This window comes from Streptomyces sp. NPDC041814, from assembly GCF_055590565.1.
This window is the reverse complement of record NZ_JBVJAM010000011.1, coordinates 114,970-282,334: the sequence shown is the minus strand read 5'-3', so window position 1 is coordinate 282,334 and position 167,365 is coordinate 114,970. Positions and strand designations below refer to the sequence as shown.

Genomic DNA, 167,365 nt, shown 5'->3' with positions numbered 1-167,365 from the left:
CCCCCCCCCCCCCCCCCCCCCCCCCCCCCCCCCCCCCCCCCCCCCCCCCCCCCCCCCCCCCCCCCCCCCCCCCCCCCCCCCCCCCCCCCCCCCCCTTCCGGGGGGGTGCGGGTAGGGGAAGGCCCGCCGCAGGCGCGCCTGCCCCACCCGCACCCGCCCACCTCACCCAGGAATCACCGCATACCGCGCCACCCAGGCATGCATGGCGATGGCGGCGGCCGCCCCCGCATTGATCGACCGCGTAGACCCGAACTGCGCAATGGAACACACCATCTCCGCACACCGCCGAGCCTCCTCCGTCAGCCCGGGCCCCTCCTGCCCGAACAGGAGGACACACCGCCGGGGCAGGACCGTCCGCTCCAACGGCACCGCCCCCGGCAGGTTGTCGATCCCGACGATCGGCAGCCCCTCGGCCGCCGCCCACGCGGTCAGGCTCGCGGTGTCGGGGTGGTGCCGGACATGCTGGTAACGGTCGGTGACCATCGCCCCGCGCCGGTTCCAGCGCCGCCGCCCGACGATGTGCACCTCCTTGGCCAGGAACGCGTTCGCGGTCCGCACCACGGACCCGATGTTGAAGTCGTGGCCCCAGTTCTCCACGGCCACGTGAAAATCGTGGCGGCGCAGATCGAGGTCGGCGACGATCGCCTCACGGGTCCAGTACCGGTACTGGTCGCCCACATTGCGCCGGTCACCACCGGCCAGCAGCTCGGGGTCGTACCGCTCGTCCTCGGGCCAGGGCAGCGGATGCGGCCCGACACCGATCTCCGTCCCGAACCCCTCGTCGTACTGCACGGGCTCCTCGCCCACAGGCGCGTCGCCGCTGGTCTCACCGGTGCTGCCGGTCTCACTGCTCACCCGACGAGGGTATGGCTCCCGTCGCCGCCGGACTCCGGTGCCTCCGGGCCGTCCCCGGCCGCACGCGGCGCCGGCACCCGTCCCCTCCGCCGGAGCACCCGCTCGCGCCCGGCGGCCGCCCGCCCGCCGAGCCACACCAGGAAGGCGGTCGGCAGGAAGACGGCGTCCGCGGCGATCATGGCCATCGAGAAGAACGGCAGGCCCAGCAGGAGCGCGATTCCCGCGTGCTCGCAGATCATCGCGCCGAGCAGGAAGTTCTTCACACGCCGGTTGAAGAGGGTGAACGGGAAGGCAACCTGCACGATGACCGTGGTGTACGACAGCACCATGACCATGACGCCGCTGGAGGCCAGGAGATCCGACAGGGCGGGCCACGGGGTGAAGTACTCCAGCTTGAGCGGGTAGTACAGCGCGGTGCCGTCCTGCCAGCGCGAGCCCTGGATCTTGTACCAGCCGGCCGTCGCGTAGATCAGACAGACCTCGGCCATGATCACGACGAGGGTGGCGTTGTGGGCGAGGTTGGCGATGACGTCGAGGAGGGTACGGAGCTCGCTGCGCGGCGCGTACCGGTTCACGGCCCACCAGGCGCCCTGGCCGATCCACAGGAACCACAGGAGGAGCGGCAGCCACACGGTCCCGCCCAGACCGCCCGCCACCGAGGCCCCCACCAGGACGGCCCCGAGCACCACCCACAGCACGATCCCGGCCGTGTCCCCGGGCGCCCGTCGCCCCCCGGCTCCCTGGCCGGCGCAGTCCGCGGGTTCGCGGCCCCGGGCCCGCCGGGCGTCCAGCGACCAGACCTGCCCGCAGCGCGTCAGCACCAGGTAGATGGCCATCAGATGGATGACGTTGTCGCCGCCGTCGCCCATGAAGATGCTGCGGTTCTGCAGCGAGAGGACTCCGGCCATGAAGACCACGGAGACGGCGCGGGTGTGCCAGCCCAGCATCAGCAGAAGGGACGAGAGCAGCGCCAGCGCGTAGACGACCTCGAACCACAGGTCGCTGTCCGACCACATGAGGGTCGTGAACGCCTCGTTCCCGGATATCAGCTGTCGCGCCAGGTCCCAGCGCCAGGGCGCGTCCGGACCGTACATCTCGTGCCGGTGGGGCAGCTCGCGGAGCAGGAACAGCAGGAAGGTGGCCGAGAAGCCGATGCGGATGACGGCGCTCTGGTACGGGCCGAGCGCCGAGGCCGTGACGCGCTGGACGGAACCGGCGAGGCCGCGGTCCGGGGGCGGGGTGCTCACTGTCCCGCCTCCTCGGGCAGGTCGTCGGCGGTGACCGTCCACCAGGGCAGGACCCGGTAGGACGGGCCGGTGCCGATCTTCTCGTCGCTCCACTCGGGTGCCGCGACGGACCGGATCTCGGACCGGACCTGAATCCTCAGGATGGCCCCGCCGTCGTCGCTGCCACCGAGGCGCAGCATCACCAGGCGGCGGACGTACTTCTCGGACAGGGTGCCGCGCAGCCCGTTGGGCCGGTTCTTGTCGTCGTGCGACCCGACGTAGAAGTCCCAGGCCCGGCGGAGCTCGTTCTGCTGGACGTGGCTGGGCAGCGGATTGCCGCGTATCGCCCGGCCGTCCTCGGCGGAGAGATTCCGCCAGGCCGTCGTGCGGGGGCCGTCCGGACCGGCCTTCTCGGTGCGCACCTGAACGGACACATTCTGCTGCAGCGGGTTGGGCGCGAAGAGCTTCCAGTTCTGTTCGAACTCGGGGTACACCCAGTCGTCCACCGCCGCGCCGTGCTGCTTGGTCAGCGTGTTGGAGGGCGCGACGTGCAGGAAGACCATGGCCAGCTGCATACAGGCGAGCACCCCGAAGGCAGCGAGCGCCAAGGCGGCGACGATCTGGTACGGAAACGAGAGCCCGGCCATTCCGCCGGCCGCCGCGGGCGCCTCGACGGCGTAAACAGGTCCGCCCCCGCCGCCGGCGCCCCTGCCGTCGTCCGAATCCATCCCGCCCCGATCGCGTCGGTTATCCACAGGGTTGACACCCTACGGGCCACGGACTCACCATTGAAGACATTGAACCGAACGATCGGTCGGTAGGGAGTCCGGGATGGCGGCAGTGACTGCGAGCGAGACAGCGCAGACGGCAGCAAGCGGCGGGGAGGGGCCCGACGCGGCCCTCCAGGACGCCTTCGACGCGGCGGTGGCGGCGGACGAGCGCATCGAGCCGCGCGACTGGATGCCCGACGCGTACCGCGCCTCGCTGGTCAGGCAGATGGCCCAGCACGCCCACTCCGAGATCATCGGCATGCAGCCGGAGGCCAACTGGATCACCCGCGCCCCCTCGCTGCGCCGCAAGGCGATCCTCATGGCCAAGGTGCAGGACGAGGCCGGGCACGGCCTGTATCTGTACAGCGCGGCCGAGACCCTGGGCACCGGCCGCGAGGAGCTGCTCGACAAGCTCCACGCAGGACGCCAGCGCTATTCCTCGATCTTCAACTACCCGACGCTGACCTGGGCGGACGTGGGCGCCATCGGCTGGCTCGTGGACGGCGCCGCCATCACCAACCAGGTGCCCCTCTGCCGCTGCTCCTACGGCCCGTATGCCCGGGCGATGGTCCGCATCTGCAAGGAGGAGTCGTTCCACCAGCGCCAGGGTTACGAACTCCTCCTCGCACTGAGCAACGGCACGCCCGCACAGCACGAGATGGCCCAGGACGCGGTGAACCGCTGGTGGTGGCCCTCCCTGATGATGTTCGGCCCGCCGGACGACGCCTCGGCCCACTCGGCGCAGTCGATGGCCTGGAAGATCAAGCGGCATTCCAACGACGAGCTGCGGCAGCGGTTCGTGGACATCTGCGTCCCCCAGGCCGAGGCGCTCGGCCTGACCCTTCCGGACCCGGACATCCGGTGGAACGAGGAACGCGGCAAACACGACTTCGGCGCGATCGACTGGACCGAGTTCCAGGAGGTCCTGAAGGGCAACGGCCCCTGCAACGAGCAGCGCCTCACGCAGCGCCGCCGTGCCCACGAGGAAGGCGCCTGGGTCCGCGAAGCCGCCGCCGCATACGCCCGCAAGCACACGCCCGGCGAGGACCCGGCCGTACGGAACGGAAAGGCGACAGCATGAGCAGCTCGACGGACTGGCCGCTGTGGGAGGTGTTCGTCCGCTCGCGGCGCGGGCTCTCCCACACCCACGCCGGCAGCCTCCACGCGCCGGACGCCGAAATGGCCCTGCGCAACGCGCGCGACCTCTACACCCGCCGGTCCGAGGGGGTCTCGCTGTGGGTCGTGCCCTCCGCCCAGATCACGGCGTCCTCGCCGGACGAGAAGGACTCGTTCTTCGAGCCGGCCGGTGACAAGCCCTACCGGCACCCGACGTTCTACGAGATCCCGGACGGGGTGAAGCACCTGTGACCGCGGCCCTCGCCCTGGGCGACGACGCGCTGGTGCTGTCGCACCGGCTGGGGGAGTGGGCCGGCCACGCCCCGGTGCTGGAGGAGGAGGTCGCCCTCGCCAACATCGCCCTCGACCTGCTGGGCCAGGCCCGGCTGCTGCTCTCGCTCGCGGGCGACGAGGACGAACTGGCCTACCTCCGCGAGGAACGCGCCTTCCGCAACCTCCAGCTGGTCGAGCAGCCGAACGGCGACTTCGCCCACACCATCGCCCGGCAGCTCTACTTCTCGGTCCACCAGCAGGGCCTGTACGAGCAGCTGGCCGCCGGCGACGGCCCGTTCGCGGGCATCGCGGCCAAGGCGGTCAAAGAGGTCGCCTACCACCGGGACCACGCCGAGCAGTGGGCCCTGCGCCTCGGTGACGGGACGGACGAAAGCCACGAGCGGATGCAGCGGGCGGTGGACACCCTGTGGCGTTTCACCGGTGAGCAGTTCCAGCCGGTCGAAGGCATCGACGTCGACTGGCAGGCGCTGCACAGCCGCTGGCTGGAGAGCGTCACCGACGTCCTCGGCCGGGCCACCCTGACCGTGCCCGAGGGCCCGCAGTCCGGCGCCTGGACGGCGGGCGCGGGCCGCCAGGGCATCCACACGGAGTCCTTCGGCCGGATGCTCGCCGAGATGCAGCACCTGCACCGCAGCCACCCGGGGGCGTCATGGTGACCTGGACCTCCGTCGAGGAGGAGCTGCTGAGTATCGCGGGCTCCGTTCCGGACCCGGAGCTGCCCGTGCTGACCCTGGAGGACCTGGGTGTGGTCCGGGGGGTGGAGGTGCACGACCCGGACCATGTCACGGTCAGGCTCACGCCGACATACACCGGCTGCCCGGCGATCGAGGCGATGTCGGCGGACATCGAGCGCGTGCTGCACGACCACGGCGTGGCCGAGGTGTCCGTGGAGACGGTCCTGTCGCCCGCCTGGTCGACGGACGACATGAGCGCCGAAGGGCGCCGGAAGCTGGCGGAGTTCGGCATAGCCCCGCCCCGGCCGCACGACACCGCGTCCGGCGGTCCGGTGCCGCTGGCCCTGTCCGTGCGCTGCCCGCACTGCGGCTCCACCGAGACGGAGCTGCTGAGCCGGTTCTCCTCCACGGCGTGCAAGGCGCTCCGGCGCTGCGTGGCCTGCCAGGAGCCGTTCGACCACTTCAAGGAGTTGTAGATGTTCCATCCGCTCCGGGTCAGCGGGATCGAGCGGCTCACGGACGATTCGGTGGCCGTCACCCTCGCCGTCCCGCCCGGCCTGCACGAGACCTTCCGGCACCAGCCCGGCCAGCATCTCAACGTCCGCTACACCGTGGACGGCGAGGAGGTCCGCCGCTCGTACTCGATCTGCGCTCCGGCCCCCGAGCCCCCGGCCGGTCCGGCGCTGCGGGTGGGCATCCGCCTCGTGGACGGCGGCGCGTTCTCCACGTACGCGCTCAAGGAGCTGCTGGTCGGGGACACGATCGAGGCGATGCCCCCGATGGGGCGCTTCGTCCTGACGCCCCGCGCCGGGCAGTTCGCGGCGATCGTCGGCGGCAGCGGCATCACCCCGGTGCTGTCCATGGCGGCCACCTTGCTCGCCCGGGAGCCGAACGCCACGTTCTGCCTGGTGCGTAGCGACCGGACCGCCGCCTCGACGATGTTCCTGGACGAGGTCGCCGACCTGAAGGACCGCTACCCGGACCGGTTCCAGCTGGTCACCGCCCTGTCCCGGGAGGAACAGCAGGCCGGTCTGCCCTCGGGCCGGCTGGACGGCGAACGGCTCTCCGGGCTGCTGCCGGCGCTGCTGCCGGTGGCGGAGATCGACGGCTGGTTCCTGTGCGGGCCGCTGGGCCTGGTCCGGGCCGCCGAGGTCGCGCTGCACGGACTGGGCGTGGACCGCTCCCGCGTCCATCAGGAGATCTTCCACGTCGAGGACACCCCCGCCGGGCCTGCGGGGCCCCGGGTCGAGACGCCGGTCGGCGGCGTCCTGACGGCGACGCTCGACGGCCGGTCCGGCACCTGGCCGGTGGAGGGGGGCGAGTCGCTGCTGGAGACGGTGCTGCGCAGCCGCTCGGACGCCCCGTACGCGTGCAAGGGCGGCGTCTGCGGCACCTGCCGGGCGTTCCTGGTCTCCGGCGAGGTGCGGATGGACCGCAACTACGCCCTGGAGCCGGAAGAGACCGACGCGGGTTACGTGCTGGCCTGCCAGTCCCGTCCGGTCACCGAGGAGGTGGAGCTCGACTTCGACCGCTGACGCCCCGGCGCCCGGAGGCCCGGGCGCCTCGCGGGCGGGTCGCAGGCGGGTCGCGTCAGGCGACGAAGGCCGGGGTGCCGTCGTCGGTGACCATCGGGCGGCCCGCGCCGTCCCAGGCGAGCATGCCGCCGTCGATGTTGACGGCGTCGACCCCCTGCTGCACCAGGTACTGGGTGACCTGGGCGGACCGGCCGCCGACCCGGCACATCACATGCACGCGGCGGCCGTCCTCCACCGCTTCGGTCAGCTCACCGAAGCGGCCCACGAAGTCGCTCATGGGGATGTGCAGGGCGCCCTCGACGTGTCCGGCCGCCCACTCGTCGTTCTCCCGGACGTCCAGCACGAGGCCGTCCGCCGGAACGGAGGCGACATCGACCGTGGGGAGCGGGCCGAAATTCATGGGTCATGCCTTCTCTCGTCAGTGCGCTCGGGTCACCGAATCAGTGCGCTCGGGCCACCGAAAACGCTACTGCACCAGAGCCGCGAGCTCCGCCTCCCGTTGCGAGACCTCGCCCAGCAGTTGTTCGGCGATCTCCTCCAGCAGCTGGTCCGGATCGTCCGGGGCCATCCGCAGCATGGCGCCGATCGCGCTCTCCTCCAGCTCCTGGGCCCACTCAGACAGCAGTTCCTTGCGCTGGGTCAGCCAGTCCAGCCGGGCGTAGAGCTCATCGGCCTCGCTCAGCTCCTGCCGCGGCGCGGCCGGTCCCGCCGCCCACTCCTCGGCCAGTTCCTTGAGCTGGGCCTCGTCCCCGCGCCCGTAGGCGGCGTTGACGCGCGCGATGAACTCGTCGCGCCTGGCCCGCTCCGCCTCGTCCTGGGCGAGGTCCGGGTGCGCCTTGCGGACCAGGTCGCGGTACAGCTTGCGGACCTCGTCGGTGGGCCGGACCCGCTTGGGCGGGCGGACCGTCTGTTCGGTCAGCATGGCCGACGCCTCGGGGGACAGGCCATCGGTGTCCATCCAGTCGTGGAACAGCTCGTCCACGCCCGGCATGGGCATCACGACCGACCGCGCCTCCTCGGCCTTGCGCAGGTCCTCGGGATCACCGGTCTTCGCCGCCCGCGCCTCGGCGATCTGCGCGTCCAGCTCGTCCAGCCGCGCGTACATCGGACCCAGCCGCTGATGGTGCAGCCGGGAGAAGTTCTCCACCTCGACCCGGAACGTCTCCACCGCGATCTCGAACTCGATCAGCGCCTGCTCGGCCGCCCGGACGGCCTGGGCAAGCCGCGCCTCGGGCCGCTCCCGCGCCGCGGTATCCGCCGCCTCCTCGCGGCCGGCGGCCGGCCTGGCCTCGTCCTGCAGATCATCGTCATTCCGGGAGGTCGGCACCCCGGGCGCTTCGTGGGTCACCCGTCCAGCGTATGGCCCCGGCCCGCCTCCGTGGACCCGCGGTGGGCCCGGCAGACCTCACGCCTCCTGCCGGGCCGGCGGCGCGAACGCCCCTCACACGCCCCGCTCCGCGGCGATCCGCCCCGCTCCGATCGCCCGCACCAGGTCCTCGTGGTCCGCCTCCGTGCGGTCCGCGTAGGTCACCGCGAACGCCGCCACCGCCTCGTCCAGCTCGTCGTTCTTGCCGCAGTAGTCGGCCAGCAGCCTCGGGTCCGCGCTGTGGGCGTGAGCCCGCGCCAGCAGCGCCCCGGTCATCCGTCCGTAGTCGTCCACCTGGTCGGCGACCAGGGCGGCGGGGTCGACGCTCCCCTTCCGGTTCCTGAACTGCCGTACCTGGAAGGGCCGGCCGTCCACCGTCGTCCAGCCCAGCAGATGGTCGCTGACGACCTGCATCCGCTTCTGCCCGAGCACCACGCGCCGCCCCTCGTGCGCGACCTCCGGGACCGCGAACCCAGCGGCGGCCAGATGCGGCCCGAGCACCGAGGGCCTGGCCTCCTTCACCTGGAGCACCAGCGCCTCCCCCCGGTGGTCCAGCAGCAGCACCACGTACGAGCGGGTGCCGACGCTGCCGGTGCCGACCACCCGGAACGCCACGTCATGGATCGCGTACCGGGCTAGCAGCGGCAGCCGGTCCTCCGAGACGGTCCCCAGATAGTCCCCGAGACCCGCCGCCACGGCCGCGGCCTCCGCGTCCGGGACCCGGCGCAGCACCGGCGGCGCGTCCACGAAGCGACGGCCGCCGTCCTCGCACTCCTCCGTGGACTTCGCCGCGAAGCGGGCACCGGTGTTGTTGCGGGCCTTCTCGGAGACCCGCTCCAGGGTGCCGAGCAGGTCCCGCGCGTCGGTGTGGGAGACGAGTTCCTCGTCCGCGATGGCGTTCCACGCGTCGAGCGCGGGCATCCGCGCCAGCAATCGCATCGTCCGCCGGTAGGCGCCCACGGTGTCGTACGCGCCCTTGCGGCAGGTGTCCTCGTCGGCACCGGCCTCCCGGCCCGCGAGCACCAGCGAGGTCGCCAGGCGCTTGAGGTCCCACTCCCAGGGCCCGGCCGCGGTCTCGTCGAAGTCGTTCAGGTCGATGACGAGGCCGCCCCGCGCATCGCCGTACAGCCCGAAGTTGGCCGCGTGCGCGTCGCCGCAGAGCTGGGCGGCGATCCCGGTGACGGGGGTGCCCACCAGGTCATGGGCCATCAGCCCGGCCGAGCCGCGCAGGAAGGCGAAGGGGGTGGCGGCCATCCGGCCCACCCGTATCGGCGTCAGCTCCGCCACCCGGCCCCGGTTGGACTCCTCGACCGCGCGCACCGCGTCCGGCCGCCCGGCCGGCAGGTCCAGCTTCGCGTGCGCGGACCTGGGCACCCGCGCCCGCATCTCCTTGCCCTGGTCCTTCGGCCGGCCCCCGGCCTCCGTGTGCGCCCGGTCCGTACGGGGGGCGAACCCCGGCACGGCCGGTATGCGCGGCCCACCCCCGGCCGCGGGGAGCACGGCCCCCGCCACCGCGGCCTCACCGCCGAGTTCAACGAGTCGCACCGGCCGCGGTCCCGTCCCGGTCTTCTCCATGGCGCGCAGCCTCCCCCGCCCCGCCCGGCCACAGCCGTCGGGACCCGCCCAACATCAACTGCCGCCGACGGTACCGCCGTACACCGATCACCGTCTGCCCCTGTGGACAACCCCGGGGGCCGGACTCTCCCCCGCTGGTCAGCCGCTCAGACTCCGACCGCCTCTTCCATCTCCTCTTCCTCCCCGGCCGACGAACGCGCCGGGCCTTCGGAATCAGCGGCAGGGGGGACGGCCGGAAGAGCGGCCGCCGAGCGCCGGCGCGCCTCCGCCAGGCCCGCGAGCCCCGTCAGCGCCACGCCGGCGACGAACCAGAGCGCCAGCACCAGCAGATTCCCGCCCAGCGCGTGGCCGCCGAAGTACACATGGCTGCGTACACCCTCCACGAAGCCCGCCCCGTTCCAGAAGGAGTGCAGCGCACCGAAGAAGCCGGGCTGGAGCTCGGGACGGAAGATCCCGCCGGAGCTGGTGAAGTTGAGCATGACGAACAGCACCATCACGCCGAGCGTGGTCCACCGCTTGAGGAACGTGTGCAAGCCCACACCGATCAGCAGGATGCCCGCCGAGTAGAGCCACGCCATGGCCCAGAGCCCCGCGAGCCCGTGGTCCACGAGACCGAACAGCGGCCCCGCGAACACCGCCCCGATGGCACTGACCACCAGCGAGGCGCCCAGCGCCAGCGCCACTCGGACCCGCAGCCGCAGCACCGCTCCGGCGCCGCCGATCACGGCGACGGAGGCGTACGAGCCGATGCTGACCGCGACCAGCAGGAAGAAGATTCCCTGGCCGGTCGGATCGCCGTCGGCCGTGGGCGCGGTGTCCGTCACCTTCAGCGGGGCCCCCTGGCCTGCCGCGACCTGGGTGAAGACCTTCTCGACCACCGTCGCGCTGGTATCGGAGGACGCGGAGGCGACGAGCAGTTCGGGGGCGTTGCCGGGGATGTAGGCGCCGTAGCTGTCCTGCGTGCGCAGGTGCTCGGCGGCGGTGGCGCGGTCGGCGACGGTACGCACGCTCAGCGCCCCGTCCCCCTTGTCCTGGAGGGTCTGGGCCAGCACCTGCGCGGAGGGCCCGGAGCCGACCACGTCGACCCTCAGGTCGTGCGGTTGCGGAGCGTGGAAGGCGCCGAGGTAGGCGAGGCCCATGCCGATGCACATCAGCAGCGGGGTGACGAGGTGGCTCAGTACGTGACGCAGCGCGCCCGCCGGAGTGCCGGCGGTGGCGCTCGGGCCTGCGGACATGGGGGCTCCAGACGATCGGCCAGGTAGTTGGTTTTTACAACTCAACTGGTTGGCTTTTACAACTTCGATTCCGTTGTACTCTACAACTGAACTTTCGAGGAAGGCGAACCCGTGCCAGGCACCCCCGGAGAACGCGAGGAGTCGCTGGACGTCATCCAGCGCGAACTGACCGCCTTCGCCCGCCGCGCGCGGGCCGCCGCGGCCAGACTCCACCCCGAGCTGCCCCTCGTCTCGTACACGCTGCTGGCACATATCGATGACCAGCAGGGATGCCGCGCGACCGATCTCGCGGCGCACTACATGCTCGACAAGTCCACGGTGAGCCGGCAGATCGGCGCCCTGGAGAAGCTGGGCCTCGTCGAGCGGCACCCCGACCCGGACGACCACCGCATCCAGGTCCTGCACCCCACCGAGGCCGGAACGCAGGCTCTCGCCGCCACCCAGGCCAGCCGGCGCGCGGCCTACCAGGAACGCCTTGCGGACTGGACGGAGGGCGACCTCGCCCAGTTCGCCGCGTACCTCCTGCGCTACAACGCGGCGGGAGACGCCCCACACTCGTAAAACGGGCGTTTCACGTGAAACCAAACACCGTGAAACCAACCACACAGGGAGGGTGTCGTCCCCGAACCGCCCTCGAACCGAAGAAGCCCCCCAGGCTGATGCCTGGGGGGCTTCCTTCTTGTGCGCGAGGGGGGATTTGAACCCCCACGTCCCTAAGGACACTGGCACCTGAAGCCAGCGCGTCTGCCGTTCCGCCACTCGCGCAAGAGCGGTGTTTCCGGGCTCTCTCACTTTTCGGTGCGAGCGCCTGGCGACATCCGGAAGATTAGCACGCTGGACAGGGTGGATTCACATCCGTTGTTTCGCCGCCCGCTCACCGGGCACTCGCCGCACGCTCGGCCGATGTCCGCAGAACGTCCGAAAGGAACCGGGAACCCCCGGAGGCCGCCCCCACTCCTCCTGAGTGCGTCCAAGGTGCGGGACACTGTGAGGAGGCCACCTCTACGATCCGTGTGAGGGGGGACACTCGTCCCCAAGGCAGACAAGGGGAACCAGCCGATTTCCCAACGCGTGGATACGATCAGTAAGCAGTACAGGGACGACGACACCGGAGGAGGTGCCCCATGGGAGTGATGAAGCGTTTCGAGCAGCGTCTCGAAGGTCTGGTCAACGGCACTTTCGCCAAGGTCTTCAAGTCCGAGGTCCAGCCGGTCGAGATCGCGGGTGCCCTCCAGCGGGAGTGCGACAACAACGCCACCATCTGGAACCGTGAGCGCACCGTCGTCCCCAACGACTTCATCGTCGAGCTCAGCGCACCGGACTACGAGCGCCTGAGCCCGTACTCCGGCCAGCTGGGCGATGAGCTCTCCGGCCTCGTCCGGGACTACGCCAAGCAGCAGCGGTACACGTTCATGGGCCCCATCAAGGTCCACCTGGAGAAGGCCGAGGATCTCGACACCGGCCTGTACCGGGTCCGCAGCCGCACCCTGGCGTCGAGTTCGTCACAGGGGCAGGGCCAGGGGCCGAACCAGGGCCAGAGCTACGGCGGCCAGTCCCCCCAGGGGTACCCCGGCCGTCCCGCCCAGCAGGCCCCCGGCGGTTACGGCTACCCGCCCACCTCCGCCCCGCCCATGCCCGCCGGCCCGCCGCCGGGCGCCGGGCGGCACGGTGGTTCCGACCGGCGTCCGCCGGCCACCCCCACTTCCCTGCCGAACGTGCAGGTGCGGCGCTGGATCGAGATCAACGGCACCCGCCACCAGATCTCCCGTCCGACGCTGGTCATGGGCCGCAGCACCGACGCCGATGTACGGATCGACGACCCCGGCGTCTCCCGCCGGCACTGTGAGATCAGGACCGGAACGCCCTCGACGATCCAGGATCTCGGGTCTACCAACGGCATCGTGGTAGACGGGCAGCACACCACCCGCGCTACGCTCCGCGACGGCTCGCGGATCGTCGTGGGCAGCACCACCATCGTTTACCGGCAAGCCGAAGGGTGAAGCGGGGGCAATGTCAGAGCTGACCCTGACGGTCATGCGGCTAGGTTTCCTGGCTGTTCTGTGGCTGTTCGTGATCGTGGCCGTCCAGGTCATTCGCAGCGACCTGTTCGGAACGCGCGTCACGCAGCGCGGCTCACGCCGCACCGCGACCGACGCACGTCCGCCCCAGGGACGCCAGAACGCGGCACCGCCGCCACAGCGCCAGCAGCCCGGCCGCCAGCGCCGGGGTGCGCCGACCAAGCTGGTCGTCTCCGAAGGCACGCTCACCGGCACCACGGTGGCGCTCCAGGGGCAGACCATCACGCTGGGCCGGGCCCATGATTCAACGATCGTGCTGGACGACGACTACGCGTCCAGCAGGCATGCCAGGATCTACCCCGACCGTGACGGCCAGTGGATCGTCGAGGATCTCGGGTCCACCAACGGCACGTACCTGGACCGGACCCGCCTCACCACCCCGACGCCCGTTCCGCTGGGCGCGCCGATCCGGATCGGCAAGACCGTCATCGAGCTGCGGAAGTAGTACGACAATGAGCGAGCGGAGCGAGCGAGCCGCGGGGGTCCGGGCATCGGACCCGGCCAGGCTCCCGACCGGAGGGTGGGCAGTGTGGCTCGAGACCGGCTGTACCCCGAACCGACGGGTGAGGTGCGCATGAGTCTGTCCCTGCGCTTCGCCGCCGGGTCGCACAAGGGCATGATCCGCGAGGGCAACGAGGACTCCGGCTACGCCGGCCCCCGCCTCCTCGCGATCGCCGACGGCATGGGCGGCCAGGCGGCCGGTGAGGTCGCCAGTTCCGAGGTGATCTCCACCCTCGTCCAGCTCGATGACGACGTCCCGGGCTCCGACATCCTCACCTCGCTCGGTACGGCGGTCCAGCGGGCCAACGACCAGCTGCGGATGATGGTCGAGGAGGACCCCCAGCTGGAGGGCATGGGCACCACGCTCACCGCCCTGCTCTGGACCGGCCAGCGCCTCGGCCTGGTGCACGTGGGCGACTCGCGCGCGTACCTGCTGCGCGACGGCGTGCTCACCCAGATCACGCAGGACCACACCTGGGTCCAGCGGCTGGTCGACGAGGGCCGGATCACCGAGGAGGAAGCCACCACCCACCCGCAGCGCTCCCTGCTGATGCGCGCGCTGGGCAGTGGCGACCACGTCGAACCCGACCTCTCCATCCGTGAGGTCCGGGCCGGCGACCGCTACCTGATCTGCTCCGACGGGCTCTCCGGCGTCGTCTCCCACCAGACGATGGAGGAGACGCTCGCCAGCTACCAGGGGCCGCAGGAGACCATCCAGGACCTGATCCAGCTCGCCCTGCGCGGCGGCGGACCGGACAACATCACCTGCATCGTCGCCGATGTCTTCGACGTCGACAGCAACGACACCCTGGCCGGGCAGCTCAATGACACCCCGGTCGTCGTCGGCGCGGTCGCCGAGAACCAGGCGGCCCAGCTGAACGACGGCGGCGCGATGCAGACGCCCGCGGGCCGTGCGGCCGGCCTCGGCCGCCCCGTACCGCCGCCCGCCGGCAGCTTCGGCCCGCCCGGCAGCGGCGACGACTCCGGCTACGACGGGCTGCCCGAGGGGTCCTTCGGGTCGTACTCGGACGACGACTTCGTCAAGCACGGCGGCGGCCGCAAGTGGCTCAAGCGGTCCCTGTACGTGGTGCTCGCGCTGGCCGTCGTCGGCGGCGGGCTCTACGGCGGCTACCGCTGGACCCAGACCCAGTTCTACGTCGGCGCGAAGAACGACAACGTCGCGCTGTACCGGGGCATCAGCCAGGATCTCGGCTGGCTCTCGCTCTCGAAGGTCGAGACCGACCATCCCGAGATCGAACTCAAGTACCTCCCGGCCTATCAGCGCAAGAAGGTCGAGGCGACGATCGCCGAGGGCAGCCTCGCCGACGCCCGCGAGAAGATCACCGAGCTCTCCACCCAGGCGTCCGCCTGCAAGAAGGACGCGGCCCGCCGCGCGGCGGAGAAGGCGCACGGCGACGAGGGCCAGGCGCAGGGCACGGACAGCGATGCCACCAAGGCGTCGAAGTCCGCCAAGACATCCGGTGGCGACACCAAGTCCGAGCAGACTTCCACGACTCCCACTCCTGGGCCCAGCCTCTCGGAGGAAGAGAAGAAGCTGGTCCCGCAGTGCGGTAAGAAGTAGAGCCGTAGGGGGCCTTCAGCACCATGAGCGTTGTCACCAACACGACCACGATCGGCGCGATCGACGCGCCGAGCAGGCGCAACACCGAACTGATGATGATGGGTTTCGCCATCGCCATCTCCGTGTTCGCCTACGCCAACGTGGGCCTGGCCATGGACGGCAAGCTGCCGTCCGGCATGTTCGGCTACGGGGCAGGGCTCATCCTGCTCGGCGGTGTCGCCCATCTCGTGGTGCGGAAGTTCGCCCGGTACGCGGACCCGCTGCTGCTGCCGCTGGCCACGCTGCTCAACGGGCTCGGGCTGGTGCTGATCTGGCGGCTCGACCAGTCGCCGAAGCTGATCAGGGACGCCGAGAACTACTACGGGGTGTTCACCCCGTCCGCCCCCCGTCAGCTGATGTACTCGGCGGTCGGTGTGGCGCTCTTCGTCGGCGTGCTGCTGCTGCTGAAGGACCACCGCATCCTGCAGCGCTACACGTACATCTCGATGGTGGCCGCGCTGTTCCTGCTGATCCTTCCGATGTTCTTTCCGGCCAAGTTCGGCGCGAAGATCTGGATCAACATCGCCGGCTTCTCCATCCAGCCCGGGGAGTTCGCGAAGATCATCATCGCGATCTTCTTCGCCGGGTATCTCATGGTCAAACGGGACGCGCTGGCGCTCGCCAGCCGCCGCTTCATGGGGCTCTACCTGCCGCGCGGGCGCGACCTGGGGCCCATCCTGGTCATCTGGGCGCTGTCGATCCTGATCCTGGTCTTCGAGACCGACCTCGGTACGTCGCTGCTGTTCTTCGGCCTCTTCGTGATCATGCTGTACGTCGCCACCGAGCGGACCAGCTGGATCGTCTTCGGCCTCCTGATGTCGGCTGTGGGAGCCGTGGGCGTCGCGAGCTTCGAGCCGCACGTCGAGGCCCGCGTGAATGCCTGGAAGGACCCGTTCAAGTGCTTCCACACGAACAACTCCTGTGAGCAGATCGGCAACGCCATCATGTCGTTCGGTTCGGGCGGCACGCTCGGTACCGGATGGGGCCAGGGCCACTCCGACCTGATCGGCTTCGCCGCCAACGCCGACTTCATCCTCTCCACCGTCGGTGAAGAGCTCGGCCTCGCCGGGATGATGGCCGTCCTGCTGGTCTACGGCCTCATCGTGGAACGCGGTGTCCGCACGGCGCTCGCCGCCCGCGACCCCTTCGGCAAGCTCCTCGCGATCGGCCTCTCCGGCGCTTTCGCGATCCAGGTCTTCGTCGTGGCCGGTGGCGTCATGGGCCTGATCCCGCTCACGGGCATGACGATGCCGTTCCTCGCGGCCGGTGGTTCGTCCGTGATCGCCAACTGGGCCCTGATCGGCATCCTCATCCGCATCAGCGACACCGCCCGCCGCCCCGCGCCCGCCCCCGCACCCTCGACCGACGCCGAGATGACCCAGGTGGTCCGCCCGTGAACAAGCCCCTGCGCCGGATCGCGATCTTCTGCGGCGTCCTGATCTTCGCCCTGCTCGCGCGGACCAACTACCTGCAGTACGTGAAGGCCGACGACCTCAACACCCGCGACGAGAACCGCCGCGTCCGCATCGAGCGGTACGCCCATGAGCGCGGCAACATCATCGTGGACGGCAAGTCGATCACCGGATCCGCCGAGACCAAGGGCAGCGACTTCAAGTACAAGCGGGTCTGGAAGGACGGGCCCATGTGGGCCCCCGTGACCGGCTACTCCTCGCAGGCGTTCGGCGCCACCCAGCTGGAGAACCTCGAGGACGGCATCCTCACCGGCAACGACGACCAGCTCTTCTTCAACCGGACGATGTCGATGTTCACCGGGGAGGAGAGGACGGGCGGCAACGTCGTCACCACGCTCAACGGCGCGGCCCAGAAGGCCGCCTTCGAGGGCCTCGGCAAGAAGAAGGGCGCCGTCGCCGCCCTCGACCCGCGGACCGGCGCCATCCTGGCGCTCGCCAGCACCCCCTCGTACGACCCCTCGTCCTTCGCGGGCAACGGCCAGTCCGATAGCAAGGCGTGGCAGTCCCTGAAGGACGACAAGAACAAGCCCATGCTCAACCGGGCGCTGCGCGAGACCTACCCGCCCGGTTCGACGTTCAAGGTCGTCACCGCGGCCGCCGCCCTGGAGAACGGGCTCTACACCGACATCGACGAGGACACGAAGTCGCCGCTGCCCTGGCGCCTGCCGCAGACCAGTCAGGACCTGCCCAACGAGGGCAACATCCCGTGCGAGAACGCCTCGCTCCGCAACGCGCTGCGCTTCTCCTGCAACACCGTCTTCGGCAAGATCAGCGACGACCTGGGCAACCAGAAGATGATCGACGAGGCCGGCGAGTTCGGCTTCAACAAGGAGATCTTCACCCCGGTCCGCGCGGACGCCAGCGTGTACCCCGAGGACAACCGGCCGCAGAACGCCATGGCCGGCATCGGTCAGGCGTCCAACCGCGCCACCCCGCTCCAGATGGCGATGGTCGCCGCGGCCGTGGCCAACGACGGCAAGCTCATGCAGCCGTACATGGTCGCCGAGCGCAAGGCGCCCAACCTGGACGTGATCTACACGCATGAGAAGGAAGAGTTCAGCCGGCCCCTCTCGGCGGAGAACGCCCAGAAGCTCCAGGAAATGATGAAGACCGTCGTCCAGCAGGGCACCGGCAAGAACGCCCAGATCCCGGGCGTCACGGTCGGCGGCAAGACCGGTACCGCCCAGCACGGCGTGAAGAACAGCGAGAACCCGTACGCGTGGTTCATCTCGTACGCGATGACCGACAGCGGTTCTCCGGTGGCCGTGGCCGTCGTCGTCGAGGACAGCGACGCCACCCGCGACGACATCTCCGGTGGCGGCCTGGCCGCTCCGATCGCGAAGGCGGTCATGAAGGCGGTCATCGACAGCGAGAAGTGACACCACTCACACCCGGCCGCGAAAGCGCCTCTGCGGATACCGGTCGGATATCAGGTATTGCCTGCGGGCCGATCAGCTGATGCGCGGCCGGTAGCGTATGCGCGAACAGCACACCGCCGGACCGCACACCGGTGCGGTCAGGACTGACGGAGAGGGCTGGAACAGTTATGGAAGAGCCGCGTCGCCTAGGCGGCCGGTACGAGCTGGGCTCGGTGCTCGGCCGTGGTGGCATGGCCGAGGTCTATCTCGCCCACGACACCCGGCTCGGACGCACCGTCGCCGTGAAGACGCTCCGGGCGGACCTCGCCCGCGACCCGTCCTTCCAGGCCCGGTTCCGCCGTGAGGCCCAGTCCGCCGCCTCGCTCAACCATCCGGCGATCGTCGCGGTGTACGACACCGGCGAGGACTACGTCGACGGGGTCTCCATCCCGTACATCGTCATGGAGTACGTCGACGGCTCGACGCTCCGCGAGCTGCTGCACTCCGGGCGCAGGCTGCTGCCCGAGCGGACGCTCGAAATGACGGTGGGCATCCTCCAGGCGCTGGAGTACTCGCACCGCGCGGGCATCGTCCACCGGGACATCAAGCCGGCCAACGTCATGCTGACCCGGACCGGCCAGGTCAAGGTCATGGACTTCGGCATCGCCCGCGCCATGGGCGACTCCGGGATGACGATGACCCAGACCGCCGCCGTCATCGGCACCGCCCAGTACCTCTCCCCGGAGCAGGCCAAGGGCGAGCAGGTCGACGCACGGTCCGACCTCTACTCGACCGGCTGCCTGCTCTACGAGCTGCTGACCGTCCGGCCGCCGTTCGTCGGCGACTCCCCGGTGGCGGTCGCGTACCAGCACGTACGGGAAGAGCCCCAGCCGCCGAGCAACTTCGACCCCGAGATCACGCCCGCGATGGACGCGATCGTGCTGAAGGCCCTCACCAAGGACCCCGACTACCGCTACCAGTCGGCCGACGAGATGCGCGCGGACATCGAGGCGTGCCTCGACGGCCAGCCGGTCGCCGCGACGTCGGCGATGGGTGCGGCGGGCTACGGCGGCGGCTACCCCGGCGGGTACGACAACGACCAGCCCACCACCGCGCTGCGCGCCGCCGACCAGAGCGGCGAGCGCACGTCGATGCTGCCGCCGGTCAACCCGGACGACGGCGGCTACGGCTACGACGACCGGCCCGACCGCCGCAGGCAGAAGAAGAACCACACCTCGACGATCCTCCTGGTCGTCGCGGGCATCCTGGTGCTGATCGGCGCGATCCTCATCGGCAAGGCGGTCTTCCCCGGCGACGGCGGCGACGACGGCGCGTTCGACGTGCCCACCATGGTCGGCATCACGGTCAAGGACGCCCAGAAGCTGGCCGACAACACCAACATCGTCCTCAAGGTCGGCCCGAAGGAAGAGTGCAAGGACCAGCCCAAGGGCAAGATCTGCCGCCAGACACCGGCGGACGGGCAGATGAAGGAGCAGGAGACCGTCACGGTCTTCGTCTCCAGCGGCCCGCCGAAGGTCGAGGTGCCGGACGTCACCGAGAAGTCCGAGGACAACGCCCGCGAGGTTCTTGAAAAGCAGGGCTTCACCGTCAACGTCACCTCGGTCGAGTCCGACCAGGCCGAGCCGGGCACCGTCCTGGAGCAGTCCCCGAAGGGCGGCGAGAAGGCTGAGGAGAACTCCGAGGTCACGCTCAAGGTCGCCACGGAGAAGCTGCTCACGATGCCTCCGGTGACGGACCGTTCGTACGACGACGCCGTCGCCCAGCTGAAGGGTGTCGGCTTCGAGAACATCGGCCGCAGCGATGTCGACTCCGACAAGCCCGCGGGCACAGTGGTCGAGCAGACCCCCGTGGCCAACGAGAAGGTCGGTAAGGCCACCTCGATCATCCTGAAGGTCTCCAAGGGCCCGGCCGAGCCGGAGAAGGTGACCATCCCCGGTGACCTGCTCAACAAGAGCTACCAGGACGCGAAGGCGCAGCTGGAGGGTATGGGCCTGGTGGTCGCGCTCCAGCCCGGTTCGGTCGACAAGCCGGACGCCAAGGTGATCCTGAGCTCCCCGATGCCCAACCAGGAAGTCGACAAGGGCGGCACGGTCACCCTGACCACCGTCGAGGGCGGCAACATCTTCGGCGGTCCGAACGGCGGCAGGGGTCACTGACCCGCTCCGCACCCGGCACGAACAGAGGGCCCCGGTCACCTTCGCGGTGACCGGGGCCCTCTGCCGTGACGCCTCTCAGCGCAGCTCCGCCGGCTTCGTGCGGTCGCGGTCGACCTTCTCCGTACGCACCAGCTCGCCCCACACGATGTAGCGGTACTTGGACGTGTAGACCGGGGTGCAGGTCGTGAGCGTGATGTAGCGGCCGGTCTTCTTCGCGCCCGAGCCCTTCGGGACGGGGCCCAGCACATCGACGTTGTACTTGGACGTCTCCGGCAGCTCGCTGAAGACCTTGTAGATGTACCAGGTGTCCTTCGTCTCGAAGACGATCGCGTCCCCGGTGCGCACCTTGTCGATGTTGTGGAACTTCGCCCCGTGGCCGTCCCGGTGGGCGGCCAGCGAGAAGTTGCCCTCCTTGGCGGAGGGGAGCGCGGATTTCACCGGATCGGTGTAATAGCCGGCGACACCGTCGTTGAGGATCTCGGTGTCGGTGCCCTTCTTGACGAGCACCTCGCCGTTCTTCATCGACGGGACGTGGAGGAAGCCGATGCCGTCCTTGGTGTCCAGCGCGCCGGGGCCGTCGGCCCACTTGTCGCGGACGGTGTGGCCCTGCTTGGTGGCCTCGCGGTCGGCGAGCACGTTCGTCCACCACAGCGAGTAGACGACGAAGAGGCCGAGCACCAGACCTGCGGTGATGAGCAGTTCACCGAAGACACTGACCGCGGTCGCGATGCGATGGCGGCCGCCCTTCCGCCCGGGCGGCGCGGACTCCTCGGTCCGCTCCTGGTCCTCGGTCGTCGCTGTCATAGCACCGCCCTGTCGTCATGGCGTGGGGCCCGTCAGTCCGCGAGCACGTCGGGCATCCCCTCGCTGCGCGGCCGTTCGTCGACCATCTTGCCCCAGACGATCAAACGGTACGTACTCGTGAATTCCGGCGTACATGTCGTCAAGGTGATGTACCGGCCGGGCTTGGTGAACCCGGACTGCTCCGGCACCGGCGCGATCACGGAGACGTTGGAGGGCGAGGTCTGCGGCAGCACGCTTGTCATCTCGTACGTGTAGTACGCCTCCCGGGTCTCGACCACGATCGGGTCGCCGGGCTTCAGCCGGTTGATGTAGCGGAACGGTTCGCCATGGGTGTTGCGGTGGCCGGCCAGCGCGAAGTTGCCCTGCTTGTCGGAGGGCATCGCCGTTTTCAGGGGCTTCTCGCTGTAGTGGCCGACCATGCCCCGGTCGAGGACCTTCTCCTTGCTGGTGCCCTCGGCGATCGGCGTGACGACGTCCAGCTTGGGGATGTGGATGATGGCGAAGCCCTGCCCCGGCTCGAACGCCTCCTGTTTCACGGGGGTGTTCTCGTGCTTGGCCCAGTCGTCCTGGATCTTGTGCGTCTCCCGGCCGGCGAGTTGGCCGGCGCGCACATTCGTCCACCAGAGCTGGTAGGTGACGAACAGCAGCATCAGGACGCCCAGGGTGATGAAGAGTTCGCCGATGCCCCGGCTGATGACGATCGCGGGGCTGTCCTTGGCGGCCTTGGCCGCGCGGCGCGCCTCCATGCGCGTCATGGGCTTCGCCGGAGCGCCGTCCGTCGCGGTGCCGGGCCGGCGCGTCGGCGACGTGGAGCGGCGCCTGCCACGGCCTTTCGCGGCGCGTCGGCGCTCGGCGCGGCCGCCGGTGGGCGGTGGCGTGGGCGTGGCCGTTTCGGGGACGCCTCCGGGCTCGTCGCCGGACCCGGGTTCCGGCTCCGGGCGGGGCGCCGGCACGACCGGGCCGGCGTCGTCCACTCGGCCGAGGATCTCGGTGGCCGGCTCCACGGTCCCGGCGGCCGGAGGCCGCGGAGGGTCCGCGGGTCCCGGCACGTACGGGCCGGGCGCGGGCGATGCCGCCGGGGGCGGCTGTACGGGCTCCTGGTGGCCGTACCAGTCCCGTTGGTACCCGTCGGGGTCGTACCACTCCTGCGGGGCCTGCTGGGCGCCCTGTGGCTCGTAGGGCGCCTGCTGCTGCGGGTCCAGGGGCTCAGGACCCGGCAGCGGGTCGTTCAACGGGTCCGCCAGCCGGTGGACCGCCGCCTCGAAGGAGCCCGGGCCGCCGTACGCCCGCGGATCGTGCGGGTCGTCCTGCCCGGCCCCGGCTCCGTGGCGGGGTGGGGTCACGCCGCGGCCTTGCCCACCACCGGAGCGAGCCCCGCCGACCTCTCGACGGCTCCGGTGTCCCCGCAGCGCACCAGCCAGTTGGCCAGCATCAGGTGGCCGTGCTCGGTGAGCACCGACTCCGGGTGGAACTGCACGCCCTCGACGGCCAGCTCGCGGTGGCGGAGGCCCATGATGATGCCGTCGGCCGTTCGCGCGGTGACCTCCAGCTCGTCGGGCACGGTGTCCGGCTCGGCGGCGAGCGAGTGGTAGCGGGTCGCGGTGAACGGCGAGGGCAGTCCGGCGAACACGCCCGCGCCCTCGTGGAGCACCGGCGAGGTCTTGCCGTGCAGCAGTTCGGGGGCGCGGCCGACGACGCCGCCGTACGCCACCGCCATGGACTGCATCCCCAGGCAGACCCCGAAGACCGGGACGCCGGTCGCCGCGCAGTGCCGCACCATGTCGACGCAGACGCCCGCGTGCTCCGGGGTGCCGGGGCCGGGGGAGAGCAGGACGCCGTCGAAGCCGTCCTGCGCGTGGGCCGGGGTCACCTCGTCGTTGCGCAGCACCTCGCACTCGGCGCCGAGCTGGTAGAGGTACTGGACGAGGTTGAAGACGAAGCTGTCGTAGTTGTCCACGACCAGGATGCGGGCGCTCATCGGGCGGCCCCCGTCGGCGCACTCGCTCCGTCGACCGTCACGTCGCCGAACGGAAGCAGCGGCTCCGCCCACGGGAAGACGTACTGGAACAGCACATAGACGACCGCCAGGGCGAGCACGAGCGAAATGAACGCACGCACCCACACGTTGCCCGGCAGATGCCGCCAGATCCAGCTGTACATCCAGACCCTCCATTCGGTACCGGGTCCAGACTAAAGGGCCCGGGGCCCGGCGTGGGATGCCTGTGGAAAGCTGTGCGGCGCCCGTCGCCGTCTGCTACTTCACCGGCTCCGCGTAGTGCAGGTCCACCGCGCCCGAGTAGCCGGGGAGGGTCGCCGTCTCCTGCGCGTCCACCTGCCAGCCGAGCCCGTACGCCTTCACGTACAGCAGGTAGTTCTGGATGGCCGGCGAGGCGTCCAGCGCCCGTCGCAGCGCACCGGTGTCGCCGACCGCGGTGATCTTGTACGGGGGTGAGTAGACCCGGCCCTGGAGGATCAGGGTGTTCCCGACGCAGCGCACGGCGCTGGTGGAGATCAGCCGCTGGTCCATGACCTTGACGCCCTTGGCCCCGCCCTGCCACAGGGCGTTGACGACCGCCTGGAGGTCCTGCTGGTGGATGACCAGGTCGTTGGGCTGCGGGTCGGGGTAGCCGGGGCTGGCGGTCGCGTTGGGCGGGGCGTCGTTGAGCGTGACGGAGACGGCCGGGCCGGAGAGCTCGGTGGTGCCCGCGGTCCGCTCCAGCGCCTTGAGCTTGGCGGCCTCCGCCTTGGTGCTGCCGTTGTCGCGCTGGGCGAGGCTGTCGATGTCCCCGCGCACGGACGCGGCGGACTCCTCCAGGGCGGCGTTCTTCTCGCTGCGCTGCTGGATGAGGTCGGAAAGCTTCAGCAGTGAGGCGTCGGTGCGGATATTGGTGCCCTTCGCCGTATTCGCGCTGGTCACGAAGATGAGTCCGGCAAGGGCGAAAACGGCAGCCGTGAGCACTCTGGCCGGGTGCCGGAAGGTGCGGCGGACCGGCCCGGGGGGAGAGTCGGCAGAATTGCTCAACGTACCCTTATCTCCTTCGGTGCCACGGAAGGACTACGCTAACGGACGCCCGGGGGAGGCCACATTCCCCCTCGCGCCCCGCCCCGGCGCCAGCCACAGTTCCCTGCGCGGTCACGCAGCGCATCGACAGGAGAGTTCCTCGTGCCGAAGTCACGGATCCGCAAGAAGGCCGACTTCACGCCGCCCCCGGCGAAGCAGGCGACCAACATAAAGCTGACCAGCCGAAGCTGGGTGGCGCCCGTGATGCTGGCGCTCTTCCTGATCGGGCTGGCCTGGATCGTCGTTTTCTATGTGACCGACGGCGATCTGCCGGTCGAGTCGCTGGGGAACTGGAACATCGTCGTCGGCTTCGGTTTCATCGCCGGCGGCTTCGGCGTCTCCACGCAGTGGAAGTAGCCCGCGCGACCGCGTAGAACCACACACCGGCCCTGCTCCGCAACCCCTGCCCTGAGTTACCCACAGCGTTATCCACAGGTGGGGGAAAAGGTCAGACGATCTGTGGATAACTCTCAGGCCGTTGACGCCGGTGCGACTGCAGCCGCCCCCGCCCCGGGGCGGGACGCCCCTTGTCCCTACTGGAAAAACCCAGCTCAGGGACAAGGGGCACAGCTGTGCCCGCGCTATGCACAAGATCCGGATCACGGTGTGGAACCCTGTGGACAACTTCGGTCACAAATGGTCCACAACTGCCTGGGGAGACGGCCGCAGGCTCTTAGGTCAGGGCGGCCGTTCTCGTCATCACCATCACGATGACGGCCACGAGCACCAGGGCGCAGGTCCCGAACTGCACCAGATCGCGCCGCTCGCGCGGGGCGTGCACCATGCCGATCCCGATCAGCACTCCGGCGATCAGTCCCCCGACATGCGCCTGCCAGGCGATTCCGCCCCAGGGGTTGAAGGTGATGATCAGGTTGAGCACGAAGATCGCGATGACCGGACGCATGTCGTAGTTCAGCCGGCGCATCAGTACGGCAGTGGCGCCCAGCAGACCGTAGATGGCCCCCGAAGCTCCCAGCGACGGCTGGTTCGGCTCGGCGAGCCAGTACGTCAGCGCGCCGCCCGCCAGCCCGGAGAGCAGATAGAGGGCCAGGAAGCGGACGCGGCCCAGCTTCGCCTCCAGCGGTCCGCCCAGCCACCACAGCCCCAGCATGTTGAAGGCGATGTGCCACACCTCCTGGTGCAGGAACATCGATGTGACCAGCCGGTACCACTGGCCTTCCGCGATGCCCTCGGGCGGCCCGCCGAAGTAGAAGTTGGCGCGGCCGAGCAGCATCAGGCGGTCGACCAGCGATTCGTCGGCCAGGACCGCGACGAACACGGCGGCGTTGATCCCCATCAGGATCTTCGTGATCAGCCGGGGGTCCGCCGCGACGACGCCTCCGGCCAGCGTGCGCGGCCGGGCGGCGGACGCGCTGTGCCCCGTACCGGATCCCCGGCGGACGCAGTCCGGGCACTGGAAGCCGACCGACGCGTCGACCATGCAGTCCGGGCAGATGGGCCGGTCGCAGCGGACGCAGCGGACCGCCGTCTCCCGGTCCGGGTGGCGGTAGCAGTGGGCCGGCCCCTCGACGGGCGGGGTCGGCCCGGCCGCGCCCGGCGGCTGCTGGTCCATCGGTCCCATGGCTTCCCGGTCCCCTCGGTCCTCGTCGTCGCACGGTGCGCAGGACACCGCCCCGCGCATCCGTTCTGCCATGAGATACGGACGGGCGGGGCGGTTGGTTCCCGAACGTGAAGTCGGAGAGTGACGTTCCGGACGCGGAGGGCGATCAGCGCTTCTCGACGACGACCGACTCGATGACGACGTCCTGCACCGGACGGTCGGTACGCGCGTTGGTCGCGGTGGCCGCGATGGCGTCCACCACCTCACGGCTCTTCGCGCCCTCGACCTCACCGAAAATCGTGTGCTTGCCGGTCAGCCAGGCCGTCGGCGAGACGGTGATGAAGAACTGCGAGCCGTTGGTGCCCGGTCCGGCGTTGGCCATGGCCAGCAGATAGGGCTTGTTGAACGCGAGGTCGGGGTGGAACTCGTCCTTGAACTCGTACCCCGGACCGCCGGTGCCGTTCCCCAGCGGGTCACCGCCCTGAATCATGAAACCGCTGATCACGCGGTGGAAGATGGTGCCGTCGTACAACCGGGCACGGGTCGCCTGCCCGCTCGCCGGGTCGGTCCACTCGCGGCTCCCCTCGGCAAGCTCGACAAAGTTCTTGACCGTCTTCGGCGCGTGGTTCGGCAGAAGCCGGATCTCGATGTCGCCCTTGTTGGTCTTCAAGGTGGCGTAAAGCTGCTCGGCCACGATCTGCCTTCCGTGAGTCTGCACATGTCCTCTGCGCGACTGCGCCGCGCGCCGGCCCGCCCCGCTGACCGGCCGGTCCGACGCTCCGATCCTTGCACGGGCCGCCCCCACGGCGTCCGAGGCGGAAGACGGCGTCGCCCGCGCCGCCGCGGCACGGACGATGCGGCCATGTGCGTGACGAACCGGCGCGATACCGGATGAACCGTGGCATGGTCGTCGGAAGTACCGAATGACCCGGATGCCCGCCCCACGTGCCGCACAGGGCCCACGCAGGCATGATCTCGAATTGGGTGGAAAGGCGGAGTACCTACCCGCCACCAAGGAGGAGGATCCCGTGACCCGCATCGACAGCGTGCGTGCCGCAACCGACTCGGCGAGGGACAGCGTGCAGCACGCCGCGGAAGTGGTGGCGCCCTACGCCGACTCGGCCAAGGACCAGGCCGTTCACTATGCGCACGAGGCCCGCACGCTGCTCGCACCGAAGGTGTCGAAGGCAGCCAAGCAGGCCCGTGTGCAGTACGGAGCGCACGTCGCCCCGCGTATCGAGCTCGCCCGCACACACGTACCCCCCAAGGTCGACGAGGTCGCCCAGCGCGCCGCGCTCCGCACCCGCCAGGCCGCCCGCAGCGCCGCGGACTACACCGTCCCGCGCATCGAGAGCGCCCGGGCCGCCGCCCAGCCGGTGGCGGAGGAAGCCGCCGCCCGCAGCGCCGCCGCGGTGGCCGCCCTGCGCGGCCAGGTCACGGCGAAGCAGATCCGCAAACTGGCCCGGAAGCACGAGCGGCGCGCCAGGGCGGGCAAGGCGTTCAAGGGCCTGGCCGTCACCGGCGTCCTCGTAGCCGCCGGCTACGCGGTGTGGCGCTGGTGGGACAAGCAGGCCAACCCCGAGTGGCTGGTGGAACCGCCCGCCCCCACCGAGGTCGACGACGGCGCCCCGCTGTCCTCCGTCGACGGCAGCCCGCACGCCTCGACGATCCTGGACCCCGAGGTCGAGGCCAAGCAGGCCGACGCCGAGGCGGCCGGCGAGGACGGCCCGGACGCCGCGGGCGGCACGCACCCGGACGACCGCGCCTGACCCGCACCCCGCACGACAGCACGCGCGCCGGAACGGGCGCCGGAAGCCCCCGAGGTCTCCCGGCGCCCGTCCGCGTACCCGGGGCCCTTCCCCCGTGCCGGGCTGTCCGGCTGCCGTGCGGTCCGGCACGAGCCCACGCAAAGAGGCTCCCTGATCCGCGTTTCCGCAGGTCAGGGAGCCTCTCGGGATGTGGAGCCTAGGAGATTCGAACTCCTGACATCTGCCTTGCAAAGGCAGCGCTCTACCAACTGAGCTAAGGCCCCGACAGCACGCAGCCCGAACACCTCGGTGTTCCAGCCGCCGCCGCAGAACAGAGTACCGGCTCCCCCCGGTGATCCTGCAAAAATTCGGGGTCTCCCCGTGTGCGACCACGCTCCGTAAGATGCTGGTCGAGGTTCGCAGCAGCGAAGCCGATGCGAAGGGGAGACGCAATGGATACAGCGCAGCAAGAGGCGACGGCCAGAGCCAGAGACCTCCAGCGCAGTTGGTACGGGGAGCCGTTGGGGGCACTCTTCCGCCGGCTGATCGATGACCTCGGTCTCAACCAGGCCCGCCTCGCCGCGGCACTGGGGCTGTCCGCCCCCATGCTCTCCCAGCTCATGAGCGGTCAGCGCGCGAAGATCGGCAACCCGGCTGTCGTCCAGCGCGTGCAGGCCCTTCAGGAGCTGGCCGGCCAGGTCGCCGACGGCAGCGTCAGCGCCGCCGAGGCCACGGCCCGCATGGAGGAGATCAAGAAGTCGCAGGGCGGCTCGGTGCTCTCGGGCACCGGCCAGACCACGGCGAGCGGCGGGGCGCCCACCGTCCGCCGGGTGGTCCGGGAGATCCAGTCGCTGCTGCGCTCGGTCTCGGCCGCCGGTGACATCATCGATGCGGCGGACTCCCTCGCCCCGACGCACCCGGAACTGGCAGAGTTCCTCCGGGTGTACGGAGCTGGGCGCACCGCGGAAGCGGTGGCGCACTACGAGAGCCACCAGAGCTAAGGCCCCGCACCGTAAGGGGGCACGGGCCGGAACATGAACGGGGAGCGGGCGCAGCGCCATGGGTGAGGTCTTCGCCGGACGGTACGAACTGGTCGATCCGATCGGACGCGGTGGGGTCGGCGCCGTATGGCGCGCCTGGGACCACCGGCGCCGCCGCTATGTGGCGGCCAAGGTCCTCCAGCAGAGCGACGCGCACACGCTGCTCCGTTTCGTCCGTGAACAGGCGCTGCGCATCGAGCACCCCCACGTGCTGGCGCCGGCCAGCTGGGCCGCCGACGACGACCAGGTCCTCTTCACCATGGACCTGGTCAGCGGCGGCTCACTGGCCCATGTCATCGGCGACTACGGCCCGTTGCCCCCGCGGTTCGTCTGCACCCTCCTCGACCAGCTGCTGTCCGGCCTGTCGACGGTGCACGCCGAAGGTGTCGTGCACCGGGACATCAAACCGGCCAACATCCTTATGGAGGCCACGGGCCGGGGCCGTCCGCATCTGCGGCTGTCGGACTTCGGCATCTCCATGCGCAAGGGCGAGCCGCGCCTCACCGAGACGAACTACGTGGTGGGGACGCTCGGTTACTTCGCGCCCGAGCAGATGATGGGCGCCGAACCGGACTTCCCGGCCGACCTCTTCGCGGTCGGCCTGGTCGCCCTCTACCTGCTCCAGGGCACCAAGCCCGACTCGCAGGCGCTCATCGAGCACTTCGCGGAGCACGGCACACCCGCTGCACCGGACGGCGTCCCGGAGCCGTTGTGGCAGGTCATCGCGGGGCTCCTGCAGCCGGACCCACAGGACCGTTTCCGTACGGCCACGGGTGCGCGCAAGGCCCTCAACGCCGCCGTCGAGATGCTTCCCGAGCCCTCGGACACCGAGGAGCCGGTGGAGGTCTTCGACCAGATCGGCCCGCTTCCCGAGGGGTTCGGCCCGGACGGCCCCCTGCGGTCCGGCGGGACGGCGGCAGCGAACTCCCCCGCCTCGGCCGCAGCCGACTCCCCCGCCCCTCAGGCAAACGGTCAGCCGACCGCACCCCCGTCGCCCCAGGAAACCCAGGCGCCCCAGGCGGCCCTCCCGCTCCCCGGCGGGCAGCAGCCGCAGCCCTACCCCTCCGCGCCGGCTTCCATGTCGGAGACGGGCAGCTTCCACCTCCCGCCCCCGGGGCCGGCGGTTCCCGCACACCACGCCCCGCAAACCGCCGCACCCGCGGGTCCGTACGGCTACCCGAACCCGGCCGGCTACACCGCCCCCGACGCGGGCCCCGCGCACGTACCGGCTCCCGGCCCGCACGATCAGCCCTTCACCCAGCCCTACACGGCCCCCCAGCAAGGCGCGGCCCCCTTCCAGGCACCGGCGTCGGCCCCCGGAACGCGTCCGGGACCGCCCCCGAAGGTGGCGGTCCCGGTCCTGCTGGTGGCGCTGGTCTGCTTCGCCGTGGGTATCTGGGCGCTGACCCAGTCCTGAGTACGGGGGCCGGCCCCGCCTACCAGGCCTGCGGCGGCCCTCCGTACGGGTACTGCCCGCCCGTGGGCGCGGCCGGTGCGGCGGCCGCGCGGCGTCGCGCGATCAGGGTCCACGCCCCCAGCCAGAGCACCAGCACGGTCCCGGCGCCGATTCCGGCCGCCGCGACCAGCTTCATGGTGCCGCGCTCGCTCCTGGCCTCAGCGGCCTGCGCACCGCTCTGCCCTTCCCGTGCGGCGTCCTTGTCGCCCTGGGTCACGGAGAAGATCCCGGCATCGCCCTTGTACGGCGACTTACCCGCCTCGCCCTTCACACTGATCTTGAGGGTCAGCGCGATCGGCTTCTGCCCGTACGGCTTCGCGACGTCGGGGCTCAGCGAGACGGAGAGGTAGTACCAGCCCGCGAACCGCATCCCGCCGACGTCGTCACTGGAGTCGTACCGGTTCCGGTACGCCACCGGGGGCAGCGGGTCGAAGGGGACGGAAATCGGCTTTCCCGAATAGGACACGGGCGACACATCGGCGACATGCCCCAGCGCGGGGTTCGCCAGCGACACCGCCAGCGCGTTGCTGACGTACGCGCTCTTCTCCGAGGTGCTGTTGCTCAGTTCGGCCGTGGCGAACAACTGCTGGCCCCAGTCCACCGGCACCCGGTAGAAGAGGGTCTGCCCGGGCTCGATCCGGTCCTTCCACTCGCCGGTCTCCAGGCTCGTGGCGTCGTAGTAACCGGCGCCCCCGCGCCTGGTGTTGTCCGTGGTGGCGCCGGGCAGCGGCGGGGACGCGGACGGCCAGGACGACGGCGCGGTCGTCTCTTCGGAGGTGGGCTTCGCGACCTCCGGCTCGGAGGCGTAACGCAGTTCCAGGTCCCACTCCCCCTGGTCCGAGGTCTCCTTGCTCTCCCGCTCGATCAGCGCGTAGTACGTACCGGCGTCCTGGCAGGATCCGTCCTTGTCGATCCGCCGGGAGGCGTAGGCGGCGATGGGGCGCGGGTACTGCGCGGACCCGAACACGGCGTCCTGCGAACTGCACTCGTCGTCCGAGCTGTCCCGGATGCTGACCGTGATCCCGTCCCCGTACGACACCTTGCCGCCGCCCCTGGGCACGACGACGGCGGAGACATAGGCGTTCGTCTTCGCGTCCAGGTCCAGCCGGTAGTACAGCTTCTGGCCGCTCCGGATGGCGCTCTTGTAGACCCCGCCCGGATTCAGCTTCGTCGCCTCGGCGCTGATGTCGGCGCCGACGGCCGCCTCGGCGTCCGGATCGAAGGTGTACGAGCCGGGGGCCCCGGCCGCGTACGCCTGTCCCGGGAGCGCCGCCACAGCGAACACCGCCGCCACCACCGCGAGCGCCCCCCGCGTCCTGCTGCGCCGCCTCATCACGCGCTTCCCCTCGTCATCCCTACGGCTGCCCCTCGGCGGCCGCGTACACATACGAACACGGCCGGAATCGCGGCCATGGCGGCAGCCCACGCGCCCGCAGCCGCAACGACCGCCCATCCTGCCCCTCCCGCACCGTCACTGTCTGCGGCAGCGGCCGAATCGCCCCGCTTGTCCGCATCGGCGCCGCCGGTCACGGGCCACGGCGGCCGTCAGCGGCACCGCGCCCTCCCGCCGCGAGAAGCGCTCGGTGTCCGTGCCGCAGGGCCCGTGTCCGGTGTGCTCGATCCTGGCGTGACCGTTGCCGCCGGGCCGGGAGCACGCCCGTCACCAGGGCGGACAACGCCGCGCCGATCAGAGTCCCCGCCCGCGCACCGCCGCGGCGATGGCCTGTCCGCACTCGCGCCCCTCGACCGAACAGCCAGCACCTTTGCTTACGCAAGCTAGTAATTCGCTCACGCGAACTCAAGGGCACGGCCGTCACGGTCCCGCAACAGCACGAAGCCCCGGCCGCGTCAGCGACCGGGGCTTGTACCAGGCTGTTCCGTCTCAGGCACCCGAACCCGCGGGCACGGAGTCGGTCGCCTCCGTCCACAGATCCTGCTCGGCGCGATCCGCCTGGATCTGGCGGTACACGAGGAGCCCGCCGATGGCGGCCAGTGCGACCAGGAGAAGCTTCTTCACCGCGCGACCTCGTCCTTCGTTGGCGTAGGGGACTTCTGCCGCCCGACTATACACACCGGCCGATATCGACCGGTGACCTCCCCGCAACCCAATTGGCGCCTGCCGACGTGCGGCCGGGGCCCCTTCGTGCGTGCCCCTCGGAAGCTCCCATGGAAGGTCGGGGCGGGCCGGTTGAACCATACGAGTGGTGTTCATCTGAAGATCGGCGGATGCGCGGCGTCGGTCCACGAAATCGCGGGCCGGATCCACATCATCAGAAAGGTAAGCAAACCGGACCACCCGAAAGTGAGGGGCCATGAGCACCGTCTCGGCCAAGAACATCTGGACCGCCTTCGTCACCGCGTTCTTCGCACTCCTCGCGGCCCTGGGCTTCGCGAGCTCCACGGCCACCGCCGCGCAGGCCACGACCACGACCACGAACACGGAGCCGGCGGCCACCGCCCCCGAGCACACGCCCGCCGCCCGCGCAACCGCGACCGGGCCTTCGGTGCGATGGACCCTTCCGCGTGACCGGGCGCTCCCGCCCACGATGAAGCAGCGCATCCGCGCCGAGGCCCACGGCTCCTCACCCGCCACCCGGCATCTGTCCGCGGACACGAAGAACACCGTGAACACCACGGGCTCCGCCCGCACCTCGCACGGCACTCCGGCGCAGGACGCCTCGCTCCTCCCACCGTGACAGCGCCGCGGCACCTGATCCCCTGAGCCCCCGGGCCGGTTCACACCGGACGGGGGCTTTCCCGTGCGCCCGGGCGTTCACACAGGCCGGTTGAGTACACGTACTCACGCTCGGAGCGCGGTCCGCAACCAGCATGGGGAACACCACTGCACCACGTCTCCCGGGGGGAATCCCATGCACGTTCGCGCCCTGCTCCGCCTGACCTTCGCCAACCCCGTCTCCGCCGTCTACCTGGGGGTCGTCGGCGCCTCCATCGTGTTCGAGGCGGCCGCCGCGATCTTCGGGGACCCCGGCTTCGTCGGGGTCTGGCCGTTCCTGCTCACCGCCCCCGCCTCCCTGCTGTTCGCCATGGTGGGCGCGGAGGCCAGTGGGCCGACCGCCCTCTCGTACTGGTTCCTGGCGGGCGGGATCGTCGTCAGCGCCCTGGTCCAGGCGTTCGTCCTGGGCGCCCTCACGGAGACGCTGCGCGGCCGTCTGCGGCGTACTGCCACGAGATGACGCCGCGTCCGGGATGCCGTCCCGGCAACGCCGAAGGCCCCCACCGTTTCCGGTGGGGGCCTTCGTACTGGTGGGGCTAACAGGATTTGAACCTGTGGCCTCATCCTTATCAGGGATGCGCTCTAACCAACTGAGCTATAGCCCCGCCGCGCTTTTCCGTCGCGCTGACTTCTGAAGATTAGCGCACGTCGGGGCCAGTCCCAAAATCGATACCCGCCGGGCTACTCGTCCTCCGCCAGGGTGAGCTCGACACCGCCCACGAAGCCCGCCGACAGGTTGTAGATGAAGGCGCCCAGGGTGGCCAGCGCGGTGGCCAGGACCACGTCGATCACCGCGATGACCGAGGTGAAGATCAGGACCCTGGGCAGCGACAGGAACGCCTGGAGGTCGAAACCGTTGCCCTCGTTGGAACCCGTCGCCTCGCTGATGGTGCCGCCCACGGTGGAGAAGACGCCCATCGCGTCCATCACCATCCACAGGACCGCCGACGCCATCACCGTGCAGATGCCGAGCGCGATGGACAACAGGAAGCTGACCTTCATCACCGACCACGGATCGGCCTTGGAGACGCGCAGGCGCGCCTTGCGGGTACGCGGAGTGGTCCGCGCCCCCGTCCGCGGCTTACGGGCCGTCTGTGCCGGTCCCACGCCCTGCTGGGCACCGTAGGGCCGCCCACCCCCGCCCTGGGTCCCGCCCGGAGGCGAGGGGTAGGCCTGCGGCGGGTGGTAGGGGCCCGCCTGGCCGGGTGCGGGTTCCCGCTCGCCGGGCAGCGGCCCGGTCGCGTAACCCTCGTATTGGGGCTGAGGGCCCCGCGTATCCGTCACAGTGCCCCCTTGGGAGTCCGTGGCGGGGCCACGGGCACCGTTACCTCCGGCTCCGGAAGCGGCCGAACCGGCGCCCGTGGCTCCACTCACGCTCTACTCCTCGTGCTCCCCGGTCGAGGACGAGGTGTCCTCGACATTGCTGTCGACCGTGCTGCCGGCGGCCTCGTCGGCCGCGGCCATCTCGGTCGTCACACCTTCGGCGTCGCTGTCGACGGGTCCGTCGACCTCGTCGGCCTCGCGGCCCGCCTCGGCGTTGCGGGCGATGCCGACAACGGCGTCCCGCTTGCCCAGATTGATCAGTTGGACGCCCATGGTGTCACGGCCCGTCTCCCTGACTTCGTTGACTCGCGTACGAATCACACCACCGCCGAGCGTGATGGCGAGGATCTCGTCCGTCTCCTCCACCACCAGCGCGCCGACCAGCGAGCCCCGGTCCTCCACGATCTTGGCGGCCTTGATGCCGAGGCCACCGCGACCCTGGACGCGGTACTCGTCGACCGCGGTCCGCTTCGCGTACCCGCCGTCGGTGGCAGTGAACACGAAAGTACCGGGCCTGACGACATTCATCGAGAGCAGTTCGTCTCCCTCTCGGAAACTCATGCCCTTGACCCCCGAGGTGGCGCGGCCCATCGGCCGCAGCGCCTCGTCCGTCGCGGTGAACCTGATCGACTGGGCCTTCTTGCTGATGAGCAGCAGATCGTCATCGGCCGAGACCAGCTCCGCGCCGATCAGCTCGTCGTCGGCGCCGTCCGCCGTCTCGCGCAGGTTGATGGCGATGACGCCACCGGAGCGGGGCGAGTCGTAGTCCTTGAGCGCGGTCTTCTTCACCAGGCCGCCCTGGGTGGCGAGGATCAGATAGGGCGCGGCGTCGTAGTCGCGGATCGCCAGGATCTGGGCGATCCGTTCGTCCGGCTGGAAGGCCAGCAGGTTCGCCACGTGCTGGCCGCGCGCGTCCCGGCCGGCGTCCGGCAGCTCGTAGGCCTTGGCCCGGTAGACCCGGCCCTTGTTGGTGAAGAACAGCAGCCAGTGGTGCGTCGTGGACACGAAGAAGTGGTCGACGATGTCGTCTTCCTTGAGCTTCGTGCCGCGCACGCCCTTCCCGCCGCGCTTCTGCGAGCGGTAGTCGTCCGTCTTGGTGCGCTTCACATAGCCGCCACGGCTGATCGTGACGACGATGTCCTCCTCGGCGATCAGGTCCTCGATGGACATGTCGCCCTCGAAGGGCACCAGCTTGGAACGCCGGTCGTCGCCGAACTTGTCGACGATCGCCGCCAGCTCCTCGCTGACGATCTGCCGCTGCCGCGCGGGCGAGGCAAGGATCTCGTTGTACTCGTTGATCTTCGCCTGGAGCTCGTCGTGCTCGGCAGTGATCTTCTGGTGCTCCAGCGCGGCCAGGCGGCGCAGCTGCATCTCCAGGATCGCGTTCGCCTGGAGGTCATCGATCTCCAGCAGGCCCATCAGGCCCTCGCGCGCGATCTCGACGGTCTGGCTGCGCCGGATGAGGGCGATGACCTCGTCAATGGCGTTCAGGGCCTTCAGCAGGCCGCGCAGGATGTGCGCGCGCTCCTCGGCCTTGCGCAGCCGGAACTTCGTACGCCGGACGATGACCTCGATCTGGTGCGTCACCCAGTGGCGGATGAACGCGTCGATCGACAGGGTGCGCGGCACCCCGTCCACCAGCGCCAGCATGTTGGCGCCGAAGTTGGTCTGCAGATCGGTGTGCTTGTACAGGTTGTTCAGGACGACCTTGGCGACCGCGTCCCGCTTGAGTACGACGACCAGGCGCTGGCCGGTACGCGAGGAGGTCTCGTCGCGCACGTCGGCGATGCCGCCGACCTTGCCGTCCTTCACCAGGTCGGCGATCTTCTGCGCGAGGTTGTCGGGGTTGGTCTGGTACGGGAGCTCCGTGACGACCAGGCACTGGCGGTTCTGGATCTCCTCGACCGCCACGACCGCGCGCATCGTGATCGAGCCGCGGCCCGTGCGGTACGCCTCCTCGATGCCCTTGCGGCCGACGACCAGCGCGCCGGTCGGGAAGTCCGGACCCTTGATCCGCTCGATCAGTGCGTCGAGCAGTTCCTCCTGCGAGGCTTCCGGGTTCTCCAGGTACCACTGGGCGCCGGACGCGACCTCGCGCAGATTGTGTGGCGGGATGTTGGTCGCCATGCCGACCGCGATGCCCGCGGAGCCGTTGACCAGCAGGTTCGGGAAGCGCGCCGGGAGGACCGTCGGCTCCTGGTTGCGGCCGTCGTAGTTGTCCTGGAAGTCGACGGTCTCCTCGTCGATGTCCCGGACCATCTCCATGGACAGCGGCATCATCTTGCACTCGGTGTACCGCATCGCGGCGGCCGGGTCGTTGCCCGGAGAACCGAAGTTGCCGTTGGAGTCCACCAGCGGCATGCGCATCGACCACGGCTGGGCCAGGCGGACCAGGGCGTCGTAGATCGAGGAGTCGCCGTGCGGGTGGTACGTACCCATGACGTCACCGACGACACGGGCGCACTTGTAGAAGCCCTTCTCGGGCCGGTAGCCGCCGTCGTACATCGCGTACAGCACCCGGCGGTGGACGGGCTTGAGGCCGTCCCGCACGTCGGGCAGCGCACGCGACACGATGACGGACATCGCGTAGTCGAGGTAGGAGCGCTGCATCTCCGTTTCGAGCCCGACAGGCTCGACACGCATGCCCACACCCTCGACGGGCGGTACCTCTTCGGGCGTCACGGGTGCGGGGGTGTTCTCGTCGGCCATTGCTGGTCAAAATCCTTTCGCGCTGCGGCTTGCTTGTGCGGCCGACTCAGATGTCGAGGAAGCGGACGTCCTTGGCGTTGCGCTGGATGAACGAGCGCCGCGCCTCGACGTCCTCACCCATGAGCACCGAGAACAGGTCGTCGGCCTGCGCCGCGTCGTCCAGCGTGACCTGGCCGAGAACCCGGTGGTCGATGTCCATCGTGGTGACGCGCAGCTCCTCGGCGTTCATCTCACCGAGACCCTTGAAGCGCTGGATCGAGTCTTCCTTGATCCGCTTGCCGTTCTGCTTGCCGAGCGCGACCAGGGCGTCCCGCTCGCGGTCCGAGTACGCGTACTCGGAGTCGTCGCGACCCCACTTGATCTTGTACAGCGGGGGACGCGACAGGTAGACGTGGCCGGCCTCGACCAGCGGACGCATGAAGCGGAACAGGAAGGTCAGCAGCAGGGTGTTGATGTGCTGGCCGTCGACGTCGGCGTCCGCCATCAGGATGATCTTGTGATAGCGGAGCTTCTCGATGTCGAAGTCCTCGTGGACCCCGGTGCCGAACGCCGAGATCAGCGCCTGGACCTCGGTGTTCTGGAGGATCTTGTCGACCCGGGCCTTCTCGACGTTCAGGATCTTGCCGCGGATCGGCAGGATCGCCTGGTACATCGGGTTGCGGCCGGACTTGGCCGAGCCGCCTGCGGAGTCACCCTCGACGATGAAGATCTCGCACTTGGTGGGGTCGTTCGACTGGCAGTCGCTGAGCTTGCCCGGGAGCGACGCGCTCTCCAGCAGCCCCTTGCGCCGGGTCAGGTCGCGCGCCTTGCGGGCCGCCACACGGGCGGTCGAGGCGGCGATGCCCTTGCGGATGATGTCGGCCGCCTCGTTGGGGTTGCGGTCGAACCAGTCCGTCAGCTGCTCGTGGACGACCTTCTGCACGAAGGTCTTGGCCTCCGTGTTGCCCAGCTTGGTCTTCGTCTGGCCCTCGAACTGCGGCTCGCCCAGCTTCACCGAAATGATCGCGGTCAAACCTTCGCGGACGTCCTCACCGGTGAGGTTGTCGTCCTTCTCGCGCAGCAGCTTCTTGTCGCGGGCGTACCGGTTGACCAGGGAGGTCAGCGCGGCACGGAAGCCTTCCTCGTGCGTACCGCCCTCGTGCGTGTGGATCGCGTTGGCGAAGGAGTACACCCCCTCGGTGTACTGCGTGTTCCACTGCATGGCGATCTCGACCGAGAGCAGCCGGTCCTTGTCCTCCGCCGCGATGTCGATCACCGACTGGTGGATGACGTCGCCCTTGCGGGAGTTGAGGTACTTGACGAAGTCGACGATGCCGTTCTCGTAGTGGTACGTGACCGAACGGGCCACTTCCTCCTCGGGAACGTCCACCGCCTCGGCGCTGTCCGCACCGGCCGTCGCCTTCGCCGACTCCCGTTCGTCGGTCAGCTTGAGGGTGAGGCCCTTGTTGAGGAAGGCCATCTCCTGGAAGCGGCGCGAGAGCGTCTCGAAGGAGTACTCGGTCGTCTCGAAGATGTCGCCGTCGGCCCAGAAGGTGACGCTGGTGCCCGTCTCGTCGGTTTCCTCGTTGCGCGCCAGCGGGGCGGTCGGGACACCGAACTTGTAGTCCTGGGTCCAGCGGTACCCGTCGGTCTTCACCTCGACGGCCACCCGCGTGGACAGGGCGTTGACGACGGAGACACCGACGCCGTGCAGACCACCGGAGACGGCGTAACCGCCGCCGCCGAACTTGCCGCCCGCGTGCAGGACGGTGAGGACGACCTCGACGGCCGGCTTGCCCTCGGACGGCACGATGCCGACGGGGATGCCACGGCCGTTGTCGATCACGCGCACCCCGCCGTCGGCGAGGATCGTGACGTCGATGGAGTCCGCGTGCCCGGCCATGGCCTCGTCGACCGAGTTGTCCACGACCTCCTGCACGAGGTGGTGGAGACCGCGCTCACCGGTCGAGCCGATGTACATGCCAGGTCGCTTGCGGACCGCGTCCAGACCCTCCAGCACGGTGATCGCGCTGGCGTCGTACGAGGCCTGTGCCTCGGCCGGGACGGGAGCGGCGTCGCCCTCGCCCTGGGTGGACGGAATGTTCTCGTTGGGGTTGCCGGAATCGGCCACGAAGCGCCCTTTCTGGCACAGCACAGGCCGTTCTCCGGGCAGGCGGGAGCGGCTGCGTCGTTCGGCTTGTATCGACGAATCCCGCAAGACGCGGGATTGTTCATCAGTCTACCGGTAGCGCCGACCCGAATGGGGGTTTGCGGGTACCTGAGTACGCATGTGCCGCCCTGAATGAGCGGCTGACGACTCCCCATATCCGGGAAGGGGCCTCAAGGGGCTCACGCAGGCGTTGAGCGCTTCGGCCTGTCAGCCTCCCGCTACGGTGAGGGACGCCCGCTCACCACCACCTGGTTTCACGTGCCACGTAATCCGGCCCCCGGCCGGCCGGGACGCGGCCCGGACCCGGGCGCGAGATGAAAAGCCCAGGTCGCGGCGGGTCATCCGTAGGTGTCGCCCGGGCCCGTGCTGCCCGGGGCACGCAGCGGGCCGAACCGGTGCTGCGGGCCGCCGGGGCCCAGCACCTTGATCATCCGTACCGTGCCGTTGCCCAGGTCCGCGTTGAGCCGGGCCACCAACTGGGGAGCCAGCAGCCGCAGCTGCGTCGCCCAGGCCGTCGAATCGCACTGGACCGTCAGCACCCGCTGGTCCGGATCCTCGTCGTACCGCACGGGCACACAGTGCAGCGCGAGGTCGTCACCGACGATCTGCGGCCAGCGGCCCATCACCCCGCCCACCGCCGCCGGGGTCTCCCAGCCGCGCTCGGTGATCAGCCGGTTGATCGCGGCGCCCAGCGGCAGCGGATCGCGGCCGTCCCGCCGCGCCCCGGAGCGCAGCCCGCCGCCGCGTCTGGCCTGCTTCTTCTGCTGCGCCGCCTCACCCCGCGCCCGCGCCTGCTCCTTCGCCGCGCGCAGGGCGACCCGGGCCAGGTCGACGCCGGACGGCTCCGCAGGCTTCGGCCCGTCCTCGCCGCCCGGGGCCTTCCCCTCACCGTCGCCGTTCACAACCGCTCCACCTCGCCGGCGGACACGGCGTACCGGGTCCCCGCGAGCGCCCCCGGCACGTCGTCGTCGACCGCCGCGGTCACCAGCACCTGCTCGGCCGGCGCCACCAGCTCCGCCAGCCGCTCCCTGCGGCGGGCGTCCAGCTCGGCGAACACGTCGTCCAGCACCAGCACCGGTTCGTTGCCCTCGCCGCGCAACAGCTCGTACGAGGCGAGGCGCAGCGCCAGCGCGTACGACCAGGACTCCCCGTGGCTCGCGTATCCCTTGGCGGGCATCCCGCGCAGGCCGAGGACCAGGTCGTCGCGGTGCGGGCCGACCAGCGTCACTCCACGTTCGATCTCCTGCTTGCGGACACCGGCCAGGGCCTCGATGAGCTGCTCGTACAGCTCCTCGCGCGTGCGTGCGGGGCCGGCCTCGCCGCCGACGGAGCTGCGGTAGTCCAGCGCCACCGGGCCGCCGCCCGGCGCCACGTCCCCGTACGCCTTGTCCGCCAGCGGCTGGAGCGTGGCGATCAGGTCCAGGCGCTGGGCCAGCAACTCCGCGCCCACCCCGGCCAGATGCTGGTCCCACACGTCGAGCGTCGACAGGTCCAGGGAGCGCCCGCCGTGCCTGCGGGCCATCGCGGCGGACTTCAGCAGTGTGTTCCGCTGCTTGAGCACGCGCTCGTAGTCGGAGCGCACTCCGGCCATCCGCGGCGCCCGCGCGGTGACCAGCTCGTCCAGGAACCGCCGGCGCTCGCCGGGGTCGCCCTTGATCAGGGCCAGGTCCTCGGGGGCGAACAGCACCGTCCGTACGATGCCGAGCACGTCACGGGGTCTGACCTGCGACGATCTATTGATCCTGGCGCGGTTCGCCTTGCCCGGGTTGAGCTCCAGCTCGACCAGCTGCGAGCGCTCGCCCTGGGTGACGGCCGCCCTGATCACCGCACGCTCGGCGCCCATGCGGACGAGCGGGGCGTCGGAGGAGACGCGGTGGCTGCCGAGCGTGGCGAGGTAGCCGACGGCCTCCACCAGATTCGTCTTGCCCTGGCCGTTGGCCCCCACGAACGCGGTGACGCCCGGGTCGAGGGACACCTCGGCCCGGGCGTACGAGCGGAAGTCGGCCAGCGACAGATGCGTGACGTGCATGATGTGCGCCGACCTTCCCGGCTTCCTGCTCCGTGCTCCGTAGGCGGGAGGGACGGTCGGCCCCTCCCGCTGCTCGTTGCGGGTTACTTCTTGTTCTCGACCGCGTGGCCGCCGAACTGGTTGCGCAGCGCGGCGATCATCTTCATCTGCGGGGAGTCGTCCTGGCGCGAGGCGAAGCGCGCGAAGAGCGACGCCGTGATCGCGGGCAGCGGCACCGCGTTGTCGATCGCGGCCTCGACCGTCCAGCGGCCTTCGCCCGAGTCGGCCGCGTAGCCGCGGAGCTTGTCGAGGTGCTCGTCGTCGTCCAGGGCGTTGACCGCCAGGTCGAGCAGCCAGGAACGGATGACCGTGCCCTCCTGCCAGGAGCGGAAGACCTCGCGCACGTCGGTGACGGAGTCGACCTTCTCCAGGAGCTCCCAGCCCTCGGCGTACGCCTGCATCATGGCGTACTCGATGCCGTTGTGGACCATCTTGGCGAAGTGGCCGGCGCCGACCTTGCCCGCGTGGACGGAACCGAAGTCGCCCTCGGGCTTCAGTGCGTCGAAGATCGGCTGGACCTTCGCCACGTCCTCGGCGTCGCCGCCGTACATGAGCGCGTAGCCGTTCTCCAGGCCCCAGACGCCGCCGGAGACGCCGCAGTCCACGAAGCCGATGCCCTTGGCGCGCAGCTCCTCCGCGTGCTTCTCGTCGTCGGTCCAGCGGCTGTTCCCGCCGTCCACGACGATGTCGCCGGGCGAGAGGAGCTCGGCCAGCTCGTCCACGGTGGACTGGGTCGCGGCTCCGGCCGGGACCATCACCCACACGACGCGGGGGCCCTTGAGGCCGCCCACAAGCTCTTCCAGGCTGTGGACATCGGCGAGATCCGGGTTGCGGTCGTAACCGATGACGGTGTGGCCTGCGCGGCGGATGCGCTCGCGCATGTTGCCGCCCATCTTGCCGAGGCCGACGAGACCGAGCTCCATCAGAGATTCCTTAGCGTTGTGCCGATTCGTACCCGCTTCCGAGCCTACGCCCGGAAGGGGACAGGACGCCGGGCGTGCTCGGCGCTGAACACACCCGTCGGGCCCCGCCGGAGCGGGGCCGGGAGGGGTCAGCCGGAGAGGCGGACCGGCATGATCAGGTACTTGTACGCGTCGTCCGCCTCGGCGTCCACGGCCGGGCGTCCGCTGAGCAGCGCCGGCTTGGTGGAGGTCGTGAACGAGAGCTGGGCGACGGGGGAGTCGATGGCGCTGAGGCCGTCGAGCAGGAAGGTCGGGTTGAAGGCGATCGAGATGTCGTCGCCCTCCAGTACGGCGTCGACCCTTTCCACAGCCTGTGCGTCGTCGCTGGAGCCGGCCTCCAGGATCAGCACGCCCTGCTCGAAGGTCAGCCGGACCGGGGTGTTGCGCTCGGCCACCAGGGCGACGCGCTTGACGGCCTCCACGAACGGGGCGGTCTCGATCACCGCGACCGAGTTGAACTCGGTGGGGAAGAGCGTCCGGTACTTCGGCAGGTCGCCTTCGAGCAGTCGGGTGGTCGTACGCCGTCCGGCGCCCTCGAAACCGATGAGCCCTTCCCCCGCGCCGGAGCCCGACAGCGCCAGGGTGACCGTGTCACCGCTGGTGAGGGCCTTGGCGGTGTCGAGCAGCGTCTTGGCGGGGACCAGGGCGACGGCGGAAGCCTCCGGGTCCTCCGGCTTCCAGAGGAACTCGCGGACCGCGAAGCGGTAGCGGTCGGTGGAGGCGAGGGTGACGGTGTCGCCCTCGATCTCGATACGGACACCGGTCAGGACGGGCAGCGTGTCGTCGCGGCCGGCGGCGATGGCGACCTGCGCGGCGGCGGAGGCGAAGACCTCACCGGGCACGGTGCCGGTCGCGGTCGGCATCTGGGGAAGTGCCGGGTACTCCTCCACAGGAAGGGTGTGGAGTGTGAATCGCGAGGAGCCGCAGGAGACGGTCGCCCGTACACCGTCTGTGGAGATCTCCACCGGCCGGTTGGGCAGGGCGCGGCAGATGTCGGCGAGCAGCCGGCCGGAGACGAGGACGGTGCCGTCCTCCTCGACCTCGGCCTCCACCGACACCCGTGCCGAGACCTCGTAGTCGAAGCTGGAGAAGCTGAGCGCTCCGTCCTCGGCCTTCAGCAGAAGGCCCGCGAGAACGGGCGCCGGCGGACGGGCCGGAAGGCTGCGGGCCACCCAGGCCACCGCCTCCGCGAGTACATCGCGCTCCACCCGGATCTTCACCGGAACCGCCTCCTGCTGTTTTCGCCCTGTCGGCCTTCGTCGTCTGGTCGGGTCGCTCCGCCGATGAGAGGGGAGGACGCCGGGGACCAGTCTGACGCACCGCACCGACACTCGTTGCTGCTCGGGGTCAAATCGCGGCGAGCGGCCCGAAGCGCGCCGAGGGCGAGTTGTGCACAGGGCCCACTTCGAAACGGATTCCGGGCTAACTATGAGTGGTGGTAGTAGTAGGCCCTGTGGAAACCGTGGATAACCCCGTTTTCGCAGCTCAGAGCCTGTTTTTTATCCACCGAGCCTGTGGGTGGAACCAGTGGACAACCCGGGCTTTCTGTGGACACCCGGAAGTTGTGCACAACCCGTACACAGGGGAGGGCAGTTTCTCCCCAGGTCTGTCCCCAGCTTTACCCCCGTTCCCCACAGGCCAACCCTGCCCCTTGGTGTGACGCCTTTCACTCGGGCTGGTGACGGGGCCTGTCGTGTTGCCGAACAGTGGACAGTGATGTGGAGAAGCGGCCCCCTGCTGGGGAAAACGGTCCCGGGCCTGTGGGCAGTCGGTGGACAACTTTGACCACAGCCTGTGGACGAAGATCTTGTCCACAGGCTGTGGATCATCGTTGACCACAAATCCCCAACCCGCTGAGCTGGCCGGATGTCCTCCCGAAGGTTCTGCCTGTGGATGCAGTATGGACAACTTTTGGATCCCCAGGCTGTGGAGGGAAAAAAGTGCCCAGATCTGTGGAGAACACCCGTGACCTCACGATGAATCGAACAGACCGGGGGCTCCGGGAGCTGCCCCGGCGGACGGCAGGCCGGCCTCCCGGATCCGCGTGAAGGGGGTTGCGAGCCGCTTTTCGGGGAATGCCGAAGGGCGCTGTGCGGACTCCTGACGAGTCCGCACAGCGCCCTTCGGATACGTGCGGTGGTCGGCGCGGGGCGCCGTCAGCCGTTCTTGATGCGGTTGGTGAGCTCGGTGACCTGGTTGTAGATGGAGCGCCGCTCCGCCATCAGCGCCCGGATCTTGCGGTCCGCGTGCATCACCGTCGTATGGTCCCGGCCGCCGAACTGCGCACCGATCTTGGGCAGTGAGAGATCGGTCAGTTCACGGCACAGATACATGGCGATCTGCCGGGCCGTCACCAGCACCCGGCTGCGCGACGATCCGCAGAGGTCCTCCACCGTCAGGCCGAAGTAGTCCGCGGTCGCCGCCATGATGGCGGAGGCCGTGATCTCGGGGGCCGTGTCCTCGCCGCCCGGGATCAGGTCCTTCAGCACGATCTCCGTGAGCCCCAGGTCCACGGGCTGCCGGTTGAGGCTCGCGAAGGCCGTCACACGGATGAGAGCGCCCTCCAGCTCACGGATGTTGCGCGAGATCCGTGAGGCGATGAACTCCAGCACCTCCGGAGGGGCGTTGAGCTGCTCCTGCACCGCCTTCTTGCGCAGGATCGCGATCCTGGTCTCCAGCTCGGGAGGCTGTACGTCGGTGGTCAGCCCCCACTCGAAACGATTCCGCAACCGGTCCTCCAGAGTGACCAGTTGCTTCGGCGGCCGGTCGGAGGACAGCACGATCTGCTTGTTGGCGTTGTGCAGCGTATTGAAGGTGTGGAAGAACTCCTCCTGCGTCGACTCCTTGCTCGCCAGGAACTGGATGTCGTCCACGAGCAGGATGTCGACGTCGCGGTACCGCTTGCGGAAGGTGTCGCCCTTGCCGTCGCGGATCGAGTTGATGAACTCGTTGGTGAACTCCTCGGAGCTCACGTACCGCACCCGGGTGCCCGGGTAGAGGCTCCGCGCGTAGTGCCCGATGGCGTGCAGCAGATGGGTCTTGCCGAGTCCCGACTCCCCGTAGACGAACAGGGGGTTGTACGCCTTCGCGGGCGCCTCGGCCACCGCCACGGCCGCGGCGTGCGCGAAGCGGTTCGAGGCCCCGATGACGAAGGTGTCGAAGAGGTACTTCGGGTTCAGCCGGGCGTGCGGCTCGCCGGGGCCGGGGGCCGGCGCGGGCTGTGCGCCCATCGGGCCCGGGGCTCCGCCGGGCCGGCCGGTGCCGGGGCGGTGCTGCGGCTCCGGCAGATCCGGGCGCTCGGAGCGGGAGCGCTCGGTGTGCTGGGGCTCGTACCCCTGGCGCTCGGGCGGCTGCTGCCGGTAGTCGTGCTGCGGGGGGCGGCCGCCGCCGTACGGCTCGCGCCACTGGTCGGCCGCCGGCTCGCGGTCCTGGAAACCCCCGAGCCGGGGCTGCTGCCAGGACAGGTCCTCCTGGGTACGCGGCCAGGCGCCGGGCTCCGGGCGCTGCTGCTGGTAGTCCGGGTAGGCGGGCCGGGCGGTGGGCATGCCGTCGTCCGCCGGACGGCTCCCGTAGCCGTCGTACGCGTCGCCGCTGTGCCGGCCCTCGTCGTGCTGCGGGCCCTGGTAGCGGTGGGGCGGCGGGGGGGACTGGTGCATCGGGGGCGCGGGCGGGCCCGACGGCTCGCCCGCGGAATCGTCGACCGTGATCGCGATCCGGATGGGGCGCCCGCACTCCCGGCTCAGCGTCTCGCTGATGAGGGGGGCGAGGCGGCCTTCGAGGACCCGCTTGCCCCATTCATTGGGGACGGCGAGGAGTGCGGTGTCGGCGACCAGAGCGAGCGGCTGGCAGCGCTCGATCCACTGCTTGTCCTTCGGCTCGATGCCCTGCTGCCCCTCCCCGAGGAGCTGCTCCAGCACTCGCGGCCACACTGCGGCAAGATCGGCAGGTACGTCAGCCACAGGGCACGCTCTCTCGCTGGTCCCACGAATGTGTGGTTCTCGGGACGGTATGGGTCGGGATGGGTGAGGACCGGCAGGCGGGAAGAAAAAGAACCGGAGTTCAGCCACGGTAGTCAGCCCGACCCGCGCGGTTCAAGTCGTTGTCCACAGCCTGTGCACAATGGGGGGTCCGACAGGGTCGGTTTGACCGGATGGCGTAGCCGCGCGTACCGTGACCAGGTCGAGTTGTCGATGGCTGCTGCCGCCTGCCTCCGATGGGCAAAGATCACGATCTGTGATTGTGAATGCGGTGCACTAGGGCGTTTACGCGAGTCTCTCGTGGGCGCACGGTGACAGCCAGGCGATGTCCCGCCAACACACGAGTCATTTCTGGAGCCCCCGAGTGAGCAAGCGCACCTTCCAGCCGAACAACCGTCGTCGCGCGAAGACCCACGGCTTCCGGCTGCGTATGCGTACCCGTGCCGGCCGCGCGATTCTCGCGTCCCGCCGTAGCAAGGGTCGCGCCAGCCTGTCCGCCTGATCGCGTACAGGTCGTCATGACGTGCTGCCTTCCGAGAATCGGCTGAGGCGGCGCGAGGACTTCGCGACCGCGGTACGACGAGGACGCCGGGCCGGTCGTCCGCTCCTCGTCGTCCATCTACGAAGCGGTGCAACCGACCCGCACGTGCCGGGGGAGAACGTTCCCCCGCCGCGTGCGGGTTTCGTTGTCAGCAAAGCCGTAGGTGGCGCGGTCGTCCGCACAGCGGTGAAGCGCAAGCTTCGCCACCTGGTCCGAGAACGACTCGCCCTGCTGCCCCCCGGTAGCCTGGTTGTCGTACGAGCGTTGCCCGGTTCGGGCGACGCCGGCCATGAACAGCTGGCCCGAGACCTGGACGCCGCTTTGCAGCGGCTGCTGGGAGGGGGCGTGCGATGAAGTACCCGCTGCTGGCTCTCATCAAGCTGTACCAGTGGACGATCAGCCCACTTCTCGGGCCTGTCTGCCGTTACTACCCGTCGTGTTCCCACTATGGATATACGGCGATCGACCGGCACGGAGCGATCAAGGGAACCGCGCTGACGGCCTGGCGCATCCTGCGATGCAATCCGTGGTCACCCGGCGGCGTGGACTACGTACCACCACGCAAACGTCCGCGTTGGCACGAACTGCTGCGCAGCGCCATACGCGGTAGCAAGGGCGGGGACTCCGCCGCTGACGTGCCTCCCGGGGGTCCGGCCACCGAGCTCCCGAGTTCGGCCGCAGAGACTTCGCCCAATGCTCAAGGAGCCTGATTAGTGGACACGATTGCCAGTCTGTTCAGCTTCATCACCTGGCCCGTCTCCTGGGTCATCGTCCAGTTCCACAAGTTGTACGGGTGGATCTTCGGGCCTGACACCGGATGGGCCTGGGGTCTGTCCATCGTGTCCCTCGTGGTCCTGATCCGTATCTGCCTGATCCCGCTGTTCGTCAAGCAGATCAAGTCGACGCGGAACATGCAGCTGCTCCAGCCGAAGATGAAGGCGATCCAGGAGCGCTACAAGAGCGACAAGCAGCGTCAGTCCGAAGAGATGATGAAGCTGTACAAGGAGACGGGTACCAACCCGCTCTCCTCGTGCCTGCCCATCATCGCGCAGTCCCCGTTCTTCTTCGCGCTGTACCACGTACTCTCCGCTATCGCCTCGAACAAGAAGATCGGCGTCATCGACCAGTCGCTGCTGGACAGCGCTCGTCAGGCCCACATCTTCGGTGCGCCGCTGGCTGCCAAGTTCATGGACAGCGCGGAGAAGGTCGACGCCCTCGGTGCTTCGCTGACCGACGTCCGGATCGTCACCGCGGTCATGATCGTGATGATGTCGGCCTCGCAGTTCTTCACGCAGCGCCAGCTGATGACGAAGAACGTCGACCTGACGGTCAAGACGCCGTACATGCAGCAGCAGAAGATGCTGATGTACATCTTCCCGCTGATCTTCGCGGTCATGGGCATCAACTTCCCCGTCGGTGTCCTCGTCTACTGGCTCACCACGAACGTCTGGACCATGGGTCAGCAGATGTACGTGATCAACCAGAACCCGACGCCGGGCAGCAAGGCCCAGGAGCAGTACCTCGGACGCCTGCTGAAGAGCGTCACCGCGCACGGTGAGGTCCGCGGGCGGACACGGCGCAACACCGTCAAGCGGATCGTGGCCAAGGGCCCGGACCGCAATGACATCGAGCGGAAGTTCGTCGTCGGACTGGCCAAGCTCGGGCTCGCTCCCCAGGAGGACGGCACGGTCGTCAAGAGCGACACCGCCGTCGCCGAGGCCGAGGGCAGTGCCCCGCAGCGCCGCCAGCAGCCCAAGCGGCAGACCAAGGCGCAGCGCCAGACCGGCGCGACCCACCAGGGCGGTGCCAAGGACGACGACTCCAGCGAGTCGGAGTCCAAGACCTCCCTGAAGAAGAGCTCCGCGCAGGACGACAAGTCGAAGCCGGCGGGCAAGGCCGCGTCCGGCTCCTCACGCCAAGCCAAGTCCGGACAGCGCAAGGGCCCGCAGCGGCCCAAGCACCCGTCCAAGAAGTAAGAAGGAGTCCATCCGTGACGGAAGGCACCACCTCCCTGGCCGCTGAGGGCAGCGACACCCTGACCCGCCTTGAGCAGGAAGGGGAGATCGCAGCGGACTACCTCGAAGGGCTGCTCGACATCGCCGACCTCGACGGCGACATCGACATGGACGTCGAGGCGGACCGTGCCGCGGTCTCGATCATCAGCGACTCGGCGCGCGAGCTGCAGAAGCTCGTGGGGCGCGACGGTGAGGTCCTGGAGGCGCTCCAGGAGCTGACGCGGCTCGCCGTGCACCGGGAGACCGGTGACCGGAGCCGTCTGATGCTGGACATCGCCGGCTTCCGAGCCAAGAAGCGCACGGAGCTCGCCGAGCTGGGTGCCAAGGCGGCGGACGAGGTCAAGAGCACCGGTGAGCCGGTGAAGCTGGACCCGATGACGCCGTTCGAGCGGAAGGTCGTGCACGACGCGGTCGCCGCGGCGGGCCTGCGCAGCGAATCGGAGGGCGAGGAGCCGCAGCGCTTCGTCGTCGTCCTGCCGGCCTGACCGGCTCCTTACCTGTCGGCCCCGTCTGTTCGCAGACGGGGCCGATCTTTGTCAGCCTGATAGACAGCCACCATGGTGCGGTAGTGCGGTATGGAAGGACGGTCCCCCGTGACGGAGGAAGTAGTGCTCCCCCAGGCGCCCGACGAGGCCCGGGAAGTGTTCGGTGAGTGCTTTCCCGAGGCTGTCCGGTACGCGGAACTGCTGGCGGACGCGGGTGTCACGCGCGGGCTGATCGGGCCGCGCGAGGTTCCGCGCCTGTGGGAGAGGCATCTGCTGAACTGCGCGGTGCTCTCCGAGGTCGTTCCCGAGGGGGTCACGGTCTGCGATGTGGGTTCCGGGGCCGGGCTTCCGGGCATTCCCCTGGCGCTGGTGCGCCCGGACCTGAAGATCACTCTCCTGGAACCGTTGCTGCGGCGGACGAACTTCCTTCAGGAGGTCGTGGAACTTCTGGGGCTCGATCATGTGACGGTTGTCCGTGGCCGTGCCGAGGAGGTTCTTGGCTCCCTGCAGCCGGTGCATGTCGTGACCGCCCGGGCGGTGGCCCCGCTGGACCGGCTGGCCGGCTGGGGTGTGCCCCTGTTGCGCCCGTACGGCGAGATGCTCGCGCTCAAGGGCGACACCGCCGAGGAGGAGATCAACGGTGCGCGGGCGGCGCTGAGCAAGCTGGGCGTGGTGGACACCGAGGTGCTCCATGTCGGTGAGGGCGTGGTCGACCCGACGTCCACTGTGGTCCGGGTGGTGGTTGGGGAGAGCCCGGGGGGTGTGAGGTTCGCCGCAAAGCGAGCCAAGGCTGCGCGGACCAGCCGGACGCGACGCCGCCGCTGAGCGTTGCGCGGAGTGTCGTAGCTCCGTAGCTACGCTGCGGAGGCATCGTGTTTCACGTGAAACGTCGTTCTCTGCTGCATGGAATCATCGGCCGCGGTCATGAGGCGGCCGCCCCTCCCCATCGCAGGCCCGTTAGGGCTACGGAGTTGTCCACAGAAGTGGTTTCATCCACAGAAGAGCGGGCCTCGCTGGTTCACGACCCCGAAACCATGACAGGCTCTGCTCATTGCGAGCCTGAAGTCGAGGAGAGTGAATCCTTGCGGTCCGACGCCAACATCGCGGGGCCGATGACCGATCCGGTCCCCGGCCCCCGAACCGAATCGGCGGGGAACGGTGTTTCACGTGAAACACCGCCGCCGATGGACGACACACCCATCGGTCGTGCGGCCCAGCTGGCAGTGGAGGCCCTGGGCCGAGCCGGCGAGGGGTTGCCACGGCCCGAGCAGACCCGCGTCATGGTCGTGGCCAACCAGAAGGGTGGGGTGGGCAAGACCACCTCGACGGTCAACCTCGCCGCGTCGCTGGCACTTCACGGGGCACGGGTCCTGGTGGTGGACCTCGACCCGCAGGGCAACGCCTCAACGGCTCTGGGTATCGATCACCACGCCGAAGTTCCCTCGATCTATGACGTCTTGGTGGAGAGCAGGCCGCTCTCCGACGTGGTTCAGCCCGTCCCGGACGTCGAAGGTCTCTTCTGCGCCCCGGCCACCATCGATCTCGCCGGTGCGGAGATCGAGCTGGTGTCGCTGGTGGCGCGGGAGAGTCGACTCCAGCGCGCCATCCAGGCGTATGAGCAGCCGCTGGATTACATCCTGATCGACTGCCCGCCCTCGTTGGGTCTACTGACAGTCAACGCACTGGTGGCCGGGGCGGAGGTACTGATCCCCATTCAGTGTGAGTACTACGCGCTGGAGGGGCTGGGCCAGCTCCTGCGGAACGTCGAGCTGGTACGGGGCCACCTGAACCCCGACCTCCATGTCTCGACGATCCTGCTCACCATGTACGACGGCCGGACCCGGCTGGCGTCACAGGTCGCGGAGGAGGTTCGCAGCCACTTCGGTAAGGAGGTGCTGAGGACCAGCATCCCCCGGTCGGTCCGCATCTCCGAGGCACCGAGTTACGGGCAGACCGTGCTCACATACGACCCCGGGTCCAGCGGGTCGCTGTCGTACCTCGAAGCAGCCCGCGAGATCGCGCTGCGAGGGGTCGGGATGCACTACGAGGGACAGCACGCCCACACGGGCGGTTCGATCAGTCAGCAGAGCAATTCGGAGGGGATCCAGTGAGTGAGCGTCGTCGAGGGTTGGGGCGAGGGCTCGGTGCCCTGATCCCAGCCGCTCCGCAGGAGAAGCAGCTGTCGTCCGCCGGCTCCGGGGCATCCTCGCCCGTACTGACCTCGGAGCGGGGTGTGGCCGCCGCCAAGGTGGCCACGCTCGGGGCCGCTCCCGTGGTGCCTGAGCCGAGCTCGCCGGTGTCAGGATCCGAGCCGACGGGCTCGGGCGATGTGGCCGGGGCGTACTTCGCCGAGGTACTGCTCGACTCCATCACGCCGAACCCTCGTCAGCCCCGTGAGGTCTTTGACGAGGACGCACTGGCGGAGCTGGTCACCTCCATCAAGGAGGTCGGTCTTCTCCAGCCGGTCGTGGTGCGCAAGATCGGGGCCGACCGCTTCGAACTCATCATGGGCGAGCGGCGCTGGAGGGCGTGCCGCGAGGCCGGCCTGGAGCGCATCCCGGCCATCGTCCGGGCCACGGACGACGAGAAGCTTCTCCTGGACGCCCTCCTGGAGAACCTGCACCGGGCCCAGCTGAACCCGCTGGAGGAGGCGGCCGCCTACGACCAGCTGCTCAAGGACTTCAAGTGCACGCACGACCAGCTGGCGGATCGGATCGGCCGTTCCCGGCCGCAGGTGTCCAACACCCTGCGCCTGCTGCGGCTGTCCCCGCCGGTGCAGCGCAGGGTCGCCGCCGGGGTGCTCTCGGCTGGCCACGCGCGTGCCTTGCTGTCGGTGGATGACTCCGAGGAGCAGGACAAGCTGGCCCATCGCATCGTGGCCGAAGGGCTCTCGGTGCGCGCGGTAGAGGAGATTGTGACGCTCATGGGCTCCAGGCCCACGAGTGCCAAGAAGGCCAAGGGGCCCCGGGCCGGGACGCGGCTCTCCCCGGCGCTCTCCGATCTGGCATCGCGGCTCTCCGACCGCTTCGAAACTCGGGTGAAGGTCGACCTCGGGCAGAAGAAGGGCAAGATCGTCGTGGAGTTCGCCTCGATGGAGGACCTGAACCGCATTCTCGGCAGCCTTGCCCCGGGTGAGGGCCGGGTGCTGGACCACGCCCCCTCCGAGGAGTCGGCAGAGGGCGGCGAGAGCTGACGTACGCCGAACGCTGAGGGCGGGCTGTTTCCGGTTCACGGATTACAGCCCGCCCTTTGCTCTCTCGCGGTGTCGGCTTGATCCGACGGTGGTTACGATGCGTTCTGGCAGGGCATTTCCGTCCATGACGCAGTGGGCGAGGGAAGTGAGGAACAGCCTTCATGGGGCGTCGGCTCGTACCGCTCACGCTGGACAACCTTCCCGACCTTCCCCGTCGCTGCCGCTCCTGCGTCTTCTGGGAGCTCGACCCGGTCAGCGGAGAGGCCGCTGTCAAGAGCGGGACGTCCGACCGGGAGAAGGAGGCATGGATCTCCGGGGTTCTGCTGGAGTGGGGCTCCTGCGGGCGGGTGGTCTACGTCGATGACGTGCCGGCCGGCTTTGTGCTCTACGCGCCACCCGCATACGTTCCGCGCGCCACTGCCTTTCCGACGAGTCCCGTCTCCCCCGATGCCGTTCAGCTGATGACCGCGCTGATCATGCCGGGCTACCGGGGGCAGGGGTTGGGTCGGGTCATGGTGCAGACCGTTGCCAAGGACCTGATCCGCCGGGGTTTCAAGGCGATCGAAGCCTTCGGAGACGCCCGGTGGAAGGAACCGGCCTGCGTGTTGCCTGCCGACCATCTTCTGGCGGTGGGCTTCAAGACCGTGCGCCCGCACCCGGTGCACCCCCGACTGCGGCTGGAACTTCGCACGACGCTGTCCTGGAAGGAAGACGTGGAGCTGGCACTGGACCGGCTCCTCGGTGCGGTGCAGAAGGAGCCGGCGCTGCGGCCTTTGTGAGGTGCGCGCGCTCCCTGAACGCACGGAAACGGGCCCGCCCCGGGAAGGACGGGCCCGTTTCACGTGAAACAAGCGGACGCAGCTTCTGCCTTACTGGTCCTTCTCGACGATGAAGCCCGCGAGGTCGCGGAGAATTGCGGCCTTCGGCTTGGCGCCGACGATGGTCTTGGCGACCTCGCCGCCCTGGTAGACGTTCAGCGTCGGGATGGACATGACGCCGTACTTGGCGGCGGTGGCCGGGTTCTCGTCAATGTTGAGCTTTACGATCTCGATCTCGCCGTGCTCGGCCGCGATGGCCTCCAGCGACGGGGCGATCTGGCGGCACGGGCCGCACCAGGCGGCCCAGAAGTCCACCAGCACAGGCTTGTCGCTCTTGAGGACGACCTCTTCGAAGGAGTCGTCGGTCACGTTCTGCAGGGCGCCGGCCACGGCGGCCTCCTAACTTCGCGGGGTGTGTGGGGATGTGCGTGGGACGTGGGTGGGTCAGACGGCAGCCGCAGGGGCGGCCTGCTCGTCGTCGGCGAGGGCGGCGAGGAAGCGCTCTGCGTCGAGGGCGGCGGAGCAGCCGGTGCCGGCCGCGGTGATCGCCTGACGGTAGGTGTGGTCGACAACGTCGCCGGCGCCGAAGACCCCGGACAGGTTGGTGCGCGTCGAGGGAGCGGCGACCTTCAGGTAGCCCTCGTCGTCCAGGTCGAGCTGGCCCTTGAAGAGCTCGGTGCGCGGGTCGTGGCCGACGGCGATGAACAGGCCGGTCACGGGCAGCTCGGACGTCTCACCAGTCTTGGTGTTGCGCAGCGTCACACCGGAGAGCTTCTGCTCGCCGTTGACCCCGGCGACCTCGCTGTCCCAGGCGAACTTGATCTTCGGGTCCGCGAAGGCGCGGTCCTGCATCGTCTTGGAGGCGCGCAGGGTGTCGCGGCGGTGGATGATGGTGACCGACTTGGCGAAGCGCGAGAGGAAGGTCGCCTCCTCCATCGCGGTGTCGCCACCGCCGACCACGGCGATGTCCTGGTCCTTGAAGAAGAAGCCGTCGCAGGTTGCGCACCAGGAGACGCCGCGCCCGGAAAGGGCGTCCTCGTTGGGGAGTCCGAGCTTGCGGTGCTGGGAGCCCGTGGTGACGATGACCGCCTTGGCGCGGTGGACGGTGCCTGCCGTGTCAGTGACGGTCTTGATGTCACCGGTGAGGTCCACGGAAACCACGTCGTCCGGGACCAGCTCGGCGCCGAAGCGCTCGGCCTGGGCGCGCATGTTGTCCATGAGCTCGGGGCCCATGATCCCGTCCTGGAAGCCCGGGAAGTTCTCCACGTCGGTGGTGTTCATGAGCGCGCCACCGGCGGTGACGGCCCCCTCGAAGACCAGCGGCTTCAGCGAGGCGCGCGCGGTGTACAGGGCGGCTGTGTAGCCGGCCGGGCCGGAGCCGATGATGATCACATTACGCACGTCGCTCACGGGTTTCTTCCTCGTCTCTGCAGACTGCCTACTGTCCACGCCTACTGGGGCCGGTTCAACGACTCTCACCCCACCCAACGGATCCTACGGGGGATGCATTCCCGACGTGCCGGGGTGGATGGCGGCGCGGTTCTCAGGGGCGTGCGTAGGCGTGAGTCAGCAGCAGCTTTCCCTTGGAGGGAGGCTCGGCTCCCACGCAGGCCGCGTCCACGACGTACGCCTGAACCCTGGCCGGGTCCGTGGGATGGGGCAGGACGACAAGGAACGCGTCGGTGCCCTCGTAGCTGCCTCTCTCGATGGCGAGCGCCGGGCTGTCGCGGTCGATGCCTGCTTCCACGCACGCAGGGACAGTCACCGAGGGGGCTCGGAGCGGGGACTCGGGAGACATGGAGTCCGAAGGATCCGCTTGGAGCGAGGGCCGGGACTGGGGTGAGGACTGGGACCCGATAGAGGGAGCCTCGTCGTTTCCCTTGGGGTGGGGGCTCTCGGTGCCGGAGCTCGGCCTTAGTAGCGCGTTCACCTGGTCCTTGAGGGTGTCCGCAGAGAACGCCTTCGAGCGACTTTTCGGGGCGGTGGCCCCCGTGTCTTGGCTGACTCCGGCGGCGGAGGTGTCGCTCCGCTCCGCTCCTGGGACGTTCTGCAGCAGCAAGACGCTCATGCCGACGAGGGCAGCGGCCCCGAGCGCGGAAGCGAGCAGAGCGCTGCGGCGACGCCTCCGCCCGGGGCGCCGACCGGGGCCGGTGTTCGCACGTGGATGTCCGGCCGGACGATTCGGGGCATGCGACGTGGACGGAGGACTCCCGGCTATGCGCGAGGGCTCTGTTTCACGTGAAACATCGCTCGCCGTATCCGGTTCCGAGTAACGGGCTCTTGCTTCGGCGGCAAGCGCGGCGTCGATGCGGTCGGCGATGTCTGTGGGCATGGGCTCGGCGGCGGGCAGGTCGCCGAGCAGCCCGCGAATCTTCTCCAAGGAGGCGAGGACATCGGAGCAGTCTTCGCAGGCGTTCAGGTGGCTGCGGATCTCGGCTGCGCGGGCCTCGGGAAGCAGGTCCTCGGCCAGGTCGGAGATTTCCGAGACTTCCGGGTGCTGGGTCGTGCCGGGTGCTGACGTCATCGGTGTCCACCTCCGCCCTTCATCACTGTGGGGTCGCTCGTGCCCGCGTCTCGTGGCCCGGCTGCCGGTGGGACGGATGCTCTGGGCGTCCGGTTCCCTTCCGGGCCGGGCGCCTCACCGGCGTGACTGTCGCTGCGGAGATGCGTCAGCTGGGGGGCCAGGCGGGCCCGGCCCCGTGCACAGCGGCTCTTCACTGTGCCCACGGGCACATCGAGGATGCGCGCGGCCTCCGCCACCGGATACCCCTGCATGTCCACGAGGACGAGCGCTGCGCGCTGCTCGGCGGGGAGGGTGGCCAGCGCGGCCAAGAGTTCGCGATGGAGATCGTGGCGTTCGGCCGGGGCCTCCGCGGACTCATGCGGCTCCAGCAGTTGGTCGAGCCGTTCCGGGTCATCGACGGGCGAGGTCTTCCGGGACGCGGCTTTGCGGACGCGGTCGAGGCAGGCATTCACCGTGATGCGGTGCAGCCAGGTGGTGACGGCGGACTGTCCCCGAAACGTGTGGGCGGCGCGGAAGGCGGAGATCAGAGCGTCCTGTACGGCGTCAGCCGCTTCCTCGCGGTCGCCCAGTGTCCGCAGGGCCACGGCCCACAGCCGGTCTCTATGGCGCCGAGCCAGTTCGCCGAAGGAGTCGGGATCGCCGGCGACATGCTGCGCGATGAGGTCCGCGTCGCTTGGTGGATCGGCGGCACCGGCGCCGTAGCGCTCGCGGTCTCCCCCCTCAGCTGTCGCCATCCGTGCATTCAAACCGATCCAGGCCGGGAAGTAAATGGCGAGGTCGGTTGGATTGTATGAATGATAAAAGGCGCGATTTGGTCGCGCTTCGGAGGTGCCCTGTCCGCCCTATATTGAGGGAAATCAGAAAGGGGACCATGTGATGCAGAAGCATGTGAAGCGATACCTGGGAAAGGCTCTCCCGGCCGTTCTCACCGCACCCGTGCTCGTGGCGTTGCTCCCGGGGAGCGCACAGGCAGCCACCTATTCGATGGACGGGAAGAATCCCATTTCTGCCGGATGCTCCGGCGACGCCTCCACTGTGAAGCGGGCACTGATCGGCACGTCCAGCTGGACGCTCGGCGCCATTGAGCTGCGGTACAGCGTCAAGTGCCACACCGCGTGGGCACGGATCAGCCTTTCCGAGGACGTGTGGGGCAAGGCCCGGATCGTACGGAACTCGGACGGCAAGTCTTATAACTGCACGAAGCTTTCCTACAGCTCGTCGCTCGGCACATATACCTGCTACACGGCCATGGTCTACGACAAGGACCCGCTCTCCGCATACGCCGAGGGCTGGTCCCAGTACGACAACGTGAGCCTGAACTCGAAGACGCCTTCGTACTGACCCACTGGAACGGTACACAGGCAAGGAAATGGGGCTGGGCCGGATCCTCGGATCCGGCCCAGCCCCATTCTCGTGTTCGAGGCCGTCAGCTGGTGACCTTGATGTCCGAGACCTTCCCCCGGAAGTTCCCCTCGCCGCTCGGCGGGAGCTTGGTGAGCCAGACGAGCAGGAACCGTGCCTGCACCGGCTTGGAGGGCTTCAGCGACACCTGGGTTCCCGACCCCTGGGCGACCTTGTCGAAGCCGGTCGGACTGGTCGGCACCGTCGAGCCGTCGGCGGTGCGCAGCTCGACCGAGGTGGAGCCACCGAGGAAGGACACGTCCACCTTGCCGACGCGCTGTGTCGAGCCGAGGTCGAGGACGACGCCGACGCCTGTCTTCAGATTGCCGAACTCGGCCGACGCGTACCAGTCGGTGTACCAGTACGAGCTCGGGTCGTCGTCGTAGACCTTGCCTATGCTCTGCGGCTTCTCACTGCCGTCGGGGCCGAGCGGGTCGTAGTCCTGGGCGGCGACGATCGGAACGGGCTTGCTCTTCTCGACCGGCGGGGCGTCGTTGTTCTCCGGGTTGGTCTGAGTGGTGCCGGGGTCGCCGCCCGAGTTCTTGTCCCGGTCGATGAGTGTCTCGGCGAGCTGCCAGCTGCCCAGGCCCAGGGCGGCGATCAGCAGTGCGGACACGACCCATTTCAGCGCCTTGCCGGTGCGGCTCTGCAAGGGCGCGGGGGGCACTGGTACGACCGGCTGGGTCACAGGGGCACCGGCCGACGCCGGCCTTCCGTACGTTCCCTGCTGGTAGGTGGTGCGCTGGTACTCGGGCGGGGCGGTGAAGACGGGCTCGGGCGGGGGGACGCGGGGCATGGCCGCCACGGCCTTGGCGAGCTCGTCGGGCGTGGTGCACGGCTGCTCCTGGCGGGACGCCGTGGCGCCGTCATTGGCGAGAGCCCGCATGGCGATCTCGGAAAGGCCCCTGTGGACTCCGGCCCGCACCTGGTCGGGCGGAAGCAGCCCCATGCCCTTGGGCAGACCGGTGAGCCCGTACGCATCGCTCTCGTACGGCCAGCGCTGGGTCAGCGAGGCGTACAGCAGGGCCCCGATGGCCTCCGTGTCGGCACGCTGGGGGCCTTCCGATGTGATGCCCCGCAGGGCCGCGTTCACCGCGAGGCCGCGGATGCGGTACTGGCCGGACGAGCTGCGCAGCACGGCCCCCGGCGTGAGCCTCAGGTGTGCCAGGCCCTCCCGGTGCGCGGCTGCCATGGCCTGGGAGATCTGGCTGACGAGCTGGTACGCGTCGTGGGCATCCATCGGGCCCGCGCTCAGCAGGGCCGTCAGCTCGGTGGCGTCGGGAAGCCACTCGTGGACGACATAGACGAGCTCGTCCTCCTCGACGGCGTCGAGGACCTGCACGAAGCGCGGGTCTCCCAGTAGCGCGGAGGACCGGGCGGCGGCCAGGACCGAGCGTGCGCGCGGGTGGTCCGCGGGCAGGAGGTGGACCCCCACCGCGCGACGGAGCTTCTCGTCGACGGCACGCCAGCTGCTGAAGCCGTCCAGACGGGTGACACATTCCTCCAGCCGGTACCGGCCGGCCAGCTTGTGACCGCTGTGCAGATCCGGGGTGGCCGGGAAGGTCTTCGCTGCGGCCTTCTCGTCGTTCTCCTCCTGGGAGCCCGGGTCTGCCGCGTCCTGTGCTTCTGCCTTGCCGTCGGTCGTGGCCTCGTCCGCCTTGGCGGTCAGCGGCTCGTCCCCGCTGTTGTCGGCCACGTCGACGGCAGCCGTGCTACGTTCCGCCACCGTCGTTCCTGCCTCCCCATCCGTTGCGCGATGCCAGCCAGCTCTGCTCTGCACAGTCACGCCAATTGTGCCCACACTCCGGCGCTATGCACGACACGCGGAGACCGGCGATGGTTGTGCGGTGCGGCCGGCCTCAGCGGCCGAGCCGCCCCCTGACCATGCCGACCATGCCGTTGATCTCCTCGATCCGCATTCTTCTCGCCGCGACGAAGAACACTCCCAGCAGCAGGGCACCGCCGCAGACCAGGGCGACGAGCGAGCCGAAGGCGCCTTCCCCGACGACCCGCAGAAGGCCGAAGCCCGCGGCGCCGCCGACCACGGTGGCAGGCAGTGCGGCCAGGCACAGCCTGGCGTAGGTGCGGACCACGTGCGCGCCGTCCAGGTCACCGCCCAGACGGTTGCGCAGCCGACGCCAGGCGATCCCGACGCCGACGGCATAGGCCAGGCCGTACGAGGCCGCCATGCCGACCACCGCCCACTGGGCGGGCAGCACGACGTAGCAGAGGGCCGAGGCCGCCGCGTTGACCAGGGCGACGATGACGGTGTTGTAGAACGGCGTGCGGGTGTCCTCGTACGCGTAGAACCCGCGCAGCACCACGTACTGCACCGAGTACGGGATCAGGCCGAGGCCGAAGGCCATCAGGATGAAGCCCATGGAGCGGGCCGCCTCGGGGCCACTGGACGAGTAGAGCAGGGTGCACATCGGTACACCCAGGGCGAGGAAGGCGAAGGCGACCGGGACGATGGCCACGGCGGAGTTGCGGAGCCCCTGCGAGATGTCGTCGCGGACGGCGCCGGGGTCGTTGTCGTGGGCGGCCCGGGAGATGCGGGGCAGGAGGGCGGCCATCACCGAGACGGTGATGATCGCCTGCGGCATGCCCCAGATCAGCTGGGCGTTGGAGTAGGCGAGGAAACCCGCGCCGTCCTGCCCGGATGCCTTGCCGGCCGAGGTCGCGAGCTGGGTGACGACCAGCACGCCTGCCTGGTTGGCGAAGACGAACAGCACCGTCCACTTCGCGAGCTTTATCGTCTTGCCCAGCCCGTGGCCCTTCCAGTCGAACCGCGGACGGAAGCGGAAGCCGGCCTCGCGCAGATACGGGACCATGGCCAGCGCCTGGACAACCAGGCCGAGCAGGGTGCCGATGCCCAGCAGCCGCACACCTTCCGGCGGAATGGTGTCCACGCCCATGTGGGACTCGTGGGAGGTGCCGTAGACCCAGATGAACATCCCGAAGGTGAAGATCATGACGATGTTGTTCAGGACCGGGGTCCACATCATCGCGCCGAACTTCCCGCGGGCGTTGAGGATCTGCCCCATCACCACGTGCACGCCCATGAAGAAGATGGTGGGCAGGCAGTAGCGGGCGAAGCTGACGGCGACGTTGTTGGCCGCCGGGTCGTCCGCGATCGTCGAGGACATCAGCCGGATCAGCCAGGGGGCCGCGAAGACCACCACGGCGACGATGAGGCCGAGCGCGACCATCACCAGGGTCAGCAGCCGGTTGGCGTACGCCTCGCCGCCGTCCTCGTCGTCCTTCATCGAGCGGACGAGCTGGGGCACGAAGACCGAGTTGAGGCCCCCGCCCACCGTGAGGATGTAGATCATCGTGGGCAGCGTGTACGCGATGGTGAAGCTGTCGCCGAGCAGCGCCGCGCCGAGGGCCGCGGTGATCACGAGGCTGCGGACGAAGCCGGTGAGGCGCGAGACGAGCGTGCCGGCCGCCATGACCGCGCTGGACTTCAGCAGGCTGGAGGCGCGGCCGCCGGACTTGGCCGGTGCCGGGGCGGGCTCGGGCTGGGCCGCGGCCGGAGAGGTGCCCGGGTTCGCGGGGCCCTCCTGGTCGCGGAAGAGGTGGGCGAACGCGTCGGGCTCGTCACGGTCCGCGGAAGCCTGTGTGACGAGGTCGTCGACGCCCACGAACTGCGTCGTCGCGGCATTGTCACCGTACGGGAGGTGGCGCGAGGGTCCGGCGGGCTCGGGCGGCGGCGTCTGGGCCCAGATGCGAGGGTCGGGGGCGTACTGGGGCGACGGCGGCTGCTGATAGAGCGGCTGCGGCTGCTGGTAGGTGCCGGGAGGCGGCGGCGGATGCGCGGCGCGGTCGTACAGCGCCTCGTCCACCGGATCCTGGGCGGACAGGTCCTGTGCCCAGTACGGGTCGGGGTCGTACGCGGACTGCAGATACGGGTCCGGCGCCGGATGCTGCTGCGGGTCAGGGGGCACCGGAGGGCCGCCGGAGTACCCGGCTCCGCCCGTACCCTGACCGCGGTCACCGTCGTACGGCGCGTTCATCGAAACCCCACCTCATCGTCCCCGGCCGACCGGCCACGACAGACATCGCTCAACGGTCCACCTTCTCACCCGTGTCCGACGGCTCCGCGCTTTCGGGACCGGTGTCCGGCGTCGGGTCACTCGGCTGCTCGGGTTCACTGCCGTCGTCGCCCGCCGCGCCGCCCGCGTTGGCGCGCTTGCGATGTGCATACATCCTGATGCCGGCCAGCACCAGCAGCAGGAGCCCGCCGGCGATGACCAGAAGGACGGTCGGGGTGATCTCGGAGACCTTCACGGTGAAGGCCATTTCCTCGCCGTACGGGGTCCCGTCCTCCGTGTAGAGCTGCGCGGTCATCTGGACCTGGCCGTTGATGTTGGCCGCCGCGTCAAACTTCACGGACTGACTGTGCCCCGCGCCGATCTGGATGGGCTGCTCCGCGATGCTGCCGCCGTCGTTCAGCTTGAGCCGCGTCGCGTTGTCCGACTTCAGCCGCAGCACCAGGCCCTTGACGTCCTGCAACAGCCTGTTCTGCACGGTCACCGGAATCGTGGCGCTCCGGCCGGACAGAGTGATGTCCGACTTCGGGACGAGCTGGACCTCGCCGACGAGCCCTTGCAGATAGGTGCGGACCGAGTCCCGGTACTGCTGGGCCTCCAGCGGCCTCCCCCGCCACGACGTCGACATGGACCGGTTGACGGCGTTGCCGAAGGGGGTCACCACGCGCTCGGGGTGGGTCAGGATGACCTGGAAGTTGTTGAGCGAGGCCTGGATGGACTTGATGTCCTGGAACGCCTGCGTGGGCAGCTCCTGGCGGCGCAGCTTCTTCGGGTACCGGGATGTCGGAGGCACCTCCGTGGTCGCCTCGGAGTCCGGCTTGGTCGCCGCTGCCTGGACCAGCCCCTCGGACTTCGTCCAGCGGTCGGCGTCCAGTGCGTCGATGGCGCGGGCCATCGACTGCGCCTGGGCGACCGTCGGGGTGCGCTGGGGCGCCACGACGACAGAACGGTCCTTGTCCGTGTCCTGCTCGGCCAGGGCGAGGGTGAGGGCGAGGAACTTCTGGACGGCGAGCGTGGAATTTCCGGCGTTGCCCATGTCGCCCTGGAAGGCCGTGGAGAGTCTCGCGTCGGCGACGACCGCCGTGGTACCGCCGCCGATCGGACGGGCGGCGGAGGGCGTGTAGACCAGGTTCCCGGTCTCGTCGAGGCTGTCGCTGCGGGCGATCACGTGATGGGCGCCGGCGGAGGTGGCGACGTCGACGATCGACGGGTCCACCGCGCCGTCGACCGGCCAGGCGAAGTCGGTGGACGGCTTCAGATGAAGGATCGTCTCCACCGTCATCGCGGCGACCTCGCTGGCGGTCTGCAGATGGCTGAGGGTGCCGGAGACGTTCTTGCCGCGGTGGGCGATCGAGGCCAGGTCCGGGTCGCCGAAAGGCAGCGCTACGACCTTGCCCTCGGACACGGCCGCCTCCAGTGAGGTCAGCCACTTCTTGGCCACGTCCTGGTTCGTCCCGGCGACCGTCGTGTCGCCGGACCTCACCCGGTAGGGCTTGGTCATCGCGTCGACGCTGGCCAGCAGGTCCGGATCGATGACCCAGGTCACGGGCAGGCGGCTGCCCAGGGAGACCATCTGTTCGAGTCGGCCGCCCGGTGCGATCTCCGCGGCGAGGTCGTCATCGGCGAACACCGGGGTCTGCTGCTCGTCCGAGCCGGTCTCCGCCGTGAGGTGCGCCGATGCGATGAGCGGCCAGAGGTAGCTGATGCCGATCTTGGAGTCGCGGTCGCCGTCCTGCCAGGGCAGGAAGGTCCGCTTGATGCCGAGCACCTGGTCGTACACGGTGTGCGAGGTGCGCCCCGACAGCGAGACGCCCAGTTGGTAGACCCCGTCGTCCCCGAGGTTCAGCTTGCTGACGGGGACGGACAGCGTGAAGTCCTGGCTGATTCCCGAGCGCAGCTTGTCGATCTCGACCGTGTACTTGCCCCCGATCGGATAGGGGTCGGTACCAGGCAGGTATCCCGTGCGCCGGGCGGCTGCGTCGATGGCGGTGCGGCTGAAGAGGCGGGGGCCGACCCGGAGGTCGACCTGGGCGTCGGTGACCGTCTCCTTGCCCCTGTTGGTCAGCGTCCCGGAGATCCGCAGCGTGTCCCCCTTCTCCGGGGTGCTGGGGGTGATCTCGTCCAGGGACACCGACACCGTGCTGGAACCTGTCGGAGCCTTGGCCGGAACGTCGGCTCGGGCCTGCGGGGTGGAGGCGCCTGCCAGCAGGGCGGCGAGGAGCGGTGCCCCGGCGAGCACGGCGGCTGTGCGCCGCAGCCACCGGCGGGCAGGAGAGGGATTCATCCCCTGGATGTCTGCCGCCTCGGCCACGCGTACCCGTCCCTCGTCATCGTCAACTGCTGTGGATCGTCGTCCGTTGCTGCGTCCCCGCATGGTAACGAGGTGCGTCGAGGCTAAGTGCCGGGGAGTGTCCTGCATGATCGGGAGAGTCTTGCAGGGCCCGGGAAATGGGTGACGTCCGGACCGGTCCGTGCACGTACCCTTTTCTGTTGTGCCGAATGCCAACGAAGACAACCCCAGCGCCCTGACCCAGGTGCAGCACCGCGCAGTCAGCGAACTGCTGCGGGTCGCCCCGGTCGCCGACGATCTCGCCCGCCGATTCCAGGATGCCGGATTCAGTCTCGCACTGGTCGGCGGCTCGGTCCGCGACGCACTTCTCGGCAGGCTCGGGAACGACCTCGACTTCACGACTGACGCTCGCCCCGAGGACGTGCTGAAGATCGTCAGGCCGTGGGCCGACTCCGTCTGGGAGGTCGGGATCGCCTTCGGCACGGTGGGGGCGCAGAAGCACGGCTACCAGATCGAGGTCACGACGTACCGGTCGGAGGCGTACGACAGGACCTCGCGCAAGCCGGAGGTGTCCTACGGCGACTCCATCGAGGACGACCTCGTGCGACGCGATTTCACGGTCAACGCCATGGCCGTCGCTCTGCCGGAGAAGGTCTTCATCGACCCCCATGACGGCCGGAAGGACCTGGCCGAGCGGGTCCTTCGTACGCCCGGGACGCCTGAGGCCTCGTTCTCCGACGATCCGCTGCGCATGCTGCGGGCGGCACGGTTCGCCGCGCAGCTCGACTTCGAGGTGGCCCCCGAGGTCGTCAGCGCCATGACGGAGATGGCGGGCCGGATCGAGATCGTCTCCGCCGAGCGAGTGCGCGAGGAACTGAACAAGCTCCTGCTCTCCGAGCATCCTCGGAAGGGGCTGTCCCTCCTCGCCGAAACGGGCCTGGCCCAGCAGGTGCTGCCCGAGTTGCCGGCGCTCCGGCTGGAGAGTGACGAGCACCACCGGCACAAGGACGTGTACGAGCACTCCTTGACCGTCTTGGAGCAGGCGATCGCGCTGGAGGAGGACGGGCCGGACCTCGTTCTGCGTATTGCCGCGCTGCTTCATGACATCGGCAAGCCGAGGACGCGGCGCTTTGAGAAGGACGGACGGGTCTCCTTCCACCATCACGAGGTGGTGGGCGCCAAGATGACCAAGAAGCGCATGACGGCGCTCAAGTACTCCAACGAGATGGTCAAGGACGTCTCTAAGTTGGTGGAACTCCACCTGCGCTTCCATGGCTACGGCGACGGCGAGTGGACCGACTCCGCGGTGCGTCGCTATGTACGGGATGCCGGTCCGCTCCTGGAGCGGCTGCACAAGCTGACCCGTTCGGACTGCACCACGCGCAACAAGCGCAAGGCTGCTGCTCTCTCGCGGACCTACGACGGGCTTGAGGAGCGCATCGCTCAGCTGAAGAGCCAGGAGGAGCTGGACGCGATCCGGCCGGACCTGGACGGCAACGAGATCATGCAGATCCTCGGCGTGGGGCCGGGCCCGGTCATCGGCAAGGCGTACGCGTTCCTGCTGGAACTGCGCCTGGAGAACGGTCCGCTGGAGCACGACGCAGCGGTTGCGGAACTGAAGAAGTGGTGGGAGGCGCAGAGCTGACGCTCTCGCTCCCGTTCGATGCGTCGGCGCTCATGTTTCACGTGAAACATGAGCGCCGACGCATACGCCGAGGGCGTTGTTTCACGTGAAACAACGCCCTCGGTCTGCGCTCCGCGTGCTGCGGAAGTTCAGTGGTTCAGCTGGCCGGCTTGAGTGGCGTCAGGCAGAGCACCACGCTGTTCCGGCTCTTACGTCGACCCGAGCTCTCGGTGTATGCGGAGTACTTCTCCACGTCGCAGAGGTCCGTGTCGGTCGTGTTGTCATGTACTTCGGCGACCTTGTACTCGGCGGCGGACGAGCCGCAGTCGACGGACTCCATGTCGGGGTTGTAGTTGGTGCCCTTGTTCTCCAGGCAGTCCCCGACCGAAGCGGCCTTGGCGTCTGACTCGAACATGTCGCCCAGGCCGAACTTCAGCGCGCCGAGTACGACGAGGCCCACGACGATGAGGATGATGTTGCGGGTGGCGAGGAACGCCTTCTTGCCGCCCGAGGGCTGCGAAGGTCCCTGCGGAGGAGTGCCCCACCCCTGCGGCTGCTGCGGCTGCTGAGGGGCTCCCCAGCCCTGCTGCGGCTGCTGCTGAGGGCCGCCCCACCCCTGCTGGGGCTGTTGCGGCGGGTAGCCGTATCCGCCCTGCTGCGGCGGGTAGGGCTGAGGCTGCTGGCCGTAGGGACCGTTGCCCTGCTGTGGCTGTGGCGGGTAAGTCATCTGGATGCCCCCGTTATTCGTGTGTCTTGTTTGACGCGGGCACGCTATAGGACATCACCGCCCCGACTCCAATGCGCGAGGCACAGGGCAGAGCCTGCGTAGAGCACCGCCACACCGATCACCAACGCCGCGGACCGTCCGTCAGGCGGGAGTGCCAGTGCGGCGACCGCCGCCGCGGCCACGAAGGCCACGTTGAACAGCACGTCGTAGAACGAGAAGGCCCTGCCCCGGTAGGCGTCGTCCACAGCGGTCTGAACCACGGTGTCCGTGGCGATCTTCGCTCCCTGCGTGACGAGTCCGAGGACGAAGGCGGCGACGAGCATCGGTGCCGGAGAGAACCACAGCCCCAGGGCCGGTTCGAGCACAGCGGCGGTCCCCGCGCACACCACCATCCAGCGGAGCCGCCCGAGCCGCGCCGCGGCCCAGGGGGTCAATACGGCCGCCGCGAAGAACCCGGCACCGGAGACGACCACCGCGAGGCCGAGGAGGGCCAGTCCGTCGTCCTCGTTGTCCGTCCAGGCGTACCGGCAGAGCATCAGGACCATGACGGTCAGTGCCCCGTAACAGAATCGGATCACCGTCATCGCGGCCAGCGCCCGGGACGCGCTCCGGTGGTTCAGCAAGTGCCGCAGTCCGTCGAGGAGTCCTCCGGCGGCAGCCGCCAGCGCTGCCCGCAAGGACATGCGGCCGACGTCGCGGTCGGGCCCGAGGAGGCCCGCCGCCAGGCTCAGGGCCGCCAGCGCCGAGGCGAAGTAGAGCGCCGCACCGAGCAGCACCACGGCGGCATCCGAAGCGGCCAGCAGCCGCACCACGAAGGCGAGTCCGCCGCCGGCGGTGGCCGCGAGAGTGCCCGCCGTCGGCGACAGCGAGTTGGCGAGCACCAGATGCTTCCGCTCGACCACGCGCGGCAGAACGGCGGAGAGACCGGCGAGGACGAAGCGGTTGACCGCAGTGACACACAGCGCGGAGGCGTAGAAGAGCCACGCCGGAGCCGCGCCGATGATCAGGAGGGCGGTGCAGCAGGCGAGCCCGGAGCGCAGCAGGTTGCCGTAAACGAAGACCTGACGCCGGGGCCAGCGGTCCAGCAGCACGCCCGCGAAGGGCCCGACGAGTGAATAGGGGAGCAGAAGCACGGCCATGGCGGAAGCGATCGCCCCTGCGGACGCCTGCTTCTCCGGCGCGAAGACCACGTACGTGGCCAGCGCCACCTGATAGACGCCGTCGGCCGACTGGGACATGACCCGCACGGCCAGCAAGCGGCGGAAGTCCGGGAGGCGGAGAAGTATGCGCAGGTCGCGCGCGACGGGCATGGGAGCAAGGGTCACACACGACGAGGGCCCCCGGGCGGATTGCCCGGGGGCCCTCAACGGCGCGGCAGCCGAGAGGCGTTGCCGTCCCTCACCTGCGCGACTGACTCACGGGAGTCAGTTGGAGACCTCACCGCGGATGAACTTCTCGACGTTCTCGCGGGCCTCGTCGTCGAAGTACTGAACCGGCGGGGACTTCATGAAGTACGAGGACGCCGAGAGGATCGGGCCACCGATGCCGCGGTCCTTGGCGATCTTCGCCGCACGGACGGCGTCGATGATGACACCGGCGGAGTTCGGGGAGTCCCACACCTCGAGCTTGTACTCCAGGTTCAGCGGGACGTCACCGAAGGCGCGGCCCTCAAGGCGCACGTACGCCCACTTGCGGTCGTCCAGCCAGGCCACGTAGTCCGAGGGGCCGATGTGGACGTTGTCCGCGCCGAGCTCGCGGTCACGGATCTGCGAGGTGACGGCCTGGGTCTTGGAGATCTTCTTGGACTCCAGGCGCTCACGCTCGAGCATGTTCTTGAAGTCCATGTTGCCGCCGACGTTCAGCTGCATCGTGCGGTCCAGGATGACGCCCCGGTCCTCGAAGAGCTTCGCCATCACGCGGTGCGTGATGGTGGCGCCGACCTGCGACTTGATGTCGTCGCCGACGATCGGGACACCGGCCTCGGTGAACTTGTCCGCCCACTCCTTGGTGCCGGCGATGAAGACCGGAAGAGCGTTGACGAAGGCGACCTTGGCGTCGATGGCGCACTGGGCGTAGAACTTCGCGGCGACCTCGGAACCCACCGGGAGGTAGCAGACCAGGACGTCGACCTTGCGGTCCTTGAGGATCTGGACGATGTCGACCGGGGCCTCGGCCGACTCCTCGATGGTCTGGCGGTAGTACTTGCCGAGGCCGTCGTGGGTGTGGCCGCGCTGGACGGTGACACCGGAGTGCGGCACGTCGCAGAGCTTGATGGTGTTGTTCTCGCTCGCACCGATGGCGTCCGCGAGGTCCAGGCCGACCTTCTTCGCGTCGACGTCGAAGGCGGCGACGAACTCGACGTCCCGCACGTGGTAGTCGCCGAACTGGACGTGCATCAGGCCGGGCACCTTGCCGGCCGGATCGGCGTCCTTGTAGTACTCGACGCCCTGGACCAGCGAGGCGGCGCAGTTGCCCACGCCGACGATGGCTACGCGAACCGAACCCATTCCGGTTGCTCCCTGTGTGTAATGGATGTTTCTGATGAGCCCACCGCGGATCTGCGGCGAACTCACTTGGCGGTGTCGCCGGACGGATCCGGCGGGTTGTCTCCCCGCCGGGGCAGGCCGTCAGGCTCTCCTGCGGTCTTCTGCTGAGCTGAGCCCTCGGGCGAGGATCGTCGCTGATCCCGTCCCGACCGCTCGCTCTCGATGAGCTCGTTCAGCCAGCGCACTTCGCGCTCCACGGACTCCATGCCGTGTCGCTGCAGCTCAAGTGTGTAGTCGTCGAGGCGCTCACGGGTGCGGGCCAGAGAGGCGCTCATCTTCTCCAAGCGCTCCTCCAGCCGGCTGCGACGGCCTTCCAGCACCCGCATCCGCACGTCGTGCTCCGTCTGCCCGAAGAAGGCGAAGCGAGCCGCGAAGTGCTCGTCCTCCCAGGAATCGGGGCCGGTGTGCGAGAGCAGCTCCTCGAAATGCTCCTTACCTTCTGCCGTCAATCGGTAGACGATCTTGGCGCGGCGTCCCGCCAGGGACGAGGCGGGAGCGACGGGCCGGCCGGAGCCGGGTGCCGCTTCCGCCGGAGCGGTCCCCGGCTCCTCGATCAACCAGCCGTTGGCGACCAGCGTCTTGAGGCAGGGGTAGAGCGTCCCGTAGCTGAAGGCACGGAAGATGCCCAACGAGGTGTTGAGGCGTTTGCGCAGCTCGTAGCCGTGCATCGGGGATTCGCGGAGCAGTCCGAGGACGGCGAACTCAAGGATGCCGGAACGTCTGCTCAACCTCGCTCCTCCTTCTCCGAGTGCTCTCACGGTCCCTTGTACCGGGTCGATGTACCGAGCTGATGTATCGACTCGATACATCAGCACGATAGATCGGACCGGCGGTGCCGACAAGGGGAGCCTCAGTGAGCGGCGTCACATCGCCAATTCGTAGGAACCGACTTGCGTTATTTGGGGTGAAGTTCGGTCCCAGGAGGGTTTTGACCGTGCGTAGTCTGTGCGGCATGCAGACCACCGGGAACCGCGAGACGCGCGCATGCGTGAGTGTTCGCGGGCCATCCGGACGCATAGCGGGCGAGCCCGTCGCCGGGCCGGCCCGTCATTCGGGGGACCGGATCTCACCTGCCGCTTCCAGGCGCTCTCGCCTGCCCGAGGAGTAGTCGTTCGATGAGCGAGCACCGTCGCAAGACGTCGCAACCGCAAGGTGGCGGACGTGCCGCGGCCCGACGAGCCGCCCAGCAGTCCTCAGGACGCCGCGCAGCACCGTCACGCGGAGTAACTTCAGCCTCACCTTCCGATTCGCACGGCGAGGAGGCGCCGTACGCAGGTCGCGCCGCCGCCAGACGTGCGGGCCAGCGTGGCGGCGGAGGAGGCCGTGGAGGTTCCGACGGCGGCGGTGGACGGCGTCGCGGTGGTGGGGACGGCGGGCACGAGGGCCGTGGTCGCGGTGGACGGCGTCCGGGCAAGAAGCGCTTCATCGACTACCCGCGCGCCGGCCGTCAGGGCCTGCGCCGCTGGGTTCCGTCCTGGAAGCTGGTGTCCAGCCTGTGCATCGGCTTCCTCGGCCTGCTGATGGGCCTCGCGGGTCTCGCGTACGCGATGGTCGCGAAGCCGGAGGTCAACGAAGCCGCGAAGGCGGAGAACAACGTCTACTACTGGGCGGACGGCAGCCAGATGGTGGCCACCGGTGGTGATGTCAACCGCCAGGTCATCGACTACGCGCAGATCCCCGAGGCGATGCGCAACGCCGTCATCTCGGCCGAGAACAAGTCCTTCGACACCGACCACGGCATCGACCCCATGGGTATCGCCCGCGCCGTCTTCAACATGGCCAAGGGCGGCGAGACCCAGGGCGGTTCGACGATCACCCAGCAGTACGTCAAGAACTCGCGGCTGTCGCAGGAGCAGACCCTCAGCCGCAAGTTCGAGGAACTCTTCATCACGCTCAAGGTCGGCAGCGAGATGAAGAAGAAGGACGTCATGGCCGGGTACCTGAACGTCTCGTACTACGGGCGCGGCGCCTCCGGCATCCAGGCCGCGGCCCGTACGTACTACGGGGTGGACGCCAAGGATCTGGACGCCAGCCAGTGCGCCTTCCTGGCCAGCCTCCTCAAGGGCGCCAGCTACTACGACCCGGCCGGTGCGCCGGAGGTCGACTCGGTCCAGGCGACCCCGGCCAAGAACCTCGCGCGAGCGAAGAAGCGCTGGAAGTGGATCCTTGACGAGGAGGTGAAGGACGGCCGGATGTCGCAGAAGGAGCGCGACGGGTACACCAGGTTCCCGATGCCCGACAAGCCGAAGCGGGCCGCGGAGCTGGGCGGCCAGATCGGCTACCTCGTCAACACCGCCAATGCCGAGATCTACAACCGCACCGACATCACCAAGGACATGCTCGACCAGGGCGGCTACGAGATCCACACGACCTTCGACCAGACGAAGGTCAATCAGCTCAGCAAGGCCGTCAAGCGGGTCTACGACGAGAACATCGATCCCAAGAAGCGCCCGGAAGACACCCACGTGCAGTTCGGCGGCTCGTCGGTCGACCCCAAGACCGGTGCGATCCAGGCGATCTACGGCGGTGTGGACGCGACGAAGCACTTCCAGAGCAACGCCGATCCCACTGGAGCGGCGGTCGGCTCGACCTTCAAGCCCTTCGTACTGGCGGCGGCCATGGAGTACGGCAAGCGGGACCCGTCCGGCGGTGCGGAGCAGGACGAGTCGCAGCGTACGAAGGTCTCGCCGCTCAGCATCTACAACGGCGCCAACAAGCTGAAGATCAAGAAGTACAACGGCGACATCTGGACCGACAAGGCCGGCAATGAGTGGCTGCAGACCAACGACGACCACGAGTCGTACGGCAACATCACCCTGCGTGAGGCCATGCAGTGGTCCGCCAACTCCCCGTACGTGCAGCTGGGTATGGACGTCGGCACGGACAAGGTGAAGGAGGCGGCCATCGCGGCGGGCCTGAAGGACGACCGGTACATGGCGGACGCCAGCGTGCCGTCCTTCTCGATCGGTACGTCGTCGCCCAGCACGACGAGCATGGCCGGCGCCTATGCCACGTTCGCGGCCCGGGGCCAGCAGCGCGATCCGTTCTCCGTCACCGAGGTGAAGAAGCGCGGCAGGCCGGAGTACCAGCACAAGGCGGTCACCAAGAGCGCCTTCGACCGAGTCATCGCCGACAACGTCACGGACGTGCTCAAGAACGTCGTCGAGAAGGGGACCGGTACGTCGGCCCAGCTTCCCGGCCGTGAGGTCGCGGGCAAGACGGGTACGACCGACGACAACCTGTCGGCGTGGTTCGTCGGCTACACACCGCAGCTGTCGACGGCGATCAGCATGTACCGGCTGGACGACGACGAGAAGCACAAGAACCGCAAGTTCGAGAAGATGTACGGCACCGGTGGGAAGGACAAGATCCACGGTGCCTCCTTCCCCGCCCAGGTCTGGCACGACTACATGATCGAGGCGATGAAGAAGGAGAAGGCGGAGCCCTTCCCCAAGGCGGAGCCGATCGGGGACAAGGTCTACGGCGGTGGCGCGTCCAAGAAGCCCTCGCCGACGCCCACTCCCACGCCGACCGAGACCGAGACGACGAAGCCGACCCCGACGCCCACGCCCACGCCGGACGTCCCGAGCCCCGATCCGACCGAGACCTGCGGTACGTGGGACTGGAACTGCCAGAACAACAACGGCGGCGCCAACGCGGGCACCACCCAGGGCAACGACGGCGGAACGGACACGGGCACCACCCAGGGCAACGACGGCGGAACGGATACCGGCACCTCCACCGGCACGACGGATGGAGCCGACGGTTCGGACGGGGGCACCACCACCGGAACCAACAACGGCGCCACCGGTGGCAACGGCAACGGGAACAACAGCACCGGGACCACCAGCTGGTGGGGTGGGACGACCGGGTAGAGCCCGGTACGCAGGGAGATGAGGGCCGCGGCACCCCGGTGCTGCGGCCCTCGTCCTTTCCACAGCGCCGTACGGCAGGATGTGCGGCATGCCAAGCGCAGAGGACACGAGCGTGCACCAGGAACGGCCCGTCGTACGGCCCACGCACCGGGACGAGGTCGCGGCCGCCGGAAGCGAGCTGATCGGCGGGAGGTCGGGCCGCTGGTCGCGGCTCGGCAGCGCCGCCCTCACCCCAGTGGGCGCGGTCGCCCTGGTAGCCATCGGGATGTTCGCGCTCGGCATGGTGCAGAAGCTGCCCTGCTACAACTGGGCTTGGTTCAGGGGCGCCGGCTCCCAGTACACCCACGCGTGCTACTCGGACATTCCGCACCTGTACTCGGGGCGCGGCTTCGCCGACGGACTGGTGCCGTACTTCGACCGGCTGCCCGGGGACATGCAGTTCCTGGAGTACCCCGTCCTCACCGGGGTCTTCATGCAGGTCGCGGCTTGGCTGACACCGGGCGGCTCCATCCAGGAGCAGGAGCAGGCGTACTGGCTGGTCAATGCCGGGATGCTGATGATCTGCACCGCTGTGATCGCCGTCTGTGTCGCCCGTACGCACCGGCGGCGCCCCTGGGACGGTCTGCTGGTGGCGCTCGCGCCCGCCTTCGCGCTCACCGCCACGATCAACTGGGACCTGCTGGCCGTGGCGCTCACGGCCGGGGCGATGCTCATGTGGTCCCGGAGCCGGCCGCTGGCGTTCGGCATCCTGATCGGCCTGGCGACGGCGGCGAAGCTCTACCCCGTGCTGCTGCTGGGGCCCGCGTTCGTCCTGTGCTGGCGGGCGGGGAAGTGGCGGGAGTTCGGGTCGGCGGCGCTGGGAGCGGCCGGCTCGTGGTTGGTGGTCAATCTGCCGGTCATGGTCTTCGCGCCCGAGGGGTGGAAGAAGTTCTACACCTTCAGCGAGGAACGCGGCATCGACTTCGGGTCGTTCTGGCTGGTCATCACACAGCGCACCGGTGAGTCCATCGACGTCGGCACGGTCAACACCGTCTCGACGGTGACCACCATCGCACTGTGCGCCGCGATCGGCGTCCTGACCCTCACGGCACCGCGCCGACCGCGCTTCGCGCAGCTCGCGTTCCTCGTGGTCGCGGTGTTCATCCTCGTCAACAAGGTCTACTCACCGCAGTACGTCCTGTGGCTGATCCCTCTCGCCGCGCTGGCCAGGCCCCGCTGGCGGGACTTCCTGATCTGGCAGACGTGCGAGGTCCTGTACTTCCTCGGGATCTGGTTGTACCTCGCGTACACGACGAGCGGCGACAAGCACCAGGGGCTGCCGACCGAGGGCTACCAGCTGGCGATCGTGCTGCATCTGCTGGGCACGCTGTACCTCTGCGCCGTTGTCGTACGGGACATCGTGATGCCGGAACGCGACGGGGTGCGGCGCGACGGCTCGGACGATCCGTCGGGCGGGGTGCTCGACAGGGCCGAGGACGTGTTCGTCCTGTCCCGTCTGGTCGAGACGGGTGCCGCACGCCGGGAGGCGCTGCCCGTGGCCCCTGGGCCGCGGGTGGAATGGGGAACGGCCGGCACGCCCGCCGCCGACTGAGCGGGGCGGGCGGCGCGCGGACTCAGCGTTCGACGATGCGGTCGTACTGCGTGGTCGTGTGGCGCAGGTGGGCCACCAGCTCGTCCCCCACCCGGGGCTCCTCGGCGTCCGAGGGCACGAACAGGATCGACACCTGCATGTGCGGCGGTTCGGCGAACCAGCGCTGCTTGCCCGCCCAGACGAACGGGGACAGATTCCGGTTCACGGTGGCCAGGCCGGCCCGGGCGACGCCCTTGGCCCGCGGCATCACCCCGTGCAGCGCCTTGGGGGCCTCCAGGCCCACGCCGTGCGAGGTGCCGCCGGCGACGACGACCAGCCAGCCGTCGGACGCGGCCTTCTGCTGCCGGTAGCCGAACCGGTCGCCCTTGACGACGCGGGTGACATCGAGCACGGCGCCCCGGTACTCCGTCGCCTCGTGGTCCCCGAGCCAGAGCCGGGTGCCGATGCGGGCGCGGAACCGGGTCTGCGGAAACTGCTGCTGCAGCCGGGCGAGCTCGTCGGCGCGCAGGTGGCTGACGAACATCGTGTGCAGCGGAAGCCTGGCCGCCCGCAGGCGGTCCATCCACGCGATGACCTCCTCGACCGCGTCCGAACCGTCCGTACGGTCCAGCGGCAGGTGGAGGGCGAAGCCTTCCAGGCGTACGTCCTCGATGGCCGCGTGCAGCTGCCCGAGCTCCTCCTCCTTGACGCCATGGCGCTTCATGGAGCTCATGCATTCGATGACGACCCGGGCGCCCACCAAGGCGTGCACTCCGTCCACGGAGGACACGGACCGGACGACCCGGTCGGGCAGCGGCACCGGTTCCTCACCGCGCCGGAACGGCGTGAGGACCAGCAGGTCACCGCTGAACCAGTCCTTGATGCGGGCCGCCTCGTAGGTGGTTCCGACCGCGAGGATGTCGGAGCCGAAGCGGATCGCCTCGTCGGCCAGCCGCTCGTGACCGAAGCCGTACCCGTTGCCCTTGCAGACGGGCACGATGCCGGGGAACTGGTCGATAACGGATTTCTGGTGCGCCCGCCAGCGCGCGGTGTCGACGTACAGGGAGAGCGCCATGGCCGGTCCGGAACCCTTCTGGTGGCTGCGGTGGATCAGGGAGGAGAAGCGTGTTCAGGCCCCATTGAAACCAATGAAGCCGGTTTCGTCAGCTGTGGGGCCGGATCAGCGGCGTGACATGTAGATGTCGAGCGCCTTGTGCAGCAGCTTGTTGAGCGGGAAGTCCCACTCACCGAGGTACTCCGCCGCCTGGCCGCCGGTGCCGACCTTGAACTGGATCAGGCCGAAGAGGTGGTCGGTCTCGTCCAGCGAGTCGGAGATGCCGCGCAGGTCGTAGACCGTGGCGCCCATGGCGTACGCGTCGCGCAGCATCCGCCACTGCATCGCGTTCGAGGGGCGGACCTCGCGCTTGTGGTTGGCCGAGGCGCCGTACGAGTACCAGACGTGTCCGCCGACGATCAGCATGGTCGCCGCAGCGACGTTCTCGCCCTCGTGCCGGGCGAAGTACAGCCGCATCCGGTTGGGGTCCTCGCTGTTGAGGGCCGTCCACATGCGCTGGAAGTAGCCGAGGGGGCGCGGGCGGAAACGGTCGCGCTCCGCCGTGATCTCGTACAGCCGCTGCCACTCGGAGAGCTCCGCGTAGCTGCCTTGGACGACCTCGACGCCGGCCTTCTCGGCCTTCTTGATGTTGCGCCGCCAGAGCTGGTTGAAGCCCTTGTGGACGTCCTCCAGCGAGCGGTTCGCCAACGGCACCTGGAAGACGTAGCGGGGCTGTACGTCACCGAAGCCGGCGCCGCCGTCCTCGCCCTGCTGCCAGCCCATCTTCCGCAGCCGGTCGGCGACCTCGAAGGCGCGCGGCTCGATGTGCGTGGCCTCGACGTCGCGCAGGCGCTTCACGTCCGGGTCCTGGATACCGGACTTGATGGCCGCGGCGTCCCAGCGGCGGATGACCACCGGCGGGCCCATCTTCACCGAGAAGGCGCCCTGCTGCTTGAGGTGCGCCAGCATCGGCTGCAGCCAGTCGCTCAGGTTCGGGGCGTACCAGTTGATGACCGGGCCCTCGGGCAGGTACGCCAGGTAGCGCTTGATCTTGGGGAGCTGCCGGTAGAGCACCAGGCCGGCACCGACGAGCTGGCCGGTCTTGTCGAACCAGCCCAGGCTCTCGGAGCGCCACTCGGCCTTCACGTCCGCCCATGCCGGAACCTGCATGTGGCTGGCCGCGGGCAGACTCTGGATGTACGCCAGATGCTGCTCTCGGCTGATGGTCCTCAGGGTCAGGCTCATGCGGGGCGCTCCTCGGCAGGTGTGTCCCCATCGGTCAGGGGCTCCGGCTCTCGCGCCGAAGCCTACTGTGGCCGCGAAGTGAGCGGTCTGGCCCCGTGTACCTGTACGTGTGCGGGGGCGGCCCCGTCCGGTGACGGAGCCGCCCGGGCCGGACCCGGAGGTCAGCCGATCACGCCGCCGAAGAGACCGCCGTGGGCCATGCCGAGGAAGAACCCGATGGCGGACGCGCCCATGCCGATGATCAGTGGGAACCTCTCGCGCGTGGTGACGGAGATGTACTGGCCGTACGCCCCCGTGAGGATCCCGATGAGGCCCGCCCACGAGCTGAGCAGGTGCAGGTTGTGGAACATCGCCGAGATGAAGGCGAGGGCGCCGAGGACGAGCGTGACCACCACGAGCGCGTCCTGCAGCGGATGGGGCCTGCCGTCCGTGGCGAAGAGGGAGACGGAGGGGCGGCGGGTCCGTGTTACGTGTGCCATGGAGTACCTCCTGGCCGACATGCGGCGCTTCGTGGCGCCGCTCACACCCGATGTGTACAGATTGCGTCCCCTGACCACCGGATTTCAACCGGAAGGCGGTCTGCGGGTACTCTGGTGGGTCTGCACCGGTGTCTGCCCAGGCCAGCACGGACCGCCCCTCCTCACCGAGGGCACTGTCAGTGGTGGCTGTTTTACTCGGGCACCGTTGCTCAACGCATCACGACCCTCCTGCCACGGAACGACCGTGGCCGCTGAGTCCAAAGGAGGTGGGTTCCACATGCGTCACTACGAGGTGATGGTCATCCTCGACCCCGATCTCGAGGAGCGGGCAGTCTCCCCGCTGATCGAGAACTTCCTCTCCGTCGTCCGTGAGGGCGAAGGAAAGGTTGAGAAGGTCGACACCTGGGGCCGTCGTCGGCTCGCTTACGAGATCAAGAAGAAGCCCGAGGGCATCTACTCGGTCATCGACCTGCAGGCCGAGCCTGCGGTCGTCAAGGAGCTCGACCGCCAGATGAACCTGAACGAGTCGGTCCTCCGGACCAAGGTCCTCCGTCCCGAGATTCACTGAGCTTTCAGCTCAGTGGTCATCGGGTCCGAGTAGCAGCAAGCAGCCAAGAAATCCCCGCCGAGAGGTTCACCCATGGCAGGCGAGACCGTCATCACGGTCGTCGGCAATCTCGTCGACGACCCCGAGCTGCGCTTCACCCCGTCCGGTGCGGCGGTCGCGAAGTTCCGTGTCGCGTCCACTCCCCGCATCTTCGACCGGCAGACCAATGAGTGGAAGGACGGCGAAGGCCTGTTCCTCACCTGCTCGGTCTGGCGGCAGGCGGCGGAGAACGTCGCCGAGTCGCTCACGCGAGGCATGCGCGTTGTCGTGCAGGGCCGGCTGAAGCAGCGGTCGTACGAAGACCGCGAGGGCGTCAAGCGCACGGTCTACGAGCTGGATGTCGAGGAAGTCGGCCCCAGCCTCAAGAACGCCACGGCCAAGGTCACCAAGACCACCGGTCGCGGTGGCCAGGGCGGCCAGGGTGGATACGGCGGCGGCCAGCAGGGTGGCGGTAACTGGGGCGGCGGTCCCGGTGGTGGCCAGCAGGGTGGTGGCGGTGCTCCCGCCGACGACCCGTGGGCCACGAGCGCTCCGGCCGGCGGCCAGGGCGGGGGCCAGCAGGGCGGAGGCGGTTGGGGCGGAAGCTCCGGCGGCTCCGGCGGCGGCTACTCGGACGAGCCCCCCTTCTAGGGAAGCTCGTACTCCCACTTCTTGATCACACAGGAGAAACACCATGGCGAAGCCGCCTGTGCGCAAGCCTAAGAAGAAGGTCTGCGCGTTCTGCAAGGACAAGACCCAGTACGTGGACTACAAGGACACGAACATGCTGCGGAAGTTCATTTCCGACCGCGGCAAGATCCGTGCCCGCCGCGTCACCGGCAACTGCACGCAGCACCAGCGTGACGTCGCCACGGCAGTCAAGAACAGCCGTGAGATGGCGCTGCTGCCCTACACGTCCACCGCGCGATAAGGGAAGGGTGACCGAAACATGAAGATCATCCTCACCCACGAGGTCACTGGCCTCGGTGCTGCGGGCGACGTCGTGGACGTCAAGGACGGGTACGCCCGTAACTACCTGGTTCCGCGTGGCTTTGCCATCCGCTGGACCAAGGGTGGCGAGAAGGACGTGGCGCAGATCCGCCGCGCCCGCAAGATCCACGAGATCGCCACGATCGAGCAGGCCAACGAGGTCAAGGCCAAGCTGGAGGCCGTGAAGGTCCGTCTGGCCGTTCGCTCCGGCGACGCCGGCCGCCTCTTCGGCTCCGTCACCCCGGCCGACATCGCTTCGGCGATCAAGGCCGCCGGTGGCCCGGACGTCGACAAGCGTCGCGTCGAGCTGGGCTCGCCGATCAAGACGCTCGGCGGGCACCAGGTGTCCGTGCGTCTGCACCCCGAGGTCGCTGCGAAGCTCGGCGTCGAGGTCGTTGCTGCCTGATCGGGCCGCACCTCAGCAGAACAGTGAAGGGCCGCACCCTCCGGGGTGCGGCCCTTCGCCGTTTCACGTGAAACATGGCGGGTCGGTCAGCGGGTCGCGCCGGTGACGAGCCACTTTCCGGAGCGGGTACGGAGCCAGAGCGTCGCCAACCGAACGATCATCATCAGCGCCATCGCGGCCCACAGGGCGGCGAGCCCGCCGCCCAGAGTGGGGACCAGGAGGGCCGCGGGGGCGAAGACGGCCAGCGTCACGAGCATGGCCCAAGCCAGGTACGGTCCGTCGCCGGCGCCCATCAGCACGCCGTCCAGCACGAAGACGACGCCGGCGATCGGCTGGGTGGCCGCCACCACCAGCAGGGCGGGCAGCAGGGCGTCCTGAACCGCCGTGTCGCTGGTGAACAGCGGGACGAACAGCGGGCGGGCCAGGACGATCAGGACGCCCAGCACCACACCGGACGCGATGCCCCACTCCACCATCCGGCGGCAGGCCTCGCGTGCGCCCTGCGCGTCGCCCGCGCCCAGATAGCGCCCGATGATCGCCTGCCCGGCGATGGCGATGGCGTCGAGGGCGAAGGCCATCAGGCTCCACAAGGAGAGGACGATCTGGTGGGCGGCGATGTCGGTGTCGCCGAGCCGGGCGGCGACCGCCGTGGCGATGAGCAGGACGGCCCGTAGTGACAACGTCCGAACCAGGAGGGGCGCACCCGCTTGGGCGCAGGCCCTGATACCTGCGGCGTCGGGGCGCAGCGATGCGCCGTGGCGGCGGGCGCCCCGCACGACGACGACCAGATACGCGGCCGCCATCGCGAACTGGGCGATGACGGTGCCCCAGGCCGAGCCGGCGATGCCCAGACCGGCGCCGTAGACGAGGACGGCGTTGAGGGCTGCGTTGGCGGCGAAGCCGCCGATGGCTACGTAGAGCGGGGTGCGGGTGTCCTGGAGGCCCCGGAGTACGCCGGTCGCGGCCAGCACCACCAGCATGGCGGGGATGCCGAGGCTGGAGATGCGCAGATAGGTGATCGCGTGGGGTGCCGCTGTGGAGGATGCCCCGAAGACATCGGTGAGCCAGGGGGCGAGGGGCAGTGTCAAAGCGATGACGGCGCCACCGAGAAGGAGTGCCAGCCAGATGCCGTCCATGCCCTGGCGGATCGCGGACGCGAGATCTCCGGCGCCCACCCGGCGGGCGACCGCTGCGGTGGTGGCGTAGGCGAGGAATACGAAGATGCTCACCGCGGTCGTCAGCAGGGCGGCGGCTACCGCCAGTCCGGCCAGCTGGGGGGTGCCGAGATGGCCGACGATGGCGCTGTCGACCATCACGAAAAGCGGCTCGGCCACGAGCGCGCCGAAGGCCGGGACGGCGAGCGCGATGATCTCGCGGTCGTGCCGTCGGCGGCGGGAAGACGGGGTTCCCTGCGGCTGGATCATGGCAGCCAATCTAATCTTCCACAGGTAAGAGATGCAATCAGCTGTGGGCCCTTACATTTGCTTGCCTGTGGGTAACTCTTGCACCGGACACACGATGAACTCGCCCCGACTCTCCAACTTTTTCTCCCCCACAGCCGGTGGACGGGAAAAGGGCAGGTCACGGCGGTATTTGCAGGTGGTCTATGAGTTTGTCCACAGTGCTGTCCCCTGGTCCGTGCACAGGTTCCGGGGGGTTCTCCACAGCATCTGCCCGCTCGTCCACAGGGCCTGTGGATAACCAGATTGGCTGACGGTGCCGAGCCGCCTACCGTAGTCCGGCGCCCCCACTCTGTTTCGGCTCTGCGAGACCGCAGAACTCGACACACCGGAACCGGAGTCGGGGGTCTTGTTTGTCGGTGCCGTGCCGTAAGAAAGAGGAGCACGGCTAGGTCCGCGGAGCGGACGGGAGGAGGTGGCCGGATGAGCATTCCCGAACCTTTGGACGACCCTTGGGCGGACACCGGCCCCAGTGACCGGCTGCCCGTCTCCCGCCAGCGCCGGGGTGAGGACCGGGACCGGGGCGACCGCCACGACCGCGGCCGTGAGTCCGCCGACTGGGAGGGCGGTACCGCCGGCTTCGAGCGGGTGCCGCCCCAGGACCTGGACGCGGAGCAGTCCGTGCTCGGCGGCATGCTCCTGTCCAAGGACGCCATCGCCGACGTCGTGGAGATCATCAAGGGCCACGACTTCTACCGCCCCGCGCACGAGACCGTCTATCAGGCGATCCTCGACCTCTATGCCAAGGGCGAGCCCGCCGACCCGATCACCGTGGCCGCCGAGCTGGTCAAGCGTGGCGAGATCACCAAGGTGGGCGGGGCGCCCTATCTGCACACTCTGGTCCAGTCGGTGCCCACGGCGGCCAACGCCTCGTACTACGCGGAGATCGTCCACGAACGCGCTGTCCTGCGGCGGCTTGTGGAAGCCGGTACGAAGATCACGCAGATGGGATACGCGGCCGACGGCGATGTCGATGACATCGTGAACTCGGCCCAGGCGGAGATCTACGCCGTCACCGAGCAGCGGACCAGCGAGGACTATCTGCCGCTCGGGGACATCATGGAAGGCGCCCTGGACGAGATCGAGGCGATCGGTTCCCGCAGCGGCGAAATGACGGGCGTGCCCACCGGGTTCACCGATCTCGATGCCCTGACCAACGGTCTGCACCCGGGCCAGATGGTCGTCATCGCGGCCCGTCCCGCCATGGGTAAGTCGACCCTGGCCCTGGACTTCGCCCGGGCCTGTTCGATCAAGAGCAATATGCCCAGCGTGATCTTCTCCCTGGAAATGGGACGGAACGAGATCGCGATGCGTCTGCTGTCCGCCGAAGCGCGTGTGGCCCTGCACCACATGCGCTCGGGCACGATGACCGACGAGGACTGGACGCGGCTGGCCAGGCGGATGCCGGACGTCTCCGCGGCCCCGCTCTACATTGACGACTCCCCCAACCTCTCCATGATGGAGATTCGGGCGAAGTGCCGTCGCCTCAAGCAGCGCAACGATCTCAAGCTGGTGGTCATCGACTATCTCCAGCTGATGCAGTCCGGCGGTTCGAAGCGTGCCGAGAGCCGTCAGCAGGAGGTCTCCGACATGTCGCGAAACCTCAAGCTCCTGGCCAAGGAGCTCCAGCTTCCGGTCATCGCGCTCTCCCAGCTGAACCGTGGCCCCGAGCAGCGCACGGACAAGAAGCCGATGGTCTCCGACCTCCGTGAGTCCGGCTCCATCGAGCAGGACGCCGACATGGTCATCCTGCTGCACCGCGAGGACGCGTACGAGAAGGAGTCGCCGCGCGCCGGCGAGGCGGACCTGATCGTGGCCAAGCACCGAAACGGCCCCACGGCGACGATCACCGTCGCCTTCCAGGGCCACTACTCCCGCTTCGTGGACATGGCGCAGACCTGACCGGCAGGCGACCGTGAAATGCGCTCGCCACACGTCGGCGCAGGCGGTACTTGTTGACGATGACTTCTCCAGCTGAACCCTTGCTTCCCGGCACCCAGCGGGCCTTGCTGCATCGCGTCGCCACAGCTCAGGCCGAAGGCCGTACCCCTTCTCTCGTCGCCGCCGTGCAACGACAGGGGCAGGTGGTTTGGGAGGGTGCGCGCAGTTGCGTCGACGGTCATGCTCCGGACTCCGACACGCAGTTCAGAATCGGGTCCCTGACCAAGACCTTCACCGCCGTTCTGGTGATGCGACTGCGTGACGAAGGACTGCTCGACCTGGCGGATCCGCTGGAGAAGCACCTGCCGGGCACCGGTGCGGGGGGCGTGACTCTTTATCAGCTGCTCAGCCACAGCGCGGGGCTCGGAGCCGAGACGACCGCGCCCTGGTGGGAGCGGACCCCCGGCAGCCTGCGGCCCACGCTCGCCGATGTTCTCGATGAGCAGGTCGGGATGCACCCGCCCGGCAACCGGCACCACTACTCGAATCCGGGCTACACACTGCTCGGTTCCCTGGTCGAGGCCGTGCGCGGGGCGTCCTGGGAAGAGGTGCTGCGCCGCGAGGTGCTCGAACCTCTCGGGATGCACCGGACGAGTTCGCTTCCACAGGCTCCGCACGCCGGCGGCTGGGCGGTGCATCCCTGGGCGGACGCCCTGCTTCCCGAACCGGCGGAGGACCTGGGCCTGATGGCGCCTGCCGGACAGCTCTGGTCCACGACCGCGGATCTGCTCCGCTTCGCCGCCTTCCTCGCCGAGGGCGACGACCGAGTGCTGGCCTCGGCTTCCGTGGAGGAGATGAAGCAGCCGTCGGCCGCTCCCGCACCTGGTGAGTGGGTCGATCACTACGGCCTGGGACTGCAACTGGTCCGGCGCAAGGACCGTACCTTCATCGGGCATACGGGCTCGCTTCCCGGCTTCCTGGCCGCCCTCTGGGTCAGCGCCGAGGACGATGTGACGGCCGTGGTGCTCGTCAACGCGACGTCGGGGGTCGCGATCGGTGAGGTGGCCGCCGACCTGGTGGACATCGTCGCCGAGGCCGAGCCCCGCATTCCCGAGCCGTGGCGCCCGCTGCCCGAGGTGGACATGGAGCTTCTTGCCCTGACGGGACCGTGGTACTGGGCCACGCGCCCCAACATCCTGACCCTGACCGCCGATCGCGGGCTGGAGCTGCGGCCGGTGAACGGGCAGGGCCGGGGCGCCCGCTTCACCGCGCGCCCCGATGGCACCTGGGTCGGCCTGGACGGCTACTACGCGGGGGAGACGCTGCGGATCGCGCGGAACGCGGACGGCAGCGTGAGCCACCTCGACCTCGGGTCCTTCGTCTTCACTCGTGAGCCGTACGGCCCCGCCCCGGCGGTGCCCGGCGGTGTGGACGAGGAGGGGTGGCGCGGCCTGGGGGACTGAGCGCAGTCCGACGCGCTCAGAACAGGGGCTGCCCGTTTCACGTGAAACGGGCAGCAGCTCCGCTCAGGCCGTCAACTCCCGTTCCAACGGGGTCCGGAAGCGCGGGGTGATCCGGGCTTCCCCCACCAAGGCCGCCAGCCGGGCCGCCTCGGCCTCGATCGCTGCCGTGGCCTCCCGGCCGGGATCGGTCAGCAGCCGCCAGGTGAGCTCACCGTCGCCTCGCTGGGCCCAGCCGCCCACGATCCGGCCCTCCCACCACACCGTGGGGCCGATGTTGCCCGAGCGGTCGAAGAGGGCCGCGCGGTGCTCGGCCGGCAGATGGAAGCCGCGGTCCGCCCAGCCCATGCCGCTCGGGTCGAGGCCGGGCAGCAGCGCCGCCCAGGGGGCCAGGGCAGGCTGAGGTTCCGTGTCTCCGGGGGCGACCCAGGCCGACGCCCCGTTGTCGAGACGTACCTCCACGGCTCCGACCGCTGCAAGAGCGGTACGCACCTCGCGGGTGCCCCAGCCGGTCCACCACTTCAGGTCCGCCTCGGTGCCGGGGCCGTACGCCCGGAGCCAGCGCAGGGCCAGTTCCGCCTGGGCCGGAGCGGTCTCCTCCACCGGCCTGGGGTGGGACAGGGCCCAGCGGAACTGGCTGGAGGTCCAGGAGCCCCGTGGCCGGTCCCTGCGGATCCTGCCCTCGGCGGCCAGCACCCGGATCACCCTGGTGGCGACGCCCTGGACCGCTTCCTGCTTCTTTCCGGGGAAAATGGTGATCTTTGTGCGGAGGGCCGGCACACCGGCAGCGAGTTGGCTGCCCGAGACCGGACCGCTGCCTTTCAGGAAGTCGAGGGCGCTTCTCTCGGTCTCATTGAGCCAGCGCTCGTCCAAACCGTTCCCGTCCTCGCGGAGGTGCTTGAGCAGGTTGCGGCGCTCCTTGGCGGCCACAGCCCGCGCGTTTGCCGCCTCGACATAAGGGGCCACCTCGTCCGACACGACGAAGAGGGTGTTGCGCATGGAGAGCATCCGTACCAGCGAGACGTCGTCGTAGAGGCACCGCTCCACCGCCGCGACGTCCGGCTCGGCGAGCCTGGCGCAGGCCGAGAGGAAGACGGTGGCGGCGTCGGTCGCGTGGAGTGCGACGACGGCGTCGGCCACCTCGACGGGCGATGCCGCCCGTTCCTCCGGGGCCAGCAGATGGCGGCGGACGATACGGATACGGCGCTGTTCGTCACTGATGCGTTGCACGTCGGCTCCTCCGAAACACGGCAGGCAGGCAGGTCAGAGAGCGAGTTTGAAGCCCACATGGCTGGCGACGAACCCCAGCCGCTCGTAGAAGCGATGCGCGTCGGTGCGGGACACGTCGGAGGTGAGCTGCACCAGTTGGCAGCTCTGCCGGCGTGATTCGTCCACCGCCCACTGGATCAGCCTGGTGCCGAGACCGCTGCCCCGTTCATCCGCGTGGATGCGGACACCCTCGATCACGGACCGGGTCGAACCACGCCGGGACAGCCCCGGGATCACGGTCAGCTGCAGAGTCCCGACCACGCGCTCCTCGCGCACGGCGACCATCATGTGCTGATTCGGATCGTCGGCCAGATGCCGGAGCGCCGCTCGGTAGGGAGCGAGGTCGTCCGGCGACTCCCGCTGCGCACCCAGCGGGTCGTCCGCGAGCAGGCCCACGATCGCGGCCAGATCGTCAGCGGTCGCGCGGCGTATCTCCAGATCGCTCATGATCCGCAGCCTACGCAGTCGACAGGCTTTACGCGGGAACGGCCTTCAGTTCCTCGACGGCCCGGACGAGCGGGGCCAGTTCGGGATTCTCGGCGGCCTCGTCGAGCGCGATGCGCAGGGCGCGGTCATTGGTGGGCCGGGCCTCGGAGAGCAGCGTGAGCCCGTCAGGGGTGACATCGGTGTAGATGCCCCTCCGGTCGGTGTCACAGAGATATCGGGTCAGGAGCCCGCGATCTTCGAGGCGGGTGACCAGGCGCGTGGTGGCGCTCTGGCTCAGTCCGACGGCGTCCGCCACCTGCTTCATCTGCAGGTGTCCGCCCGGGCCGCTGTGCTGTCGGCTGAGCACGTCCAGCAGGGAGTACTCGCGCACGCTCAGGTCGTGACCGCTCTGCAGGGCGCGCTCGATACGGCTCTCGATCCTGCCGTGGAGCAGGGACAGTGCGATCCAGCCCTGGGAGAGGGCGGTGAGGGCCGGGTCCGTGGCTGTCATGTTCTCTCCTTCGTGCTGGAGCCGCTTACATCCAGAGTAGCCGACTGCCGCAATAGTCGGCGCTTGCAATTAAAGAGCGTCTGCAATTATTGTCTGTGCGTGTAAGGCGCAGTAGCAATCGTTTGGGAAGGGAACCCATGCCGCTCGCACTCCTCGCCCTGGCCATCGGGGCATTCGGTATCGGAACCACCGAGTTCGTGGTCATGGGGCTGCTTCCCGAGGTGGCCGCCGAGTTCCAGGTGTCCATCCCGGCCGCAGGCTTCCTGGCCACGGGCTATGCGCTCGGAGTCGTGCTCGGGGCGCCGCTGATGACCGCGCTCGGCACGAAGGTCAGCCGCAAGCGGATGCTGATGATCCTTATGGGCCTGTTCATCGTCGGCAATGTGGTCACAGCCACCGCTCCCGTTTTCGACGTCATGGTCGTCGGCCGCGTGATCGCCTCGCTCGCCCACGGTGCCTTCTTCGGTATCGGAGCGGTCGTGGCGGCCGATCTGGTAGCTCCGCAGAAGAAGGCCGGCGCCATCGCCCTGATGTTCACCGGGCTCACCGTCGCCAACGTCGTCGGGGTGCCCGTGGGCACCTATATCGGCCAGCACTCCGGCTGGCGGGTCACGTTCTTCCTGGTCGCCGCGCTGGGTGTCCTCGGCCTGCTCGGTGTCGCCCGGCTCGTTCCCGAACAGCCCCGAGCCGAGGGCGTCAGGCTGCGGCAGGAAGTCGCGGCCTTCCGGAACGTGCAGGTCCTGCTCGCCATGGCGATGACGGTCCTTGGATTCGGCGGCGTCTTCGCGGCGATCACCTACATCACACCGATGATGACGGAGACCGCCGGGTACTCGTCCTCCGCCGTCACCTGGCTGCTGGTCCTCTTCGGCCTCGGCATGGTCGTCGGCAACCTGATCGGCGGCAGGTACGCCGACCGCCGTCCCACGCTCATGCTCTCCGTGTCGCTGAGTGGCCTCGCCCTGGTCCTGGCCCTGTTCACCCTGACCGCCCACAACAAGATCGCGGCCGCCGCCACCCTCGTCCTGATCGGCGCCTTTGGCTTCGCGACCGTGCCTCCGCTCCAGAAGCGGGTGCTCGACCAGGCGGTCGACGCCCCGACGCTGGCCTCCGCGATGAACATCGGTGCCTTCAACCTCGGCAACGCGCTCGCGGCATGGCTCGGCGGAATCGTCATCGGTGCCGGTTTCGGCTACACCGCCCCCAACTGGGTCGGAGCGGTACTCGCGGCATCGGCTCTGGTACTCGCCCTCGCCTCCAGCGCGCTGGAGCGGCGTACGACCGCACCGAGCCGCCTCGTCGTCACCCACACCCCGGAGTCGGCAGAAGTTCCCCAACCACGGAGCTGACTCCGGGGATCAGCCCGTGGCCAGGCTGAAGGGCGCGAAGTACCGGGGCCAGTCCGCGTACTGCCGCCCGCCGAGCGCCATCAATGTGGTCTCCGAGTTCGACCGCAGCCCACAGCGTCCGAGCCAGTCCAGCAGCTCCTCGTGGCGGGCGTCGACGTCCACGCGCAGCGGCCGGTCCGTCGCCTCGGCCAGCGAGGCCACGAGCAGCTTCGCCGTGGAGGTGTCCTTGGCGATCAGCGGCCCGACCGCATGGTTCGGCGCGCTCGGCGAGAGCGCGGCGAATCCGGTCAGCTCCCCGTCCTCCTCGGCGACCCGCAGGTGATCGGCGAACGTCGGGAGCCGGGTCAGGAGGTGCGTACGGTCGAGCCCGAAGACGACCGAATCCAGCCGGACCACCGCTCGCAGATCATGGGCGGAAGCGGACCGGATGACGGTCCCCGAGCTGCCGAGAGGTTTCGGGCCGGCTGCCGCGGCCGGTGCGAAGGCCCCGGTCAGGCGTACGGTGCGCCCCACCGGCGCGAATCCGAGATCCTCGTAGAGGGGGCGGCCCGCCGCTGTCGCATGGAGGCTGAGCGGGGTGTCCCCGGCGGCCTCGATGACCCGTTCCATGAGATACCGGCCGACTCCACGCCGGGCATGGCGCCCGGCAACCAGCAGCATTCCGACGGCGGCCAGCTCGGAGCCGTACGAGACCAGCACGCAGCTCGCCATCAGGCCCTTGCTGCCCGGGTCATCGATGCCGTAGCCCGTACCGGCCGCGAGCAGCAGGGTCCAGCGCTCCTCATCGCGTGGCCAGCCCCGGTCCTCGCTGAGATCGGCGCAGGCGACCAGGTCGTCCCGAGTGAGGCGTCGGATGGGGAGATCGGACAGCGGGTGGGGCAATGAGCTGGGCATACGGGCCAGGCTCTCCGACCGATGATCGCCCGTCCACCGCTTTAGCGGAACTGGCCGAGTACCGCAGGGAAAAATTGAGCCCGCCCTGGGCTGCGAGCAGTTTCACGTGAAACACGGACAGGCGCGGGAGCCGACGCCGTGCGAGCCGGCACCGTATGGTCCCGCGCCCGCGTCAGCCCAGGTCGGCGGCGTGCAAGGCGCGAACCCCCTCGATATTGCCGTCCAGATAGTGCCGCAACGACAGCGGCACGAGGTGCACCGCGGCGATGCCGACCCGGCTGAAGGGCACGCGCACGACGTCGTACTCGCCGCAGGGGGCGTCGATCTCGGGGCCGTGGCGAAGGGACAGGTCCATGGAGTCGAGGCGGCAGACGAAGAAGTGCTGGACCTTGACGCCCTTCACCCCGCCCTCCTCGATGTGTTCCACGGTGTCTACGAAGCAGGGCACCACATCAGTGATCTTGGCTCCCAGCTCCTCGTCCACCTCGCGGTGCAGAGCGTCGACAACAGTGGCGTCCTCGGGCTCGACCCCGCCACCCGGCGTGAGCCAGTACGGATCCACCCCGGGCTTGGTGCGCTTGATGAGGATGAGGTCGTCACCGTCGAGCAGGATGGCGCGTGCGGTGCGCTTGACCACAGGACGTTCGGTCATGGCAGAAGCGTGGCCCACGGGACCCGTTCTGAAACACCGGGGCGCTGTCGGGTGCTCCTGCGGTCACCAGTCGGCCGCCGCCCGCAGCAGCCACTCGTGTGCCCGGGCGAGATGAGGAAGCGCGAGCGTGCCGGTCCGCGCGGCCAGGAAGTACGTGCGCAGTGGCGGGACCGGAGGATCGAGAAGCGCCACGACCTCGCCGCGTTCCAGCGCGCCCTCGCACAGGTAGCGCGGCAGCACGGCAAGCCCGGCACCGGCGGCCGTGCACTCCAGAACCGCCCGCAGGTCCGGGGCGATGACCGCGCCGGCGGCCGCGGGCGCGCTGTCGAAGACGGCGGCCCAATAGCGGGAGACGAGCGGCAGGCTCTCGTGCACCTCCACCACGGGCAGCTGCTCCAGGACCACGGGGCCGTTGTGTCGTAGCGTGCCCGGCCCCAGCCGTCCGGCCCAGCGCGGGGCTGCGACCAGGACGTGCTCCTCGTCGCAGAGCGGAGTGGCGGTAAGCAGTTCCCCGCGCGGCCGGACCGTCACGATGGCCAGGTCGTGGTGACCGGCGGCCAGACCCTCCAAGATCTCGTCCGTGTCGGCGGAGAACGAACCGCGCAGCGCGAGGCCCTGGGTGATCAGCGGTGTGAGCGCGGGCAGGACACGCTGGGAGAGGAACTCCGGTGGCCCCGCCAGATGCAGGGTCCGTACGCCCGACTCCTCATCGAGGTCGGTCTCGGCGATCTCGACCAGTGCGTCCAGGTGCGGGGCGGCCCGGTGTGCGAGTTCGTCGCCGATCGTCGTCGGGGTCACTCCCCGGGCCCTGCGCAGGAACAGCGGGCGGCCCAGCTGTCGTTCCAGGGTGCGTATCTGGGAAGTCACGGCGGGCTGCGAGAGGCCCAGCAGCGCGGCGGCGCGGGTGAACGAGCCCGCCCGGTGGACCGTGACGAAGGTGCGCAGCAGGGCCAGATCCACGCGTCGCCCCCTCCCGCCCTCACGCAGTGACGTGTCCGATGGGACCCCGGACAACCATAAATATGTCGATAGGTCGCTGACGCTACTGTGATTGGACACTGACGCAGAGTCAACTAGCCTTGTCGAGGCGGCTCTTCACGAGGAGAACGGGAGGGGCCGGGCGGTCCGAGCCACGAGGGGGGAGGCTCGGACCGTCGTACCGCGCGCCGGGATCAGCTCCCGGCGGTGGCCGCGGACAGCGCCTGTTCGACGTCGGCCACCAGATCGGCGGTGTTCTCGGCGCCGACGGAGAAGCGGATGAAGCCTTCCGGTACGGCGTCGCCACCCCAGCGGCCCCGTCGCTCGGCGGTGGAGCGTACGCCTCCGAAGCTCGTGGCGTCCTCGACCAGCCGCAGGGCCGCGAGGAAGCGTTCCGCGGTCCCGCGGTCGTCGAGCACGAACGACACCACGGAGCCGAAGCGCCGCATCTGGCGTACCGCGGTCGCGTAAGAGGGGTCGGTGGGCAGACCGGGGTAGCGCAGCCCGGACACGGCCTGGTGCTTGGCGAGCACCTCGGCGAGCGCGAGGGCGCTGGCGCACTGCCGCTCGATCCGCAGCTCCAGCGTGGCCAGCGACCGGTGCGCGAGCCATGCCTCCATCGGGCCGGGGATCGCACCGACGACCTTGCGCCAGCGCCGCACCCCGGCCGTGAGCTCGGGGTCGCGACAGGTCACATGGCCGAGCAGCAGGTCGCCGTGGCCCGTCATGCCCTTGGTGTCACTGGCCACGGAGAAGTCGGCGCCCAGCTCCAGCGGACGCTGGCCGAGCGGGGTGGCCAGGGTGTTGTCGACGGCGACCAGTGTGCCGCCGGCATGCGCGGCCTTGACCAGGCGCCGCACGTCGCAGACGTCGAGGCCCGGGTTGGAGGGTGTCTCCAGCCACAGGAGCTTGGCGCCCTCCAGAACGGTGAGCTGCGCGTCGCCGCCGGTCGGCGCGGTCCGCACCTCGACTCCGTACGCCTCCAGCTGTTCGCGCAGGAGGGGAAGTGCCTGATAGCCGTCATCGGGGAGGACGACGGCGTCGCCGCTGCGCGCCTGGGAGAGCAGGACGGCCGAGATCGCCGCCATTCCGGAGGCGAAGACGGTGGTCTCCACGTTCTCGCCCGGTGCTTCGAGCTCCCCGATGGCCTGTTCCAGCCGGGTCCAGGTCGGGTTGCCGTCCCGGCCGTAGGTGTAGGGGCCGGTCGGCTCGCCGGACAGGTGGAAGTGTGCCGCGAAGACCGGTCCGGGGAGAGTGGGCTCGTACTGCTGTGGTTCCGGAAGCCCCGCGCGTACCGCACGCGTTCCGTCGCCCGTGTTGCTCATGGTCGTCCTCGCTTCTCTCCCCGGCCGGTCACCGGTCCTTGTCGCACTGTCTCAGGTGGGCGCGGGCCGCTTCCCGCCGGGCGGATCAGTCCTCGTCCGGGAGGACGACGTTCAGTGCCCAGGAGACGATCGAGACGATCAGGCCGCCGAGGACTGCGGTCCAGAAGCCGGAGACGTGGAAGCTCAGGTCGAGCACTCCGGCCAGCCACGAGGTGAGCAGCAGCATCAGGGCGTTCACCACGAGGGTGATCAGGCCCAGCGTGAGGATGAAGAGCGGCAGGGTGAGCAGCTTCACGATCGGCTTGACCACGACGTTGACCAGGCCGAAGACCAGCGCGACGAGGATCAGGGTCAGGGCCTTGCGGCCGGTGCTGCCGCCGTTCAGCGTGATGTCCTGGACCAGCCAGATGGCCACGGCCAGCGCACCCGCGTTGGCGATCGTCTTGACTACGAAATTCTTCATGTGTCTGATCGTGGCAGACATGATCGGTGGCGGACACCGGCTGGGCAGAGGCAAGGGGCGGACGGTCCATGAAGGCATTCAGGCTGGACGAACTGGAGGCGGAACGGGCCGCCAACGATGGCGCGTACCTGCAGTTCCTTCGCGAGCGGAACATGTCGGTCGGGCTGTACGCGCTGGACGCCGGTGAGCTCGACCCGCAGAAGCCGCACAGCCAGGACGAGGTCTACTTCGTGGTCAGTGGTCGCGCGTCGATCACCGTCGGCATGGAAACGACACAGGTGGGAAGAGGGAGTGTCGTGTACGTGCCCGCGGGCACGGCCCACAAGTTCCACCACATCACCGAGGACCTGCGCGTGATGGTGGTCTTCTCGCCGCCCGAGGGATGAGTCCGCAGCCGTTGCGTCCCAGGGTTCCCTAAGGGATCGATCAGGGGAGGACAAGGGCTTCCCGGGGCCCGGGGGCCGTCTTTCGCCTCTAGCATCGAAGCAGGAACTCACAGAGACGAGGTAAGGACGATGGCCGTGCGGGAGATATTCACTGGGATGCCCTGGTGGGTGAAGTGGATCGCGGTGCCCGTGATCGCGATCGTCGTGTTCGGTGGTCTGATCGCCAGCCTGGTCACGTTCGTGGTCGGCCTGCTCTTCAAGATCCTGATCTTCGTGATCCTGGTCGGCGGCCTCGTCTTCCTCGTACGGAAGTTCATGTCGTCGTCCTCCGGGAACGGCTGGTGACCGCACGCCCGACGGGGGATTAGCCCAGCTGAGCTAAGGAAAGGCGAATCGGCACCCGCTCACAGGGCTGCCGATACAGTGACAGTCCTCTGCCACCACCTGGGAAAACACCGCAAGTCACCACCCCGACCAGTGGTTTGTGCGGGATCCGGCCTCCGGACCCCCAGGTCCGCGGCAGACCTGTGGGGGCGGCCCCCACGGGCGGGCTGACCGCCCGTCACCACGCCTGGGGGTGACCGTTGACCACGGCATCGAGTACGGCTGTTCCGACGCTCATCGGGTCGGTGCAGCGGGCGCTGAGGCTGCTGGAGGCTGTGGGCACCCATCGCGACGGGGCCCCGGCCAAACAGCTCGCGAGGGAAGCGGGCCTTCCCCTTCCCACCGCCTACCACCTGCTGCGGACCCTGACCCACGAGGGGTACCTGCGCAGGGAGAACGGCGTCTTCCGCTTCGGCACCGCCGCCGAACGGCTGATGGGCGACCGCGCCGCTCAGAGCCGTCGCAGCGCCATGGCCCGTTCGCTGGGCCGCTGGCGGGACATCGTCGGAGCCCCGGTGTACTGCGCCATCTACCGCGAGGGCGAGATCGAGCTCCTCGCCGTGGCGGACACCCCCGAGCGGCCGGCGGTTGACGAGTGGGCGGCGTTCCGCGAGACCGGGCACGCGCACGCGATCGGCCAGTGTCTGCTGAGCCGGCTGGACGAGAAGGCCCGCGAGGACCACCTGGACCGGCATCCGGTGCGCCCGCTGACCCGGTACTCGGTGCGCGACCGTGCGGCGTTCCTCACCCGGCTGCGGTCGCTGGAGCGTACGGAACCGGTCATCGAGCGGCAGGAGTACGCGCTCGGGACGGTCTGTGCGGCCATCCCGATCACGGCCGGATTCACCGCCGCCGCGATGGCCATTTCGGTACCCCTCCACGAGGAGGACCGGTTGCTGCCCGCAGTCGAACGGCTACGCGGTGAAGTGTCGAGCCTCTTGCGTTCGTTCGTGTTCTCTATCAGTATCTGAAAAATCACTCCTTGTGATCTGCTATCGCGTGCACCACGATGGCGTCAATAGGGCCATGGGGGATCATTCCTGGCCAGATTCATCTACTGCGGGGTTGAACGATGCGCGAGTCGGTTCAAGCTGAGGTCATGATGAGCTTCCTCGTCTCCGAGGAGCTCTCATTCCGTATCCCGGTGGAGCTCCGGTACGAAGTGTGCGATCCGTACGCGATCCGGATGACCTTCCATCTGCCCGGCGACGCCCCCGTCACCTGGGCCTTCGGCCGTGAGCTGCTGCTCGACGGCCTCAACAGCCCCAGTGGTGACGGTGATGTGCACATCGCGCCGACCGAGCCGGAGGGGCTGTGCGACGTCCACATCCGGCTGCAGGTGGGCGCCGACCGTGCGCTCTTCCGGGCGGGCACGGCACCTCTTGTCGCTTTCCTCGACCGTACGGACAAGCTGGTGCCCCTCGGGCAGGAGTGCACTCTGGGTGACTTCGACGGCAACTTGGAGGAGGCGCTGGGTCGCATCCTGGCCGAAGAGCAGAACGCGGGCTGAAGCGGTCCACGGCCCGGGAGCCGTGTTGCCACTCGAACACGGCGCCTGCCGATCGGGTGAATCACGCTGTGTGTTCCGGTCACGGCCTCGCCCGTCGTCGCCGGCCCCTGCCGCTCCGCACGGGTGCCGAAGCCCTGGCTTCCGCGCCGACCCCCGTGCGGTCCGCGGAGACGACCAGCGCCGCGAGCGCTGTCGTCACCGGCACGGAGGCGACCAGTCCGATCGAGCCGACGAGGGTGCGCACGATCTCCTCCGCCACCAGTTCGCTGTTGGCGACCGTCCCCACACTGCTCTGCGCGACCGTGAACAGCAGCAGGAGGGGCAACGCGGCGCCCGCGTAGGCGAGCACCAAGGTGTTGACCACGGAGGCGATGTGATCGCGGCCGATTCTGATCCCTGCCCGGTAGAGCTGTTTCGCGCTCATGGTGGGGTTCGCCCGGCGCAGCTCCCAGACCGCCGAGGTCTGGGTGACCGTGACGTCGTCAAGCACTCCCAGGGAGCCGATGATGACGCCGGCCAGCAGCAGTCCGCTCATGTCGATGTGCGGATACAGGCCGTGGATGAGGCCGGTGTTGTCGTCGGTGTTCCCGCTCAGGCTCGCCCAGCCGATGAAGAGCGAGCCGAGCAGCCCGATCAGAAGCAGTGAGATCAGGGTGCCGATGACGGCGACGGAGGTGCGGGCGGTCGGTCCGTGGCAGATGTAGAGGGCGATCAGCATGATCGCTCCGGCCCCGACGACCGCCACCAGCAGCGGATTGGAGCCCTGAAGTATGGCCGGAAGGATGAACAGGGTCAGGACGGCGAACGACAGGGCGAGCGCCACCAGGGCCATGACCCCGCGCATCCTGCCCACGAGCACCACCGCGAGGGCGAAGATCCCGGCCAGTAGTATCAGGGGGAACTTCCGGTTCACGTCCGTCACGGAGTACTGGAGGTCATGGGGCGCGTCGGGGGCGTACGCCACCACTACCCCCTGACCCTCCCGCAGTTGCCGCGGTGCGTCCGGCTGGACGACCTCGACGAACCGGCGTCCCGAGTCGGGGCCGGTGGTGACCTCGACGGTGGCCTTCTCGCAGAGACCGCCGGAAACCGGGTGGTCCTCGGAGGGTTGGGCCCCGCCGCTGACGGGAAGCTGGGCGGCGTTCACATCCCTGCAGTCGACCTTGACGACGCTCACCACCTTTCCCTGCTGGGTCTGCCGGTCGAAACCGACACCGGTCCGTTCGTGCGACGGCGCACCGTTCGGCCAGAGCGCCACGAGACCGACGAGTACGGCGGTCGCGAAGGGGATCAGCGCGGCGGCGATCACCTTGCGCAGATGGCTGGAGACGGGGGCGGCCGGGCCATGGCTGTGCGTGTGCTGATGGCCCTGCGGTTCTGGGTCGCGATGAGGGGGCGTCACCGGCCGATCATCGCAAGAAGGAAGGGGCCCTCTGTTCAGTCCGCCCGTCGGGGAGCTAGCGTGGTGGCACCTTTGCACACGCGGGAGCTCGGAGCACCGGGCTGAGAGGGCGCTGACCGCCGTACGACCGTACGGGAGACGCTGCGCCGACCGCCGAACCTGTTACCGGGTAATGCCGGCGTAGGGAGTAGGTCTCATGACCACATCGGACACACGCACGCCTGCCTCCAATCAGGGCGACGAGGCCGGGAAGTCCATCGGCTGGCACAAGGGATACGTCCAGGGGCCGCGCCCCGACATCCGGGTGCCGGTCCGGCAGGTGCACCTGACCAACGGCAAGGACATGACGCTGTACGACACGTCCGGGCCGTACACCGATCCCGCGGCCGGGACCGACGTCCGGCGCGGCCTCGCGGCGCTCCGGGAGAACTGGATCATCGCCCGCAGTGACACCGAGGAGTACGCGGGGCGTCCCGTCCGCCCCGAGGACGACGGGCTCAGGCACACCTCGCCGCGGGGTGGGCTGCGCAATCTGGACGCGGTGTTCCCCGGCCGGCCGCGCCGCCCGCGGCGGAGCAGGGACGGCCGGGCCGTGACCCAGCTCGCGTACGCCCGCGGGGGCGAGATCACCCCGGAGATGGAGTACGTCGCGGTCCGCGAGAACGTGCCGGCGGAGGTGGTGCGCGAGGAGATCGCGGCCGGCCGGGCGGTGCTGCCCGCCAACGTCAACCACCCGGAGACCGAGCCGATGATCATCGGAAAGCGGTTCCTGGTGAAGGTCAATGCCAACATCGGCAACTCCGCGGTGACGTCCTCCATCGAGGAGGAGGTGGACAAGATGACGTGGGCGACCCGATGGGGCGCGGACACGGTCATGGACCTTTCCACCGGCCGCAACATCCACACCACCCGTGAGTGGGTTCTTCGCAATTCACCCGTACCGATCGGAACCGTCCCTCTCTACCAGGCCCTTGAGAAGGTCGACGGGAGGGCGGAGGAACTGACCTGGGAGATCTACAAGGACACCGTCATCGAGCAGGCCGAGCAGGGTGTGGACTACATGACGGTGCACGCCGGGGTACGCCTGCCGTACGTGCCGCTGACCGCCCGGCGCAAGACCGGCATCGTCTCCCGGGGCGGCTCGATCATGGCGGCGTGGTGCCTGGCGCACCACAAGGAGTCCTTCCTGTACGAGCACTTCGAGGAGCTCTGCGAGATCCTTGCCGCGTACGACGTGACGTACTCGCTGGGTGACGGGCTGCGTCCCGGGTCGATCGCGGACGCCAACGACGAGGCCCAGTTCGCCGAACTGCGCACGCTCGGCGAACTGAACACGGTCGCCAAGCGGTTCGGCGTGCAGACCATGATCGAGGGGCCGGGGCACGTCCCGATGCACAAGATCAAGGAGAACATCGACCTTCAGCAGGAGATCTGCGAGGAGGCGCCGTTCTACACGCTCGGCCCGCTGACCACCGACATCGCGCCGGCGTACGACCACATCACCTCGGGCATCGGCGCCGCGATGATCGCCTGGTGGGGGACGGCGATGCTGTGCTACGTGACGCCCAAGGAGCACCTGGGGCTGCCGAACCGGGACGATGTGAAGACCGGGGTCATCACGTACAAGATCGCGGCCCACGCCGCCGACCTGGCCAAGGGGCACCCGGGCGCGCAGGAGTGGGACGACGCACTGTCGGACGCCCGGTTCGAATTCCGCTGGGAGGACCAGTTCAACCTGGCGCTCGACCCGGAAACGGCGCGGGAGTTCCACGACGAGACCCTGCCGGCCGAGCCCGCGAAGACGGCGCACTTCTGCTCGATGTGCGGTCCGAAGTTCTGTTCGATGAAGATCAGCCACAGCATCACCGAGCAGTTCGGCGGCGCGGACGGCGCGGAGGCGACGGCCGAGGACATCGCCGAGGGGATGCTCGCCAAATCGCGTGAATTCGCGGCGGGCGGGAACCGGGTCTATCTGCCGCTGGCCGACTGACCGGGCACTGGACCGGTCGCGCACGGCTCCGGCGCCTTCGCCGGGGCCGTGGCGATCAGTCCAGTTCGTGCTCGGGGCCGCCGAAGTCGGGGCTGGTGAAGTCCGGGCTGCTGTACGTGGGGCGCGGCGCCGCCGACGGGCCCTCGCCCGGCCCCGCGAAGTCGGGCCTGCTGTAGCCGATCTTGGGAAGGCGGCCGGTCGGGCGGTGCGGGGCGGGGTCCGCGGGGCCGGCGGGCTCGGTGAGGGCGTCGCGCAGGAAGGGCACGATGCCCCGCTCCAGCAGCGCCTGGCGCCAGGCGTCCTTGGCGCGTGCCACGTCGTCGGGCAGTCGCTCGCGGGCTTCCCGGGCCGGCAGGGACGTCGAGCCGTTGCGCAGAGCGGCGATGAGCAGGCCGAGGGCGGCGACGAAGATGGCGGCGGCCGTGACGGCGGCGAAGAACCAGCCCGCGTCCACCATGGGGCCGGCGAACGCCGGTGGCGGCTCCAGCATCTTCAGGAGGTAGCCGACCAGCAGGAATATGGCCGCCGCCGTTCCCGCCAGCATCGGAGCCAGAACGGTGACGACCGCCCCTATGCCGGCGCCCGACTGGCCGGGGCCGTCCTGCGCTGTGCCGGAGGCCGTGTCCCGGGCGGCGGCACGTGCTTCGTCGCGGGCCTTCACGTACTGCTCGTACTCGACGGCTGCCGCGGCGGTGATCAGGGCGACGGCCGCCAGCGCCATGGTGCGCAGCTGGGCGGCGTTGAGGCGTTCGCCGACGGCGGCCAGTTCCGGTCGTTCGTGTGCGTGACGCAGTGCGTCGTCGAGGAGCCGTTCGTACTCGGGCCGGTCCTCGGTCAGCAGGTGCGGAGCGCTGTTCATCTGCATCCCCCGATGCTCCGTCGGGCCTGTGTGCCCGCTGGGTCCGGGCAGTTCGGGCGGAAACGGAGGAGAGCCTGCTACTGATAGGCCGATGGTAGAGCGCGCATAGCACGGGGTGACAGAGGGTTTCCGGAAATAGCCCCCTGACTCGGCGTGGTCAGCGCGGGAGGCGTCTTCCCCGCAGGACGTCAGTCATGCAGGGGGAGCTGGACGACCAGTAGCTTTCCGGCCATGGTCACTCCGCCGTCCATGGCGATGGCGAGCCCGTCGGCGTACACATGCGGCCCGTCGACCTGCGGCCCGGCGCCGTCCTCGCCGTCCTCGGTGCCGACCTCGCCGGTCAGGTACGGGATGGGGCTGTGACCATGGACGACGCGCCGTCCGCCGTACGCCGTCATCAGCTCCTGGACGGCCTGGGCGCCCGAGTCGTCACGGAAGGCGAACCGCTTGGTGAGCTTGCGGAACAGGTCCCAGCACTCGTCGGCGTCGTTACGCGTGAGGATGGCGTGCACCGTGTCGTTGACGTCCTCGATGGTGGAGCCGTAGTCGAGGTACGCCGTCGTGTCCGAGTGCATCAGGAGGTGTCCGTCCTCCTCGACGACGGCGTCGAGCCGGGACATCCACTGGAGGTGGACGTCCTGCAGGCGCTCCATGTCCGTCTTCTGCCCGCCGTTGAGCAGCCAGGCCGCCTGGAAGGTGGCTGTTCCGGCGCCGGAGTTCACCGGGGTGTCACCGAACCGCTTGGCGCCGATGAGTAGCAGCTCGTGGTTGCCCATCAGGGCCTTGCAATAGCCGCCGGCGGCCGCGGCCTCGGCGGAGAGCCGCATGACGAGGTCGATGACGCCGATGCCGTCGGGGCCTCGATCCGTGAAGTCGCCGAGGAACCAGAGGCGTGCGTTGCCCGCCGCCCAGCGGCCTTCGGAGTCGATCAGGCCCTGTTCCGCGAGGGCGGCGAGCAGCTCGTCCAGATAGCCGTGGACGTCACCGACCACGTAGAGGGGGCCGAGGCCGGGGTCGGCGGCGGGGCGCGGTTCGGGCACGGGCTGCACCTGGGCGGGTTTGTCGACGCTGATGACGGGAAGGTCGCGCGCAGTCGGGGTGTACCCCTCCGGCGCCTCGCCTTCGGGGAACGCGTTCCCCGGATGCGGTGACGCGGGCGGCGCGGGGGACTGCGCATAGGGCGGTACGCGGAAGTCGCGCAACGTCGCCGTCCGCACCACGGGTTCCTGACCGGCCCCCTGTGTCATCGACCCCTCCACACCACCGTCGCGCCGCCGTACACCTGACGGGCCCTGCTGGTCGGGTTGGTCCGCGGTGTCGTGCGCCCATCATAGGAATGCAGATCGTGCTCTGGGACGCACCAGGGGTGGTGAATCCTTCCGCATGCCAGGTTCGTCGGTCGATTGGTCCTAATTGGGATGATCAGTCCCCTGCCGGGGAACGCGGCGCACTGACTGTGGTGCGGGGCGGGCGGCGTTGCGAGGACGTCCGGACGATGAGTTCCGTCGGCACCACGCGTTCCACCGGACCGTCCTGGTCGACCCCCTCGATGGCGTCGATGAGCAGCTGGACGACCGCCGTGCCGATCCTCCGCGGCTTCAGCGAGAGCGTGGTGATGGGCGGCTCGGTGGTCGCGTACACCGTGGATTCGCTGCAGCAGACGAGGAGCAGGTCCTCGGGTACGCGCAGGCCGTAGCGGCGCGCGGCCGCGAGCAGGTCCGTGCCGTTGGGGTCGAAGAGCCCGTAGACGGCGTCGGGGCGGTCCGGGCGGGCCAGCAGCCGGTCGGCGGCCACCGCCCCCGCGCACGGGTCGTGGGCGGGGTAGGACTCGTAGACCGGATCCTGGCCCACGCGCTCGCACCAGTGCAGGTAGGCGGTGGTGGAGAGCCGGGTGTACGTGTCGGTGGTGGTGCCGGTGAGCAGTCCGATACGGCGGGCCCCGGCAGCGGCGAGATGGTCGAGGAGATCGAGCACGGCTGCCCGGTGGTCGTTGTCTACCCAGGCGGTCACGGGCAGCGACCCGGCGGGGCGGCCGTCGGAGACGACGGGCAGCCCCTGGCGGACCAGCTCGGAGACGACGGGGTCCTGGTCGGACGGATCGATGACGACGGTGCCGTCGAGCGCCACGTTGGACCAGACGTCGTGGCGCGAGGTCGCCGGCAGGATGACCAGGGCGTAGCCGCGGGCGAGGGCCGCTGAGGTGGCCGCCCTCGCCATCTCCGCGAAGTACGCGAACTCGGTGAAGGTGAAAGGTTCATCCCCGTACGTCGTGACCGTCAGGCCGATGAGGCCGGACTTGCCGGTACGGAGCGTGCGGGCCGCTGCGGAAGGGCGGTAGCCCAGGCGCTCTGCGACCTCGCGGACATGGCGGCGGGTGGCGTCCGGGAGCCTGCCCTTGCCGTTGAGCGCGTCGGAGACGGTCGTGATGGAGACGCCGGCGGCGGCGGCCACATCCCGGATTCCGGCACGTCCCTGCCTGCCGCCGCGCCGGGGGGTCTCCGTCCGGCTCACCTGGTGCTTCCCTGCTGCTGTCATGGCGAGCCGATAGTAGGGGTCGGGCGGGGAATTGGTCCGGTCGCATATTCACGCGTTGACAGGCACGTTTCTGCAAGGTCATCAGACGTCAACCACCTTACGAAGCAAGGCTGTTAGTGGGGTTCACCGTCATGTGACATGCATCCGACTGGATGGACCTGCTGGGAGGGCAAGGTCTCGAGGAGGTCTCAACTCACCATTTCGAGGGACGCGCGCCACGGAGTGAGCCACCAGCGCGCGCCACCGTCGGTCGCGCTCCCCCTCATTCCGGGGTTCACCGGACGAATCCTCTGTCCACCCGTTCGCAGCGGCGCCCAATCCTCATAAGGTGAGCAGTATTGATGTGTACGGATGGTCGAGGAGGACCTGCGGTGAGCGAGACGAGCCCCAAGCTGCGCGCCGAACTGGACGGCGTACCTGCCTATGTTCCGGGCAAACCGGCATCGGCAGACGGACCCGCCGCCTTCAAGCTGTCCTCCAACGAGAACCCGTATCCGCCGCTGCCGGGCGTGATGGAGAGCGCGCTCGCGGCCGCTGAGCACTTCAACCGCTACCCGGACATGGCCTGCACCGGTCTGATGAACGAGCTGGCCGACCGCTTCGGTGTGCCCGTGTCGCACCTGGCCACCGGCACCGGTTCGGTCGGCGTGGCCCAGCAACTGCTCCAGGCCACCTCGGGGCCGGGCGACGAGGTGATCTACGCCTGGCGTTCCTTCGAGGCGTACCCGATCATCACGCAGGTCAGCGGCGCGACCTCGGTCAAGGTGCCGCTGACCGACGGGGATGTGCACGACCTGGACGCGATGGCGGACGCGATCACCGACCGCACGCGGCTGATCTTCGTCTGCAACCCGAACAACCCGACCGGCACCGTCGTGCGCCGGGCCGAGCTTGAACGATTCCTCGACCGGGTGCCGAGCGATGTGCTCGTGGTGCTGGACGAGGCGTACAAGGAGTTCATCCGCGACGTCGAGGTCCCCGACGGTCTGGAGATCTACCGGGACCGCCCCAATGTGGCGGTGCTGAGGACGTTCTCCAAGGCGTACGGGCTCGCGGGGCTGCGGGTCGGCTTCGCGGTGGCCCATGAGCCGGTGGCGGCCGCGCTGCGCAAGACGGCGGTGCCGTTCGGTGTGAGCCAGCTCGCGCAGGACGCGGCGGTGGCTTCGCTGCGCGCCGAGGACGAGCTGCTCGGCCGGGTCGGCTCGCTGGTCTGCGAGCGGGACCGGGTCTCCGAGGCCCTGGCGCGGCAGGGCTGGACCGTGCCCGAGTCCCAGGCGAACTTCGTCTGGCTGCGCCTCGGCGACCGCACCCTGGACTTCGCTGCGGCCTGCGAGAAGGCCGGTGTGGTGGTCCGGCCGTTCGCGGGCGAGGGCGTGCGCGTGACGATCGGCGAGGGGGAGGCGAACGACCTGTTCCTGAAGGTGACGGAGTCGTTCCGCCAGGAGCTTTAGCCGGCGCCACCCGGCAACAGGGCCCCGCGTCTCGTGAGAGGTGCGGGGCCCTTTCGTATGCCCGGCGCGGGGGCGGCGAGCGCGGGGGGACCCCCGGCGAAGGTCTCGAAAGTGAGTGCGCCATAATTGCTTGTGAATGTGAACGCGTTCACAAGCGTGTCCTGCTTCCTCCCGTGATCCGTTGGATTTCACGGACAAATCGCCGCTGCGGCGGTGGTGACGTAAGGAGAAGACGACGTGGAGCTAGCTCTGGCGCCGGAGACCCTGGCGCGATGGCAGTTCGGTACGACGACCGTCTACCACTTCCTCTTCGTTCCTCTGACGATCTCTCTCGCGGCGCTCACCGCCGGCCTGCAGACCGCCTGGGTGCGGACGAACAAGGAGAAGTACCTCAGGGCCACCAAGTTCTGGGGAAAGCTCTTCCTGATCAACATCGCCATGGGTGTCGTCACCGGCATCGTCCAGGAGTTCCAGTTCGGAATGAACTGGTCCGACTACTCGCGGTTCGTCGGTGACATCTTCGGGGCTCCGCTCGCGTTCGAGGCCCTGATCGCGTTCTTCTTCGAGTCCACCTTCATCGGCCTGTGGATCTTCGGCTGGGACAAGCTTCCGAAGAAGATCCACCTCGCCTGCATCTGGATGGTGTCCCTCGGCACCATCCTCTCCGCCTACTTCATCCTGGCGGCCAACTCCTGGATGCAGCACCCGGTCGGCTACCGCATCAACAAGGAACGCGGACGCGCCGAGCTCACCGACTTCTGGCATGTGCTCACGCAGAACACCGCGCTGACCCAGTTCTTCCACACCATCACGGCCGCCTTCCTGGTCGGTGGAGCGTTCATGGTCGGCATCGCGGCCTTCCACCTGGCCCGCAAGAAGCACATTCCGGTGATGCGGACCTCGCTGCGGCTGGGCCTGATCACCGTGGTGATCTCTGGGCTCCTGACCGCGGTCAGCGGTGACCAGCTCGGCAAGGTGATGTTCAAGCAGCAGCCGATGAAGATGGCGGCGGCCGAGGCGCTGTGGGACGGGCAGAACGCCGCACCCTTCTCGATCTTCGCCTACGGAGACGTCAGCAAGGGCCACAACTCCGTCGAGATCTCCGTACCGGGCGTGCTGTCCTTCCTCGCCGATGACGACTTCCACTCGTACGTGCCGGGCATCAACGACATCAACAAGGCTGAGCAGGAACGCTTTGGCCCCGGCGACTACCGGCCCAACATCCCGGTCGCCTTCTGGAGCTTCCGGTGGATGATCGGCTTCGGCATGGCCTCGTTCGGCCTCGGCATCCTCGGCCTGTGGCTCACCCGGAGGAAGTTCATGCTGCCGGAGGCTATGCGCACCGGCGAGGACGAGGTGCCACATCTGGTCCTCTTCAAGAACAAGGCCCTCAGCCCGCGCCTTGCCCGGTACTACTGGATCGTCGCCCTGTGGACCCTGCTCTTCCCGCTGATTGCCAACTCCTGGGGCTGGATCTTCACCGAGATGGGCCGGCAGCCCTGGGTGGTCTACGGCGTGCTCCGGACCCGTGACGCGGTCTCCCCCGGTGTCTCCCAGGGCGAGGTGCTGACCTCGCTGATCGTCTTCACCGTGCTGTACGCGGTGCTTGCCGTCATCGAGGTCCGGCTCCTCCTGAAGTACATCAAGGCCGGACCGCCGGAGCTCACGGAGGACGACCTCAACCCGCCCACCCGGATCGGCGGCGACCACGAAGACGCCGACCGGCCCATGGCCTTCTCCTACTGAGAGCGGGAGCCGAGAAATGGAACTCCACGACGTCTGGTTCGTGCTCATCGCCGTCCTGTGGACCGGCTACTTCTTCCTGGAGGGCTTCGACTTCGGGATCGGCGTCCTCACCAAGCTGCTGGCTCGGGACCGCAAGGAACGGCGGGTGCTGATCAACACCATCGGCCCGGTCTGGGACGGCAACGAGGTCTGGCTGCTCAGCGCCGGCGGGGCGACCTTCGCCGCGTTCCCCGAGTGGTACGCCACGCTGTTCTCCGGCTTCTACCTGCCGCTGCTCGTCATCCTGCTCTGCCTGATCGTGCGTGGCGTCGCCTTCGAGTACCGGGCGAAGCGGCCCGAGGAGAAGTGGCAGGCCAACTGGGAGCACGCGATCTTCTGGACCTCGCTGATCCCCGCTGTGCTGTGGGGCGTGGCCTTCGGGAACATCGTGCGCGGCGTGAAGATCGATGCGCACATGGAGTACACGGGCAGCGTTCTGGACCTGCTGAACCCCTACGCGCTCCTCGGCGGCCTGGTCACCCTCACCCTGTTCACCTTCCACGGCGCGGTGTTCGCCGGATTGAAGACCGTGGGCGACATCCGGGCCCGCGCCCGCCTGCTGGCCCTGAAGCTGGGGGCCGTCACGGCTGTGGCCGCGCTCGCCTTCCTCATCTGGACCCAGCTCGACAACGGGGACGGCTGGAGCCTGGTCGCGATGATCGTCGCGGCGGCGGCACTGGTCGGTGCGATCGCAATGATCGCGGCAGGCCGGGAGGGCTGGTCCTTCGCGCTTTCCGGCCTGGCCATCGCTGCGGCGGTCGCGATGCTGTTCCTGACGCTCTTCCCGAACGTCATGCCGTCCTCGCTGAACGACAGCTGGAGCCTCACGGTCACCAACGCCTCGTCCAGCCCGTACACGCTCAAGATCATGACCTGGTGCGCCGGGATCGCCACTCCGGTCGTCCTGCTCTACCAGGGGTGGACGTACTGGGTGTTCCGCAAGCGGATCGGCACCCAGCACATCGCCGAAGCGCACTGACGCCATGCACGTCCTGACCGCGCCGAGCCGCATGGGATGTTTCACGTGAAACCGATCGACCCGCGTCTGCTCCGTCACGCCCGCGCCACGCGCCTGTTCATGGTGGCGGTGGTGGTCCTCGGCATCGCCGGGGCGGCGCTGGTCATCGCCCAGGCCATGCTCGTCGCCGAGCTCGTGGTGGGCGGTTTCCAGAAGGGACTGACGGCCGGTGGCCTACGCACCCCGCTTCTTCTGCTCGCGGCGGTCGCGCTCGGGCGGGCCCTGGTCGCCTGGCTCACCGAGCTGGCCGCCCACCGGGCCGGTGCGGCGGTCAAGTCCGAACTGCGCGGGCGACTGCTGGCCCGGGCTGCCGAGCTGGGACCGGACTGGCTGAGCGGGCAGCGCACCGGCTCACTGGTGACGCTTGCCACGCGGGGGATCGACGCGCTCGACGACTACTTCGCGCGCTATCTGCCGCAGCTCGGGCTCGCGGTGGTCGTGCCGGTGGCAGTGCTCGCCAGGATTGTGACCGAGGACTGGGTGTCGGCGGCGATCATCGTCGTCACGCTGCCACTCATTCCGCTGTTCATGATCCTGATCGGCTGGGCGACCCAGTCGCGCATGGACCGTCAGTGGCGGCTGCTCTCCCGGCTCTCCGGTCACTTCCTCGACGTGGTGGCCGGGCTGCCGACACTGAAGGTGTTCGGCCGGGCGAAGGCCCAGGCCGAATCCATCCGAAGGATCACCTCGCAGTACCGGCAGGCCACCCTCCGCACGTTGCGGATCGCGTTCCTGTCGTCCTTTGCCCTCGAACTCCTCGCCACGCTCTCGGTGGCCCTCGTCGCCGTCACCATCGGCATGCGGCTGGTGCACGGCGAACTCGATCTCTACACCGGGCTGCTGGTCCTGATCCTGGCCCCCGAGGCGTATCTGCCCATCCGGCAGGTGGGAGCGCAGTTCCACGCCGCCGCCGAGGGGCTTTCTGCGGCCGAGGAGCTCTTCGCCGTGCTGGAGACGGAGCCCCGTGCCAGCGGTACGGGGGAGGTCCCCGGCCCGCTGCGGCTGGAGCTGGACGGGCTGACCGTCCGGCACGAGGGTCGCTCCGTGCCGTCGCTCGCCCCCACCACGCTGACCGTCGAAGAGGGGGAGACGGTCGCCCTGGTCGGCCCGAGCGGGGTCGGCAAGTCCACTCTGCTGAACGTGGTGTTGGGCTTCACGGCCCCCGACGAGGGCCGGGTACGGGTCGGTGGGACCGACCTGGCGGACATCTCCCTCGAACGCTGGCGGGAGCGCGTCGCCTGGGTGCCGCAGCGCCCCCACCTCTTTGCGGGCACCATCGCGGAGAACGTGAGGCTCGCCCGGCCCGCCGCCGACGACAGCGCGGTGGCGGCGGCGCTGCGCGACGCGGGAGCCTGCGAGTTCGTGCGCGGGCTTCCGGACGGCGACCGCACCCTTCTCGGTGAGGACGGCGCCGGGCTCTCCGCGGGCCAGCGGCAGCGGATCGCGCTGGCCCGGGCCTTCCTCGCCGACCGGCCGGTGCTGCTGCTGGATGAGCCGACCGCGAGCCTGGACGGCGAGACGGAGGCGGGGATCGTCGAGGCCGTACGGAGGCTGGCCGCGGGCCGGACCGTGCTGCTGGTGGTGCACCGGCCGGCGCTGCTGTCGGTCGCGGACCGGGTGGTGACGCTGACGGGCCCGGCCGCCCTTCCGCAGGAAGCCCACGGTGCGCTGTCCGGTCCGGCGGGCGTGCCGAGCTCCGCGACCGCGCCCGGCGACCTCCTGCCCGCCGAGCCGGCGCCCGCGGCCGAAGCGTCCGAGGCGCCCACGCCAGCAGGCAGGCACGTGCTGGCACGGGTCCGGGACGCCGCAGGCGCCCAACGTGCCCGGTTCGGGCTCGCCCTGCTCCTGGGAAGCCTCGCCCTGGGGTCCGCCGTGGGGCTCATGGCGGTCTCCGGCTGGCTGATCTCCCGGGCGTCCGAGCAGCCGCCCGTCCTCTATCTGATGGTCGCGGTGACGGCCACCCGCGCCTTCGGCATCGGACGGGCCGTCTTCCGCTACGCCGAGCGCCTCGTCTCGCACGACGCGGTCCTGCGGATGCTCGCCGAACTGCGCGTCGCGGTGTACCGCAGCCTGGAGCGCATCGCACCGGGCGGCCTGCGCGGTGCCCGGCGCGGGGATCTGCTCTCGCGGCTGGTCGCGGACGTGGACGCGCTTCAGGACTACTGGCTGCGGTGGCTGCTGCCCGCCGGCACCGCCGTCCTGGTGGGCGCCGCGACCGTCGGCTTCACCGGCTGGCTGCTCCCCCAGGCGGGCCTGGTCCTGGCCGCGGGGCTGCTGCTGGCGGGCGTCGGGGTCCCGCTCGTCAGCGGTGCCTGCGCACGCCGCGCGGAACGCCGGCTGGCCCCCGCCCGTGCCGATCTGGCCACCCGGATCACCGATCTGCTGGGCGGGACGGCGGAGCTCACCGTGGCGGGCGCCCTGCCCGGGCGTACGGCCCGCACTCGCGCGGCCGACGCCGTTCTCACCCGGATCGCATCGCGTGCGGCGACCGCGACCGCGCTCGGGGGCGGTCTCACCGCTCTGATCGCCGGCCTCACCGTGGTGGCAGCCGCCGCGGTCGCCCTTCCGGCGGTGGCTGACGGCAGGCTCGCCGGCGTGGAACTCGCCGTGGTCGTCCTCACCCCGCTGGCCGCCTTCGAGGCCGTGACCGGGCTGCCGCTCGCCGCCCAGTACCGGCAGCGGGTCAGGCGGAGCGCGGAGCGCGTGTATGAGGTGCTGGACGCCCCCGTGCCCGTACGGGAGCCCGAAGAGGCGGCCGCGACGCCGGTGAGCCCGTTCCCGCTGGAGGTGCGCGGGCTGTCGGCCCGGTACGCGGACACGGCCCACGACGCGCTCGCCTCCGTCGACCTCACGCTGGACGCGGGCCGCCGGATCGCCGTCGTGGGGCCCTCGGGGTCCGGGAAGACCACGCTGGCCCAGGTGCTGCTGCGCTTCCTGGACCCGAGGGCGGGCACCTACCGGATCGGCGGCGTGGACGCCTCGGCGCTGGACGGGGACACCGTGCGGAGGTTCGTCGGGCTGTGCGCCCAGGACGCCCACATCTTCGACAGCTCGCTCCGGGAGAACCTGCGGCTCGCCCGCCCTGCCGCGACCGAGCCCGAACTGCGGGACGCCCTGGCGCGGGCCCGCCTGCTCGACTGGGCGGACGGGCTGCCGGACGGGCTGGACACCCTCGTCGGGGAGCACGGCGCCCGCCTCTCCGGAGGGCAGCGCCAGCGGCTCGCCCTGGCCCGGGCCCTGCTCGCCGACTTCCCCGTCCTCGTGCTGGACGAGCCCGCCGAGCACCTGGACCTGCCCACGGCGGACGCCCTGACGGCGGACCTGCTGGCGGCGACCCTGGGGCGTACGACGGTCCTGATCACGCACCGGCTCGCCGGGCTGGACGCCGTGGACGAGGTGGTGGTCCTGGAGGCGGGGGCGATCGTGCAGCGGGGCCCGTACGACGTACTGGCTTCGGCCGACGGCCCGCTGCGCCGGATGCTGGCGCGGGAACGGGAGAGCTCCGGGCAGCCCGGAGCGCCTGCGGAGGCCTGTTCCTAGCCCTTGCCCGGCCAGGAGCCCCCGCCGCCGGAGAGGGGTGCGGGCCCACCTTCGGAAAGGGGCGCACCGCACATCCCGACTTTCCAGGGCAAATGTGACTAATTAGGCTCGTGGTATGTCTGAGGAGGATCCGGCCAGGAGCCTGCAGGACCTGTCCACCGAGCTCACCACCCAGGTGCCGCGCCTGCTGGAAGCCATGCGCTCCGTGGGGACCGGCCTCGAACTGCATTCCACGCTCGACCGGATCTGCGAGACGGCGGCGGAACTGGCCCATGCCCGGTACGCCGCGATCGGGGTCGTGAACGAGGAGGGCGAGGGGCTCTCCGACTTCGTCACCTACGGGGTGCCCGACCCGGTGGCGCACGAGATCGGCCGCCGGCCCGACGGGCAGCGGGGTCTGCTCGGCGCCCTGATCCACGACCCCCGCCCGCTGCGCCTCGCGGACCTGACCAGCGATCCGAGGTTCGCCGGTTTTCCGCCCGGCCATCCGCTGATGCGCACGTTTCTCGGCGTTCCGATCAAGGTCCAGGGCGAGATTTTCGGCAACCTGTATCTCGCCGAGAAGGACGGCGGCGGCGAGTTCAGCGACTACGACCTGCACCTGGTGCGCGTACTGGCGACGGAGGCCGGGATCGCCATCGGCAACGCGCGGCTGTACGAGGCGGCCCGGCAGCGCGAGCGGTGGATCGACGGCTCGGTCGCCGTGACGACCGCCCTGCTCTCCGGCAGCGACGCCGACGACGCCCTCACGGTCGTCGCGGAGCAGGCCCGCCGTCTCGCGGGGGCCGCCGCCGGCATCGTGCTGCTGCCTGCCGAGGGCGGCGGACTGGAGATCGTCGCCGTCTCGGCGGACGATCCGGCCGACTCGCTCGGGGTGATCGTTCCCGCTGAGAGCCCGGTGGTGGGCATGCTGCTGAGCGGCGAGGCGGTCTTCGTGGACGATTCGGCCACCGACACCCGCTTGATCACCAGGCTGGCGGATCCGTTCGGTCCGAGCATGCTGCTGCCCCTGCACAGCGGGGGCCGGGTCCTGGGCGCGCTGGCCATGCCCCGGGCCAGGGGCGACCGGCCCTTCACGGAGACGGAACGGACCCTGGCCACCCAGTTCGCCTCGCAGGCCGCGCTGGCCCTGATGATGGCCGACGCACAGCGCGACCGGGAGCGCCTCGCGGTCTACGAGGACCGCGACCGGATCGCTCGTGACCTGCACGATCTGGTCATCCAGCGGCTGTTCGCGACCGGGATGATGCTGGAGAGCGCGCAGCGGCGGTCGGACGTGCCGGAGGTGCAGACCGGGGTCGGCCGGGCGGTGGACGAGCTGGACGTGACCATCCAGGAGATCCGTACCGCGATCTTCGCCCTCCAGCAGGAACCGGCGGAGGCGCCGTCCGGGCTGCGTACCCGGGTCCTGCGCGAGATCAACATGGCGGCCGTGCCCCTGGGTTTCAAGCCGTCGCACCGCTTCCGCGGGGCGGTCGACTCGCTGGTCGGCGAGCTGACGGCCAAGAACCTGATCGCGGCGCTGCGGGAGGCGTTGTCCAACGCCTTCCGGCACGCCGGCGCGGCCCGCATCGAGGTGGTCGTGGACGCGACCGTCACGCTGGACGACGGGAGGGACGCGGTGCGGCTCTCGGTCGCCGACGACGGGGTGGGCATGCCGGAGGGCGGGCGCCGCAGCGGACTGCGGAATCTGGCCCGCCGGGCGGAGTCGCTGGGCGGGGCCAGCTGGTTCGAGCGGGGGATCGGGGAGGGCGGCGGCGGTACGACGGTGGTGTGGCAGGCACCGCTGTGAGCGCCGGTGCGCGGCGCGAGGGCCTGGCCGGCCGGGCTTGAGGCCCCTCGGCTCAGCGTCCGGAGAGGCTTCCCGCGCGTTCGGCGAGGATGCGTTCGATGACCACGGCCACACCGTCCTCGTTGTTGGTGACCGTGCGGCCGGATGCGGCGGCCAGGGCGGCCGGGTGGGCGTTGCCCATGGCGTACGAGGTACCGGCCCAGCTCAGCATCTCCACGTCGTTGGGCATGTCGCCGAAGGCGACGACCTCGGCGGCCGCGATGCCGCGCTCGGCGCAGCACAGCTCCAGGGTGCTGGCCTTGGAGACGCCGGGTCCGCTGATCTCGATGAGCGCGGTGGGGCTGGACCGGGTGAAGGTGGCGTGCTCCCCGGCGGCCGCCCGGGCCAGCGCCAGGAACTCGTCCGGGTCCAGCTCGCCGTGGCGGGCCAGCAGCTTCAGCACGGGCACCCCGCTGCCCGGGGCCTCCTCGTGCAGCAGCTTCTCCGCGAGGGCCACGGTGGCGCCCGGGTCGAGGTAGAAGGGGGGGTAGGCGGGCTCGTAGTGGATGCCGGTGGCCAGCTCGACGGCGAAGGACGTGCCGGGCGCGGCCGTACGCAGCGTGTGGACGACGTCGAGTGCCGTCGCGCGCTCCAGGCCCCGGACCTTCAGCAGCTGTCCGCCCGCGTGCAGATCGGCGACGGCCGCGCCGTTGGCGCAGATCGCGAGACCGTGTCCGTGGACGTGGTCGCTGACGACGTCCATCCAGCGGGCGGGGCGGCCGGTGACGAAGAAGACCTCGACCCCCGCTTCCTCGGCTGCCGCGAGCGCCCGGACCGTGCGGTCGGAGACGGTCTTGTCGTCGCGCAGAAGAGTGCCGTCCAGATCCGTGGCGATCAGCCGGGGGGCGACGGGAGCGGACTGCTCGATAACGGTGGTCACCCGTACATTCTCGCGCATGGAAGCGCACGTGCGTGCGGGGGGTCGCACATTTGAGAGCATGTAGCCCTGACCTGAGAACATGCCTTCGGCATATGCCCGAGTCCCCTGGGTCGGTCTCCATAGTCCGGCATCCGCTTGGCGGGGAGTGTGAAAGCGAGCGTGCTCAGCGTGGCCGGCCGCGGAGCAGTTCACTGAGGCGGTCGCCGATGACGGATACTCCAGGGCGCTGTTCGGACTCGACGTACCAGGGCTTGCGTCGGCGCAGGAGTGCGTCGCCGTGCTCGTTCCACGTGAAGTCGGGCTGCCGCAGGAGTTTCCGGAACACTGTGTCGACCGTTTCCGGGTGTGCGGCGGCCAGCCGGCGGATCGGCAGCGGTGTGATCGACTCCTCGCGCAGATACGTGCGGAGCAGATCCTGGTGGTGTTTGCGGCCCGGGAGATCGGGGTTCGCGAACAGGTCCCGCAATGCCCCGTAGTCCGCGTAGAAGTTGAGTCCGTCGACCTGGTCGTAGATGACGCCGACAGTCTCCGCCCCTGCCACTTCCGGCGGCAGCGTGACGAGGGGCGGGTTCACGGCGGCGTGTTGTCCGCGCCGGGGGGAGCCTGGGCGTCGACCGGCGCCGACGGCGTGCTGCCGATGGCGGTAGTAGGCATTGATACGCTCCTCGGCTTCCCCGGGTGTCAGGATCAGCTCGTCGCTGCCGAAGAACTCGGCGAAGGCGGCTCGGTCCTCACTCATCGAGTGCCATCCCTGCTCGACCTTCTCCGGGTTGCGGAAGACGAGCTCGGGCCGGCTGGTGGCCAGGTCAAGGGCCGCAACGGCGATCTCCGGCGCGGCGGTGCGAGGGTAGGAGGACATCACACCGGAGAACAGCCATGCGCCGGGCACCGGCGTCAGCGCCACCAGTCGGGCGCTGAGGAAGCTTCCCTTCGGGACCCGGCGGAGAGCCGTCCGCCCGGCGTTGGTGTAGGCGCGGTACTCGACGTCGTCCAGCAGGTTGAGCAGGAGCAGGGAGTCGCCGCGTCCGCCCCTTACCTCGAAGAGCCCTTCCACGGGGTCGCGCCAGGCCAGGACCATCTGCCGGTCAGCATCGGACAGGGCCGTTCGGCGGGCGACGAAACGGTCGGCGACCGTTTTGCTGTCAGGAAGGCGGTACTGCAGCAGAAAGTGGTCCATGACGTTGGTCGCCGTCGCCTCGTCCAACACGCCTTCGGGACCGGCTGCTTCCGAGAGGAGTGGATCAAGGAACCGTTCGAAGGGACGGCTCTCCCCGAACGCCACGAGGTCTTCCTTCAGTTCGGCACTACGGCGTAGTACCTGTGCGAGGTCTGTGACGGGGTTCATGTCGTGCTCCGAAGCGCTTCGGAATTCCTCCCGTTCCTCTTCATCAGCAACCGGACCAGCGTCGGTACGCGTCGATCCAGCGCGCTCCCGCCGGGGGTGGTTGCGGCAGCGGCAGTTCCGCCAGGCCGATGTCCTGACGTGCCCCATTCCGAACGCAACGGGCGACCATGCGGGAGTCGTTCGTGAGGCGGATCTCGACCACGGTCACCTCGACACCCAGGACGGTCGTGGTGAACGGCACGGCCAGGTGTTCATCGATGACCGCCAGGAATCCGTTGACGGCCTCGATCTCGTCGTACGTGTCGACGGTCGCCTCTTCGATCAGCACGTCCAGTCCGGCGCCGCTCCTCTTTTCCACGCTGCCAGATTAGCGAGCCGCGCCTGCCCGGTCGTCTGCCTCCACGGGACTGCCGGCGCGTAGTACTTCACCGCCGGCGCGCGGTCCACGGCCCATAAACTCGCACTCATGCGTCTGAGTACTGTCATTCTGCCGATCCACCGCTGGGCCGAAGGCCGGAGGGTGTGGGAGCGCGCCGAGGAACTCGGCTTCCACGCGGCCTACACCTACGACCACCTGTCCTGGCGGTCGTTCCGGGACGGGCCGTGGTTCGGTGCGATCCCCACGCTGACGGCAGCAGCTGGAGTGACGCGGAGTATGCGGTTGGGCACCCTGGTGACTTCGCCGAACTTCCGCCACCCGGTCACCCTGGCCAAGGAGCTGATCTCGCTCGATGACATCTCGGCGGGCCGGATCACGCTGGGCATCGGTGCGGGTGGCAATGGCTTCGACGCGACGACCCTGCTGCGGAGCGGAGAAGAGCCGTGGACGCCGCGGCAGCGCGCCGACCGCTTCGGGGAGTTCGTGACCCTGCTCGACGCCCTGTTGCGCGAGCCTGCCGGCAAGTCGTACGAGGGGGAGTTCTACGCGGCCAGTGAGGCGCGGAACCTGCCCGGCTGTGTGCAGCGGCCCCGTCTGCCCTTCGCCGTCGCCGCCACGGGGCCGCGCGGTCTGGCGCTGGCCGCGCGCCACGGTCAGGCGTGGGTGACCACGGGAGACCCGAAGCTGTACGAGGCGGGCAGCGGCGCTCAGTCGGTCGAGGCCATCGGCCGGCAGGTGGACGGGTTGGGGCGCGCGTGCGCGGAGGCCGGGCGGGACGTGGCCGGGCTGGAGAAGGTCCTGCTCACCGGGTTCACGCCCGAGTTCAACCCGGGCCTTGCCGCAGGCGGGGGCCGGCCCCTCGACTCCGTCGACGCGTTCGTGGACTTCGCGGGCAGGCACGCGGAGTTGGGGTTCACGGAGATCGTCATCCACGCACCGGTGCCTGCGGACGGTCCGGGGTTCGACGCGGCGGTGCCGGACGAGAAGCTGTTCGAGGAGATCGCGACGCGCGGTGCGGCGCAGCTGGCCGGCTGAGAGAGGCCGGTTTGCTTTCCGGGTCCCGGATCAGCCCGGCAGGCGCAGGAAGTCGGCGGGGACGGCATCCGTGAGCCACACCCCGTTGGCGCTGACCCAGAAGGTGTGGCCCGCGCGGTGCATGGCGCCCGCGTCCACGGACAGCACGACCGGGCGCCCGCGCCGGGCCCCCACGCGGGTGGCGGTCTCGCGGTCGGGCGAGAGGTGCACGTGGGTACGGTCCATCGGGCGCAGCCCCTCGGCGCGGATCGCGTCCAGGGCCCGGCCGACCGTCCCGTGGTAGAGGTACGCGGGCGGTTCCGCCGGTGGCAGCCCGAGGTCGACGGCCACAGTGTGGCCCTGGCTCGCCCGGATGCGGCCGGCGTCCACGGCGAAGCGCTGCTTGTCGTTGGAGGCGACCACATGGTCGAGCTCCGCCCTGTTGATCGGGAAGTGATGGCGAGCCGCCGCGCTCAGCAGCTCCTCGATCGGCACCCAGCCGTGGGCATCGAGGGTGAGCCCGATCCGCTCGGGCTGGTGCCGAAGGTGTTTGGAAAGGTATTTGGACACCTTGACGGTGCGTCTTTCATCCATCCGCTCAGCGTGCCCCTGACACCTCCTCGGCGCATCTCCATTTCGCTCGGGATTCACCGAAACGGTTCCCGCTCCGAGGTTTGATCCACAGTCAGTTCCACTTATCCACAGGTAATTTGGCCTTACTGTGGACAACGACCGGCCTGAATCGTCTGTTTGAGTAAGTTGTCAGTGTCTATGAGGTGTTGAGGCAAGTGAGTCCAATGTCCTTTTACTGACCTCTCGTTCGGAGGCCGCGGCAATGAAGGCGGCGACGCCACCCGGACCAACCAGGCCTTCAACCGCAGTGATTGTCGATGCCGGGAGACTCACCGGCCTCTCGTTCCTCGCGGCGCTCACCACCTCTGGAGGCGGATCGACGGCGAGGTGGTCCTCCAGGTGCCTGGTCGCGAACATACGCATGGCGCGGGCCAGTTCCACGTCCACCGTCTGCTGGGCGAGTGGTCTCAGCCGCCGCACCATCGACGCCGCGACGTCCGCGTCCTCGTCGGTCGGGGGGCGATGGCCCAGATAGCGGGCGAAGACGTGCTCGGCCGTGAACTCCAGGAAGCGGCAGGCTATCTGCTCGACATGACCGCGAAGTTCCCGCAGTTGTCCGGCGATCGCGGACAGCGGCACGCCCGCCGCGTGCAACTCGACCGCCACCGAAAGCTCCTGAGGGCTCGGCACTCCGAAGTCCTCCTCGCTGTCAGGCAGTCGTTCGAGGACGCCGAGCTCGATCGCCTCGTCGATGGCTTGGTCGTCGGCCTCTCCCCCGAATTGCGCCGCCAGTTGGGCGCGGCTGATGCGCCCGGCCCGCTCGTCCGTCCACGGCCCGTGCACCTCGGCGACGAGCCCCAGTACTCCGCCCAGCCCGCGCCCAGTGTCCCAGGCGTCCAGCAACTCCTTGATGCTCGCAAGGGTGTAGCCACGGTCCAGCATGTCGGCGATCTGCCGCAGGCGGCTGAGGTGGCCGGGCCCGTACACATTGGCCCGGCCACGCCGCTCCGGGGCGGGCAGCAGTCCGCGGTCCTGATAGCCGCGAATCGTACGGACCGTGGCGCCACTCGCGTGTGCGAGGTCCTCGATCCGGTACTCGGGCGCCGACGGGCCGCTGCCCGAAGCCGATTCGTCCTCGAAGGCCCCGAACCCGGCCGGGCTCACAGCGGGGGCTTCAGCCGGGCGATGCCCCGCAGCACACCCGGGCCGACGCGGGACAGGAGGCGTACGGCGTGGGACTCCGGCGTCACCGGAACAACCGCCTGATTGCGCACGACCGCACGGAGGACCGCCTGCGCGACCTTCTCCGGAGGGTAGTTGCGCGCGCCGTAGAGCTTGCCGGCGCGCGCCCGCAGTCGCTGCTCCTCGGCCTCGTCCGCCCCGACGAACCGCGCCGTGGCGGTGATTCCGGTGTTGACGATCCCGGGGCAGATCGCGCTGACCCCGATCGACTTCTCGGCCAGCTCGGCGCGCAGACACTCACTGAGCATCAGCACGGCGGCCTTCGACGTGCTGTACGCGGGGAGGGCGCGGGACGGCTGAAAGGCCGCCGCGGAAGCGGTGTTGACGATGTGACCGCCCTGGCCGCGCTCCGCCATCTGGCGCCCGAAGAACCGGCAGCCGTGGATGACCCCCCACAAGTTCACGTCGAGGACGTTCCGCCAGTCCTCGGACGTCGTCTCCAGGAACGGGCCCGAAAGCCCGATGCCCGCGTTGTTGACCAGCACGTCGACCACGCCGTACTCGTCGGCCACCCGGTCGGCAAGCTTCTCCATGGCCTGCTCGTCGCTCACGTCCACCGCCGCGGCCCAGGCTTCCGGTGCCCCGGCCAGACGGGCCGACTCCGCGGTCCGCTCGGCCCCTTCGGCGTCCCGGTCGACTGCCACCACCCGGGCACCCGCCTCCGCGAAGGCCAGTGCGGTGGCGCGTCCTATGCCGCCCGCCGCCCCCGTCACCAGCACGAGACGACCGCCGAACCACTCCGCGTAGGGCCCACTCGCCCGTGCCTCCACCTGGGTTCCGGTCGTCCGGGCCGACTCGACCGCCGTCACGAACTCCCCGACCCACGAGGCCAGCTGGTCCGGGCGGGTGCGCGGCACCCAGTGCTTGGCCGGAAGCGAGCGACGGGTCAACTGCGGGACCCAGGAGTCGAGGTCGTCGTAGAGCTGCTCCGAGAGGAACACGTCACCGGTCGGCGTGATGAGCTGCACCGGCACGTGCGCGTAGGCGTCGGGACGCGGCCTGCGCAGCCGGGAACGGACGTTGTCCCGGTAGAGCCAGGCACCGTGCGCCGCGTCACTGGGCAGCGAGGACGTCGGGTAGTCGCCCGGGGGCACCTTCTCCAGCCGCTCCAGGATGGCCGGCCACCGCTTGCCGAGCGGCCCGCGCCAGGCCAGTTCGGGCAGGACCGGGGTGTGCAGCATGTACACGTACCAGGACTTGGCGCCCTGTCCGAGGAGCTGGCCGACCCGGCGCGGGGTGGGCCGGTTCATCCGGCGCTTGATCCAGTGCCCGAAGTGGTCCAGGGACGGGCCGGACATCGAGGTGAAGGACGCGATCCGGCCCTCCGTGCGGCTGACCGTGGCGAACTCCCAGGACTGGACCGAACCCCAGTCGTGCCCCACCACATGCACAGGCCGGTCCGGGCTCACCGCGTCGGCCACGGCCAGGAAGTCGTCGGTCAGCTTCTCCAGCGTGAAACCGCCGCGCAGGGGCTTGGGCGCCGTCGAGCCGCCATGGCCGCGCACGTCGTACAGCACGACGTGCCACTCGTCGGCCAGTCGGGCGGCGACCTGGGTCCAGACCTCCTTGCTGTCCGGGTAGCCGTGCACCAGGACGATCGTCGGCCGGTCCGGGTCCCCCAGCTCGACGACGCACAGCTCGATGCGGCCCGTGGCCACGCGGCGCTCGCGCGCGCCCGGCAGATCATGCAGGCGCGGGCCGGCGTCCCCACCGGACCGCTCCGTGCTCACAGGCCGTTCGCTCTTCCCTCGTGACGCCATGCCACCGTCCGTTCGGTGCTGTGTGCGGTACGTGCTCGTAACGTGACACTGATGAATGTGACAATGACCGGTGGCTGCGTCAAGGGGTGGGCGTGCTCTGTGGATAACTCTCTGTGCGGTCCATGACGGCTTTCGGTCGGAGCTGCAGTGGTACTCAGTGCGGTCCCCTTACGGGTCCCCTACAACTCGAGGCTGACGCCGATCCAGCCGTCAGGTCTGACGACCGCTGTGGTCCGCGCCACTAACGTCGTATCCGTGAATGTCATCGCTGCCGAAGGTCTGAGTAAACGGTTCCCCCGGGTGACCGCGCTTGACCGGCTCACCCTGGACATCGGCCCGGGTGTGACCGGGCTGGTGGGCGCCAACGGGGCCGGCAAGTCCACGCTGATCAAGATCCTGCTGGGGCTGTCCCCCGCGACCGAGGGCAGGGCCGCCGTGCTCGGGCTCGACGTCTCGACCAGCGGTCCCGCCATCCGCGAGCGGGTCGGCTACATGCCGGAGCACGACTGCCTGCCGCCCGACGTCTCGGCCACCGAGTTCGTCGTCCACATGGCGCGCATGTCCGGTCTGCCGCCGACCGCCGCCCGTGAACGCACGGCGGACACCCTGCGCCATGTCGGCCTGTACGAGGAGCGCTACCGCCCCATCGGCGGCTACTCGACGGGCATGAAGCAGCGGGTGAAGCTGGCCCAGGCGCTGGTGCACGACCCCCAGCTGGTCCTGCTCGACGAGCCGACGAATGGGCTCGACCCGGTGGGGCGCGACGAGATGCTCGGCCTGATCCGCCGCATCCACAGTGACTTCGGCATCTCGGTCCTGGTCACCTCGCACCTGCTCGGCGAGCTGGAACGCACCTGCGACCACGTCGTCGTCATCGACGGCGGCAAGCTGCTGCGCTCCAGCTCCACGAGCGACTTCACTCGGACCACGACGACCCTCGCGGTCGAGGTCACCGACAGCGACACGCACCCGGACGGAACGGGCGCCCTGCGCCGTTCCCTCATCGAGGCGGGCGTCGGACTCGTCGGTCTCGACGGACTGGACACCCAGGGGCTGCCCGGCGCCGGCCACATCCTGCTGGTCGAGGCGACCGGCGAGGAGACGTACGACCTCGTGCGCGACAGCGTCGCGGGGCTCGGGCTCGGCCTCGTACGCATGGAACAGCGCCGTCACCACATCGCCGAGGTGTTCCGCAGCGACGAGGCGGCGCCCGCGGCCGTGCCGGCCGGAGCCGTACTGCAGAAGGGAAGCGGACGCGATGAGCACTGAGACCGGCGCCGCGACCGGGAGCGAGACCTCCCGGATCCACAACATCGGCTACCGCGCCTACGACGGCCCGCGGCTCGGGCGCGCCTACGCCCGCCGCTCGCTCTACTCGCAGACCCTGCGCGGCTCCTTCGGGCTCGGCCGGTCGGCCAAGTCCAAGGTGCTGCCCATGCTGCTGTTCGGCGTGATGTGCCTGGTGGCCGCGATCATCGTGGCCGTCGCCATCGCCACCCCGGGGACGACGAAACTGCCCATCAAGTACACGTCGTTCGCGATCTACCTGCAGCCCGTCATCAGCCTGTTCATCGCCGCGCAGGCGCCGCAGGCGGTCTCCAGGGACCTGCGGTTCAAGACCGTGCCGCTGTACTTCTCGCGGCCGATCGAGCACGGCGACTACGTCATCGCCAAGTTCGCCGCCATGGCCTCGGCGGTCTTCGTGCTCACCGGGGCGCCGGTCGTGATCCTCTACATCGGCGCGCTGCTGGGGAAGTTCGACTTCGGCGACCAGACGGAGTGGTTCGCCCAGGGGATGGTTTCCGTGCTGCTGCTTTCCGTGCTGTTCGCCGGACTCGGCCTGGTGATGGCCGCGCTGACCCCGCGCCGGGGCTTCGGTGTGGCGGCCGTCATCGCACTGTTGATGATCACGTACGGAGCGGTCTCGACCGTCCAGGGCATCGCCTGGTCCACGGGTTCGGACGGCGCGGTGCCGTGGCTGGGGCTGTTCTCCCCGCTCACGCTGGTCGACGGGGTGCAGACCGCGTTCCTCGGCGCGACTTCGGCCTTCCCCGGCGGGAACGGTCCGGGCGCCGGTACCGGCGTCGTCTACCTGCTCGTTGTCCTCGCGCTCGTCGCCGGCTCGTACGCCGTACTGATGCGCCGCTACCGGAAGGTCGGGCTGTGACCACGATCGAGATCGACCACACCTCCCGCTGGTTCGGCAACGTGGTCGCCGTCAACGACGTCAGCATGACCGTGGGCCCCGGTGTCACCGGTCTGCTGGGGCCCAATGGAGCCGGCAAGTCGACGCTGATCAACATGATGGCCGGATTCCTCGCTCCGTCCACGGGCACGGTCACACTGGACGGGAAGGCGATCTGGCGCAACGAGGCCGTGTACCGGGAGATCGGTATCGTCCCGGAACGCGAGGCGATGTACGACTTCCTGACCGGCCGCGAGTTCGTGGTGGCCAACGCCGAACTGCACGGACTGGGCGCCGCCGAGGCGGCCGCCGCCCTGGCCACGGTCGAGATGGAGTACGCGCAGGACCGCAAGATCGCGACGTACAGCAAGGGCATGCGCCAGCGGGTGAAGATGGCGTCCGCGCTGGTCCACAACCCGTCCGTGCTGCTGCTGGATGAGCCGTTCAACGGGATGGACCCGCGCCAGCGGATGCAGCTGATGGATCTGCTGCGGAGGATGGGCGCGGAGGGCCGGACGGTCCTCTTCTCCTCGCACATCCTCGAAGAGGTCGAACAGCTCGCCTCGCACATCGAGGTCGTCGTCGCCGGCCGGCACGCGGCGTCCGGTGACTTCCGCCGCATCCGCCGGCTGATGACGGACCGCCCGCACCGCTATCTCGTACGGTCGAGCGACGACCGGGCCCTGGCTGCCGCGCTCATCGCTGATCCCTCGACTGCGGGGATCGAAGTTGACCTGAGCGAGAACGCTTTGCGTATCCAGGCGATTGATTTTGCCCGCTTCACCGTGCTGTTGCCCAAGGTCGCACGCGAGCAGGGGATTCGTCTGCTGACCGTTTCACCGTCCGATGAGTCCCTCGAATCGGTCTTTTCCTATCTCGTAGCGGCCTGAGGCCGACAAGGAGCTGTGACGTCATGTACGACCCCACAGTCGCCCGGCTCACCTACCGGGCGCTGCTCGGCCGGCGCCGGGCCGCCATCCTCTTCGTGCTGCCCGCACTGCTGATCGTCATCGCGGTGGCGGTACGGATGTTCGCGGGGGCCGACGACCAGGTGGCCTCGGACGTCCTGGGCGGGTTCGCCATCGCCACCATGGTGCCGCTGATCGGCGTGATCGCCGGAACGGGCGCCATCGGGCCGGAGATCGATGACGGCTCGATCGTCTATCTGCTGTCCAAGCCGGTGAGCCGGCCGACGATCATCTTCACCAAGCTGATCGTCGCGATCGCGGTGACCATGGTCTTCTCGGCGGTGCCGACGCTGATCGCGGGCCTGATCCTCAATGGCAACGGCCAGCAGATCGCGGTGGCGTACACCATCGCCGCCCTGGTCGCCTCGATCGCCTACAGCGCGCTGTTCCTGCTGCTGGGCACCGTCAGCCGGCACGCGGTCGTGCTCGGTCTCGTCTACGCGCTGGTGTGGGAGGCCCTGTTCGGCAGCCTGGTGCCGGGCGCGCGCACGCTCAGTGTGCAGCAGTGGTCCCTCGCACTCGCGGAGAAGACCGGCGGCAACGGTGTGATCACCTCGGACGTCGGTCTGCCGCTCGCCACGGTCCTGCTGGCCGTGGTCACCGTCGCGGCGACCTGGTACGCGGGACAGAAGCTGCGCACGCTGAAGCTGGCCGGCGAGGAGTGAGCGGACTGCCTTCCGACATGTGAAAACCCCGGCCGACGGCCGGGGTTTTCACATGTCGGACAGTCTTACGCGTAACTGTACGTTTATCGGTGCGTTGTTCACGATGCGTGGAGGCAACTGGAATCCGTGGCGTCGTAGCGTTCGTGAAAGTGCAGATGGCCGATGCGGCGGGGGAGAGCCCTCGTCGGTCGGTTCCTTGAGTGAGTGGCAACCGTGAGCGTCCTCCGCCCCTGAAGCCCGGGGAGAGGGCTGTCCATTTGCGCGAAGCTCTCACGAACGGACGGCAGCTCATGCCAACGGAAGTCGCTCTACTCGAATCGCGCACGCTGCGCGTCGAACAGATGGGGCGCGTCGACGCCCTGGACAAGGTGAAGTGCCTTGTCATGCTCCCGGACGGAATTCACGTTCGCACGGAGGATGTGGCTCGTTACTTCGAAGTATCCACAAGGGCGGTCAGGAGGCTGACCGATCGGCATCAGGGCGAGCTCTCCGAGAACGGCATGCGCGTACTGCGCGGCTCTGACCTGCGGGACTTCCATAGCGACATGGTGTCGCTATGGGGTGGTCGCGAGGGGGAAAGTTATCCACAGGCGGCCACCCAGCTCCGCCTCTACACCCGTCGGACCGTCCTCAACGTCGCCATGCTTCTTCGCGACAGCGACGTCGCCCGGTGTGTGCGTACGTATCTGCTCGACGCCGAGCAGGACCTGCGTGCGGGGTACGCATCGCTCGAACACCGCGTCACCCGGGTCGAAAGCCACCTGGCCGGTGTGGGCATCGCGCTCCAGGAGCTGGGCCCGGTCCTCAGCAGGATGTCGCACCGGCTGGACAGCCTCGACCGGAGGCTGGAGGCGACCCACCAGGTCGTCGGCGCCATGAGCGCGAGGCTCAGCGGGGTCTCCGAGGACGTGGTCCGTCTCGACGACCGCATGGACGCCCTGGCACGCAATCTGAAGGAGCTGAACCGCCGCAACAAACGCTGATCCGGAACTGCGGCAGGCGCAGAACGCGACAGGCGTAGAAAAGGCTCAGGGGCCGAGGCGGTGCCCCGGCCCCTGAGCCCCGCGAGGAGGGCGACCGCCTACGACTCCCGCAGCAGCCGCTCCAGCACCACCGCGATTCCGTCGTCGTCGTTCGACGTGGTCGTCTCCTGAGCGACGGCCTTCAGATCGGCGTGGGCGTTGGCCATGGCCACGCCGTGCCGGGCCCAGGCGAACATGGGGATGTCGTTGGGCATGTCGCCGAAGGCGATCGTGTCCGCGGCCTTCACGCCCAGTCGGCGCGCGGCGAGAGAGAGGCCGGTGGCCTTGCTCAGTCCCAGCGGCAGGATCTCCACGACCCCCGGCCCCGCCATGACCACGTCGACCAGATTGCCGACCGCCGCCCGCGCGGCCTTGGCCAGTGCGTCGTCGTCCAGATCCGGGTGCTGTATGTACACCTTGTTCAGCGGAGCGGCCCACATCTCGGCCGGGTCCTGGACGAAGACGGCCGGTCGCGGTCCCTCCTGGACGCGGTAGCCCGGCCCGACCAGCACCTCGCCGTCGAGTCCGTCGCGGCTCGCGGCCAGCGCCAGCGGACCTACCTCGGCCTCGACCTTGGAAAGGGCGAGCCCGGCGAGCTGCCGGTCCAGGGTGAGCGACGTGAGCAGCCTGCGCTCACCCGCGTGGTAGACCTGAGCGCCCTGCGCACAGACGGCCAGTCCCTCGTAGCCGAGGTCGTCCAGGATGTGCCGGGTCCACGGGACGGCGCGGCCGGTGACGACGATGTGTGCCGCGCCGGCACCGGCGGCAGCCTTCAGCGCCTCGCGCGTCCGCGCGGAGACGGTTTCGTCGTCGCGCAGAAGGGTGCCGTCGAGATCGGTCGCGACGAGCTTGTACGGGAAGGTCACTTGGCGACCGGCTCCAGAATCTCGCGCCCGCCCAGGTAGGGGCGGAGCACCTCGGGTACCCGCACCGAACCGTCGGCCAGCTGGTGGTTCTCCAGGATCGCCACGATGGTGCGCGGGACGGCGCAGAGCGTGCCGTTCAGCGTGGCCAGGGGGCGCATGGACTTCTTGCCGTCGCGGTTGTCACGCATCCGGACCGAGAGCCTGCGCGCCTGGAACTCGCCGCAGTTGGACGCCGAGGTGAGCTCGCGGTACTTGCCCTGGGTCGGGATCCACGCTTCGCAGTCGTACTTCCTGGTGGCCGAGGCCCCCAGGTCGCCGCTGGCGACGTCGATGACCTGGAAGGGCAGTTCGAGGCCGGTGAGCCACTGCTTCTCCCAGTCCAGGAGGCGCAGGTGCTCGGCCTCCGCGTCCGCCGGGTCGACGTACGAGAACATCTCGACCTTGGTGAACTGGTGCACCCGGAAGATGCCGCGGGTGTCCTTGCCGTACGTCCCCGCCTCGCGGCGGTAGCAGGAGGAGTAGCCGGCGTAGCGCAGCGGCAGCTTCTCCGCGTCGATGATCTCGTCCATGTGGTACGCGGCGAGCGGTACCTCGGAGGTGCCGACCAGGTACTGGTCGTCCTTGTCCAGGTGGTAGACGTCCTCCGCTGCCTGGCCGAGGAAGCCGGTCCCCTCCATGGCGCGGGGGCGGACCAGGGTCGGAGTCAGCATCGGGGTGAAGCCGGCCTCGGTGGCCTGGGCGATCGCCGCGTTGACGAGGGCGAGTTCCAGGAGCGCGCCGATGCCCGTCAGGTAGTAGAAGCGCGAGCCGGAGACCTTGGCGCCGCGCTCCATGTCGATCGCGCCCAGGGCCTCGCCGAGCTCCAAGTGGTCCTTGGGCTCGAATCCCTCCGCCCCGAAGTCGCGGATCGTCCCGTGCGTCTCCAGGACGACGAAGTCCTCCTCGCCGCCGACCGGCACGTCCGGGTGGACGATGTTGCCGAGCCGCAGCAGCAGGTTCCTGGTCTCCGCGTCGGCCTCGTCCTGGGCGGCGTCGGCCGCCTTGACGTCGGCCTTGAGCTGCTCGGCGCGCTTCAGGAGTTCGGTGCGCTCCTCGGGAGAAGCCTTGGGGATGAGTTTGCCGAGCGATTTCTGCTCGGAACGGAGTTCGTCGAAAGCGACCCCGGACGACCTGCGCCGTTCGTCGGCGGAGAGCAGGGCGTCCACGAGTGCGACGTCCTCTCCCCGGTTGCGCTGGGAGGCGCGAACACGGTCGGGGTCCTCACGAATCAGGCGAAGGTCAATCACTGCTCCAGGCTACCGGTGTCGGCTTCGCCCACTTGAACCGATAGGAACAGCGTGGCGCTTTGCCCGAATTGCCGGTATTCGGCATTGTGAGGCGAGTGGGCCACGAGGCTTGCCCGGTGGGGTAGTTGGGCGATGCTTTTCCACAGGAGTGACCACCCCGTCAAAGTTATCCACAGGCTGTGGGGGAATCCTGTGGACGCGGAAGAGATCATTCCGAGGGGTTGGTGAAAACGTATGGATTCAAGGTTCAAACCCGTTTCACGCGCTCGTTCGGGTGGGAATTGCTAGCCCTAAAGAGTTGATCAGCGGAATTGGGCTGACACGGGGTGAACGGGCGCCCTGTGGATGGGTGTGAGTGGGCTGTGTCGGTTTGTCGACCATGTCGGATTGTGGTGTCGACTTGTCCCCAGGTGTGATCCCTCACCTGTGGATAACTTTTCCCGAGGTGGACAATCCTCTGATCCCACCGGTCCTGTGGACACAAAGCGGCCCTGGGCCGGGGGCCCAGGGCTGGGTCAGGCTCGCCCGTCCTGGTTGCGTGCCAGCCAGTCGGACGCCTCGGTGAACTCCACGTCGGAGGTGCCCGCGCGCAGCGGACGTACATCCTCCGGCGCCACACCGGCCCGCGGGTAGGAGCCGAGGAAGCGCACACTCGGGCAGATGCGCTTGAGCCCCATCAGGGCCTCGCCGACCCGGCGGTCGGAGATATGGCCCTCCGCGTCCACCGCGAAACAGTAGTTGCCGATGCCCGCCCCGGTCGGCCGCGACTGGATCAGCATCAGGTTCACCCCGCGCACCGCGAACTCCTGGAGCAGTTCGAGCAGGGCACCGGGGCGGTCGTCGCCCAGCCAGATCACCACGGAGGTCTTGTCCGCTCCGGTCGGCGCGGACGGCCGGGCCGGACGGCCCACCAGCACGAAGCGGGTCTGCGCGTTCTCCGCGTCGTGGATCTCGGTCACCAGCGGTTCGAGTCCGTACCGCTCCGCCGCGAACTCCCCCGCGAAGGCGGCGTCGTAGCGGCCCTCCTGCACGAGCCGCGCGCCGTCCGCGTTGGATGCCGCCGACTCCCATACCGCCTGCGGGAGATGAGCGGCCATCCAGTTGCGCACCTGCGGCTGCGCGGCCGGGTGAGCGGTGACCGTCTTGATGTCCGACAGCTTGGTGCCGGGCCGCACGAGCAGCGCGAAGGTGATCGAGAGCAGCACCTCGCGGTAGATCATCAGCGGCTCACCGCTGGTGAGTTGGTCGAGGGTGGTGGTGATGCCGCCCTCGACGGAGTTCTCGATCGGTACGAGTGCCGCGGCGGCCGTTCCGTTGCGCACCGCGTCCAGAGCCGCCGGTACGGAGACCATCGGGACGAGTTCGCGGGTGGCGGCTTCCGGGAGCGTACGGAGGGCGACCTCGGTGAAGGTGCCTTCGGGGCCGAGATAGGCGTAGCGCGTGGCGGACATACCGTCACCCTAATGCGCGGTGGCGGCGCGGGAGCCCCGGGCGGGTCGGCCCCCCGCCGCTCAGGACTCCAGAAGCCGCTGCCCCACGTACTCACCGGCCGCCGCCCCGCCCGGCACCGCGAACAGCCCGCTCGCCTCGTGGCGGAGGAAGGGGGAGAGCGCGTCCCCCCGGTCCAGCTTGCGCTGCACCGGGACGAAGCCGCGCAGCGGATCGGCCTGCCAGCAGATGAACAGCAGCCCGGCGTCCGGGGTGCCGTCCGGGGCGATCCCGTCGTGGAACGAGAACGGGCGGCGCAGCATCGCCGCACCGCTGTTGCGCTCGGGCGACGAGATCCGGGCGTGCGCGTTGTCCGGGATCAGCAGCTTGCCGTCCGGGCCCACCTTGTCGAGGTCCATCGCTGTGGTCTCGGTGCCACCGCTGAGGGGGGCGCCGTCCGCCTTGCGCCGGCCGATGACCCGTTCCTGGCGCTCCACCGGAAGCTTCTCCCAGTCGTCCAGGAGCATCCGGATCCGCCGGACCACCGCGTAGGAGCCGCCCGTGAGCCACTCGTACGCCGGGTCCTGGCCGCCGGGGACGAACACGCGCTCGGCGAAGTCGTCGTCCGTGGGCTTCGGGTTGCCCGTGCCGTCGATCTGGCCCATCAGGTTGCGGGCCGTCATCGGCTTGGCGGTTGCGCCGGGCGTCCGGTTGAAGCCGTTCATCTGCCAGCGCACGGTGGCCGTCGAGGCGGCCTCCTTCTGGACGGCCCGCAGCGCGTGGAAGGCGACGAGCGCGTCGTCGGCGCCGATCTGGACCCACAGGTCTCCGTTGGACCGGCCGCGGTCGAGGTGGTCGGAGGAGAACGGCGGCAGCGGGTCGAGTCCCGGCGGGCGGTGCGCGGTGAGGCCCGTGCGTTCGAAGAAGGTGGCGCCGAAACCGAAGGTGACGGTGAGCGAGGACGGGCCCGCGTCCAGCGCGACACCGGTGTCGTGTCCGGGGCCGTCCGCCGCGTCCGTGGTGGGTTCGCCGGCCATCAGCCGCTGAGCCACCGCGGACCACCGGCGCATCAGGGCGGCGGCCTGCTTGCGCCCGGCCCCGGGAGCGAGGTCGAAGGCGATCAGATGGCCGGACGCCTGAAGCGGAGTGGTGATCCCCGGTTGATGTTTCCCGTGAAACATCACCTCGGTGGAGCCGACCGTGGTCAGCGCGGCCGGTGCCTCGTCGCGGGTCGCCGCATAGCCGGTGGCGCCGCCGGCCGCTCCGAGGACCAGGCCGGTCGCCCCGGCGGCGCCTGCGGTGCCCAGCAGCCGCCGCCGGGAGAGGGCCTGGGTGTTGCTGGTGTCGCTGCTCGTGCTTTTTCCGCTCACGGTCCTGCTCAGCCGATCTTCACGTTCTTGTTGACCGTCGTCTGGTCGATGTCGGAGGTCCGTACCGTCACCGCGACCTTCCAGTCGCCCGCGATCGGGAGCTGGAGGCCGGTGGCGGTCCAGTGGCCCTCGGTCAGCCGCACCGGGGCGACCGGCAGGGGGCCGATGTCCTTGGACTCCAGGGTGAAGGCGATCTTCACCTCGGGAACGTCCATGGGCTTCTTGGCGGGGTCCTCGATCCACAGGTGGATCACGTTGGCGCCGGTGCGCCCCGGGTCGATGTCCATCCGTACCGTGCCCTTGCCGTTCGTGCCGCCCGTGTCGAAGGGCAGCGCGAGATTGACGGGACCGCTGTCCACGGGGCCGGCCGCCGCCGACGTGGAGCGTGCCGCCTCTTCCTGGGTACGGCCCGGCTCGGTCGACGTGAGGACGGTGGTCACCGCCAGCAGGGCCACGGCGACGCCCACCTCGGCCAGTACGGAGCGGCGCAGCCCCGACCGGCCGGGGTCGGCGTCGCGTATCCGCTTCTTCTCGGCGGTGGCCACGGCGGCCCGCTGCCGGGCGAGCTGGGCGGCCCGGGCGGGGTCCTCGGCGGTCTCCGGTTCGGCCTCGGGATCCTCCTCGGTTCCGGGCGTGGCCGCGGCCGGGGCATCGCCGCCCTCCGCGAGCTTCCCCGTCCACCGGCGCGACATCGAGGCGACCCCCACCAGGACGGCGACGAGCCCCACCTTGACCAGCAGCAGTTGTCCGTAACCCGTACCGGTCAGCGCCGACCACGTGCCGACCTGGCGCCACGACTGGTAGACCCCCGTCGCGACGAGGACGACCACGCTGACGAAGGCGATCGTGGAGAAGCGGCGTACGGCCGCCGAGGTCAGGTCGGGCGTGCGGTACAGCGCGGTCAGCAGCGCCACGAGCCCGCCCAGCCAGGCGGCGACGGCCAGTAGGTGGAGCACGTCCACGGGCATGGCGATACCGGGCTGGATACCGGTCGACGCGTGCTCGGCGAGCGCCCAGGTGCCGGCGATGCCGGCGGCGATGACGGCGCCGCCGATGGCGAGGCCGAAGGTGAGGTCCCTCTTCTCGCGCGGGTCCTCGCGCTTGGCATACGCGCCGAAGAGCACCGCGACGAACAGGGCGCTGGCGCCGAGCAGCAGGAGCCGGGAGACCAGGGCGGCACCGGGCTTGGTGTTGAGGACCGCCTTGAGACCGTCGAGGTCGAAGACGTCCCCCAGCTTCCCGGAGCCGGTGTACGAGCTGCGCAGAAGCAGCATCGCGATCGTTGCGGCGGTGAGCGTCATCCAGCCGCGTACGACCAGACGTTGCAGCGGGCGTGCCCCCGCCCCGCGCTGCCAGCAGGCCAGAACGAAGGCGGCACCGCCCGCGAGCACGATGAACCCGGCGTACGCGGCGTAGCGCGCGATGTCGTAGAGCGTGCCGACGAGTCCGCCCCCGGCCTCGCTGTCGGGGAGGGCGACGGTGGTCTCGGAGGGTGCACCGATGGAGAAGGTGAAGGCGCCGGAGACGGGGTGGCTGTCGGCGGAGACCGCCTGCCAGGCCACGGTGTAGGTGCCGTCGGTGAGGCCGCCGCGCAGGGCGACGCCGTACTTCACGGTGGACCCGCTGTGCAGGTCGCGCGGGGCGGCCTTCGTGTCGGCCCGCTCGCCCGAGGGGTCGAGGACGCGGATGGAGTCCGCGCCGAGGGCGACCTGTTCGGAGAAGGTGAGGGTGACCTGCGTGGGGGCGGTGGCAACCACCGCCCCGTCCTGGGGATCGCTGCCGGTCAGCGCGGCATGGGCCGACGCGGGGGCCGCGACGGCCAGCAGCAGACCGAGCACCGCGCCGAGCAGCGCGGTGAGCAGTCCGGCCGCGGCGAGCGGCCGGCGGAGGGCGGGCGGCGGCCCGAAGGGCGGGGCGGTGGCTGTCATGGCGTGTCAGTCCCTCACTGCTTCTTCGGGTTGTGGGTGGTCTCCTTCACGGGAAGGTCGACCTCGATCGCGCCGGCCTTCTCGAAGTGCAGTTCCACGGACACCTTCTGGCCCTGCTTGGGCTGCTTCTTGAGCTTCATGAACATGATGTGGCTGCCACCGCGTTCGAGGTCCAGCTCACCGCCCGCGGGCACATCGAAGGACGTCACCTTCCGCATGACCTGGTTCTTCGTCTCGTGGATCGTGACGTCGTCCGAGAGCGGGCTGGTGACCGAGGTGAGGCGGTCGTCGCCGGTGCCGTTGTTCCGCACGACGAGGAAGCCGGCCGCCATGTCGTTGACGGGCTGCGGCATGAACGCGCCGGTGACCTGCAGCTCCGGCTTGTCCGAGGAGGTCGAGCACCCCGCCAGCGTCAGGCCCGCGGTCACGGCCAGGACGGCGGCGAGGGTGGGGCGGTGGTTCACGGGTTCTCCCCCTTGATGATCTTGGGGAGGTCCTTGGTGTAGTCCTCGGGCGTGGTGTCCTCGCTGTACAGGAGGTAGCCCTTGTCGGTCTTCGGCGAGAAGGCGATGACCTGCGAGCCGTGCATCGACACGACCGTGCCGTCCTTCTCCTTCTTCGGCGCGGAGATGCCGATGCCGATCTGCCGGGCACCCGCCTGGATAGCCGCGAAGTCGCCGGTGAGACCGATGAAGGAGGGGTCCTGTGCCTTGAGCCAGCTGCCGAGGGAGGCCGGGGTGTCGCGTTCCGGGTCGGTGGTGACGAAGACGACCCGGAGGTTGTCCTGCTCCGCCTCGGGCAGGGCCTTCTTGGCGATGGCGATGTTGCTCATGATGAGCGGGCAGACATCCGGGCAGTTGGTGTAGCCGAAGTAGATGAGCGTCGGCTTGCCCTTGGTCTCCTTGCGCAGGTCGTACTTCTTGCCGTGCGTGTCGGTCAGGACGAGGTCCGGCTTCGTGAACGGCTGGTCGAGCACCGTCGCCGCCTGTGTCTTCGTCTGCATCGACACATCGGCGACGGGCTTCTTGCTGTCGTTGTCGCTGCCGCCGCAGGCGGACAGGGTGAGCGCGGCCGCGACGACGAGCGCCGCGACCGGAACGATCTTCTTAACCATGGAGCACTGTTCCTGAGGGGTCGGTGGAGCGGGTGGGGGCCAGGAAGAGCCTGGCCCCCGTGGGGCCTGTCAGGTCGTACGACGGCGCCCGGCCAGGACACCGAAGGCCACGCCGGCGACGCCGATGACGATGCCGACGATGCCGAGCACCCGGGCGGTGCTGTCCTCGGCGTCGGAGGACGAGGCGGCGGTGGTGGTCTCGCCGCCCTTCTCGGAGGAGCCGGCGGAGTCCGGGGACTTCGAGGGGTCCGCGCCGGCCGCTCCGTGCGCGTCATCGGCCGCAGCCGTCAGCTTGAGGACGGGCGCGGGGGACTCGGGCTCCTCGGCGCCTTCCTTGGGCTCCTCGATCCAGCGGACGACCTCCTTGTTGGAGTACGTCTGGATCGCCTTGAACACCAGCTGGTCCGCGTCCTCGGGGAGCTGGCCGACGGAGAGCGGGAACTGCTGGAAGCGGCCGGGCTCGATCTTGCCGCCGGTCCAGGTGACCTTGGAGACGGCTTCGTTGATCGTCTTGCCGTGCATCTGCAGCGGCTTGGCCAGCTTGCTCGTCGTCACCTCGATGTCCCAGCCGGGCACGGGCTGCGGCATGACGGACGCCAGCGGGTGGTCGGTCGGGAAGTTCACTTCGAGCTTGGTCGTCGAGGCGTTGTCACGCTCGTTGGGGACCTTGAAGTTGATGACGGCGTAGCCGCCCTTGGCGGCCTCGCCCTGCGGCTGGACGCTGACGTGGGCGGAGGCCGTACCGGCGAGCAGCAGCACGGTGGACGCGGCGACGCCGCCGGCGAGGGCGATGCGGGAAACGTTCATGGCAGGGATCACTCCACAGGGCACGAAGGGAAGGTGCTCCGGCGCACGGATGCGCACCGGTATCGCGACGCCACTTCCGTTCGGCTGGAGTGCGCGCCGATGCCGGAAGGGCCGGTGCGCATTGCGTGGAGGGCGTCGCGTCAGGCTGCGAGAGCGAGTACGGAGGGCGGTCCGCGCCTGATCACCAGGTGCTGCAACGGATCCCCGGTGGCCGGGCGCGGCGCGTCCACGGCGGTACGGGGGGTGCGCGGCCCGGTCGCGGCCTCGCCGGCCAGTCCGGTGCGCAGTGCGGCGACGAGCCGGAACGCGTCCCGGAGCGCCCGGAGCCGGGCCCCGGCCGCGACCTGCTGGGCACCGTGCGCCGACAGCCGGGCAAGCCGGAACAGGGCGACCTCGCCCCGCCGCAGCAGCCAGCCGGTGGCCAGGGCGGCCAGCAGGTGCCCGAGGAGCATGGGCAGGCTGGGAAGCGTGTGGAGGAGGCCGGCCGGGGTGGCCCATGCGGGGCCGGAAGGGGCGGCGGCCACGTGCTGGTGCGCATGAGCGGCCACCGCGGCCGGGTCGATGCCCGCGGTGCCGACGATGTGCCGGGCGTCGGCGGCGTTCAGCTGCTGGGGTCCGGCGCCGCAGACGAGACTCGCCGCGAACCGGATCAACGCGTCGTCGCCGCCCGTCGTCCCGGGGGAGGCGGTGTGCGTGCCCAGCCCGAACAGGGTGTGCAGGGCGAGCTGTCCGCCGGCCAGGGCAGCGGCGATGGAGGGCAGCGAGCGTTCACGTCCGGCGAGCGGGACGGCCACCGCGAGGACACCGAGGAAACCGGCGAGCAGCGTCCACCAGGGGACGGTCGCGCAGGCGGCCAGCGCATGCCCGGCCGCGGACAACGCGACGCAGACCGCGGCGAACACCGCGGCCCTCAGTAGCCGTAGACCGGCTCCGGCGCGTCCCACAGGCACAGACATGGCGGGCCCATCATCGCACCCGGCCCCCCGCTCCCGTACGGCAGGTCCGGAAGGTCGTCTTCCGGGCGGATTGGGTGTGAGCAGGGCCGTTCGGACGGGTTCCGGCGGCGCCGCGGCCGGACGCAACGGGCGGAGGGGGCCGGAGTACACCGGTGCGGTGCGTCCGGCTATCCGCCGAATGGGCGGCATCAGAGCACGCACGTGCTTACGACCGCCCCGGTGCGGCAATACGTAGCGGTATGTCTAGCCGCAACCAGGAGGCCGGAGCATGAGCATCTGGTGGTCACTCCATTTGCGGCGCGACGCTGCGAGCGTCCCGCTCGCCCGCCGGTTCCTGCTCGGCACGATGGAATCCGCGGGCGTGGACCCGGACATCTCCTTCGACCTGTCTCTCGCGCTCAGCGAAGCCTGTGCGAACGCGGTCGAGCACGGCGGGGAGTACGACGCCACCTCCGAGGGCACCGGGAAGGACCGGGACGCCTGGGAGGATCCGTCGGCCACGGCCAGTGGCCAGTACCGGGTCACCGCGTATCTGGACGGCGAGAAGTGCCGCATCGAAGTCGCCGATTCGGGGCCCGGTTTCCCCACCCGGGGCGGCCCCTGTACGTCGGAGCGGCAGCCCGGGAGCGGACTGCCGGACCCGCAGTACGCGTCGTATCCGCCCGTCACCGCCGAGGAGGGACGGGGCCTGTGCCTGATCGAACAGCTTGCCGATCACGTCCACTTCGGCAACCGCCCGGGGTGCTCCGGCGCGGTCGTGAGCTTCGACAAGGTCCTGAAATGGCGGAAGGACGCCCTGCTCATGGTGTCCTGAGCGGGGGCGCCCCTCCGTACGTACGGCAGGCGGCGGATCAGCCCTTGAGCCGGGCCATCCACGCCTCGACCTCGTCGGCCTGCCGGGGCAGCTTGTCCGAGAGGTTCCGGTTGCCGTCCTCGGTGACGAGGATGTCGTCCTCGATCCGGACGCCGATGCCGCGGTACTCCTCGGGCACGGTGAGGTCGTCGGCCTGGAAGTAGAGACCGGGCTCGACGGTGAGGCAGACACCCGGCTCCAGGGTGCCGTTCACGTACGCCTCGGTGCGCGCGGCGGCGCAGTCGTGGACGTCCATGCCGAGCATGTGGCCGGTGCCGTGCAGGGTCCAGCGGCGCTGGAGGCCCAGCTCCAGGACCTTCTCCACCGACAGGTCGCCGAGCAGGCCCCACTCGACGAGCTTCTCGGTGAGCACCCGCTGCGCGGCGTCGTGGAAGTCGCGGAAATCGGCCCCAGGCTTGACCGCGGCGATACCCGCCTCCTGCGCCTCGTACACCGCGTCGTAGATCTTGCGCTGGAGCGGTGTGAACGTGCCGCTGATGGGAAGGGTGCGGGTCACGTCGGCGGTGTAGAGGTCGTTGGTCTCCACCCCGGCGTCCAGCAGCAGCAGTTCGCCCGAACGCACGGCACCGTCGTTGCGCACCCAGTGCAGGGTGGTCGCGTGCGGGCCCGCGGCGCAGATGGAGCCGTACCCAATGTCGTTGCCCTCGATGCGGGCGCGCAGGAAGAACGTTCCCTCGATGTAGCGCTCGCTGGTGGCCTCGGCCTTGTCGAGGACCTTCACGACGTCCTCGAAGCCGCGTGCGGTGATGTCGCACGCCTTCTCCAGCTCGGCGATCTCGAAGGCGTCCTTCACCAGGCGCGCCTCGGAGAGGTAGACCCGCAGCTCCTCGTCGCGCTCGGCGGTGACCTTGTCGGTCAGGGCGGCCTCGATGCCGGCGTCGTGTCCGCGCACGTTGCGGACGGGCCCGGTGGCCTCGGCCAGAGCGGCGGGCAGCTCGCGCACGTCCTTGGCGGGGATGCCCAGCAGCTGCTCGGCCTCGGCGAGGGAGTGGCGGCGGCCGACCCACAGCTCGCCCTGGCCGTCGAGCCAGAACTCGCCGTTCTCCCGGTTCGAGCGGGGCAGCAGATAGATGGTCGCCTCGTGGCCGTCGTCCGTCGGCTCCAGGACGAGGACGCCGTCCTGCGTCTGGTCGCCGGTGAGGTACGCGTACTCGGTGGAGGCGCGGAAGGCGTACTCGGTGTCGTTGGAGCGGGTCTTCAGCCGGCCCGCGGGAATGACCAGCCGCTCGCCGGGGAAGCGCGCGGACAGCGCGGCGCGGCGGTCGGCGGTGTGACCGGCCTGAGCGATCGGCTCCAGGCCGTGCAGCTCGGTGTCGGCCCAGCCGGACTGCATGCTCGCGGCGAGCTCGTCGGACACGCCCGGGTACAGGCCGTTCTTCCGCTGCTTGACCGGCTCTGTCTCTTCGGTCTCCGGGGTCTCCGGGAACTCCTCAGACACGACTGTTCTCCTTGATACGACACTGGACCTCCTCCATCGTACGGGCGTACGGAAGGGGGCCCAGGGCCGGAAGACCTCTTACACGGGAAGGTTCCGGCTCAGTCGAACCGGGCCGCGAGTACGACCACGTCCTCGGCGCAGTCAGCCCGCCCGGCCCCGTCCGGCAGCACGGTGCGCACCACGTGGTCGGCCACCGAGGCGGCGTCTCCGCGCAGCGCCCTCGGGACGCTCGCCGCGGCCGCGTGCAGGCGCGCGTACGCGCGGTCCATCGAGTCGCCGGCCCGGCGCAGCAGCCCGTCGGTGTACAGCAGAACTGTCTCGCCGGGTGCGGGCGTGATGTCCACGCTGGGCGCTTCCCAGCAGGACAGCATGCCCAGAGGGGCGGAGAGCGTGGTTTCCACGTACGAGGTGCGGCGCTCGCCGATGATCAGGGGCGGCGTGTGCCCGGCCCCGGCGAGCAGGATCCTGCGCCGGGCCGGTTCGCAGTACGCGAAGAGCGCGGTCGCCGAGCGGGCCGGCTCGGTCAGCCGGAGCAGCAGTTCCAGGTCGGAGAGCACGGCGACGGGGTCCTCGCCCTCCATCACCGCGTACGCGCGCAGTCCGGCGCGCAGCCGTCCCGTGGCGGCCAGCGCGCTGGGGCCCGAGCCGCCCACCGAGCCGACGGCGAGACCGAGGGCGCCCTCCGGCAGGGCCAGCGCGTCGTACCAGTCGCCGCCGCCCTGGGGGGCCACCTCGTGGCGTACGGCGAGCTGGACGCCGGGGACCCGGGGCAGCCGGGTGGGCAGCAGTTCCTCGGCCACGGTGGCGACGTCGGTCCTGGCCCGTTCCAGTTCCAGCAGGCGGGCCAGGTGCTCGGAGGCGTATCCGGCGTACAGGCCGACGAGGTGGCGCCGGCGTTCCAGCGGTTCCGCGGGTTCGTCGTAGAGCCAGACGGCGGCGCCGAGCCGTCCGGCCGTCGCGGTGGCGAGGGGGAGCGCGTAGCTGGCGGCGTAGCCGAGGCGGGCGGCGACCTCGCGTCTGCGCGGGTCCAGGCCGGTGTCGCCGAGCAGATCGGGGGTGGTCAGCGGGGCGTCCGGGTTGGGCAGGCCCTCCAGGATGCGTCCGTACGAGGTGGCGCTGCGCGGCACGGTCTCGATCTGGCCCAGTTCGGCGTGGGCCAGCCCGAGCCCGACGGTGCTGACGGGGCCGCGCCGGTCGGACGGTTCGAAGGTGACCAGGCCCCGCCGGGCGCCCACCAGGGCGGCCCCGGCGTCGAGGAACTCGTGCAGCGCGTCGTCCAGGGTGCTGGTTCCGGCCAGACGCTCGGTGAGCTCGTGGAGCGTGGTGAGGTCGGAGACCCAGCCGGCGAGCCGGTCCTGGATGAAGGCACCGGGCGCGGCGGCCACCGCCTCGATCGGCGCGGCAGTCTCGTCCGAAACCGGAACTGTGGGATTGATTCCAGCCACTTTTGGCAGGTGCGGAGCGCTCATGGTCGCCGGCTTTCCGAGCGGTGTGTTCCGTCGAATAGCATCGCAAACCCCCATGTCATTCTGCGCCGCTACCAGTGCATCCACATGTACACGCACAAGTGAGGCGATGTCCAGCATTGTCCCCCCGGAAAACCCGGTGTCCGCGCCTTAATCAACTTGGCCAAAAAACGCACCTTGCCGTGTGCATTAGCGGTCGACTGGGTCTGCCCGACGGGGGTGCACCTCCGGGTGAAGTCCCTGGGGCGCGTCATTCCGGGCATGCTGGGTACGTAATTCTTTGGATGGCCGGGGGTGGCCCCGCCCGCCCCCGGAACCTGGCAGCAGGCCCGGACGTCCTCTCTTGTGACGGCCGCGCCCCACCCCCGAGTGGCGAGGCCGCACGTACGGACCGCAGGAGCGCCGTGCGCCCGGCACCTCGCCACGATGCCGACCGCAAGCAGCTCGATCCGGCTCAGCACGGCTCACGCTCGGTACCGACGAACGACCCGTACCGCAGGCTCGACGAGCACGTACACCCAGAAGATCCGCAGGCATGGTGTGACCACGCACGATGCGAGGCGGACCCTCGGCGTTCAACGGAAAGGAACGAGCGCTCATGCGCGAGATCCTCGGAAGGCGACGCAGGCTCGGCCGCAGGGGCGGCTCCGCCCGGCTCGACGCGGCCCTGACCTGCGCCACGGAGTGGCAGTGGCCCGTGCTCCCCGGAGCGGGGTTGCGCGAGGACGGCGCCCGCGGCCGCCGCTGCGCGTGCCCCGATCCCGAGTGCGCGGTGCCCGGCGCGCACCCCTTCGATCCCGGACTGCTCGCCGCGACCACCGATGCCCGGATGGTGCGCTGGTGGTGGACCAACCGTCCGGCCGCGCCGGTGCTGCTCGCCACGGGCGGCCGTGCGCCATGCGCCCTGAGCCTCCCGGCGGTGGCCGGTGCCCGCGCCCTGGCCGCGCTCGACCGGGCCGGCCTGCGGCGGGGACCCGTGGTGGCGACGCCCACCCGGTGGGCGCTGCTGGTCGCCCCGTACACCCTGGAACGGCTCGGGGAGCTGCTGTACGCGCAGGACCGGGTGCCCAGCTCGCTGCGGTTCCACGGGGAGGGCGGCTACGTCGTCCTGCCGCCGTCGGAGATCGGCACGGGCCAGGTCCGCTGGGAGCGCGCGCCGGAGCGCACTCCGGGTTCACGCCCCAAGGGCGCTGTCGCCGCGCCCTGGCTGCCGGACGTCGAGACCGTGCTGGACGCATTGGTCGAGGCGAGTACGAGTGCCCCGGACGGCGGTAGCAGACTTACGCACTGAGCGGTTGGGGACAGGGTTGGCCAGATTCTGATGCGTGCGTGTTCTTTCGCATGGCATTCATTACGGAGTTCTGTCGCTTCCCTGTCCGATCTCCGGTGAATCCCTTCCGTTCTTCCTCACTCCCTCCCGCGCTCTTCCGTCTTGCTTCACGATTTCCGGGTAAACGGCGGGGCCGCTTGTGGCGCATCCGTTTGTCCGGAGGTGTCGGTGATGCCGCGGAATTCGGGGTCTCAAAACCCGGCAGGGCGGAGCTTTCTGAGGGCACCTCGGGCGCTGCTCCCGCGGCACAGGCCCAACCGGCTTCCCGGACGGCAGGGCTGACGCCGGGCCATCGTGCGGCGGAGCTGGGGTGGATGAGGTGGGGCCGGGTCGGGAGGGGCCCGTGCGCGGGCCTGCGCGCCCCCGGTGCGCGGAGCGCGCCGTACCCGGAAATGAGGACGCCCGATCGCTGGCGACGGGGGATGCACCAGCGACCGGGCTTCTAGAACCGTAACAAGAGATCTGCCGTTCGCAAATTCGATCTCGCGTATTCGGACAGCGATTTACCTGCCAGTACGGCGAGTTGTGACGGGAGTCACCGTCCGGGCCGAGCGGCCGTCACGGTCAGCTGAGCGTCACCTGGCGGTTGGTGAGACCGCCACGCGCCCGCCGCTCCTCGGCGGTGAGCGGCGCGTCCGACGCGAGCGCCGCGGCGAGCCGCTCCGCGAACGCGGCGGCGGGCTTCTCGCAGTCCTCGGCGCCCATCGAGCTCGGCAGGTCCCAGACCGGGACCATCAGGCCGTGCGCCCGGAACGAGCCGACCAGCCGGGTGCCCTCGCCGAGCGAGGACTCGCCCGCGGCGTGCAGCCGGGCGAGTGCGTCGAGGAGCTGCTCCTCGGCGTGCGGCATGACCCAGCGCAGGTGGTTCTTCTCCGGCGTCTCGCACCAGTAGGCGGCGTCCACGCCCGACAGCAGGGCGGTCGGGATCGCGGCCTCGTTCGCGCGTTCGAGCGAGGCGGACACCTCGGCCGTGGCGTTCTCCGAGTCCGGCACCCAGAACTCGAAGCCGGAGTGGACGACCGGCTCGAAGGGCGCCTCGGTGTCCAGGAGGTCCTGGAGCCGGGGCCCGTCGGCCGGTACGCGGCGGGCGGCCACGGGCGAACCGGGCTCCGCCTCCAGTGCGCGGCTCAGCGTGTCCGCGAGGTCCCGGCTGAGGTCGCCGGAGGAGGTGTCGTTCTGCAGGGCGAGCAGGACGGAGCCGTCGTCGCGGCGCAGCGCGGGCCACGCCATGGGGAGGACCGTCGCGAGCGTCACCGACGGCACGCCCTCGGGCAGGCCGCCCTTGAGCGTCAGCCCGGCCGTTGCCGCCGGGACCAGCTCGCGCAGCGCGACCCAGTCGCATTCCCCGGCCAGGCCCTCGAACGGACGCTGGACCAGCTCGGTCACCGCCTGTGCCGCGGCGCGGCCGTGACATGCCTTGTAGCGGCGGCCCGAACCGCACGGGCAGGGCTCACGAGCCCCGACCACCGGGATCTCGCCGTCCTTGAGCTGCTGCTTCCCGGCCTTGGTCTGAGGGCGCTTCTTCGCCATGGTGGGCATACTCCCGATTGCGACAGTGCGGTCTGGCCCGCGAGCCTAGTCGCCCCGCCGCTTCCCGGTGCACCACGGTGTACGGCCGTCTAGGTCCGCGTATGCCCCGCCCGGGCGTTCAGCCCACGTCGTCGAACGCATCGTCGAACGCGCCGCTGAAATCCAGCCCTTCGAGGCCCGGCACGACCGTGGCCTTCGGTGCGCTCGGCAGGCCGGTCATCCCGGCAGGAAGACCGCTCCCCCGCGCGCCGCGGGAGCCGCGGCCCCCGTCGACCAGCACCCAGACGGTGACCTCGCCCGGTGCGTCGTCCCGTACGCCCCACTCCTGGGCCAGGGCGCTGATGATGTTGAGACCCCGGCCGCCGCGGGCGGTCACCGACGGGGTGGCCGGAATCGGCCTGGTCGGGCCGCCGCCGTCCGTCACCTCGACGGTCAGTCCGCCCGTCCTGTCGACACGCCAGGCGGCGCGCACGTCGCCGTCTCCCGTCCCGGTCTGCCAGCCCAGCGGCCTGCCGTGCCGGCAGGCATTGCTGAGCAGCTCGGAAAGAATCAGCACCGCATCGTCGACGACCGAATCCGACACCCCGTGGCTGCGCAACTGCTCGCGCATCCGGTGCCGCGCCTGCCCCACGCCCGCAGGGCCATGGGGAACGGCCATGCTCGACGACGTGGGCACCTCCTGTGCCACCACCAACGCCACCCCCGAGACCTCCTTTGTCCCCACGCCACGGAGTGGATGCCCTCCTGAGCTGTGCCGGAAACCGGCCAAGGGGCTGTCAGTGACGCACTCGTCACGAACAGGCACGTTCCGAGTGCGCCGGTGTACTCCCTGTAGTTGATCTCCTGATGGGCAGATGGGCTGATGCGTTCATACGTATAGGCGGGGCGGTGTACGCCGCCGTCACGAGCGGCCGAGCTGGGCCAGGACCTGCCGCGGGCGGTTGGTGATGATGGCCTCGACTCCGAGCCGTACGCAGAGCTCGACGTCCTCCGGCTCGTTGACCGTCCAGACGTGCGCCCGCTGCCCGGCCCGGTGGAGCCGTTCGATGTACCCGGGATGGCTGCGCACGATCCGGATGCTGGGCCCGGCGACCCGCGTCCCGGCGGGCAGCCGTCCGTCGCGCAGCCGGGGCGACACGAACTGCATCAGATACACGGTGGGCAGATGGGGCACGGCCGCCCGGACGCGGTGCAGCGAGCGGGCGGAAAAGCTCATGACGCGTACCGGCGAAGGGGTGCCGGCCGGCGGCGGGGCGTCGAGCTCGAAGCGTTTCAGCAGGTGGAGAAGGCGCTCCTCGACCTGTCCCGCCCAGCGGGTCGGGTGTTTGGTCTCGATCGCCAGCTGGAGCGGCCGCCCGGACGCCCGCGTCTCCACGAGGAGTTCGAGCAGGCGTTCCAGGGTGAGTACGGAGGTGAGCTCGCCGGGCACGGGGTCCCAGTCCGGCGACTCCGTCTCGTCGCGGTCCTTCCAGGAGCCGAAGTCGAGGGCGGCGAGGGCGTTCAGCTCCAAGGCGGAGACCGCGCCGCGCCCGTTGGACGTACGGTTCACCCTGCGGTCGTGTACGCAGACGAGGTGGCCGTCGGCGGTGAGGCGTACGTCGCACTCCAGGGCGTCGGCACCGTCCTCGATCGCCTTCCGGTACGCGGCGAGGGTGTGCTCGGGGGCGTCGTCGGACGCACCCCGGTGGGCGATGACCTGGATGGGGTGCTGCATGGGGTGCTGCTGCCGTGCTCGGTTCACCCGGGCCATGGTGTCACCGCGGGAACACGGCCGTGCACACCTTGCGACGCCGGGCCGTTTTGTCCGATGTAAGGGTCGTGCGCAGATGCACAGCTCCTGCTTACAGTGGCCTGACGTGTCGTGGGAAAAGCTGACTGCGGACACGTACACAGCGGATCTCTTGCCGAATGACTGATGTGGAACCGAGGAGTAAAGAGCTGTGAGCACCGAGAACGAGGGCAACGAGGGCAACGCGGCCGAAGCCGCCCCGTCCGTACCTCCCGTGCCGGCCGACGCTCCCCAGGCGCACCTCGAGGACGCGCCTCCCGCCGCCCCCCACTCGGACGGGACGGCCACCCGGCAGCAGCCGGTCGCGCAGGCGCCGGAACAGCAGCCTGCCCCCGCCCCTTCCTCGCCGGACCCCGTGACCGCGCAGACGGCCGCCTTCCCGACGAACCCGCAGTACGCACCCCCGCCCCCGCCGCAGTCCGCGGCCGACGCGGGCTGGCCCCCGCCGCCGCCCGCCGTCCCGGCCTACGCCCAGGGGGCGCACGGCGGTGGCGGCGGCCCGGTCTGGGGGCCGCCCGGCGGAACGCACACGCCCGAGGCGCCGCGCAAGCGCGGTGCGGGCGGTCTGGTGGCCGCCGTGGTGGTGGCGGCGCTCGTGGCGGGAGGCATCGGCGGCGCCCTCGGCTACTGGGCCGCGGACCGCAACGACGACGCCGGCTCGACCACGGTCTCCGCGTCGGCGAACCAGCAGGACCTCAAGCGCGACCCGGGCACCGTCGCCGGTGTGGCCGCCAAGGCGCTGCCGAGCGTCGTGACGATCGAGGCGCAGGGCGGTGACGGCGAGGGCGGTACGGGCACCGGCTTCGTGTACGACAAGGAAGGCCACATCCTCACGAACAACCACGTGGTGGCCTCCGCGGCGGACAGCGGCCAGCTCACGGCGACGTTCTCCAACGGCAAGAAGTACGACGCCGAGGTGGTCGGCCGCGCCCAGGGCTACGACGTGGCCGTCATCAAGCTGAAGAACCCGCCGAAGTCCCTGACGCCGCTGCCGCTGGGCAACTCGGACCAGGTGGCGGTCGGCGACTCCACCATCGCGATCGGCGCCCCGTTCGGCCTGTCCAACACGGTCACCACGGGCATCATCAGCGCGAAGAACCGCCCGGTCGCCTCCGGGGACGGCAACGGCGGCAGCAACTCGTACATGAGCGCCCTGCAGACCGACGCCTCGATCAACCCGGGCAACTCCGGCGGCCCGCTGCTCAGCTCGGGCGGCGCGGTCATCGGCATCAACTCGGCGATCCAGTCGACCGGCAGCTCCGGCCAGAGCCAGGCGGGCTCCATCGGCCTCGGCTTCGCCATCCCGATCAACCAGGCGACGACCGTCGCCCGGCAGCTGATCAAGACCGGCCAGCCGGTCTACCCGGTCATCGGTGCCACGGTGACGATGGACGAACAGAGCGGCGGCGCCGTCATCGCGGACCGGGGCACGGGCGGTACGGAGGCGGTCACGAAGGACGGGCCGGCGGCCAAGGCGGGTCTGCGCGCGGGCGACGTCATCACGAAGTTCAACGACACCCCCGTCGACAGCGGCCCCACCCTGATCGGCGAGATCTGGACCCACAAGCCGGGCGACCGGGTCACCCTGACCTACGAGCGCGACGGCAAGACGGCGACCGCCGAAGTCACCCTGGGGGAGCGCAAGGGCGACAACTGACCGGCTAGGCTGTTCCCGCGCCGGACCGGTCCTCACCGACCACGCCGGCGCGGGGTGGGTTGCCCGAGCGGCCTAAGGGAACGGTCTTGAAAACCGTCGTGGCGCGAGTCACCGTGGGTTCAAATCCCACACCCACCGCCAGGTGAGAGGCCCCTGACCAGTAGGTATGGTCGGGGGCCTCTGCCATGCCCGTTCCCCGTCGGGCACCACTGTTCCCCCTGGTTTCCCGCTCTGTCGGGCACGGAAGGGGCACGCGGGGGGCACGGCTTTGGAGCTGCCGAGGCCGGCTCGTCAGCGGTTGATCGGGATCTCGTAGACGATCTCGCAGTGTGCTGAGGGCACCACGATGTCCGCTGTCTCCACGGGGTGGCCGTCGTCGCTGTAGTACGTCCGCCGGATGTGCGTCACGAGCGCGGCTTTCTGGATGCCGAGTAGCGATGCTTCCTCGGCGGTCGCGTGTCGGGGTTCGGGCTGCTCGACCGCGTGACTGATGGTGACCCCGATCGCGGCCATGCGGGTCACGACCCCGGCTCCTGCGTGGGGCCCTCCCTCGGGGAGAACGACGATGGTGCCGCCAGTGACGGCGTACGGCTCCCAACTCGTCGACAACTGGACCGGCTTCCCGTCCGCAAGGAACTCGTACGTCGTCCGCACGCACAGCTCCCCCTCGGTGATGCCGAGCCGCGTCGCGATCTCCGCCGGGGCCGGCACCTTGGCGTCGGTTCGGCTCTCCCAGTCCCCGTGTCGGCGAAGGGCCTTCATGTCCTGGCGGAACGGGGACCCACCGGGCTGTTCACGTGCCGACGACCGGACGACTCTCACGCGCTCCCGGGGCTCGGCGACGTAGGTCCCCGATCCGGCCCGGCCCTCCAGCACGCCTTGAGAGATCAGCAACTCCTGTGCCCGGCGAACCACGTTCTCGCCCACGCCGCACTCCTGGCCGATCTGGGCGCGGGATGGGAGGCGGTCGCCCGGTTCCCAGACGTGCTCCGCGATGCGCTGCCGGAGTTCGTCGGCGATGCGGAGGTACGGCGGTTGCTCAGACATATGGGAAATCTAGTCCACTAGCTCTAATCTAGTTAACTAGCTTCACCGAAAGTGATCGCTGGCAACGGAGGGTGCGCTGTGTCCGCTTCGGGAGTGACCGCGGCGGCTATCGCCGCCCGCTTGTCTGCCGCCGGCCTCCGCCCGCGCGTGGAGGAGGACACCCGGTCCACGACGGTCGAGGCAAAAGTTCCGGACACGCTCTCCGCCGACTCGTGGCGGGAGGTCCTGGACGCGGTGGCCGATGCCGATCGATTCGGGCTCGTGGCCACCAGCTTGAACGGCCGCACCTTATGGGCGGTCGTACGTAAAACGGCCCCCACGACAGGCGACGTCGGGGGACCGGGCTATCAGCGATAGGAGCTGAACAGCATGCTCAACCGTATCCGCCAAGCCATCTCGCGCTCCAGAGCGCGGTGCTTCCCCAGCGGCCGGCATCGCCGCCCCTTAACGCCCTCCCGGCCGCTGGCCCCTCTCCCCGGCGCCGCGTCCGCTGACCCTTCGACCGTCGCCCTGAGGCGGGCTCCGGTCGGCACGGTCCACCGGTACCCGCTGAGGGGAGAGGACATCGCGCTTGTCCGTCCGTACCTGCTGGCATGGGAAGAACAGCGTGCACAGACGCCCGCAGCGCTTGTCGCCCCGCACCTGCCGGCCGAGGCATGGTCGGCCCTCGCGGGAGTCCGCTGATGCCTTCTCGCCGACAACCGCACCCAACGGGTACGACTTCCGCCCCCTATCGCTCGATCGCCTGCCGGATCGGCACGCACCACTCCTGCATCGAGCCGTCCCCGCCTGCGGCGACGGACGATGTACCGGTGATCTACGAGGAGTGCACCTGCCCGTGCCACTCGACCCCCGATCCGCCCGTGCCCGTGCAGGTGGTGGCATGAGGGTCCACGCCGCCGGCGGTGCACTGGTCTCGCCCGTCGAGGTCACGGCGGCCACCGTGCAGCGCGGCGACATCATCCAACTCGGCGGTCAGGCCTGCCGAGTGAGAGACCTCTATCAGCTCCCCCATGGGGCCAAGCAACTGGTCTTCGAGACGGGCGAATTGCTGGCCATACACGCCCGTACCCGGCTCATGGCCCTGCGACTGCTGAGAAGGCGGTGACCCGCTCCGTGTCCCGACGCCATCACGACATCGCCGACGACCTACGCCACCAGATCACGACGGGCAGCATCAAGCCTGGCGAACGCTTCCCGCCCGAAGCCGGCCTGGCCGCTCGGTACAGGGTCAGCACGGTGACCCTGCGACGCGCTCTCGCCGTGCTCCAGGGTGAAGGGCTCGTCGAGAAGATCCACGGCAAGGGGAACTACGTCCGTCACCCGCGCCGCAGGATCATGTACGTCGGCGGCTGGGGCACCCTGGACCCCTGGATCACCGCTGAGCCAACGTTGCGCATCACGGTTCGCCACACCACGGTTCCGGCCTCCGTGCACCTGACGACGCTGCTGAAGGTGCCAACGGGCAGCCCTCTCGCGGAGTACACCTGCCTCAGCCTCGAACAGGGGATGCCGCACGGAATGGCCCGCATCTACATCCCGCGCGACCTGGCCCCGGCCGGAGTCCTCGACGACGACACCGTGTGCCGGGAGGCAGTCACGAGATTCGCCGTCCTCGGCCCGTCGCCGGCCACCATCCGAGAGACGGTCTCCGCCCGCTCTCCCACCCCGGACGAAGCGTCGGCCCTCCGGATCGGAAACAACATGGCCGTTCTCGCGATCACCCGCATCGCCACCGACGCCATCGGCCGCGTCGTTGAAGCCGCGCTCCTGGCCTTTCCGGGAGACCGAGTCGACGCCGTCTTCACCGCCCACCACGTGCTCAACGAGAGGCCAGCCCAAGAATGACAACACCGAACGAACTTCGGCTTCTCCCATGGTCGGGCCCGAGGGACAAGCCCTGCTACCTGAGCACTGACGACCCGGACGGCTACATGTCCCGCCTGGCGGACAACTTCGAAGCCATCCAACTTGGCACGGCTGAACAACTGTTGAAGATGGCATCGGAAACCCTCGACGACGAGGACGCGGATCCGATTCAACTCCGCCGTCTAGGAAATGCCCTGGCCTGCGCCCTGAAGGACGTGCTGCGTGTCGCGGTCAGCCGCGAATAACTCGTGCCTGTGGGCGAGCCTCACCGAATCTGAATAGACGCTGACCAGCAGAAAACCTCATGCTACGTGGGGAGGGGGCCCGAGCACAGAACCGGGGGTTCCCCTCCCCGCCGCACTGTGCCCGGCGATGCGGAAAGCCCTGTCAGCCGGTGGGTAAGTCACCTTGAGTGCTGTGAGATTGGGAATCATCGTCTAATTTACCTAATTCAGGCCTTCACCTGAAACTATGCGCTCCTTTACTGAGCTGCCCTCGGCGTCGAAGTAACCGCTGCCGCCCCCGCTTCCTCACTTGCATCGCCGATATCCAGAGTCGCTAGAGAATGCCCTCAACTCACGTGCGCAGTCAGGACAAAGCCTCTCTGTCGCCAGGTAAACCTGTTCCTCCTATCGATGTCAGTACATGTGGAGAATGTCGATCGCGATGCCGAACATGCCAGCATTCAGGCTAAGCATGATCGTATCGCCCACTTGACTGGCCCAGGTTATGGAATGGTACAAGGGAATATCTGCTAGGCATTGAAATCGAAGGGGATCCCAAATTTTGACAGATCTATCATTACCTGCGCTGACGAGGACGCTATGACCCATTTTGCTGTACGGCCAAATATTTACCAATCGCGCCGAGTGCCCTTCAAGCACGCCAACCCGTTTGCCATTTGCAGGATCCCAAAGCTCAATAACGCCTTCGTCGCTCCCCGTGGATAGCAATACTCGGCCGCCCACCTGGATCAGGCACTGCACGGTAGAATTCTGCCCTACTGCAAGTTCAGAAATAACTTCGCCGATTCTTGGGTTGACGATTTGGACCTGTCCGTTGTAACCCAAGCAGGAAAGAAACTTGCGCCCATCGATTGGGACGGGGCATATGTCTCGAACGTTAAGATTCAGTCGAATTTGATGCACAGGTGAATTTCGCGATAGCCCCCAGAAGAGAATGCTATTCCTGACTGACCCTGCCATCAGTACATCATCGAAAACCTTCAGCGTGCAGAGTGAAGACACATGCGAGCCGTAGTCAGAGAGGGGCCATGAGTATGTTTTAGAGAGAGTCTTAGGGTTCCACAGTTCGATGAAACGGCTACCGCCGACCGCAAGTCTCGGACTTCCGCCTACTGAGAGTTCACACATGGAATAGACGGCTTGTGATGGAATGGTCTGCTGAATCTGTCCATTTACCGAACTGCGAATGACCACGCCCTCATTACCGGCCAATGCAGTTAGAAATTCAGGCCCATTCGATCCCTGCAGCACGCAGGTCAATTCAAATGAGTCGACCGCTGCGTCTTGAACCAGAGTCTTTTCTTCCCCAGTCTCAGGATCCCATAGCCTAATCGATCGATCATCACCGGTGCTGGCCAGTCGGCCGCGCTCATGAGAACCCACCGCACGGACGGAATAGATCCAATCAGTGTGCCCGTGGAGAACCTTTAGTGTTTGTCCTGTACTTGGATCCCAAATTCGCAACGTCTGATCATCGCTACCACTAACCAGTACTGACTTGCCGCTCAATTTTGCTTCACAGATGGTTAGTGCCGAGCCTTCATGCCCAATAAGAACTCTTTCCAATGCTCCGTCAAGCGGATCCCATAGACGAACGGCTCCGTCATAGCAAGCACCTGCGAGAAATTGACGCCCGCCAACTTCGATGGAACAAAGAGATCTAGCCCATTCCCAATGTCCAAGAGAAATCGTCAGATGTATTTTCGACTCTGAAAGATTCCAGAGATGAACCTTCCGGTCCTCGCTGCATGAGGCGACGAACCTTCGGCCGGAAACACTCACCTCGCATATGTCAGATACCCAATCTTCGTGCCTCTGGAGCGCCCCAATGATGGCCCCATCGGTAGGATCAATTAGTGAGACTTCAGCTTCGACAGCAGAAGCCCCGATCAGGACGCCCTGGGTACCGAATACGAGAGAATTCAGGGTTGAGAAGCCTTCCGGGAAGCCATCCAAGCTATGCAATAGATCACCGGAGACTGGATCCCAGAACCGAATCGTTCCGTCCCGCCCGGCAGTGGCCAGAGAATCCAGGTCGCCTAGACGGACTTGCGTAATAGCCCGCACCTCGTCCGTGTGACCCTCAAGAACGTGGATGACTTCACAAAGAACCGGGTCCCAGATGCGCACAGTTCGATCACCGCCGGCGCTGGCAAGGAGATGCTGGCCCGCTACCTCGAATGAACACAGAATGTAGGACCAGCGAGTGTGGCCTTCGAGGAGAGCCTCCTCTGATCCAGGAATTACGGATGACCAACTGGCTCGGTAGGGCGCTGCTTCGTCTAGATCTTGAAAAGAACGACCGAGCTGCTGCTGTGCTTCGGTCACGCTCAACAGACCAATTCGTTCAGCGTGCCCGGAATTTAGGGCGCGTGGCGTACGACGAATCAGTTTAGTTCTTTGCCGTGCGAGCTCTGAATCTACTCTATCTGTCACAGGGACCAGTCGCCGAAGGTCGGCATGTAGCAGGTATCTATCATCCTCCAGAAGCGTGTCGAGAACACCACCCAGCTCTGCATGTCTAGCAAGCGAACGACGAAGGTAGGGATCCGTATCGGCCCATCGACTCTTCGCACCCTCAGTAATCATTGCTTGGGCGAGTGCACTCTCATCTGACTTCCGTGAATATAGCTCAGATCGGGAATCTATTAGAGTGTCATTCAACGCTTGATGGAAAAGTCTATAGACAACATCGCCTTGATCCGCGTTCGTCTCCACGAGAAAGTTTGCCGCCGACGAGTGCGCGAAAGCAGAGAGATTATTCACCGCAAAAGGTTGCCCACTGAGGGCCTCAACGGCTATGCGCCACAATGTGATGGAAAATCCCGGCGCCTCCGCAAAAGCTAGAGCTGCAAGAATCAAGTCGGATCGACATCCCCCGACTGGTTCGATTCGGTCAAGGTAGTCACGGAGAGCGCCATCAACGGTGGGGGTGAATGAGATTTCCAGAGGAGCAACCGCCTCCGCATCGTGCAATCCGTGAGACCTTGCAACGAGCCCTGCCACGAGAAAATTATGGTCAGCCATTGCCGCAATTTTTTGAGCAATTGGCCAAGCGATTTCATCGTTGCTATAAGGGCTATCGGAGCGCTCGTCTCCTGTCAATTGCAAGGTCGCGAGGGTGTATGCCTCCAGATCTTCCTGCTTGAAATTGCTCGGATCGTCTAGATCGAGAACGGTTATTGCGCGGCCAAACTCTCCAAGTAGGTCGCCTGTGTCATCCCGACGCCGACTTCCTACTACTATGCGAACACCTAGGTGGGCACAGGTCTCAACCAGGGGGGCCAAAATGCGACGGACGATCAAGCGTGACTGTTGCCCAGTGGTTGCTTCATCGAGTGCATCAATCACGATGTTGAAAGAGCTGTTTGGTCTATCTGTGAGCGCTTCACGTAGGTATTCTGGCAGGTAATCAATATCCTCAGGGATTGCCGCAGAAGCCGCCTTTGAAATCTCGACAGCGACATCTAGAGCAGTTTTTCCCTTAGCGTGTACGGCGCAGTGTACGGCCCCGATTGGGGTTCGGATAGCGACGTCGCTGTCCGGCAAAGCAGCAGCGATTTCTGCATCGGCTGTTGTGACAATGCGTCCCAGGACGGCCGATTTCCCTACGCCGGGAGATCCCGTAACCACAAGGGCTTTGCGAACCGGTTCCTCGCAAATCCAAGTGACAATTTTAGAAAGCGCTGACGATCTACCGCGAAAGCGGAACCCTTGCTCTGTCTCGATGCTGACGCCGCGTGCGCGTGGTCGCCAATGTCGGCCAGCCTCGGGGTCATTGCGCAGAGACCATCCCCAAGACGAAAGAGCGGTCTCGCCGGCTGCCTCCGCTGTCCAGCCAGCAAGATCTCCAATTTTCTCGTCCGGAAGGATTCTGTCAATTTGTCTAAGCGAGATCGCCCGCGCATCTCCACGATCTCCGGTGGCTTGACCCACCATTCCGACGATCGCCTCATAGTCCGGAGACCACAACGGAGATCCGCTAAAGCCATTCTTCACGGTGTATCGCGACGTGGTGTCCAGGCGTACCCAACCGTATCCAAGAAATTCGCCAACCGTACCAGAGGCGGAATTTCCCAGCAGGTCGCCTCCTGGGAAACCAAAAGCCCACCACTCTTGACCGACAAGGTCAACTGGTGCTGGGCAACGGAGGCGCGGTATGCACCCTCCAGGAATGGGGGAAGATAGCGTCAATACCGCGACATCTTGGATCTGTTCAAGGCCGCCAGATGGAAACTTCACATTAGATACCCGAATGCGGGAATTTACACGTTCATCAGCCTTTGGGAACGCGACCCAAAGTTCCCCGTTGGCATCCGCGACCGTACGAACGACGTGCGCACAAGTGAGGACCCGGTAGGTGTCCAAGGTAAAACCTGAACCGATGGAGGTGGAATCTGACTGGGCTCGGTGAATAGCGGCCACCCATGAATCATCGACCGGCCTATTGGTGTTTTCTTTCTCCATGTCGATTTTCCGGGAGGTAACTTCTACGAAGGGTTCTGAACTTCGGCGCTATCAGACCAACTTAGCGTGACCTCGAAGTTTGCCTCTGTCGCGGCTTTCGCTACCAACCAGTTAGCCGTGCCATTCACCTTGATGCCGAACTTCAGCTCAACTTGACCAGGTTTCATTGCCCTGACTTGGTCAAGAACACTCTGCGCGGCAAGCACGGCAGGCTCCACTGCATCCCGAACGCGCCCGATCGCTTGCTCCGCTCCGACGGGATGAAAGTCACCACTGGCCTCAATCTCGAATTGGACGACTGTCCGGTCATCCAACGTGTACGACACTACCTGCGACGACATCGTGGCCCCCTAGTTACCCAGAATGACCGGACTCTACCGCTTCCCTGGGCTGTCGGGCTGTGTAGTGTCCAAACTTCTCCATGCCGAAGGCATGCGGGCGTCGCTCGTTACCGCGGCTCTGTCCAAGACCCCGTATCTGCACTCTGGTTGGGGCCGTCGTCGTCCGGGCCGTCCGTACCTGTACTTGCCTTCCGCTATTCGTGGCCTGAGGCGGCGTTCTGGCCAGTGGCTGGGACCCGGCGGATGCTGAGGTGAGTTCTGGTCTAGCAGACCGTGATGAAGTCGGTGGCTGTGTGCGAGCGCCTTGCCAGGCTCTACGGAAAGCGGCGCAAAACGTCCCGTCTCCCCCAACCCGCCGCTCACCCGGCTCCCATCCCGTCCGCCTTCGACCCACGCCCCGTGGAGTGGGCGTGGTTCAGGGCGTCAAGGTGGAGCGCGCCACTGTACGAACGACCTTGACGCCCTGAACCACGACCGCTCGGCTCTGCCTGGGTCGAAGGTGGGCGGGATGGAAGCCCCACGACGCTCGCTACGCTCCGGCCGACTCCCGCGAACGGTGCCCTGTCATCCCGGAGTCTGAGCGCCCCCGCCGGAGGCACGTCCTTGAGCCGCGGGACTATTTCCCGCTTCCGTCCGCAGCTCGCCAGCGCGCCGCCGGGCGCGGCCAGCCGGGGCGGAGACAGGAGGCAGGCCGCGCCGCAGAGACGGCGCGCGCCCGCGCCGTGCGCGGGCCTTGATCCGGAGACCTACGACTACGCGGGCGCTGTCCTCTTCAACAACCATGCCGGGGAGCTCTGGCAGCGCTTCACCACCCGACTCCGCCGCGAACTCGCCATCCACGGGGGCGTCCCGCGCCGTGAGCTGGGCGACCATCTCCGCGTCTCCGTCGGCAAGGTCGCCGAATTCCAGAAGCGCGGTGCCCTCCACTTCCACGCCGTCGTACGTCTCGACGGCCCGGAGGGACCTTGTACTCCGCCGCCCTCTTGGGCCACGGTCGCTCTCCTCACTGACACGATCCGCGCCGCAGCCGCGCACTCGTACACGTCCGTCTCCGTCCCGGCTGCCGGTGATCAGGCGTCCCGGACCTTCCGATGGGGACGACAGCTGGACGTCCGCCCGGTCAAGGCCTTCGGCGACGGTTCAGATGTCACCGAACAGGCCGTCGCCTCGTACGTGGCCAAGTACGCCACCAAAGCCGCCGAGAACACCGGCACCCTGGACCGCCGCATCGGGGAGCTCGCCGAACTCGACCGCCATCGCGTTCCCGATCACACCCGCCGACTCATCACCGCGTGCCGTGAGCTCGACAGCCTCTATCCGGACCGGCGCCTCTGGGCCTGGGCCCACATCCTCGGCTTTCGCGGCCACTTCTCGTCCAAGTCCCGCACCTACTCGACCACCCTCGGTGCCCTCCGCCAGGAACGCGCCGACTACCGCGCTATGCAGGAAGCGACCGTCCTCGGCCTGGCCGACCGTGAACCGGACACCGTCCTCGTCATGACGGACTGGCAGTACGTCGGCCACGGGCACACACCCGGCGAAGGGGCTCTCGCCGCCACCATTGCCCGTGATCTCCAGACCAACCGCGAGACCGCCCGCGACGCGCTGAGGGACCGCACCGACAACGAGGGGGAGTGGTGACCGTGGCGGACCGACTGCTCACGGTGAATCAGGTAGCCGAACGCCTAGGCACCGGTCTCCGCTTCCCCCGCCGGCTCATCGAGGAACGCCGCATCACGTTCGTCAAGGTCGGTCGACACGTCCGCATCCCCGAAAGCGCTGTGGAGGAGTACGTCAGCGCGCACACGGTGGCGCCGATCCTCCTGCGGCCCGCCTCGGCGTACTCATACCGGAGGGCCGCCTGATGGCCGCCAAGCGTAAGTCCCGACGCGCCTTCGGTCGGATCCGGAAGCTGCGGTCCGGCCGGTTCCAGGCTCGGTATCCGGGGCCTGACGGCGTGCTGCGTGCCGCTGATCAGACGTTCGCGACAACGACGGACGCCGATCGCTGGCTGGCACGGAAGCGAATCGAGATAGAGGAGGGCCGCTGGCTCGACCCCGCCGAGGGACGGACCACCGTCCGCGATTGGTCGGCACGGTGGCTCACCGCGGTCTCCCCGCAGCTCAAACACAAGACACAGGCGTCGTACCGGTCCCTGATCAACTCACTGATTGTTCCGGCGCTCGGTGACCGTGAGCTTTCCAGCCTCCGGCCTATCACCATCGTCGAGTGGGTCGGTGCGATGAAGACCCGTGGTCTCAGCGCCTCGCGGATCAGGCAGGCCTACCGGGTGCTCTCGCAGATCATGCGGGCGGCCGTCGACAACGAGATGATCGGGCAGACCCCGTGCAGGGGCGTGAAGCTCCCTCGGACGCCGCAGACCGAGCCGCACATCCTCACCCCACTGGAAGCCTCGCGGATCGTGCGGAGCGCGACGAAACCACATGACCTGCTGATCTCCTTGCGCGCCTACGCGGGTCTGCGGGTCGGGGAAGCGTTCGCGTTGCGGCGAGCGGACATCGATGTGTCCGGCGGCCTGGTCCTCGTTGACGAGAACCTGGCCGAAGCGAACGGCACCCTCGTCTTCGACACCCCCAAGTCCCATCAGAAGCGGGTTTTGCAGATCGGGTCGTCACTCGCGGCGCGGATCGGCCGGCACCTGGAGACGCTGCCCGACGGGGAGGATGCTCTCCTCTTCGTCACGCCCGGCGGGAAGCCTCTGCGCTACAACCAGTGGCGCAAGGCGTACTTCGATCCCGCCGTGGCGGCTGCCGGCCTCACTGACGTCACGCCGCACGATCTCCGCGCCTCGCATGGGACGTGGGTCGCCGACCGGTACGGCGTGATGACCGCCGCGCACCGGCTCGGGCACTCGAACGCGAGCGTAACCACTCGGCACTACGCCCGGCCTGTGGCTGGTCGTGACGACCAGGTAGCGGAAGCGGCTGATTCCTGGCTTTCAGGGGGCAACCCCGAGCGCGGGACGCTTGGGCCCGCTTAAGCAGCATTGCGGTGGGCGGCGTAGTGGTCACCTAATTGAGTGAACAGTTGTGCACTCAATTAGGTGACCACTTAATTGCCAACTAATTCCCGCGAAACTGTGTGCGCGCTAATTCGGCGCGCTAATCTCGTGTCACATCGAGTGCATCTCAGATGTGCTTGGGGTGGGCCAGGCTTCAGTTGCTTGGCAATCACCAGAGTGGACGCGCCCCCCGACCACGGTGTCAGTGCAGTTCGAGGGGCCGCCCCTTGGAGTCAGCGGCCGCGTGTCAGCAACCAGACCAGGGCTGCGGATGCGGTAGCTGCTACTACCTCAACCGACACCTGGTAGAACCACTGCTGCACGCGGTCGCTCGTCGTCTTCGACCGCAACCACGTGTGCACGGCTCTCAGGGCTTCGGTGAACTGCTCTCGCAGTTCTGCCCCACTGGATCGCGGTGCCTCAATGAGGCACCGCCACATTTGCGCGAGGCGCATGGCACAACCCTTCTCTTGTAGAGTCAACTAGGCGCTCAAGAGAGGGATATGGACCCGCGGAAAGTATGTCCGACTCGTTCGCCCCGTGTCTCGCGGATCGATGGAATGGTCGGAGCTCGCCGAAGGGGTCTGAATCGGTCCCATGGGGCACGTTGCGGGCACGGCGGCAACCAAGGTGGCCGAGGGGGAGCGTTTGTTGCTGGCTGACCTGCGCTTATGCGGTGACGTCACTGATGGCCGACCGGTCTTGAAAACCGTCGTGGCGCGAGTCACCGTGGGTTCAAATCCCACACCCACCGCGGTGAACGGCCCCCGACCGGGCGAATCGGTCGGGGGCCGTTCGTGTGCGCGGATCCTAGGATGCCCGGCGGGGGCGGTGCCGTAGCGCAGAGGTCGTCGCGCGCGGTCTCCAAAACCGTGAGGACACCGGTTCGAATCCGGTCGGGGCCGCCTCCGCCCTTCCCCCTTCGGGGGTCGCTCATGCGGGCGCTGGGCGCGTGGTTCGCCCCAGGTCAGGGGTTTGGCTCGGGTTTCTCACGCTTGCGGGGGAACCGGAAGCTGTGGGTGGTTCGCCGATGCGGCGGTGGGCAGTTTCGGTCCGCGACGTCGTGATCAGCACCGGGCGGTCGGCCGCCGGCCCGGGTTCAGCCTCAGCCCTACTTCCGGTTCCTGGAGGAACAGACATGGCAAGCATCCGTACCGCTCGTGCCCTCGCCGTTGTTGCCGCGCTGCCGTTGGCAGCCGTTCTCCTCGGCGGAGTGGCCCAGGCGGACAACGGCTCGTTCGCGAGCAGCGGATCGAACGCGGGCGTGGCCACCATCAGCGGCAGCGGGGTCGGGCGGGACAACGCGGGCAACTCCTCGACCTCGCAGCAGCAGGCGACGGGCTCCGGGGCGTCGAACCAGAGCACCTCCGCGCAGGTGAACGGGTCCGCCTTCACTCACCTCGACCAGTCCACGCACACCGTGGCGGTGAACTTCACGAACCTCTGGTGAGCCCCGTGCCGTTCGCGGCCCGGTCGGGGGGCCGGACCGCGACGGACGCACCCGACGGCCCGCCCGCACGCCGCTCCGGCGTACGGGCGGGCCGTCCGTGCGTCAGGGGCGACCCCGACGCCCCGGGTACGCCCCCCTCCACCTACAGGAGGTGGAGGGGGACCCGGCCCTACACCCTGAGGCGGACGCGGTTTCGGGACCTGGGGGCGATTTGGGCGGCGGGACCCGCTCCTAGCGTGGAGGCATGACCACGCCAGTCCGCACGGGCACCCACAGGGGAACCGCACCGGTACGCACGTACGCGTCGGCGCGCACGCCGGGCGCCTCCGGCCGCGCCGCGCACGTGGCGCACACGTCGGCGCCGCACCTCCCGTACCCCTCCTTCACGTCCTTCGTGCAGGCGCGCGGTCCGGTGCTGCTGCGGGCGGCGCGCTCGCTCACCGCCAACCCGAGCGACGCCGAGGACCTGCTGCAGACCGCGCTCACCAAGACGTACGTCGCCTGGGACCGGATCGAGGACCACCGTGCCCTCGACGGCTATGTCCGCCGGGCCCTGCTGAACACCAGGACCTCGCAGTGGCGCAAGCGCAAGGTCGACGAGTTCGCCTGCGACGAGCTGCCCGAGCCGGAGGCCGTTCCCGGGCCCGACCCCGCGGAGCGGCAGTCGCTGCACGACGCGATGTGGCGCGCGGTCCTGAGGCTGCCGGCCCGCCAGCGGGCGATGGTCGTCCTCCGCTATTACGAGGACCTGAGCGAGGCACAGACCGCCGAGGTGCTCGGGGTGTCCGTCGGCACGGTCAAGAGCGCGGTCTCCCGGGCGCTCGGCAAGCTCCGCGAGGACCCGGAGCTGACCTCGGACCGCTGAGCCGGGTCCGCCGCCGAGGCGGAACAGGGTGATCCAGCCCGGTCCCGGGTGGTGTGACATTGCGGGGCGACACCGATTCGTACCCCCGGAAGTAGTGACATACCAAGTGGTATGTGCGCAGAATCAGCGGACCCCTACTGCCGCGTAGCGCCCACCGGGAGGACGCCGTGCTCAGCACCATGCAGGACGTACCGCTGACTGTCACCCGCATCCTGACGCATGGGATGACGATTCACGGGAAGTCGCAGGTCACGACCTGGACCGGAGAGCCGGAGCCGCACCGGCGCAGCTTCGCGGAGATCGGCCGGCGCGCCACCCAGCTCGCCAACGCCCTGCGCGACGAACTCGGCATCGACGCCGATCAGCGTGTGGCGACGCTCATGTGGAACAACGCCGAGCACGTGGAGGCGTACCTCGCCATCCCGTCCATGGGCGCCGTTCTCCACACGCTGAACCTCCGCCTTCCCGCCGAGCAGCTGGTCTGGGTCGTCAAGCACGCCGACGACAAGGTCGTCATCGTCAACGGCTCCCTGCTGCCGCTCATCGCGCCGCTGCTTTCCCAGCTGACGTCGGTGGAACACCTGATCGTCTCGGGTCCCGGTGACCGTTCCCTCCTGGACGGCGCGGCGGTGCGCGTGCACGACTACGAGGAGCTGCTCGCCGGCCGCCCCACCAGCTTCGACTGGCCGGAGCTGGACGAGCGCCAGGCCGCCGCGATGTGCTACACCTCCGGCACGACCGGGGACCCGAAGGGCGTCGTCTACTCCCATCGTTCGATCTACCTGCACTCCATGCAGGTCAACATGTCCGAGTCGATGGGTCTCACCGACAAGGACACCACCCTCGTCGTCGTTCCGCAGTTCCACGTCAACGCCTGGGGCCTGCCGCACGCGACGTTCATGTCGGGCGTGAACATGCTGATGCCGGACCGTTTCCTCCAGCCGGCCCCGCTCGCCGACATGATCGAGCGCGAGCGCCCGACGCACGCCGCGGCCGTCCCCACCATCTGGCAGGGCCTGCTCGCCGAGGTCACCGCCCATCCGCGCGACCTCACGTCCATGGCCAACGTCACGATCGGCGGCGCCGCCTGCCCGCCCTCCCTCATGGAGGCGTACGACAAGCTGGGCGTACGCCTCTGTCACGCCTGGGGCATGACGGAGACCTCGCCGCTGGGCACCATGGCCAACCCGCCCGCCGGGCTGACCCCGGAGGAGGAGTGGCCCTACCGCGTCACCCAGGGACGCTTCCCGGCCGGGGTCGAGGCGCGGCTGGTCGGCCCGGCCGGTGAGCACCTGCCGTGGGACGGCGAGTCGGCCGGTGAGCTGGAGGTGCGCGGCGCCTGGATCGCCGGTGCGTACTACGGGGGCGCGGACGGCGAGGCGCTGCGGCCCGAGGACAAGTTCAGCGAGGACGGCTGGCTGAAGACCGGCGACGTCGGTGTGATCAGCGAGGACGGCTTCCTCACGCTCACCGACCGGGCGAAGGACGTCATCAAGTCCGGTGGCGAGTGGATCTCCAGTGTCGAGCTGGAGAACGCGCTGATGGCCCACCCGGACGTCGCGGAGGCCGCCGTCGTGGCCGTCCCGGACGACAAGTGGGGTGAGCGTCCGCTCGCCACCGTCGTCCTCAAGGAGGGCGCCACCGTCGACTACGAGGCGCTGCGGGCGTTCCTCGCCGAGTCCGGGATCGCCAAGTGGCAGCTTCCGGAGCGGTGGTCGGTCATCCCGTCCGTGCCGAAGACGAGCGTCGGCAAGTTCGACAAGAAGGTCATCCGCAAGCAGTACGCGCAGGGCGAGCTGGACATCACGCGGCTCTGAGCCGCTGCACGGAAAGGGCGAGGGCGGTACGGGTGCGTTCCCGTACCGCCCTCGTCGTATGCCTGTGTACGCCGGTCAGTTCGTGCCGATCTTCGCGAGCAGGTCGACGATGCGGGACTGCACCTCGTCGCTCGTGGAGCGTTCCGCCAGGAACAGCACGGTCTCGCCGGAGCCGAGGCGCGGCAGCTCCGCCTGGTCGATCCCGGCCGAGGTGTAGACGACCAGCGGGGTGCGGTTCAGCTGTCCGTTGGCGCGCAGCCAGTCCACGATCCCGGCGCGGCGGCGGCGTACCTGCATCAGGTCCATCACCACCAGGTTCGGCCGCATCCGGGTCGCCAGCGCCACGGCCTCGCTGTCCGTCGCGGCGCAGGCGACCTGCATGCCCCGCCGCTCCAGCGTCTCCGTCAGAGCGGCAGCGATGTCCTGGTGCTCCTCGATGAGCAGGACGCGCGGAGGGTGCTGCTCGCTGTCCCGCGGCGCGAGCGCCTTCAGGAGTACGGCGGGGTCGGCGCCGTACGCCGCCTCCCGCGACGCCTGTCCCAGGCCCGCCGTCACCAGTACGGGCACCTCGGCGGCGACCGCCGCCTGCCGCAGGGACTGCAGTGCCTTCCGGGTGATGGGCCCGGTCAGCGGGTCCACGAAGAGCGCGGCGGGGAACGCCGCGATCTGCGCGTCCACCTCTTCGCGCGAGTGCACGATCACCGGCCGGTATCCGCGGTCGCTCAGCGCCTGCTGCGTGGAGACGTCGGGCGCGGGCCAGACGAGCAGTCGGCGCGGGTTGTCCAACGGCTCCGGGGGCAGCTCGTCGTCAACCGGCTGCGGGGACGGCCGGTTGGCGACCTCTACCGCGCCACCGGGGCCGTCCAGTGGTTCCGGTCCCTCGGCCGCGCCCTCGTCGGGTGCACCGATGGCGTAGGCGCGTCCTTCGGCTTCGGGCGCGGAGAGCAGCTGCCCCGATCCCTGCCCGTGCACGGTGGGCGCGGGCTGCGCGGGCTGCGGGGGCGCGGGGGCCGGGGCGGGCGGCGTGGGGCGCTCGTCCTGGCCGGGCGCGGGCTCCGGGGGCGCGGCCAGCTTGCGGCGCCGTCCGACGCTGCTGCCGCCGCCCAGGGTCTGGTTCTGCTGGTGGGCGATGTGCTGGGCGAACGGCACGCCCTGCCCCAGCGTGCGCACGCTGAACGCGCGCCCCTGCGTCGAGTCCGACGCGCCCGGCATCGGCGCCTCGGCGGGCAGCGGCTGCCTCCGTGCGTCTGGCGCGGGCGCCAGCGTACGGGGGCGGGCCGGGGGGCCGGCGGGGGTGGCCGTGCCGGTGGTGTGGGTCGTACGTCCGGTGCTCTGCGTCTCCGGAGCGGTGACGGGTGCGGCGGGCCCCTGGCCGGAGGCGTCGTCGTCGTCCCAGCCGCCGGGCTGCGAGGGCGGTCCGGGCCGGTCGGCCGGGGCACCGGTCTGCTCCGGCTGGGCGGGGGGCGCGAAGGGTGCGCCCGGGGTGCCGAGCCTGGGGTCGGTGACCGGTGCGGCGGCCGGCGCGGCTTCGACGGCCGGGCCGGGCGGCGCGGCCGGGCCGGGCGGCGCGGTCTGGGCGGGCGGCGCGGCTTCCGGTGCGGGCAGTGCGAACGGTGCGGGCCGCACCTCCTGCGGACCGGTGTCGCCGTGGCGGGCGCGGCGTCGGCCCGTGGGGGCGGGCTGGGCCTGCGGAGGCACGGGGGCGTGCTCCGGCATCCCGGCGGGGGTGGCGGTGGGGGCGGCGTCCGGCGCGACGGGCAGCCCGGCCCCGGGCTGATAGGCGGCGGGCCCGGCCGGCCGCGTACCCACGCCTCCGCCGTACGAACCGGTCGCGGCGGCCTCGTCCGTACCCACGCCTCCGCCGTACGAACCCGCGGCGGCGGCCTCGTCCGTACCCGCACCCAGGTCGTACGAACCCGACTCGGCGCCCTCGGGAGCCGCATGCCCGACCCCCGCGCCCAGGGACCCGTCAGGCCCCCCGGCAGCAGGGGCCGCCCGGTCCGCGTCGGCGGGCGGGAGGGCGAAGGGGACGCGCGGTCCGGCCTCGGCGGCGGCGGCCCGCTCCTGGGCGGCGGCCAGGGCGCGGCGGCGTCGCCCGGTCGGCTGCGGTGCCGGGACGGGCAGCTCCGGCGCGGGGGCGGCCGGTGCGGGAGCCGGGCGTCCGGCGTGATCAAGGTCCGAGAAGGCGGCGGGCGCCGTGGACTCGACGGCGTTCACGACGGGGGGCAGCGCGAGGCGGCCCTCGTCACTCGCGCTCCCCCGGTGTCCGCCGGCCGGGACCGGGACCTGCGCCCCGGCCGGGACGCCCTGCGGGGGCACCGTCTGCCCGAGCTGAGGCCGCCCACCCTGCGCGCCCTCGGCGGCGGTCACCACGGACCCCTCCGACGGAGCGGCCGCGGGCAGCGCGAGAGCCTGCCCGGGGGTGCCCGTCTCGGCCGGGCTGGGGCGCCCGCGGCGGCGTCCGGAGCCCTCGGTGGCCTGCTGGGCGGGGATCAGCTCGTTCGGGGCGGTTTCGGGAGCGGGGGCGGCACGGCGCGCACGCCGGCGCCCGGTCGGCGCGGCCGCGCCGGTGTCCCCGGGGGCCACTTCCAGCTCGCCGCTGCCGTCGGAGCCGCCCACGGGGCTCTCCAGGAAGGCGTCGGTGGAGGAACGCCGCGCCCGGCGCCGTCCCCTGCCCGCCTCGGGTACGTCGGTCGACGGAGGGCCCGCGTGGTCGGGCTCCCCGAGGGGAACGGACTCGGGCGCCGCCGGAGGAGCCGACACCGCCTGCGGCCCCGGAGGCGCCACGGTCCCCGCGCCGGCGCCGATCGGCACCTCAAGCACGTACGCACTGCCGCTCATGCCCGGCATCTCGTGCGTCTGGAGCACACCGCCGTGCGCGCGGACGATGCCGCTCACGATGGGCACGTGCACCGGGTCTCCCCCGGCGAACGGTCCGCGCACCTCGATGCGTACGACGTCACCGCGCTGGGCGGCGGCGACCACGACGGTCGAGTCGACGTAACCGCCCCCGGGCACGACCCTCGCCTTGCCGGTCGAGTCGACGCCCGCGACGTCCGCGACGAGGTGCGCGAGAGCGGTCACCAGACGTCCGGCGTCGACCTCAGCCTCGATGGGCGGGGCGTGCACCGCGAACTGGGCGCGGCCGGGGCCGATCAGCTCGACCGAGGCGTCGATACCGGCGGTGACGACGCCGTCGAGCAGCACCCGTGTCTTGACCAGCGCCTCGGCACCGGCGTCGAGGCGCTGGTAGCCGAGCACGTTGTCGATCAGCGTCGTCATGCGCGCGTAGCCCGCGGCAAGGTGATGCAGGATCTGGTTCGCCTCGGGCCACAGCTGGCCGGCGGGGTCGGCGGCGAGCGTGGAGAGCTCGCCGCGCAGCTCCTCCAGGGGGCCGCGCAGCGACTCGCCGAGCACGGCGGTGAGCTGGGTGTGCCGGGCGGTGAGGTCGGTCAGCCGTTCGGCCTGTTCCTCCAGCTCGGAGGCGTACCGCTCGGTGCGGTCGGCCAGCTCGGCGGCGTGCGCCTCCGTGAGGGCGGCGAGCTCGGCGGTGTGCCGCTCGGTGAGCTCACTGACCGCGGCGGTGTGGCTCGCGGTCAGCTCGGCGATCTCGTCCTTGCGCCGCTTTTCCAGCTGCTCGTAGGGGCGGCGGTCGGTGAAGGTCATCACGGCGCCGACGAGCTGGTCGCCGTCGCGGACGGGGGCGGTGGTCAGGTCGACCGGCACCTGTTCCCCGCTCTTGGACCACAGCACCTGCCCGCGCACCCGGTGTTTGCGTCCCGACTTCAGCGTGTCGGCGAGTGGGGACTCCTCGTACGGGAAGGGCTCGCCCTCCGCGCGTGAGTGCAGGATCAGCGGGTGCAGCTCCTGGCCGCCGAGATCGCTGGCCCGGAAGCCGAGGATCTGCGCGGCGGCGGGGTTGACCAGGACGACCCGGCCGTCCGTGTCCGTACCGACGACACCCTCGGCGGCGGCGCGCAGGATCATCTCGGTCTGGCGCTGCGAGCGGGCCAGCTCGGCCTCGGTGTCGACGGTGCCGGAGAGGTCGCGCACGACGAGCATCAGCAGCTCGTCACCGGTGTAGCTGCCCCCGTACGAGCCCTGGACGTCCTTGTAGGCCGCCTGGCCGTCCTCCAGGCTGGCGCTGGTGACCTCGACGGGATACTCGTTGCCGTCGGTACGCCGCGCGATCATGCGCGTGGGCTTGGTACGGCCCCGCTCGTCCGCAGCCTCGGGCCGGCGCATCGATCCCGGGATCAGCTTGGAGTCGAACTCCGGCAGCAGATCGAGCAGCCCGCGGCCGACGAGCGCGGTGCCCGGCGACTCGAACATTTCGAGGGCGATGGTGTTGGCGTTGACGACCGTACCGTTGCAGTTGACGAGCAGAAGCCCGTCCGGAAGGGCGTCGAGTATGGCTGCGAGGCGAGCAGCGCCTCGGGATGGCCTGCTGCTCACGACGACGCTTCCTCCCTGATTACTGCACCTTGCCGACAGCGGCCCCATCTTGCCCCTCGGGCCTCAGGCTGTCACTGAAGGAGTCTAAAGGCAGGGGAGGGGCGTGGGACTGCGGATGAGGGGGAGCTCTCACCAAGGTTTGGTGCGTACGTTGTACGGCTCCGAGGCGCATCGCGCGCCGTGGTGACCCGCAGAGGGGCCCCGGGCGCGGTCAGCGCACGTTCGGCAGGACCGGCCGCAGACCGTTCCACCGGGCGATCTCGCACCCGTTGGTCCGCCTGAACGAGGCGTCGACGTGGCGGCCGTGCCAGGTGCCGGTGACCCGGGCGGTGGACTCCCCGCCGTACTGCTGCGTACACATCGCGTCCCGGGGAACCGGCGCGAAGGGGTCCGCCCCCTCTCCCTCCAGCTGGTCCAGCCGCTCGCACGCCTGCGCCGCGACCGGGTGGCTCCCCCCGGCCGGCCCGCACTCCAGCTCGTACCTGCCGTCGGCCTCCGGATTCCCCGACCCGGTGACGACCACGGTGAGCCGCGTTCCCGCGCCCTCGTCCTGGAGGAGCGGCAGGGACAGCGGCAACGGGAGGGGCCCGGAGGCGGCGGTGGCGGCGGGCGCGGCGGCGGACAGCGCGGCGAGGGACGCGACAGCGGTGAGAGCGAGACGGCGCATCATGGCGGACTCCTGTGGCGGAAGAACCTGCGGGGGCGGCGCCCCCGCCCTGCCTAACGCGCCACTCGCCCCGGCGTTGCGCACGGCAACCGCTTTGCCCTCGTGGCCACCCGCCTAGTACCGTAGGCCGCGATTGGTGGCGCGGCGTGCAGCTGTGTCATCATCTGCACGCACCACCCGCGCTCGCGCGGGCGTTGCGCTGGAGGCGTCGCCTAGTCCGGTCTATGGCGCCGCACTGCTAATGCGGTTTGGGGCTTACACCCCATCGAGGGTTCAAATCCCTCCGCCTCCGCACCACACCGAAGCCCCGGTCCCCAGGACCGGGGCTTCGGCCGTTTCTGGCCACGTCCCGGGCGTTTGCCCAGCTCGGGCCGGGTGCAGCCAATGGATTTCGCGTCCCGGCGCAGGTCATGTAATGTTGTTCTCGCAACGCCGACGGGGCAGAAAAAACCCCGGAAGCACAAGCACTCGTAGCTTAACGGATAGAGCATCTGACTACGGATCAGAAGGTTGCAGGTTCGAATCCTGCCGAGTGCACATAGTTGAGAGGCCCGGACGAGAGTCCGGGCCTCTTGCGTTGTAGGGGTTCCGCGTGCGGCGGCTGCACCGACGTGGTGTGGGTGAAGCCGAGGCAGGTCAGCCCTTCGGTCTGGCACAGCCGGTCATCGCGGCCGAACTGGCCCAGCTCACCGGATGGACCTGCTTCGATACCCGCCAGTACAACCAGGCGCGCGTCTACCTCACTGAATCCCTCGAACTGGCCGAGTCCATCGACGACCGCCAGTCCATGGCCAACGTCCTCGCCTGCATGAGTCTCCAGGCCACCTGCCAGGACAAGCTCGGAAGCCCTACACCCAGTTCGGACGGATCAGCACCGGCGATCCGGACCCGGCAGCGGGCACGACACGGCCACGGACGCCCTGGCCCCGGCGGCTGCTATCAGCTCGCAACGAGTCGCCGGCCACCTTCGGGAGTTCTACGAGCAGCTGGAGCTCTTCCGCCGGGAGCCGGCCGCGGTGGCGTTCGAGGCCCGGCTCCGGGAAGTGTTTCCCCGTCAGGTCAACGGATTGCCTCGTCCATGAGCACATAGAGCAGCCCGACCAGGGAGCCACTGCTGACGATCTCCCGGCGGTCGATCATGCCTCGTAGGTCGGCCAACGGGATCCACTCGATCCGGTCCGATTCGTTCTTCTCGGTCGGCGGGCCCTCGCACGTCGCTCCGTCGGCCCGGAAGACGTGGTGCTGGGAGTCGGTGATGCCGTTGGCCGGCTCGGCGTAGATCAACGGCTTGATCGGACCGGGGCGCCAGCCGGTTTCCTCCAGGACTTCACGGGCCGCAGCGTCGGCCGGCGTCTCGCCCTCTTCCACCAGCCCCATGGGCAGTTCCCATGCCCACGCGTCCGTGATGAAGCGGTGTCGCCACATCATCAGCACCTCGCGCCGCTCGTTGACCACGGCAGCCACGGCCAGGTGGCGGAGCTTGACGACGTGGTGCTCCCAGCGGTTCCCGTCCGGCGTCTCGACGTCGGTGAGCCACAGGTTCACCCAGCTGTTCTCGTAGATCGGACGTTCCCCGTGGATCTTCCACTGCATCGCTGCGGCCCCTCTCGATCGGCCTCCAGCATCACAGAACGAACTTCTAGGGCAGCAGAGTTCGGCGACTCAAGGGTTGTCCCGCAATCCCAGGAGTCCGAGGGTCATGCTGTGTCCGGGTCGGTGCCGATGGCGCCGACCGAGCGAAGCGTGTGCCCGAGGTCCTTGGTGAGGATGCGGGGGTGTCTCCGCCACCACCACAGGTCAGGGCCAGGCAGCTTGTGGAGCTGGTCAAGTGCTTGGCCGTCGTCATCGACGGTCGCGGCCTTGTAGCGGTCGTCCAGGGCTTTGACCTGCGGGGTCCAGAGCTGGACGATGTGTTCGTCCAGCAGGAGCCACGCCTCGTGCAGCCAGTTTCGGCAGTACAGGCCGTTGGTGTACTCGTAGATGTCTTCGCTGTAGCCGCGCTCGATGGAGCTGACCAGGGCGGCCCACGCGTTCACCCGTTCAGCGACTGTGAATGCCGTCCGCCAGCCGCGCTGGTGCAACAGCTCTCCCACCTCGGTTTCCGTAGCCACAGGCGTGAGGTTCTCACGCCTGTGGCTACGGACGTGAGGTTCTCACGCCGGATCCGTCCGACGAACGAGATATGTCCCGCCTCTGGCAGTCGAAGAACTACCGGTCCTCCGCCGACCACCAGGTCTTCCTTGACGCCGACACCCGCCTCGTCGTGGCGGTCGGCAGGCACTTGCCCGGCAACCGCAACGACTGCAAGGCGTGGGAGGAGTCCAACGCAAAGGCCGCCGTCGGCACGTATCTGATTTAAGGAAACGGTGAGCATCGTCGAACAGCACCTCACCCGCGTCTACCGCAAGCTGCGGATTCCGGGCCGCCGGGCCCTCCCGGCCGGCCTCGACCTGGAAGTCGCGCACTGCGGCCCGCTGGGGACGTGAGGGGGAGCCGGCGGCGTCCACTCACCGTCCCGAGGCCGCCACCCGGTCCGTTCCGGGCCGCTGTGCCGCCGCGACCGGCCGGCGCCGGGTCGGCAGGCCGGTCGTCGGGTTGGCCACGCCCCAGGCGGCGCCCTTGCAGACCAGCTCCTTGTAGACGGCGGCGATCCGGCCCGTCAGCGCCGCCTTGACCGCGCGGTCGTCGGCGGTGACGTACTGGATGAGGCCGTCCTTGCGGCCGAGCGAGACGCACTGGTTGAAGTAGCGCAGCGGGGTGGACGGGATCTTGGTGCCGGTGAGGCGGGCCGCGAGGGCGTCGGCGGCCTGCCAGGCGGTGGGGACGCCCGAGGCGCAGGACATCCGCAGCGGCTTGCCGCCGGGGCCCGCGACGAGGGCCGCGTCGCCGATCGCGTACACGTCGGGGTGCGAGACCGAGCGCATGGTCGCGTCGACCACGATCCGGCCGGTCTCCGAGGTCTCCAGGGCGGTGGCCGCCGCGAGCGGGTGGACCGCGAAGCCGGTCGTCCAGACGGTGACCGCCGCCGGGAACGAGGTGCCCTCGGCCGTGGTGACGTGACCGGCGCCGACCTCCGCGACGGCGGTGTTCTCGTGGACGGTGATCCCGAGCCGGGCGAAGACCTTGCGGACGTGCGCGCGGCCCGTGGGCGAGAGCCAGTCGCCGAGGCCGCCGCGTGCGGCGAGGGCGATGTCGAGGTCCGGGCGGGCCTCCGCGAACTCGGTCGCCGCTTCGAGGCCGGTCAGCCCGCCGCCGACGATCAGCACGGACTGGCCCGGAGCGAGGCCGGCCAGCCGGTCGCGCAGCTTGAGCGCGCCGGGGCGGCTCGCGATCTCGTGGGCGTGCTCGGCGGTCCCGGGGACGCCCTGGGTGTTCCAGGCGCTGCCGAGGGCGTAGACGAGGGAGTCGTATGCCAGCTCCTCCGCGCCGTCCGCGCTCTCGACGGTGACCGCCTTGCGCTCGACGTCCACGGCGGTGACCCGGCCGACCTTCAGCTCCACGCCCGTTCCGGCGAACATCTCGGTGAAGGGGCGGGGCTTGAGGTCCTGGCCGGCCGCGAGCTGGTGCATGCGGACCCGCTCCACGAAGTCGGGCTCCGCGTTGACGAGGGTGACGCTGACGTCCTCGCGGCGCAGCCGCCTGGCGACGCGGCCCGCCGCGATGGCTCCGGCGTATCCGGCTCCGAGGACGATGATGCGGTGCTGCTGCATGTGCCTGCTCCTGTCTCGCGCGGGTTCGCCCCTGCGGGGTGGTTTCTCGGTCCTTGAACCGGGTAGCCCGCGTTTTCCTGACAGGAGGCAGATGTGACCTGGGTCACTCTGCGCTCAGAAGGCTGTGAGCAGCGGCTTTCCGTGTTCCATGGCCGCCCACCGCCGGGTCGCGCGTTCCAGCTTGTCCGGGTTGACCTGGTTGCGGAACGAGGCGATTCCCTCCGGGGTGACTTCCACGCACATGACGCCGATGACCCGTTCGCCGACGACCGCCAGGACGGCGGTGGAGCCGTTGGCGTGGGTCATGTGCAGCTCGACGGACCCGCCGGTGTACGCGGTCTTCGCCTTGCCCGGCTTGAGCAGGCCGCGCATGAACGTCGCGACGGCCTTCGCGCCCTCGAACGCCTTGGCGCGGGCGGGCACCTTTCCGCCGCCGTCCCCGATGGAGATCGCGTCGGAGGTCAGCAGCTCCACGAGCGGCTCCGTACGGCCACCGGCGGCGGCGAGCAGGAACTCCTCGATGACCCGGCGGGCGGCGGCCTCGTCCACCTCGGTGCGCGTCCGGCCGTCGGCGATGTGCTTCTTCGCCCGGTGGTAGACCTGCTGCACGGCGGATTCGCTCAGGTCCAGGATCTCGGCGATCTCCCGGTGCGGATGGCCGAACGCCTCGCGGAGCACGTACACGGCCCGCTCGCCCGGAGTCAGCCGCTCCATGAGTGTGAGCACGGCGAACGAGACCGACTCGCGCTGCTCCACCGTGTCGGCGGGGCCGAGCATGGGGTCCCCGGCGAGCAGCGGTTCGGGCAGCCAGGCGCCCACGTACGTCTCGCGTCGGGCGCGGGCGGAGGTGAGCTGGTTGAGGCAGAGGTTGGTGAGGACCTTCGTCAGCCACGCCTCGGGGACCTCGATCCGCCCGGTGTCGGCGGCCTGCCAGCGCAGGTAGGTGTCCTGCACGGCGTCCTCGGCCTCGCTCGCCGAGCCCAGGAGGCGGTAGGCGATGGCCTCAAGCCGGGGCCTCGCCGCCTCGAACCGGTCCACGTCCTGCACGGTCGGGGTCATGCCCGGATCCTAGCTCCGGGCGTGCGGACGGCGCGGGCCCGCGGTCTCATACGGCGGCGGGGGCGATGTTCTGGTTGGCGCGGAAGAAGTTCTCCGGGTCGTAGGCGCGCTTGGCGGCTGCCAGGCGCTCGTACGTGGTGCGGTAGGTGGAGCGGACGCGGTCCGGTTCCTCGGCTTCGCCGAGGAAGTTGACGTAGGCGCCGCCCATGGAGTGGGGGTGCAGTTCGGTCCAGTAGTCGACGCACCACTGCCGGATCGGTTCCGCGTTGGCGGGGTCGGGGTCGATGCCCGCGATGACGCCGGACCACATGGCGTCCCGGTAGGCCCACGGCGTCGCGTCAGTGGCGACCCGGTGGGCCGCACCGTCCACCGGATACAGGTGCATGGTCGACAGGGCGGTGGGAAGGGCTCGGCCGTACTTCTCGTGCACCTTGACCGCCGCGTCCGAGACCGAGTCGAAGAAGTCGCCCCGCCAGTACCACTGGAGTCCCTTGGGGATCAGGCCGTCGAACATGGACTGGAGCGCCGGGTAGGGCATGGGGCTGGTGAAGTGGAAGGCGGGCGGGGCCGGGTCGCCGACCACCGACAGCGTGTCCTCCAGGCGGCCGTCCGAGAGGTCGCCGGTGCCGCACCAGACGACGCCGCACATCTTGCGGCCATGGATCTCCTCCGGGAACGGAGGGGCCGGCGGGATGGTCAGCAGGGCGAAGAACCCGTACAGGTCGTCCGGCGCCGCGGGCAGGAAGTCGCGGTACCAGCGCAGGACTTCGCCCGTGCGCTCAACCGGCCACACGGTCACCCCGGCGCCCACGGTGGCCACCGGGTGCAGCCGGTAGGTGAACGAGGTGACCACGCCGAAGTTGCCGCCGCCGCCCCGCAGCGCCCAGAACAGGTCGGGGTGCTCCGTCTCGGAGGCGGTGACGAAGGTGCCGTCGGCCAGGACGACGTCCGCGGAGACCAGGCTGTCGATCGTGAGGCCGTACGCGCGGGTCAGATAGCCGTGGCCGCCGCCCAGCGTGAGGCCGCCCACGCCGGTGGTCGACATGATTCCGGCCGGTACTCCCAGGCCGAACGTGTGCGTGGCGTGGTCGAGATCGCCGAGCAGGGCGCCTCCGCCCACCTGTGCCGTCCGTGCTTCGGGGTCGACGCGCACCGAGCGCATCGGGGACAGATCGAGGGTCAGCCCGTCCTCGATGAGGCACAGGCCGGGACCGCTGTGTCCGCCGCCGCGGACGGCCAGTTCGCGTCCCGTGT

147 protein-coding genes, 7 tRNA genes and 2 pseudogenes (1 of these 156 cut by a window edge) are annotated in these 167,365 nt (G+C 69.4%); 72 read left to right on the top strand and 84 right to left on the bottom strand.

The genetic code is table 11. The annotated features are described in order from the left end of the window. Positions 1-162: 162 nt before the first annotated feature. From ACZ6C6_RS27070 to ACZ6C6_RS27060, 3 genes are read right to left on the bottom strand one after another with little or no spacing between them, the layout of a single operon-like run. Entirely contained in the window at positions 163-855 is a 693-nt protein-coding gene (locus tag ACZ6C6_RS27070) for a TrmH family RNA methyltransferase (protein ID WP_469206125.1), read from the bottom strand. Further along, a complete protein-coding gene (locus ACZ6C6_RS27065) occupies positions 852-2,102 on the bottom strand; it encodes an HTTM domain-containing protein (protein ID WP_469206122.1) in 1,251 nt (416 codons plus the stop codon). The genes ACZ6C6_RS27070 and ACZ6C6_RS27065 overlap by 4 nt, the downstream gene beginning before the upstream one ends. After that, positions 2,099-2,809, bottom strand: a complete 711-nt coding sequence (locus ACZ6C6_RS27060; RefSeq protein ID WP_469206120.1) for a DUF5819 family protein — start codon at positions 2,807-2,809, stop codon at positions 2,099-2,101. Before ACZ6C6_RS27060 ends, ACZ6C6_RS27065 begins: the two co-directional genes overlap by 4 nt. A gap of 103 nt (positions 2,810-2,912) precedes the next feature. Here ACZ6C6_RS27060 and paaA point away from each other — a divergent pair, with 103 nt between their 5' ends. The 5 genes from paaA to ACZ6C6_RS27035 are packed head-to-tail and all read left to right on the top strand — an operon-like array spanning position 2,913 to position 6,470. Next, positions 2,913-3,932 carry a 1,2-phenylacetyl-CoA epoxidase subunit PaaA gene (gene paaA / locus ACZ6C6_RS27055; RefSeq protein WP_469206118.1) on the top strand — a complete coding sequence of 340 codons (1,020 nt, stop codon included), beginning with the start codon at positions 2,913-2,915 and terminating at the stop codon, positions 3,930-3,932. Next, positions 3,929-4,219 carry a 1,2-phenylacetyl-CoA epoxidase subunit PaaB gene (paaB, locus tag ACZ6C6_RS27050; RefSeq protein WP_018101933.1) on the top strand — a complete coding sequence of 97 codons (291 nt, stop codon included), beginning with the start codon at positions 3,929-3,931 and terminating at the stop codon, positions 4,217-4,219. The genes paaA and paaB overlap by 4 nt, the downstream gene beginning before the upstream one ends. Beyond that, complete coding sequence (gene paaC, locus ACZ6C6_RS27045; protein WP_469206116.1) at positions 4,216-4,917, top strand: 1,2-phenylacetyl-CoA epoxidase subunit PaaC; 702 nt, start codon at positions 4,216-4,218, stop codon at positions 4,915-4,917. The genes paaB and paaC overlap by 4 nt, the downstream gene beginning before the upstream one ends. After that, complete coding sequence (gene paaD, locus ACZ6C6_RS27040; RefSeq protein ID WP_469206114.1) at positions 4,911-5,411, top strand: 1,2-phenylacetyl-CoA epoxidase subunit PaaD; 501 nt, start codon at positions 4,911-4,913, stop codon at positions 5,409-5,411. Before paaC ends, paaD begins: the two co-directional genes overlap by 7 nt. Further along, positions 5,412-6,470, top strand: coding sequence for a 2Fe-2S iron-sulfur cluster-binding protein (locus ACZ6C6_RS27035; RefSeq protein ID WP_469206112.1), 1,059 nt, complete (start codon positions 5,412-5,414; stop codon positions 6,468-6,470). It abuts the gene before it with no gap. A 55-nt stretch (positions 6,471-6,525) separates the two neighbouring features. Here ACZ6C6_RS27035 and ACZ6C6_RS27030 read toward each other — a convergent pair whose 3' ends face one another. The 4 genes from ACZ6C6_RS27030 to ACZ6C6_RS27015 form a co-directional block, all read right to left on the bottom strand. Next, complete coding sequence (locus tag ACZ6C6_RS27030) at positions 6,526-6,870, bottom strand: rhodanese-like domain-containing protein (RefSeq protein ID WP_469206110.1); 345 nt, start codon at positions 6,868-6,870, stop codon at positions 6,526-6,528. A 66-nt stretch (positions 6,871-6,936) separates the two neighbouring features. Next, positions 6,937-7,818 (bottom strand): J domain-containing protein, encoded by an 882-nt coding sequence (locus ACZ6C6_RS27025; protein WP_469206108.1) that lies wholly within the window; start codon positions 7,816-7,818, stop codon positions 6,937-6,939. A gap of 93 nt (positions 7,819-7,911) precedes the next feature. Then, the gene (locus ACZ6C6_RS27020) at positions 7,912-9,411 is read right to left on the bottom strand and encodes a DUF2252 domain-containing protein (RefSeq protein WP_469206106.1); all 1,500 of its coding nucleotides are present in this window, start codon (positions 9,409-9,411) and stop codon (positions 7,912-7,914) included. A 146-nt stretch (positions 9,412-9,557) separates the two neighbouring features. Then, positions 9,558-10,646: an ABC-2 transporter permease gene (locus ACZ6C6_RS27015; RefSeq protein ID WP_469206104.1), complete on the bottom strand. Its 1,089-nt coding sequence runs from the start codon at positions 10,644-10,646 to the stop codon at positions 9,558-9,560. A 111-nt stretch (positions 10,647-10,757) separates the two neighbouring features. On the opposite strand from ACZ6C6_RS27015, the gene ACZ6C6_RS27010 reads away from it, so the two are divergent. Next, positions 10,758-11,207: a MarR family winged helix-turn-helix transcriptional regulator gene (locus ACZ6C6_RS27010; RefSeq protein ID WP_469206102.1), complete on the top strand. Its 450-nt coding sequence runs from the start codon at positions 10,758-10,760 to the stop codon at positions 11,205-11,207. Positions 11,208-11,328: 121 nt separating this feature from the next. Here ACZ6C6_RS27010 and ACZ6C6_RS27005 read toward each other — a convergent pair. Next, a tRNA-Leu gene (locus ACZ6C6_RS27005) sits at positions 11,329-11,411 on the bottom strand. Between the two features lie 359 nt (positions 11,412-11,770). On the opposite strand from ACZ6C6_RS27005, the gene ACZ6C6_RS27000 reads away from it, so the two are divergent. The 6 genes from ACZ6C6_RS27000 (at position 11,771) to pknB (ending at position 19,853) form a co-directional block, all read left to right on the top strand. Continuing rightward, positions 11,771-12,646, top strand: a complete 876-nt coding sequence (locus ACZ6C6_RS27000; protein WP_469206100.1) for an FhaA domain-containing protein — start codon at positions 11,771-11,773, stop codon at positions 12,644-12,646. Positions 12,647-12,656: 10 nt separating this feature from the next. Then, positions 12,657-13,169, top strand: a complete 513-nt coding sequence (locus tag ACZ6C6_RS26995) for an FHA domain-containing protein FhaB/FipA (protein WP_383293245.1) — start codon at positions 12,657-12,659, stop codon at positions 13,167-13,169. A 129-nt stretch (positions 13,170-13,298) separates the two neighbouring features. Beyond that, positions 13,299-14,807: a Stp1/IreP family PP2C-type Ser/Thr phosphatase gene (locus ACZ6C6_RS26990; protein ID WP_469206098.1), complete on the top strand. Its 1,509-nt coding sequence runs from the start codon at positions 13,299-13,301 to the stop codon at positions 14,805-14,807. A 23-nt stretch (positions 14,808-14,830) separates the two neighbouring features. Continuing rightward, positions 14,831-16,243, top strand: coding sequence for an FtsW/RodA/SpoVE family cell cycle protein (locus tag ACZ6C6_RS26985; RefSeq protein ID WP_469206096.1), 1,413 nt, complete (start codon positions 14,831-14,833; stop codon positions 16,241-16,243). Beyond that, positions 16,240-17,697, top strand: coding sequence for a penicillin-binding transpeptidase domain-containing protein (locus ACZ6C6_RS26980; RefSeq protein WP_469206094.1), 1,458 nt, complete (start codon positions 16,240-16,242; stop codon positions 17,695-17,697). The genes ACZ6C6_RS26985 and ACZ6C6_RS26980 overlap by 4 nt, the downstream gene beginning before the upstream one ends. A gap of 167 nt (positions 17,698-17,864) precedes the next feature. Next, complete coding sequence (gene pknB, locus ACZ6C6_RS26975; protein WP_469206092.1) at positions 17,865-19,853, top strand: Stk1 family PASTA domain-containing Ser/Thr kinase; 1,989 nt, start codon at positions 17,865-17,867, stop codon at positions 19,851-19,853. A gap of 75 nt (positions 19,854-19,928) precedes the next feature. Here the strand turns inward: pknB and ACZ6C6_RS26970 are convergent, their stop codons facing one another. From ACZ6C6_RS26970 to ACZ6C6_RS26950, 5 genes are all read right to left on the bottom strand, one after another. Continuing rightward, the gene (locus ACZ6C6_RS26970; protein WP_469206090.1) at positions 19,929-20,657 is read right to left on the bottom strand and encodes a class E sortase; all 729 of its coding nucleotides are present in this window, start codon (positions 20,655-20,657) and stop codon (positions 19,929-19,931) included. Between the two features lie 32 nt (positions 20,658-20,689). Next, on the bottom strand, positions 20,690-22,000 hold the full coding sequence (locus tag ACZ6C6_RS26965; protein ID WP_469206088.1) for a class E sortase: 1,311 nt from the start codon (positions 21,998-22,000) through the stop codon (positions 20,690-20,692). After that, positions 21,997-22,635 carry an aminodeoxychorismate/anthranilate synthase component II gene (locus ACZ6C6_RS26960; protein WP_469206086.1) on the bottom strand — a complete coding sequence of 213 codons (639 nt, stop codon included), beginning with the start codon at positions 22,633-22,635 and terminating at the stop codon, positions 21,997-21,999. The genes ACZ6C6_RS26965 and ACZ6C6_RS26960 overlap by 4 nt, the downstream gene beginning before the upstream one ends. After that, on the bottom strand, positions 22,632-22,817 hold the full coding sequence (locus ACZ6C6_RS26955) for a hypothetical protein (RefSeq protein ID WP_018101915.1): 186 nt from the start codon (positions 22,815-22,817) through the stop codon (positions 22,632-22,634). The genes ACZ6C6_RS26960 and ACZ6C6_RS26955 overlap by 4 nt, the downstream gene beginning before the upstream one ends. A gap of 94 nt (positions 22,818-22,911) precedes the next feature. Next, positions 22,912-23,679 carry a DUF881 domain-containing protein gene (locus ACZ6C6_RS26950; protein ID WP_469206084.1) on the bottom strand — a complete coding sequence of 256 codons (768 nt, stop codon included), beginning with the start codon at positions 23,677-23,679 and terminating at the stop codon, positions 22,912-22,914. 141 nt (positions 23,680-23,820) lie between these two features. On the opposite strand from ACZ6C6_RS26950, the gene crgA reads away from it, so the two are divergent. After that, positions 23,821-24,075, top strand: coding sequence for a cell division protein CrgA (gene crgA / locus ACZ6C6_RS26945; RefSeq protein ID WP_361033578.1), 255 nt, complete (start codon positions 23,821-23,823; stop codon positions 24,073-24,075). Positions 24,076-24,391: 316 nt separating this feature from the next. Here crgA and ACZ6C6_RS26940 read toward each other — a convergent pair whose 3' ends face one another. Continuing rightward, positions 24,392-25,291, bottom strand: coding sequence for a rhomboid family intramembrane serine protease (locus tag ACZ6C6_RS26940; RefSeq protein ID WP_469206155.1), 900 nt, complete (start codon positions 25,289-25,291; stop codon positions 24,392-24,394). A 154-nt stretch (positions 25,292-25,445) separates the two neighbouring features. Next, positions 25,446-25,973 (bottom strand): peptidylprolyl isomerase, encoded by a 528-nt coding sequence (locus ACZ6C6_RS26935; RefSeq protein WP_469206082.1) that lies wholly within the window; start codon positions 25,971-25,973, stop codon positions 25,446-25,448. A 334-nt stretch (positions 25,974-26,307) separates the two neighbouring features. Here ACZ6C6_RS26935 and ACZ6C6_RS26930 point away from each other — a divergent pair, with 334 nt between their 5' ends. Continuing rightward, positions 26,308-27,048: a DUF5324 family protein gene (locus ACZ6C6_RS26930; RefSeq protein ID WP_469206080.1), complete on the top strand. Its 741-nt coding sequence runs from the start codon at positions 26,308-26,310 to the stop codon at positions 27,046-27,048. Positions 27,049-27,238: 190 nt separating this feature from the next. Here ACZ6C6_RS26930 and ACZ6C6_RS26925 read toward each other — a convergent pair. Next, positions 27,239-27,311: transfer RNA gene (locus ACZ6C6_RS26925), tRNA-Ala, on the bottom strand. A gap of 168 nt (positions 27,312-27,479) precedes the next feature. On the opposite strand from ACZ6C6_RS26925, the gene ACZ6C6_RS26920 reads away from it, so the two are divergent. Together ACZ6C6_RS26920 and ACZ6C6_RS26915 are read left to right on the top strand one after the other, a co-directional pair. Then, positions 27,480-28,028, top strand: coding sequence for a DNA-binding protein (locus ACZ6C6_RS26920; RefSeq protein ID WP_469206078.1), 549 nt, complete (start codon positions 27,480-27,482; stop codon positions 28,026-28,028). Positions 28,029-28,086: 58 nt separating this feature from the next. After that, positions 28,087-29,484 carry a serine/threonine protein kinase gene (locus ACZ6C6_RS26915; protein WP_469206076.1) on the top strand — a complete coding sequence of 466 codons (1,398 nt, stop codon included), beginning with the start codon at positions 28,087-28,089 and terminating at the stop codon, positions 29,482-29,484. A 19-nt stretch (positions 29,485-29,503) separates the two neighbouring features. On the opposite strand, the gene ACZ6C6_RS26910 is transcribed toward ACZ6C6_RS26915, so the two are convergent. After that, the gene (locus ACZ6C6_RS26910) at positions 29,504-30,856 is read right to left on the bottom strand and encodes a hypothetical protein (protein WP_469206074.1); all 1,353 of its coding nucleotides are present in this window, start codon (positions 30,854-30,856) and stop codon (positions 29,504-29,506) included. Between the two features lie 549 nt (positions 30,857-31,405). After that, positions 31,406-31,540, bottom strand: coding sequence for a DLW-39 family protein (locus ACZ6C6_RS26905; RefSeq protein ID WP_221939369.1), 135 nt, complete (start codon positions 31,538-31,540; stop codon positions 31,406-31,408). A 295-nt stretch (positions 31,541-31,835) separates the two neighbouring features. On the opposite strand from ACZ6C6_RS26905, the gene ACZ6C6_RS26900 reads away from it, so the two are divergent. Both ACZ6C6_RS26900 and ACZ6C6_RS26895 read left to right on the top strand, forming a co-directional pair. Then, positions 31,836-32,219: a DUF6344 domain-containing protein gene (locus tag ACZ6C6_RS26900; protein WP_469206072.1), complete on the top strand. Its 384-nt coding sequence runs from the start codon at positions 31,836-31,838 to the stop codon at positions 32,217-32,219. Positions 32,220-32,393: 174 nt separating this feature from the next. Beyond that, positions 32,394-32,717, top strand: a complete 324-nt coding sequence (locus ACZ6C6_RS26895; RefSeq protein ID WP_469206070.1) for an SCO4225 family membrane protein — start codon at positions 32,394-32,396, stop codon at positions 32,715-32,717. Positions 32,718-32,785: 68 nt separating this feature from the next. On the opposite strand, the gene ACZ6C6_RS26890 is transcribed toward ACZ6C6_RS26895, so the two are convergent. From ACZ6C6_RS26890 to dnaA, 9 genes are all read right to left on the bottom strand, one after another. Beyond that, positions 32,786-32,862, bottom strand: a tRNA-Ile gene (locus ACZ6C6_RS26890). A gap of 76 nt (positions 32,863-32,938) precedes the next feature. After that, the gene (locus tag ACZ6C6_RS26885) at positions 32,939-33,541 is read right to left on the bottom strand and encodes a DUF3566 domain-containing protein (protein WP_469206068.1); all 603 of its coding nucleotides are present in this window, start codon (positions 33,539-33,541) and stop codon (positions 32,939-32,941) included. A 93-nt stretch (positions 33,542-33,634) separates the two neighbouring features. Then, complete coding sequence (gene gyrA / locus ACZ6C6_RS26880) at positions 33,635-36,289, bottom strand: DNA gyrase subunit A (protein ID WP_469206066.1); 2,655 nt, start codon at positions 36,287-36,289, stop codon at positions 33,635-33,637. Between the two features lie 46 nt (positions 36,290-36,335). After that, on the bottom strand, positions 36,336-38,423 hold the full coding sequence (gene gyrB, locus ACZ6C6_RS26875; protein WP_469206064.1) for a DNA topoisomerase (ATP-hydrolyzing) subunit B: 2,088 nt from the start codon (positions 38,421-38,423) through the stop codon (positions 36,336-36,338). A 353-nt stretch (positions 38,424-38,776) separates the two neighbouring features. Continuing rightward, a complete protein-coding gene (locus ACZ6C6_RS26870) occupies positions 38,777-39,340 on the bottom strand; it encodes a DciA family protein (RefSeq protein ID WP_469206062.1) in 564 nt (187 codons plus the stop codon). After that, positions 39,337-40,467, bottom strand: coding sequence for a DNA replication/repair protein RecF (recF, locus tag ACZ6C6_RS26865; RefSeq protein ID WP_469206060.1), 1,131 nt, complete (start codon positions 40,465-40,467; stop codon positions 39,337-39,339). Before recF ends, ACZ6C6_RS26870 begins: the two co-directional genes overlap by 4 nt. A gap of 83 nt (positions 40,468-40,550) precedes the next feature. Beyond that, a complete protein-coding gene (gene gnd, locus ACZ6C6_RS26860; RefSeq protein WP_469206059.1) occupies positions 40,551-41,429 on the bottom strand; it encodes a phosphogluconate dehydrogenase (NAD(+)-dependent, decarboxylating) in 879 nt (292 codons plus the stop codon). A gap of 128 nt (positions 41,430-41,557) precedes the next feature. Further along, a complete protein-coding gene (dnaN, locus tag ACZ6C6_RS26855) occupies positions 41,558-42,688 on the bottom strand; it encodes a DNA polymerase III subunit beta (RefSeq protein WP_073966647.1) in 1,131 nt (376 codons plus the stop codon). Positions 42,689-43,624: 936 nt separating this feature from the next. Next, entirely contained in the window at positions 43,625-45,427 is a 1,803-nt protein-coding gene (dnaA, locus tag ACZ6C6_RS26850; RefSeq protein WP_469206057.1) for a chromosomal replication initiator protein DnaA, read from the bottom strand. Positions 45,428-45,809: 382 nt separating this feature from the next. On the opposite strand from dnaA, the gene rpmH reads away from it, so the two are divergent. The 9 genes from rpmH to ACZ6C6_RS26805 all read left to right on the top strand — a co-directional run bounded on the left by rpmH (position 45,810) and on the right by ACZ6C6_RS26805 (position 52,458). Further along, positions 45,810-45,947, top strand: a complete 138-nt coding sequence (gene rpmH / locus ACZ6C6_RS26845) for a 50S ribosomal protein L34 (protein WP_006348049.1) — start codon at positions 45,810-45,812, stop codon at positions 45,945-45,947. 21 nt (positions 45,948-45,968) lie between these two features. Next, positions 45,969-46,340, top strand: coding sequence for a ribonuclease P protein component (rnpA, locus tag ACZ6C6_RS26840; RefSeq protein ID WP_469206054.1), 372 nt, complete (start codon positions 45,969-45,971; stop codon positions 46,338-46,340). Then, on the top strand, positions 46,337-46,696 hold the full coding sequence (yidD, locus tag ACZ6C6_RS26835) for a membrane protein insertion efficiency factor YidD (protein ID WP_469206053.1): 360 nt from the start codon (positions 46,337-46,339) through the stop codon (positions 46,694-46,696). The genes rnpA and yidD overlap by 4 nt, the downstream gene beginning before the upstream one ends. Positions 46,697-46,699: 3 nt before the next feature. Beyond that, positions 46,700-47,962, top strand: a complete 1,263-nt coding sequence (gene yidC, locus ACZ6C6_RS26830; RefSeq protein ID WP_469206051.1) for a membrane protein insertase YidC — start codon at positions 46,700-46,702, stop codon at positions 47,960-47,962. 14 nt (positions 47,963-47,976) lie between these two features. Continuing rightward, a complete protein-coding gene (locus ACZ6C6_RS26825) occupies positions 47,977-48,486 on the top strand; it encodes a Jag family protein (RefSeq protein WP_469206049.1) in 510 nt (169 codons plus the stop codon). 108 nt (positions 48,487-48,594) lie between these two features. After that, entirely contained in the window at positions 48,595-49,311 is a 717-nt protein-coding gene (gene rsmG / locus ACZ6C6_RS26820) for a 16S rRNA (guanine(527)-N(7))-methyltransferase RsmG (RefSeq protein ID WP_469206153.1), read from the top strand. A 209-nt stretch (positions 49,312-49,520) separates the two neighbouring features. Beyond that, entirely contained in the window at positions 49,521-50,597 is a 1,077-nt protein-coding gene (locus ACZ6C6_RS26815) for a ParA family protein (RefSeq protein ID WP_469206151.1), read from the top strand. Further along, positions 50,594-51,679, top strand: a complete 1,086-nt coding sequence (locus ACZ6C6_RS26810) for a ParB/RepB/Spo0J family partition protein (protein ID WP_469206047.1) — start codon at positions 50,594-50,596, stop codon at positions 51,677-51,679. Before ACZ6C6_RS26815 ends, ACZ6C6_RS26810 begins: the two co-directional genes overlap by 4 nt. 161 nt (positions 51,680-51,840) lie before the next feature. Then, complete coding sequence (locus ACZ6C6_RS26805; protein ID WP_469206045.1) at positions 51,841-52,458, top strand: GNAT family N-acetyltransferase; 618 nt, start codon at positions 51,841-51,843, stop codon at positions 52,456-52,458. A gap of 90 nt (positions 52,459-52,548) precedes the next feature. On the opposite strand, the gene trxA is transcribed toward ACZ6C6_RS26805, so the two are convergent. From trxA to sigM, 4 genes are all read right to left on the bottom strand, one after another. Beyond that, entirely contained in the window at positions 52,549-52,887 is a 339-nt protein-coding gene (gene trxA / locus ACZ6C6_RS26800) for a thioredoxin (protein WP_469206043.1), read from the bottom strand. 54 nt (positions 52,888-52,941) lie between these two features. Beyond that, positions 52,942-53,907 carry a thioredoxin-disulfide reductase gene (trxB, locus tag ACZ6C6_RS26795; protein WP_469206040.1) on the bottom strand — a complete coding sequence of 322 codons (966 nt, stop codon included), beginning with the start codon at positions 53,905-53,907 and terminating at the stop codon, positions 52,942-52,944. 133 nt (positions 53,908-54,040) lie between these two features. After that, entirely contained in the window at positions 54,041-54,244 is a 204-nt protein-coding gene (locus ACZ6C6_RS26790; protein ID WP_469206038.1) for a hypothetical protein, read from the bottom strand. Positions 54,245-55,017: 773 nt separating this feature from the next. Continuing rightward, positions 55,018-55,755, bottom strand: a complete 738-nt coding sequence (sigM, locus tag ACZ6C6_RS26785; protein WP_469206036.1) for an RNA polymerase sigma factor SigM — start codon at positions 55,753-55,755, stop codon at positions 55,018-55,020. 142 nt (positions 55,756-55,897) lie between these two features. Here sigM and ACZ6C6_RS26780 point away from each other — a divergent pair, with 142 nt between their 5' ends. Then, positions 55,898-56,362 (top strand): DUF2690 domain-containing protein, encoded by a 465-nt coding sequence (locus ACZ6C6_RS26780; RefSeq protein WP_469206034.1) that lies wholly within the window; start codon positions 55,898-55,900, stop codon positions 56,360-56,362. Between the two features lie 85 nt (positions 56,363-56,447). Here the strand turns inward: ACZ6C6_RS26780 and ACZ6C6_RS26775 are convergent, their stop codons facing one another. From ACZ6C6_RS26775 to ACZ6C6_RS26765, 3 genes are all read right to left on the bottom strand, one after another. Further along, on the bottom strand, positions 56,448-58,148 hold the full coding sequence (locus tag ACZ6C6_RS26775; RefSeq protein WP_469206032.1) for a protein kinase family protein: 1,701 nt from the start codon (positions 58,146-58,148) through the stop codon (positions 56,448-56,450). A 133-nt stretch (positions 58,149-58,281) separates the two neighbouring features. Next, positions 58,282-60,438, bottom strand: a complete 2,157-nt coding sequence (gene murJ, locus ACZ6C6_RS26770) for a murein biosynthesis integral membrane protein MurJ (RefSeq protein ID WP_469206030.1) — start codon at positions 60,436-60,438, stop codon at positions 58,282-58,284. Between the two features lie 49 nt (positions 60,439-60,487). Then, positions 60,488-62,785 (bottom strand): DUF6049 family protein, encoded by a 2,298-nt coding sequence (locus tag ACZ6C6_RS26765; protein ID WP_469206028.1) that lies wholly within the window; start codon positions 62,783-62,785, stop codon positions 60,488-60,490. A gap of 181 nt (positions 62,786-62,966) precedes the next feature. Between ACZ6C6_RS26765 and ACZ6C6_RS26760 the strand changes: the two genes are divergently transcribed. Further along, entirely contained in the window at positions 62,967-64,409 is a 1,443-nt protein-coding gene (locus ACZ6C6_RS26760; RefSeq protein WP_469206026.1) for a CCA tRNA nucleotidyltransferase, read from the top strand. A 136-nt stretch (positions 64,410-64,545) separates the two neighbouring features. Here the strand turns inward: ACZ6C6_RS26760 and ACZ6C6_RS26755 are convergent, their stop codons facing one another. The 4 genes from ACZ6C6_RS26755 to ACZ6C6_RS26740 form a co-directional block, all read right to left on the bottom strand. Continuing rightward, on the bottom strand, positions 64,546-65,115 hold the full coding sequence (locus tag ACZ6C6_RS26755) for an LppU/SCO3897 family protein (protein ID WP_469206024.1): 570 nt from the start codon (positions 65,113-65,115) through the stop codon (positions 64,546-64,548). Positions 65,116-65,159: 44 nt separating this feature from the next. After that, positions 65,160-66,425, bottom strand: coding sequence for an MFS transporter (locus ACZ6C6_RS26750; protein ID WP_469206022.1), 1,266 nt, complete (start codon positions 66,423-66,425; stop codon positions 65,160-65,162). Positions 66,426-66,539: 114 nt separating this feature from the next. Next, a complete protein-coding gene (locus ACZ6C6_RS26745; RefSeq protein WP_469206020.1) occupies positions 66,540-67,622 on the bottom strand; it encodes an inositol-3-phosphate synthase in 1,083 nt (360 codons plus the stop codon). A 62-nt stretch (positions 67,623-67,684) separates the two neighbouring features. Further along, positions 67,685-68,389: a PadR family transcriptional regulator gene (locus ACZ6C6_RS26740; protein WP_374781085.1), complete on the bottom strand. Its 705-nt coding sequence runs from the start codon at positions 68,387-68,389 to the stop codon at positions 67,685-67,687. Positions 68,390-68,776: 387 nt separating this feature from the next. On the opposite strand from ACZ6C6_RS26740, the gene ACZ6C6_RS26735 reads away from it, so the two are divergent. Then, on the top strand, positions 68,777-71,536 hold the full coding sequence (locus ACZ6C6_RS26735) for a transglycosylase domain-containing protein (RefSeq protein WP_469206018.1): 2,760 nt from the start codon (positions 68,777-68,779) through the stop codon (positions 71,534-71,536). An 88-nt stretch (positions 71,537-71,624) separates the two neighbouring features. Then, positions 71,625-73,127 (top strand): glycosyltransferase family 87 protein, encoded by a 1,503-nt coding sequence (locus ACZ6C6_RS26730; protein ID WP_469206016.1) that lies wholly within the window; start codon positions 71,625-71,627, stop codon positions 73,125-73,127. Between the two features lie 22 nt (positions 73,128-73,149). Here ACZ6C6_RS26730 and ACZ6C6_RS26725 read toward each other — a convergent pair whose 3' ends face one another. The 3 genes from ACZ6C6_RS26725 to ACZ6C6_RS26715 form a co-directional block, all read right to left on the bottom strand. Continuing rightward, positions 73,150-74,181: an alanine racemase gene (locus ACZ6C6_RS26725; RefSeq protein WP_018101875.1), complete on the bottom strand. Its 1,032-nt coding sequence runs from the start codon at positions 74,179-74,181 to the stop codon at positions 73,150-73,152. Positions 74,182-74,286: 105 nt separating this feature from the next. Beyond that, the gene (locus ACZ6C6_RS26720) at positions 74,287-75,405 is read right to left on the bottom strand and encodes a lipid II:glycine glycyltransferase FemX (protein ID WP_469206014.1); all 1,119 of its coding nucleotides are present in this window, start codon (positions 75,403-75,405) and stop codon (positions 74,287-74,289) included. 161 nt (positions 75,406-75,566) lie between these two features. Further along, positions 75,567-75,884 carry a hypothetical protein gene (locus tag ACZ6C6_RS26715; RefSeq protein ID WP_469206012.1) on the bottom strand — a complete coding sequence of 106 codons (318 nt, stop codon included), beginning with the start codon at positions 75,882-75,884 and terminating at the stop codon, positions 75,567-75,569. Positions 75,885-76,161: 277 nt separating this feature from the next. Here ACZ6C6_RS26715 and rpsF point away from each other — a divergent pair, with 277 nt between their 5' ends. From rpsF to rplI, 4 genes are all read left to right on the top strand, one after another. Then, positions 76,162-76,452, top strand: a complete 291-nt coding sequence (gene rpsF / locus ACZ6C6_RS26710) for a 30S ribosomal protein S6 (RefSeq protein WP_018101872.1) — start codon at positions 76,162-76,164, stop codon at positions 76,450-76,452. A gap of 72 nt (positions 76,453-76,524) precedes the next feature. After that, positions 76,525-77,121, top strand: a complete 597-nt coding sequence (locus tag ACZ6C6_RS26705) for a single-stranded DNA-binding protein (RefSeq protein WP_018522065.1) — start codon at positions 76,525-76,527, stop codon at positions 77,119-77,121. Between the two features lie 43 nt (positions 77,122-77,164). Continuing rightward, a complete protein-coding gene (gene rpsR / locus ACZ6C6_RS26700; protein ID WP_003967857.1) occupies positions 77,165-77,401 on the top strand; it encodes a 30S ribosomal protein S18 in 237 nt (78 codons plus the stop codon). An 18-nt stretch (positions 77,402-77,419) separates the two neighbouring features. Then, positions 77,420-77,866 (top strand): 50S ribosomal protein L9, encoded by a 447-nt coding sequence (gene rplI, locus ACZ6C6_RS26695; RefSeq protein ID WP_143617560.1) that lies wholly within the window; start codon positions 77,420-77,422, stop codon positions 77,864-77,866. An 86-nt stretch (positions 77,867-77,952) separates the two neighbouring features. Here rplI and ACZ6C6_RS26690 read toward each other — a convergent pair whose 3' ends face one another. Next, on the bottom strand, positions 77,953-79,290 hold the full coding sequence (locus tag ACZ6C6_RS26690) for an MATE family efflux transporter (protein WP_469206009.1): 1,338 nt from the start codon (positions 79,288-79,290) through the stop codon (positions 77,953-77,955). A gap of 459 nt (positions 79,291-79,749) precedes the next feature. Between ACZ6C6_RS26690 and dnaB the strand changes: the two genes are divergently transcribed. Continuing rightward, on the top strand, positions 79,750-81,228 hold the full coding sequence (gene dnaB, locus ACZ6C6_RS26685; protein WP_469206007.1) for a replicative DNA helicase: 1,479 nt from the start codon (positions 79,750-79,752) through the stop codon (positions 81,226-81,228). A gap of 59 nt (positions 81,229-81,287) precedes the next feature. Beyond that, positions 81,288-82,670 carry a serine hydrolase domain-containing protein gene (locus ACZ6C6_RS26680; RefSeq protein ID WP_469206006.1) on the top strand — a complete coding sequence of 461 codons (1,383 nt, stop codon included), beginning with the start codon at positions 81,288-81,290 and terminating at the stop codon, positions 82,668-82,670. A 63-nt stretch (positions 82,671-82,733) separates the two neighbouring features. On the opposite strand, the gene ACZ6C6_RS26675 is transcribed toward ACZ6C6_RS26680, so the two are convergent. From ACZ6C6_RS26675 to ACZ6C6_RS26665, 3 genes are read right to left on the bottom strand one after another with little or no spacing between them, the layout of a single operon-like run. Further along, on the bottom strand, positions 82,734-83,897 hold the full coding sequence (locus ACZ6C6_RS26675) for a winged helix DNA-binding domain-containing protein (RefSeq protein ID WP_469206004.1): 1,164 nt from the start codon (positions 83,895-83,897) through the stop codon (positions 82,734-82,736). A gap of 33 nt (positions 83,898-83,930) precedes the next feature. Continuing rightward, positions 83,931-84,383, bottom strand: a complete 453-nt coding sequence (locus tag ACZ6C6_RS26670) for a GNAT family N-acetyltransferase (protein WP_469206002.1) — start codon at positions 84,381-84,383, stop codon at positions 83,931-83,933. Positions 84,384-84,411: 28 nt separating this feature from the next. Further along, positions 84,412-84,873 carry a MarR family winged helix-turn-helix transcriptional regulator gene (locus ACZ6C6_RS26665; protein ID WP_469206000.1) on the bottom strand — a complete coding sequence of 154 codons (462 nt, stop codon included), beginning with the start codon at positions 84,871-84,873 and terminating at the stop codon, positions 84,412-84,414. Positions 84,874-85,010: 137 nt separating this feature from the next. Here ACZ6C6_RS26665 and ACZ6C6_RS26660 point away from each other — a divergent pair, with 137 nt between their 5' ends. Then, complete coding sequence (locus ACZ6C6_RS26660) at positions 85,011-86,222, top strand: MFS transporter (protein ID WP_469205999.1); 1,212 nt, start codon at positions 85,011-85,013, stop codon at positions 86,220-86,222. A 9-nt stretch (positions 86,223-86,231) separates the two neighbouring features. On the opposite strand, the gene ACZ6C6_RS26655 is transcribed toward ACZ6C6_RS26660, so the two are convergent. The 5 genes from ACZ6C6_RS26655 to ACZ6C6_RS26635 all read right to left on the bottom strand — a co-directional run bounded on the left by ACZ6C6_RS26655 (position 86,232) and on the right by ACZ6C6_RS26635 (position 90,534). Beyond that, positions 86,232-87,116 carry a GNAT family N-acetyltransferase gene (locus ACZ6C6_RS26655; protein ID WP_469205996.1) on the bottom strand — a complete coding sequence of 295 codons (885 nt, stop codon included), beginning with the start codon at positions 87,114-87,116 and terminating at the stop codon, positions 86,232-86,234. Positions 87,117-87,288: 172 nt separating this feature from the next. Beyond that, positions 87,289-87,768, bottom strand: a complete 480-nt coding sequence (locus ACZ6C6_RS26650; protein ID WP_073966680.1) for an NUDIX domain-containing protein — start codon at positions 87,766-87,768, stop codon at positions 87,289-87,291. Positions 87,769-87,831: 63 nt separating this feature from the next. Beyond that, positions 87,832-88,728, bottom strand: a complete 897-nt coding sequence (locus ACZ6C6_RS26645; RefSeq protein ID WP_469205994.1) for a LysR family transcriptional regulator — start codon at positions 88,726-88,728, stop codon at positions 87,832-87,834. 212 nt (positions 88,729-88,940) lie between these two features. Beyond that, a complete protein-coding gene (locus tag ACZ6C6_RS26640) occupies positions 88,941-90,071 on the bottom strand; it encodes a cystathionine gamma-lyase (protein WP_469205992.1) in 1,131 nt (376 codons plus the stop codon). 85 nt (positions 90,072-90,156) lie between these two features. Beyond that, positions 90,157-90,534: a phage holin family protein gene (locus ACZ6C6_RS26635; RefSeq protein WP_469205990.1), complete on the bottom strand. Its 378-nt coding sequence runs from the start codon at positions 90,532-90,534 to the stop codon at positions 90,157-90,159. Positions 90,535-90,602: 68 nt separating this feature from the next. Here ACZ6C6_RS26635 and ACZ6C6_RS26630 point away from each other — a divergent pair, with 68 nt between their 5' ends. From ACZ6C6_RS26630 to ACZ6C6_RS26615, 4 genes are all read left to right on the top strand, one after another. Then, a complete protein-coding gene (locus ACZ6C6_RS26630) occupies positions 90,603-90,920 on the top strand; it encodes a cupin domain-containing protein (protein WP_018101857.1) in 318 nt (105 codons plus the stop codon). A 129-nt stretch (positions 90,921-91,049) separates the two neighbouring features. Further along, positions 91,050-91,265, top strand: a complete 216-nt coding sequence (locus ACZ6C6_RS26625; RefSeq protein WP_469205988.1) for a DUF5326 family protein — start codon at positions 91,050-91,052, stop codon at positions 91,263-91,265. Between the two features lie 239 nt (positions 91,266-91,504). Continuing rightward, positions 91,505-92,275: an IclR family transcriptional regulator gene (locus ACZ6C6_RS26620; RefSeq protein WP_365676923.1), complete on the top strand. Its 771-nt coding sequence runs from the start codon at positions 91,505-91,507 to the stop codon at positions 92,273-92,275. 101 nt (positions 92,276-92,376) lie between these two features. Then, entirely contained in the window at positions 92,377-92,814 is a 438-nt protein-coding gene (locus ACZ6C6_RS26615; protein WP_018101854.1) for an SsgA family sporulation/cell division regulator, read from the top strand. A 79-nt stretch (positions 92,815-92,893) separates the two neighbouring features. Here the strand turns inward: ACZ6C6_RS26615 and ACZ6C6_RS26610 are convergent, their stop codons facing one another. Next, positions 92,894-94,216: a YibE/F family protein gene (locus ACZ6C6_RS26610; RefSeq protein ID WP_469205985.1), complete on the bottom strand. Its 1,323-nt coding sequence runs from the start codon at positions 94,214-94,216 to the stop codon at positions 92,894-92,896. Positions 94,217-94,412: 196 nt separating this feature from the next. Here ACZ6C6_RS26610 and thiC point away from each other — a divergent pair, with 196 nt between their 5' ends. After that, the gene (gene thiC, locus ACZ6C6_RS26605; protein ID WP_469205983.1) at positions 94,413-96,206 is read left to right on the top strand and encodes a phosphomethylpyrimidine synthase ThiC; all 1,794 of its coding nucleotides are present in this window, start codon (positions 94,413-94,415) and stop codon (positions 96,204-96,206) included. 55 nt (positions 96,207-96,261) lie between these two features. Here the strand turns inward: thiC and ACZ6C6_RS26600 are convergent, their stop codons facing one another. The 3 genes from ACZ6C6_RS26600 to ACZ6C6_RS26590 all read right to left on the bottom strand — a co-directional run bounded on the left by ACZ6C6_RS26600 (position 96,262) and on the right by ACZ6C6_RS26590 (position 99,600). Further along, positions 96,262-97,071 (bottom strand): hypothetical protein, encoded by an 810-nt coding sequence (locus tag ACZ6C6_RS26600; RefSeq protein ID WP_469205981.1) that lies wholly within the window; start codon positions 97,069-97,071, stop codon positions 96,262-96,264. 182 nt (positions 97,072-97,253) lie between these two features. Further along, positions 97,254-98,312, bottom strand: a complete 1,059-nt coding sequence (locus ACZ6C6_RS26595) for a metallophosphoesterase (RefSeq protein WP_469205979.1) — start codon at positions 98,310-98,312, stop codon at positions 97,254-97,256. 175 nt (positions 98,313-98,487) lie between these two features. Next, positions 98,488-99,600 (bottom strand): LacI family DNA-binding transcriptional regulator, encoded by a 1,113-nt coding sequence (locus ACZ6C6_RS26590; RefSeq protein ID WP_026171354.1) that lies wholly within the window; start codon positions 99,598-99,600, stop codon positions 98,488-98,490. A 371-nt stretch (positions 99,601-99,971) separates the two neighbouring features. Between ACZ6C6_RS26590 and hisC the strand changes: the two genes are divergently transcribed. From hisC to ACZ6C6_RS26565, 5 genes are all read left to right on the top strand, one after another. Next, on the top strand, positions 99,972-101,051 hold the full coding sequence (hisC, locus tag ACZ6C6_RS26585) for a histidinol-phosphate transaminase (RefSeq protein ID WP_469205977.1): 1,080 nt from the start codon (positions 99,972-99,974) through the stop codon (positions 101,049-101,051). 237 nt (positions 101,052-101,288) lie between these two features. After that, a complete protein-coding gene (locus ACZ6C6_RS26580; RefSeq protein ID WP_469205975.1) occupies positions 101,289-102,797 on the top strand; it encodes a cytochrome ubiquinol oxidase subunit I in 1,509 nt (502 codons plus the stop codon). A gap of 16 nt (positions 102,798-102,813) precedes the next feature. Then, on the top strand, positions 102,814-103,815 hold the full coding sequence (cydB, locus tag ACZ6C6_RS26575) for a cytochrome d ubiquinol oxidase subunit II (protein WP_469205973.1): 1,002 nt from the start codon (positions 102,814-102,816) through the stop codon (positions 103,813-103,815). 45 nt (positions 103,816-103,860) lie between these two features. Then, complete coding sequence (gene cydD / locus ACZ6C6_RS26570; protein ID WP_469205971.1) at positions 103,861-107,394, top strand: thiol reductant ABC exporter subunit CydD; 3,534 nt, start codon at positions 103,861-103,863, stop codon at positions 107,392-107,394. A gap of 115 nt (positions 107,395-107,509) precedes the next feature. Then, positions 107,510-109,186, top strand: a complete 1,677-nt coding sequence (locus tag ACZ6C6_RS26565; RefSeq protein ID WP_469205969.1) for a GAF domain-containing sensor histidine kinase — start codon at positions 107,510-107,512, stop codon at positions 109,184-109,186. 52 nt (positions 109,187-109,238) lie between these two features. Here ACZ6C6_RS26565 and ACZ6C6_RS26560 read toward each other — a convergent pair whose 3' ends face one another. From ACZ6C6_RS26560 to ACZ6C6_RS26550, 3 genes are all read right to left on the bottom strand, one after another. Continuing rightward, on the bottom strand, positions 109,239-110,123 hold the full coding sequence (locus ACZ6C6_RS26560) for a Cof-type HAD-IIB family hydrolase (RefSeq protein ID WP_469205967.1): 885 nt from the start codon (positions 110,121-110,123) through the stop codon (positions 109,239-109,241). 145 nt (positions 110,124-110,268) lie between these two features. Next, on the bottom strand, positions 110,269-111,450 hold the full coding sequence (locus ACZ6C6_RS26555) for a hypothetical protein (RefSeq protein WP_469205965.1): 1,182 nt from the start codon (positions 111,448-111,450) through the stop codon (positions 110,269-110,271). A gap of 43 nt (positions 111,451-111,493) precedes the next feature. Continuing rightward, positions 111,494-111,808 (bottom strand): hypothetical protein, encoded by a 315-nt coding sequence (locus ACZ6C6_RS26550; protein WP_469205963.1) that lies wholly within the window; start codon positions 111,806-111,808, stop codon positions 111,494-111,496. Positions 111,809-111,916: 108 nt separating this feature from the next. Between ACZ6C6_RS26550 and ACZ6C6_RS26545 the strand changes: the two genes are divergently transcribed. Continuing rightward, positions 111,917-112,864: an LLM class flavin-dependent oxidoreductase gene (locus ACZ6C6_RS26545; RefSeq protein WP_469205961.1), complete on the top strand. Its 948-nt coding sequence runs from the start codon at positions 111,917-111,919 to the stop codon at positions 112,862-112,864. A gap of 30 nt (positions 112,865-112,894) precedes the next feature. On the opposite strand, the gene ACZ6C6_RS26540 is transcribed toward ACZ6C6_RS26545, so the two are convergent. The 3 genes from ACZ6C6_RS26540 to ACZ6C6_RS26530 form a co-directional block, all read right to left on the bottom strand. Beyond that, positions 112,895-113,437: an RNA 2'-phosphotransferase gene (locus ACZ6C6_RS26540; RefSeq protein WP_469205959.1), complete on the bottom strand. Its 543-nt coding sequence runs from the start codon at positions 113,435-113,437 to the stop codon at positions 112,895-112,897. Between the two features lie 168 nt (positions 113,438-113,605). Next, a complete protein-coding gene (locus ACZ6C6_RS26535; RefSeq protein WP_469205957.1) occupies positions 113,606-114,580 on the bottom strand; it encodes a MerR family transcriptional regulator in 975 nt (324 codons plus the stop codon). Further along, positions 114,577-116,418, bottom strand: coding sequence for an SDR family oxidoreductase (locus tag ACZ6C6_RS26530; RefSeq protein ID WP_469205955.1), 1,842 nt, complete (start codon positions 116,416-116,418; stop codon positions 114,577-114,579). The genes ACZ6C6_RS26535 and ACZ6C6_RS26530 overlap by 4 nt, the downstream gene beginning before the upstream one ends. Positions 116,419-116,718: 300 nt before the next feature. On the opposite strand from ACZ6C6_RS26530, the gene ACZ6C6_RS26525 reads away from it, so the two are divergent. The 5 genes from ACZ6C6_RS26525 to ACZ6C6_RS26505 all read left to right on the top strand — a co-directional run bounded on the left by ACZ6C6_RS26525 (position 116,719) and on the right by ACZ6C6_RS26505 (position 121,219). Further along, positions 116,719-117,687 carry an ABC transporter ATP-binding protein gene (locus tag ACZ6C6_RS26525; RefSeq protein ID WP_469205954.1) on the top strand — a complete coding sequence of 323 codons (969 nt, stop codon included), beginning with the start codon at positions 116,719-116,721 and terminating at the stop codon, positions 117,685-117,687. Next, the gene (locus ACZ6C6_RS26520) at positions 117,677-118,585 is read left to right on the top strand and encodes an ABC transporter permease (RefSeq protein WP_469205952.1); all 909 of its coding nucleotides are present in this window, start codon (positions 117,677-117,679) and stop codon (positions 118,583-118,585) included. Before ACZ6C6_RS26525 ends, ACZ6C6_RS26520 begins: the two co-directional genes overlap by 11 nt. Beyond that, positions 118,582-119,493, top strand: coding sequence for an ABC transporter ATP-binding protein (locus ACZ6C6_RS26515; RefSeq protein ID WP_365676906.1), 912 nt, complete (start codon positions 118,582-118,584; stop codon positions 119,491-119,493). Before ACZ6C6_RS26520 ends, ACZ6C6_RS26515 begins: the two co-directional genes overlap by 4 nt. A gap of 23 nt (positions 119,494-119,516) precedes the next feature. Further along, positions 119,517-120,236 carry an ABC transporter permease gene (locus tag ACZ6C6_RS26510; protein ID WP_469205949.1) on the top strand — a complete coding sequence of 240 codons (720 nt, stop codon included), beginning with the start codon at positions 119,517-119,519 and terminating at the stop codon, positions 120,234-120,236. 290 nt (positions 120,237-120,526) lie between these two features. Then, entirely contained in the window at positions 120,527-121,219 is a 693-nt protein-coding gene (locus ACZ6C6_RS26505; protein ID WP_469205947.1) for a hypothetical protein, read from the top strand. Positions 121,220-121,317: 98 nt separating this feature from the next. On the opposite strand, the gene ACZ6C6_RS26500 is transcribed toward ACZ6C6_RS26505, so the two are convergent. The 9 genes from ACZ6C6_RS26500 to ACZ6C6_RS26460 all read right to left on the bottom strand — a co-directional run bounded on the left by ACZ6C6_RS26500 (position 121,318) and on the right by ACZ6C6_RS26460 (position 131,013). Then, complete coding sequence (locus ACZ6C6_RS26500) at positions 121,318-122,124, bottom strand: HAD family hydrolase (protein ID WP_073863828.1); 807 nt, start codon at positions 122,122-122,124, stop codon at positions 121,318-121,320. Continuing rightward, entirely contained in the window at positions 122,121-123,410 is a 1,290-nt protein-coding gene (gene serS / locus ACZ6C6_RS26495) for a serine--tRNA ligase (RefSeq protein WP_469205945.1), read from the bottom strand. Before serS ends, ACZ6C6_RS26500 begins: the two co-directional genes overlap by 4 nt. A gap of 515 nt (positions 123,411-123,925) precedes the next feature. Next, positions 123,926-124,861: a prephenate dehydratase gene (pheA, locus tag ACZ6C6_RS26490; RefSeq protein WP_469205943.1), complete on the bottom strand. Its 936-nt coding sequence runs from the start codon at positions 124,859-124,861 to the stop codon at positions 123,926-123,928. A 60-nt stretch (positions 124,862-124,921) separates the two neighbouring features. After that, the gene (efeB, locus tag ACZ6C6_RS26485; RefSeq protein WP_469205941.1) at positions 124,922-126,208 is read right to left on the bottom strand and encodes an iron uptake transporter deferrochelatase/peroxidase subunit; all 1,287 of its coding nucleotides are present in this window, start codon (positions 126,206-126,208) and stop codon (positions 124,922-124,924) included. Between the two features lie 8 nt (positions 126,209-126,216). After that, positions 126,217-128,136 carry a copper resistance CopC/CopD family protein gene (locus tag ACZ6C6_RS26480; protein WP_469205939.1) on the bottom strand — a complete coding sequence of 640 codons (1,920 nt, stop codon included), beginning with the start codon at positions 128,134-128,136 and terminating at the stop codon, positions 126,217-126,219. Positions 128,137-128,150: 14 nt separating this feature from the next. Further along, the gene (locus ACZ6C6_RS26475) at positions 128,151-128,600 is read right to left on the bottom strand and encodes a copper chaperone PCu(A)C (protein WP_469205937.1); all 450 of its coding nucleotides are present in this window, start codon (positions 128,598-128,600) and stop codon (positions 128,151-128,153) included. After that, positions 128,597-129,250, bottom strand: a complete 654-nt coding sequence (locus ACZ6C6_RS26470) for an SCO family protein (RefSeq protein ID WP_469205935.1) — start codon at positions 129,248-129,250, stop codon at positions 128,597-128,599. The genes ACZ6C6_RS26475 and ACZ6C6_RS26470 overlap by 4 nt, the downstream gene beginning before the upstream one ends. A gap of 69 nt (positions 129,251-129,319) precedes the next feature. Next, entirely contained in the window at positions 129,320-130,057 is a 738-nt protein-coding gene (locus tag ACZ6C6_RS26465; protein WP_469205933.1) for a YcnI family copper-binding membrane protein, read from the bottom strand. Positions 130,058-130,197: 140 nt separating this feature from the next. After that, positions 130,198-131,013, bottom strand: a complete 816-nt coding sequence (locus ACZ6C6_RS26460) for a hypothetical protein (protein ID WP_469205931.1) — start codon at positions 131,011-131,013, stop codon at positions 130,198-130,200. Between the two features lie 268 nt (positions 131,014-131,281). Between ACZ6C6_RS26460 and ACZ6C6_RS26455 the strand changes: the two genes are divergently transcribed. Next, positions 131,282-131,827, top strand: coding sequence for an ATP-binding protein (locus ACZ6C6_RS26455; protein WP_469205929.1), 546 nt, complete (start codon positions 131,282-131,284; stop codon positions 131,825-131,827). 37 nt (positions 131,828-131,864) lie between these two features. Here ACZ6C6_RS26455 and ACZ6C6_RS26450 read toward each other — a convergent pair whose 3' ends face one another. Beyond that, positions 131,865-133,325: an aminopeptidase P family protein gene (locus ACZ6C6_RS26450; protein WP_469205927.1), complete on the bottom strand. Its 1,461-nt coding sequence runs from the start codon at positions 133,323-133,325 to the stop codon at positions 131,865-131,867. Positions 133,326-133,423: 98 nt separating this feature from the next. Further along, positions 133,424-134,911, bottom strand: a complete 1,488-nt coding sequence (locus ACZ6C6_RS26445) for a PP2C family protein-serine/threonine phosphatase (protein ID WP_469205926.1) — start codon at positions 134,909-134,911, stop codon at positions 133,424-133,426. Positions 134,912-135,389: 478 nt separating this feature from the next. On the opposite strand from ACZ6C6_RS26445, the gene ACZ6C6_RS26440 reads away from it, so the two are divergent. Then, entirely contained in the window at positions 135,390-136,082 is a 693-nt protein-coding gene (locus ACZ6C6_RS26440) for a bifunctional DNA primase/polymerase (RefSeq protein ID WP_469205924.1), read from the top strand. Positions 136,083-136,685: 603 nt separating this feature from the next. On the opposite strand, the gene ACZ6C6_RS26435 is transcribed toward ACZ6C6_RS26440, so the two are convergent. The 3 genes from ACZ6C6_RS26435 to ACZ6C6_RS26425 all read right to left on the bottom strand — a co-directional run bounded on the left by ACZ6C6_RS26435 (position 136,686) and on the right by ACZ6C6_RS26425 (position 139,401). Then, positions 136,686-137,651, bottom strand: coding sequence for a DUF5926 family protein (locus tag ACZ6C6_RS26435; RefSeq protein WP_469205922.1), 966 nt, complete (start codon positions 137,649-137,651; stop codon positions 136,686-136,688). A gap of 118 nt (positions 137,652-137,769) precedes the next feature. Next, the gene (locus tag ACZ6C6_RS26430; protein ID WP_469206149.1) at positions 137,770-138,234 is read right to left on the bottom strand and encodes an ATP-binding protein; all 465 of its coding nucleotides are present in this window, start codon (positions 138,232-138,234) and stop codon (positions 137,770-137,772) included. Positions 138,235-138,552: 318 nt separating this feature from the next. Continuing rightward, positions 138,553-139,401 carry a glycerophosphodiester phosphodiesterase family protein gene (locus ACZ6C6_RS26425; RefSeq protein ID WP_469205920.1) on the bottom strand — a complete coding sequence of 283 codons (849 nt, stop codon included), beginning with the start codon at positions 139,399-139,401 and terminating at the stop codon, positions 138,553-138,555. A gap of 190 nt (positions 139,402-139,591) precedes the next feature. On the opposite strand from ACZ6C6_RS26425, the gene ACZ6C6_RS26420 reads away from it, so the two are divergent. Together ACZ6C6_RS26420 and ACZ6C6_RS26415 are read left to right on the top strand one after the other, a co-directional pair. Then, complete coding sequence (locus ACZ6C6_RS26420; RefSeq protein ID WP_469205918.1) at positions 139,592-141,097, top strand: S1C family serine protease; 1,506 nt, start codon at positions 139,592-139,594, stop codon at positions 141,095-141,097. Between the two features lie 53 nt (positions 141,098-141,150). Further along, positions 141,151-141,238, top strand: a tRNA-Ser gene (locus ACZ6C6_RS26415). A 150-nt stretch (positions 141,239-141,388) separates the two neighbouring features. Here ACZ6C6_RS26415 and ACZ6C6_RS26410 read toward each other — a convergent pair. Next, positions 141,389-142,144, bottom strand: coding sequence for a GntR family transcriptional regulator (locus tag ACZ6C6_RS26410; protein WP_469205916.1), 756 nt, complete (start codon positions 142,142-142,144; stop codon positions 141,389-141,391). 78 nt (positions 142,145-142,222) lie between these two features. Between ACZ6C6_RS26410 and ACZ6C6_RS26405 the strand changes: the two genes are divergently transcribed. The 4 genes from ACZ6C6_RS26405 to ACZ6C6_RS26390 all read left to right on the top strand — a co-directional run bounded on the left by ACZ6C6_RS26405 (position 142,223) and on the right by ACZ6C6_RS26390 (position 144,258). Continuing rightward, positions 142,223-142,501 (top strand): hypothetical protein, encoded by a 279-nt coding sequence (locus ACZ6C6_RS26405; protein WP_469205914.1) that lies wholly within the window; start codon positions 142,223-142,225, stop codon positions 142,499-142,501. 526 nt (positions 142,502-143,027) lie between these two features. Then, positions 143,028-143,252: a hypothetical protein gene (locus tag ACZ6C6_RS26400; RefSeq protein ID WP_469205912.1), complete on the top strand. Its 225-nt coding sequence runs from the start codon at positions 143,028-143,030 to the stop codon at positions 143,250-143,252. Further along, entirely contained in the window at positions 143,249-143,992 is a 744-nt protein-coding gene (locus ACZ6C6_RS26395; protein WP_469205910.1) for a GntR family transcriptional regulator, read from the top strand. The genes ACZ6C6_RS26400 and ACZ6C6_RS26395 overlap by 4 nt, the downstream gene beginning before the upstream one ends. Beyond that, complete coding sequence (locus ACZ6C6_RS26390) at positions 143,989-144,258, top strand: hypothetical protein (protein ID WP_469205908.1); 270 nt, start codon at positions 143,989-143,991, stop codon at positions 144,256-144,258. The genes ACZ6C6_RS26395 and ACZ6C6_RS26390 overlap by 4 nt, the downstream gene beginning before the upstream one ends. A gap of 393 nt (positions 144,259-144,651) precedes the next feature. Here the strand turns inward: ACZ6C6_RS26390 and ACZ6C6_RS26385 are convergent, their stop codons facing one another. Beyond that, positions 144,652-148,725, bottom strand: a complete 4,074-nt coding sequence (locus ACZ6C6_RS26385) for a trypsin-like peptidase domain-containing protein (RefSeq protein ID WP_469205906.1) — start codon at positions 148,723-148,725, stop codon at positions 144,652-144,654. Between the two features lie 23 nt (positions 148,726-148,748). Next, positions 148,749-149,066: a CU044_2847 family protein gene (locus tag ACZ6C6_RS26380; RefSeq protein ID WP_469205904.1), complete on the bottom strand. Its 318-nt coding sequence runs from the start codon at positions 149,064-149,066 to the stop codon at positions 148,749-148,751. A 651-nt stretch (positions 149,067-149,717) separates the two neighbouring features. On the opposite strand from ACZ6C6_RS26380, the pseudogene ACZ6C6_RS26375 reads away from it, so the two are divergent. From ACZ6C6_RS26375 to ACZ6C6_RS26345, 7 genes and pseudogenes are all read left to right on the top strand, one after another. Then, positions 149,718-150,707, top strand: a pseudogene (locus ACZ6C6_RS26375) (replication initiator); the annotation flags it as partial. A 2-nt stretch (positions 150,708-150,709) separates the two neighbouring features. Further along, positions 150,710-150,931 (top strand): helix-turn-helix domain-containing protein, encoded by a 222-nt coding sequence (locus ACZ6C6_RS26370; protein WP_469205902.1) that lies wholly within the window; start codon positions 150,710-150,712, stop codon positions 150,929-150,931. After that, complete coding sequence (locus ACZ6C6_RS26365) at positions 150,931-152,067, top strand: tyrosine-type recombinase/integrase (protein ID WP_469205900.1); 1,137 nt, start codon at positions 150,931-150,933, stop codon at positions 152,065-152,067. The genes ACZ6C6_RS26370 and ACZ6C6_RS26365 overlap by 1 nt, the downstream gene beginning before the upstream one ends. Before the next feature lie 694 nt (positions 152,068-152,761). After that, positions 152,762-152,844, top strand: a tRNA-Ser gene (locus ACZ6C6_RS26360). A 382-nt stretch (positions 152,845-153,226) separates the two neighbouring features. Next, positions 153,227-153,538 (top strand): hypothetical protein, encoded by a 312-nt coding sequence (locus ACZ6C6_RS26355; protein WP_469205897.1) that lies wholly within the window; start codon positions 153,227-153,229, stop codon positions 153,536-153,538. A gap of 244 nt (positions 153,539-153,782) precedes the next feature. After that, positions 153,783-154,403 carry a SigE family RNA polymerase sigma factor gene (locus ACZ6C6_RS26350; protein ID WP_469205895.1) on the top strand — a complete coding sequence of 207 codons (621 nt, stop codon included), beginning with the start codon at positions 153,783-153,785 and terminating at the stop codon, positions 154,401-154,403. A 167-nt stretch (positions 154,404-154,570) separates the two neighbouring features. Next, the gene (locus tag ACZ6C6_RS26345; protein ID WP_469205893.1) at positions 154,571-156,220 is read left to right on the top strand and encodes a long-chain fatty acid--CoA ligase; all 1,650 of its coding nucleotides are present in this window, start codon (positions 154,571-154,573) and stop codon (positions 156,218-156,220) included. Between the two features lie 75 nt (positions 156,221-156,295). Here ACZ6C6_RS26345 and ACZ6C6_RS26340 read toward each other — a convergent pair whose 3' ends face one another. Beyond that, positions 156,296-160,675 carry a response regulator gene (locus ACZ6C6_RS26340; RefSeq protein ID WP_469205891.1) on the bottom strand — a complete coding sequence of 1,460 codons (4,380 nt, stop codon included), beginning with the start codon at positions 160,673-160,675 and terminating at the stop codon, positions 156,296-156,298. Between the two features lie 211 nt (positions 160,676-160,886). After that, the gene (locus ACZ6C6_RS26335) at positions 160,887-161,345 is read right to left on the bottom strand and encodes an SSI family serine proteinase inhibitor (RefSeq protein WP_469205889.1); all 459 of its coding nucleotides are present in this window, start codon (positions 161,343-161,345) and stop codon (positions 160,887-160,889) included. Positions 161,346-161,543: 198 nt separating this feature from the next. Here ACZ6C6_RS26335 and ACZ6C6_RS26330 point away from each other — a divergent pair. Continuing rightward, positions 161,544-161,634, top strand: a tRNA-Ser gene (locus ACZ6C6_RS26330). A 172-nt stretch (positions 161,635-161,806) separates the two neighbouring features. Further along, positions 161,807-161,879, top strand: a tRNA-Arg gene (locus tag ACZ6C6_RS26325). A 522-nt stretch (positions 161,880-162,401) separates the two neighbouring features. Here ACZ6C6_RS26325 and ACZ6C6_RS26320 read toward each other — a convergent pair. Both ACZ6C6_RS26320 and ACZ6C6_RS26315 read right to left on the bottom strand, forming a co-directional pair. Then, the gene (locus ACZ6C6_RS26320) at positions 162,402-162,935 is read right to left on the bottom strand and encodes an NUDIX hydrolase (RefSeq protein ID WP_469205887.1); all 534 of its coding nucleotides are present in this window, start codon (positions 162,933-162,935) and stop codon (positions 162,402-162,404) included. A gap of 104 nt (positions 162,936-163,039) precedes the next feature. Next, the gene (locus ACZ6C6_RS26315) at positions 163,040-163,453 is read right to left on the bottom strand and encodes a hypothetical protein (RefSeq protein WP_469205885.1); all 414 of its coding nucleotides are present in this window, start codon (positions 163,451-163,453) and stop codon (positions 163,040-163,042) included. Between the two features lie 86 nt (positions 163,454-163,539). Between ACZ6C6_RS26315 and ACZ6C6_RS26310 the strand changes: the two are divergent. Beyond that, positions 163,540-163,695 (top strand): annotated as a pseudogene (locus ACZ6C6_RS26310) (IS5/IS1182 family transposase); the annotation flags it as partial. Positions 163,696-163,849: 154 nt separating this feature from the next. On the opposite strand, the gene ACZ6C6_RS26305 reads toward ACZ6C6_RS26310, so the two are convergent. The 3 genes from ACZ6C6_RS26305 to ACZ6C6_RS26295 form a co-directional block, all read right to left on the bottom strand. Further along, on the bottom strand, positions 163,850-165,052 hold the full coding sequence (locus ACZ6C6_RS26305) for an NAD(P)/FAD-dependent oxidoreductase (RefSeq protein ID WP_469205884.1): 1,203 nt from the start codon (positions 165,050-165,052) through the stop codon (positions 163,850-163,852). A gap of 114 nt (positions 165,053-165,166) precedes the next feature. After that, positions 165,167-166,111, bottom strand: a complete 945-nt coding sequence (gene sigJ, locus ACZ6C6_RS26300; protein ID WP_469205881.1) for an RNA polymerase sigma factor SigJ — start codon at positions 166,109-166,111, stop codon at positions 165,167-165,169. Positions 166,112-166,157: 46 nt separating this feature from the next. Continuing rightward, positions 166,158-167,365 carry the 3' portion of an FAD-binding oxidoreductase gene (locus tag ACZ6C6_RS26295; RefSeq protein WP_469205879.1) on the bottom strand. Its footprint extends 190 nt past the window's final position, so only the last 1,208 of its 1,398 coding nucleotides appear in the window; the start codon falls outside the window, past its right edge; its stop codon occupies positions 166,158-166,160.

Excerpts from the sequence above, each read along its gene's own strand:
- ACZ6C6_RS26380 (WP_469205904.1), bottom strand. The coding sequence starts at position 149,066 with ATGTCGTCGCAGGTAGTGTCGTACACGTTGGATGACCGGACAGTCGTC.
- ACZ6C6_RS26455 (WP_469205929.1), top strand. The coding sequence starts at position 131,282 with ATGAGCATCTGGTGGTCACTCCATTTGCGGCGCGACGCTGCGAGCGTC.
- recF (WP_469206060.1), bottom strand. The coding sequence starts at position 40,467 with ATGCACGTCACGCATCTGTCGCTGGCCGACTTCCGCTCGTACGCCCGG.
- ACZ6C6_RS26425 (WP_469205920.1), bottom strand. The coding sequence starts at position 139,401 with ATGGCCCGGGTGAACCGAGCACGGCAGCAGCACCCCATGCAGCACCCC.
- ACZ6C6_RS26560 (WP_469205967.1), bottom strand. The coding sequence starts at position 110,123 with ATGCGCGAGAATGTACGGGTGACCACCGTTATCGAGCAGTCCGCTCCC.
- rpsR (WP_003967857.1), top strand. The coding sequence starts at position 77,165 with ATGGCGAAGCCGCCTGTGCGCAAGCCTAAGAAGAAGGTCTGCGCGTTC.
- ACZ6C6_RS26920 (WP_469206078.1), top strand. The coding sequence starts at position 27,480 with ATGGATACAGCGCAGCAAGAGGCGACGGCCAGAGCCAGAGACCTCCAG.
- ACZ6C6_RS26805 (WP_469206045.1), top strand. The coding sequence starts at position 51,841 with ATGGGGCGTCGGCTCGTACCGCTCACGCTGGACAACCTTCCCGACCTT.
- ACZ6C6_RS26530 (WP_469205955.1), bottom strand. The coding sequence starts at position 116,418 with ATGGCGTCACGAGGGAAGAGCGAACGGCCTGTGAGCACGGAGCGGTCC.
- rpsF (WP_018101872.1), top strand. The coding sequence starts at position 76,162 with ATGCGTCACTACGAGGTGATGGTCATCCTCGACCCCGATCTCGAGGAG.
- ACZ6C6_RS26910 (WP_469206074.1), bottom strand. The coding sequence starts at position 30,856 with ATGAGGCGGCGCAGCAGGACGCGGGGGGCGCTCGCGGTGGTGGCGGCG.
- ACZ6C6_RS26595 (WP_469205979.1), bottom strand. The coding sequence starts at position 98,312 with ATGACACAGGGGGCCGGTCAGGAACCCGTGGTGCGGACGGCGACGTTG.
- ACZ6C6_RS26625 (WP_469205988.1), top strand. The coding sequence starts at position 91,050 with ATGGCCGTGCGGGAGATATTCACTGGGATGCCCTGGTGGGTGAAGTGG.
- ACZ6C6_RS26320 (WP_469205887.1), bottom strand. The coding sequence starts at position 162,935 with ATGCAGTGGAAGATCCACGGGGAACGTCCGATCTACGAGAACAGCTGG.
- ACZ6C6_RS26335 (WP_469205889.1), bottom strand. The coding sequence starts at position 161,345 with ATGATGCGCCGTCTCGCTCTCACCGCTGTCGCGTCCCTCGCCGCGCTG.
- ACZ6C6_RS26555 (WP_469205965.1), bottom strand. The coding sequence starts at position 111,450 with ATGAACCCCGTCACAGACCTCGCACAGGTACTACGCCGTAGTGCCGAA.
- ACZ6C6_RS26720 (WP_469206014.1), bottom strand. The coding sequence starts at position 75,405 with ATGAGCCTGACCCTGAGGACCATCAGCCGAGAGCAGCATCTGGCGTAC.
- ACZ6C6_RS26755 (WP_469206024.1), bottom strand. The coding sequence starts at position 65,115 with ATGACTTACCCGCCACAGCCACAGCAGGGCAACGGTCCCTACGGCCAG.
- ACZ6C6_RS26565 (WP_469205969.1), top strand. The coding sequence starts at position 107,510 with ATGTCTGAGGAGGATCCGGCCAGGAGCCTGCAGGACCTGTCCACCGAG.
- ACZ6C6_RS26780 (WP_469206034.1), top strand. The coding sequence starts at position 55,898 with ATGCAGAAGCATGTGAAGCGATACCTGGGAAAGGCTCTCCCGGCCGTT.
- ACZ6C6_RS26470 (WP_469205935.1), bottom strand. The coding sequence starts at position 129,250 with ATGGTTAAGAAGATCGTTCCGGTCGCGGCGCTCGTCGTCGCGGCCGCG.
- ACZ6C6_RS26985 (WP_469206096.1), top strand. The coding sequence starts at position 14,831 with ATGAGCGTTGTCACCAACACGACCACGATCGGCGCGATCGACGCGCCG.
- pheA (WP_469205943.1), bottom strand. The coding sequence starts at position 124,861 with ATGTCCGCCACGCGCTACGCCTATCTCGGCCCCGAAGGCACCTTCACC.
- ACZ6C6_RS26665 (WP_469206000.1), bottom strand. The coding sequence starts at position 84,873 with ATGACAGCCACGGACCCGGCCCTCACCGCCCTCTCCCAGGGCTGGATC.
- dnaB (WP_469206007.1), top strand. The coding sequence starts at position 79,750 with ATGAGCATTCCCGAACCTTTGGACGACCCTTGGGCGGACACCGGCCCC.
- gyrA (WP_469206066.1), bottom strand. The coding sequence starts at position 36,289 with ATGGCCGACGAGAACACCCCCGCACCCGTGACGCCCGAAGAGGTACCG.
- murJ (WP_469206030.1), bottom strand. The coding sequence starts at position 60,438 with ATGAACGCGCCGTACGACGGTGACCGCGGTCAGGGTACGGGCGGAGCC.
- ACZ6C6_RS26385 (WP_469205906.1), bottom strand. The coding sequence starts at position 148,725 with ATGGAGAAAGAAAACACCAATAGGCCGGTCGATGATTCATGGGTGGCC.
- ACZ6C6_RS26390 (WP_469205908.1), top strand. The coding sequence starts at position 143,989 with ATGACAACACCGAACGAACTTCGGCTTCTCCCATGGTCGGGCCCGAGG.
- ACZ6C6_RS26955 (WP_018101915.1), bottom strand. The coding sequence starts at position 22,817 with ATGTACAGCTGGATCTGGCGGCATCTGCCGGGCAACGTGTGGGTGCGT.
- ACZ6C6_RS26460 (WP_469205931.1), bottom strand. The coding sequence starts at position 131,013 with ATGTCTGTGCCTGTGGGACGCGCCGGAGCCGGTCTACGGCTACTGAGG.
- sigM (WP_469206036.1), bottom strand. The coding sequence starts at position 55,755 with ATGGCGACAGCTGAGGGGGGAGACCGCGAGCGCTACGGCGCCGGTGCC.
- ACZ6C6_RS26635 (WP_469205990.1), bottom strand. The coding sequence starts at position 90,534 with ATGAAGAATTTCGTAGTCAAGACGATCGCCAACGCGGGTGCGCTGGCC.
- ACZ6C6_RS26705 (WP_018522065.1), top strand. The coding sequence starts at position 76,525 with ATGGCAGGCGAGACCGTCATCACGGTCGTCGGCAATCTCGTCGACGAC.
- ACZ6C6_RS26970 (WP_469206090.1), bottom strand. The coding sequence starts at position 20,657 with ATGACAGCGACGACCGAGGACCAGGAGCGGACCGAGGAGTCCGCGCCG.
- ACZ6C6_RS26355 (WP_469205897.1), top strand. The coding sequence starts at position 153,227 with ATGGCAAGCATCCGTACCGCTCGTGCCCTCGCCGTTGTTGCCGCGCTG.
- ACZ6C6_RS26615 (WP_018101854.1), top strand. The coding sequence starts at position 92,377 with ATGCGCGAGTCGGTTCAAGCTGAGGTCATGATGAGCTTCCTCGTCTCC.
- ACZ6C6_RS26400 (WP_469205912.1), top strand. The coding sequence starts at position 143,028 with ATGAGGGTCCACGCCGCCGGCGGTGCACTGGTCTCGCCCGTCGAGGTC.
- ACZ6C6_RS26410 (WP_469205916.1), bottom strand. The coding sequence starts at position 142,144 with ATGTCTGAGCAACCGCCGTACCTCCGCATCGCCGACGAACTCCGGCAG.
- yidD (WP_469206053.1), top strand. The coding sequence starts at position 46,337 with ATGAAGTACCCGCTGCTGGCTCTCATCAAGCTGTACCAGTGGACGATC.
- ACZ6C6_RS26440 (WP_469205924.1), top strand. The coding sequence starts at position 135,390 with ATGCGCGAGATCCTCGGAAGGCGACGCAGGCTCGGCCGCAGGGGCGGC.
- ACZ6C6_RS26660 (WP_469205999.1), top strand. The coding sequence starts at position 85,011 with ATGCCGCTCGCACTCCTCGCCCTGGCCATCGGGGCATTCGGTATCGGA.
- ACZ6C6_RS26435 (WP_469205922.1), bottom strand. The coding sequence starts at position 137,651 with ATGGCGAAGAAGCGCCCTCAGACCAAGGCCGGGAAGCAGCAGCTCAAG.
- ACZ6C6_RS26995 (WP_383293245.1), top strand. The coding sequence starts at position 12,657 with ATGTCAGAGCTGACCCTGACGGTCATGCGGCTAGGTTTCCTGGCTGTT.
- ACZ6C6_RS27035 (WP_469206112.1), top strand. The coding sequence starts at position 5,412 with ATGTTCCATCCGCTCCGGGTCAGCGGGATCGAGCGGCTCACGGACGAT.
- gnd (WP_469206059.1), bottom strand. The coding sequence starts at position 41,429 with ATGGAGCTCGGTCTCGTCGGCCTCGGCAAGATGGGCGGCAACATGCGC.
- ACZ6C6_RS26940 (WP_469206155.1), bottom strand. The coding sequence starts at position 25,291 with ATGGACCAGCAGCCGCCGGGCGCGGCCGGGCCGACCCCGCCCGTCGAG.
- paaB (WP_018101933.1), top strand. The coding sequence starts at position 3,929 with ATGAGCAGCTCGACGGACTGGCCGCTGTGGGAGGTGTTCGTCCGCTCG.
- ACZ6C6_RS26505 (WP_469205947.1), top strand. The coding sequence starts at position 120,527 with ATGCCAACGGAAGTCGCTCTACTCGAATCGCGCACGCTGCGCGTCGAA.
- ACZ6C6_RS26350 (WP_469205895.1), top strand. The coding sequence starts at position 153,783 with ATGACCACGCCAGTCCGCACGGGCACCCACAGGGGAACCGCACCGGTA.
- sigJ (WP_469205881.1), bottom strand. The coding sequence starts at position 166,111 with ATGACCCCGACCGTGCAGGACGTGGACCGGTTCGAGGCGGCGAGGCCC.
- ACZ6C6_RS26650 (WP_073966680.1), bottom strand. The coding sequence starts at position 87,768 with ATGACCGAACGTCCTGTGGTCAAGCGCACCGCACGCGCCATCCTGCTC.
- ACZ6C6_RS27030 (WP_469206110.1), bottom strand. The coding sequence starts at position 6,870 with ATGAATTTCGGCCCGCTCCCCACGGTCGATGTCGCCTCCGTTCCGGCG.
- ACZ6C6_RS26520 (WP_469205952.1), top strand. The coding sequence starts at position 117,677 with ATGAGCACTGAGACCGGCGCCGCGACCGGGAGCGAGACCTCCCGGATC.
- ACZ6C6_RS27020 (WP_469206106.1), bottom strand. The coding sequence starts at position 9,411 with ATGGAGAAGACCGGGACGGGACCGCGGCCGGTGCGACTCGTTGAACTC.
- ACZ6C6_RS26815 (WP_469206151.1), top strand. The coding sequence starts at position 49,521 with ATGACAGGCTCTGCTCATTGCGAGCCTGAAGTCGAGGAGAGTGAATCC.
- ACZ6C6_RS26465 (WP_469205933.1), bottom strand. The coding sequence starts at position 130,057 with ATGAACGTTTCCCGCATCGCCCTCGCCGGCGGCGTCGCCGCGTCCACC.
- ACZ6C6_RS26600 (WP_469205981.1), bottom strand. The coding sequence starts at position 97,071 with ATGCAGATGAACAGCGCTCCGCACCTGCTGACCGAGGACCGGCCCGAG.
- paaA (WP_469206118.1), top strand. The coding sequence starts at position 2,913 with ATGGCGGCAGTGACTGCGAGCGAGACAGCGCAGACGGCAGCAAGCGGC.
- thiC (WP_469205983.1), top strand. The coding sequence starts at position 94,413 with ATGACCACATCGGACACACGCACGCCTGCCTCCAATCAGGGCGACGAG.
- ACZ6C6_RS26895 (WP_469206070.1), top strand. The coding sequence starts at position 32,394 with ATGCACGTTCGCGCCCTGCTCCGCCTGACCTTCGCCAACCCCGTCTCC.
- ACZ6C6_RS26750 (WP_469206022.1), bottom strand. The coding sequence starts at position 66,425 with ATGCCCGTCGCGCGCGACCTGCGCATACTTCTCCGCCTCCCGGACTTC.
- ACZ6C6_RS26640 (WP_469205992.1), bottom strand. The coding sequence starts at position 90,071 with ATGAGCAACACGGGCGACGGAACGCGTGCGGTACGCGCGGGGCTTCCG.
- ACZ6C6_RS26725 (WP_018101875.1), bottom strand. The coding sequence starts at position 74,181 with ATGGCGCTCTCCCTGTACGTCGACACCGCGCGCTGGCGGGCGCACCAG.
- ACZ6C6_RS26590 (WP_026171354.1), bottom strand. The coding sequence starts at position 99,600 with ATGACAGCAGCAGGGAAGCACCAGGTGAGCCGGACGGAGACCCCCCGG.
- ACZ6C6_RS26670 (WP_469206002.1), bottom strand. The coding sequence starts at position 84,383 with ATGAGCGATCTGGAGATACGCCGCGCGACCGCTGACGATCTGGCCGCG.
- ACZ6C6_RS26735 (WP_469206018.1), top strand. The coding sequence starts at position 68,777 with ATGAGCGAGCACCGTCGCAAGACGTCGCAACCGCAAGGTGGCGGACGT.
- ACZ6C6_RS26715 (WP_469206012.1), bottom strand. The coding sequence starts at position 75,884 with ATGGCACACGTAACACGGACCCGCCGCCCCTCCGTCTCCCTCTTCGCC.
- ACZ6C6_RS26745 (WP_469206020.1), bottom strand. The coding sequence starts at position 67,622 with ATGGGTTCGGTTCGCGTAGCCATCGTCGGCGTGGGCAACTGCGCCGCC.
- pknB (WP_469206092.1), top strand. The coding sequence starts at position 17,865 with ATGGAAGAGCCGCGTCGCCTAGGCGGCCGGTACGAGCTGGGCTCGGTG.
- ACZ6C6_RS26545 (WP_469205961.1), top strand. The coding sequence starts at position 111,917 with ATGCGTCTGAGTACTGTCATTCTGCCGATCCACCGCTGGGCCGAAGGC.
- ACZ6C6_RS26540 (WP_469205959.1), bottom strand. The coding sequence starts at position 113,437 with ATGGATGAAAGACGCACCGTCAAGGTGTCCAAATACCTTTCCAAACAC.
- ACZ6C6_RS27060 (WP_469206120.1), bottom strand. The coding sequence starts at position 2,809 with ATGGATTCGGACGACGGCAGGGGCGCCGGCGGCGGGGGCGGACCTGTT.
- ACZ6C6_RS26730 (WP_469206016.1), top strand. The coding sequence starts at position 71,625 with ATGCCAAGCGCAGAGGACACGAGCGTGCACCAGGAACGGCCCGTCGTA.
- ACZ6C6_RS26900 (WP_469206072.1), top strand. The coding sequence starts at position 31,836 with ATGAGCACCGTCTCGGCCAAGAACATCTGGACCGCCTTCGTCACCGCG.
- ACZ6C6_RS27000 (WP_469206100.1), top strand. The coding sequence starts at position 11,771 with ATGGGAGTGATGAAGCGTTTCGAGCAGCGTCTCGAAGGTCTGGTCAAC.
- ACZ6C6_RS27015 (WP_469206104.1), bottom strand. The coding sequence starts at position 10,646 with ATGTCCGCAGGCCCGAGCGCCACCGCCGGCACTCCGGCGGGCGCGCTG.
- cydB (WP_469205973.1), top strand. The coding sequence starts at position 102,814 with ATGGAACTCCACGACGTCTGGTTCGTGCTCATCGCCGTCCTGTGGACC.
- ACZ6C6_RS26510 (WP_469205949.1), top strand. The coding sequence starts at position 119,517 with ATGTACGACCCCACAGTCGCCCGGCTCACCTACCGGGCGCTGCTCGGC.
- ACZ6C6_RS26990 (WP_469206098.1), top strand. The coding sequence starts at position 13,299 with ATGAGTCTGTCCCTGCGCTTCGCCGCCGGGTCGCACAAGGGCATGATC.
- ACZ6C6_RS26480 (WP_469205939.1), bottom strand. The coding sequence starts at position 128,136 with ATGACAGCCACCGCCCCGCCCTTCGGGCCGCCGCCCGCCCTCCGCCGG.
- ACZ6C6_RS26655 (WP_469205996.1), bottom strand. The coding sequence starts at position 87,116 with ATGCCCAGCTCATTGCCCCACCCGCTGTCCGATCTCCCCATCCGACGC.
- ACZ6C6_RS26445 (WP_469205926.1), bottom strand. The coding sequence starts at position 134,911 with ATGCTGGACATCGCCTCACTTGTGCGTGTACATGTGGATGCACTGGTA.
- ACZ6C6_RS26365 (WP_469205900.1), top strand. The coding sequence starts at position 150,931 with ATGGCCGCCAAGCGTAAGTCCCGACGCGCCTTCGGTCGGATCCGGAAG.
- ACZ6C6_RS26305 (WP_469205884.1), bottom strand. The coding sequence starts at position 165,052 with ATGCAGCAGCACCGCATCATCGTCCTCGGAGCCGGATACGCCGGAGCC.
- paaD (WP_469206114.1), top strand. The coding sequence starts at position 4,911 with ATGGTGACCTGGACCTCCGTCGAGGAGGAGCTGCTGAGTATCGCGGGC.
- ACZ6C6_RS26680 (WP_469206006.1), top strand. The coding sequence starts at position 81,288 with ATGACTTCTCCAGCTGAACCCTTGCTTCCCGGCACCCAGCGGGCCTTG.
- ACZ6C6_RS26915 (WP_469206076.1), top strand. The coding sequence starts at position 28,087 with ATGGGTGAGGTCTTCGCCGGACGGTACGAACTGGTCGATCCGATCGGA.
- ACZ6C6_RS26630 (WP_018101857.1), top strand. The coding sequence starts at position 90,603 with ATGAAGGCATTCAGGCTGGACGAACTGGAGGCGGAACGGGCCGCCAAC.
- ACZ6C6_RS26960 (WP_469206086.1), bottom strand. The coding sequence starts at position 22,635 with ATGAGCGCCCGCATCCTGGTCGTGGACAACTACGACAGCTTCGTCTTC.
- rplI (WP_143617560.1), top strand. The coding sequence starts at position 77,420 with ATGAAGATCATCCTCACCCACGAGGTCACTGGCCTCGGTGCTGCGGGC.
- ACZ6C6_RS26690 (WP_469206009.1), bottom strand. The coding sequence starts at position 79,290 with ATGATCCAGCCGCAGGGAACCCCGTCTTCCCGCCGCCGACGGCACGAC.